The sequence below is a fragment of the Burkholderia sp. Bp9004 genome, from assembly GCF_003858025.1.
GTDB lineage: Bacteria > Pseudomonadota > Gammaproteobacteria > Burkholderiales > Burkholderiaceae > Burkholderia > Burkholderia diffusa.
Genome location: NZ_QTQD01000001.1, coordinates 115,344 through 346,029, shown reverse-complemented (window position 1 = coordinate 346,029; position 230,686 = coordinate 115,344). Strand labels below are relative to the sequence as shown.

The 230,686-nt window shown below is 67.8% G+C and carries 188 protein-coding genes and 7 pseudogenes (2 of these 195 only partly in view); 95 read left to right on the top strand and 100 right to left on the bottom strand.

Annotation, left to right across the window (positions count from 1 at the left end; all coding sequences use genetic code 11):
* On the bottom strand, positions 1-1,214 hold the 5' portion of the coding sequence (locus DIE08_RS01480) for an ATP-binding protein (RefSeq protein WP_124900789.1). The gene continues 748 nt to the left of window position 1, outside the view; only the first 1,214 of its 1,962 coding nucleotides appear in the window; the start codon lies at positions 1,212-1,214; its stop codon lies off the left edge, out of view.
* Between the two features lie 356 nt (positions 1,215-1,570).
* Here DIE08_RS01480 and DIE08_RS01475 point away from each other — a divergent pair.
* Positions 1,571-2,609, top strand: a pseudogene (locus tag DIE08_RS01475) (sigma-54 interaction domain-containing protein).
* 53 nt (positions 2,610-2,662) lie between these two features.
* Here the strand turns inward: DIE08_RS01475 and DIE08_RS01470 are convergent.
* Positions 2,663-4,462, bottom strand: coding sequence for a methyl-accepting chemotaxis protein (locus DIE08_RS01470; RefSeq protein ID WP_124623965.1), 1,800 nt, complete (start codon positions 4,460-4,462; stop codon positions 2,663-2,665).
* Between the two features lie 248 nt (positions 4,463-4,710).
* Complete coding sequence (locus tag DIE08_RS01465) at positions 4,711-4,965, bottom strand: DUF3562 domain-containing protein (RefSeq protein WP_059599439.1); 255 nt, start codon at positions 4,963-4,965, stop codon at positions 4,711-4,713.
* 586 nt (positions 4,966-5,551) lie between these two features.
* On the opposite strand from DIE08_RS01465, the gene DIE08_RS01460 reads away from it, so the two are divergent.
* On the top strand, positions 5,552-5,962 hold the full coding sequence (locus DIE08_RS01460) for a hypothetical protein (protein WP_124900788.1): 411 nt from the start codon (positions 5,552-5,554) through the stop codon (positions 5,960-5,962).
* A 502-nt stretch (positions 5,963-6,464) separates the two neighbouring features.
* Here the strand turns inward: DIE08_RS01460 and DIE08_RS01455 are convergent.
* From DIE08_RS01455 to DIE08_RS01435, 5 genes and pseudogenes are all read right to left on the bottom strand, one after another.
* Positions 6,465-7,400, bottom strand: a complete 936-nt coding sequence (locus tag DIE08_RS01455) for a universal stress protein (protein ID WP_124900787.1) — start codon at positions 7,398-7,400, stop codon at positions 6,465-6,467.
* Between the two features lie 249 nt (positions 7,401-7,649).
* Positions 7,650-8,102 (bottom strand): annotated as a pseudogene (locus tag DIE08_RS01450) (amino acid permease); the annotation flags it as partial.
* Positions 8,103-8,147: 45 nt separating this feature from the next.
* Positions 8,148-9,173 carry a DedA family protein/thiosulfate sulfurtransferase GlpE gene (locus DIE08_RS01445; protein WP_059599472.1) on the bottom strand — a complete coding sequence of 342 codons (1,026 nt, stop codon included), beginning with the start codon at positions 9,171-9,173 and terminating at the stop codon, positions 8,148-8,150.
* A 166-nt stretch (positions 9,174-9,339) separates the two neighbouring features.
* Entirely contained in the window at positions 9,340-9,846 is a 507-nt protein-coding gene (locus tag DIE08_RS01440; protein ID WP_124900786.1) for a cupin domain-containing protein, read from the bottom strand.
* Between the two features lie 357 nt (positions 9,847-10,203).
* Positions 10,204-10,674 carry a universal stress protein gene (locus DIE08_RS01435; protein ID WP_124623954.1) on the bottom strand — a complete coding sequence of 157 codons (471 nt, stop codon included), beginning with the start codon at positions 10,672-10,674 and terminating at the stop codon, positions 10,204-10,206.
* 319 nt (positions 10,675-10,993) lie between these two features.
* Between DIE08_RS01435 and DIE08_RS01430 the strand changes: the two genes are divergently transcribed.
* Both DIE08_RS01430 and DIE08_RS01425 read left to right on the top strand, forming a co-directional pair.
* The gene (locus DIE08_RS01430; protein ID WP_124900785.1) at positions 10,994-13,105 is read left to right on the top strand and encodes a PAS domain-containing sensor histidine kinase; all 2,112 of its coding nucleotides are present in this window, start codon (positions 10,994-10,996) and stop codon (positions 13,103-13,105) included.
* On the top strand, positions 13,102-13,749 hold the full coding sequence (locus DIE08_RS01425) for a response regulator transcription factor (RefSeq protein WP_059599433.1): 648 nt from the start codon (positions 13,102-13,104) through the stop codon (positions 13,747-13,749). The genes DIE08_RS01430 and DIE08_RS01425 overlap by 4 nt, the downstream gene beginning before the upstream one ends.
* 51 nt (positions 13,750-13,800) lie before the next feature.
* Here the strand turns inward: DIE08_RS01425 and DIE08_RS01420 are convergent, their stop codons facing one another.
* The 7 genes from DIE08_RS01420 to DIE08_RS01390 form a co-directional block, all read right to left on the bottom strand.
* The gene (locus DIE08_RS01420; RefSeq protein ID WP_124900784.1) at positions 13,801-14,211 is read right to left on the bottom strand and encodes a lysozyme inhibitor LprI family protein; all 411 of its coding nucleotides are present in this window, start codon (positions 14,209-14,211) and stop codon (positions 13,801-13,803) included.
* 271 nt (positions 14,212-14,482) lie between these two features.
* On the bottom strand, positions 14,483-14,812 hold the full coding sequence (locus tag DIE08_RS01415; RefSeq protein ID WP_124900783.1) for a DUF4148 domain-containing protein: 330 nt from the start codon (positions 14,810-14,812) through the stop codon (positions 14,483-14,485).
* Positions 14,813-15,087: 275 nt separating this feature from the next.
* Entirely contained in the window at positions 15,088-15,963 is an 876-nt protein-coding gene (locus DIE08_RS01410) for a PilZ domain-containing protein (protein WP_124900782.1), read from the bottom strand.
* Between the two features lie 78 nt (positions 15,964-16,041).
* The gene (locus tag DIE08_RS01405; RefSeq protein ID WP_185715821.1) at positions 16,042-18,606 is read right to left on the bottom strand and encodes a penicillin-binding protein 1A; all 2,565 of its coding nucleotides are present in this window, start codon (positions 18,604-18,606) and stop codon (positions 16,042-16,044) included.
* Positions 18,607-18,802: 196 nt separating this feature from the next.
* Positions 18,803-19,810 carry a trans-3-hydroxy-L-proline dehydratase gene (lhpH, locus tag DIE08_RS01400; RefSeq protein WP_124900780.1) on the bottom strand — a complete coding sequence of 336 codons (1,008 nt, stop codon included), beginning with the start codon at positions 19,808-19,810 and terminating at the stop codon, positions 18,803-18,805.
* Between the two features lie 56 nt (positions 19,811-19,866).
* Complete coding sequence (locus DIE08_RS01395) at positions 19,867-20,988, bottom strand: branched-chain amino acid ABC transporter substrate-binding protein (RefSeq protein WP_059450263.1); 1,122 nt, start codon at positions 20,986-20,988, stop codon at positions 19,867-19,869.
* A 121-nt stretch (positions 20,989-21,109) separates the two neighbouring features.
* The gene (locus DIE08_RS01390) at positions 21,110-21,847 is read right to left on the bottom strand and encodes a FadR/GntR family transcriptional regulator (RefSeq protein ID WP_059599427.1); all 738 of its coding nucleotides are present in this window, start codon (positions 21,845-21,847) and stop codon (positions 21,110-21,112) included.
* Between the two features lie 266 nt (positions 21,848-22,113).
* On the opposite strand from DIE08_RS01390, the gene lhpI reads away from it, so the two are divergent.
* From lhpI to DIE08_RS01375, 3 genes are all read left to right on the top strand, one after another.
* The gene (lhpI, locus tag DIE08_RS01385; protein WP_059599470.1) at positions 22,114-23,049 is read left to right on the top strand and encodes a bifunctional Delta(1)-pyrroline-2-carboxylate/Delta(1)-piperideine-2-carboxylate reductase; all 936 of its coding nucleotides are present in this window, start codon (positions 22,114-22,116) and stop codon (positions 23,047-23,049) included.
* Between the two features lie 184 nt (positions 23,050-23,233).
* The gene (locus DIE08_RS01380; protein ID WP_124900779.1) at positions 23,234-23,641 is read left to right on the top strand and encodes a response regulator transcription factor; all 408 of its coding nucleotides are present in this window, start codon (positions 23,234-23,236) and stop codon (positions 23,639-23,641) included.
* 17 nt (positions 23,642-23,658) lie between these two features.
* Positions 23,659-24,438: a helix-turn-helix domain-containing protein gene (locus DIE08_RS01375; RefSeq protein WP_124623937.1), complete on the top strand. Its 780-nt coding sequence runs from the start codon at positions 23,659-23,661 to the stop codon at positions 24,436-24,438.
* A gap of 18 nt (positions 24,439-24,456) precedes the next feature.
* On the opposite strand, the gene DIE08_RS01370 is transcribed toward DIE08_RS01375, so the two are convergent.
* The 6 genes from DIE08_RS01370 to DIE08_RS01345 form a co-directional block, all read right to left on the bottom strand.
* Complete coding sequence (locus DIE08_RS01370) at positions 24,457-24,810, bottom strand: metal ABC transporter ATPase (RefSeq protein WP_124623934.1); 354 nt, start codon at positions 24,808-24,810, stop codon at positions 24,457-24,459.
* Between the two features lie 170 nt (positions 24,811-24,980).
* Positions 24,981-25,220 (bottom strand): hypothetical protein, encoded by a 240-nt coding sequence (locus DIE08_RS01365; RefSeq protein ID WP_059599423.1) that lies wholly within the window; start codon positions 25,218-25,220, stop codon positions 24,981-24,983.
* A 16-nt stretch (positions 25,221-25,236) separates the two neighbouring features.
* Positions 25,237-25,527 carry a DUF1488 domain-containing protein gene (locus DIE08_RS01360; protein ID WP_124623930.1) on the bottom strand — a complete coding sequence of 97 codons (291 nt, stop codon included), beginning with the start codon at positions 25,525-25,527 and terminating at the stop codon, positions 25,237-25,239.
* A gap of 116 nt (positions 25,528-25,643) precedes the next feature.
* The gene (locus DIE08_RS01355) at positions 25,644-26,042 is read right to left on the bottom strand and encodes a DUF488 domain-containing protein (protein WP_059599421.1); all 399 of its coding nucleotides are present in this window, start codon (positions 26,040-26,042) and stop codon (positions 25,644-25,646) included.
* A gap of 130 nt (positions 26,043-26,172) precedes the next feature.
* Positions 26,173-27,375 carry an amino acid aminotransferase gene (locus DIE08_RS01350; protein WP_124900778.1) on the bottom strand — a complete coding sequence of 401 codons (1,203 nt, stop codon included), beginning with the start codon at positions 27,373-27,375 and terminating at the stop codon, positions 26,173-26,175.
* A gap of 43 nt (positions 27,376-27,418) precedes the next feature.
* Positions 27,419-28,804 carry an amino acid permease gene (locus tag DIE08_RS01345; protein WP_124900777.1) on the bottom strand — a complete coding sequence of 462 codons (1,386 nt, stop codon included), beginning with the start codon at positions 28,802-28,804 and terminating at the stop codon, positions 27,419-27,421.
* 319 nt (positions 28,805-29,123) lie between these two features.
* Between DIE08_RS01345 and DIE08_RS01340 the strand changes: the two genes are divergently transcribed.
* Entirely contained in the window at positions 29,124-29,597 is a 474-nt protein-coding gene (locus DIE08_RS01340; RefSeq protein ID WP_006479071.1) for an Lrp/AsnC family transcriptional regulator, read from the top strand.
* Between the two features lie 48 nt (positions 29,598-29,645).
* Here the strand turns inward: DIE08_RS01340 and DIE08_RS01335 are convergent, their stop codons facing one another.
* Positions 29,646-30,557, bottom strand: coding sequence for an EamA family transporter (locus DIE08_RS01335; RefSeq protein WP_124900776.1), 912 nt, complete (start codon positions 30,555-30,557; stop codon positions 29,646-29,648).
* A gap of 346 nt (positions 30,558-30,903) precedes the next feature.
* Here DIE08_RS01335 and DIE08_RS01325 point away from each other — a divergent pair, with 346 nt between their 5' ends.
* Both DIE08_RS01325 and DIE08_RS01320 read left to right on the top strand, forming a co-directional pair.
* Entirely contained in the window at positions 30,904-32,577 is a 1,674-nt protein-coding gene (locus DIE08_RS01325; protein WP_124900775.1) for a phospholipase C, read from the top strand.
* Between the two features lie 101 nt (positions 32,578-32,678).
* Positions 32,679-34,097, top strand: a complete 1,419-nt coding sequence (locus tag DIE08_RS01320) for a cytochrome-c peroxidase (protein WP_124900774.1) — start codon at positions 32,679-32,681, stop codon at positions 34,095-34,097.
* Between the two features lie 24 nt (positions 34,098-34,121).
* On the opposite strand, the gene DIE08_RS01315 is transcribed toward DIE08_RS01320, so the two are convergent.
* The 4 genes from DIE08_RS01315 to DIE08_RS01300 all read right to left on the bottom strand — a co-directional run bounded on the left by DIE08_RS01315 (position 34,122) and on the right by DIE08_RS01300 (position 38,369).
* Positions 34,122-34,853, bottom strand: a complete 732-nt coding sequence (locus DIE08_RS01315; protein ID WP_124900773.1) for a class I SAM-dependent methyltransferase — start codon at positions 34,851-34,853, stop codon at positions 34,122-34,124.
* A gap of 225 nt (positions 34,854-35,078) precedes the next feature.
* Complete coding sequence (locus DIE08_RS01310; RefSeq protein ID WP_124900772.1) at positions 35,079-36,413, bottom strand: chloride channel protein; 1,335 nt, start codon at positions 36,411-36,413, stop codon at positions 35,079-35,081.
* Positions 36,414-36,591: 178 nt separating this feature from the next.
* Positions 36,592-37,833, bottom strand: a complete 1,242-nt coding sequence (gene codA, locus DIE08_RS01305; protein ID WP_124623906.1) for a cytosine deaminase — start codon at positions 37,831-37,833, stop codon at positions 36,592-36,594.
* A gap of 71 nt (positions 37,834-37,904) precedes the next feature.
* On the bottom strand, positions 37,905-38,369 hold the full coding sequence (locus DIE08_RS01300) for a VOC family protein (RefSeq protein ID WP_124900771.1): 465 nt from the start codon (positions 38,367-38,369) through the stop codon (positions 37,905-37,907).
* 309 nt (positions 38,370-38,678) lie between these two features.
* On the opposite strand from DIE08_RS01300, the gene DIE08_RS01295 reads away from it, so the two are divergent.
* Both DIE08_RS01295 and DIE08_RS01290 read left to right on the top strand, forming a co-directional pair.
* Complete coding sequence (locus DIE08_RS01295) at positions 38,679-39,821, top strand: porin (protein ID WP_059599412.1); 1,143 nt, start codon at positions 38,679-38,681, stop codon at positions 39,819-39,821.
* A 222-nt stretch (positions 39,822-40,043) separates the two neighbouring features.
* Entirely contained in the window at positions 40,044-40,346 is a 303-nt protein-coding gene (locus DIE08_RS01290; RefSeq protein ID WP_124900770.1) for a DUF4148 domain-containing protein, read from the top strand.
* A gap of 140 nt (positions 40,347-40,486) precedes the next feature.
* On the opposite strand, the gene DIE08_RS01285 is transcribed toward DIE08_RS01290, so the two are convergent.
* The gene (locus tag DIE08_RS01285; RefSeq protein ID WP_059599411.1) at positions 40,487-41,434 is read right to left on the bottom strand and encodes a LysR family transcriptional regulator; all 948 of its coding nucleotides are present in this window, start codon (positions 41,432-41,434) and stop codon (positions 40,487-40,489) included.
* Positions 41,435-41,625: 191 nt separating this feature from the next.
* Here DIE08_RS01285 and DIE08_RS01280 point away from each other — a divergent pair, with 191 nt between their 5' ends.
* Both DIE08_RS01280 and DIE08_RS01275 read left to right on the top strand, forming a co-directional pair.
* Complete coding sequence (locus tag DIE08_RS01280) at positions 41,626-43,809, top strand: FUSC family protein (RefSeq protein ID WP_124900769.1); 2,184 nt, start codon at positions 41,626-41,628, stop codon at positions 43,807-43,809.
* 157 nt (positions 43,810-43,966) lie between these two features.
* Positions 43,967-44,179: a hypothetical protein gene (locus tag DIE08_RS01275; RefSeq protein ID WP_059599409.1), complete on the top strand. Its 213-nt coding sequence runs from the start codon at positions 43,967-43,969 to the stop codon at positions 44,177-44,179.
* A gap of 129 nt (positions 44,180-44,308) precedes the next feature.
* Here DIE08_RS01275 and DIE08_RS01270 read toward each other — a convergent pair whose 3' ends face one another.
* Complete coding sequence (locus DIE08_RS01270) at positions 44,309-45,418, bottom strand: P1 family peptidase (protein WP_124900768.1); 1,110 nt, start codon at positions 45,416-45,418, stop codon at positions 44,309-44,311.
* Between the two features lie 45 nt (positions 45,419-45,463).
* Positions 45,464-46,870, bottom strand: a complete 1,407-nt coding sequence (locus tag DIE08_RS01265) for an APC family permease (protein WP_124623894.1) — start codon at positions 46,868-46,870, stop codon at positions 45,464-45,466.
* A 132-nt stretch (positions 46,871-47,002) separates the two neighbouring features.
* Between DIE08_RS01265 and DIE08_RS01260 the strand changes: the two genes are divergently transcribed.
* On the top strand, positions 47,003-47,803 hold the full coding sequence (locus tag DIE08_RS01260; protein ID WP_124900767.1) for a LuxR C-terminal-related transcriptional regulator: 801 nt from the start codon (positions 47,003-47,005) through the stop codon (positions 47,801-47,803).
* A 16-nt stretch (positions 47,804-47,819) separates the two neighbouring features.
* Here DIE08_RS01260 and DIE08_RS01255 read toward each other — a convergent pair whose 3' ends face one another.
* Positions 47,820-49,259, bottom strand: coding sequence for a cytochrome P450 (locus DIE08_RS01255; protein ID WP_124900766.1), 1,440 nt, complete (start codon positions 49,257-49,259; stop codon positions 47,820-47,822).
* Positions 49,260-49,346: 87 nt separating this feature from the next.
* On the opposite strand from DIE08_RS01255, the gene DIE08_RS01250 reads away from it, so the two are divergent.
* On the top strand, positions 49,347-50,285 hold the full coding sequence (locus DIE08_RS01250; protein ID WP_124900765.1) for a helix-turn-helix domain-containing protein: 939 nt from the start codon (positions 49,347-49,349) through the stop codon (positions 50,283-50,285).
* A gap of 21 nt (positions 50,286-50,306) precedes the next feature.
* Here the strand turns inward: DIE08_RS01250 and DIE08_RS01245 are convergent, their stop codons facing one another.
* On the bottom strand, positions 50,307-50,684 hold the full coding sequence (locus DIE08_RS01245) for a nuclear transport factor 2 family protein (RefSeq protein ID WP_124623889.1): 378 nt from the start codon (positions 50,682-50,684) through the stop codon (positions 50,307-50,309).
* Between the two features lie 138 nt (positions 50,685-50,822).
* Positions 50,823-51,020, bottom strand: a complete 198-nt coding sequence (locus tag DIE08_RS01240; protein WP_124900764.1) for a hypothetical protein — start codon at positions 51,018-51,020, stop codon at positions 50,823-50,825.
* A 61-nt stretch (positions 51,021-51,081) separates the two neighbouring features.
* On the opposite strand from DIE08_RS01240, the gene DIE08_RS01235 reads away from it, so the two are divergent.
* The 3 genes and pseudogenes from DIE08_RS01235 (at position 51,082) to DIE08_RS01225 (ending at position 53,782) form a co-directional block, all read left to right on the top strand.
* Positions 51,082-51,966 carry a LysR family transcriptional regulator gene (locus DIE08_RS01235; protein ID WP_124900763.1) on the top strand — a complete coding sequence of 295 codons (885 nt, stop codon included), beginning with the start codon at positions 51,082-51,084 and terminating at the stop codon, positions 51,964-51,966.
* A gap of 164 nt (positions 51,967-52,130) precedes the next feature.
* A pseudogene (locus tag DIE08_RS01230) lies at positions 52,131-53,065 on the top strand (AEC family transporter).
* Between the two features lie 342 nt (positions 53,066-53,407).
* Positions 53,408-53,782: a hypothetical protein gene (locus DIE08_RS01225; protein ID WP_124623880.1), complete on the top strand. Its 375-nt coding sequence runs from the start codon at positions 53,408-53,410 to the stop codon at positions 53,780-53,782.
* 153 nt (positions 53,783-53,935) lie between these two features.
* Here DIE08_RS01225 and DIE08_RS01220 read toward each other — a convergent pair whose 3' ends face one another.
* Together DIE08_RS01220 and DIE08_RS01215 are read right to left on the bottom strand one after the other, a co-directional pair.
* Positions 53,936-55,453 (bottom strand): CoA-acylating methylmalonate-semialdehyde dehydrogenase, encoded by a 1,518-nt coding sequence (locus DIE08_RS01220; protein ID WP_059599401.1) that lies wholly within the window; start codon positions 55,451-55,453, stop codon positions 53,936-53,938.
* 49 nt (positions 55,454-55,502) lie between these two features.
* Positions 55,503-56,861 carry an aspartate aminotransferase family protein gene (locus DIE08_RS01215; RefSeq protein ID WP_059599400.1) on the bottom strand — a complete coding sequence of 453 codons (1,359 nt, stop codon included), beginning with the start codon at positions 56,859-56,861 and terminating at the stop codon, positions 55,503-55,505.
* A gap of 105 nt (positions 56,862-56,966) precedes the next feature.
* Between DIE08_RS01215 and DIE08_RS01210 the strand changes: the two genes are divergently transcribed.
* Both DIE08_RS01210 and DIE08_RS01205 read left to right on the top strand, forming a co-directional pair.
* Entirely contained in the window at positions 56,967-57,923 is a 957-nt protein-coding gene (locus tag DIE08_RS01210; RefSeq protein WP_059599399.1) for a LysR family transcriptional regulator, read from the top strand.
* A 114-nt stretch (positions 57,924-58,037) separates the two neighbouring features.
* Entirely contained in the window at positions 58,038-58,529 is a 492-nt protein-coding gene (locus DIE08_RS01205; protein ID WP_059599398.1) for a 2,4'-dihydroxyacetophenone dioxygenase family protein, read from the top strand.
* A 106-nt stretch (positions 58,530-58,635) separates the two neighbouring features.
* On the opposite strand, the gene DIE08_RS01200 is transcribed toward DIE08_RS01205, so the two are convergent.
* Together DIE08_RS01200 and DIE08_RS01195 are read right to left on the bottom strand one after the other, a co-directional pair.
* The gene (locus tag DIE08_RS01200; RefSeq protein WP_124900762.1) at positions 58,636-59,784 is read right to left on the bottom strand and encodes an epoxide hydrolase family protein; all 1,149 of its coding nucleotides are present in this window, start codon (positions 59,782-59,784) and stop codon (positions 58,636-58,638) included.
* Positions 59,785-59,860: 76 nt separating this feature from the next.
* Entirely contained in the window at positions 59,861-60,820 is a 960-nt protein-coding gene (locus DIE08_RS01195) for a GlxA family transcriptional regulator (protein ID WP_124900761.1), read from the bottom strand.
* Between the two features lie 140 nt (positions 60,821-60,960).
* Here DIE08_RS01195 and DIE08_RS01190 point away from each other — a divergent pair, with 140 nt between their 5' ends.
* Both DIE08_RS01190 and DIE08_RS01185 read left to right on the top strand, forming a co-directional pair.
* Positions 60,961-61,761: an SDR family oxidoreductase gene (locus DIE08_RS01190; protein WP_124900760.1), complete on the top strand. Its 801-nt coding sequence runs from the start codon at positions 60,961-60,963 to the stop codon at positions 61,759-61,761.
* Between the two features lie 270 nt (positions 61,762-62,031).
* A complete protein-coding gene (locus tag DIE08_RS01185) occupies positions 62,032-63,810 on the top strand; it encodes a sensor domain-containing diguanylate cyclase (protein ID WP_260436442.1) in 1,779 nt (592 codons plus the stop codon).
* 26 nt (positions 63,811-63,836) lie between these two features.
* Here the strand turns inward: DIE08_RS01185 and DIE08_RS01180 are convergent, their stop codons facing one another.
* From DIE08_RS01180 to DIE08_RS01170, 3 genes are all read right to left on the bottom strand, one after another.
* On the bottom strand, positions 63,837-65,186 hold the full coding sequence (locus tag DIE08_RS01180; RefSeq protein WP_124900758.1) for an MFS transporter: 1,350 nt from the start codon (positions 65,184-65,186) through the stop codon (positions 63,837-63,839).
* 89 nt (positions 65,187-65,275) lie between these two features.
* Positions 65,276-66,643: an MFS transporter gene (locus DIE08_RS01175; RefSeq protein WP_124900757.1), complete on the bottom strand. Its 1,368-nt coding sequence runs from the start codon at positions 66,641-66,643 to the stop codon at positions 65,276-65,278.
* A gap of 182 nt (positions 66,644-66,825) precedes the next feature.
* Positions 66,826-67,785 (bottom strand): MBL fold metallo-hydrolase, encoded by a 960-nt coding sequence (locus tag DIE08_RS01170; protein WP_059599391.1) that lies wholly within the window; start codon positions 67,783-67,785, stop codon positions 66,826-66,828.
* 177 nt (positions 67,786-67,962) lie between these two features.
* Between DIE08_RS01170 and DIE08_RS01165 the strand changes: the two genes are divergently transcribed.
* The gene (locus DIE08_RS01165) at positions 67,963-69,615 is read left to right on the top strand and encodes an IclR family transcriptional regulator (RefSeq protein ID WP_124900756.1); all 1,653 of its coding nucleotides are present in this window, start codon (positions 67,963-67,965) and stop codon (positions 69,613-69,615) included.
* A 661-nt stretch (positions 69,616-70,276) separates the two neighbouring features.
* Here DIE08_RS01165 and DIE08_RS01160 read toward each other — a convergent pair.
* Positions 70,277-70,759: an Lrp/AsnC family transcriptional regulator gene (locus DIE08_RS01160; RefSeq protein ID WP_006755380.1), complete on the bottom strand. Its 483-nt coding sequence runs from the start codon at positions 70,757-70,759 to the stop codon at positions 70,277-70,279.
* Positions 70,760-71,044: 285 nt separating this feature from the next.
* On the opposite strand from DIE08_RS01160, the gene DIE08_RS01155 reads away from it, so the two are divergent.
* The 4 genes from DIE08_RS01155 (at position 71,045) to DIE08_RS01140 (ending at position 75,583) form a co-directional block, all read left to right on the top strand.
* Positions 71,045-71,692 carry a LysE family translocator gene (locus tag DIE08_RS01155; protein WP_124623856.1) on the top strand — a complete coding sequence of 216 codons (648 nt, stop codon included), beginning with the start codon at positions 71,045-71,047 and terminating at the stop codon, positions 71,690-71,692.
* Between the two features lie 124 nt (positions 71,693-71,816).
* Positions 71,817-72,992, top strand: a complete 1,176-nt coding sequence (gene kch / locus DIE08_RS01150) for a voltage-gated potassium channel protein (RefSeq protein WP_124900755.1) — start codon at positions 71,817-71,819, stop codon at positions 72,990-72,992.
* A gap of 37 nt (positions 72,993-73,029) precedes the next feature.
* Positions 73,030-73,461 carry a YqaA family protein gene (locus DIE08_RS01145; protein ID WP_059679604.1) on the top strand — a complete coding sequence of 144 codons (432 nt, stop codon included), beginning with the start codon at positions 73,030-73,032 and terminating at the stop codon, positions 73,459-73,461.
* A gap of 139 nt (positions 73,462-73,600) precedes the next feature.
* Positions 73,601-75,583, top strand: a complete 1,983-nt coding sequence (locus DIE08_RS01140) for a methyl-accepting chemotaxis protein (protein ID WP_124900754.1) — start codon at positions 73,601-73,603, stop codon at positions 75,581-75,583.
* Between the two features lie 39 nt (positions 75,584-75,622).
* Here the strand turns inward: DIE08_RS01140 and DIE08_RS01135 are convergent, their stop codons facing one another.
* Positions 75,623-77,275: an acyl-CoA synthetase gene (locus tag DIE08_RS01135; protein ID WP_124623845.1), complete on the bottom strand. Its 1,653-nt coding sequence runs from the start codon at positions 77,273-77,275 to the stop codon at positions 75,623-75,625.
* Between the two features lie 168 nt (positions 77,276-77,443).
* Between DIE08_RS01135 and DIE08_RS01130 the strand changes: the two genes are divergently transcribed.
* The 6 genes from DIE08_RS01130 (at position 77,444) to DIE08_RS01105 (ending at position 86,615) form a co-directional block, all read left to right on the top strand.
* Positions 77,444-78,199, top strand: a complete 756-nt coding sequence (locus DIE08_RS01130) for a Crp/Fnr family transcriptional regulator (RefSeq protein ID WP_185715820.1) — start codon at positions 77,444-77,446, stop codon at positions 78,197-78,199.
* 228 nt (positions 78,200-78,427) lie between these two features.
* Positions 78,428-81,676, top strand: a complete 3,249-nt coding sequence (locus DIE08_RS01125; protein ID WP_124900752.1) for an efflux RND transporter permease subunit — start codon at positions 78,428-78,430, stop codon at positions 81,674-81,676.
* Between the two features lie 33 nt (positions 81,677-81,709).
* Positions 81,710-82,942, top strand: a complete 1,233-nt coding sequence (locus DIE08_RS01120; RefSeq protein ID WP_124900751.1) for an efflux RND transporter periplasmic adaptor subunit — start codon at positions 81,710-81,712, stop codon at positions 82,940-82,942.
* 5 nt (positions 82,943-82,947) lie between these two features.
* A complete protein-coding gene (locus tag DIE08_RS01115) occupies positions 82,948-84,453 on the top strand; it encodes an efflux transporter outer membrane subunit (protein WP_124900897.1) in 1,506 nt (501 codons plus the stop codon).
* A 21-nt stretch (positions 84,454-84,474) separates the two neighbouring features.
* A complete protein-coding gene (locus DIE08_RS01110; protein ID WP_059599382.1) occupies positions 84,475-85,170 on the top strand; it encodes a heavy metal response regulator transcription factor in 696 nt (231 codons plus the stop codon).
* A complete protein-coding gene (locus tag DIE08_RS01105; RefSeq protein WP_124900750.1) occupies positions 85,167-86,615 on the top strand; it encodes a heavy metal sensor histidine kinase in 1,449 nt (482 codons plus the stop codon). Before DIE08_RS01110 ends, DIE08_RS01105 begins: the two co-directional genes overlap by 4 nt.
* A 75-nt stretch (positions 86,616-86,690) precedes the next feature.
* On the opposite strand, the gene DIE08_RS01100 is transcribed toward DIE08_RS01105, so the two are convergent.
* From DIE08_RS01100 to DIE08_RS01085, 4 genes are all read right to left on the bottom strand, one after another.
* On the bottom strand, positions 86,691-87,731 hold the full coding sequence (locus tag DIE08_RS01100; RefSeq protein WP_124900749.1) for a helix-turn-helix domain-containing protein: 1,041 nt from the start codon (positions 87,729-87,731) through the stop codon (positions 86,691-86,693).
* Positions 87,732-87,869: 138 nt separating this feature from the next.
* Positions 87,870-89,396, bottom strand: coding sequence for an amidase (locus DIE08_RS01095; protein WP_124900748.1), 1,527 nt, complete (start codon positions 89,394-89,396; stop codon positions 87,870-87,872).
* A gap of 55 nt (positions 89,397-89,451) precedes the next feature.
* A complete protein-coding gene (locus DIE08_RS01090) occupies positions 89,452-90,504 on the bottom strand; it encodes a phenylacetaldoxime dehydratase family protein (RefSeq protein ID WP_124623823.1) in 1,053 nt (350 codons plus the stop codon).
* Positions 90,505-90,599: 95 nt separating this feature from the next.
* Complete coding sequence (locus DIE08_RS01085; protein ID WP_124900747.1) at positions 90,600-91,496, bottom strand: transporter; 897 nt, start codon at positions 91,494-91,496, stop codon at positions 90,600-90,602.
* 515 nt (positions 91,497-92,011) lie between these two features.
* On the opposite strand from DIE08_RS01085, the gene nthA reads away from it, so the two are divergent.
* From nthA to DIE08_RS01065, 4 genes are all read left to right on the top strand, one after another.
* Entirely contained in the window at positions 92,012-92,611 is a 600-nt protein-coding gene (nthA, locus tag DIE08_RS01080; protein ID WP_124900746.1) for a nitrile hydratase subunit alpha, read from the top strand.
* A 44-nt stretch (positions 92,612-92,655) separates the two neighbouring features.
* The gene (nthB, locus tag DIE08_RS01075) at positions 92,656-93,309 is read left to right on the top strand and encodes a nitrile hydratase subunit beta (RefSeq protein ID WP_124623814.1); all 654 of its coding nucleotides are present in this window, start codon (positions 92,656-92,658) and stop codon (positions 93,307-93,309) included.
* Positions 93,306-94,568, top strand: a complete 1,263-nt coding sequence (locus tag DIE08_RS01070) for a GTP-binding protein (protein ID WP_124900745.1) — start codon at positions 93,306-93,308, stop codon at positions 94,566-94,568. Before nthB ends, DIE08_RS01070 begins: the two co-directional genes overlap by 4 nt.
* A 184-nt stretch (positions 94,569-94,752) precedes the next feature.
* Positions 94,753-95,349: a LysE family translocator gene (locus DIE08_RS01065; protein ID WP_124900744.1), complete on the top strand. Its 597-nt coding sequence runs from the start codon at positions 94,753-94,755 to the stop codon at positions 95,347-95,349.
* 180 nt (positions 95,350-95,529) lie between these two features.
* On the opposite strand, the gene DIE08_RS01060 is transcribed toward DIE08_RS01065, so the two are convergent.
* Complete coding sequence (locus tag DIE08_RS01060; protein WP_124900743.1) at positions 95,530-96,378, bottom strand: AraC family transcriptional regulator; 849 nt, start codon at positions 96,376-96,378, stop codon at positions 95,530-95,532.
* Positions 96,379-96,538: 160 nt separating this feature from the next.
* Between DIE08_RS01060 and DIE08_RS01055 the strand changes: the two genes are divergently transcribed.
* Positions 96,539-97,333, top strand: a complete 795-nt coding sequence (locus tag DIE08_RS01055) for an SDR family NAD(P)-dependent oxidoreductase (RefSeq protein WP_124623803.1) — start codon at positions 96,539-96,541, stop codon at positions 97,331-97,333.
* 39 nt (positions 97,334-97,372) lie between these two features.
* Here DIE08_RS01055 and DIE08_RS01050 read toward each other — a convergent pair whose 3' ends face one another.
* From DIE08_RS01050 to DIE08_RS01030, 5 genes are all read right to left on the bottom strand, one after another.
* Positions 97,373-97,747, bottom strand: a complete 375-nt coding sequence (locus DIE08_RS01050) for a hypothetical protein (protein WP_124900742.1) — start codon at positions 97,745-97,747, stop codon at positions 97,373-97,375.
* 221 nt (positions 97,748-97,968) lie between these two features.
* On the bottom strand, positions 97,969-99,039 hold the full coding sequence (locus DIE08_RS01045) for an AI-2E family transporter (RefSeq protein WP_124900741.1): 1,071 nt from the start codon (positions 99,037-99,039) through the stop codon (positions 97,969-97,971).
* Between the two features lie 161 nt (positions 99,040-99,200).
* A complete protein-coding gene (locus tag DIE08_RS01040) occupies positions 99,201-100,310 on the bottom strand; it encodes an NADH:flavin oxidoreductase/NADH oxidase (protein WP_124900740.1) in 1,110 nt (369 codons plus the stop codon).
* Between the two features lie 143 nt (positions 100,311-100,453).
* Positions 100,454-101,140 (bottom strand): type 1 glutamine amidotransferase domain-containing protein, encoded by a 687-nt coding sequence (locus tag DIE08_RS01035; RefSeq protein WP_124900739.1) that lies wholly within the window; start codon positions 101,138-101,140, stop codon positions 100,454-100,456.
* A gap of 411 nt (positions 101,141-101,551) precedes the next feature.
* Positions 101,552-102,586, bottom strand: coding sequence for a substrate-binding domain-containing protein (locus DIE08_RS01030; RefSeq protein ID WP_124900738.1), 1,035 nt, complete (start codon positions 102,584-102,586; stop codon positions 101,552-101,554).
* Between the two features lie 168 nt (positions 102,587-102,754).
* Here DIE08_RS01030 and DIE08_RS01025 point away from each other — a divergent pair, with 168 nt between their 5' ends.
* The gene (locus DIE08_RS01025) at positions 102,755-104,341 is read left to right on the top strand and encodes a glycoside hydrolase family 68 protein (RefSeq protein WP_124900737.1); all 1,587 of its coding nucleotides are present in this window, start codon (positions 102,755-102,757) and stop codon (positions 104,339-104,341) included.
* A gap of 167 nt (positions 104,342-104,508) precedes the next feature.
* On the top strand, positions 104,509-106,164 hold the full coding sequence (locus DIE08_RS01020; protein WP_124900736.1) for a glycoside hydrolase family 32 protein: 1,656 nt from the start codon (positions 104,509-104,511) through the stop codon (positions 106,162-106,164).
* 71 nt (positions 106,165-106,235) lie between these two features.
* On the opposite strand, the gene DIE08_RS01015 is transcribed toward DIE08_RS01020, so the two are convergent.
* Together DIE08_RS01015 and DIE08_RS01010 are read right to left on the bottom strand one after the other, a co-directional pair.
* Positions 106,236-106,985 (bottom strand): SDR family oxidoreductase, encoded by a 750-nt coding sequence (locus DIE08_RS01015; RefSeq protein ID WP_124900735.1) that lies wholly within the window; start codon positions 106,983-106,985, stop codon positions 106,236-106,238.
* Positions 106,986-107,131: 146 nt separating this feature from the next.
* Positions 107,132-108,049, bottom strand: a complete 918-nt coding sequence (locus tag DIE08_RS01010) for a LysR family transcriptional regulator (protein WP_124900734.1) — start codon at positions 108,047-108,049, stop codon at positions 107,132-107,134.
* 161 nt (positions 108,050-108,210) lie between these two features.
* On the opposite strand from DIE08_RS01010, the gene DIE08_RS01005 reads away from it, so the two are divergent.
* The 8 genes from DIE08_RS01005 to DIE08_RS00970 all read left to right on the top strand — a co-directional run bounded on the left by DIE08_RS01005 (position 108,211) and on the right by DIE08_RS00970 (position 116,240).
* Positions 108,211-109,692 carry a PLP-dependent aminotransferase family protein gene (locus DIE08_RS01005; protein WP_124900733.1) on the top strand — a complete coding sequence of 494 codons (1,482 nt, stop codon included), beginning with the start codon at positions 108,211-108,213 and terminating at the stop codon, positions 109,690-109,692.
* A 94-nt stretch (positions 109,693-109,786) separates the two neighbouring features.
* Complete coding sequence (locus tag DIE08_RS01000) at positions 109,787-110,224, top strand: carboxymuconolactone decarboxylase family protein (RefSeq protein WP_059599312.1); 438 nt, start codon at positions 109,787-109,789, stop codon at positions 110,222-110,224.
* A 13-nt stretch (positions 110,225-110,237) separates the two neighbouring features.
* On the top strand, positions 110,238-110,660 hold the full coding sequence (locus DIE08_RS00995; RefSeq protein ID WP_059599311.1) for a cupin domain-containing protein: 423 nt from the start codon (positions 110,238-110,240) through the stop codon (positions 110,658-110,660).
* A 308-nt stretch (positions 110,661-110,968) separates the two neighbouring features.
* Entirely contained in the window at positions 110,969-111,667 is a 699-nt protein-coding gene (locus DIE08_RS00990; protein ID WP_124900732.1) for a TetR/AcrR family transcriptional regulator, read from the top strand.
* Positions 111,664-112,629: an HlyD family secretion protein gene (locus tag DIE08_RS00985; protein ID WP_124900731.1), complete on the top strand. Its 966-nt coding sequence runs from the start codon at positions 111,664-111,666 to the stop codon at positions 112,627-112,629. Before DIE08_RS00990 ends, DIE08_RS00985 begins: the two co-directional genes overlap by 4 nt.
* On the top strand, positions 112,626-113,585 hold the full coding sequence (locus tag DIE08_RS00980) for an ABC transporter ATP-binding protein (RefSeq protein ID WP_124900730.1): 960 nt from the start codon (positions 112,626-112,628) through the stop codon (positions 113,583-113,585). The genes DIE08_RS00985 and DIE08_RS00980 overlap by 4 nt, the downstream gene beginning before the upstream one ends.
* Entirely contained in the window at positions 113,582-114,736 is a 1,155-nt protein-coding gene (locus DIE08_RS00975) for an ABC transporter permease (RefSeq protein ID WP_059599308.1), read from the top strand. Before DIE08_RS00980 ends, DIE08_RS00975 begins: the two co-directional genes overlap by 4 nt.
* Positions 114,737-114,746: 10 nt before the next feature.
* Positions 114,747-116,240, top strand: a complete 1,494-nt coding sequence (locus DIE08_RS00970) for an efflux transporter outer membrane subunit (protein ID WP_124900729.1) — start codon at positions 114,747-114,749, stop codon at positions 116,238-116,240.
* Between the two features lie 119 nt (positions 116,241-116,359).
* Here DIE08_RS00970 and DIE08_RS00965 read toward each other — a convergent pair whose 3' ends face one another.
* Positions 116,360-117,580 (bottom strand): porin, encoded by a 1,221-nt coding sequence (locus DIE08_RS00965; RefSeq protein ID WP_124623767.1) that lies wholly within the window; start codon positions 117,578-117,580, stop codon positions 116,360-116,362.
* A gap of 488 nt (positions 117,581-118,068) precedes the next feature.
* Complete coding sequence (locus tag DIE08_RS00955; protein WP_124900728.1) at positions 118,069-119,133, bottom strand: phytoene/squalene synthase family protein; 1,065 nt, start codon at positions 119,131-119,133, stop codon at positions 118,069-118,071.
* Positions 119,134-119,506: 373 nt separating this feature from the next.
* On the opposite strand from DIE08_RS00955, the gene DIE08_RS00950 reads away from it, so the two are divergent.
* A complete protein-coding gene (locus DIE08_RS00950) occupies positions 119,507-120,652 on the top strand; it encodes a glycerophosphodiester phosphodiesterase (protein WP_124900727.1) in 1,146 nt (381 codons plus the stop codon).
* Between the two features lie 92 nt (positions 120,653-120,744).
* Here the strand turns inward: DIE08_RS00950 and DIE08_RS00945 are convergent, their stop codons facing one another.
* Together DIE08_RS00945 and DIE08_RS00940 are read right to left on the bottom strand one after the other, a co-directional pair.
* Complete coding sequence (locus DIE08_RS00945) at positions 120,745-122,370, bottom strand: rhodanese-related sulfurtransferase (RefSeq protein ID WP_124900726.1); 1,626 nt, start codon at positions 122,368-122,370, stop codon at positions 120,745-120,747.
* Between the two features lie 109 nt (positions 122,371-122,479).
* Positions 122,480-123,046 (bottom strand): cysteine dioxygenase, encoded by a 567-nt coding sequence (locus DIE08_RS00940; RefSeq protein WP_124900725.1) that lies wholly within the window; start codon positions 123,044-123,046, stop codon positions 122,480-122,482.
* A 17-nt stretch (positions 123,047-123,063) separates the two neighbouring features.
* Between DIE08_RS00940 and DIE08_RS00935 the strand changes: the two are divergent.
* Positions 123,064-124,044 (top strand): annotated as a pseudogene (locus DIE08_RS00935) (LysR family transcriptional regulator).
* Between the two features lie 67 nt (positions 124,045-124,111).
* Here the strand turns inward: DIE08_RS00935 and DIE08_RS00930 are convergent.
* On the bottom strand, positions 124,112-125,443 hold the full coding sequence (locus DIE08_RS00930; protein WP_124900723.1) for an acyl-CoA dehydrogenase family protein: 1,332 nt from the start codon (positions 125,441-125,443) through the stop codon (positions 124,112-124,114).
* A 429-nt stretch (positions 125,444-125,872) separates the two neighbouring features.
* Between DIE08_RS00930 and DIE08_RS00925 the strand changes: the two genes are divergently transcribed.
* From DIE08_RS00925 to DIE08_RS00890, 8 genes are all read left to right on the top strand, one after another.
* The gene (locus DIE08_RS00925) at positions 125,873-126,958 is read left to right on the top strand and encodes an LLM class flavin-dependent oxidoreductase (RefSeq protein WP_124900722.1); all 1,086 of its coding nucleotides are present in this window, start codon (positions 125,873-125,875) and stop codon (positions 126,956-126,958) included.
* A gap of 20 nt (positions 126,959-126,978) precedes the next feature.
* Complete coding sequence (locus DIE08_RS00920) at positions 126,979-127,824, top strand: class II aldolase/adducin family protein (protein WP_124900721.1); 846 nt, start codon at positions 126,979-126,981, stop codon at positions 127,822-127,824.
* A gap of 36 nt (positions 127,825-127,860) precedes the next feature.
* Positions 127,861-128,895, top strand: coding sequence for an ABC transporter substrate-binding protein (locus DIE08_RS00915; protein ID WP_124900720.1), 1,035 nt, complete (start codon positions 127,861-127,863; stop codon positions 128,893-128,895).
* 4 nt (positions 128,896-128,899) lie between these two features.
* Positions 128,900-129,994 carry an ABC transporter permease gene (locus tag DIE08_RS00910; protein WP_124900719.1) on the top strand — a complete coding sequence of 365 codons (1,095 nt, stop codon included), beginning with the start codon at positions 128,900-128,902 and terminating at the stop codon, positions 129,992-129,994.
* Complete coding sequence (locus DIE08_RS00905) at positions 129,988-130,812, top strand: ABC transporter ATP-binding protein (protein ID WP_124900718.1); 825 nt, start codon at positions 129,988-129,990, stop codon at positions 130,810-130,812. The genes DIE08_RS00910 and DIE08_RS00905 overlap by 7 nt, the downstream gene beginning before the upstream one ends.
* Before the next feature lie 50 nt (positions 130,813-130,862).
* Complete coding sequence (locus DIE08_RS00900; protein ID WP_124900717.1) at positions 130,863-132,044, top strand: cytochrome c; 1,182 nt, start codon at positions 130,863-130,865, stop codon at positions 132,042-132,044.
* Between the two features lie 38 nt (positions 132,045-132,082).
* Positions 132,083-133,042: an ABC transporter substrate-binding protein gene (locus tag DIE08_RS00895; RefSeq protein WP_124900716.1), complete on the top strand. Its 960-nt coding sequence runs from the start codon at positions 132,083-132,085 to the stop codon at positions 133,040-133,042.
* 97 nt (positions 133,043-133,139) lie between these two features.
* Positions 133,140-134,006 carry an MOSC domain-containing protein gene (locus tag DIE08_RS00890; RefSeq protein WP_124900715.1) on the top strand — a complete coding sequence of 289 codons (867 nt, stop codon included), beginning with the start codon at positions 133,140-133,142 and terminating at the stop codon, positions 134,004-134,006.
* 88 nt (positions 134,007-134,094) lie between these two features.
* Here DIE08_RS00890 and DIE08_RS00885 read toward each other — a convergent pair whose 3' ends face one another.
* The gene (locus tag DIE08_RS00885; protein WP_185715825.1) at positions 134,095-135,492 is read right to left on the bottom strand and encodes a sensor histidine kinase; all 1,398 of its coding nucleotides are present in this window, start codon (positions 135,490-135,492) and stop codon (positions 134,095-134,097) included.
* Between the two features lie 127 nt (positions 135,493-135,619).
* Positions 135,620-136,294: a response regulator gene (locus DIE08_RS00880; protein ID WP_124623730.1), complete on the bottom strand. Its 675-nt coding sequence runs from the start codon at positions 136,292-136,294 to the stop codon at positions 135,620-135,622.
* Positions 136,295-136,419: 125 nt separating this feature from the next.
* On the opposite strand from DIE08_RS00880, the gene DIE08_RS00875 reads away from it, so the two are divergent.
* The 4 genes from DIE08_RS00875 (at position 136,420) to DIE08_RS00860 (ending at position 141,673) form a co-directional block, all read left to right on the top strand.
* Positions 136,420-137,520 carry an ABC transporter substrate-binding protein gene (locus tag DIE08_RS00875; RefSeq protein ID WP_124900714.1) on the top strand — a complete coding sequence of 367 codons (1,101 nt, stop codon included), beginning with the start codon at positions 136,420-136,422 and terminating at the stop codon, positions 137,518-137,520.
* A gap of 108 nt (positions 137,521-137,628) precedes the next feature.
* Positions 137,629-139,401: an iron ABC transporter permease gene (locus DIE08_RS00870; RefSeq protein ID WP_059679647.1), complete on the top strand. Its 1,773-nt coding sequence runs from the start codon at positions 137,629-137,631 to the stop codon at positions 139,399-139,401.
* A complete protein-coding gene (locus tag DIE08_RS00865; protein ID WP_124900713.1) occupies positions 139,394-140,461 on the top strand; it encodes an ABC transporter ATP-binding protein in 1,068 nt (355 codons plus the stop codon). Before DIE08_RS00870 ends, DIE08_RS00865 begins: the two co-directional genes overlap by 8 nt.
* Positions 140,462-140,599: 138 nt before the next feature.
* On the top strand, positions 140,600-141,673 hold the full coding sequence (locus DIE08_RS00860) for a porin (protein ID WP_124900712.1): 1,074 nt from the start codon (positions 140,600-140,602) through the stop codon (positions 141,671-141,673).
* A 306-nt stretch (positions 141,674-141,979) separates the two neighbouring features.
* Here the strand turns inward: DIE08_RS00860 and DIE08_RS00850 are convergent, their stop codons facing one another.
* Positions 141,980-142,231: a hypothetical protein gene (locus tag DIE08_RS00850; RefSeq protein WP_124900711.1), complete on the bottom strand. Its 252-nt coding sequence runs from the start codon at positions 142,229-142,231 to the stop codon at positions 141,980-141,982.
* Between the two features lie 95 nt (positions 142,232-142,326).
* Here DIE08_RS00850 and DIE08_RS00845 point away from each other — a divergent pair, with 95 nt between their 5' ends.
* Positions 142,327-143,118, top strand: coding sequence for a helix-turn-helix domain-containing protein (locus DIE08_RS00845; RefSeq protein WP_059599290.1), 792 nt, complete (start codon positions 142,327-142,329; stop codon positions 143,116-143,118).
* 80 nt (positions 143,119-143,198) lie between these two features.
* On the opposite strand, the gene hpaI is transcribed toward DIE08_RS00845, so the two are convergent.
* The 7 genes from hpaI to DIE08_RS00810 form a co-directional block, all read right to left on the bottom strand.
* Entirely contained in the window at positions 143,199-144,005 is an 807-nt protein-coding gene (gene hpaI, locus DIE08_RS00840; RefSeq protein ID WP_124900710.1) for a 4-hydroxy-2-oxoheptanedioate aldolase, read from the bottom strand.
* A 10-nt stretch (positions 144,006-144,015) separates the two neighbouring features.
* Positions 144,016-144,819 carry a 2-oxo-hept-4-ene-1,7-dioate hydratase gene (hpaH, locus tag DIE08_RS00835; protein ID WP_059599288.1) on the bottom strand — a complete coding sequence of 268 codons (804 nt, stop codon included), beginning with the start codon at positions 144,817-144,819 and terminating at the stop codon, positions 144,016-144,018.
* A 20-nt stretch (positions 144,820-144,839) separates the two neighbouring features.
* Entirely contained in the window at positions 144,840-145,232 is a 393-nt protein-coding gene (locus DIE08_RS00830) for a 5-carboxymethyl-2-hydroxymuconate Delta-isomerase (RefSeq protein ID WP_059599287.1), read from the bottom strand.
* 29 nt (positions 145,233-145,261) lie between these two features.
* Entirely contained in the window at positions 145,262-146,110 is an 849-nt protein-coding gene (gene hpaD, locus DIE08_RS00825; protein ID WP_124900709.1) for a 3,4-dihydroxyphenylacetate 2,3-dioxygenase, read from the bottom strand.
* 64 nt (positions 146,111-146,174) lie between these two features.
* A complete protein-coding gene (gene hpaE, locus DIE08_RS00820) occupies positions 146,175-147,638 on the bottom strand; it encodes a 5-carboxymethyl-2-hydroxymuconate semialdehyde dehydrogenase (RefSeq protein WP_059599285.1) in 1,464 nt (487 codons plus the stop codon).
* A gap of 26 nt (positions 147,639-147,664) precedes the next feature.
* Positions 147,665-148,429, bottom strand: a complete 765-nt coding sequence (locus DIE08_RS00815; protein ID WP_124900708.1) for a fumarylacetoacetate hydrolase family protein — start codon at positions 148,427-148,429, stop codon at positions 147,665-147,667.
* The gene (locus DIE08_RS00810; RefSeq protein WP_124900707.1) at positions 148,426-149,115 is read right to left on the bottom strand and encodes a fumarylacetoacetate hydrolase family protein; all 690 of its coding nucleotides are present in this window, start codon (positions 149,113-149,115) and stop codon (positions 148,426-148,428) included. Before DIE08_RS00810 ends, DIE08_RS00815 begins: the two co-directional genes overlap by 4 nt.
* Positions 149,116-149,275: 160 nt before the next feature.
* On the opposite strand from DIE08_RS00810, the gene hpaR reads away from it, so the two are divergent.
* Positions 149,276-149,716 carry a homoprotocatechuate degradation operon regulator HpaR gene (hpaR, locus tag DIE08_RS00805; protein WP_059599282.1) on the top strand — a complete coding sequence of 147 codons (441 nt, stop codon included), beginning with the start codon at positions 149,276-149,278 and terminating at the stop codon, positions 149,714-149,716.
* Between the two features lie 78 nt (positions 149,717-149,794).
* Here the strand turns inward: hpaR and DIE08_RS00800 are convergent, their stop codons facing one another.
* Positions 149,795-150,994, bottom strand: a complete 1,200-nt coding sequence (locus tag DIE08_RS00800; RefSeq protein ID WP_124900706.1) for an SDR family oxidoreductase — start codon at positions 150,992-150,994, stop codon at positions 149,795-149,797.
* A gap of 648 nt (positions 150,995-151,642) precedes the next feature.
* Between DIE08_RS00800 and DIE08_RS00795 the strand changes: the two genes are divergently transcribed.
* Both DIE08_RS00795 and DIE08_RS00790 read left to right on the top strand, forming a co-directional pair.
* Positions 151,643-151,990 (top strand): DUF3564 family protein, encoded by a 348-nt coding sequence (locus tag DIE08_RS00795; RefSeq protein ID WP_124900705.1) that lies wholly within the window; start codon positions 151,643-151,645, stop codon positions 151,988-151,990.
* A 376-nt stretch (positions 151,991-152,366) separates the two neighbouring features.
* Positions 152,367-154,259 carry a penicillin-binding protein 2 gene (locus DIE08_RS00790; RefSeq protein WP_124900704.1) on the top strand — a complete coding sequence of 631 codons (1,893 nt, stop codon included), beginning with the start codon at positions 152,367-152,369 and terminating at the stop codon, positions 154,257-154,259.
* A 130-nt stretch (positions 154,260-154,389) separates the two neighbouring features.
* Here the strand turns inward: DIE08_RS00790 and DIE08_RS00785 are convergent, their stop codons facing one another.
* The 4 genes from DIE08_RS00785 to DIE08_RS00770 form a co-directional block, all read right to left on the bottom strand.
* Positions 154,390-156,111 carry a cation:proton antiporter gene (locus tag DIE08_RS00785; protein WP_124900703.1) on the bottom strand — a complete coding sequence of 574 codons (1,722 nt, stop codon included), beginning with the start codon at positions 156,109-156,111 and terminating at the stop codon, positions 154,390-154,392.
* Positions 156,112-156,321: 210 nt separating this feature from the next.
* Positions 156,322-157,746: a cytochrome c gene (locus tag DIE08_RS00780; protein WP_124900701.1), complete on the bottom strand. Its 1,425-nt coding sequence runs from the start codon at positions 157,744-157,746 to the stop codon at positions 156,322-156,324.
* Positions 157,743-159,521 carry a GMC family oxidoreductase gene (locus DIE08_RS00775; protein ID WP_124623688.1) on the bottom strand — a complete coding sequence of 593 codons (1,779 nt, stop codon included), beginning with the start codon at positions 159,519-159,521 and terminating at the stop codon, positions 157,743-157,745. Before DIE08_RS00775 ends, DIE08_RS00780 begins: the two co-directional genes overlap by 4 nt.
* On the bottom strand, positions 159,521-160,258 hold the full coding sequence (locus DIE08_RS00770; RefSeq protein ID WP_124900699.1) for a gluconate 2-dehydrogenase subunit 3 family protein: 738 nt from the start codon (positions 160,256-160,258) through the stop codon (positions 159,521-159,523). The genes DIE08_RS00775 and DIE08_RS00770 overlap by 1 nt, the downstream gene beginning before the upstream one ends.
* A gap of 6 nt (positions 160,259-160,264) precedes the next feature.
* Between DIE08_RS00770 and DIE08_RS00765 the strand changes: the two genes are divergently transcribed.
* Positions 160,265-160,624 (top strand): hypothetical protein, encoded by a 360-nt coding sequence (locus tag DIE08_RS00765; RefSeq protein WP_185715819.1) that lies wholly within the window; start codon positions 160,265-160,267, stop codon positions 160,622-160,624.
* Positions 160,625-160,862: 238 nt separating this feature from the next.
* Here DIE08_RS00765 and DIE08_RS00760 read toward each other — a convergent pair whose 3' ends face one another.
* Positions 160,863-161,276, bottom strand: coding sequence for a DUF3995 domain-containing protein (locus DIE08_RS00760; RefSeq protein ID WP_059599273.1), 414 nt, complete (start codon positions 161,274-161,276; stop codon positions 160,863-160,865).
* 323 nt (positions 161,277-161,599) lie between these two features.
* On the opposite strand from DIE08_RS00760, the gene ald reads away from it, so the two are divergent.
* Entirely contained in the window at positions 161,600-162,715 is a 1,116-nt protein-coding gene (gene ald / locus DIE08_RS00755) for an alanine dehydrogenase (protein WP_124900697.1), read from the top strand.
* Between the two features lie 15 nt (positions 162,716-162,730).
* Here ald and polX read toward each other — a convergent pair whose 3' ends face one another.
* Positions 162,731-164,497 (bottom strand): DNA polymerase/3'-5' exonuclease PolX, encoded by a 1,767-nt coding sequence (polX, locus tag DIE08_RS00750; RefSeq protein WP_124900695.1) that lies wholly within the window; start codon positions 164,495-164,497, stop codon positions 162,731-162,733.
* Positions 164,498-164,666: 169 nt separating this feature from the next.
* Positions 164,667-165,059 carry a TraR/DksA family transcriptional regulator gene (locus DIE08_RS00745; protein ID WP_059599271.1) on the bottom strand — a complete coding sequence of 131 codons (393 nt, stop codon included), beginning with the start codon at positions 165,057-165,059 and terminating at the stop codon, positions 164,667-164,669.
* Between the two features lie 343 nt (positions 165,060-165,402).
* Between DIE08_RS00745 and DIE08_RS35445 the strand changes: the two genes are divergently transcribed.
* Positions 165,403-165,576 (top strand): hypothetical protein, encoded by a 174-nt coding sequence (locus DIE08_RS35445; RefSeq protein WP_170296460.1) that lies wholly within the window; start codon positions 165,403-165,405, stop codon positions 165,574-165,576.
* Between the two features lie 82 nt (positions 165,577-165,658).
* Here the strand turns inward: DIE08_RS35445 and DIE08_RS00740 are convergent, their stop codons facing one another.
* Positions 165,659-167,050: an undecaprenyl-phosphate glucose phosphotransferase gene (locus DIE08_RS00740; protein WP_185715818.1), complete on the bottom strand. Its 1,392-nt coding sequence runs from the start codon at positions 167,048-167,050 to the stop codon at positions 165,659-165,661.
* Between the two features lie 32 nt (positions 167,051-167,082).
* Positions 167,083-167,865: a Crp/Fnr family transcriptional regulator gene (locus DIE08_RS00735; protein ID WP_124623668.1), complete on the bottom strand. Its 783-nt coding sequence runs from the start codon at positions 167,863-167,865 to the stop codon at positions 167,083-167,085.
* A 915-nt stretch (positions 167,866-168,780) separates the two neighbouring features.
* Between DIE08_RS00735 and DIE08_RS00730 the strand changes: the two genes are divergently transcribed.
* The 6 genes from DIE08_RS00730 (at position 168,781) to DIE08_RS00705 (ending at position 175,667) form a co-directional block, all read left to right on the top strand.
* A complete protein-coding gene (locus tag DIE08_RS00730; RefSeq protein ID WP_174906653.1) occupies positions 168,781-169,563 on the top strand; it encodes a Crp/Fnr family transcriptional regulator in 783 nt (260 codons plus the stop codon).
* A gap of 168 nt (positions 169,564-169,731) precedes the next feature.
* Positions 169,732-169,983, top strand: coding sequence for an acyl carrier protein (locus DIE08_RS00725; protein WP_047903457.1), 252 nt, complete (start codon positions 169,732-169,734; stop codon positions 169,981-169,983).
* Positions 169,980-171,176 carry an acyl-CoA dehydrogenase family protein gene (locus tag DIE08_RS00720; RefSeq protein WP_059599268.1) on the top strand — a complete coding sequence of 399 codons (1,197 nt, stop codon included), beginning with the start codon at positions 169,980-169,982 and terminating at the stop codon, positions 171,174-171,176. The genes DIE08_RS00725 and DIE08_RS00720 overlap by 4 nt, the downstream gene beginning before the upstream one ends.
* Entirely contained in the window at positions 171,173-172,144 is a 972-nt protein-coding gene (locus DIE08_RS00715) for an amino acid--[acyl-carrier-protein] ligase (RefSeq protein ID WP_059599267.1), read from the top strand. The genes DIE08_RS00720 and DIE08_RS00715 overlap by 4 nt, the downstream gene beginning before the upstream one ends.
* Positions 172,141-173,196, top strand: coding sequence for a DUF1839 family protein (locus DIE08_RS00710; protein WP_124900691.1), 1,056 nt, complete (start codon positions 172,141-172,143; stop codon positions 173,194-173,196). Before DIE08_RS00715 ends, DIE08_RS00710 begins: the two co-directional genes overlap by 4 nt.
* Positions 173,193-175,667, top strand: a complete 2,475-nt coding sequence (locus DIE08_RS00705; RefSeq protein ID WP_124900689.1) for a glycosyl hydrolase 2 galactose-binding domain-containing protein — start codon at positions 173,193-173,195, stop codon at positions 175,665-175,667. The genes DIE08_RS00710 and DIE08_RS00705 overlap by 4 nt, the downstream gene beginning before the upstream one ends.
* Before the next feature lie 51 nt (positions 175,668-175,718).
* On the opposite strand, the gene DIE08_RS00700 is transcribed toward DIE08_RS00705, so the two are convergent.
* On the bottom strand, positions 175,719-177,110 hold the full coding sequence (locus DIE08_RS00700) for a sigma-54 dependent transcriptional regulator (RefSeq protein ID WP_059599264.1): 1,392 nt from the start codon (positions 177,108-177,110) through the stop codon (positions 175,719-175,721).
* Between the two features lie 1,299 nt (positions 177,111-178,409).
* Between DIE08_RS00700 and DIE08_RS00695 the strand changes: the two genes are divergently transcribed.
* Together DIE08_RS00695 and DIE08_RS00690 are read left to right on the top strand one after the other, a co-directional pair.
* Positions 178,410-178,994: a drug:proton antiporter gene (locus tag DIE08_RS00695; protein ID WP_124900895.1), complete on the top strand. Its 585-nt coding sequence runs from the start codon at positions 178,410-178,412 to the stop codon at positions 178,992-178,994.
* The gene (locus tag DIE08_RS00690) at positions 178,991-180,565 is read left to right on the top strand and encodes a mannose-1-phosphate guanylyltransferase/mannose-6-phosphate isomerase (RefSeq protein ID WP_124900687.1); all 1,575 of its coding nucleotides are present in this window, start codon (positions 178,991-178,993) and stop codon (positions 180,563-180,565) included. The genes DIE08_RS00695 and DIE08_RS00690 overlap by 4 nt, the downstream gene beginning before the upstream one ends.
* Positions 180,566-180,679: 114 nt before the next feature.
* Here the strand turns inward: DIE08_RS00690 and DIE08_RS00685 are convergent, their stop codons facing one another.
* Positions 180,680-181,969, bottom strand: a complete 1,290-nt coding sequence (locus DIE08_RS00685) for a nitrous oxide reductase family maturation protein NosD (protein WP_124900685.1) — start codon at positions 181,967-181,969, stop codon at positions 180,680-180,682.
* A 413-nt stretch (positions 181,970-182,382) separates the two neighbouring features.
* Between DIE08_RS00685 and DIE08_RS00680 the strand changes: the two genes are divergently transcribed.
* From DIE08_RS00680 to DIE08_RS00670, 3 genes are all read left to right on the top strand, one after another.
* On the top strand, positions 182,383-183,432 hold the full coding sequence (locus DIE08_RS00680) for a glycosyltransferase family 2 protein (RefSeq protein ID WP_124900683.1): 1,050 nt from the start codon (positions 182,383-182,385) through the stop codon (positions 183,430-183,432).
* Between the two features lie 459 nt (positions 183,433-183,891).
* The gene (locus tag DIE08_RS00675) at positions 183,892-185,040 is read left to right on the top strand and encodes a glycosyltransferase (protein ID WP_059599327.1); all 1,149 of its coding nucleotides are present in this window, start codon (positions 183,892-183,894) and stop codon (positions 185,038-185,040) included.
* 27 nt (positions 185,041-185,067) lie between these two features.
* Complete coding sequence (locus tag DIE08_RS00670) at positions 185,068-186,147, top strand: glycosyltransferase family 1 protein (protein WP_124900681.1); 1,080 nt, start codon at positions 185,068-185,070, stop codon at positions 186,145-186,147.
* 140 nt (positions 186,148-186,287) lie between these two features.
* On the opposite strand, the gene DIE08_RS00665 is transcribed toward DIE08_RS00670, so the two are convergent.
* From DIE08_RS00665 to DIE08_RS00650, 4 genes are all read right to left on the bottom strand, one after another.
* Positions 186,288-187,457, bottom strand: coding sequence for an acyltransferase (locus DIE08_RS00665; protein WP_124900679.1), 1,170 nt, complete (start codon positions 187,455-187,457; stop codon positions 186,288-186,290).
* Between the two features lie 87 nt (positions 187,458-187,544).
* A complete protein-coding gene (locus tag DIE08_RS00660; RefSeq protein ID WP_124900677.1) occupies positions 187,545-188,885 on the bottom strand; it encodes an oligosaccharide repeat unit polymerase in 1,341 nt (446 codons plus the stop codon).
* Positions 188,882-191,155 (bottom strand): polysaccharide biosynthesis tyrosine autokinase, encoded by a 2,274-nt coding sequence (locus tag DIE08_RS00655; protein ID WP_124900675.1) that lies wholly within the window; start codon positions 191,153-191,155, stop codon positions 188,882-188,884. The genes DIE08_RS00660 and DIE08_RS00655 overlap by 4 nt, the downstream gene beginning before the upstream one ends.
* A 58-nt stretch (positions 191,156-191,213) precedes the next feature.
* On the bottom strand, positions 191,214-192,440 hold the full coding sequence (locus DIE08_RS00650) for a polysaccharide biosynthesis/export family protein (protein ID WP_124623635.1): 1,227 nt from the start codon (positions 192,438-192,440) through the stop codon (positions 191,214-191,216).
* A 127-nt stretch (positions 192,441-192,567) separates the two neighbouring features.
* On the opposite strand from DIE08_RS00650, the gene DIE08_RS00645 reads away from it, so the two are divergent.
* Positions 192,568-192,987 carry a hypothetical protein gene (locus tag DIE08_RS00645; protein WP_124900673.1) on the top strand — a complete coding sequence of 140 codons (420 nt, stop codon included), beginning with the start codon at positions 192,568-192,570 and terminating at the stop codon, positions 192,985-192,987.
* 161 nt (positions 192,988-193,148) lie between these two features.
* Here DIE08_RS00645 and DIE08_RS00640 read toward each other — a convergent pair whose 3' ends face one another.
* Positions 193,149-195,005: a serine aminopeptidase domain-containing protein gene (locus tag DIE08_RS00640; protein WP_124900671.1), complete on the bottom strand. Its 1,857-nt coding sequence runs from the start codon at positions 195,003-195,005 to the stop codon at positions 193,149-193,151.
* Positions 195,006-195,584: 579 nt separating this feature from the next.
* Between DIE08_RS00640 and DIE08_RS00635 the strand changes: the two genes are divergently transcribed.
* Together DIE08_RS00635 and DIE08_RS00630 are read left to right on the top strand one after the other, a co-directional pair.
* The gene (locus DIE08_RS00635) at positions 195,585-196,844 is read left to right on the top strand and encodes an oligosaccharide flippase family protein (protein WP_059599254.1); all 1,260 of its coding nucleotides are present in this window, start codon (positions 195,585-195,587) and stop codon (positions 196,842-196,844) included.
* A 501-nt stretch (positions 196,845-197,345) separates the two neighbouring features.
* Positions 197,346-199,547 (top strand): glycoside hydrolase family 3 C-terminal domain-containing protein, encoded by a 2,202-nt coding sequence (locus tag DIE08_RS00630; RefSeq protein ID WP_124623627.1) that lies wholly within the window; start codon positions 197,346-197,348, stop codon positions 199,545-199,547.
* Positions 199,548-199,772: 225 nt separating this feature from the next.
* On the opposite strand, the pseudogene DIE08_RS00625 reads toward DIE08_RS00630, so the two are convergent.
* Positions 199,773-200,099: pseudogene (locus tag DIE08_RS00625) on the bottom strand (DUF4865 family protein); the annotation flags it as partial.
* 201 nt (positions 200,100-200,300) lie between these two features.
* Here DIE08_RS00625 and DIE08_RS00620 point away from each other — a divergent pair.
* On the top strand, positions 200,301-200,888 hold the full coding sequence (locus tag DIE08_RS00620; protein ID WP_124623624.1) for a YigZ family protein: 588 nt from the start codon (positions 200,301-200,303) through the stop codon (positions 200,886-200,888).
* A 93-nt stretch (positions 200,889-200,981) separates the two neighbouring features.
* Here the strand turns inward: DIE08_RS00620 and ppk2 are convergent, their stop codons facing one another.
* Entirely contained in the window at positions 200,982-201,932 is a 951-nt protein-coding gene (ppk2, locus tag DIE08_RS00615; RefSeq protein ID WP_059599253.1) for a polyphosphate kinase 2, read from the bottom strand.
* A 240-nt stretch (positions 201,933-202,172) separates the two neighbouring features.
* On the opposite strand from ppk2, the pseudogene DIE08_RS00610 reads away from it, so the two are divergent.
* Positions 202,173-202,508, top strand: a pseudogene (locus DIE08_RS00610) (hypothetical protein); the annotation flags it as partial.
* A 74-nt stretch (positions 202,509-202,582) separates the two neighbouring features.
* Here the strand turns inward: DIE08_RS00610 and ggt are convergent.
* Positions 202,583-204,304, bottom strand: a complete 1,722-nt coding sequence (gene ggt, locus DIE08_RS00605) for a gamma-glutamyltransferase (RefSeq protein ID WP_124623621.1) — start codon at positions 204,302-204,304, stop codon at positions 202,583-202,585.
* A 398-nt stretch (positions 204,305-204,702) separates the two neighbouring features.
* Here ggt and DIE08_RS00600 point away from each other — a divergent pair, with 398 nt between their 5' ends.
* The 3 genes from DIE08_RS00600 to DIE08_RS00590 all read left to right on the top strand — a co-directional run bounded on the left by DIE08_RS00600 (position 204,703) and on the right by DIE08_RS00590 (position 211,412).
* On the top strand, positions 204,703-205,227 hold the full coding sequence (locus tag DIE08_RS00600) for a metal-dependent hydrolase (protein ID WP_059599250.1): 525 nt from the start codon (positions 204,703-204,705) through the stop codon (positions 205,225-205,227).
* A 279-nt stretch (positions 205,228-205,506) separates the two neighbouring features.
* Entirely contained in the window at positions 205,507-210,006 is a 4,500-nt protein-coding gene (locus DIE08_RS00595; RefSeq protein WP_124900669.1) for a DEAD/DEAH box helicase, read from the top strand.
* Positions 210,007-210,137: 131 nt separating this feature from the next.
* The gene (locus tag DIE08_RS00590; RefSeq protein WP_124900666.1) at positions 210,138-211,412 is read left to right on the top strand and encodes an APC family permease; all 1,275 of its coding nucleotides are present in this window, start codon (positions 210,138-210,140) and stop codon (positions 211,410-211,412) included.
* Positions 211,413-211,496: 84 nt separating this feature from the next.
* Here the strand turns inward: DIE08_RS00590 and DIE08_RS00585 are convergent, their stop codons facing one another.
* From DIE08_RS00585 to pcaQ, 3 genes are all read right to left on the bottom strand, one after another.
* Entirely contained in the window at positions 211,497-211,793 is a 297-nt protein-coding gene (locus DIE08_RS00585) for an XRE family transcriptional regulator (RefSeq protein WP_059598888.1), read from the bottom strand.
* Between the two features lie 70 nt (positions 211,794-211,863).
* Complete coding sequence (locus tag DIE08_RS00580) at positions 211,864-212,223, bottom strand: type II toxin-antitoxin system RelE/ParE family toxin (protein WP_059598893.1); 360 nt, start codon at positions 212,221-212,223, stop codon at positions 211,864-211,866.
* Positions 212,224-212,357: 134 nt separating this feature from the next.
* Positions 212,358-213,344, bottom strand: coding sequence for a pca operon transcription factor PcaQ (gene pcaQ / locus DIE08_RS00575; protein ID WP_124900664.1), 987 nt, complete (start codon positions 213,342-213,344; stop codon positions 212,358-212,360).
* Between the two features lie 168 nt (positions 213,345-213,512).
* Here pcaQ and DIE08_RS36500 point away from each other — a divergent pair.
* From DIE08_RS36500 to pcaG, 3 genes and pseudogenes are all read left to right on the top strand, one after another.
* Positions 213,513-213,759: pseudogene (locus DIE08_RS36500) on the top strand (hypothetical protein); the annotation flags it as partial.
* Positions 213,760-214,044: 285 nt separating this feature from the next.
* Entirely contained in the window at positions 214,045-214,752 is a 708-nt protein-coding gene (gene pcaH, locus DIE08_RS00560) for a protocatechuate 3,4-dioxygenase subunit beta (protein WP_059525082.1), read from the top strand.
* A 3-nt stretch (positions 214,753-214,755) separates the two neighbouring features.
* Positions 214,756-215,349, top strand: coding sequence for a protocatechuate 3,4-dioxygenase subunit alpha (pcaG, locus tag DIE08_RS00555; protein ID WP_124900662.1), 594 nt, complete (start codon positions 214,756-214,758; stop codon positions 215,347-215,349).
* A gap of 462 nt (positions 215,350-215,811) precedes the next feature.
* On the opposite strand, the gene DIE08_RS00550 is transcribed toward pcaG, so the two are convergent.
* The 9 genes from DIE08_RS00550 to DIE08_RS00510 all read right to left on the bottom strand — a co-directional run bounded on the left by DIE08_RS00550 (position 215,812) and on the right by DIE08_RS00510 (position 226,180).
* Positions 215,812-216,591 carry a helix-turn-helix domain-containing protein gene (locus tag DIE08_RS00550; protein WP_221622472.1) on the bottom strand — a complete coding sequence of 260 codons (780 nt, stop codon included), beginning with the start codon at positions 216,589-216,591 and terminating at the stop codon, positions 215,812-215,814.
* A 227-nt stretch (positions 216,592-216,818) separates the two neighbouring features.
* On the bottom strand, positions 216,819-217,646 hold the full coding sequence (locus tag DIE08_RS00545; protein ID WP_059598884.1) for a M55 family metallopeptidase: 828 nt from the start codon (positions 217,644-217,646) through the stop codon (positions 216,819-216,821).
* The gene (locus DIE08_RS00540; RefSeq protein ID WP_124900658.1) at positions 217,643-218,725 is read right to left on the bottom strand and encodes a P1 family peptidase; all 1,083 of its coding nucleotides are present in this window, start codon (positions 218,723-218,725) and stop codon (positions 217,643-217,645) included. The genes DIE08_RS00545 and DIE08_RS00540 overlap by 4 nt, the downstream gene beginning before the upstream one ends.
* A complete protein-coding gene (gsiD, locus tag DIE08_RS00535) occupies positions 218,725-219,618 on the bottom strand; it encodes a glutathione ABC transporter permease GsiD (protein ID WP_124900656.1) in 894 nt (297 codons plus the stop codon). The genes DIE08_RS00540 and gsiD overlap by 1 nt, the downstream gene beginning before the upstream one ends.
* 7 nt (positions 219,619-219,625) lie before the next feature.
* Entirely contained in the window at positions 219,626-220,546 is a 921-nt protein-coding gene (gene gsiC / locus DIE08_RS00530) for a glutathione ABC transporter permease GsiC (RefSeq protein ID WP_124628683.1), read from the bottom strand.
* A 67-nt stretch (positions 220,547-220,613) separates the two neighbouring features.
* On the bottom strand, positions 220,614-222,176 hold the full coding sequence (gene gsiB / locus DIE08_RS00525) for a glutathione ABC transporter substrate-binding protein GsiB (protein ID WP_124900654.1): 1,563 nt from the start codon (positions 222,174-222,176) through the stop codon (positions 220,614-220,616).
* Between the two features lie 129 nt (positions 222,177-222,305).
* Positions 222,306-224,219, bottom strand: coding sequence for a dipeptide ABC transporter ATP-binding protein (locus DIE08_RS00520; RefSeq protein WP_124900652.1), 1,914 nt, complete (start codon positions 224,217-224,219; stop codon positions 222,306-222,308).
* Between the two features lie 27 nt (positions 224,220-224,246).
* Positions 224,247-225,233: an isoaspartyl peptidase/L-asparaginase family protein gene (locus DIE08_RS00515; protein WP_059598879.1), complete on the bottom strand. Its 987-nt coding sequence runs from the start codon at positions 225,231-225,233 to the stop codon at positions 224,247-224,249.
* Positions 225,230-226,180, bottom strand: a complete 951-nt coding sequence (locus DIE08_RS00510) for a MurR/RpiR family transcriptional regulator (RefSeq protein WP_059598878.1) — start codon at positions 226,178-226,180, stop codon at positions 225,230-225,232. Before DIE08_RS00510 ends, DIE08_RS00515 begins: the two co-directional genes overlap by 4 nt.
* Positions 226,181-226,631: 451 nt before the next feature.
* Between DIE08_RS00510 and DIE08_RS00505 the strand changes: the two genes are divergently transcribed.
* From DIE08_RS00505 to DIE08_RS00495, 3 genes are all read left to right on the top strand, one after another.
* Positions 226,632-227,903 (top strand): MFS transporter, encoded by a 1,272-nt coding sequence (locus tag DIE08_RS00505; RefSeq protein WP_059598877.1) that lies wholly within the window; start codon positions 226,632-226,634, stop codon positions 227,901-227,903.
* Positions 227,904-227,930: 27 nt separating this feature from the next.
* Complete coding sequence (locus DIE08_RS00500) at positions 227,931-230,351, top strand: glycoside hydrolase family 31 protein (RefSeq protein WP_124900650.1); 2,421 nt, start codon at positions 227,931-227,933, stop codon at positions 230,349-230,351.
* Between the two features lie 121 nt (positions 230,352-230,472).
* Positions 230,473-230,686 carry the beginning of a porin gene (locus DIE08_RS00495; RefSeq protein ID WP_124900648.1) on the top strand. Its footprint extends 974 nt past the window's final position, so the window shows 214 of its 1,188 coding nt (coding positions 1-214); the start codon lies at positions 230,473-230,475; its stop codon lies beyond the right edge, outside the window.

The following is a 230,686-nucleotide window of genomic DNA, read 5'->3' as shown; positions in this document are numbered from 1 at the left end:
AGGTTCAACAGCACCTGGCGAATGCGCTCGCCGTCCGCATAGATCACGCAGTTGGACATCGCGCACGCGGTCGACAGTTCGAGTCCGTTCGCCTCCGCGCTCGCGTCCAGCTCGCGCACTGCCTCGTTCACGGCGCGCACCAGGTCGACGGGCGTGCGTTCGAGCCGCATCCGGCCCGTCGCGAACGATGACGCGTCGAGCAGGTCGCCGACCATCCGCGACAGCGACCGCGCACTACGATCGATCGCGTCGATCGCCTGATGCGCCAGGCCCTGGGCGTCGGCGCTGCGCAGCACCTCGACCCAGCCGTAGATCACGTTCAGCGGCGTGCGCAATTCATGCGACACGGTCGCCAGCAGTTCGTCCTTCAACCGGTTCGATTCGTCGGCCTGCACGCGCGCGTCGCGCACGCCGCGCAGCGAGCGCAGTTCGCGCCGCTCGTCGCGGCGTTCGTGCGCCTCGCGCAGCGTCATCGACAGGCCGGTGCAGTTGCCTTGCGCGTCGACGATCGGCGCTGCCGCGAAGGTCGCGCGAAAGCGGCCACCGTCGCGACGCACACACAGGATGTCGAGTGGGCCGGTGGGCGCGCGCGCGTTCGCGAACGACGCAGGAACGGGATGCAGCCGCAGCCAGCGCGGCGCGATCAACGTCGTGACGTCGTGTCCGATCACCGCCGCGACGTCGATGCCGAAGAGGCGCCGCGCCGCCGGGTTCCAGCTCGTGATCCGCCGTGCGGCATCGACGCCGACGATCGCGTCGGGCGATGCGTCGACCACGCGGCGCAGCAGGATGTCGTCGAGTGCGAGCGGCGCGCGCGCCGGTTCGCGGCTCGCCGGGCGCGCGTCATCGTCTTCGGCATCGTCGGCTCCGCGCAGCCGGTCGTTCGCGAGCAGCGGCTTGACGGCCAGCACGAGCATGCATTCGACGAAACCGATCGCAACGAAGACGCCGGCCCGCGTCAGCAGCGCGAGCAGCGGCACATCGCGCCACCACAACGCGCCGATCACGGCCGCGCTCGCGGCGGTCGCGGCCAGACCGCCGCCGAACGACGTCAGCCAGGCTGCGGCAGCGACACCGACGTAGAAAGGCAGCGGTGCAAACGGTTCACGCATGCCGACGGCGTGAATCGCCCACACTTGCAGCGCGGACGCCAGCCCGACGGCCAGCACGACCCATGCGCCCTGCCGAAACAGCTCGCGGGTAAAGGTTCTCATCGTTTCCCTGCATCGCCCTGCGACCGTCGCTCGACGGTATGCCCTCGAGCGGACCGGGCGAGCCTACGAGCCTTCGCAACGCGCGTACCCGCCGCATGGCGCGTGGCGACTTCGCGGCAAAGCCAGGTGTTGCACGTGCCGTCGCGCCGCGTCGCTCAGCCGCCTGTCGCGTTTGCCGAGAACGCGATGGCAGGCGTGTTTCGATTTTTCATACCTCGGCTGTAAAAAAGCATCATGGGGCGGCATCGGCAGCCGCCTGTCGGCATCGTGCCCTAGCGATCGCATATTTCTTCCGTCGTCGCACCCGACATTGGAAATTTCTAAATCGCGGCACCTTCCGTGCGGTTTCGCTGTCGATGATAGATATTGCAAAGAAGGGAGTGCGCGGTGCCGATTTTCAAAACGGCCCGCTGAACGCCTATGGTCGACTCTGCAAACCGTCCGAAGCCACGCGCCGACGCGCGCCGGCTGTCCGGCCGCTCCGCGGCGATGCGCACGCTGCTCGGCCGTATCGAGAAAATCGCTCCGACCCGCGCCAGCGTGATGATTGCCGGCGAAAGCGGGGTCGGCAAGGATATCGTCGCGCGGCGACTGCACGATCTGAGCGCGCGATGCGACGGGCCATTCGTCCCCGTCAACTGCGGCGCGATTCCGGCGGACATCGCCGAAGCGCAATTGTTCGGTCACGAGAAAGGCAGCTTCACCGGCGCGATCGCGCAACGCGAAGGGTTCTTCGAAGCCGCGTTCGGCGGCACGCTGCTGCTCGACGAGATCGCGGAGATGCCCGCGTCGCTGCAGGTGAAGCTGCTGCGCGCGCTCGAATCGAACACGATCGTGCGGGTCGGCGGCACCGAGTCGATTCCACTCGACGTGCGCATCGTGTCGGCGACCCGTCACAATCCCGCCGAAGCCGTGCGCGACGGCCGGCTGCGCGAGGACCTGTTCTACCGTCTCGCCGCGTTCGCGCTGTACGTGCCGCCGCTGCGCCAGCGCAACGGCGACGTCGAGGCGATCGCGCACGAGCTTGTCGATGCGCTCAACGTGCGGCACCACTCGCACAAGCGCCTGACCGACGCGGCGATCGCCGCGCTGCGTGCGTATTCGTGGCCAGGAAACGTGCGCGAGCTGCACAACACGATCGAGCGCGCGTACATCCTCGCGGACGACGGCATCGACGTCGCGCTGCCCAAGCCGACGATGTTGCCCGACCTTACGTCGGACGATGCGATGGCGCTGCCGCTCGGCGCGACGCTGCACCACGCGCAGCAGCGTTTCATCGCGGCGACGCTACAGCACTTCGACGGCAACAAGCCGCAAGCGGCGAAAGCGCTCGGCATCAGCCTGAAAACGCTCTACAACCGGCTGGCGCTGATGCGCGACGGCGGCCACGGCTGAGCGTCGCCGCGCGCGTGGCGCGCAGCGATCCGGCCCGCATCACGCGATGCAGGTCACGCGACCTTGAACTGTCCGACCGTCGTCGCGAGCGCGTTCGCCTGCGTCTGCAGCGCGGTCGCTGCAGCGGTCGACTGCTCGACGAGCGCCGCGTTCTGCTGCACCATTTCGTCGAGTTGCGTAACCGCGCGGTTCACTTCCTGGATGCCGCGCGTCTGCTCGTTCGCCGCGTGCGTGATCTCGGAGATGATCGTCGTCACATTGGCGACGTTCGACACGATTTCACGCATCGTGTCGCCGGCCTGGCGCACCTGTCCCGACCCGGCCGACACGCTCGCCACCGTCGACTCGACCAGCACCTTCACCTCGCGCGCAGCCTGCGCGCTGCGTTGCGCGAGACTGCGCACTTCCTGCGCGACGACCGCGAAACCGCGCCCTTGCTCGCCGGCACGCGCGGCTTCCACCGCCGCGTTCAGCGCGAGGATGTTGGTCTGGAACGCGATCCCGTCGATCACGCCGATGATGTCGCCGATCCGGCCCGACGCTTCCTCGATCTTCCCCATCGTCGACACCACGTCCGACACGACCACGCCGCCGTGCGACGCGATGCGCGACGCGGCGGCCGCCCGTTCGTCGGCCTGGCTGGCAGCGGCCGCCGACTGGCCGACCGTCGCGGTGATCTCTTCCATCGATGCAGCCGTTTCCTCGAGGCTCGCCGCCGCCGATTCGGTCCGCGACGACAGGTCCTGGTTGCCCGCGGCGATCTCGTTCGCGGCCGTGCGCACCGATTCGCTCGCGTCGCGGATCTGCCGCATCACGTCGTTCAGTTTGTCGACGAAGCTGTTGAACGAGCGCGCGATGTCGGCGACTTCGTCGCGGCCTTCGGCCGGCAGGCGCTGCGTCAGGTCGCCGGTGCCCGAGCCGATCGACGCCATCGCCTGGCGCACCTGCGACAGCCGGCGGAACGCGGTTGCAGTGATCGCGCCGACGATCAGCGACGCGACGCCCACGATCACCACCAGCGTGATCAGCGACGCGGTCAGCAGCGAGCGCATCCCTGCCGTCGCTTCCGACTTGTCGAGCAGGACCAGCGCGTACCAGTCGGTGCCCGGCACGGCCTGCGCGCGTACCAGCTTCGCGTCGCCCCCCACGTGCACTTCGACCGGCGCGACGGCCGCGGCGAGCGACGCGGCGCCCATGCCGCCGAGGTCGGGCGACACGTCGGCGACCGGCTTCAGCGTGAGCTTCGCGTCCGGATGCGCGACGACGTGGCCGCTGCTGTCGATCAACATCCCGAAGCTCGCGGGCGTCGGGTGGATCGACTTCACGTTCGCGATCACGCTGTCCATCGCGACGTCGGCCGCGACGACACCCTTCAGCGCGCCGTCGCGCAGGATCGGGACCGCGAACGTGACGACCAGGTTGCCGGTTCCCGCATCGACGTACGGCGGCGTGACGACCGGCTTGCCGGCCTGTGCGGCCTGCTTGTACCACGGGCGGCCGGTCGGATCGTAGTCGGGCGGGATGCCGGTGGGGTCGGAGAAACGGAACGTCTTGTCCGCATAGCCCGCGTACACATTCGTGAAGCCGCCGGCCGCGGCCATCTGCTTGAACACCGGCAGCGGATCGGGCGACAGCGCGGCGTCCTGCAGCGACGCGATCATCCGGCTTCGGGTCGCGACCCAGTCGCCGATGCCGACCACGTGGCCGCTGGCGACGGATCTCAAGTTTCGGTCGATCGCATCGTCGTTGTACGTGCGTGCGATGAAGTAATTGATCAGCGTGGTGGCGACGAGCGCGAATACGACGATGGCGACGCACGCTGCAAGAATGCGGGTGCGGAGGGACGAGAGCATGGCAACGACTCGGTAAGGGAGCGCGAACGCCCGGTGGACGAATTCACCGGGTAAACGGCATTCGCGCCGCTAACTTGAGGCCGTTGTGTCGATTCGATGAAACGTATGACGAAAAACGCCGGCGGCCGCGGGGGCGTTGTCGGCACGCTTGCGCGCAGCGGTTGCCGATACGGCATGCCTGCGCGTCGGCGTCGGTCGGCAGTCGGCCGCGGTCCCGGCGTCAATGGCGCTGGCCGCGGCGGGCCTCCTTACAGACGCCGACTGGTACTCGTATCCGGCTCCCGGTTCGGCGTACTGGCTGGCGTGTCGCGCTCGAGTTCGTCCTGTCTGCGCATCCGTTCGCGCAGGTGGCGGATCGCGAACACGTGGATGTAGTCGTGCACGCGGGCATCGGACGACAACGCCCGCACTTCGTCGTCGAGCATCGTGCGCAACTGGTCGGCGCCGATCGCGCGCTCTTCGGCGACGGCCTTCAAAGCATCAAGCAGATTGTCCTGTGACATCGACGAGCTCCTGACGGTCGAGGAACGAAAGGAAAATGACGCTACCGGAAGATTAGAGACTGGACAGCCGCCCGGCGTACGATGCGCCGAAGCGTGTTTGCGCGCGATCAACGGCACGTCGCGTGCCGCCGCGCCGATCCGTCGCTGGATCGGCTCGTGCGCAGGATTCGCGGCGCGCGTGGCCCGCGAATGACTGGAAGGATTGCCCACGCCCCCCGAGGCGCGGCACCGCCCATCGCGCGTACGACGAACCGTCGCGCGACGCCGATGCATCGGGAAACTTAGACCGGCCGAAATCCCGCGTCAAGCGATGATCACCGGCCGCGATTCGTCTGTTCGAATGCACCGGATCGGGGTGCCGCACATCGCGTGACGGCCCGCCTTGCGCCACCGCAACCGATCGTCGGCCCTGCGTGTCAGCGGATTCCGATACCGCGCGCGCAATGTCTGACAGCGACTTCAGCCCGCGCCGATTGGCAACGCGGCCTGGCCGGCGGATACTGACATCATGAACCAAGCGTTCATACCCGGTCATCGCTCAGCCGGCCATCGAGCCGGCACGCGGGGTCGGGCGCAGGAGACCATCATGGCCCATCGCAACTTCCCGGCGCGGGACGGACAGCGGCGCACACGCATGCTGTTCGCGACTGCCGCGCCGGTCGCAATCCGCCCGCCCGACGATCTCGACGCGTTGCTCGCGCTCGCGCGCGAATCGGGCTTGCTCGTCACGCTCGACGGGCAGATCGGCCGCGAGAAATACCAGAGTGTCGCGGGGTCGGTGCTCGCGCTGCAGCGCTTCGCCGCTGCCCTCTGCGCGCGGGCCGGCGCCGACGCACCGGTCGTCGTGAGGCCGCGCCGAAAGACGCGCCCCGGCTGGCCACGGTTGCGCAATCGCATGCCGGGCGGACGAGGACGGCTGCATGGCGTGCGTCGGCGCGCACGCGTATGCCGCGGCGCCCGCAGTCGGCACGACCTGCGAGCGCCTCACCGCGTGTAAAGACCGAAAGAAGCCGAACGCAGCCGATGCGGCACGGGGGCTGCGCGATGGAGACGAAGGCTGTCACGCCAATCGGCAACGACCGCTGCGCGCCAGCACATCGCGTGTCGCCACACGCCGTTCCGCACGGCGCCATCGGGCAAAACAATACCTGCGAGGAAAGTAGTCTGCACGGGGCCAGGAAGCGGACGGGGTGAAAATCACCCCGTCCGTCGTTCCAAGGCAGCCGTCGGCTGCCTACCCTCGCGCCAGAGAGTTCGTGATCGGCTGATGCGCCACGCGCTGCGTGGCACGACTCCGGAAATCGCTTGAAGCGCGAACAACAGCGTCGGATATGCGCCCGTTCGCGCGGTTCTGCACCCGACGTGTCGAATCGCCACGTCGCGCACGGACGACGGGCAACCCGCCGCCCCGGACGTTCTGTCACCCTCTCATGCGAGGCGCACGGCAATTCTGATCCAGATCAACGAAAGTCCGCTTCGCCACCATTGCGTCGCGATTTTCACTCCGCGCCGCGCACGAGCAGCACCGGCACCTGCGCGAGATGCGCGATCCGGCGCGCCACGCTTCCGATCAGCCAGGCGGCGATGCCGCGCCGGCCGTGCGTGCCGACCACCAGCAGTTCCGCATGCCAGTGCACCGCGTCGCGCATCAGCGCATGGGCGACGTCGTCGCTGGTCGGACGCGTTTCGACAATGCCGCGCTTGGTCGGGTTCCCCGTTGCATGGAACAGCGGGCCGATCCGTGCCAGCGCATCCTCGCCCTCCGCGCGATACGCATCCTCGAGCGCGCGCACCGGCACGAGATCCGTCAGACGAACCGCGCGATCCACGACATACGCCGCATACAACAGCGTCGTCGGCGCCGCGAAGCCGAGCCCGACGCGCACTGCATGCAGCGACGGCTCGCTGCCGTCCACGGCGAACATCAGGCGCTGCAGCGGTCCTTCCGACGGCCGCGTGTAGTTGGCGGGTACGATCAGCAGCGCGCAGCGTGCGCGCGAGGCCAGCGTGTCGGACACCGCGCCCTCGACGAGCCGCAACAGTCCATGGTGCGGATTGGCGCCGACCACGAGCACGTCGGCGTGTGATGCAGACGTGTCGTTCGCGAGTGCATCGGCCACCGTGCCGCCCGTGACCGACGTATCGATGATCACCTGTTCGATCTCCGCGCCGCTCCCGGCGAACAGTGCCGCGATGCGCTCGAGCGTGGCCTGCGCTTCGCGCGTCATCTCCTCGCGCGCCGAGGTCAGCAGCGCGTCGACGCGCGGAATGTCGGGCAGCACGAGACGCGGATTGTCGATCGCGCAGACGATGCGCACCTGCATGCCGGGACGCAGCAGCGTGCGCATGTAGCGCGCGGCGGCCAGCGACTCAGGCGTCAGGTCGACGGCCAGCGAAATTCGAGCGAGCGGCGGGATGGTCTGGCTGGATTGCATGGCGAAGGTCTCCTGGCGGACGCGTCGTCGCGGACGACGACCGGAGCTTCGCGCGGGCGGCTGCGCGCGGCGGACGAACGGCCGACGCGGTCGCAGGGAACGGCGGACGGCCACGCGAAGCGTGGGCAAGCGATTCAAACAGCATATGTCGTCCGGCCCCCACGTGCATGATCGCGATCAATACCCGTGCGGGCCGCGATGCGCCGCCGCGCGCGCGGCACGCGGCGCGGCGACTTTTGCCCGGTTTGCTTACGACTTCGTCGACGCGGGCGCGCCCGCGCGGTTCGCATAGAACACCGCGTATGCGATGCCGAGCAGCGCGATCCACGCCGGGCCGATCACGAGCGCGACACGCGTGTCCGGCGTGAATGCCATCAGCACGACGACCAGCGCGAGAAACCCGAGCGCAATGAACGAGCCGAGCGGATAGAACGGCACGCGGATCGGCAGGCGCGCGACCCTGTCGGCCGACAGCGTGCGGCGAAAGCGCATCTGCACGATCAGGATCACGCACCACGTCGAGATCGCACCGAACGTCGACACCGACGTCAGCCACGTGAACACCTGCTGCGGCGCCAGATAGTTGAGCAGCACGCCGATCAGCAGCAGCGGGACCGACACGGCGACGCCGTACACCGGCACACCGTTGCGGTTCACGCGACCGAGGCTGGCCGGCGCGTGGCCCTGCTGCGCGAAAGTGTGAAATCGGAGGCGAAATCGGGATGTGCGCGGAATCCCGCGCACGATTTACTTCGACAACGTCGCCCGCACCGTATATTCGCCTGCGAGCGCCGTATGCTCCGGCCGCACGAAATACCTCGATGAATCGAGATCGGCCGGCAGCGGCTCGACCGGATAGCCGTGCTTCTCCCACGCGTCGAGCCCGCCCTTCAGCGCCTTGATGTTGTGAAGCATCTTCTTGCGCTGCATCTTCGCGATCAGACGCTTCGCCGTTGCCTCGTTCGGGCACACGCAATACACGACGATCGGCCGCTTCAGCAGTTCCGGATCCAGCAGGTCCGGCGAATCGAGATCGACCGGCACCGCGCCGGCGATCCGATACGGCTCGCGTTCTCGAATCGCGCGCGGCCGCGCATCGAAGATCAGCGGCGGCTCGTTCGATGTCATCATTTCGACGAGCTGAGGCGGGGAGATGCGCACCTGCGCGAGGTAGCGCCGGAACTGCACGCGGCGCACCCAGCGGTAGAGCAGGAACGTGATGAAGATCGCGAGGAACGCGTCGAGGATCGTGCCGCCGCTCGCGCGCACCCACAGCACGAACTGCACGATCTGGTCATGCACGGCCGCGCCGCCGATGAGCCAGAACGCAGCCCACAGCGACGCGCCGGCCAGATCCCAGAACAGGAACACGCCGATGCCGATCGCGGTCGTGCCGAGCAGCGGCGCCGACACGAGGCCGAGGCCCGGCAGGAATTTGGAGAGGACGAGCAGCGGCGCGCCGTATCTTTCGAATACATTACGCGCGAAGCGCAGCGTCGTGTCGAGCGACAGCGAGAATCGCACGAGGCCGTTCAGCAAGCGACGGCCGCGCGTGCGGCCCATGAAGAACCACAGCGAATCGGCAAGCATCGTCGCGCCGATCGCCGCCGCGAACATGCTTGTCCAGGACGCCTGCCCCATCGCCGCCATCGTACCGCCGAGAATCAGCATCGGCACGGCCGGCACCGGCACGCCGAGCTGCGTGATCAGTACGCTCGCGAACACGGCCCACGGGCCGAGCGACGAGGGAATCGCAATGGGAAAGTGCCACACGGCGGCGCTCCTGAAAGACATGCTGACCGTGCCACGGGGGAGGCCGTCGATACGGCTGACAGCGATCGCCGCGGCACGTCCGCGGCAGATCCTGCACAGTCGTGCATTCTAAACGGGTTTGGCCGGGACCGCGCGGAACAGCTACGGTTGGAGGCGGCCGCCGCGCTCACGCGTCGGGGCGCTGCGCGAGCCCCGCCACGTATTCCGCGTATTCGGGGAACGTGGCGGCCAGTATCGTCGCGTCCGCGAGTTCGAATTCCGCGAACTCGAACCCTGGTGCGACCGTGCAGCCGACGAGCGCGACGTGCTCCGGTGACGCGCAGCGCGCGCCGAACCAGCGCCCGGCCGGCACGACCGCCTGGAATACGGTGCCGGGATGCGTGAGCGGGTTGCCGAGCCGGTGGATCGTCAGCCCCTCGTGCTCGTCGAGCACCCACACTTCGAGCGGATCGCCTGCGTAGAAGTGCCAGACCTCGTCGGAACGGATCCGGTGCCACGACGAATACGCGCCGTCGCACAACAGGTAATAGATTGCGGTCGACGCCGCGCGTGGCGCGCCGTCGGCCGGACGCACGACCGTGTCGGCCGCACGGTAGGTTTCCCGGAAATAGCCACCCTCGGGGTGCGGTTGCAGATCGAACTGGTGAATCAGGTCGGCGGCGGAGATCGGCATGGCGGATGACGTCGGTGAAGGATTGAACCGGGCACGCGACGCACGGCCTGGCCAATCGGGAACCCCACCGGCCGACGTCGCGTGCCGCTGCGTCGATCGCCGCGGCCATGCACGCGGCGACTGGATCGCGCGCTGAACGCGGCGCGCGACGATGAAGCGAACACCGGCCGATGCTGCCAGAAGTGCGGGACGCGACGCAACCGGCGCTACGCGATCACACCGTAGCGACGCAGCGGCGCAAGATATCGGCGGCACGTCGATCGATGCAGCGGACGCACCGCCGCACCCGCCGTCACACTGCCATCCGCGCGACAGCCGCCTGCCCGCCGCTCACGGCGCGACGCCGCACCGCGGTCGTCACGCAGTCGGCGCCGCGGCCTGCTCGTCGTGGCGCACCAGCAGCACGGGCCGATCGGCCGCGCGCAGCAGCGATTCCGCGACGCTGCCGAGCAGCAGCCGGCGCAGGCCGTGCCGCCCGCTCGTGCCCATCACGATCAGATCGGCGCCGGCCTCGGCCGCCGTGCGCATCAGCACCGCGGCGATGTCCTCCCCGTACGCGTCGAGCGCGCGCACGGTGCCCGGCACGTGCCGCTGCGCGAGGGCCGCCTTCGCATCGTCGAGCACGAGCGTCGCCGCTTCGGCTGCCGCCGCGTCGCCGTCGTGTTCGGCCGCGAAGCCCGCATCGACGTCGACGAGCTGCGGCCGGTGCTCGACGACAAACGCGCACGTGACCTCGCCGCCGGATGCCGCCGCGATCCGGATCGCCTCGTTCAGCGCGAGACGCGCACTCGGGCCCCCATCGAGCCCGACGAAAATCCGCTTGTACATGGTCCGCCCTCCGACCGGAAGCCCGTCGCCCATCCCGCGAACGACGCCCCCGTCACCGCAAGCCGGCCCGATGCCGGCTCGCCTGCCGAACAGTCTGCCCCACGTGCGGACGCACCGGTTGACGCGTATCAATCGCGGCCGGAACGCCCGCTGCACCGCCTGGCTATCTCATTTTTAACTGACCCTATTACAAAAAACGTGTAAAACGCGCACAATTTCATCCTGAAAATAGTTGCCGCACGCGGCCGGTGCGATTTTTCCCGGTTATACCGCGCCGCCCGAGTGCCACGGGCGGCCCCGACACCAGAATGGCCATCGAATGACCGCCAGTGGAACCCCGCCGCGTGACGCCCGAGGGCCCACGCGCTTCCAGACCATGTTACGCCAGCCGCTCGCGGCTGGCGTCGTTGCGCTGTTCGCGGGCGCGGCGCTGTCGCTCGGCGTTGCGCTGCTCGTTCGCGAGCAGTGGCAAGGCGCCGTCCATACGCGCTTCGAGCGACGCACGACGCACGTGACGGCGATGCTGCGCCACGAGCTGCAAGCCGCCGTCGCCGTGCTCGAAAGCACGCGCGGCGCGTTCGCGCTCGCGCCACAGATGACGCCCGAGCAATGGCGCCGGTATGCCGACACGCTCGAGCTCGACAGCGGGCGTTCGCCGATCCGGCAGTTCGGCTATGCGCCGCTGTCGCCCGCGGCGCGCAGCGCCCTCGGCGGCCACGCGCCGATGCCGGCCGGCCCGCTCGCGGTGGCGACGCTCGGCGCGCCCGCGTCGAGCTCGGCCGGCGTGCGCTTCGGTGCGCCGGATCAGGCCCCCCTCGCGCGCGCGCTGCAGACCGGCGATGTCGCACTCGGCATCCATTCGGCCGACGACGACACATCCCGCGATGCGCGCACCCTCACGCTGTTCGTGCCCGCCACGGCTTCATCGCGCACGGGCGCCGCACAGTCCGGCGCCCGTGAAACCGGCGCCGACGGCGTGCTGTTCGCGCAGGTGAGCCCGAATCGCCTGATCGAGCGCGCGCTCGACGCGGAGCGCGGGCTCGACCTGAGGATGAGCGCCGGCGACGATCCTCGGCCGATCGCGAGCGCCGAGACGACGACCGACGAGGCTTTGGCATCGCCCGACCTGATGCGGCGCAGCGACCAGCTGAATTTCGGCGGGACCGTGCTGACGCTCGCCTATTCCGCAGACGGCCGCCCGAGCGCGACCGGCGCGCAGCGCGCGGCGGGCACGGTGCTCGCCGCAGGGCTGATCGCGTCGTTCGCGTTCGCGGCACTCGTCCATGCGTTGCTGCGCGGCCGCGCCGGCACCGCGGATACGGGCGCCAGCAGCCGCGGCATCCTGAACGAGGCGCGGATGATGGGCATCATCCGTTCGTCGATGGAAGCGATCATCACGATCGACGAGAAGCAGACGGTCGTGATCTTCAACCCGATGGCCGAACAGGTATTCGGCGTATCGGCGATGGAGGCGATCGGCGCGCCGCTGTCGCGCTTCATCCCCGAGCGGTTTCGTGCCGCGCATGCGAAGCACGTCGACCAGTTCGGCGTGACGGGCGTGTCCGAGCGGCAAATGGGCCGTCAGCGCGTGCTGTTCGGGCTGCGCGGCAACGGCGAGGAATTCCCGATCGAGGCGTCGATCTCGCAGATCCGCGACGCGTCGGGCAAGCTCTACACGGTGATGCTGCGCGACATCACCGAGCGGCAGCGCGCCGAGAATGCGCTGAAGCAGTCGCGCGAGGAACTGCGCGAGCTGTCGGCGAATCTGCAGAACGTGCGCGAAGAGGAAAAGACCCGCATCGCGCGCGAACTGCACGACGACCTCGGGCAGCAGCTCACCGCGCTGAAGATGGACCTGTCGGTCATCGAGCAGCAACTGCGCGCGCCGAACCGTGCGCAACCCGACGACGACGTGCTGTCGCAACTGCAGGGCATGCGCCGGCTGATCGACGCGACCGTCGCGTCGGTGCGGCGCATCGCAGCCGATCTGCGCCCCGTGATGCTCGACGATCTCGGCCTCGTGCCCGCGATCGAGTGGTTGGCCAACGACTTCACGAACCGCTACGGCATCGACGTCGAACGCCACATCGAAACGGGCGGGCTCACGTTCACCAGCACCGGCGCGACCACGCTGTTCCGGATCGTCCAGGAAGCGCTGACGAACGTCGCGCGCCATGCGGATGCGACGCGCGTCGCGCTGCGGCTCGACATCGAGGAAGGCTTCTGCGTGCTGCGCGTCGCGGACAACGGCCGCGGCGCGGCACCGGGCGGCACCGCCCACGAGGACAAGTCGTTCGGCCTGATCGGCATTCGCGAACGCGCACACATGCTGGGTGGCAGCGTGACGATCGATACCGCGCTCGCACGCGGCTTCTCGATCACGGTCGCGTTCCCGCTCGGCACCGTTCAACAGGAAACCACCCTCACATGATCAAGGTGCTCATCGCCGACGACCATACGCTCGTGCGCGACGGTCTGCGGCACATTCTCCAGAACGCCACCGCATTCGAAGTCGCCGGCGAAGCGTGCGACGGGCCGTCGACGATCGCGCTGATTCGTTCGACGCCCGCGCAGGTGCTGGTGCTCGACCTTTCGATGCCGGGCCGCAACGGCGTCGAGCTGATCAAGCAGATCAAGGACGAGAAGCCCGCGCTGCGCGTGCTCGTGCTGACCATGCACGCGGAACAGCAATACGCGGTGCGCGCGTTCCGCGCCGGCGCGTCGGGCTACCTGACCAAGGAAAGCGCGAGCGCCGAACTGGTCGGCGCCGTGACCAAGGTTGCCGCGGGCGGCGTCTACGTGAGTCTCGCGATGGCCGAGCAGTTCGCGCAGAGCCTGAACGAACCGGCCGAGACGCTGCCGCACCAGCGGCTGTCCGATCGCGAGTTCGACGTGTTCCGCCGGATCGCCGCCGGACAGACACTGACCGAGATCGCGCAGGCGCTGTGCGTGAGCGCGAAGACGGTCAGCACCTACAAGACCCGGATTCTGGAAAAGATGCAGATGCCGCACGAAGCGGCGCTGGTCCGCTACGCGATCCGGCACAAGCTGCTCGACGAAGCGGACGACGTCTAGGCGCACCGTGCCGGCCGCGCGGCGTGCGGGCCAGCCGGACGTTGCACGGCCTTACTTCCCCGGCACCGGACAGGCCAGATCGCCTTCCTCGCAGGACAGATAACCCTTCAGCGTCTCGTTGCGCGTCTTGGTCAGATCGTCGAGGCAGGTCGACACGACCATCGGATACACGCTGCCGCCTTCGGCGTTCGCGCTGGAGAAGTTGCATTCGGCGTCGCGGTAGGCGATCCACGCACGCTGCGCGTTCACGAGTTTCTCCGCGAGCGGCTTCGCATCGCGCAGCCGTGTGGTGACGGCCTGGTAAGTGCGGTTCAGGTCCGCGTCGGATTTCTTGTACGCGCGATCGGCGCACGCCGTCATCGCCGCCTGATCCGTCGCGTCGGCACAATTCGCCTGCGCATGGGCAACGTTCGCCGTCAGCGCCAGCGCCAGCGCGCACAGCAGACCGGTCAAGACACGCATGGATGCTCCTGTTTGTTTTCGTTGAAGTCGTGGAACGTGATGCCTGGCTTGCCGCCGCGCCTCGGTGCGCGACCTCGCCGGCCGATGGGCGCGAACTCCGTCGCGGCCGCCGCAGCGTGGCAATGCCGCCCGCGATGCTAGCGCACACGCGATGGATTGTCAGCCCGCGCCACGCTTGCCGCGCACGCAAAAAAGCCCGCACTCGACACGAGTGCGGGCTTTTCGCTACGGCTTTGCAGGCGGCCCGGCGGCCGCGCGGCGAACGGCTTGCTTAGTGACCGAAGTACACCGACGAACGATCGGCTGCTGCCGGCACGACCACGCGCTGGCCCGACTGCGACGACGCGACCGGGCTCGGGCCGTAACCCGTTGCGTCAGCCTGCGCACCGGTGTTCTGTGCCGCGGCGATCTTTGCCTGGGCGGCCTGGATGTTTTCCGGATAGTTGATCCAGTCGTTCGGGTTGTAACCGGCCTTTTCGAGCTGGACCAGCTCGGCACGCACTTGCGCGCGCGTCAGCGGCTGCTGGTTCGATTGGGCGAACGAGACGACCGGTGCGGCCACCAGAGCGGCCAGTGCAACTGCCTTGATCAGCGATTTCATGATGCGTTACCTCCAGATTGTTTTGTCAGGCGCTTCGGACTCGGTAGTCGTTGCGCATGAATGGAAGTCTAGGAGGCTTGCCTATCAGGGTAAATACTTAAATCGCAAATTCACTGTTGACCGAATCCGTACAATTGCCACGCATTCGGTCGAAACATCAGAGGATTATGGCCGCATCCGAACCCAATATGCGGCAGCATGCTTTCGCCCGGGGATCGACTCGCCGGGCGGTGGACAACCGCGCCGCGGCTGCCAGGTTTGCCCCGTTCAAGGCATCAGCGAACCTGATCCGCGTCAGTGGCCCCCATGGACAGGTCGAACAGCAACGCCTTGAGGCGAATCCGGTCGTCGGCAGCCGTTTCGTCGAATGCCGCGTGGTGAAGCGCCCAGCCCGGCACCACCGGATCGGCATGCACCGCGCGCACCGTGCCGTCGAGCGTGAGCAACGCGACACGATCCTCATCCGTATACGGCAACTGCACGTGCAACGGTTCGCCGGCCGCCGCGAGCGCCCGGTCGAGCGCGATCGACAGCCCGTTCAGGCTGAGATCGCGAACGATCCCGATACCCTCCGCGTGCACCGGCCCGCCCGTGCAGCGGGCCGCGATCCGTACCTGGACGCGCGGCTCCGCGCGCGTGCGCAGCCGGTCGACGAAGCCCGGCGGCGAAAGCACCATGAACGGCGCGGCGCCCGTTGCCTGCACCGCTTCGACCGTCGCACCGAAACGCGACACCGCCGACCGGCCGATCGCAACTGCCTCGACGTCGTCGCCGCGGGCAAAGTCGAGCACGACCGCCGGCTGCGGCTCGACGAACAGCGCACCCGATGCGCCGATCCCGATCAACCGGCAGCGCTGCAGCACGCGGGTCGCGCCAACCCGCCGCCGGATGCCGATCGCGGCGCCGGCCGACAGCCCCATGCGCGCGGCCCCCGGCACGGTGTCGGGCGCCGGCACGGCGGGCTCGGCGTCATCGCGCCGGCGGACGGGCTGGAAGTGATCAAACAGGAAAGCATGCTGCGCGGGATCGTGCAGCGTCGTGCCGGCGGGCAGCAGCGCGGCGCCGCCCGCATCGTAGAGATCGAAGCCGAGCGGTACGCCGGCGGGGACGTCATCGCGCGCGAGCGAGACGTGATCGGTGATGTGCCGCATCGGAAGGGCGCGGAGCGACCGCGCGAGCTGTCGTGACAACGTTATTACGGCAGCATCGCGCGAAATCTGAACGTCTCGTTACTCCGAACCGCTGGTCGCACCGGGCGAAACCGGCGCCGGGGCTGGAGCCGCCGACGGAGCCGGTACGGCCGAAGGTGCTGCCGGGGCGGAGCCGAGGCCCCCGCCGCCCGTGTTGCCCGCAGGCGTCGCACTGCCTCCCGCCGCCGCCGGCTGCGCGGCCTGCGGTTGCGACGCGCCCGACGACAGCGCGGCGGCCGATGCAGCCACCTCGGACGCCGGAACCCACTCCTCGACGATGCCGCCGGATGCCGCCTCGGGCGCCGACGCAGCCGATGCGGCCGACGCCGGGACGGCGTCCGCCTCCGGCTGCCGCTCGATGCGCTGCGTTCTGACGGGCGCCGGCGCCTGCTTCGGCTCGGGCCCGAACCACCCGTCGAACAGATCCGTCACGCGTTCGCGCACCGACGCGAACCAGCCGGGCGACGGCTCGGTATCGAATTTCAGCTTCGCGTCGACGATCCGGGCGCGTTGCGCGCGCTGGAAGAAGTCGCCAACGATCGGCAGTGCGCTGTGCGCGCCTTGCCCCCAATAGTCGCTGCGCAGCGTCACGCGGCCGTCGTCGAAGCCGACCCACGCGCCGGCCACCAGCCCGGGCTGCATCAGAATGAACCAGCCGTCCGCATTGTCCTGCGTGGTCCCGGTCTTGCCGGCCACGTCGCCGCGAATGCCGAAGCGCGTGCGGATGCTGCTGCCGGTGCCGCGCGTCACCACGTCGCGCATCACGCCGAGCAGCGTCTTGTCGGTCTCGGCGTCGAGCGCGCGCTCGGGGGGCGCCGGCGCATATTCGGCGAGCACGTCGCCCTGGCGGTTCTCGATGCGCGTCACCATCTGCGGCTCGAGGTACAGCCCGCCGTTCGCGATCGTGGCGTACGACGCGACCATCTCCTTCAGCGTCACTGGGCTCGTGCCGAGCGCGAGCGACGGCACGCGCTCGAGCGGACTTTCGCGCACGCCCATGTCGCGCGCGAGCCGCGCCACCGCCGCCGGTCCGACCTTCTCCATCACCTGCGCGGTGATCCGGTTGCGCGACAGCGCGACCGCGTCGCGCAGCGTCATCGGTTTGCCCGACGGCGGCACGTCGTCATTCGGCCGCCAGATCTCGCCGCCCTTCAGCGGAATCTCGACCGCCTGGTCGATGAAGGTGTCGTCCGGCTTCATCCCGTTCGCGAACGCGACGCCGTAGACGAACGGCTTGAAGGTCGAGCCCGGCTGACGCCGCGCCTGTGCGACGTGATCGAACGGCTCGTTGGTGAAGTCGCGGCTGCCGACCCACGCGCGGATCTGCCCGTCACGCGGATCGATCGCGACGAAGCCGGCCTGCACGTCGGTCTTCGCCTTGCACAGCGCGCGCATGAAACCGCGGTCGGCGGCGAGTTGCTTCATCGCGACGGCATCGTTCTTGCCGGCATCCTGCGCGGCCTTGTACTCGGGCGACTCGCGCATGAAGGTGCGGAACACCTCGTTGTCGGTGCCGCAACCGTCGCGGCCGCCCCACGCGTTGTTCGCGATGCCCTGCAACTGGTTCGCCTGCAGCGTCAGCGCCTGGGTCGCCATCTGCTGCAGCCGCGAATCGATCGTGGTGCGCACGACCAGCCCGTCCGAGTAGATGTTGTAGTCGTTGCGGTCGGCCCAGCCGATCAGCCATTTGCGGAGTTGCTGCGCGAAGTGCGGCGCAGGCCCGGGCGGTTCCTTCTGGCGCTCGAAATCGATGCGCAGCGGCCGGCGCTGCAACTGCGCGAACTGCGCCGGCGACAGCTTGCCGTACTTCACCATCTGGCCGAGCACCGTGTTGCGCCGCTGCAGCGCGCGCTCGGGGTTCAGCACCGGGTTGTAGTAGCTGTTGCCCTTCAGCATCCCGACGAGCGTCGCGCTGTCCAGCACGTCGAGCTCGTCGGCCGACTTGTCGAAATAGGTGCGCGCGGCCATCTCGACGCCGTACGCGTTGTACAGGAACGGCACCGTGTTCAGGTAGGTCTCGAGGATCTGGTCCTTGCTGTACACGGCCTCGATCTTCAGCGCGGTGATCGCCTCCTTCACCTTGCGCGTGAGCGTCGGCGCGCGGCCGATCTCGTCCGGATACAGGTTGCGTGCGAGCTGCTGCGTGATCGTCGAGCCGCCCTGGCGGCTGCCCGAGAACGTATGGAGCGCGGCCGACGCCGTGCGCTTCCAGTCGAGGCCGTGGTGCTCGTAGAAGCGATGGTCCTCGGTCGCGATCAGCGCGTCGACCATGTGCGGCGAGATCTGCTTGAGCGACACCCATTCGCGGTTCGACGGCTTGAATTCCGCCAGCACCTTGCCGTCGGCGGACAGCACCTGCGCAGGCTGGTCGACGCGTGCCTTGCGGATGTCGCCGATGCCGGGCGTGAACGGAATCAGCACCAGCACGTACAGCAGCAACAGCGCCGGCACGGCGGCGGCCGCGCGCAGCACGCCGCGGCGCGTCGGATGACGGAGATGGCGCCAGGCGATGGCCAGGACACGCTTGACGGGCACGGCGGCAGCGGCCGCGACGGGTTGGGCGCGCGCGACCCATTTGGCACAGAGGTCACGCACTGACGACACGTTTCGGCGATTCACGCGGGTGGGGGATCTGCTGGAAAGGCTGCATCGTACCAAAACTCGCGCGGCCCACCGGCCCGCGGCAGTCCCGGGCCCGTGCGAACGGCGCCGGATCGCGCATCTTTACAACAAAAAAGGCGCGCGCCCCGTAAAGGAACCGCGCGCCAAGCCTGGTACAACCGGGTGCCGTACGCGACGCTCAGCGCACGAGAAAACCGTAGGTCAACGGATCGCGCTCGTCGACGATCCAGTTCGCGAACCCGCAGATGTGCGCGCTGCCCTCCACTTCCGGGATCACGGCCGAAATATCGCCGACCGTCGTTTCGCGCAGCACGCGCCCCTTGAACACCGTGCCGACGATCGACTCGTTGACGAGCGTGTCGCCGGCCGCCAGCAGGCCGCGCTGGTACAACTGCGCGACGCGCCCGCCGGTGCCGGAGCCGGTCGGCGAGCGGTCGACCTCGCGATCCGCGAACACGCAGCAGTTCGCCTGTGTCGAGTCCGGATGGCGCGGCGCGTTCGCGATGATCGTGCCGTAGATATGGTTGATGTCGGGGATCTCCGGATGCACGACCGGATATTTCGCGTTCGCGGCGGCCTTCACTTCGGCGCCGAAGCGGATCAGTTTTTCCACCGCCGCTTCGCGCACCGGCAGGTCGAACGGCGCGCCGTCGACGTAGAAATAGAATGCGCCGCCGTACGCGATGTCGCCGGTCACGGTGCCGAACGACGGCGTGTCGACCGACACGTCGCGCTGCCAGATGAACGACGGCACGTTGACGAAGCGCACCGGCCCCGCGTGTTCGCCGTCCCATTTCACAAACGCCTCGATGAAACCGCACGGCGCGTCGATGCCGACGCGCGTCTCCGGCACCATGCGCTGCACCCAGCCGAGCTCGACCGCGGCGGTCGACAGCGCGATGATGCCGTGTCCGCAATGGTCGCTGTAGCCTTCGTTGTGCACGAATATCACGCCGAAATCTGCGTTCGCCGACACCGGCTCGGTGAGGTAGCCGCCGTACATGTCGGCGTGGCCGCGCGGCTCGAACATCAGCGCCGTGCGGATCTCGTCGGCGTTCTCCTTGAGCCACGCGCGGCGCTTGACGATCGTGTCGCCGGGCAGGCGCGGCAGCCCGCTCGTGACGATGCGGAACGCTTCGCCGCCGGTATGGACCTCGACGGTGGAAATGGATCGGGAAATTTTCATGGAGGATCGAAGGCGTGAAAACGAAGGACGGCGCCGCGGCGCCGTCCGGTGACGGATTACTTGGCGTACGGCTCGGGCAGGCCGTTGCGGATCACGTAGACGGTGGTCGGCGCGCCCTTCAGGTCGCCGCGTTCGTCGAACGAATAGGTGCCCGCGACGCCCGCGTAGTTCGACTTCGCCAGCTGCGCGATCAACTTCGCCTTGTCCGTGGTCGTGCCGGCCTTGACCATCGCGTCGGCGAGCAGCTTCATGCCGTCGTAGTAGTTGACGCCGTAGACCTGCGTGTCCGTGTGATAGGTATCGTGGTACTTCTTCAGGAATTCGCGGCCGGCCGGCGTCTTCTCGAGCGCGACGCCGCCCTGCGCACAGTAGACGATCGACGCGGCCTCGCCCGCGACCTTGCCCATGTCGGCCGAGCAGATGCCGTCGCCGCCGAGCAGCTTCGCGCGCAACCCGCGCTGCTTCATTTGCTTCGCCATCGGCGCGCCTTGCGCCGCATAACCGCCGAGGAAGATCACGTCGGGATTGCTGGCCTTGATCTTGGTGAGAATGCCGAGGAAATCGGTCGCCGACGAGTTCGTGTACTCCTGGTCGACGATCTTGATCCCGTTCGCCTTCGCGACGTTCATGAACTGTTCCGCAACGCCCTGCCCGTACGCGGTGCGATCGTCGATGACGGCGGCGGTTTTCGCGTTCAGCGTCTTCGCGGCGAAAGTCGCCATCGTGCCGCCGAGCTGTTCGTCGCTCGCGCCGATCCGGAAGATGTTCTTGAAGCCCTGCCGCGTGAGCGCCGGGTTCGACGCGACCGGCAGGATCGGTACGCCCGCGTTGCTGTATACGCGCGACGCCGGAATGGCGACACCCGAGTTGTACGGCCCGAGCACCGCGACGACGCCCTTGTCGACCAGGTTCTGCGCGACCTGCACGCCCGCCTTTGGGTCGGCCTGGTCGTCCTCGGACACCAGCTTGAACGTGACCGTCTTGCCGGCCACTTTCACGCCGGCCTTGTTGAGCTCCTCGACGGCGAGGCGTGCGCCGTTTTCATTGTCCTTGCCGTTCGCGGCCTGCGGGCCGGTCAGCGGTGCCGAATGACCGATCATCACGACTTCCTGCGCGTGCGCGGAAGTCAGCGCGCCGGCGGCAACGGCCACCGAGAGCGCGGTAACGAAGTGTCGCATGGTGTCTCCTGATTGGTTTTGTGTGAAACCAATGTAGGATACGTGTGGTCATGACGCAAGCAGTTTCAAAATGATTTTTGTGCTTTTGGTTATTTTTAAGACCAGACCGACGGGATGCAGGTCATTTCGGCGTGATGTCTCGCCGCACACGAAGAATGTGCTGTTCGACGTAGAAGGCGGCCGCATCGGCGTCGCCCGACACGATCGCCTCGTAGATCAGCCGGTGCTCGGACACGTAGAGCCGGATCCGGCCCGCGTCGTAGATGCCATCGTCCTTCAGCCGCTTCCACAGGGGCTGGTCCATCGTCTTCGCGACTTCCTCCGCGATCTTCACGATCAGCGCGTCGCCGGTCATCAACGCGAGCTGCCGATGGAACAGCCGGTCGCTCTCGTTCCACAGCGCCCGCTGCTGCGGATCGTCGATGTCGGCGATGGTTTCCATCTGCGCGAGATAGCCTTCGGCGACGGGATCGGCGCGCCCGTGCGCGGCGGCGAGGCGCGCGATCGCCGGCTCGAGGATGAGCCGCACGTCGAGCGTCGACGTCGGACTGAAGTCGGCGTCGGGCACGCTGCGCGTGTCGCCGCGCTGCGCGAGCACGTCGAGCGGCGCCGGCACGACGTAGGTGCCCGAATTGCGCTTCGTGAACACCAGCCCTTCGTTCTGCAGCGCGCCGAGCGCCTCGCGCACGGCCGGTCGGCCGACCTGGAACAGCGCCGCGAGTTCGCGCTCCGACGGCAGCCTCGAATCGGCCGCATAGCGCCCCGCGCGGATCTCGTCGCGGATTTTCTCGGCGACCTGTTCGTAGATCTGCAACGGTCGGAAACCGGCTTCGAGCGATTCGGGACGTGCGGACATCATCTGGGGCTCCTGCCCGGGCGGGTGGTGGACGGGGAAACGGGTTCGCACTATACCGGAGCGATACCGGCGCCGGCGTGCGCGACGCCCATCTGGACGGATATTAGAACCAAAATTGACGGTCCGCTTGTTTTTCCGGCTTGCGTGCCGACGATCAACTGGTATAGATTTGATCCAGAATGACTGCCATCTCGATATTCGGCAGCCTCCGTGGCGAGCGCGGCATGCGCCCGTCGTCCACGCCCACCGACACGAAACCGATCGATACGATGACCGCTCTCCCCCGGATTCCCGCGTTCGACGCCGCCGAAACGGCCGCGCTGCTCGACTACCCCGCGCTGCTCGCCACGCTCGCACACACCGTCGCCGAATACGCGGCGGGCGAGATCGTCAGCCCCGAACGCCTGGTCGTGCCGCTGCAGGCGGGCGGCGTGATGCTGTCGATGCCGTCGAGCGCACGCGACCTCGCGAGCCACAAGCTCGTGAACGTGTGCCCTGGCAACGGCGCGCGCGGACTGCCGACGATCCTCGGCCAGGTGAGCGCGTACGACGCGACGACGGGCGCGCTGCGCTTCGTGCTCGATGGCCCGACTGTTACCGGGCGCCGCACGGCAGCCATTACCGCGCTCGGCATTCAGGCGCTGCACGGCGCCGCGCCCCGCGACATCCTGCTGATCGGCACCGGCAAGCAGGCGGCCAATCACGCGGAAGCGCTCGCGGCAATCTTTCCGGACGCGCGCCTGCACGTGCGTGGCTCGCGCGCCGACAGCGCAGCCGCGTTCTGCGCCACGCACCGCGCGCAGGCGCCGCAACTGGTGCCGCTCGACGGCGACGCGATTCCCGATGCGATCGACGTCGTCGTCACGCTGACGACGAGCCGCACGCCCGTCTATCGCGAAGCGGCGCGCGAAGGCCGCCTCGTGGTCGGCGTCGGCGCGTTCACCGCGGATGCCGCCGAGATCGACGCCGACACCGTGCGCCACAGCCGCCTCGTCGTCGACGACCCGGCCGGCGCGCGCCACGAGGCCGGCGACCTGATCGTCGCGCAGGTCGACTGGCGGCAGGTCGCATCGCTCGCCGACGTGCTGCGCGGCGCCTTCGAGCGCAGCGGGCCGCTGCTGTTCAAAACGGTCGGCTGCGCCGCGTGGGATCTGGCCGCGTGCCGCACGGCTCGCGACGCGCTGGACGCGCGCGCGGCTGGCTGATTCCACGGCGGCGGACCTCGGTCCGCCATCATCTTCGCGGGCCCCACCCGGCGTCGCCGGGCACGCGGCCTCGCCTCTTTCTCCTGCGCGTTGTAGGAAACACCCTACAACGCGTCGCAGCGGCCTACACAAACTTCCAGTTCGGCCGATTTCATTTTCGGCGGCGCAACAGGATACTGCCGGCATGAATGCCAGCCTGTCACCCGCCGACGCACTCCGGGTGTTTCTCGTCGATCACGCCATTGCCGTCCGGCAAAGGATCGCGCTGCTCGTCGGCGCGATCTGCGGCGTCGTGGTCGTCGGCGAAGCGGAAGACGGCGAGGACGCACTGATGCACATCCGCGGCAGCCACGCGGACGTCGTGATCGTCGACCTGCGACTCGCGGACGGCAGCGGTCTCGAGCTGATCGGGATGCTGTCGAAGGCCGCGCCGCGGATCGTCACGATCGTGCTGACGAACCATTCGGCGCCGGCATTCAGGGAGGCATGTGCGACGGCGGGAGCGGACTACTTCTTCGACAAGACCGCCGAATTCGACGCCGCATGCCACGTCATCGAATCCCTGGTGCGCGCTCGTGCGCACCGCCCCTGACCGAGCCGGAGTGACTCATGTCAACAGCCACCGCCTGCGCCGCCGCCCCATCCGTCGCGCCTCGGCCAACGATTCCGCTTCCCGCGGTCTCACGTAACGACGGCGCGAAACACCCCGCCGCGCGCTGCTCGGCTTGCCTGATGCGCTCGCTGTGCCTGCCGCCGCACCTGACCGCCGCCGAATACGGCCGACTGGACGCGATCATCTGTTCGACGCGCCAGGTTCGCCAAGGCGACGCGCTGTTCCGAACCGACGATCCATTTCACAGCATCTACGCCGTGCGCGCGGGCTCGTTCAAGACGGTGATGATGCATCGCGACGGCCGCGAGCACGTGACCGGCTTCCAGATCGCGGGCGAAACGCTCGGCATGGACGGCATCGGCGGCGGCCAGCACTGCTGCGACGCGATCGCGCTCGAGGACAGCGTCGTATGCGTCATCCCGTTCGGCGCGCTCGAGGCGGCGTGCCGCGAAATGAAGCCGATGCAGCATTTCCTCTACCAGATGCTGAGCAGCGAGATCGTCCGCGAGTCGAGCCAGATGCTGCTGCTCGGCACGATGTCGGCCGAGCAGCGCGTCGCGCATTTCCTGCTGAACCTGTCGTCGCGCTTCGAGGCGCGCGGCTATTCGGCATCGGAATTCAACCTGCGGATGACGCGCGAGGAGATCGGCTGCTATCTCGGCATGAAGCTCGAGACCGTCAGCCGGATGTTCTCGCGGTTTCATCGGGATTCACTCGTCGAGACGCGCGGCAAGCGCGTGCGGATCATCGACGCGCACGCGCTCGCGCAGGTGTGACGCACGGCGCGTCGCGCGTCATTGCGCGGTGGCGCCCGGCGTGAGCGCATGCAGCACGACCGCCCCGGATTCGCCCGCCTGCGATACGGACAGGGTCTGCTCGGCCAGCGCGAACACGCGGCCAAGCACCTCGATCACGTCGTCGCCAGTGCCGCTCGGCAGCGATACCGGCGAGCGGCCGCGCATGGCCAGCTCGAGCCGCACGTCGTAGGTCCGGCCGCCGTCCACGCGCGGGCGCAATTCGATCACCAGACGGCAATCCTCCAGCCGTGCGCGGAATCGTTCCAGCCGCACCAGTTGCACCGCTGCTTCTGCTTCCAGCGCAGCGGAACCTGCGAATCCGACGCAGACGATCTGCATGCCCACGCCCATGGCGCTTCTCCTGACGCGGTCGCCGCTCGTCGACGGCGTTGCCTGTTCCTGTGTCTCCGTGCCTCGGTGTCCCACGCGCGGCACGATCCTGCTTCACGCAGCGCGATGACGGCCGCGGCGATTACTGCCCTGGCAGCCTTGCATTCGCGCGTCCATCGGCACGATACGGTTCAAACGTTGAATGTCTGCGACGCCTTCATTTCGATCCATGTCATCCCGGCCCGCAACCCTTCGATCGCCGCCTCGTACTCGGTCGGGTACGCATGACTGTGCTCGAACGTGTGGTGAAAGCGCGCTGGCCCGGTGCCATGCTCGACCGACACACGACATCGGAACTCGCCGGATTCACACCGCCGCGTCTCGATCTCGACCGACCAGTCGCGCTCATGAATCGTGCCTTGCAGTGTCATGCATCCTCCTGCGGTATCAATCACCCATCCGAAAGTGACCGCTGTGCAGCAACACCGGCCGGCCGCCGATTTCGTCGAGCATCCGTCGCGCCATCGCCTCGATCGCCGAACGGTGCGCTTCGAACGCATGCAGCAAATCCCGCTCGAGCAGCGACGGCGCACCGAAATGGTCTTCCAGCGCCTCGGCCGTGATCGCGCACTGCACGCAGCGGCCGTCGACGAGCGCCGAGAACGCGACGACCAGATCGCGTGCGCAATATTCGGGCGGTTCTGGTGGAAAGGCTATCTGCATCTGTGCGCCTGTCATCGTCGGGACGATTCATGACGTGAGCATAACGGCCCACGCCGCCGCACGCTTGACCCACGTCAACCGGTTCGCTGCACCTCACGCGGCGGCGCAACGTCGCGCCGCCCGACGGCGGTTCAGCCCGCATCCGCATCGATCGCCGCACCGCGCTCCGCCAGCAACTCGCGCAGCACGCTGCGATGGCAGCGGCGCTCGTCCTCGCAGTAGCAGCCGATCGAAAACGCGCTCGTCGCCGACAACGCGGCGAGCAGGTCCAGCACCTTCGGCGCGTCGCCATGCGCCATTTCCGCTCGGAAGTGGCGCGTGAACGCGCGCCATTCGGCGTCGGTTTCGGCAGCCTGCGCCTGCGCGACCAGCTCGGGGCTCGGCGACAGCGTCGGCAGCCATACATCATAGTAGTCGCGCGATGCGAATTCCGCCTTGGGAACGCCGCGCGGCGGTCGCCGCACCGTGCCGATCCGCAGGCCCTCGCCGGCCGTGCGCGGCGTGCCGAGCCGTACGATTCGAATAGCCATGCCACTCCTTCATCATGCGTTCGATGCGCCATCGTACCGCCGCGCCGCCGCCGCGCAAGAAAAAACCGGCTGCCTCCACGTGGGAGACAGCCGGTTTCGGCGATGCGATCGTGCGCCCGCGGGCGCGCCGTCAGACGCCGCTCTTCAGCACCTTGCCGATCGCGTCCGCGACGATGCCGACGTTCGAATCGTTCAGCCCCGCGACGCACATGCGCCCGGAACGCAGGATGTACACGCCGTGCACTTCGCGCAGCGCGTCGACCTGCGATTCGGTCAGGCCCGTGTACGTGAACATCCCGCGCTGTTTCACGTAGCGCGTCAGCGCTTCGCCGCTGACGTGGTCGCGCAGGCCGTCGTGGATCGACTGGCGCATCCGCGCGATGCGGCGGCACATCGCGGCGAGCTCTTCTTCCCACTGCTTGCGCAACGCGGGCGTGTTCAGCACAGTCGCCACGACCTTCGCGCCGTAGGTTTGCGGGTTGCTGTAGTTCGAGCGCACCGCGCCGGCCAGTTGGCCCAGCACGCGCTCGGCCGCGGCCGCATCCTCGCAGACGACACTCAGGCCGCCGACGCGCTCGCCGTACAACGAGAAATTCTTCGAGAACGAGTTCGCGACGAGCGCCGGCACGCCGCGGCGGGCCAGTTCGCGCACCGCGAACGCGTCCGCGTCGAGGCCCGCGCCGAAGCCCTGGTACGCCATGTCGACGAACGGCAGCAGCCCGCGCGCCTCGATCACGTCGATCAGCTTCTCCCACTGGCCTTCGTCGAGATCGACACCGGTCGGGTTATGGCAGCACGCGTGCAGCAGCACGATGCTGCGCGCCGGCAGCGCGTCGATCGCCGCGAGCATCGCGTCGAACTTCAGGCCGCCCGTCGCTTCGTCGTAGTACGGGTACGTGTTCACCGTGAAGCCCGCACGCTCGAAGATGAAGCGGTGATTTTCCCAGCTCGGGTCGCTGAGCCACACCTGCGCGTCCGGGAAGTAGCGCTTCAGGAAATCGGCGCCCACCTTCAGCGCGCCCGAACCGCCGAGCGTCTGCACGGTCGCGATGCGGCCGGCCGCGCGCGCCGGATGATCGGCGCCGAACACGAGCGCCTGCACGGCGTCGCGATAGGCGGCCAGGCCGACCATCGGCAGATAGGGCTTCGGGCCGAGGTCGCGCTGCAGCACGGTTTCGGCTTCGCGCACGGCACCCATCACGGGAATCCGGCCTTCGGCATCGAAATAGATGCCGATGCTCAGGTTGACCTTCTGATCGCGCGGATCTTTCTGGAAGTTCTCGTTGAGCGTCAGGATCGGATCGCCCGGGTACGCGTCGATGTGTTCGAACATGGCTATGTCGGTCTCGTTTGGAAGAGTGGTCGTGGTGCCCGTGTCAGCCTGCGGACGCGCCGTCGCTGATCGCGTAGCCCGCATTCTTCTGACGGAAGCGATACCCGATCGCGAGCACCGCGAGCCATACGGGGATCAGGTACACCGACAGGCGGAGATCCGGCGTCAGGTACATCACGACGAGAATGCCGGCCATGAACGCCAGGCACAGGTAATTCGTGAAAGGATAGCCCAGACTGCGGAAGGAAGTCTGCTCTCCGGCGATGCGCTTGGCCTGGCGGAACTTCAGGTGGATCAGCGTGATCATCGCCCAGTTGATGATCAGCGCCGACACGACGAGGCCCATCAGCACCTCGAACGCCTTGCCCGGCATGAAGTAGTTGACCACCACGCACGCGCCGGTCGCGAGCGCCGACGCGCCCAGCGCAGCGAGCGGAATGCCGCGCTTGTTCACCGAGCACAGCACCTTGGGCGCGTTGCCTTGCTTCGCGAGGCCGAACAGCATCCGGCTATTGCTGTACACGCCGCTGTTGTAGACCGACAGCGCGGCCGTCAGCACGACCACGTTCAGCACGTTGGCGACCACGTTGCTGCTCAGCGCGTGGAAGATCAGCACGAACGGGCTGCCGCCGGTGACGACCTTTTCCCACGGATACAGCGACAGCAGCACCGCCAGTGCGCCGATGTAGAAAATCAGGATCCGGTAGATCACCTGGTTGGTCGCGCGCGGAATGCTGTGCTTCGGATCGTCGGCCTCGGCCGCGGTGATGCCGATCAGCTCCAGCCCGCCGAACGAGAACATGATCGCGGCCATCGACATCACGAGCCCCGACACGCCGTTCGGGAAGAAGCCGCCGTGCTGCCACAGGTTCGCGATGCTCGCTTCCGGCCCCGCATGACCGCTCGCGAGCAGCCAGCCGCCGAAGCCGATCATCCCGACGATCGCGGCGACCTTGATGATCGAGAACCAGAATTCGGTCTCGCCGTACGATTTCACGCTCGCCAGGTTGAGAAGGTTGATCGCGACGAAGAACACCAGCGCCGACACCCAGGTCGGCACGCCGGGCCACCAATACTGCACGTAGATCCCGACGGCCGACAGCTCGGCCATGCTGACGAGGATGTACAGCACCCAGTAGTTCCAGCCGGACAGGAAGCCGGTGAAGTGGCCGACGTACTTGTCGGCGAAGTAGCTGAACGAGCCGGCGACCGGCTCGTCGACGACCATCTCGCCGAGCTGGCGCATGATGAAGAACGCGACGATGCCGGCCACCGCATAGCCGAGCAGCACGGACGGGCCGGCCATCTTGATCGTCTGCGCGATGCCGAGGAACAGCCCCGTGCCGAGCGCGCCGCCGAGCGCGATCAGCTGGATGTGCCGGTTCTTCAGCCCCCGCTTCAGGCCGTCCTTCTCGTTTCCAGAAACCATGTCTTCTCCATTCTGCCCGCCGCCGCCGGAAGCGGTGCGGCGCGCCTCGGTGTGCCGGGCGCTGTTTTGCTGTGCCGGCGGCCGTTCGTGGAGCCGCCGGGTTGGGGACTGCAATCTTCGCGCGGCAACACCCGTTTCCTGTCGGCAGGCCCGCCAGACCGGCCGCCGACCGTCGCCCTCGCCTGCATTGCTGCGGGCGCACACGAAAATCCGGCGTCAGTTTAGCGTCGCGGCAGCGAAATCGGGTTGCGTAACCCGCTCATGCAAACCCTACATTATGAGATAAGATTGCATCCGGGAGACAGATGAGGAAACAAAAATGCCTGAACCGGTTCTCGATCGCATCGATCGCCACTTGCTGTCGGTGCTGCAGGAGAACGGCCGCGCGTCGAACCTCGACCTCGCGAAGGCCGTCGGCCTGTCGCCCGCGCAGACGCTGCGACGCCACCGGCGGCTGGAGGAAATCGGCGCGATCCGCCGTTACGAGACCCGCCTGTGCCCCGACACGCTCGGGTTCGGCGTCACCGCGTTCGTGCACGTGACGATGGAACGCGGGCATATCCGCGACCTGTCGAAGTTCCAGAAGCTCGTGTCGGATCTCGCGCAGATCCAGGAATGTTTCTCGGTGACGGGCGATATCGACTACGTGCTGAAGGTCGTCGCGCACGACCTGAAGGGGCTGTCCACGTTCCTGCTCGAAACCCTGATGCGAATCCCCGGCGTGAGCGGCGTGCATTCCAGCGTGTGCCTCGACGAGATCAAGTGCACGAGTGCGATGCCGGTGGAAAGCTGACACGGCATTGCGCGACCGCCCGGGCGACGCAATGCTCGGCTGCCGCGCTCAGCGCACCGCCTCGAACGCGCTGATCAGCAGCGCGCCGCCCGCGATCACCATGCATCCGGCCGCGCGACGCGGCGTCAGCCGCTCGCCGAGATACACGCGGGCAATCAACGCCGCGAACACCACGCTCGTTTCGCGCAGCGCCGACACCGGGCCCATCGGTGCGCGATCCATCGCCCAGATCACGATGCCGTACGCAAGCGCCGCGAACACGCCACCGCATGCGGCCTTCGCCGTTTCGCCGACATCCTGCGCGAGCCGCAGCGGCCCCGCGCGCAGCCGGTAGTACACGGCCATCAGCAACGCGGTCAGCACGAACATCCACGCCGTATAACCGACCGTGCTGCCGCTTTCCCGCACGCCGATCCCGTCGACCACGCTGTACGCGGCGATCGATACGCCGGTGGCGAACGCGGTCGGCAACACCTGCGTCATCCGGTGCCGCGCGCCGCGGCCTCGCTCCAGCCCGATCGCCAAGATGCCCGCGCAGATCAGCACGAGCCCGCATTGCGCGCCCGCGTTCAGGTGCTCGCCCGCGAACACCGCCGCGCCCAGCGTGACGAGCAGCGGCGCGGTCCCGCGCGCGACCGGGTACGCGACGGTGAGGTCGCCGTGCTCGTAAGCCCGCACCAGCAGCAGCGTATAGACGACGTGGATCACCGCCGACGCGACGACGCAGGCCCAGCTCGCGGGCGTGATCGGGGCGGCGGCCGGCAGGAGCAGCAGCGCGAACAGCCCGATCGCGATCTGCAGCACCGTGGCCGAGCGCAGCCGGTCGCCGCTGCTGCGCACGAGCGCATTCCAGGACGCATGCAGGAAGGCGGCACACAGGACGGCAAACAGAACGGGGATCGGCACGCTGAATACTCGCTGACGGCCGGCAACGCGAAATCGTCGCCGCGGGCCAACCATCGTATGAATCCGTCACGCGATTGTCAAAAAAGCGCGCGGCCCGGCATCCCGGACGAACCGGCCCGCCGTGCGCCGTCGCCCGCCCGGCGCGACATCCGCGGCAGTGACGGCGCCGATCGCCGACTATGTCGCCCAGGTTGCATCCGCTCCGTCCCTTTCTGCTTTCTTTCGCGCCGCCTCGCGCCGTAATGAAATCGATACCAAGGCGCAACCGTCGCGAAACCGTTCCGCCCCCATATCTTCATACCAGGCTGTTTCAATGCCGGTGCTCTATCGCGAGCGCCGCGCCGAACCGACATGGCGACGGGCCGCTATCCACCATCGAAAACCTACCTGGAGTTTCCCGATGTTCCGTCAAGCCTTGCTCGTCACCGCGTGCGCCGGCGCGGCGCTTGCGCTGTTCGCCTGCGGCGGCAGCGACGATCCCTCGTCGACGCCCGCCGTGTCGTCGCAGGATGCGCTGCAGACCGCCACGCCGATCAAGCACGTCGTCGTCATCTACGGCGAAAACGTGTCGTTCGACCACTACTTCGGCACCTACCCGAATGCGTCGAACCCGTCCGGCGAACCGGCGTTCACCGCGAAGTCCGGCACGCCGACGATCAACGGGCTGACGGGCACGCTGCTCACCGCGAACCCGAACTTCACGAACACGGCCAACGGCACCGACGCCGCGAACCCGTTCCGCCTCGACCGCACGCAAGCCGCAACCGCCGACCAGAACCACGCGTACACGGCCGAGCAGCAGGCCGAGGACAACGGCCTCGCCGACCTGTTCCCGAAATACACGGGCAAGGGCTCGTCCGGCGGCGCCGGCGCGTTCGGCACGAAGGGCCAGGTGATGGGCTACTTCGACGGCAACACCGTGACCGCGCTGTGGAACTACGCGCAGCGCTTCGCGATGAGCGACAACGCGTATACGACGGTCTACGGCCCGTCGACGCCGGGCGCGCTGAACGTCGTGTCGGGCCAGACCAACGGGATGCAGATCGTCAAGACGTCGAAGCAGCCGTCGACGCTCGCCGCCACGTCGTACTACATCAACGACGGCCAGGGCGGCTTCACGATGATCAACGATGTCGACCCGGGCTACGACGTGTGCTCGAGCACGACCGACCAGGCGATGATGAGCGGCAAGAACATCGGCGACCTGCTGAACGGCGCAAAGATCACGTGGGGCGGCTTCATGGGCGGCTTCAACCTGTCGACGACCAACAGCAACGGCACGACCGGCTGTAGCCGCAGCACCGTCGCCACCGCCGTGAACGCCGCGACGGCCGACTACATCCCGCACCACAACTGGTTCCAGTACTACGCGTCGACCGCGAACCCGCAGCACACGCGGCCGAGCGCGGTCGCGGCGATCGGTTCCAGCTTCGAAACCGACGGCAAGACGGCCGAGCCGGCGAACCACCAGTACGACAGCGACGACTTCTTCGCGGCCGTGAAGGCCGGCAACTTCCCGTCGGTCAGCTTCCTGAAGGCACCGGCCGCGCAGGACGCGCACGCGGGCTATTCGGATCCGCTCGACGAGCAGGCGTTCGTGACGAAGGTCGTCAACTTCCTGCAGCAGCAGCCGGACTGGCAGAACACGGCCGTGATCGTCACCTACGACGACTCGGACGGCTGGTACGACCACGCATACACGGCGCCGACCCATTCGTCGTCCGACGCCGTCGACCAGGTCAACGGCAACGGCGTGTGCGGCTCGGGTGGCACCACCGGCGTGAACGGCGGCACCGTGAACGGCCGCTGCGGCCCGGGTGTGCGCATCCCGCTGATCGTGATCTCGCCGTATGCGAAGCAGAACTACGTCGATCACACGATGATCGACCAGGCATCGGTCGTGCGCTTCATCGAGGACAACTGGCTCGGCGGCCAGCGCATCGGCGGCGGTTCGTTCGATGCCACGGCAGGCGACCTGCGCGGGCTGTTCGACTTCGCGTCGAAGCCGAATACGGCGCCGCTGTATCTCGATCCGACGCAAGGCACCGTGCTGAGCGCGGCGCCGTCGATCTGACCGGCATCGCGTAACCGGTAGCAGCAGGCCGGCGCATCGTGCGCCGGCCGTTTCCATTTGATGCGCCGCTTTCACGCGGTGCCCGACTTTCGACCGACAGCATGACAGCCCGTCCCGCGTTCCCGTCTCCCGACGCATCCGGCGCCGCCGCGCCGCGTTCCCCTGCCCGCGCGGTGCGCCGCGCGGCGTTCGTGCTCGGCGCGGCCGTGCTCGGCTACGGCGCGTTCGCGATCGCGTTTCCGGCCCGCACGCCGGCGGCGATCGGCGAGGTCGTCGCCGACTGGACGGGCGCGAATCCGCATCCGGTCGCGCTGCAGCGCCCGGCCGCGCAGCCGCTGTCCGCGGTCGCGCAGCTCGGGCGTGCACTGTTCGCCGATCCGTCGCTGTCGGCATCCGGCAAGCAGTCGTGCGCGTCGTGCCATAGCCCCGATCATGCGTACGGGCCGCCGAACGGGCTCGACGTGCAGCCGGGCGGCCTCGCGATGACGCAGCAGGGTTACCGCCCGCCGCCGTCGCTGATGTACCTGTATCGTCAGCCGAACTTCAGCATCGGCCCCGATGCGGGCGAAAACGACGCCGCGCCGAGCGTCGCTCAGCAGGCTGCTTCGGCGGCCGGCGTCGTCAAGGCGCAGAAGGTGGCCGGCACGTCGGCCGCGCCGCAGCTCGTGCCGCAGGGCGGGATGTTCTGGGACGGCCGCGCCGATACGCTGCAGCAGCAGGCGTTCGGGCCGCTGCTGAATCCGGTCGAGATGGCGAATGCGAGCATCGACGACGTCGCGCGCAAGCTCGCGCAGTCGTCGCATCGCGCGCAGTTCGAGCAACTGTTCGGCCCGCGTGTGTTCTCCAGCCCGCAGCTTGTGGTGTCGGAGGCGATGTTCGCGATCGCGCGCTATCAGGTCGAGGATGCGTCGTTCCATCCGTACGACAGCAAGTACGACCGCTGGCTCGAAGGCCGTGCACGCTTGACGCAGGCCGAATTGCGCGGGCTGCGGCTCTTCAACGATCCGGACAAGGCGAATTGCGCGGGCTGCCACCTGTCGAAGCCTGGCAAGGACGGCTTGCCGCCGATGTTTACCGACTACCAGTACGAGGCGCTCGGCGCGCCGCGCAACACGGCGCTCGCGCAGAACCGCAACCCGGCGTTCCACGATCTCGGCGTGTGCGGGCCGTTCCGCGAGGATCTGAAGGACCAGACGCAGTACTGCGCGATGTTCCTCACGCCGACGCTGCGCAACGCGGCGACGCGCCACGTGTTCTTCCACAACGGCGTGTTCCACACGCTCGATCAGGTGATGGCGTTCTACAACGAGCGCAGCATCTCGCCGCAGAAGTTCTATTCTCGCGGCGCGGACGGCAAGGTCGACGAATATGACGACATTCCGCCGAAGTACCGCGCGAACGTCGATGTGACCGATGCGCCGTTCAACCGCAAACCCGGCGACAAGCCCGCGATGACCGCGCAGGACATCAAGGATATCGAAGCGTTTCTCGGCACGCTGACCGACGAGCCGGCACGCTGAGCCTCGGCGATCCGCCGCGCTTCGTCAGCGGCGCGCGCGGATGCAGAGGAAGGCCGGGGCCAGCGACAGCTCCGCATGGAGCCGCTCCGACACGGCCTTCATCGTAGGCAGCGGCGTCGGTTCGACGAATCGCTCGAGCCGCCAGCCGGCGTCCGCGAGCGCGTTCAGGATGTCGGCAAGCGGCCGGCGCCATGCTTCGACATAGGGCTTCGGTTCGCCGAAACCCGACCAGTGAAAGCCGAAACGGCTCGTATCGAAGTACGTGCCGTCCCCGCGCGTACGCTCGTCCATCCAGTCCCGCATCGGATGCGCCATCGAGAACACCAGCGTCGCGCCTGGCCGCGCGACACGCCTGAATTCGCGCAACGTCGGCGCGAGATCGCGCACGTAGTCGAGCGCGAGCGAACACAGGATCGTGTCGAACGCTTGGTCGGGCAGCCAGTCGAGCGGCGCGGCGAGATCGCCCTCGGCGACGTCGACCGCGAGCCCCGCGCAGCGCGCTCTCGCGAGCGCGACCATCTCGGGCGTGATGTCGAACGCATGAACCGTCGCACCGTGGCGCGCGAGGTGCTCGCTGCAGATGCCGGGTCCGCAGCCGGCGTCGAGGACCGTCAGGCCGTCGACGTCGCCGAGCAGCGCCATCGTCGCCGGGCGCTCGTAGAGCGCGTTGTGCGCCTTGGTCGGCGCGATGTCCGCGTACCGTTGCGCGAAGCTCGCATACGCGCGGCGGGCGGATGGTTCGTTCGGATCGGTCATGCGGCATCCGTTGGCGGGAGTCGGAGGCTCGATTCTGCACGATCGTGGTGCTGCTGGCGACGTTCGAGGTGCCGATCATTCCTGAAAGGCTGCGAGCTGACCGCGCCTCGCCACACCGGCGGCGATATGGAAGCGCTGCAGTCCGTGAAGCGGCATCGGCCGGGAACGGCGCCGAGCGCCTGCGCGGAAGCAGGGAAACGGGAGGATCGCGACCGCGCGGGCTGGTTACCGGGCCGCCGTCTCCGGCGTGGCGACGGTTGCGGCGGCAACCATCCGTCGCTCCGCCAGCTGCTGCGCGAACCGGTACGCGACCAGCGAGCCGGCCACGGCCAGCAGCATCGGCACCAGGCTGTCGTGATTCACGCGCGTGAACTCGAGCAGCAGCACGACGGCCGTGATCGGCATCTGCATCGACGCGGCAAGGAACGCGGTCGCGCCGATCAGCGCGCATCCGCCGATCGACGCCCCCGGCCACACGAGACTCCACACCCCACCGAGCACGACGCCCAGCAGCGCGCCGTTCGCAAGGCCCGGCGTGAGAAGCCCGCCCTCGGCACCCGCACGCAGGCTGGCCGCCTCGATCAGCACCTTCAACACGAGCAGCGTCGCTGCGAGGCCGAGCGTCAGCGTGCCGTCGAAACCCAGTGAAGCCGGCCCCTTGCCATTGCCGAGCAGTTGCGGAAACCACATCGCCAGCACGCCGATGACCGCGAAGTTGACCAGCGAGAGCACGGGGAGCAGGCGACCCTTCGGCGCATCCGCCCGCGCGCGGGTCGTGAGCCGCACGAAGCCGTACGCGGCAAAACCAAACAGCGGCCCGCAGACGATCGACCACGCAACCAGCGGCGTGCTCAGCGCGAACGTGGGCACCGTGTACTGATGTTCGTTGCCGAGCCCGATCCATGCGACAGCCGCCGCGATCGCCGACGTGACGACGGCCACCACCAGCGCGCGCAGTTCGAACGTGCCGAGCAACACTTCGAGCACGAACACGGCGCCGCCGAGCGGCACGTTGTAGACGGCCGCGAGGCCGGCGCCCGCGCCGCACGCGACCATCAGCCGGCAATCGGCGGGCGAGAGCCCCGCGCAACGCGCGAGCCGCCCGGCCAGCAGCGAGCCGATCTCGCGCGGCGCGACTTCGCGGCCGAGCGGCGAACCGAGCGCGACGGTGACGATCTGGAGCAGCGCGTGCACCGTCGTGCTGACGAACGGCATCCGCGGATCGGCTGCGCGAACGGCCCGGCGGATGCTGACGAGCGGTTGGCCGAACCGGTAAAGCGCCCACCAGCCGCCGCCCGCGACGAGCCCGCAGACGATGAGCACCGCGAGCCGGCGCAGCGGCTCGGCGTCGGTCACACCCGCGAGAAAGCTCTCGGCCCCGACCAGGTGCGCCAGGCTGTAACCGTAGGCCACATGCTGGATCGCGTGCAGCAGCAGCGCGAGCAGCATCCCGCCGACGCCCGCGCCAACGCCGGTCAGGATCGTGACGGCAGCCATCCGCGCGAACGGGCTGGCCGGCGGCGAAGAAGAAGCGGGAGCGGACGGGAGATCGAGGCGCATGAGGTCGGCGAACGAGGATCGACACGACGGCGCGCACCATGCACGCCGCCGTCAGGACCGCATCGTAGGCTTCGCCCTCTCATGAGACAAACGTATTTTTCTGATCAACTCATGCAATTTGTGAATACATGAGTGACGGCAATCGACGGCTGCACGTGCCGCCAACAACGCGATCGCACTACTCCGGATACGTGACGCGCTCCGGCTCCCGTCGCATGATCACCTTCCCGTGGCGCACCGACAGCGTGGCCTTCGCCTGCCGGCGCACGGCTTCGTAGTCGCTGTCCGCGTCGAGCACGACAAGATTCGCCGGCCGTCCGACCGCGATCCCGTAGCCGTCGCCGAGATGCATTGTCGTCGCGCCGTGATCGGTCACGAAGTCGAGGCAGCGCTGCAGGTCCTGGTAGCCCATCATGTGGCAGATGTGCAGGCCGGCATCGAGGACGCGCAGGATGTTGCCGTTGCCGAGCGGATACCACGGATCCTTGATCGAATCCTGCCCGAAGCACACGTTCAGCCCCGCGCGATCGAGTTCCGCGACGCGCGTGACGCCACGCCGCTTCGGAAACGTATCGAAGCGCCCCTGCAAATGGATGCTCTCGGTCGGGCACGACACGAAGTTCAGGCCCGCGCGCTTGAGCAGCCGGAACAGCTTCGAGCAATACGCGTTGTCGTACGAGCCCATCGCAGTCGTGTGGCTCGCCGTCACGCGCGCGCCCATCCCGCGCACGCGCGCTTCTTCCGCGAGCACTTCCAGAAAGCGCGAATGCGGATCGTCGGTCTCGTCGCAGTGCACGTCGACGAGGCAGCCGGTGCGCTCGGCCAGTTCCATCAGGAACCGGATCGAGCTGACGCCCTGCTCGCGCGTGTTCTCGAAATGCGGAATTCCGCCGACGACGTCCGCGCCAAGCTCGATCGCCTGCTCCATCAGCGCGCGGCCGCCGTCGAACGACTCGATGCCTTCCTGCGGAAACGCGACGATCTGCAGGTCGATCAGCCCGCGCGCTTCGTCCTTCACTTCGAGCATCGCCTTCAACGCGGCCAGCGTCGGATCGGTGACGTCGACATGGGTGCGCACGTGCTGGATGCCGTGATCACGCAGCATGCCGATCGCCGCATGCGCACGCGTCTTCGTATCCGCGTGCGTGATCGTCGCCTTGCGCTCGGACCAGCGCTCGATTCCCTCGAACAGCGTGCCGCTCATGTTCCAGGCGGGCTCGCCGGCCGTGAGCACCGCGTCGAGATGGATGTGCGGTTCGACGAGCGGAGCAATCGCGAGACGGCCGCCCGCATCGACATCGCCGGCACCGACAGCGGCGACCGGCGCGGCTTGCGCGTCGATCCGCGCGATCCTGTCGCCGTCGATGCCGATCGTAAACAGCCCGTCGCGACCGCGCAGGCGTGCATTGAAGAGGTTCATGTGGGTCCAGGCGTCATGCGGCGCGAGCGCCGCGTGGTGGGGAAAACCGGCTCCAGCGATGCGTGCCGCGCTTATTTGAAATCCTCGATCGTCAGGCCGGTGGCCGCGCGCATCTCGTCGTTCGTCACGTCGCGCACGTGCTTGCCGAACGTCCACACATGCCGGCCGGGATCGCGCGCGCGATACATGCGATCGCCGTAGAACTGGTCGGCCGGCGCCTGCAGGATCTCCGCGCCGGCCGCACGCGCGCGCTCGCAGTGCGCGTCGATGTCCGCGTCGTCGGCAAGGTGCACGTGGACGTGCTGCGTGTTGCGGTCGCCGGTGTCTTCCGGTGAGGCGATGAAGTCGGCCCACGCGCCGCCGATCATGACGAGGCCGTCGCCGAACTTCATTTCGGCATGCGCGATGTCGCCTTCCGGCGTGGTGACGACGATCGAGCACTCGAAGCCGAATGCGCGTTCGAGCCATGCCAGCGCGGCTTTCGGGTTGCGGTAGCACAGCGCGGAACTGAACGACGGACGGCGAGGCGTGGTCATCGGGTGTCTCCGGATCTCGGCATTGGTCTGCTCATTCTCCACGCGCGCGGCGCGGCAATCAACTCCCGCGCCAGCGACACGCGTGTTGTCAATGCGCGACACGGCGAACGCGGCCACCCGGCATCTCGCGTCGCGCCGTCGACGAAAACGCACGCCATCCGGCCTCCGCATCGATTTGTGAACGCCGTGTGACGCACTCTTGCGCAACTCGCAACGGTGCGCTCGCGCGCCGGCGGCCGTCATCGCGCGACCCCGCCCCTACACTGGCGCCGAACTTTAGTCACTTGTCCCACACGCAGGAGCAGTTACATGAAGAAAACCCTGATTGCCGCCGCATCCGCCACCGCGCTGTTCGCCCCGCTCGCGCATGCACAGAGCTCGGTCACGCTGTATGGCCTGATCGATGCCGGCATCGCATACACGAACAACGCGGGCGGCGCCTCGCTGTGGCGCATGACCAGCGGCACCGTCAATGGCAGCCGCTTCGGCCTGCGCGGCACGGAAGATCTCGGCGGCGGTCTGAAGGCGCTGTTCGTCCTCGAGAACGGCTACAACGTGAACAACGGCGCGCTCGGCCAGGACGGCAAGCTGTTCGGCCGCCACGCGTATGTCGGCCTGACCAGCAGCGGCTACGGCACGCTGACGCTCGGCCGCCAGTACGACACGATGGTCGACTTCGTCGCGCCGCTGTCCGCGACGTCGGGCGACTTCGGTGATACCGGCTTCGCGCACCCGTTCGACAACGACAACCTGAACCACTCGGTGCGCATCAACAATGCGGTGAAGTACACGAGCGACACGATCGCGGGTTTCAAGGTCGGCGCGCTGTACGGCTTCTCGAATTCGACGAACTTCGCCGGCAACCGCGCATACAGCGTCGCGGCGAGCTACACGAACGGCCCGCTGAAGCTGGCCGGTGCTTACCTGCAGATGAACGGCACGAAGGGCTCGACGAGCGCGAGCCCGGGTGCGACCGACGTGGCCGAAGCGAAGAGCGTGAGCCAGGGCGGCTGGTCGGTGGGCGCGGACCGCATGCGCAGCTACGGCGGCGGCGTCAGCTACGTGTTCGGCCCGGCGACGGTCGGCTTCGTCTACACGCGTTCGCAATACGACAACTCGGGTTCGTTCGGTTCCACCGGCCAGGTCGCGTTCAACAACTACGACGTGAACGTGCGCTATGCGGTGACGCCGGCCGTCAGCCTCGGCGCCGCATACGTGTACACGGACGCCAGCGTGTCGAATCCGGACAGCAAGCACGGCACCGATCCGAAGTGGCACCAGGTCGACCTGCAGGCGGTGTACAAACTGTCGCGCCGCACCGACCTGTATGCGGAAGCGATGTATCAGCATGCGTCGGGCCGCGGCTACCAGGCGTTCATCAACACGTCTGGCGGCGCATCGAGCACCGCGAACCAGATCGTCGGCACGATCGGCATGCGCACGCGCTTCTGAGTTCAGCGCTGCAGGATCGCACGTCGCCCGCCAGCCGCGAACCTGTCTTGACGGACGGGTTCGTGCAGCGCGGGCGACGTGCGTCAGTGTTGTTCCATCTGGAAATCTGCTTGCCTGGAATCGGGGTTTTTGTGCCGGCGCGCGCTGCATAGACTGGCATCAATGGTTCGGATCACACATCGATCGCCGGACCGGCCTCACCCCCGCCTACAGGAGAACATCGTGAAATCGCTCGCCGTCACCGCCGCCGCTGCCGTCCTGCTTGCCGCACCGGCCCTGTCGTTCGCTCAGTCCGCCAAGTCGCCCGTCACGCGCGCACAGGTGCTGCAGGAGCTCTACGACCTCGAATCGGTCGGCTACAACCCGTCGCTCGGCGACGCCGGCAACTATCCGGACGACATCATGGCCGCGCAGGAGCGCCTGGCGGCAAAACGGCTCGCCGAGCACAAGGCCGCGCATACCGCATATGGCCCGGCCGGTGCGGGCGCAACCGAATCGGGCGTCGCCGTCAAGCCCGCGCTGTAAATGCATGACGCCTCGCCGCGCCCGCACGACGCATGTCCTGCGGGCTCGGCGCATATCGCGCAAACCGGTCCGTGACGATGGATGCGGCCGGACAGCGTGCCGTCCGGCGCGCGGCCATCCTTGTCTTTCCGTATTCGCCCTCAGGCGGCCTGCGGTTCCCGCTCGATCGCGTTCAGCATCTCGACGTCGTGCGCGATCATCCCCGGCACCTGTGCACGCAGCATCTCGACCCAGGTGCGTACCTTCGCGTCGACGAAGCGGCGCGACGGATACAGTGCATAGACGTTCATCTTCTGCAGGATGTGACCGGGCAGCACACGCACGAGCGTGCCGTCCTGCAACGCGTCGATCGCCGAGTACAGCGGCAGCATGCCGATCCCGATGCCGTCACGAATCGCGAGCGCAAGCGACTCGGCCGTGTTGGTCTGCACCGGCCCGGCGACATGGATCTGCTCGACGCCCTCGGCACCTTCGAGCACCCATTCGTGGGTCGGAAACGCCGGCGTACAGAGCGTCAGGCACGCATGCGCGCCGAGATCCTGCGGGCGCGCCGGCGCGCCGTGACGCTTCACATACTCGGGTGACGCGCACAGGATGCTGAAGGTCGAGCCAAGCAGGTGCGACACGAGCTCCGAATCGGGCAGCGACGACGCGGTCACGACCGCCATGTCGCTCGTGCCGTCGAACAGGTCGGGCATGCGCTGCGACAGCGACAGCTCGATCGATACGTCCGGAAATTGCGTGTGGTAGCGCGTGAGCGCGGGCATCACGTAGTGATGGCCGACGCTCGCGAAGCTGTGCATGCGCAGCACGCCGGCCGGGCGCTCGTGCGCGCAGCTCGCCTCTTCCTCGGCGCGATCGACGTCGGCGAGGATCTGGCGGCAGCGCCGCAGATAACTTTCGCCGGCCGACGTCAGCGCGAGGCGGCGTGTCGAGCGATTCATCAGACGAGTGCGCAGGCGCGCCTCGAGTTCCGACACCGCGCGCGACATCGCGCCCGTCGTCGAATTCAGCGATTGCGCGGCCGCGGTGAAACTGCCGGTCTCGACGACGCGCGTAAACACCCGCATGTTTTGTAGGGTATCCATACCTGTGAGCCACCTGTAGCGGAGCCGCTATTTTCCTCCAGCAGATGCGACAGATTGTTACGCGCCCTGCAACTATCGTTTCCCTGCAGCTGCGTTAATGCCCGCGCGCCGCACTCCTACAATCGGCGCCTCATCAGTCGAATGGACCCGTCCGGACGCGCCGCGACACCGCACGCGCCCCCTCTTTCTTCATGAAGCCACAACCTGCGAGCGAGCGACCTTCCATCGAACCGGCACGATGGAGAACCTGGCTCGATCCGCTCGGCGGCGCCGCGCGCGACTGGGCCGCAAGCGACGGGCTGATCTGGCTGCACCTCGCCAAGACCGTGCTCGCCGCGCTGCTCGCGATGGGGATCGCGATGCGGCTCGAGATGTCGCAGCCGCGCACGGCGATGACGACCGTGTTCGTGCTGATGCAGCCGCTGTCGGGGATGGTGTTCGCGAAGAGCTTCTACCGCGTGCTCGGCACCGCGGCCGGCCTCGTCGCCGCGCTCGCGCTCGGCGGGCTGTTCGCGCAGCAGCCGGAGCTGTACATGGCCGGCATCACGCTGTGGATCGGCGGCTGCATCGCGCTCGCGGTCCGCAACCGCCATTTCCGCTGGTACGGGTTCGTACTCGCCGGCTACACGGCCGCGCTGATCGGCCTGCCCGCGGTGATGACGCCGCAGACGCTGTTCCAGTCCGCGCTCACGCGCGCCGCGGAAGTCGCGCTCGGCATCGCATGCTCCGGTGCGGTCAGCGCGCTGATTCTTCCGCTCAGTTCCGCGAAGGCGCTGATGCGCTCGCTGACCGCCCGTCATGTGAAGTTCGCGGCATTCGCGGCCGGTGCGCTGTCGGGCGACCTCGCACGCGGCGATTTCGAGCGGCGCTTCGCCGATTTCGTCGACGAGATCGTCGGCTTCGAGGCCAACCGCGCGTTCGCGTCGTTCGAGGATCCGCACATTCGTGCGCGCAGCCGCCGGCTCGCGCGCCTGAACAGCGAGTTCATGAATGCATGCACGCGCCTGCATGCGCTGCACCAGCTCGTCAAACGCTTGCGCGCGAACCGGTCCGACGCAGTGCTCGACGCGCTCGCGCCGCACATCGATGCGCTCGCGCAGCGGGTGACCGCGTTGCGCGACGAGCGGCAGCGCGGGATCGCGTCGACCACCGGCGCGCTGCTCGAACTGCGCCGCTTTCACGGCGCGCTGCCGAAGGCCGCGCGCGCGTCGCGCCGCGAGATCGAGGATCACGCGGCCGGCGGCCTGCTCGACTTCGACACCGCGATCGAGCTGATGTATCGCTTCATCGGCGAGTATCTCGGCTATGCCGACACCAACGCGTCGCTCGACCGCGACGATCACGCGTTCGAACGATCGGTCACGCACTACGCGGTGAAGACCAATTCGTTCTTCGTCGGCTTCACGTTCCTGCGCACGCTCGTCGCCGTCGGCGCGATGAGCGCGTTCTGGATCGCGTCCGAATGGCCGAGCGGCCCGCTCGCCGTCATCGCCACCGCGATTGCGTGCGCGCTGAGCTCGACGTCGCCGCGGGCGCCGAAATTCGTCGCGCAGATGGGCGTCGGCGCGGCGTTCGCGACAGCCGTCGGCTATGTGTTCCTGTGCTACGTCTATCCGAACATCGACGGCTTTCCGCTGCTGTGCGCGACGCTCGCGCCGGTGCTCGGCCTCGGCGCGTTTCTCGCGATGCGTCCGGGCCTGTCCGGCTACGGGATCGGCTTCGCCGTATTCTTCTGCCTGCTCGCGGGCCCGGACAACGCGATCGCGTATACGCCCGAGGTGCTGATCAACAACGGTTTCGCCGTCGTCGTCGCGATGCTCGCGTGCTCGATCGTGTTCGCCGTGGTGTTTCCGACCCACATGCCGTGGCTCACATCGCGTATCGCGCACGACCTGCGCCGCCAGGTCACGCTCGCGTGCGAAGGCACGCGCGACGGCCTCGCGGCACGCTTCCAGTCGAGCACGCACGACCTGATGGCGCAGTTGCGCACGCTGCTCGTCAAGCGCACGCGGCATCATCGCGACGCGCTGCGCTGGATGCTGTCGACGCTCGAAGTCGGCCATGCGGTGATCGACCTGCGCGACGAGCTGCACGGGTTCTGCGAATCGAAACCGCCGCAGACGCAGCGCTGGACCGCATCGATCGATGCGGTGCTACGCGAGCTGCCGCGATTCTTCGACGATCCGACGCCGGCCCACCATGCGCGCACGCTGAAATCGGTGAATCTGGCGATCCGAGCCGCCCAGCACACGCTGCACGCGTGGTACGCGGTGCCCGACGAACGCCATCGCATGCAGCGCATCATCGGCTGCCTGCACTTCATCCGCAGCGCGCTGCTGGACAAGGACGCACCGTTCAATCGCCATCGTCATTGACCGTCGGTGGCGATCGGCGGCGATCAATGCGCGCGCAACGTCATACTTGTTCCGATTGGAAATAAGCTCTGCACCCGCGGTGATTAATCTTTAAGCAGTGCGAGCCTATAGTTTCCTCACTGCCAGCGAAACTGGCACTGACCCAGGAGAAACCCAAATGAAGCCGCTGCACCTCGCCCTCGTTGCCCTGTCGCTCACCGCCGCTGTCGCCCACGCCCAGCCCGCGCCGGCCGACGTCGCGCAGCAACCGGCGAACCGCGCCGAAGCCGTTCAGGCCGCGGGCCGCGCCGATCGTGCGCAATCGAAGCAGGAAGACCCGAACGCATGCGTCGGCCCCGTCAGCTTCTGCAACGTCTACTTCGGCAGCTGAGCATGACGCCGCGTCGCCACGGCCAGGCCCGCCGCGCACGCATCGCATGCGCGCGCGCACGGCACGCCGGCCGATCGCCGCAACGACACTGTCCGCCACGCCGCTTCGATTGAAGCGGCGCATGCCGTTTCAGGCGCCGCGCCCCGGCCGCCACCCCACTTCGCGCAACGCATCCAGCAAACGCGCCTGCCCCAGCCCTTCGACCCGCGCGCCGCGCGATTCGACGTCGCTCCCCGCGACCAGCGCATTCACGATTGCCTCCTCCACCGCCTCCGCCGCCGCGACGAACAGCGCGGAGATGTGGTCGTTGTTCACCATCTTCACGGCCGTCGTCGGCGCGCCCTTGCTGCCGTAGTTCGCGGCCGGCAGCCCGTCGTTGCCCGTCGCGAACGCCAGGAAGATGTCACCGCTCGAATCCTCGGTGCCGCCGCCGACGCGGGCCAGCCCGACGCTCGCCCGCTGCGCGAGGCGCGTGCACTGGTGCGGCAGCAGCGGCGCGTCGGTCGCGATCGTGACGACGATCGAACCCATCCCCGCCTCACCTGGTGCATCGGGTGTGCGAAACGGCGAATGTACGTGCCGCAACACCTCGCCGACCGGATAACCTGCCACGCGCAACATCTCGCGCACGCCGTAGTTCGCCTGCACGAGCGCGCCGACGGTCCAGCCGCCCGCGTCGGCCGCGACCACGCGCGACGCGGTGCCGATGCCGCCCTTGAACTCGTGGCAGATCATCCCGGTGCCGCCCCCCACGCCGCCTTCGGCGACCGGCCCCGACTGCGCGGCGGCCAGCGCGCGCAGCACGTGCGCGGCGCTCACGTGCTGCCCCCAGATGTCGTTGAGCAGGCCGTCGTAGGTTTCCATGACGACCGGCATGCACCAGTACACGCGGCCGGCCGCGGCTTCGCGCTCGTTCGCGACCAGCGCATCGCGCACCGCGCCGACGCTGTGCGTGTTCGTATAGGCGATCGGGGTCGTCAGCAGGCCGGCTTCGCGGATCCATTCGAGCCCGGTCGCGTCGCCGTTGCCGTTCAGCACATGGACGCCCGCGAAGCACGGCGAATCGTGCGCCGCGCCCGCGCGCGGCTCGATGACGGTGACGCCGGTGCGGATCGACGCGTTGCCGTTCTCGACGTTCAGCGTGCAATGTCCGACCCGCACACCCGGTACGTCCGTGATCGCGTTGAAGCGGCCCGGCGTGCCGAGTCCGACGCGGATGCCGAGATCCCTCGTGCGCATGATGCAATTCCTCCCGTCTTTCAATGGTTCGGTGTGTCGAAATGGTCAGAGCGAGCGGAACGCATCGCTGTGGCGCGCCCAGACCGCATACATCGCGAGCGCGGCTACCAGCAGCCCGCCGATGATGATCAGGTCGGTCGGCTTGGTTGCCGTCGCCAGCGTCGTGTAGAGCGTGTACGCGGCGCCCGCGACCGCGACGAGCGGCGTCACGGGCCACAGCGGCATCCGGTAGTGATGCTCGACGTCGCGGCGCACAAGGCGACTCGCCAGCGCAGCCAGCCCGACGACGAGGTAGATCAGCAGCAGCAGGTCGACCGTGAACGCGGTCAGCTCGTCGAGACTCGACACGAATACCAGCCCCGACGACGGCACCGCCAGCGCGAGCGTCGCGAGCCACGGCGACTCGAAGCGCGGATGGATCGTCGAGAACGCGCGGTTGCAGGTGCGCGACCAGAGTGCATGCCGGCCGCTGCTGTACAGCAGGCGCCCCATCGTGATCACGATCGCGATGATCGCGTTGAACACCGACAGGAAGATCCCGCCGCTGACCACGCGCGACACCGCCGGGTTGCTCAGCGAACGCACGACATAGCCGATCGGGTCCGCGCTCTTCGTCAGCTCCGTCAGCGACGGCGCGCCGAGCACGATCGCGGTGAGCGGAATCAGTTCGACGACGAGGATCACCAGCAGCGAATAGATCACCGCCTTCGCGACGTTGCGGTTGCCGCCGCGCAGGTCTTCAGCGAGATAGGCGGCGGAGCCGAAGCCGTTGTAGCAGAAGATCGCCGTGCCGATCGCGGGCACGATCGCCGCGAGCGTGGCCGGCACCAGCGCATTGCCGCTCGCGACGACCGGCGCCATCAGTGCGTCGGCGCCACGATGCGGGGAGCCGAATCCGAGCCCCGCGATCAGCATCAGCACGCCGATCTCGACGACGAGAAACGCGCCGGTGATCCACGCATTCGTCTTGATGTTCAGCATGCCGAGCACGTAGCTGAGCAGCACGATCGTGAGCGCGACCGGCTGATTGCCGAAGTGCGTGCCGAGCGCATTGTTCAGATACGGTGCGGCGCCGCTCGCGAGCACGGCCGGGATGAATACGCTGACGGACAGCACCGTGATGAACGTCAGGTAGCCGGGTAGCGTGCCGAACACACGTTTGGCCATCACATATTCGCCGCCCGCGCTGCGATGCGCGGCGCTGAGCTCCGCGTAGCAGAGCGCGAACGCGAGCGCGAGCACGCCGCCGAGCAGGAACGACAGCACCGCGCCGCTGCCGGCCTGCTGGATCGCGAATGGCGCGATCACGAAGATCGAACTTGCGGGCGTCACGCCCGACACGGTGATCATCACCGCGTCGCGCACGCTGAGCGTCTGCGACAACGCGCGCGGCGCGTCTTCCGTGGCAGGCGTCGCTTGCAGCGTGCCCGTCGATTCCGACATCATCGCCATTTCGTTCTCCTGTTGCTCCTACCCTGCTCTTTTTTGAACACCCATACTCGGGCCCGATTGATTGCGTGGCAGTCTAGGAAGCCAAATTCAGGACCGCTATTCCCCCTTCGTGTTACACCCTTCGGTGGTGGTATGGATCGACTTTTCTCCGAATTCGCGATGCACCAGGCGCTTGGCCGCGCGATCGATCATCTGAGCGAGCCGCGCTTCTGGCGCTTCCTGGTGCTGCTGCTCAACGAAATGGTGCCGTTCGACAACGCGCTCGCGACCGCGATCGGCCGCGACGGCGTGCCGCTCGTGCTCGACGAATACGACACGGGCGGCTCCGACAGCGCGTCGCCGGTGCCGCTTTACCTCAATGGGTTATATCTGCTCGATCCATTCCTGCAAGCCGCGCACGACGGGCTCGCCGACGGCTGCTACCGGCTCGAGGAAGTCGCGCCCGACCTGTTCCGGCAGAGCGAGTATTTCCTGAGCTACTTCCGCGACGCGGTGGGCGACGACGAGATCCAGATCCTCGTGCGGCCCAACGCCGACACGCTGCTGTCGCTGTCGCTCGGCGCGTCCGCGCGCTTCGACGTCGAGCCGCTCGGCAAGCTGACGGCCGCGATGCCGTGGGTGCTCGCGACGATCCGGCAGCACTGGCGGCTGGTGGGCGATGCCGCGCGCACGACGCCCGACGACGATCTCGGAGCGCGCGTCGAGCAGGCGCTCGCACGCTTCGGCGCGGGCGTGCTGACCGATCGCGAGATGTCGATCGCAAGAATGGTGCTGCGCGGCAATTCGTCGAAGGCGATCGCGGAGCGGCTGGCGATTTCACCCGAGACGGTGAAGGTGCATCGGCGCCATCTTTACGCGAAGCTCGGGATCTCGTCGCAGCCAGAGCTGTTTTCGCGGTTCATTCAGGCACTCGGGGAGGATGCGGCGGGCTGAGCGTGACTCCGCCGCGTCACGACGATGCGACGTTCGCCGCCGACCGCGTCGGCGCGATCGCCAGGTGCAGCGCGCGCGTCGGCCGCAGCGTCACGTTCAGCGTCGCGCGCGGTGCCGCCATGCCGGGCGGCACTGATAATTCATGGCGCTGCAGGATCATGGCCGCCACCACCGTCATTTCCGTCATCGCCAGATGCTGCCCGAGGCACACGCGCGGCCCCGTGCCGAACGGCATGTACGCGCCGCGCGGAATCGCCGGTGCGTCGTCGGCGAAGCGCTCGGGCCGGAATGCCCGCGGTTCCGGAAACCATCGCGCGTCGTGATGCATCAGCTGAATCGGCAGCATGAACAACGTTCGCGCCGGAAACTGCCATGCGCCCAGTTCGACCGGCCGCAATGCGCGACGGCTGATCAGGATCGGCGCCGCCGGATACAGGCGCATCGTTTCCTCGAGCGTCTGCGTCAGGTAGCGCAATGCGGCGCGCGTGTCGGCGCTCGGCGCACGGCCGCCCAGCATGCGCACGACTTCGTCGCGTGCGGCGGCCTGCGCGGCCGGATTCGCAGCCATGTTCCACGCCCACCAGGTCAGCGTGGCCGCGGCCGTCTCGTGACCGGCCAGGAAAGCCGTCATGCACTCGTCATGCACGGCTTGCAGCGGCCAGGTGCGCGCGTCGGCGCGGTGCAGCCGCAACAGGCGCGACAGCAGATCGTCCGGCCAGCCGTGCTCCGGCATGTCCAGACGCGCATGCAATTGCCGGTCGATCAATCCGTTCAGTACCGCCAGCGCTCGCGCCTTGCCGCGCTTCCACGGCATCCAGTCCGGTGCGCTGGCCGGCTGGTAGAACTCGGCGTTCGCGGCCGCGCTGACCGTGCGCACGGCTTCCTCGGCCACGCGCGCGTCCGCACCAATCGCATCGGAGAACATCGTGCGCATGATCACGTCCATCGCGAGCGACGTCAGCGCACTTTCGATCGGCCAGTGCGCGTCGTGCGCGGGCCACTGCGCGAGCGCATGACCGGCCGTCGCGGCGATCGACGGCACGAATGCCTGCACCGGTTTCGGCATGAAGTTCGGCTGCAGCGCGTGCCGCTTGTCGCGCCATGCGTCGCCCTCGGCAACCAGCACGCTGTGCCCGTGGACCTGCGAGAACACGCGGATGCCGCGCTCCCAGCGCACCAATGCATCGTGATGCGTGACCAGCAACTCGCGCACGAGCGCCGGATCGGTCACGACCACCGCATGTTCGGGCCACATGCGCAGGTGCACGACGTCGCCATGCGTGCGCTGCCAGCCCGCGAGCGCGCCGGTCAGATCGCGCGACATTGCGCGCAGCAGCCGCCACCCCGTCAGGCCGGCGCGCGGCCCCGGCGGCCATACGCCGGGCGGGTGAAGCGCGGGCGCCGCACCGGCGGCGTCCGCATGAAACGGGCAACGGGAAGAGGATCGCGTGTTCATGCGCCGGATTGTCCGGATCGACACGCTGCCGGTCTTGAACGCAAACGACATCGACACGCGCCGCGCCGGTCCCTATACTCCGGCGTCATGCCCTCCGGTCCGTCTCCGACTTTGCCGCCGTGTCCCGATCCGCTCGCGCGTGCGCCGCGCGTGCTGTGCGACGGCCGGTCGCCGCCCACGCGGCTGTATCAGCCGCCGGCTGGGCTGCAAGGCGCGGTCGTGGCGATCATCACCCGCGACACGCGCGGCTTCACGTTGAGCGACGCGCAGCGGCTCACGCATTTCCCCGCGTCGCCGATCGTCTGCCTGTCGTGGTATCGCGGCCTCGACGTGGGGCTCGTCCGGCGCACGGGCGACGGGCCCGCATGGCGGCCGTTCGGTGCATCGGCGACGCTGTCGGGCAGCCAGTCGATGCCGGTCGCGAGCTGGGCGCCGACGAGCGGACAAGGCGGCATCGTCTGCCTGCATGCCGATGCGGCACGTGCGCTGTTCGGCGTCGCGCTGCCGGCGATCCACGACACCTTCGTCGACGCGCATGCATGCCTCGACGACAGCTGGCAGCCGCTGCTCGATGCACTCGCCGATGCCGAACACGACGACGACGCGCTGGCCGCGCTCGACCGTTACCTCGCGCCGCGCTGGCACGCGCTGCGTGGCAGCGTATCGCCGCTGTCGTCGCTGCGTGATGCCGGGCGCAGCTGGGTCGGGCGTCTCGCGTCGAAAGCGCGCGAATGGCGGTACACCCACAGCCCGCGTCAGGTCGAACGGCGCATCAAGTCGTACAGCGGTCGCTCGTTGCGCGACTGGCAAACGCTGGTGCGCACCGAAGGCGTGTTCTTCGCCGCGCGTGACCGGCAGGACGCCGGCCAGCCGGTCGACTGGGCCGCGCTCGCGCTGGACGAGGGGTTCGCCGACCAGGCACACTTGAGCCGCGCGACGCGGCGCATCACGGGCTTCTCGCCGACCGAGTTCGTGCGACGCTTCGCCGAGGACGAATCGTTCTGGATGTACCGGCTCTGGGTATGACGGGCCGCTGCCCGTCACGCATCAGCCGCCCGATTCGATGAACCCGCCCTCTGGCGCCTGGTGCGGCACATACCAGCCGAAATACACCTCGGCCTCGACGATCCGGCCATCGCGGACACGCAACCGCTCCGCATTCCGGAACCGCCTGCCCGCAATCGTGTCGGCTTCGTACACGACGAACACGTATTCGCCGTGCACGGCGACGTCGACAAACGCGAAGCTGGCGAGCATCGCGCTGTTCGGCCAGCAGCGCGCCAGATACGTGTCGCGGTCGAGCCGGTTGTCGAGCGGGCTCGTGAAATGGAAGTCTGGTGCGATCAGCGCTTCGATCGCGTCGCGGTCCTTGTCGACATACGCGCGATAGCTGGCACGCGCAACGTCACCGGGGTCGTCTGTCATCGTCGTTACTCCGCGAAGGGCGGGGCCGACGCGACAGCCCGCGTCGCCCCGAGGCATCGATCAAACGCATGCGGGCGGCACGAACGACCACGACCGCCCGCGCATGCAGCTATGCGCGCACGCCCGACTCGATGCCATTCACGAAAACCCGCACCGGGCGATCGCCGCGGCCGCCTGCACGCGCCGTGCCACGCCACGCCACGCTTTCCGCCGCGAGCACCGATGCCGCGGCTGCCCGTTGCCCGTTTCCGCACGCACGGGCATGATGTCCGCCAGCGTGCCGGCCGGGCCGCCGGCTTCGGCGGTCATCAGCGCCGCGACCGGCATGTCTTCCATGCGCCGTCGGCATCATCGAGCAATCCGCGTGCCGGCCCCGGCCGCCCACCTCATCGAGTCCATGTCACTACGCGCATTCAGAACGCTGGTCGCGATCGCCCGATACCGAACCTTCGCACGCGCCGGCGAAGCGATCGGGCTCACACAATCGGCCGTGAGCCTGCAGATCAAGACGCTCGAAAGCGAATACAACGTCCGGCTGTTCGACCGTTCGCGCCGCCAGCCGGTGCTCACCGAAGCCGGCAACATCCTCGTCGCGCAGGCCGAGCAGGTGCTCGCGATGGTCGACCGGATTCCCGACGCGCTCAGCGACGAGAAGAAGCTCGTCGGCCGCCTGCGGATCGGCGCGATCCAGACCGCGCTGTCCGGCCCGCTGACCGATGCGCTGCTCGCGCTGCGCGCGGCGCACCCGTCGTTGCGCGTGCACGTATCGGCCGGCATGTCGGCCGAACTGGCGAACCGCGTCGCCGCCGGCGAACTCGACGCCGCGATCACGACGCGCCCGGTGCGCCCGCATCCGGCGGAACTGACATGGACCACGCTGTACGAAGACCGCTTCTGGCTGCTCGCGCCGCCGCAGTATGCGGAGCGCGACGCGGGCACGCTGCTCGAGGAATTGCCGTTCATCCGCTTCGACGCGCAGGCGTGGGCAGGCCGGATGATCGCCGCCGAGTTGCGCCGTATCGGCGTGCGCGTGCGCGAGGAGATGGTGCTCGACAGCGCGGAGACGATCGCGCGGATGGTCGCACGCGGGCTCGGCGCGGCGATCGTCGCGCTCCCCGACTCGACGCTCGCGCGACTGCCGCCCGTCACGCGCTTGCCGTTCGGCCAGCCGCAGATGGGCCGCGCGGTCGTGCTGCTCGAACACCAGTCGCGGCCGGCGGAGCGTTTCGCGCGTGCGCTGGCCGCCGAAGTCACCGCGTCATCGATGAGAATTTCTCATTGAACACCCGATAATTAACCATTATTCCTGCTGCATCCGCGTGTTAACTTGGCGGCATCGTCACTCTTTCGATTGCGTGCCGCCATGTTGCCCGCCGAATGGATTCCCGCTTCGTTCCGCTGCTCCGCGTGCCTGCCGTCCCGCCCGTGTCGCCTGAAGGCGCGTCGATGATCGGCCCGATCCTGCTCGCGCTCGCGCCGGTCGCGCTGCTGGTCGCGCTCGGCCACGGCCTCCGGCGCACGGGCTTCATCGGCGACGCGTTCTGGCCGCACGCCGAACGGCTGTGCTACTACGTGCTGCTGCCGGCGCTGTTCGCGAACGGTCTCGCGACTGCCCGGCTGCAAGCGCTGCCCGTCCTGCCGCTCACGGCGGCGCTGGTCGGCTCGACCGTGTTCGTCTCGATCCTTCTTCTGCTGGTCCGCCGTTTCGTGTCGGTCGACGGCGCCGGGTTCACGTCGGTGTTCCAGGGCGCGGTGCGCTTCAACAACTATGTCGGCACCGCACTCGCCGCCGGACTCTTCGGCGCGCACGGAATCGCGCTCGCGGCCGTGTGCGTCGCGGCGATCGTGCCCCGACCGTGAACCTGATGTGCGTGCTGGTATTCGCGCGCTACGGCGACACGCGGCTCGGCGCGTGGGCGCTCGTGCGTCAGATCCTGTCGAATCCGCTCGTCGTCGGGTGCGCGCTGGGGATCGCGATGCAGGTTGCCGGCATCGCGTTTCCGGCCGCCGTCGAACCGGCCGTGCGCGCGCTCGGCGCCGCCTCGATGCCGCTCGGCCTGTTGTGCGTGGGCGCCGCGCTGAAGTTCGACGCGGCGCGCGAATGGATGCAGCCGACGTGCATCGCGTCGGCGTTCAAGTTCATGGCGATGCCGCTCGCCACACTCGCGGCCGGCCGCCTGTTCGGGCTCGGCGATGCCGCACTGACCATCGCGCTGCTGTTCCAGGCGCTGCCGACGTCGTCCTCGTCATACATCATGGCCCGCCAGCTCGGCGGTGACGCGCCGCTGATGGCCGGCATCACCGCGTTCCAGACGATCGCCGCCGCGCTCGCGATGCCGGCCGTGCTGACGGCGCTTGGGTCGGCGCCGGTGTTTCGCTGACGGCCCGGCACCGCGGCGTGTCGCTTTCCGTCGTGGACGCGCGGCCGCAGGGGCCAGTTCAACTCGCGAAGGTTCGGGGACGGATGGCGAATCCCGCGGCACGCGCGCAACCGCCGCGTCGTTGCGCGAGACACACGCATCGCCGATGTGCCCCCGGTTCTTCTCGCAGCCCCGCCAAAAACCGCCTATGGTGAATGAAGCGCGTCCGTGCCTCCGCCATTCGACTTCACGTCGCTCGCACCGGCGGCCACGGCGCCGCGTTCCGGCACCATTCCCCGCAGTCGCGTGCACGCCCGGCCATGCGTGCGGCTGCGCCGCCCACCGGACTACAAGGAGGTAATCATGAAAGCCGTGCTGCTCGTCAGCTCCGCCGTGCTCGCCATGGCGTCCGTTTCCGCCTCGGCTCAAGGCTCGATCACCAAGGTCGAAAACGGCGCGCTCGTCGCCGCGAACGGCATGACCGTCTATGTATTCGACAAGGACAAACCCAACGCCGGCACCAGCGCATGCACGGGCCAATGCGAATCGTTCTGGCCGCCGTACAAGGCCAGCGCGACCGACGTCCCGGTCGGCCCCTACACGATCGTCAAGCGCGACGACGGTAGCCCGCAATGGGCCTACAAGGGCAAGCCGCTGTATTTCTTCTCGAAGGACATGAAACAGGGCGATCGCAACGGCGACAACTTCAAGAACATCTGGCACGTGGTCGCGCCGTAAGCGCGCCTTCGCCGTCTTCCGAGGCGGCACGGCCGCCGCACGTGTAAAAAGGCCCGCCCCGGTCATCGACCGGGCGGGCCTGTGCGTCTTTACGCCGGCCGCGTGGCATCACGCCGCCGGCCGGCGCGTGTCGCGTTGCGGCCGGATCGCGCGTCAGCGGTTCGACGGAAAGCTGAACACCGTCCCTTCGCGTACGCCGGCCGAGGGCCAGCGCTGCGTGATCGTCTTGCGTTTCGTGTAGAACCGCACCGCATCCGGGCCGTACGCGTGCAGGTCGCCGAACAGCGAGCGCTTCCAGCCGCCGAACGAGTGGTACGCGACGGGCACCGGCAGCGGCACGTTGATGCCGACCATGCCGATCTGGATGTTGTCGCTGAAGTAGCGCGCCGCTTCGCCGTCGCGCGTGAACAGGCACGTGCCGTTGCCGTATTCGTGCGCGTCGATCAGCGCCATCGCCTCGTCGAGCGACTTCAGGCGGATCACGCCGAGCACCGGCCCGAAGATCTCGTGCTGGTAGATCGGCATGCCGGGCTTCACGTTGTCGAACAGGCACGGGCCGAGGTAGTAGCCGCCGTCGTGGCCGTCGACCTTCACGCCGCGGCCGTCGACGACGAGCGTCGCGCCCGCTTCCACGCCCGCGTCGACGAAACCCGTCACCTTCTCGAAATGCTGCTGCGTGACGAGCGGGCCCATGTCGACGCCCGCGCCGTTGCCCGGGCCGACCTTCATCTTCTCGATCTCGGCCTTCAGGCCCGCGACGACCTTGTCGCCCGTTTCATCGCCGATCGCGACGACCAACGGGATCGCCATGCAGCGCTCGCCGCACGAGCCGTACGCGGCGCCCATCAGCGCATTCACCGCGTTGCCGATGTCGGCGTCGGGCATCACGACCGCGAAATTCTTCGCGCCGCCGAGCGCCTGTACGCGCTTGCCGTGCGCGCAGCCGGTCGAGTAGATGTATTCGGCGATCGGCGTCGAGCCGACGAAGCTCACGGCCTTCACGCGCGGGTCGGTCAGGATCGTGTCGACCGCTTCCTTGTCGCCGTTCACGACGTTCAGCACGCCCGGCGGCAGGCCAGCCTCGAGCGCGAGCTCGGCCATGCGCAGCGTCGACGACGGCGTGCGCTCCGACGGCTTCAGCACGAACGTGTTGCCGCACGCGACGGCCATCGGCCACATCCACAGCGGCACCATCACCGGGAAGTTGAACGGCGTAATGCCGGCCGCGACGCCGAGCGCCTGGAACTCGCTCCACGAATCGATCGCGGGGCCGACGTTCTTGCTGTGCTCGCCCTTCAGCAGCTCGGGCACGTAGGTCGCGTATTCGACGTTCTCGATCCCGCGCTGCAGTTCGCCCATCGCGTCGGCGAGCACCTTGCCGTGCTCGGCGGTGATCAGCGCGCACAGCTCGTCCGCGTGTTCCTCGAGCAGCGTCTTGAAGCGGCTCATCACGCGCGCGCGCTTCAGCGGCGGCGTGTTGCGCCACGCCGGGAACGCGGCCTGCGCGGACGCGATCGCGGCTTCGACGGTCAGCTTGTCGGCAAGCGCGACGCTCTTGTGCGATTCGCCGGTGGCCGGGTCGAACACCGGCTGGACGCGGCTGCCGCCGTCGACGCGCTTGCCGTCGATCAGGTGGCCGACGGTGGAGGTCACATTGCTGTCGTGTTTCATGTTTCTGGCTCTGTCGTGAATTCGGTTGTCGCAGGGAACGGGCCGCGGCTCAGTCCACTTCGTTCAGCGCGTCGGACAGCGCGTTGACCAGGTTGTCGATCTCGCGCTTCTCCGAGATGAACGGCGGCGCGAGCTGGATCGTGTCGCCGCCGTAGCGCACGTAGAAGCCCTTCGCCCAGCAGCGCATCGCGATCTCGTACGGGCGCCGTGCCGGCTCGCCCGGCAGTGCCGCGATCGTCAGGCCGGCCGCGAGGCCGTAGTTGCGGATGTCCGTGATATGGCGCTGGCCCTTCAGCCCGTGCACGGCCGCCTCGAAATGCGGCGCGAGATCGCGCACGCGGGCCACCGCGTCTTCCTTCACGAGCAGGTCGAGCGCCGCGACGCCGGCCGCGCACGCGACCGGGTGCGCCGAGTACGTGTAGCCGTGCGGGAACTCGAGCATGTACTCGGGGCCGCCCGCGGCCATGAACGTGTCGTAGATTTCCTTCGTCGCGATCACGCCGCCGAGCGGCTGCACGCCGTTGGTCACCTGTTTCGCGAAGTTCATGATGTCCGGCACCACGCCGAACGCGTCGGCGCCCGTCATCGCGCCGGCCCGGCCGAAGCCCGTGATGACTTCGTCGAAGATCAGCAGGATGTCGTGCGCGGTGCAGATATCGCGCAGGCGCTTCAGATAGCCCTTCGGCGGCACGACCACGCCCGCCGAACCCGAGAACGGCTCGACGATCACGGCGGCGATGTTCGATGCGTCGTGCAGCGCGATCAGGTCGAGCAGGCGGTCGGCCAGCTCCGCGCCGTGCTCGGGCATCCCGCGCGAGAATTTGTTTTCGGCGAGCTGCGTGTGCGGCAGGAAGTCGGCGTCGATCCCCTGGCCGAACAGCTTGCGGTTCGGCCCGATCCCGCCGACCGAAATGCCGCCGAAGTTCACGCCGTGATAGCCCTTCTCGCGGCCGATCAGCCGCGTCTTCGTGCCCTTGCCCTTGGCGCGCCAGTACGCGCGGGCCATCTTCAGCGACGTGTCGGCCGCTTCCGAGCCCGATCCCGTGAAGAATACGTAATCGAGGCCGGCCGGCGTCAGGTCCTTGATCTTGTTCGCGAGCTCGAACGACTTGGGGTGGCCGAACTGGAACGCCGGCGCGTAGTCGAGCTGCGCGACCTGGCGGCTCACGGCTTCCGTGATTTCCGTGCGGCCGTGACCGAGGCCCGTGCACCACAGGCCCGACAGGCCGTCGAAGATCTTGCGGCCTTCGCCATCCGTGAAATACGCGCCCTTGGCCGACACGATCATGCGCGGGTCGGACTTGAACTGGCGGTTCGCCGTGAACGGCATCCAGTGGGCGTCGAGCCAGGCGGCGTCGGTGCGGATGTTCGTCTCGTCCTGCTGGCTGGCGGTGATCGTATCGGTCATGTCGGTCGGCGCGGCGCGCCCCTCCTTCTTGTGATGATGTTGCGCATTGTCGGGAGGCCAATTAGTCTCTTCAATATCGCAATATCAATGTTCACTTGCGCAACTATGCAAGCAAAGAAACCGAAGAGCCGCGCGCTGCTCGGGCAACTCAGCGACATGGATCTGCGGCTGCTGCGGGTCTTCAAGGGCGTCGTGCAGTGCGGCGGGATGGCGGCGGCCGAACTCGAGCTGAATATCGGCATCTCGACGATCAGCCGGCACGTGAAGGACCTGGAAACGCGCCTCGGCCTCGTGCTGTGCCGGCGCGGCCGCGCGGGCTTCACGCTGACCGCCGAGGGGCAGACCGTCTACGAGGAAACGCTGCGACTGCTCGCGTCGATGGAAGCATTTAGAAGCAGAATAGACGGCATTCACGACAAGATGGGCGGAGAATTGCACGTCGCCGTATTCGACAAGACGGCCACCAACCCGAACGCGCGGCTCGGCGACGCGATCCGCCAGTTCACGGACGAAGCGCCCGACGTCGCGCTGAACCTGCATGTCGCGTCGATCAACGAGGTCGAGCGCGGGATCATCGACGGCAGCTATCAGGTCGGGATCATCCCCGCGCATCGCAGCTCGGGCAGCCTCGTGTATTCGGAACTGTTCGACGAGCGGATGCTGCTGTACTGCGGCCGCCAGCACCCGCTCTTTGACGCACCGCACGGCAAGCTCACGTGGACGACGATCCGCAACCACGCGTTCGCCGGGCTCGGCTTCCATTCGCCGAACATGGAGCTGAGCCATCGCGCGAAGCTCACGCGCAGCGCGACGGCATCGGACCAGGAATCGATCGCGACACTGATCCTGTCCGGCCGCTATCTCGGCTTCCTGCCCGACCATTACGCGGAGAGCTTCGAAAACAAGGGGCTGATGCAGCCGATCGCGCCGCACCGCTTCAACTACCGGTGCCGGTTCGTGAGCCTGCTGCGCCGCTCGCCGCGGCCGTCGCGGGCCGCGCTGCTGTTCCAGTCGTGCCTCGAAGCCGCGCATGCGGCGGCGCGGCCGGGCGCAGACGTGTAGCCGCGGACGTGCAGCCGCGTTCAGGCTTCGCTGGCGCCGCCGTCCGACGAGGGGCTGCGGCCCGATCCGGCTCTGCGATAATGCGCACTTCCCGTTTCCGCTCCGCCTCCCGCCATGACGCAGCCGTCCGCCCCGCTCCCCAACGACCTGCCGCCGATTTCGTGCCTGCCCGGCGATGCGCTGCCGTGGCTGCCGATGAGCGCCGACCTGCCGGGGCTCGCGATCAAGTATTTGCATATCAATGCGGCGGAAGACACGCTGACCGCGCTGCTGAAAATGCCGGCCGGCGGCACGCTGCCGCGCCATCGCCACGACGGCGAGGTCTTCGTCCATACGCTACAGGGTGCGTGGCGCTACCGCGAGTACGAATGGATCGCGCAGGCCGGCTCGACGGTGCTCGAACCGGCCGGGTCGGTGCATACGCCGGAAACGCTCGGCGCGCCCGGCGACGACGTGATCACGCTCAACGTGATGCGCGGCGATCTGGTTCTGCTCGACGACGACGGCCGCGAGACCGCGCGCGAGAATTGCCGCGTCGCGCTGCTGCGCCAGCGCAAGCATGCGCGCACCGCGCCGCACGATGCGGCGCCGTTCGTCACGCGGTAAGACCGGCGACATCGTCGCGTCAGGATCCGCACGGTGCCGGCACTCGCCAACGCGCGCATGGCCGCCGGCGCACTGCGCCAGCCAGCCTGGCCGCCCCCGGGCGGCGTTACCGGAAACGCCGGAAGAATCGCCGAATATCGTCGGCCAGCAGTTCCGGCTCTTCCATCGCGGCAAAATGGCCGCCGCTCGGCATGTCGGTCCACTGCACGACGTCGAACACCCGTTCGAGCCAGCTGCGCGGCGGACGACTGATTTCCTTCGGAAAGCGTGCAAACGCGACGGGCGCCGCCATTCGTTGCCCGGCCGCGAAGCGCATCGGCTGCAGCCGGTTTTCCCAATACATCTGCATTGACGAGCCGATGCAGCCGGCAAACCAGTAGAGCGAGATTCCGGTCAGCAGCGTGTCGTGCGAAAACCGTTTTGCGACGTCGCCATCGCAATCGCTCCACGTGCGGAATTTCTCGGCGATCCACGCGGCCAGCCCGGCCGGCGAATCGTTGAGCGCGACGGCCAGTGTCTGCGGCTTCGTCATGTGCACATGCGCGTATCCGCCCTCCAGCGCACCCCACTCTCCACGCTGCGTCACAAAGGCCCGTTCGTCCTCGGTCAGCGGCGAAGCCGCGTCGGCCGGAGGCTCGTAGCTGCCGGGCAGGTAGTTCAGATGGATACCGTCCACCGCATCGGGATGCCGCGCGCCGAGCGCAATCGACACGCCTGCGCCCAGATCGCCGCCTTGCGCGCCGAAGCGGCGATATCCGAGCCCGGACATCAACGTCGCCCAGCAGTCGGCGACCTGAAATGCCGACATGCCGGGTGCCGCGGGCGCTGGTGAGAACGCGAAGCCGGGAAGCGACGGCGCGACGACGTCGAACGCGTCGTGCGGATCGCCGCCGAAAGCGGCCGGATCGCACAGGCGATCGATCAGCGCGTCGAATTCGAATACGGAGCCCGGCCAGCCGTGCGTGATGACGAGCGGATACGGCTTCGGCCCCGCCCCACGCCGATGGATGAAATGCACGCGTTGCCCGCCTGCGTCCGCGACGAACTGCGGCTGCCGGTTCAGCGCCCGCTCCGCCGCACGCCAGTCGAAGCGCTCGCCCCAGTACGCAACCAGTTCGCGCAGCCACGCGCCATCCACACCCTGCTGCCACGGCGCGGCGGGTGTCAGCACCGGCGCGCGCATGTCGCGCAGGCGCCGACGCAGGTCATCAAGCGCGTGATCGGGAATCGCAACGTTGAACGGGGCGGCGTGCATGGTGTCTCCTGGCGAGGAATGCCGGAGATTCTGCGCGATTTTTCAGACCCGCGCTGGCGGCGCCCGCCCGCGAGCGTCAGCCCGTTTCGCGCTCGTCCGCCCGCGCGTCGCGCCGCACGGCCTGGGGCGGCACGCCGAAGCCGCGCACGAACGCATCGCGCAGGTGGCGCCGGTCGCGGAAACCGTTCTCCTTCGCGATCACATCGAGCGAATGCCGGCTCTGCTCGATCATCAGCCGCGCGGCCTCGAGCCGCAGCCGCTCGATCGCCTTCGCCGGCGACTGCCCGGTTTCGAGCGTGAACACCCGGCTGAACTGGCGCGGACTCAGGTGGACGGCCTCGGCCAGTTCCTCGACGGTCAGCGCGCGCCCGAGGTTCTGCCGCGCATAGTTCAGCGCATTCTGGATCCGGTCCGATTTCGGCGCGAGGTCCAGCATTTCCGAATGCTGCGACTGCCCGCCCGCGCGACGCTGGTGCATCACGAGCTTGCGCGCGACCGAGCGCGCGACGTCCGGGCCGAGATCCTTCTCCACCATCGCGAGCGCCAGGTCGAGGCCGGCCGTCATCCCGGCGGACGTCCAGATCGGGCCGTCGACGATGTAGATCCGGTCCTCCTCGACACGAATGTCCGGAAACTGCTTCTGCATGTCGCGTCCGTACGCCCAATGCGTCGTCGCGCGCCGCTGCGCGAGCAGCCCGGCCTCGGCGAGCACGAACGCACCCGTGCAGGTGCCGGCGATCCGTCGCGCGCGCGCGTTCGGGCGCCGCAGGAACGCGACGACGCCCGCCGGCGCGGGCGACGCGAGCGGATCGTTGACGCCCGCGACGATCCACGTATCGACGTCGATCCGCCCGCGCAGCGCGCGCGTCGCGACCGGCAATCCGAGCGACGAACGCACGTCGCCGCCGTCGACGGAATAGTTGTCCATCACATAGAAAGGCTCGCCCACGCCCATGTTCGCGTACTCGAACACCGACTGCGCGGCGAGCGCCATGATCTGGAAGCCGTCGCTGATCAGAAAGCCGATGCGGTGCATGCGTATCTCCAGTGCCGGGACATGATCCTCACGACCCACCCGATGTCCTAAATCATACCCATCTACGTCATTTGTGTCGCCGCGATTCGAGGCCAGAATGCCTTCACGCACTCACCCTTTCCTCGACATGGAGCGACATCATGACTGAAGCACATCGCGGTACCGCCGTCATTACCGGCGCATCGTCCGGCATCGGCGCGATCTATGCGGACCGCCTCGCGCGCCGCGGCTACGACCTGATCCTGGTCGCGCGCAACCGCGACCGGCTGGCCACGCTTGCCGAGCGCATCACGAACGACACGCAGCGCAGCGTCGAGATCGTCGGCGCGAACCTCGACGACCGCGCGGCGCTCGCCACCGTCGAGGCGAAGCTGAAGCAGGACGCGAGCATCACGCTGCTCGTCAACAACGCGGGCGTCGGCACGCACGCGTCGCTGCTCGACAGCGACGTCGACGCGATGACGCGGATGATCGACCTGAACGTGACCGCGCTCATGCGCCTGACCTATGCCGCCGTACCCGGCTTCGTGGCGCGCGGGCGCGGCGCCGTGATCAACATCTCGTCGATCGTCGCGCTGTCACCGGAAACGCTCAACGGCGTCTACGGCGGCAGCAAGGCATTCGTGCTCGCGTTCAGCCAGTCGCTGCACCACGAACTCGCGGACCACGGCGTGCAGGTGCAGGCCGTGCTGCCCGGCGCGACGGCCACCGACTTCTGGCAGACCGGCGGCCTGCCGCTCGAACACCTGCCGAAGGAGATCGTGATGTCGGCCTCGGACCTGGTCGACGCAGCGCTGGTCGGCTTCGATCGCGGCGAACTCGTGACGATTCCGTCGCTGCACGCGGCCGACGAATGGGATGCGTACGAGGCCGCGCGCCGCACGATGGCGCCGCACCTGTCGACGGATTCGCCGGCGCCGCGCTACGCGGTTGCGCGCTAGTCGGGCAGTGCCCGCGTCGCGCCCGTGCTGTCCGGGCGCGACGCTCCCGAATCGACGCGCGTCGACGGCGCTTGCGCCACCGCAGCCGTCGACGCCGGGACGCATTCAGGACCCTGCGTTGCGTTCCCGCCAAAGCCGGTTGCGCCCCGCTTGCCACGCATTTCCCGCGACGATAAGCTGCGCGATTGCAACTCCCGAAGCAGCGCCAGGCGGCATTCGTCCGATCATCGGCGCAATCGACCGTCGCGGAATTCAACCATGCGGTTCCGAATGTTCACCTCCGGGGCCGGCGACACACCCGCCTCCTCTCGCGTTCCCGCCGACGATCGCCCGGCGCTCGCGCCGTTGCCCGAACTCGAGACCGTGTGCCGTCTCGCCCGCGCGCACGTCGGCACGGCCGGCGCGTTCGTCACTTACGCCGAAGCCGGCACACAGCATGTGGTCGCGTCCGACGGGACGTTGCCCGCCACGCTTTCTTCCGTGCACTTCCCGCAGCGTGTCGAGCGCACCTCGGCGCCCGATCGGCGATTCATCACGCCCGATGCGGGTGGCCTGCCGCTCGACGCACCGCATATCGTCGCGGCCTGCGAACTGATTGCGGCAGACGGCACCACGCGTGGCGCACTGTGTATCGTCGGCGACGCGGGCCTGATGCTCGACGCCGCGCAACGCGCTTTCCTGCATGACCTTGCCACGCTCGCGGAACACGCGATCGCCCGCGCGAACGCGCAGGCCGCGCTGCACGAACAGCTCGGCATCGTCGAGGAACGCAGCGCGCTGACCACGCTCGCACTGACCGAAAGCGGCACCGGCGTGTGGGATCGCAACGTGGAAACCGGCGAGATCGATTATTCGGCGGCCTGGAAGGCGCTGCTCGGCTACGCGCCCCACGAACTGACGAGCCGGATCGAGGATGCGTACGAACGGCTGCACCCGGACGATGTCGCCGACGTGAAGGCCGCGATGATCGCGCATTTCGAAACCCGCACCGACAGCTATGCGGTCGAGCACCGCATTCGCTGCAAGAACGGCACGTACAAATGGATCTGCAGCCGCGGCAAGGTCATCTCCCGCGACGGCAACGGGCGGGCGTTGCGCATGGTCGGCACGACCACGGACATCACCGCGCTGCGCGAACTCGCCGGCCGGCTGAGCGACTCCGTCACGCTCGTGACGAACCTGACCGATCAGGTTCCCGGTCTCGTGTTCCAGCTGCGGCAGACCGCCGACGGCCGCCGGTTCTTTTCGTACGCGAGCGCGGGTGTGCGCGACATCTACGAACTCACGCCCGAGCAGATCGCCCACGACGCGGATGCGGTCGAGACCCGGATTCATCCGGCCGATCTGGTCGCCTACCGCCAGTCGCTGCTGACGTCGGCCGAGCGACTGGCACCGTGGCGGCTCGAATACCGCGTGCTGCTGCCGGACCAGGGGATGCGCTGGCGCGAAGGCGACGCACGGCCGCAACGCATGCCGGACGGGGGCACGGTCTGGCACGGCTTCATCACGGATGCGACCGAGCGCAAGCACATCGAGACCGAGCTGCACCGGATGGCCACGACCGATCACCTGACCGAACTGTCGAACCGCCACGCGTTCATGCGGCTAGGCGAAGCCGCGTTGCGCCGCGTGCGCGCGACCGGCCAGGACGCCGCGGTGCTGATGCTCGACCTCGACCACTTCAAGGCGCTGAACGACCGCTGGGGACATCCATTCGGCGATCGCGCGCTCCGGCATTTCGCGCGGCTGCTGCTCGCGGAAATCGGGCCGGACGGCATCGTCGGACGCATCGGCGGCGAAGAATTCGCGATCGTGCTGCCGCACGCCGGAATCGATGCGGCGTGCGCGCTCGCGCAGCGCGTGCAGCAGCGCGCGGCCGATTCCCGGCTCGTGCACGAGGATCAGGTGCTTGCGCTGACCGTCAGCATCGGCATCGACGCGATGCGGACGTCCGACTTGGGCGCGTACCAGGCGCTATCGCGCGCGGACAAGGCGCTGTATGTCGCGAAGGAACGCGGCCGCAACCGGATCGAGGTGTATCGACCTTAGACGCGCACCGCGCCGGTGCACACCCGTCAACGCGACGCGAGCGCCGCGTCACGCGAGGTCGCGCGCACGCCCAGCAGCATCGCGACCGCGCATGCGGCCAGCAACGCCGCAATCATCAGCATCGCCGAGTCCATGCTGCCGGTGCGGGTGCGAATCACCCCGACGATCCACGGCGTGATCATCCCGCTCGATACGCCGATGCTGCTGATCAGCGCGATCCCGCCCGCCGCGCCGGCGCCGGAGAAATACGCGGACGGCACGGCCCAGAACACCGGATGCGCGGCGAAGATCAGCATCGCCGCGATCGACAGCAGCGCCATCATCGCGACGATGCTCGGCAGGTGCAGCGTCAGCAACGCGAGCGTCAGCGCGCCGCCGAATGCGCACGCGGCGAAGTGCCAACGACGCTCGCGCTTGCGGTCCGAGCGCCGCGCGATCACGAGCAGGCCGGCCGCGCCGATCGCGTTCGGCACGATCGACAGCAGGCTGATCTGCACGACGTCGTGAATGCCGAATTCGCGAATCATCAGCGGCATCCAGAACAGCAGCATCAGCAGCGCGGTCGTCAGCGAAAAATAGATGAACGCGAACAGGTAGGTGCGCGGCTCGGCCAGCACCTGCCGCAGTGATGCGGCCGCGTGCGCGGGTGCGGCCGCGCGATCGGCGGCCAGGTCGGCTTCGAGCCGTTGCCGGTCGTCGTCGGACAGCCAGCGCGCCTGTTCAGGGCGGTCGCACAGCCAGAACCACGCGATCACGCCGAGCAGGATCGCGGGCGCGCCCTCGATCGCGAACATCCACTGCCAGCCGTGCAGCCCGAGCACGCCGGACATCCCGCGCATCAGCCAGCCCGACAGCAGCCCACCGACCATCCCGGCCACCGCGACGCCCGCATAGAAGATCGACAGCACCGACGCGCGCCGGCGCGCGGGATACCAGTACGTCAGGTAGAACACGACACCGGGGAAGAAGCCGGCCTCGAAAAGCCCGAGCAGGAAGCGCAGCACGTAGAAGTGCTTCGCGCTGTCGACGGTGATCATCGCGACCGACACCGCGCCCCACAGGAACATGATCCGCGCGAACGTGCGGCGCGCGCCGAAGCGGCGCAGCAGCGCGTTGCTCGGCACCTCGAACAGCACGTAGCCGACGAAGAACAGCACCGCGCCGAGGCTGTACATCGCGTCGGTCAGGCCGAGATCCTGCCGCATCTGCAACTGCGCGAAGCCGATGTTGCTGCGGTCGAGGATCGACACGATGTAGCAGATGAACAGGAACGGCACGATCCGCACGCCGATGCGGCGGTACAGCGCGTCGTTATCCGACGGACGCGACGCGGATGCGACGGGATGCGCGGCGTCCGCTTGAAGATGGGCTGACATCGATCGTCTCCTCGATGGATGCGAATACGGGGCCTGCAGGACACGCAACGCCGGACGCCACCGGCCCGCATGCAGCGCCCGGCCGTGGTTCAGGCCCGCCGCGCGGGTTCGCCCTTCACGCCGAGCATCAGCGCCGCGCCGCTCAGCGCGAGCAGCGCGGCCAGCAGGTACACGGCGAGATCCATGCTGCCGGTGCGCGTGCGGATCAGCCCGATCACCCACGGGCTGACGATGCCGCTCGTGATCCCGATGCTGCTGATCAGCGCTATCCCTGCCGCGGCCGCATTTCCCGACAGATAGCGGGTCGGCACGGCCCAGAAGATCGGCAGCGCGGCGAAGATCAGCGTCGCCGCGATCGACAGGCACGCAAGCATCGCCGCGAAGCTGTGCAGGTGCAGCGTCAGCGCCGCGAGTGCGAGCCCGCCGCCGATCGTGCAGCATGCGAAGTGCTTGCGGCGCTCGCCGGTGCGGTCCGAGCGGCGCGCGATAAGGATCAGCCCCACCGCGCCGACCGCGTTCGGCACGACCGTGTAGAGGCTCACGGCCACGACGTCGGTCACGCCGAAGTCGCGGATCATCAGCGGCATCCAGAAATTGAGCGTCAGCGACGCACAGGTCAGCGAGAAGTAGACGAACGCGAACAGGTAGACGCGCGGGTTCGCGAGCGCGGCCATCAGGCTGCGTGTGTCGTGCGCGCCGTGCGCACGGCCGTCGCCGCACAGCGCGGCGACGCGCGCCTTTTCGTCGGACGTGAGCCACGCGGCGTCCTGCGGCCGGTCGACGAGATAGGCAAACGCGAAGCACGCGAGCACGATCGCCGGCGCCCCTTCGATCGCGAACATCCACTGCCAGCCGTACAGCCCGAGCACGCCGCTCATGTCGCGCATGATCCAGCCCGACATCAGGCCGCCGAGCACGCCGGCCACCGCGACGCCCGCGAAGAACACCGAGATCGCCGCCGCGCGGCGGTTCGCGGGGAACCAGTAGGTCAGGTACAGAACGATGCCGGGAAAGAAACCGGCCTCGAACACGCCGAGCAGGAAGCGCAGCACGTAGAAATGCGACGGCTGCGACACGAACATCATCCCGGTCGACGCGATGCCCCACAGCAGCATGATCCGCGTGAACGTGCGGCGCGCGCCGAAGCGCGCGAGCAGCAAGTTGCTCGGCACCTCGCAGAACACGTAGCCGACGTAGAACACCGCGGCGCCGAGGCCGTACATCGCATCGCTGAAGCCGAGGTCGTGCTTCATCTGCAACTGCGCGAAGCCGATGTTGATACGGTCGAGGAACGACACGACGTAGCAGAGGAACAGGAACGGCACGATCCGCCATGCAATCTTGCGGAACAGCAGCGCGTCGCCGGCGTCCGACACCGGTGTGGATTCATATGCGGAAGCCGACGCCGCAACACTCGCGTGCGCGATCGTCGCTTCGGCGGGAAGCGATTGGGGCATGTCTCTCTCCAAACGGGCCGCGCGATTCGAGCGCGCAGCAGTCTCCGAGGGCGTACGTGCGCCCTGCATTCTTGTGAGACCGGAAGCCGGCGCCCTGAACCGCGGCCCTATGCCGCCGTCATTCAGGCGCCGTCAGTAAAACGGCACGACGCCCGCCTGGACGCCGCGCCGCGGTGAGCCGCTCAGTCCTGCAGCGCGTCCCACATTTCCTTGTCGCGCTGCGCGGTCCAGATGCGCGGATGCGTGATGCCGCTCGCCTCGTCGAACGCGCGCGACACGTCGAACGGCAAACAGTGCTCGTAGATGAACACGTGGCCGAACTTCGGATCCATCGCTTCGCGCGTGAGCGCCATCGACGCCTTCAGGTCGAGCTTGCGCTCGACGGCTTTGCGGCCCTGCGCGAGCAGCGTCGTCACGAAGTCCTTCGTGTAGTCGAGGCCCTTGTCGACCTCGGCCGGATTCAGCAACGCGGGGCCGCGGCCGGGCACGAGCTTTTCCGCGCCGAGCGCGCGCAGCGCCTCGAGCGTGGCCGGCCATTGTTCGAGCTGCGCGTCGCCGCAATAGCAGGCCGCGTCGTATTCGACCAGGTCGCCGGAGAACAGCACCTTCTGCGACGGCAGCCAGACGATCGTGTCGCCCTTCGTGTGGCCCGAGCCGACGTGCATGATCTTCACTTCGAGCTTGCCGAGGAACAGCGTGATCTCGCGCTCGAACACGAGCGTCGGCCAGGTCAGGCCCGGCACCGTCTCGACGCCCGCGAACAGGCGCGGAAAACGCTCGATCTCCGACTTCATGTCGGCCTCGCCGCGCTCGACGATCATCTCGTACGTGCCGCGGCTCGCGATCACGTGCTGCGCGCCTTCGTCGAAATACGCGGACGCGCCGAGCACGCGCACCGCATGGTAATGCGACAGCACGACGTGCTTGATCGGCTTGTCGGTCACGCTGCGGATCTTCGCGATCAGGTCTTGCGCCATCGCCGGCGTCGCGGTCGTGTCGACGATCAGCACGCTGTCGTCGCCGATGATCACGCCCGAGTTCGGATCGCCTTCGGCGGTGTATGCGTACGCGTTCTCGGACAGCTGCGTCCAGGTGACTTTCTTCTCTTCCAGATCGGCTTGGGAGGCGAATGCTTTGGCCATGTTGCGTTCCGTGGCTGCGAGCCATGTGTTGAGGGGAGTGAGCGGATCATCTGCCCGCGACGATTATTTGTCAATGACAAAGTCGCTTGCTATTGTTTAATACGGGTAAACCTGTGGGCTGGCGCGTCAAATGGCGTCGGATACCATGCGGGGTTTCGTCAACGGAAGAATCATCGCGTGCAGAACCATGAAGTCAGCGCGGACGACGCGCCGCCCAAGGCGCAGCGCGGGATCCAGAGCGTCGAGGTCGGCGGCCGGCTGCTCGACGCGCTCGCGCGCCGGCGCAAGCCGCTCGGGCTGTCGGAGCTGGCGGCCGCGGCCGACCTGTCGACCGCGCAGGCGCACACCTATCTCGTCAGCCTGACGCGGCTCGCGCTCGTGAAACGCGACGCGCTCACGGGCAACTACGAGCCAGGGCCGCTGTCGCTGCGGCTCGGGCTGATGTCGATCGAGCGCCAGCCGGCCTATCGCGCGGCGCTGCCGCATGCGGCGCGGCTCGCGGAAGCGGTCGGCCTGAGCGTCGCGCTGTCGGTGCCGGGCGTGCTCGGGCCCACGATCGTGCGCATCGAGCACGGCGGTTATCCGCTGCACGTGAACCTGCACGTCGGATCGGTGATGTCGCTTGACACGACGGCGACCGGCCGAGTGTTCCGCGCGTTCGGCGACCCCGCGCAGCTCGACGCGATGGCGGCCAGCCAGGCCGGCGCCGGCGACACGCTCGCGGGCGCGGAAGGCGTCCAGCCCACGTCCGACGCCGGCGCGTGGCAGGCCGAACTCGACGCGATCCGCGCGCGCGGGATCGAGCGCGGCGTGGACCGGCCGAGCCCCGGCGTCAGCGCGATGTGCGTGCCGGTGCTGGACGCAGACGGACGCCTGCAACTCGCGTTGACGGTGATCGGCTCGACCGGATCGATCGATGTCGGATGGGACGGCCCGATCGCGACGGCGCTGCGCGACGCGGCACGGCAAGCCACTGCGTCGCTCGGCGCGGGACGCGATGCGCCGCCGATCGCGCCGGGCATGCTCCCGGCCACGCAGCGCATGCCGCCCGCGCTCGCCGACGATACGAAAGCGCAACGCGGCATCAACGCGCTCGACAGCACGGGCGAGCTGCTGCTGGCGCTCGTCTCGGCGGGTCGTGCACTGCCGCTGCGCGACCTCGCGGCGGCGGCCGGCATGCCGGCCGCGAAGGCATTTCCGCATCTGGTGAGCCTGCAGAAGATCGGCCTGCTGAGCCGCGACGACGCCGGCTGCTTCGGCGGCGGGCCGCTCGCCCAGGCGCTCGGCCTGATCGCGATGCAGCGCGTGTCACCGACGCGCGATGCGGAAGCCGAGATCGTCGCGCTGGCGGCCGCGACCGACATGAGCGTGGCTGCCGCGACGCTCGGGCCGCTCGGGCCGACCGTGATCCGCCTCGAGGAATCCGCCCGGCCGCAGCACGTAAGCCTGCAGGTCGGCACGGTGATGTCGCTCGTGAATACCGCGATAGGGCGGATCTTCGCGGCCGGCATGTCCGACGACGTACTGGCCGGCCTGCTGACCGACGAGCCGGTGCGTCTCGCCGGCCGCGCGACGCAGATCGACGACGCATTCCGCGCGCGGCTCGCGACGATCCGCGCGGACGAGCTCGATTTCGCGTTCGATGCACCGGTGCCGGGCATCGGGACGATCGCCGCGCCCGTGTTCGATCACACCGGCAGCATCCGGCTCGTGATCGCGATCATCGGTTCGTCGCGCGGCTTCCCGCGCGGGCCAGAAAGCGAACTCGCGCATGCGCTGCTCGCCGCGACGCGCCGCCTGTCGTGGCGCTTCGGATGGATCGGCGCGTAAGCACCGCTCTGCTGCCGCCCCCTTTCTCCCCGCCTGACATCCCTTTCCGTCCGTCAATGCGCGGCCGTGCTCGCCACGGCCTCGTTACGCCTGTCCGCCATGCAGGCTCAGGCGCAATTCATGTTGCGCAGCAGCAACAGAAATTGTCAGTAATTCTCATATAACGAAATCGCATTTCACAACGCGGCGACGCTCCTCTATCATTAGGGTTATCCCTAACTCGCCACCTACATGGGGCTTCGTCATGCAAACGTCTAATGTCTCCGATCGTTCCACCCAATCCTCTGGCTGGCTCGCACGTGTTGGCGAGCTGCTTGCAGAAGCATGGGCACTGCACCTCGAGACCTGCGAAGTCATCGCTGAAGCTCACGCACGCCTGCCGCGCTGAGCGCAGCACCACGCCGCCGGCCGGCGGCACGCCATCCATCCGACCCGTCTGCCGGGACGCGCACCGAAAGGCCGCCGCGCCCGGCATCGGCGTGACGGATGAAGGCCGCAAAAGCCCGCGGAAGATTCATCCGTTTTACCGCCCCGCAGGCATTGCCCGCCTGTTTCCGGCTCCGCGCCGCGCCCACTGGACGCGACAGCCCGATTACCGCTCTGCTTCGGCACAACCGCGCATCTCGTCGTCACGACGATCCACGGCCCATCTCCCCTGTCGTCACACCTGAATCGACGGCACGTCTTTCATGCACCGCAGCGCGAACATCGAGCGGCTATGGCGGATGCTCGAAATCCGGTACAGCTTCTCGCGCAGGAAGCGCTCATAGCCGGCCGTGCCGTCCACCGCGACCTTGATCCAGTAGTCGTATTCGCCCGACACGAGGTAGGCCTCGAGCACTTCGGGCAGCGCCGCGAGTTCGGCGCCGAAACGCGCGAGTGCGTCGTCCTCGTGGCGATCGAGCGTGACTTCGAGGATCACGATGTCCGCGTAGCCGAGCATGCGCTGGTTGACCAGCGCGACGTAGCCGTCGATGTAACCGTCGAGCTCGAGCTGCCGCGTGCGGTTCCAGCATGCGGTGGTCGACATGCCGATCTGTTCGGCCAGTTCGGCGTTCGACAGACGCGCATTCTTTTGCAGTGCACCGAGGATCTTGCGGTCCTGGTTGTCGAGGGTTTTCGGCGTGCGTTCGCGGGTAGCCATGACGTAAAGAATTTTCTACTGGAAATCGGCATTCTATCTGAACAGGATTCCGGTTTCGGGCGTGCTTTGCTGGAAAACAGGAAGCCTTTTAACCGGCCCGCTTGATACATTTTCTCCATGCCTGTTGTCCGGCACGCTCCCCGCGACAACCCCTTCGCACCGGGACGCACGACCGCAATCACGAGTTGCGGCGCCGGACACGCAGGCATGTAATGTCCCGCCTCCCGCGCGCCTATCCGGCTGCACGGGCCGGCGCCTGATCCTTCGTTTTCCGCACCTCCCGTCATGTCGTTCAGGCTCTATCTGTCGTTCCTCGCTGCGTCCGCCGTCCTCATCTACGCCCCCGGCCCCGTCAACCTCCTCACGATGAACCAGGCATTGCGCACCGGCTGGCGCCGCGCGCTGCCGTGCGTATGGGGCGGCACGCTCGCCGTGCTGCTGCAGCTCGCGCTGACCGCGCTGTGCCTGAATTCGCTGGTCCATCTCGACGAGCACGCGCTGAACGTGCTGCGCTGGGCCGGCGCCGCCTACCTCGTGTGGCTCGGCGGCAAGCAATGGCTAGGCCGCGCGCAGCTCACCGCGCCCGCCGCGTCGACCCAGCCCGGCAGCGCCGCACCCGACGACACCGACAGCGGACGCGCACTGTTCTGGCGCGGCCTCGCCACCTCCGGCCTGAATCCGAAGACGCTGCTGTTCTTTCCGTCGTTCTTTCCGCAGTTCATCGTACCGAGCGCAGACTGGAGCCTGAACGCGCAGTTCCTGCTGCTCGCGACGTCCTTCGCGCTGCTGTTCGCCGGCGGCATTGCGTCGATGGCGCTCTTCTCGCACCGGCTGAGCCATGCGCTGCAGCGTCCGGCGCGGATGCGCGCGATGAACCGGGTGACGGGCGGGCTGCTGGTCGGCATGGGCGCGATCATGGTCGGCTGGAACTGAGACCGCGCGGCCGCACGCGCAGGTGCTGGGTCACCCGCGCACCCCGCGAAAAAGCAGCCGATCGCCGAATGCTTTAGGGTAGCGCCTGGTTCGTTGGACATGCCCGGCTCGACCGGGTGATTGCATGAAGCACGTCACTACCCGCCTGCGGCGGCTGTTCGCGCCGATCGGCCTGCACTGGTATCTCGCTCTCCTCCTCGCGCTCGATGCACTGATGGTGCTGCGCCCCGTCGTCGCCCATGCGAAGCTCGGCGTGCATCGTGCGTGGCTCACCGACGCGCTGAATCTCGTCGATAACGCCGGCCTCGTCGTGCTGCCGCAGGTCGTCGTCGCGACCGGCCTCGCGACGATGGCCATCGGCATCGTGCTGCGTGCGCGCGTCGCGTGGGTGCTGTCGATCCTGCTGCTGGTCGCGGCCGCCGCGATCAGCATCCTCGGCGGCTACCGCAGCAACGCGGTGTTCGTGTACACGGCCGTGCTGGCCGTCACGCTGATCTACTACTGGCGCCATTTCGACCGCGCGAGCGTCGCCGCGAGCAGCCTGTTCGCGCTGCTCAGCATCGTGTCGCTGTTGATCTACGCGACCTTCGGCGTGCTGTATCTCGGCGACGAATTCACGCCGCCGGTCCACGACCTCGCCACGGCCGTCTACTTCTCGATCGTGTCGATGTCGACGGTCGGCTACGGCGACATCGTGCCGCACGCGCCCACCGCGCGCCTCTTCACCGCATCGGTGATCGTGCTCGGCATCACGGTGTTCGCGACGTCGATCAGCGCGGTTGTCGGGCCGGTGATCGGCGGCAACCTGAAACGGATCGTCAAGGGAGGCATTTCGAACGTGATCCGCAAGCATCATTTCCTGATCGTCGGCGCGACGCCCGTCGCGCATGCAGTGCACGAGGGGCTGCGCAAGCGCGGCTACGCCGTGACCGTCATCGTGCCGGCCGGCGTCGAGCACAACTATGCGGGCGGGACCGACCTGATCGTCGGCGACGCCACCGACCACGCGGTGCTGGAAAGCGCCGGCGCGGCAACGGCCCGCGCGGTGCTCGCGCTGCGTTCCGACGATGCCGAGAATGCGTTCATCATCCTCGCGATCCGCGAGATCGCGTCGACGGTGCGTACCGTCGCGCTCGTGAACCAGCAACGTAACCTCGAGCGGCTGCGCCTGCTGAAGCCGGACATGGTGTTCTCGCCGCAGCAGCTCGCGGGCGAACTGCTCGCCAGCACGCTCAACGACGAACCGGTCGACAAGTCGGTGATCTCGCACCTGCTGTTCGGCACCGACGCCGCCGCGTGACCGGTGCCGGCCGACGCGCGGCCGGTACAATCGCGCGATGTCCGAATTGCTCACTTACGGCGGCCTGTTCGCCGTGTCGATGGTCGCCGCGACCCTGCTGCCGCTCCAGTCCGAAGCCGTGCTCGCCGGCCTGCTGCTCGCCGGACGCGAGCCCGTGTGGGCGCTGCTGCTGGTCGCGAGCGTCGGCAACGTCGCGGGTTCGGTGGTCAACTGGGCGCTCGGCCGCGGCATCGAGCACTTCCGCGAGCGCCGCTGGTTCCCGGTCAAGCCGGCCGCGCTCGCGCGCGCCGAGCGCTGGTATGCGCGTTACGGCCGCTGGTCGCTGCTGCTGAGCTGGGCGCCGGTGGTCGGCGATCCGCTGACGATGGTCGCCGGCGTACTCCGCGAGCCGCTGCCGACCTTCCTCGCGATCGTCACGATCGCGAAGGTCGGGCGGTATCTGGCCGTCGCGTGGCTCGTGATGCACTGACGCTGCCCGCCTGCGTCGGGCGAGCCTGCCCGCCCCCTCCGGCTTCGCACCGCTAAAGAATTCACCGAAGCTGCCGTATTCCTTACGGTATGCGGTGGCGCGTGCGTTCCGCCTCTCTCCCTCTCGACTCAGGATTCATATGAGATTGACCCAATTGGGCGGGGCGAGCGTCGGCGCGCGCCTGGCCGCGCTGGCATGCGTGCTCGTCGCGCTGCTGTTTACCGCCTTCGCATGGGCGCTCGCCCATTTCGCTGGCCAGCAACTCGCCGACGAGGCCCATGCGCGCATCGCGGACAAGGAGCAGTCGATCCGTGCGATGGTCGAAATGTTCGACAAGGCGCTGTCCGCCGAAGCCACCCGCGCGATGGCGCTGTTCGCCAGTTACCTGCCGGCCGATTTCGCGCTCGACCCGGCCCGCACCGTCGACATCGGCGGCGTCGCCGCGCCGACACTGTCCGCGGGCGGCCAGCCGCTCGACCTCGATTACGCGATTCCCGACCAGTTCCTGAAGAAAAGCGGCGCGATCGCGACGATCTTCGCGCGCGACGGCGACGATTTCGTCCGCATCACGACGTCGCTGAAGAAGCAGGACGGCTCGCGCGCGGTCGGCACGCGCCTCGATCGCGCGGGCCCCGCCTACGCGCCGCTCGTCGCCGGACGCAGCTATACGGGCCTCGCGAAACTGTTCGGCCGGCCGTACATCACGCAGTACAAGCCCGTCACCGACGCGACGGGTCGCGTGATCGGCGCGCTGTTCGTCGGCCTCGACGTCGGTGCCGAGCTGCAAGTCGTGCAGGACGGCATCCGGGCGTTGAAGATCGGTGAAAACGGCTATTACTTCGTGCTCGATGCGTCGCCGGGTACATCGCGCGGCACCTTCGTCGTCCATCCCGACGCGGCCGGCCAGCGCGCCGACGACGCGCGCGCGCCGTACACGCAGATGCTCGCCGCCGGCCAGGGCCGGCTCGCTTACACGTCGGCCGATCCGGCCGCGCACGACGCCGCGCCCAGCGCCAAATTCGTGTCGTTCACGACGATTCCGCAATGGCAGTGGCTGGTCGGCGGCATCGCGCTCGACGACGAACTGCTGGCGGGCATGCGCACCGTCCGCAACCGTTTCCTGATGATCGCGGCCGTGCTCGTCGCGGCGTTCGCGGCGTTGTTCCTCGTCGTCGTGCGACGCGTGGTGAGCCGACCGCTCGATGCGGCGGCGCGTGCATCGGAACGCTTCGCGTCCGGCGACCTCAGCATCCGCATCCGCGACGGCGCCGCCGCGCGCGGCGCGGCGGGCAACGACGAGATCGGCCGGCTCGTGCAGGCGGTCGACGGAATCGGCGACGGCCTCGCGCGGATCGTCGCGCAGGTGCGCAGCAGCTCGTCCGACATCGCGCGCGGCACGGTCGGCATCGCGGCCGGCAGCGGCGACATCGCGGCGCGGATCGCGACGCAGGCGAGCAGCGTCGAACAGACGGCAGCCAGCATGGAGCAGATCACGGCCGCCGTGCAGCAGAACGCGGAACACGCGGCGCAGGCGAACGCGCTGGTCGCCGACGCATCGGCCGCCGCGACCGACGGCGACACGGCGGTGCAACGCGTGGTCGCGACGATGGACGACATCGGCCGTGCGACGCGCCGGATCGCCGACATCACCGGCACGATCGAAGGCATCGCGTTCCAGACCAATATCCTGGCGCTGAACGCTGCCGTCGAGGCCGCGCGCGCGGGCGAGCACGGCAAGGGCTTCGCGGTGGTCGCGGCCGAAGTGCGCACACTCGCGCAGCGCAGCGCGGCCGCGGTCAAGGAAATCGACGCGCTGAGCGCCGAATCGTCGACGACCGTCGAACAGGGCTATCGGATCGCGGACGCCGCGCGCGGCACGATGCGCGACATCGTCCAGCGCGTCGATCAGGTCAGCACGCTGATCGGCGAGATCAGCGCCGCGTCGCGCGAGCAATCGACCGGCATCGAGCAGGTGAATCAGGCCATCACGCAGATCGGCGAGGCGACGCAGCAGAACGCGACGCTGATCTCGGATGCGGAACGCGCGGCCGTCGCATTGCGCGACCAGGCCGCGCAACTGGCGGAAGCCGTCAGCGTGTTCCGGCTGGCCCGCGACGCGTGACGCACGACGAACGGCCGGGCAACTGCCCGGTCGCGTCGATTACTTCTTGTCCCCGGCCAGGTCGATCGCCTTGTCCGACCCGACCGCATTGCGCAGCTGGAATTTCTGGATCTTGCCGGTCGACGTCTTCGGCAACTCACCGAAGCGCACGACCTTCGGCACCTTGAAACCCGCGAGCAGCTGCCGGCAGTGCGCGACGATTTCCTCCTCGGTCGCGCTCATGCCGTGGCGCAGCTCGACGAACGCGCACGGCACCTCGCCCCATTTCGGGTCAGGCATCGCGACCACCGCCGCGACCTCGACGGCCGGATGCCGGTACAGCGCGTCCTCGACCTCGATGCTCGAGATGTTCTCGCCGCCGGAAATGATGATGTCCTTGCGGCGATCCTTGATGCGGATATAGCCGTCCGGCGTCAGCACGCCGAGATCGCCCGTATGGAACCAGCCACCGTGGAATGCCTCGTCCGTCGCGTGCGGGTTCTTCAGGTAACCCTTCATGCAGATGTTGCCGCGGAACATGATCTCGCCGAGCGTCTCGCCGTCGGCCGGCACCGGCGCCATCGTGTCCGGGTCGAGCACCGTCGCGCCCGCTTCCAGGTGATAGCGCACGCCCTGCCGCGCATTGAGCCGCGCGCGCTCGTCGTCGGGCAGTTCGTCCCAGTGCGCCTGCTTCGCGCACACGGTCGCCGGGCCGTAGACCTCGGTCAGTCCGTACACGTGCAGCAGGTCGAAGCCGATCTCCTTCATCTTCGCGATCACGGCCGGCGCGGGCGCGGCACCGGCGACCATCGCGTGCACCGTGTGATCGATGCCCGCGCGGAACTCGGCCGGTGCATTCGCCATCGCGCTCTGCACGATCGGCGCGCCGCAGTAATGCGTGATGCGTTCGCGGCGGATCAGGTCGAACACCGTCTTCGCGTCGAACTTGCGCAGGCAGACGTTCACGCCCGCGCGCGCCGCGACCGCCCACGGGAAGCACCAGCCGTTGCAATGGAACATCGGCAGCGTCCAGAGATACACCGCGTGCTTCGGCATGTCCCATTCGAGGATGTTGCTGATCGCCGCGAGATACGCGCCGCGATGGTGATAGACGACGCCCTTCGGGTCGCCGGTCGTGCCGGACGTGTAGTTCAGCGCGATCGCCTCCCACTCGTCGGCGGGGGGCGTCCATGCGTAGTCCGGGTCGCCGCCCGCGACGAACGCTTCGTAGTCGGTCGCGCCCGCGAAGCGCGCGGGGTCGGCCGGCATCGCGTCGGCGACGCTGACGATCTTCAGGCCCGGCACTTCGAGCGCCGCGCGATGCGCGAGCTCCGCGTATTCGGTGTCGACGATCAGCACCTTCGCTTCGCCGTGACGCAGCATGAACAGCACCGACGAAATGTCGAGCCGCGTGTTGATCGTGTTGAGCACGGCGCCGGCCATCGGTACGCCGAAGTGCGCCTCGACCATCGCCGGGATGTTCGGCAGCAGCGCCGCGACCGTCTCTCCGCGCGCGACGCCGGCCCGCGCGAGCGCGCTCGCGAGCTGCTTCGCGCGCTTGTAGGTCTCGCCCCACGTGCGCCGCACGTCGCCGTGCACGATCGCGAGGCGCTCGCCGTAGACTTCGGCCGCGCGGACCAGAAAGTCGATCGGCGTGAGCGGCACGTAGTTGGCCTCGCGGCGGCCGAGTCCGGCCTCGAACATCTGCGTCATGATCCTGTCTCCCGTTTTCTGCCGGCCGGCGTGCATGCACCCCGATCGGTTTTGATGTGGTTCAATTGCCGATAGCCTAACGGGCGCTATTGTGAGCCGTCTGTCATCGAAACGACAGAGTGCCCGATGAACGCTGCGCGTTATCCCTATCCTCGCAAACCCGCACCCATGCACGATCACTCCGTTGCGCCGCCCGACGCGGCCGCTCCGCCGGACCACTCGCCGGCCGACCCGGGTCCGTTGCCCGCCCTGTCCGCGCTGTTCGGCCAGTGCGCGTGGTTCCGCGCGCTGGCGCCGGAACACCAGGCGCTGGTGCTCGCGCAGTCCCATGCGGAACGGCACGAAGCCGGCGACGTGATCGCGCAGCGGCTCGCGCCGTCCGAATACTGGATCGGCGTGCATCGCGGACTGCTCAAGCTGGCGATCTTCAACGCGTCGGGGCGCGGCTGCACGTTTTCCGGCGTGCCGTCGGGCGGCTGGTTCGGCGAAGGCAGCGTGATCAAGCGCGAGCTGCGCAAGTACGAAGTCGTCGCCGTCCAGCGCTCGATCGTGCTGTTCGTCCCGGTCGACACGTTCCATGCGCTGCTCGACACCAGCCTGCCGTTCACGCGCTTCGTGATCCATCAATTGAACAACCGGATGGGCGAGTTCATCGCGTCGATCCAGAACAGCCGGCTGCTCGACGTCGACGCGCGCGTCGCGCAGGCGCTCGCGCAGTTGTTCAACCCTGCGCTGTACCCGGACACCGGTCCGTCGCTCGCGATCTCGCAGGAGGAACTGGGGATGCTCGTCGGCGTGTCGCGGCAGCGGATCAACCAGGCGTTGCAGCAGCTCGAGAAACTCGGCGTGCTGCGGCTCGCGTACAACCAGATCGAAGTCGTCGATCTGGCCGCGCTGGCGCGGGTCGGGATGGAACAGATCTGAGCGACGCCGGATGAGTGGAACCGTCGTCGATGCGGCATCCGCATACGGCACGGCGGCGGTTTCCGGGTGCCTGCGCCCGCGCGCCTTTCATCCGATGAATCGGCCTTTCGTCACCCCGCCCCAACCTGACAATTCCGCCAGTTTCGCGCCAGTGACCCGTTCCGCCCCGACGCCTATCATTCGGGTTCCCTTCACCGACGCCTGATCACCGCCTGTCCCGCTGCCTCCATGTGGATCGTCAATCTCGCGCTCAGGCGCCCCTACACGTTCATCGTGATGGCCATCATGATCGTGCTGGCCACCCCGCTTGCGCTGATGCGCACGCCTGTCGACGTCCTGCCGGCGGTCAACATTCCCGTCATCAGCGTGATCTGGAATTACAACGGCTTCTCCGCGAAGGAGATGACCAACCGGATCACGGCCGTCCATGAACGGATCCTGACGACGACCGTCAACAACATCCAGCACATCGAGTCGACCTCGCTGCCCGGCATCGCGGTCGTGAAGGTGTTCCTGCAGCCCGGCGCGAACGTGCAGACGGCGATCGCGCAGACGGTCTCGTCCGCGCAGGCGATCGTGCGGCAGATGCCGCAGGGCGCGACGCCGCCGCTCGTGATCACCTATTCCGCGTCGAGCATCCCGGTGATCCAGCTCGGGTTATCCAGCAAGACGCTCAGCGAACAGTCGCTCGCCGACATCGCGCTCAACTTCCTGCGCCCGCAACTGATCACGATCCCGGGCGCGCAGATCCCGTTTCCGTACGGCGGCCGCACGCGCGTGGTCGCGATCGACCTCGACCCGCAGGCGCTGCTCGCGAAGGGCCTCACGCCCGCGGACATCGTCAACGCGGTCAACGCGCAGAACCTCGTGCTGCCGACCGGCACCGCGAAGATGGGCCAGACCGAATACCGGATCGACACGAACGCGTCGGCCGACACGGTCGCCGACATCAACGGCCTGCCGGTGCAAACCGTCAACGGCGCGACGACCTACCTGCGCGAAGTCGCGTCGGTGCGCGACGGCTTCGCGCCGCAGACCAACGTCGTGCGCCAGAACGGCCAGCGCGGCGTGCTGATGTCGATCCTGAAGACCGGCGACGCGTCGACGCTGAAGGTCGTGTCGGACCTGAAGGCGTTGCTGCCGAAGGTGATTCCGACGCTGCCCGAAGGGCTCACGATCACGCCGCTGTTCGACCAGTCGGTGTTCGTCAACGCCGCCGTGCAGGGTGTGATCCGCGAGGCGCTGATCGCGGCCGTGCTGACCGCGATGATGATCCTGCTGTTCCTCGGCAACTGGCGCAGCACGCTGATCATCGCGATCTCGATTCCGCTGTCGATCTTCACGTCGCTGATCGCGCTCTCCGCGCTCGGCGAGACCATCAACATCATGACGCTCGGCGGGCTCGCGCTCGCGGTGGGGATCCTGGTCGACGACGCGACCGTCACGATCGAGAACATCGAGCGGCACCTGCATCTCGGCACGCGCCGGGCCGACCCTGGCGAGCCCGGCAGCCCCCTCGGGGGGCCGCGACCGGAGGGCGCGCTGGGGTCCTCGTCGAGCACCAACCTGCACGATGCGATTCTCGAAGGCGCGGGCGAGATCGCAGTGCCCGCGTTCGTATCGACGCTGTGCATCTGCATCGTGTTCGTGCCGATGTTCTTCCTGACGGGCGTCGCGCGCTTCCTGTTCGTGCCGCTCGCCGAAGCCGTGGTGTTCGCGATGCTCGCGTCCTACGTGCTGTCGCGCACGCTCGTGCCGACTCTCGCGATGCTGCTGTTCCGCCCGCAGCAGGCCACCACCGGCCCCGACCACTCGACGTCGCGTTTCGCGCGCCTCCATCACGCGTTCAATGCCGCGTTCGAGCGGCTGCGCGCGTGGTACATCGTGCTGCTCAGCATCCTGCTGGTGCGCCGCCGCTTCTACGCGACGTGCTTCCTCGGCTTCTGCGTGCTGTCGACCGGCCTCGTGTTCGTGCTCGGCCGCGACTTCTTCCCGAACGCCGATTCCGGCAACATCCGGCTGCACATGCGCGCACCGACCGGCTACCGGATCGAGGAAACCGCGCGCCTCGCCGACCAGGTCGAGCGCGTGATCCGCGAAGCCGTGCCGCCAGACGAACTCGGCGCGATCGTCGACAACCTCGGGCTGCCGGTGAGCGGCATCAACCTGTCGTACAGCAACAGCGGCACGATCGGCACGCTCGACGGCGAACTGATGATCGCGCTGAAGCCCGGCCATCGCTCGACCCAGCACTACGTGCAGACGCTGCACACGCTGCTGCCGCAGCGCTTCCCCGGCGTCGAGTTCTTCTTCCAGCCGTCGGACATCATCACGCAGATCCTCAACTTCGGTCAGCCGGCCGCGATCGACGTGCAGGTGCTCGGCAACGATCTCGCGAGTAACATGGCTATCGCGAGCAGCCTGATGAAAAAGATCAGGCAAATCCCCGGCACCGTCGACGTGCACGTGCTGCAGCGCAACGACGAACCGACCCTGGTGGCCGACATGGACCGTACGCGCATGCAGCAGCTCAGCCTCTCCGCGCAAAACGTCGCGCAGAACATGCTGATCTCGCTGTCCGGCAGTTCCCAGACGACCCCGTCGTTCTGGATCAACCCGCGCACCGGCGTCCAGTACCCGCTGCAGATCCAGACCCCGCAATACGACATCGCGTCGATCGACGACCTGCTCGGCACGCCGATTTCCGCGAGCGGGCGCACGGGCATGCCGCTGCAGCTGCTCGGCAACCTCGTGCAGATCCACCCCGTTTCGAACCCGGCCGTGATCACGCATTACAACATCCGCCCGGCGATCGACCTGTACGTGAGCGTCGAGGGCCGTGACCTCGGCTCGGTCGCGGGCGCGATCGACCGGATCGTGTCCGACGCGCGCGCGACGCTGCCGCGCGGCACCGACCTCACGGTGCGCGGCCAGGTCGAGACGATGCGCACGTCGTACATCGGTCTCGGCGCGGGCGTCGCGATGGCGATCGTGCTCGTCTACCTGCTGATCGTCGTGAATTTCCAGTCGTGGCTCGATCCGCTGATCATCATCAGCGCGATGCCTGCCGCGCTCGCCGGCATCGCGTGGATGCTGTTCATCACCGGCACGCACCTGAGCGTGCCCGCGCTGACGGGCGCGATCATGACGGTGGGCGTCGCGACCGCGAACAGCATCCTGGTCGTGTCGTTCGCGCGCCAACGCCTCGCCGCCGGCGCACCGCCGCTCACGGCCGCGCTCGAGGCCGGCGCGACGCGGATCCGCCCGGTGCTGATGACGGCGCTCGCGATGATCATCGGGATGGTGCCGATGGCGCTCGGTCTCGGCGAAGGCGCCGAGCAGAACGCGCCGCTCGGCCGCGCGGTGATCGGCGGCCTGCTGTTCGCCACCGTTTCGACGCTGCTGTTCGTGCCGCTCGTGTTCGGCGGCGTGCATTCGCGACTGGCCCACCGGCGCGTGCGCCAGGCCGGACGCTGACTTTCGCCCCTAGCCTCTAGACCCGGTCAATTCATGGAAGAGAAACATCACAGCTCCGTCGGCATCCAGGTGGACGAACACGGCATGCACCTGCCGACGCGCACGTCGGTGTCGCGGCGCGGGCGGATCGTGCTGGTCGTGGTCGGCGTGCTGCTGGCCGCGGGCGCCGCGCGCACGATCGTCGTCAACGTGCTGAACCGCAACCGGCTCGACGCAGTGGCCGAGCAGAACACGCGCCAGTACGTGAACGTCGTGCATCCGGTCGATGCGGCCACCGGCGGCAAGCTCACGCTGCCCGGCACGCTGCGCGGCTTCGTCGAGGCGCCGATCTATGCGCGCGCGAGCGGCTACGTGCTGCGCTGGCAGGCCGACATCGGCGCGCACGTGAAGCAGGGGCAACTGCTCGCCGAGCTCGACACGCCCGAGCTCAACCAGGAACTCGCGCAGGCCACCGCGCAGCGTCAGCAGGCGCAGGCCGCGCTCGCGCTCGCGAAGACGTCGTTCGACCGCGCGCAGCAACTGCGCCAGCGCGATGCGGTGTCGCAGCAGGAACTCGACGACCGGCAAGGCGCGTTCAACCAGGGCAGCGCGAACCTCGCGGCGGCCGATGCGAACATGCGCCGGCTCACCGAACTGAAGGGCTTCCAGCGCATCGTCGCGCCGATCGACGGGATCGTCACGCAGCGCAACGTCGACGTCGGCGACCTCGTCAATTCCGGCAACGCGGGCCGCTCGCTGTTCACGGTCGTGCAGGCCGACCGGCTGCGCCTGTATGTGCAGGTGCCGCAGGCGTATGCGCAGCAAATCAAGGTCGGCCAGCACGTGAGCGTCGCGCAGGCCGAGCTGCCTGGCCAGACCTTCGACGGCACGATCACGCGCACATCCCAGGCAATCGACGTCGCGACGCGCTCGCTGCAGATCGAGATCACGCTGCCGAACCCGGACGGACGGCTGCTGCCCGGCGCATACGTGCAGGCGACGCTGCCGATGACGCCGGTCGGCCGCCTGCAGATTCCGGCCAACACGCTGCTGTTCCGCGCCGAAGGGCCGACCGTCGCGACCGTCGACGCGAACGGCCAGGTGCGCCTGAAGGCGGTGACGATCGCGCGCACGATCGGGCAGACGCTCGAAGTGGACGGCCCGCTCACGCCGAATGACCGCCTCGTCGCGAACCCGAGCGATGCGCTCGCGAACGGCGACGCCGTCATCGTGCAGGCGCCGCCGGCCGTGAAGCCGGCGTCCGCCGCCGCGGGAGCGAAGTCGTGAGCGCGATGCGCGCCCGCCTGCGCCCCGCCGCGCTCCTGGCCGCCGTCGCGGTCGCGGCCCTTGCCGGCTGCACGGTCGGCCCCGACTACCGGCGCCCCGCCGTCGAGACGCCGGCCGCCTGGCGGCTCGACCCGGCAGACGCGTACTGGCACCCGGCCGCGCCGGCCCGTGCGCCGCTCGATCCGGCCTGGTGGACCGCCTTCGGCGACGCGCAGCTGGACGCGCTCGAAGCCGATGCATTGCGCAGCAACCAGAACCTGAAGGCCGTCGCCGCACGCTACGACCAGGCAAAGGCGACGCTCGCGTCGGTCGCGTCCGCGCAGTATCCGGCCGTCGGCCTGAACGCGAGCGGCCAGCGCTTCAAGATCTCCGCCGACCGGCCGCAGACCAACTACGCGACGCGGAGCACGTCGACCGTCCAGAACGACATCCAGGTCGGTGCGAGCGCCAGCTATGAACTCGACCTGTTCGGCCGCGTGCGGCGCAGCGTCGAATCCGCGCAGGCCAGCTCCGAGCAGGCGCGCGACGATTTCGCGAACGCGCGCCTCGTGCTGACCGCCGATCTCGCGTCGAGCTACTTCGCGCTGCGCGAGCTCGACACCGAGATCGACGTCGTCAAGCGCTCGATCGACCTGCAGCAGAAGGCGCTCGACTACGTGAGCGCGCGCCACGACCTCGGTGCGGTGTCCGGCCTCGATCTGCTGCAGCAACGCGCGCAGCTCGACGCGACGCGCACCCAGGCACAGCTGCTGATCCAGCAGCGCGCGCAGGTCGAAACCGCGATCGCGACGCTGGTCGGCACGCCGGCCCCCGAATTCTCGCTGCCGCCGCGCGTGGTGGCGATCAACGCGCCCGCGCTGCCGACCGGGATGCCCAGCGACCTGCTGCAGCGGCGCCCCGACGTCGCGTCGGCCGAACGCGCGATGGCGGCCGCGAACGCGCAGATCGGCGTCGCGCGCGCCGCGTATTTCCCGCGCATCACGCTGTCGCCGGACATCGGCTGGGATGCGACGCGCTTCGCCGGCCTGTTCACGGTGCCGGCGCTGCTGTGGTCGGTCGGCGCGTCGGTCAGCCAGCCGCTGTTCGAAGGCGGCAAGCTGAAGGCCGGCGTCGATTTCGCGCAGGCCGGCTATGCCGCCGCGCAGGCCAGCTACCGGCAGACCGTGCTCACCGCGTTCCAGGAGGTGCAAAATGCGGTGACGGGCCTGTCGGTGCTGGCCGAAGCCGCGCAGCAGGCATCGGCGGCCGTCGACGACGCGCGCAAGCTCGTGTCGCTCGCACAGGACCGCTACGCGGGCGGCCTCACGCCGTTCATCGACGTGCTGACCGCCCAGCAGCAATTGCTGACGAGCGAGCGCCAGGCCGTGCAGATCCAGGGCCAGCGCGCGGCGCTCGTCGTGTTTCTCGCGAAGGCGCTCGGCGGCGGCTGGGACGGCGGCGCGACCGGCGGCGCCACGCCGACCGACGTCGCGACGGCAAACCTCTCGCGCGCCGCGAGCGTCGGCCCCTAACCCGGTTACAAGGACAAACCCATGAAAGTCCTGATCGTCGAAGACGAACCGAAAGTCGTCGAATACCTGAAGAGCGGCCTCACCGAGGAGGGCTGGGTCGTCGACACCGCGCTCGACGGCGAGGACGGCGCGTGGAAGGCCGTCGAATTCGAATACGACGTGGTCGTGCTCGACGTGATGCTGCCGAAGCTCGACGGCTTCGGCGTGCTGCGCGCGTTGCGCGCGCAGAAGCAGACGCCCGTGATCATGCTGACCGCGCGCGACCGCGTCGATGATCGCGTGCGCGGGCTGCGCGGCGGCGCCGACGACTACCTGACCAAGCCCTTCTCGTTCCTCGAGCTGATCGAGCGGCTGCGCGCGCTGACGCGCCGCGCGCGCGTGCAGGAATCGACGCTGATCTCGATCGGCGACCTGCGCGTCGACCTGATCGGCCGGCGCGCGTCGCGCGACGGCACGCGCCTCGACCTGACCGCGCAGGAATTCCAGCTGCTCGGCGTGCTCGCGCGGCGTAGCGGCGAGGTGCTGTCGAAGACGACGATCGCCGAACTCGTATGGGACGTGAACTTCGACAGCAACGCGAACGTCGTCGAGACTGCGATCAAGCGCCTGCGCGCGAAGCTCGACGGCCCGTTCGCGGAGAAGCTGCTGCACACGATCCGCGGCATGGGCTACGTGCTCGAGGCGCGCGAGGACGCCGACAACGAGAGGCACGCATGAAACGCTCGATCACCCTGCGTCTGTCGGCGATGTTCGGCATCGTGTCGCTGCTCGTGTTCACGCTGGTCGGCTGCGGGCTGTTCGTGATGATGGAGCGCCAGCTGTTTGCCGAACTGCGCGCGACGATCGACACGCGCGCGAAGGTCGCGCAGATGATCGTGTCGCACGCGACCACGGCCGCACGCGGCCGCCTGATGCAGGAAAAGCTCGCCGACCTCGAACCGCCCGACGGGTCGACGCGTTACCAGATCGACAGCCCCGACGCCAACTTCCGCTTCGGTCATCCGGTCGACGGCATGCCGGTCGGCAAGCCGTTCGGTGCGTTCCAGCAGTACGCGCTCAACCACAGCAGCTACGACGTGATGACGAAGACCGTCCCGATCGCGGGCAGCGGGGAGCGCCCCGATCTGAAGCTGATCGTCGCGTCGTCGTGCGAGCGTACGCAGCGGATGCTGCGCCGTTTCGTGTGGACGCTCGCGGCGCTGATCGCGATCGCTACCGTCGTGACGCTGCTGCTGGGCCGCGCGGTCGCGCGCTTCGGGCTCGCGCCGCTCGAACGGCTGTCGCAGGACGCGGCGGCGATCAACGCCACCAACCGCCGCCAGCGGTTGCACACCGACGCGCTGCCGACCGAGCTGCGCGATCTGGCCGCGTCGTTCAACGGTGCGCTCGAGCGCATCCAGCAGACCTACGCGCGGCTCGAGGCGTTCAACGCGGACGTCGCGCACGAGTTGCGCACGCCGATCAGCATCCTGATCGGCCAGACCCAGGTCGCGCTGACGAGCCGCGACCGCTCGGTCGACCGGATGCGCCAGACGCTGCAGTCGAACCTCGAGGAATTCGAACGGCTGCGCGTCATCATCAACGACATGCTGTTCCTGTCGCGCAGCGATCGCGGCGAGCGCGCGACCGACCTGAAGCACGTGTCGCTCGCCGACGAAGTGCGGCGCATGCTCGACTTCCTCGAGATTCCGCTGGACGAAGCGCAGTTGCGCGCCGAACTGCACGGCGATGCGCACGCAGCCGTCGACCCGTCGCTGTTCCGCCGCGCGATGACCAACCTGCTGATCAACGCGATCCAGCATTCGGCGCCCGGCGCGACGCTGAACGTGACGATCACGCCGCGCGACACGCTCGTCGACGTGTCGGTTGCCAACCCCGGCGAACCGATCGACCCCGTGCAGCGCTCGCACGTGTTCGAGCGCTTCTACCGGCTCGAGGAAGCGCGCGCGAACAGCAAGGAGAACCACGGGCTCGGGCTGTCGATCGTCAAGGCCGTCGCGGAGATGCACGGCGGCAGCGTGTTCGTCGCGTGCTCCGGCGGCGTCAATACGTTCGGCTTCTCGGTGTCGACGCAGCTGTGCAGCGTCGGCCCGCTGCGCGCGGCCGACGCGGGCGACGCGCCCGCGCTGCGGCCGGCGCACGCGCCGCGCGCAGTGCACTGACGGCGCCCGCGCCTGTCGGATGCCCCAACTGCGTCCGAGCGGCGCCTGCCCGCCTCGAACGCGGCCCGGGACGCGTCACGCGCGTGGCTTGCTGCCCTGCTCGCGCCACGCCCGCGGCGACATCGCAAACCGCTCGCGGAACACGCGGCTGAAATGCGACATGTCGTTGAATCCCCAGCGCAACGCGATGTCGGACACGCGCAGCATCGCGCATTGCGGATTCACGAGATCCTGCGCGCACCGCTCGAGCCGCAGGTTCCATACGTAACGCATCAGCGACGTGTTCTCCGCCTCGAACAGCTTGTTGATGTAGCGCGACGAAATGCCGATCGACCGCTCGATCATCATCGGGTTCAGCTCCGGGTCGCGCAGGTGCTCGAGCAGATGCCGCTTCACCCGCGTCAGCGTCAACGCCTTCATCCTTGATTGCGCGAGGTCGTTGCGCTGCAAGCCCCCGACCGTCATCGCGATCAGCGAGATCGCGGTATCCGACAACTGCCGCATCTCGTCCTCGGACACGTTACGGATCTGCGACGACATCTGCTCGAGAAACGCGCGCATGACGCTGCCGACACCCTCCCCGGTTTGCGTCGGGCATGCCGTACGGTGCTCCATTCCGACGACGAGCTGGTTCAGGGTCGTGCGGGGAATGCTGACGACGATCTCGCGCCACGACTGGCCGAACGTCAGGTGGTGAGGCCGTGTCGCGTCGTAGATCGCGAAATCCCCGGGGTGCAGCGTGACGATCTTGCCGTCCTGCTCGACCGATTGGCTGCCCTCGAGCATCAATACTCCGAAATACTTGTCCTCGTACTCGCTCCGCGCCTGGCGATAACGCCGGATCACGGCCTGCTCGCTTGCGTAGATCTCAGAGATGCGCATCTTTTCGCATCTACGCTGCCGAACCTGGCCGAAGAAATCGGCTTTCTGCACGGCCGCGATCTGCACGTCCGCGAACAAGCGCAGAATCGTCTCGCGCCAGAATTCGATACGCTGGCTGATCGAGCCGTTGGTCGCCACCTCGATTGCCGAATTCGTTCGTTCGCCCGGCGGGCTGTCGGAGTCCAAGCCGGGCGCGTCACCGCTTGCGGCGCGCGGGAAAGGACGCATCGTCATGGTCGTGCCCCACATGCGTTGGCAAATACGCAGCCGGTAGCGTGCCCGTTCAAAAGCACATTGTCCAATCGATTCCACCGTGCCCGCCGCGTTGCCGGCCGGACCGACACGCAGCGCGGCGGCGAGGCTCCGGGCACGTTATGCGAATGTCGCCTGACGCCAGTCGGAAGATTGTTCATACGCATACGCACAGCGATAGATCGTCGCCTCGTCGAAGCGGCGCCCGACCAGTTGCAGCCCGATCGGCAGATCATCGGCGACGCCGCACGGGAGCGACATGGCCGGATGCCCGGACACGTCGAACGGCGCGGTATTCGCAATCATCTCGAACGCCCGCGTCAGCGACTCGGACATCGCACAACCCGGTTCCGGCAGTTTCGACGCACGCATCGGCACGGTCGGCATCAACAACACGTCGCAAGACTGCAGCGCCGCGTCGTAATCCGCCCGCAAGCGCCGCGCGATGTTCTGGCACTTCGCGTAGTAGCGGCCGCGATACCGGCTCGTGAAATACTCGCCGAGCAACATCGTCACCTTCACGGTATCCGGCAGCTCATCGGCGCGCTCGCGCCAGCCCGCATGGTGATCGATCATGCCGGTCACGTACAGGCCACTCCAGTTGAAACCGTGGCTGTTGCCCTTCATCATCTGCTGCGTCGCGCCCTCGGCCGCGATCGGCAACCAGATCGCGGTGCCGGCCGCATGCAACGGTACCGACACTTCGGCGACGCTCGCACCCAGCTTGCGCAACCGGTGCGCGGCAACCAGCACGGCCTCGTCGACGACTTTCTCCGAATTCGCGAGCCCGAACGCTTCGCGCAGAATGCCGATCCGCAGGCCGGCGATGCCGTCGCGGATCGCGCCGAGATAATCGACGCGCGGCGGCAGCGCCCGCTGGCGCGGATCGAGTCCGTCGTCGCCCGCGATGACATCGAGCAGCAGCGCATTGTCGAGCACGCTGCCCGTCATCGGCCCGAGATGATCGACCGTCGCCTCGATCGGCATCGCGCCGGTGTACGGCACGAGCCCGTGCGTCGGCTTCATCCCGTAGATGCCGCAGTAGGCGGACGGGATCCGCACCGAGCCGCCCTGATCGCCGCCGAGCGCCATGTCGACCTCGCCGCTCGCGACCAGCGCGCCGCTGCCGGACGACGAGCCGCCGGACGAGTGCCCGGCCTTGCGCGGATTGTGCACCGGCCCCGACGCGCTCGTGTGCGAGCCGCCGGAAAAGCAGTAGTACTCGCAGGTCGACTTGCCGGCGATCGTTCCGCCAGCGTCGAGCACCCGCGTGACGACGGTCGCATCGACGTCGGGCACGTAGCCCTCGAACGTGCTCGAGCCATTGCGCATCGGCACGCCGGCGACGCAGATGTTGTCTTTCACGACCACCGTCCTGCCGCGCAGCTTGCCGTCGGCGGCACCGTGGATCGTGCTCTTGCGCGCCCATGCGCCGTAACGGTTCTCGTCGCCTTCCGGGCGGTAGCCCGGCGTGCGCGGATACGCGACGACGGGCAGATAGTCGGGCAGCGCGTCGATCGCATCGTAGGCGTCGAAATTCGCCTGCAGTACGTCGTCGTATTCGGCGAGTTGGCGGGAATCGAGATGAAAGCCGAAGCCGGCTGCAATATCGGACAGTTGTTCGCGGGTCGGGCGTTTGATGGCCATCGACGTTCTCCAGTTCGGTAAGCGGCACCGCCGGCCCCGGCGGTGCCGGCGGGATTCAGCGGGCGACGGCGTCGCGCATCATCCCGGTGCGCGGATGGCAGTTCACGTATTCGTAGACCTGATGCTTTGCGTCGAAGACGGAAACCTCGTGATACAGCCGCAGTTTCGACAGCCCGGTGACGACGCGGAAGAAGGTGACGAAGATCCGCAGGTGCGTCGGATGGGATTCGGCCCACCGTTCGAGGCGGTCGAGCGAGCGCCAGTGGCCGATGTTGTAGCTCTCGTCGAGCACGTTGCCGTCGAGATCGATCGAGCGCACGTAGCGATTGCTGTAGCAGCCGACGTCCGTGCCGTTGTCGCGCAGGAAGTCCATCCCGCTGCGCAGCGTCGGCTCGATCTCCTCGAGATACAGTCGGCGCTCGTCGCGCTCGGCCGCGCGCCAGTCCTGACCGGAGCGAATCAGCGCGATGTTGTCGTGCGCCAGCACGACCACGCGGCCGCCGCGGGCCGGATCGCCCTCGACGACGCGCAACTCGCCGTCCGCGCTCATCCAGTCCGTCTGCGAAATCGGGAACCGGTCGCGCATCGATCCCCAGTAGCCGTGCTCCTCGATCTCGCCGCTGACGCCGTCCATGATCGCGCCGACGCCGGGGAAATCGCTCGTAAATGCGTAAAGCGTCTCGAACTGCTCGGCGCGCGGCGCGACGATTTCCCGGAAGTAGCCGATGCCGTCCGCGAGGCGTGCGTCGGAGGTCCACCATTCGACGAGCGCCGGCGACGTAATCCAGCGCGCATACGCGGCCGGATCGCGCCAATAGCCGACGGCAATCAGGTTCTCGTAACCCTGGTCGTCGGTGTGTTGCGTCAGATCGTAGTTTTTCGGCCCGTCCTGCGCACCGAAATCGGCGACGATTCGGCGCAACGCGGCCAGTGCCGCCGCGCGCTTGTCGGCGCCGCTGTATTGCACGCCGAAATAGCCCATCACGACCTGGCTCAGGTCTTCGGCGGCCCGGGCGACGTACATCGGGAACGGCGGCTGGTAGTCATCGGCGACGCGGCGCGACAGCGTCCGCGGGCAGACCAGGTGTTTGTCGATGGCGGATTCCATGCATGACCTCTCTGGAAAGGGAATCGGATGTCGAGGTATCGACGTTGGGAACACGGAGCCACATGCACCGGACGTATCCCGGCGCATGCGGGTGGTCAGAAGATGTGCGCGTAACGCAGGCCCGCGAGCACGCTGTTCCTCGGCCCGTTGCGCACGCTCAGGTCGGTGCCGAGCTGGATTTGCACCTGATCGGCCTTCGTCACGAATTTCGCCGCGGTGATCCGCATGCGCGTCGTGCGAAGCGCGTCGTTGTTGTCCGCGCCGTCGACGCTCGTTTCACCGCCCCAGAGCTGGGTGATGCCGATCGCGAGCGACGTGCCCGGATCGGGCATGTAACGCACCATCGCCTGTGCGCTGTAGCTCATCCGCTGATGCAGCGTCGTGCCGCTCGCGCCGTACGACCTGTTGTTGCCGTACCAGATCGCGTCGCCGACGAGATCGAGTGCCCACTGTGGCGAAAAGTGCTTGATGTAGGCCGCCTGGAAATCGAGCGACCAGCGATTGGCACCGAGATTGAGACCGCGGTTCTGGTCGTAACTCCCAGTCGGCGCGTAAACGTAGATGGTCGCGGCGGCGACGTCCTTCGCGTCGTTCAGGCGAAATTTCAATGGAGCTGTCAGGATCACGTCGCCGACACCATTCGTACTGCCAAGCGAACTTGCGTTGCCGAAGCTGCTGACGTGACCGAACGGCAGCAACACCTGCGGATCGATCGTGAGCCTGTCGGTGAGCTGGAACACATGCAGCAGGCGGGCGATGCCGACATTGGACTGCAGATCGAAATCCGACGTCCGGTGGCCGTTCGCGTAGTACGCGTTCGTCGCTGAATAGTTGTAGTACAGCACGCCGATCGTCGCGCCGATCGGATACTGCTCATAGTCGCCGGGATCGACCTCGACCGCGCCCGCGTAATGCGATGCGACGGCGATCAGCGACAAGCCGATCCAGCGCGCGATTCGCTTCAGTTTCATTCTGTTGACGTTGTCCATCATGCTCCTCACCTGGTTGCGCAGACACCGCCACGCCCGCCGCATGACGAACGGGAACCGTCGCCGGACGGTGGAATCGCGGGGTGCTGGCTGACTGTTGTTCCGCCGGTACATCGGGGATGCCGGCGATTCGCGACATCGAACGGCCATCGCTTGAGGATGAGAATAGAAAGGCAAAATCCGCAGTTCTGTTTTCCGGCGGAACAAGAAATTGGCTGTGACGGATCTGCGCTTCCGATGCCATGAAGCGGTCGAAAAACGTGCGCCGGCCGCCACGGTTTTCGTGCCGGGCGCCCCGTCGATTGCCGCCAATCGCCGTGCATCCGTTGCGTGTCGGCCCCATGCCGCGCAACGGGGCCGTCTCAGCATAGTTTCCGATCCGTGCCGGCAAAGAACCGCGCTTTTTCTCTTCTTACCCTGCTCGTCGAGCGTGGCCGACACCACGCGGCCGCACCCCGCCAGGGCAGTCCCGACCCCGTGGCGGCGGTCAATCCGAACCACCACAAGGAGCCCCAACGATGAGTACGCCCCCTTCCGCGGAAACGGTCTCGACGCCCGGCGAACGTGCCTGGGCGCTGTTTCGCGTGATGAAAGAGAAGAACCTGATCCCCGACGGCTATATCGAAGGCCTGACCGAGCTGATGTCCACGACCTGGGATCCGGCCAATGGCGCGCGCATCGTCGCGCGTGCGTGGGTCGACCCGGCGTTTCGCGAACTTCTGCTCAAGGACGGCACGACCGCGTGCGCGCAGTTCGGCTACACCGGCCCGCAGGGCGAATACATCGTCGCGCTCGAAGACACGCCCACGCTGAAGAACGTGATCGTCTGCAGCCTGTGCTCATGCACGAACTGGCCTGTGCTCGGTCTGCCGCCCGAGTGGTACAAGGGCTTCGAATATCGTGCGCGGCTCGTCCGCGAGGGGCGCACGGTGCTGCGGGAGCTCGGCACCGACCTGCCCGACGACGTCGTCGTGAAGGTCTGGGATACGACCGCCGAAAGCCGCTATTTCGTGCTGCCCGTGCGGCCGGCCGGCAGCGAGCACATGACCGAAGAACAACTGCGCACGCTCGTCACGAAGGACGTGCTGATCGGCGTTGCGCTGCCGCGCGCGCGCTGACGCCCACCACGTTTCGCTCTCGACCTTCATCTCGGAGATCACATATGGACGGCTTTCACGACCTCGGCGGATTCCAGGGTTTCGGCCCGGTGCCGCATACGATCAACAGTCTCGGCTACAAGCCGGTCTTCAAGGAAGACTGGGAACATCTCGCGTACAGTCTGATGTTCGTCGGCGTGGACCAACTGAAAAAATTCAGCGTCGACGAGGTACGTCACGCGGTCGAACGCATCGACGTGCGCCAGCACGTCGGCACGCGCTACTACGAGCGCTACGTGATCGCGACGGCGACATTGCTCGTCGAAACCGGCGTGCTCACGCAGGATGAACTCGACCGCGCGCTCGGTTCGCATTTCCGGCTCGCGAACCCGCCGAAATCCGGGGGCCGGGCGGCACCGCCCGAATCAACGCGGTTCGAGGTCGGCGATCGCGTCGTCGTTCGCGACGAATACGTCAGCGGACACATCCGCGCGCCGGGCTACGTTCGCGGCAAGGAAGGTGTCGTGCTGCACCGGACGACCGAATCGTGGCCATTCCCGGACGCGATCGGCCACGGCGACACCGGCGCCGCGCATCAGCCGACCTACCATGTCGAGTTCCGCGTGAAGGATCTGTGGGGCGACGCCGCCGACGACGGCTACGTCGTGGTCGACCTGTTCGAAGGCTACCTGGATCGCGCGTCCGGGCAGAGCGCATGACGGCGCCGGGGAATCAGGGAACGCCGGCCGCCCCGGCGCCGAGGATTCCGGTCACCGTGTTGTCCGGCTTCCTCGGCGCCGGGAAGACGACGTTGCTGAACCACATCCTGCGCAATCGCGCAGGATTGAAGGTCGCCGTGATCGTCAACGACATGAGCGAAGTGAACGTCGACGCCGACGATGTGCGGCGCAACGTCGAGCTGCATCGAGGCGAGGACGAACTGGTCGAGATGAGCAACGGCTGCATCTGCTGCACGCTGCGCGCCGATCTGCTCGAGCAGATCAGCACGCTGGCGCGGCAGCACCGCTTCGATTATCTGCTGATCGAATCGACCGGCATCTCGGAGCCGATGCCGGTCGCGGAGACGTTTGCGTTTCTCGATCGAGACGGTTTCAGCCTGAGCGAACTGGCGCGGCTGGACACGCTCGTCACGGTGGTCGACGGCGAGACGTTCGAGGACATGATCGCGTCGGCTGAACCGGTCTCGCACGACGCGACGCTCGCGAACGACGGCAATTCCGGTCCGCCGCGCAAGCCGTCGGACCTGCTGCTCGAGCAAGTCGAATACGCGAACGTGATCCTCGTGAGCCGTCTCGACCGGATCGGCCACGCGGGTTTCGACCGGCTGCGCGCAATTCTCGCATCGCTGAATCCATCTGCGCGAATCCTGCCGATGCAGCACGGCAAGGTCGATCCGTCAGACGTGCTGGATACCCGGCGCTTCGATCTGCCGGCGCTCGTCGAATCGCCGGGATGGATGCAGCGCATGCAGATCGACGAACGCCCCTCGGAGTCGGATGCGTACGGGATCGCGTCGTGGACCTATCGCGAACGTGCGCCGTTTCATCCGGCGCGCCTGCTCGCATGGCTGCGTCGTCCGTGGGACAACGGCCGACTGCTTCGCTGCAAGGGCTATGTCTGGGCTGCGCACCGCTATGCCGAGATCGCCATGCTCGTGCAGACGGGCGGAGCGTTCCAGTGGGGTTACGTTGGGCGATGGTGGCGATTTATCCCGCAGTCGGACTGGCCGCACGACGACTATCGTCGCGATGGCGTGCTGAAAAAATGGGAGGAGCCGGCCGGGGATTGTCGGCAGGAAATCGTGTTCATCGGGCAGTCGATCGATCACGCCACGTTGCGTCGCGAACTCGATGCGTGCCTGCTGACGGTCGAGGAAATCGACGCAGGCCCGGAGTCGTGGCTGCAGCTTCCGGAAGCCGACGCGTTCGACGCGCTCGCGACGGCCGCTCATCCGTGATGTGAGACTCGATGCCTTCGGCTGCAACGCCTGCGTCCAACGACTTTCGAGCGCCGGTGAGCGCTGTGCCCGGTTCGGCGTTACGTGAATCCCGGCAGCGCCGCCGAGGGCAGTTTTCTTCAATACGGACATGCGCGGCTTCTTTAGTCTCGATGCGACTTTCACATTCGCATGGAGACACATGATGAGCATGCTGGTTTCGATGGCCGCGTTCGCGCTGGCGTCGTCGATCACGCCTGGTCCCGTCAACCTCGTCGCGCTCGGCGCGGGCGCGCGCCACGGTCTCGGCGCGAGCCTGCGCTATGCGGCCGGCGCGACGCTCGGCTTCGTCGCGCTGTTCCTGCTGATCGGCCTCGGGCTGCACGCGGCGCTCGCGCGCTGGCCGATGCTGACCACGGCCACCCAATGGTCCGGGATCGCGTTCCTGCTTTACCTCGCGCTGCGGCTGGCGCTCGACGACGGCCGGCTGTCGGCCGATCCGGACGCGCCAAACGTCGCCGGCCCGTCGGCGGCGGCCGGCGCGGCGATGCAATGGCTGAATCCGAAGGCGTGGCTTGCGTGCGTGGCCGCGATGGGCGCGTATGCGGCCGATGGCGATCGCGCGCAGGTGTGGCAATTCGCGGCGCTGTATCTGGTGATCTGCTTCGCGTCGATCGCCTGCTGGGGGTATGCGGGTGCGTCGCTGCGGCACTGGCTCGCGAATGCGCGGCGGATGCGGCTGTTCAACCGCGCGATGGCGCTGCTGCTCGCGGGCAGCGCGCTTTATCTGCTCGATGTTTAGTGCCGGTGCCGCCGGCGACCGATGACACGGGCCGTCGCCGGTGTGCGGTGTGCGGTGTGCGGTGTGCGGTGTGCGGTGTGCGGTCTGCGGTCTGCGGTCTGCGGTCTGCGGTCTGCGGTCTGCGGTCTGCGGTCTGCGGTCTGCGGTCTGCGACGCCGGCACCGCCCCACGGTTCGCCGGTCAACTCGCGGCGCTTCGATACTGCCCCGGCGTGGCGGCCGCGATGCGCCGGAATGCTCGCTGGAAATGCGCCTGGTCCGCAAAGCCCGCATCGAGCGCGACCTCTGCGATCGGCCGGCCGCGGCGCAGTTCCGCGCGGCCGTACTGCACGCGACGGTCGACCAGGAACGCATGCGGCGTCATCCCGTAGCGGGCATTGAACGCGCGGATCAGGTAGGACGGCGACAGGTCGGCGGCAGCGCAGATCGCATCGAGCGTGACGGTCTGACGGCAATGCGCAGCGATGTAGTCGGCCGCACGCGCGAGCTTCGCGTTGTCGGCCCCGCGCCGCGTATCGACGGGCAACTCGCGATCGAGCGCGCCGTGCAGCCGCGTGAAGAATTCGACCGCCGCGCTTTCCTTGCCAAGCGGATCGATGCCGGGTGCCACGAGCGTGCGGTAAAAGCCGCCGAACTGCGCGAACAGGTCGCGCCGTGCCGTCAACTTTGGCGAAAAACCGTGAAAATCGCTGTTCGGGTCACGCCCGAGCGCATGCTGCAGCCGTGCGAGCCACGGCACGTCGACATAGACCATCCGGTACGCCCATGCGTCGGGGCCATACGGATTGCACGCATGCACCTGCTCCGGATCGATGATCACGAGCACGCCGCGCCCGACGCGTTCCTTCGTCGCACCGTTCAGGTAGGTGCTCGTGCCGCCGACGATCGCGCCGAGCGAAAACGTGTCGTGCGTGTGCTTCGCGTAGCAGAACGTCCGGCCGTCGTCGACGGTGCGCGCCTCGATGAACGGCAGCGCGGCGTCGCGCCAGAACGGCGACGGCACAGCGAGGGGGTTGGCGGAACGGCTCACGCGACGGGCTCCCGGATCGGACGGCGAACGCACACCGTACAAGACTGCGCTGCGCGATGCAACCGCGACACGACACTTCGCGGCCGGATCGCCTAAGCTATGAATTCGGCCGCCGCGGCCCCTGCGGCGGTTCCCGTTCCCTCTTCCAACCGGTACATTCATGCACATCGATCTGACAGGCAAGACCGCGGTCGTCACCGCTTCCACCGCCGGCATCGGGCTGGCGATCGCCAAAGGGCTCGCGCAGGCCGGCGCACGTGTCGTCGTCAACGGACGCAGCGAAAAGTCGGTCGATGCCGCGCTCGCACTGCTGCGCAGCGCGGTACCCGGCGCGGACATCGACGGCGTCGCCGCCGACCTGGCCGACGCATCCGGCGTCGCGCGCGTCACGCAGCACACCCCGGAGGCCGACATCCTCGTCAACAACGCGGGCATCTACGGGCTGAAGGCGTTCTTCGACATCGACGACGACGAATGGGCACATTACTTCCAGATGAACGTGATGTCCGGCGTGCGTCTCGCGCGGCACTATCTGAAGGGGATGCTCGCGCGCAACACGGGCCGCGTCGTGTTCATTTCGTCGGAATCCGGCCTGAACATCCCGGTCGACATGATTCACTACGGGTTCACGAAAACCGCGCAGCTCGCGATCGCGCGCGGCCTCGCGAAACTCGCGGCCGGAACCAACGTGACCGTCAATTCCGTACTGCCAGGGCCGACGATGTCGGAAGGCGTGCGCGCGCTGCTGAAGGAAACGGCCGACGCAACGGGCCGCAGCATCGACGACGTCGCGGTGGATTTCGTGCGCAGCGAGCGCGCAAGCTCGATCATCCAGCGCCCGGCTACGACGGAGGAAGTCGCGAATATGGTCGTGTATGTCTGCTCGCCGCAGGCCTCGGCCACGACGGGCGCGGCGTTGCGCGTCGACGGCGGCGTGGTCGACACGATAGCGTGACGACTGCGTGACACGCTCGCACGGCGCATGACGGCCGCGCTACCGCGAAGCCGCCTTGTCCGACTGAAGCGTGCCCTTGCGGTCGGCGTCCATGCAGGTATCGAAGCCGTGTTGCGTGACGGCGCCGGCCTTGTCGAACACGACGAAGTACGCCCGGTGATCGTTGCCGTGCTCGATGAAGTAGTTGTAGCAGACACCGCTGCCGTTACGGACCATCCACACGCTGCGCGGGTTGCCGCCCGCGCGGACGACGTCGGCGCGCGTCGCGCCGTGCCGTGCCGCGGCCCGCGCCAGCGGCGTGCGCGAATACGAGAACGGCAGCCACGAGTCGAACCACGCGCAACCGTGCAGCATCAGGCAACTGGCGGCCAGCGACAATGTCGCTGCGCGACGGGACATCGGAATCAATCGCATGCTTGGAAAATCTACTGCGCCGTGCCGGCGTGATCGAAAGCCCCATGCTACTAGACCTTTGGGTCCGGATCGAAAAGAAATGTAGAGACTTGTGTCCGACGCCGCGCTCGGCACGGCCCGGCGCACACCCGATCGTCGCGAAATATGAAGCGCCGCGCGGACCCGCACGGGCGTCAATGCCGTTGCGCCGATGGCCCGGAACTGCGCAACGAGCCTTGTCGTCAGGCGACCCACTCGGCCCACAGCATCGTCAGCACCGTCATCAGCGCCGGGCCGACGAACAGTCCGATCAGGCCGAACGACTCGGCGCCGCCGAGGATGCCGAACAGCACGAGCAGGAACGGCAGGCGGGTCGAGCTGCCGATCAGCACCGGCCGCACGAAATGCTCGGCGACGAACACGACCACGAAACCGAGCACCAGCACCACGACGGCCCACGCGGTCGCACCCTGCACGAACAGCCAGAGCGCCGCGCCGCAGAACACGATCGGCGCGCAGAACGGCAGCATCGCGGCGACGGCCGTGACGAGGCCGAGCAGCGCCGCGTGCGGAACGCCCGCGAGCGCATACGCGACGCCGAGAATGGCGCCCTCGCCCAGCCCGACGACGACCAGCCCCGTCACCGTGCCGTACACGGCCGCGACCATCCGTTCGATCAGGTCCGCCCCGCCGCGGCCGAACGCACGCCGCGCGCCCTGCAGCAACGCGCCCGACAACTTGTGGCCGGCCCTGATGATCACGAACAGCGTGACCAGCATGAAGCCGAACTCGAACAGCGCATGCGCGAGCTTCGTGCCGAACTGCCGGCCGAACGCGATGAACCGCTCGCCGCTCGCGCCATGCATCGCGGTGCCCGCGTGCAGCGGATGACCGAGATTGGCCTGCCACCACTCGGTGATCTGTGCGGCGCCGTACGGCAACCGGCCGACGACGTCCGGCAGTGGAATGCCGTTGTCCTGGATCGAATGCAGCCAGATGCGCAGGTCGTGCGCCTGCGAGATCGCCTGACCGAGCGCAATGGCGATCGGCAGCACGACCAGCAGCGACACGCCCGCGGTGATCGCGGTCGCGATCAGGGTCGGCCGGTCGCGAAACCAGCTGCCCGATTCGAAGCGTTCCAGCAACGGCCACAGCGCGATCGCGATCACGCATGCCCACGCGATAGCGGGAAGAAAATCGCGGATCACCCACAGCGCGAGCACCAACAGCGCCGCATACAGCACGGCGCGGGCGATCTGCTGGGCACGCGGCCGCGCGGCGGAATCGGGGGAAGGCGAGACATGTGCGCGCATGGCACCTCTGTCGAAATGAAAAAATGGCGGTTCGCGCGGGCCAAGGGCCGGTGCGAACCGCCATTCTATCCATCGATACCGCCACGGCACGCGGACGCGATGCCAAGCATTGTCAAATGCGTGCCGCGCACGTCGCGCGCGCCGCGCGGTGCGATGCGCGCTCAGGCCACCTTGTCGGCGACGCGATAGCGTTCGAGCCAGTGCGCGTACGGCGCAGGCAGCGTCCACGACGGACGCTCGACGCCGAGCTGTTTGGCCGCGTAGTACGGCCAGTGCGGATCGGCCAGATGCGCGCGGCCGACCATCACGAGGTCGAGCTGCCGTTCGGCGACGACGCGCTCGGCCAGTTGAGGCGTGTCGATCCCCCATGCGGACGACACCGGCATGCCGGCCTCGCGGCGCACGCGTTCCGCGATCGGCGCGAGGAACGCCGGGCCCCATGGAATGCGCGCGTCGGGCACCGAAAAGCCGACCGACACGCTCAGCATGTCGAGGCCTTCCTGCTTCATCCGCTGCGTGAGCGCGATGGATTCGGCGAGCGTCTCTTCATCGCGGCCGTCGTATTCGATCACGCCGAGACGCGCGGTCAGCGGCAGGTGCTCCGGCCAGACCTTGCGGACGGCCTTCAGCGTGTCGACGAGGAAACGGCCGCGGTTTTCGGCCGAGCCGCCGTACTCGTCGTCGCGCTGGTTCGAATGCACGGAGAAGAAGCTCTGGCCGAGATAGCCGTGCGCGAAGTGCAGTTCGAGCCATTCGAAGCCGAGGTCGCGGGCACGCTTGGCCGACGCGACGAAGTCGGCCTGCACGCGTGCGATGTCGTCGTGCGTCATCGCGCGCGGCATCTTCGGCAAGTGCGCGCCGAACGGTACGGCCGACGGTGCGATGGTCTGCCAGCCGCGCGGATCGCCGTCGGCGATGTGGTCGTCGCCTTCCCATGGACGGTTCGCGCTCGCCTTGCGGCCCGCATGCGCGATCTGGATGCCCGGCACCGCGCCGGCCGCCTTGATCGCCGCGACCGACGGCGCGAACGCCTCGGCCTGCGCATCGGTCCACAGCCCGGCGCAGCCCGGCGTGATACGGCCTTCTGGCGACACGGCCGTCGCCTCCGCAATCACGAGGCCCGCGCCGCCGCGCGCGATGCCGGCCAGATGCACGTGATGCCAGTCGTTGACGACGCCGTCTTCGGCGACATACTGGCACATCGGCGGCACCGCAATGCGGTTGCGCAGCGTGACATCCTTGAGTTTGAACGGTTCGAACAAGGCAGACATCCACCACTCCTTTGCTTGGTTCTGCGAAACGACTGGATGAGCCGTCGTGCGGTGCGCACGACGGAACGGTTCGGGTCGTCGCCGGGCCGGATGCGCCCGACGACGGCACGGCCAGGTGCCGGTCATGCCGGCACCGCGCCGGCTTACTGACGGCCGAGCTTCGCGAGCAGCGCCTCGGCAGCGGGCTCCGACGACGCGGGGTTCTGCCCCGTGATCAGCAGCCCGTCGGTGACGACATGCGGCGCCCAGTCGGCGCTGCGCTCGAACTGCGCGCCGTTGGTCTTCAGCATGTCCTCGACGAGGAACGGCACCACTTCCGTCAGCTCGACGGCCGCTTCCTCGCTGTTGGTGAAGCCCGTCGCACGCTTGCCGCGCACGACGGACTCGCCGGTCTTCGGATCCTTCACGTGGCGCAACACACCCGGCGCGTGGCACACGGCCGCGACCGGCTTGCCCGCCGCCAGCGCGCGCTCGATCAGGCCGATCGAGTGCAGGTCCTCGGCGAGATCCCACAGCGGGCCGTGCCCGCCCGGATAGAACACCGCGTCGTAATCGTCGATCGACACGTCGGCCAGCTTGCGCGTGGCCGCGAGCGCGGCCTTGGCCGCCGGATCGGCGTCGAAGCGGCGCGTGGCGTCGGTCTGCGCGGCCGGATCGCTGCTTTTCGGGTCGAGCGGCGGCTGGCCGCCCTTCGGCGACACGAGCGTCAGCTCGACGCCCGCATCCTTGAACGCGTAGTACGGCGCGGCCAGCTCCTCGAGCCAGAAGCCGGTCTTCTTGCCGGTGTCGCCGAGCGTGTCGTGCGAGGTCAGGACAACCAGAATCTTCATGATCGACACTCCTTCGAAATGGGGGAACGGGGCCGCGTCACGGCGACGGCCAACGCGGCGCACGCCACGTGCCGGCAACGACGGCACGCCTGCCGGTTAGGCCGCAGGCACACGTCAACGTGCCAGCTCGGCACAAAAAATATTGCCCGATTCTATTAGACCAGTCGTCTATAACTGGCTCGAAAAAAATCGACGACCACGCCTGCACGACCAGCATCGCAGCGCGATATGGCATTTTCGCGTCCGTTGGCAGGCACGACGTCGCATTCATGAGGCCGGATGATAGCCCTCCATTAGACCGGTCGTCTAGAGATCTGGCATTCAGCCCTGCCGCCGTCATGGCTTTTGCGACGGAGCGCGTCCCGCAACGCTCGTTGCCGATCGCCCCGCCGCTGCGTGCCGCCGTCGTGGCTAGCCGTGCAACGGCCCGTCCGTATCGCCTGCCTCGATCATCGGCATTTCGAGCCGATGCTCGCGAACGCCGTCGGCGAGCAAGCCCAGCATCAGGTCCGCCAGCGCACGCCCCGTCGCATGTCCGGTCGGCTGCACCACCGCCGTCACCCGATGCGGATACGCGACCTCCGGGGGCACCCCGTCATAGACGATGAGCGACATGTCCCGCCCCAGCCGCAAGCCGCTGTCGACCAGCGCCCGGAACGCGCCGCCGCCCGAGATGTTGTTGTCGACGAGCAGCGCAGTCGGTCGTTCGGCCTGCTCGAGTAGCGCCTGTGCGCCCTGCTGCCCGCCGTCGCGCGTAAACGGACCCTCGACGAGCAGCGCCGGATCGGGCTCGATCCCGGCTTCGCGCAGCGCCGCGAGGTAGCCGGCGCGGCGCTGCATCGCGAAATTCAGCGACAGCGGCGCACTGATCATTGCAATGCGGCGATGGCCGAAGCCGATCAGGCGCCGCACCGCATCGCGCGCGCCCGCTTCGTTGTCGAAATCGAACCATGCGTAAGGCTCCGCGGTTTGCGTACGGCCGTACGCAACATACGGAAACGCATTCGAGCGCAGGTACGCGAGGCGCGGATCGTCAACCAGCGTGCGCGCGACGATCAGCCCGTCCACGAGCCTGCCGTCGACGAGCCGGCGATACGTGTCGAGTTCGGCGTTCGGCCGCGCGGCCGCGATGATGAAGTCGAGATTGCGCTCGCCGAGCCGCTCGGTAATGCCCGAGACGACTTCACCGAAGCGCGGGTCCCCCAGATCGCCGGCTCCGAACGGATACACGATGCCGATCGTATCGGCACGCCCCGTCGCCAGCCGCCGTGCGGTCGGATCCGCGACATAACCGAGTTCGCGCGCAGCCTTCATCACGCGCTCGCGGGTCGCCTCGCTCACATCGTCGTAGCCGTTCAGCGCCCGACTGACCGTCGTGCGCGACAGTCCGAGCGCATCCGACAGCGCCTTCAGATTCACCTTCACGTCGCTCCTCGCGTTGTGCATGCCATTCGTTCAGCCCGCTCGCGGCGGCAATTATTTCCGAATGGTAGTTATTACCGTCAAATATTTATCTTTTGACGTCCAAACCGGTTTGAAATAGCATCCAAACCGGTTTGGATATCGATACCACCTCAGCAGTTCCTTTTCACCGCAAACGGAAACAACGCCGACATGACTTACTTTCCTTTTTGCCGCGCGACCGCGGCCAAACGTTTGCTGTTCGCTGGCGCAGCACTGGCCGCCTTCGCGTCCGCATCGTCCGTCGCGCACGCGCAGAGCACCCGCGCCCCCGCCCCCACGCCGCATACGCAGCAGGCCTACGATCCCGAAGGCAACTTCACGATGCGCTGGACCCGCGCGGACATCCGCCAGATCGTCGCGCAGTCGCACACGGCCGGCGCCGACAAGAACTCGCTGCCGCAGTCGCTGACGATGCCGGACATCCCGCAGGATTTCCCGCTGATCAACTCGAACGTGTGGGTCTGGGATACCTGGCCGCTGGCCGACCTGCGCGCGAACCAGCTCAGCTACAAGGGCTGGGAGGTGATCTTCTCGCTCACGGCCGATCCGCACGCCGGCTACACGTTCGACGATCGTCACGTCCATGCGCGCATCGGCTTCTTCTATCGCCGTGCCGGCATTCCCGCGTCGCAGCGTCCCGCGAACGGCGGCTGGACCTGGGGCGGCCATCTGTTCCCGGACGGCGCGAGCGCCAAGGTGTTCGGCACGTCGCCGATGACCAACAACGCCGAATGGTCGGGTTCCGCGCGCCTCACGCATGGCGACAACGTCAGCCTCTACTACACCGCGACCTCGTTCAACCGCTCGGCCCCCGGCGGCGCCGACATCACGCCGCCGCAGGCGATCATCACGCGCGCCGACGGCCACATCCATGCCGATGACAAGCACGTGTGGTTCAGCGGCTTCGACGATCACAAGGCGCTGCTGCAACCGGACGGCAACTACTACCAGACCGGCCAGCAGAACACCTATTTCTCGTTCCGCGATCCGTTCGTGTTCACCGACCCCGCGCATCCGGGCAAGACCTACATGGTGTTCGAAGGCAACACCGGCGGCCAGCGCGGCGCCCGGACCTGCACCGAGGCCGACCTCGGCTACGCGCCGAACGATCCGCAGCGGGAAGACCTCAACGCCGTCATGAACTCGGGCGCAGTGTATCAAAAGGCCAACGTCGGCCTGGCGGTCGCGACGAATCCGCAACTGACCGAATGGAAGTTCCTGCCGCCGATCCTGTCGGCGAACTGCGTCGACGACCAGACCGAGCGCCCGCAGATCTATCTGAAGGATGGCAAGTACTACCTGTTCACGATCAGCCACCGCACGACGATGGCCGCGGGCGTCGACGGGCCGGATGGTGTCTACGGCTTCGTCGGCAACGGCATCCGCAGCGACTTCCTGCCGTTGAACGGCGGCAGCGGCCTCGTGCTCGGCAACCCGACCGACTTCTCCGCACCGGCCGGCGCGCCGTATTCGCAGGACCCGAACCAGAATCCGCGCGAATTCCAGTCGTACTCGCACTACGTGATGCCGGGCGGGCTCGTCGAGTCGTTCATCGATGCGATCGGCCCGCGTCGCGGCGGCACGCTCGCGCCGACGGTGAAGGTGAATATCAACGGCACGTCGACGGCGGTCGACCGCGCGTACGGACGTAGCGGCCTCGGCGGCTACGGCGACATCCCGGCAAACCTGCCGGCGACGGGCGCCGACCACAACGGCGGCCCCGGCACCCGTCCGTAACGGGTCCGCTACGGACGCGGCGGGCACCGCCCGCCAGCGTCGAGGCGGCGCACATCGCGCGTGTCGCGTGTGTGCCGCCTCCCTCCTTCGCAGAATCGCGCATGCTGCCGTCGCAAGCGGCATGCACCCTCCTTTCCCGCTTCGCGCGCCGAAGCACGGAACCCCGCATGAGATCGACGTTTTTTCGCTTTTCCCTCCGGATTGCCCGGCTGCTGCTCGCGTGTACGGCAAGCGCGGCCTGCACGCACGCCAGCGCCGCGCCCTGCGACGCACCGCCCGAACCCGGCACGCCGCAATGGCGGCCGGCCGTGCACTACACGCCGCAACGCAACTGGATGAACGATCCGAACGGCCTCGTCTACGAGAACGGCCGCTATCACCTGTTCTATCAGTACAACCCGCTCGGCCATGACTGGGGCAACATGTCGTGGGGCCATGCGACCAGCACCGACCTCGTCCACTGGCGCGAGCAGCCGGTCGCGATGCGCGCGAACGCGACGGAGGAAATTTTCTCGGGCTCGATCGTCGCCGACACGCGCAACACGTCCGGCCTCGGCGCGCCGGGCGACACGCCGCTGGTTGCGCTTTACACGAGCGTCTATAAAGAAGGCTCCGGTCACGCACCGGGCACGCAGGCACAATCGCTCGCGTACAGCCTCGATCACGGCGCGACGTGGCGGCCCTACGCGCACAACCCCGTGCTCACGCTCGATCCCGAGTCGAAGCAGTTCCGCGACCCGAAAGTGTCGTGGTACGCGCCGGGACGCTACTGGCTGATGACGACCGTCGTCGCGGACGCGCAGGTCGTGAAGCTCTATCGGTCCGATGACCTGATCCACTGGTCGTTCCTGAGCGACTTCACGCTGCCGGACGTGCCGCATGCGGGCGTGCTGTGGGAAATGCCAGATCTCGTGCCGCTGCCCGTCGACGACGATCCGCGACACATCAAGTGGGTGATGATCGTCAACGTCAACCCGTGGTCGATCGCCGGCGGCTCCGGCGCGATGTATTTCGTCGGCGACTTCGACGGTCGCACGTTCACGCCTGACCACGTCGCGCCGGCCGGTTCCGATCCCGCGCGATTCCGCTGGGTCGATCACGGCGCCGACTTTTACGCCGCCGGCACGTTCTCCGGCACGCCGGGCGCGCGGCCTGTCGCGATCGCATGGATGAGCAACTGGGATTACGCGGCGAAAGCGCCGACGGCGCCCTGGCGCGGCGCGGCGACGTTGCCGCGCGAGTTCGCGCTGAAGACGATCGGCGGCGAACCGACGCTCGTCGTGACGCCGGCCGCCGCGTTCGATGCGTGGGCCGACGGGCGGCCCGCCGTGCATGAAGGCAACCTGAACGTCGAGTCCGCCACCCGCCCGCTGTCGGACGCCACGCGCGGCATCGTCCAGCGCATCACGGTGACGATCGCGCCGCAGCGCGCGGCCCGCGCGGGTCTGATCGTCCGGGGATCGGCGGATGGCTCGATCGGCACCCGGATCGTGTACGACACGGCGAAGCGCACGCTGACGCTCGACCGCTCGCGCTCCGGCACGACGGATTTCGCCGGCACCTTCAGCCGCGAGCACATCGTCGATCTGCCGCTCGAGCACGGGCAACTGCGGCTCGAAATCGTCGTCGATCGCGGGTCGGTCGAGGTATTCGCGAACGGCGGCCGCGTCGCGCTGACGGACCTGATCTTTCCGCCGCTCGATGCGGACCGCGTGGCCGTGTTCGCCGAGCACGGCAGCGCGGCGTTCTCGGGGCTGACGGTGACGCAACTCCACGGACGCGATCGGACCGACGAAGTCCGTGACGCCTGTGCATCGCACTAGCGATGCGATCGAACGGCGGGGCTGCACCGCCCGACATCGCGTCGGGTCGTGCAACCCCGCCGGTGACGCGCTCAGAGCAAACCCATCCCGCCCGACGCGATGATTTCCGCGCCGACGATGAACGCGGACTCCGGCGCGCTCAGGTGCAGCACCGTCGACGCGATTTCGTCCGGCGTGCCGAACCGGCCGATCGGGACGAGCCCCTTGATCTTCTCGGCCGTCTCGTCGAGCGTCGCCGCGTCGAGCCCGAGCTTGCCGTACAGCGGCGTCTGGACCGGGCCGGGGCTCACCACGTTCACCCGCACGCCGTGCGGCAGCAGCTCCGTCGACAACGTCTTCGCGAACGAATTGACGGCCGCCTTGCTCGCCGCGTACACCGACGAGCCGGGCATCCCGATGTGCGCGTTGATCGAGCCGTTGATCACGATCGACGCGCCGCGGTTCAGCAGCGGCACCAGCGTCTGGATCTGGAAATACGCGCCCTTCACGTTGGTGTTGAACACGAGGTCCCACATGGCCTCGTCGCTGTCGGCGAACGGCGCGAGTTTCGCGACGCCCGCGTTGATGAACACGGCGTCGAGCCGCGCGCCTGCGGCCGAGATCGCGTCCGCCAGGGCGCGGGCCGACGCGACGCTGCCGGCTTCGTTGCGGATCGCGAGCGCGCCGTCGCCGAGCGACTCGCGCGCGGCGGCGAGCGTCTGCTCGTCGCGACCGGTGATGATGACCCGCGCGCCTTCGGCCGCGAATGCCCGTGCGGCCGCCAGGCCGATGCCGCTGTTGCCGCCCGTGACGAGTACCGTTTTTCCTTCGAAGCGTTGCATGATGTTCTCCTTTGAACCGGTGAGTTGACCGTGAACACAGGATGCGCGCGCCGCGCGGCCTTGCCGTACGACCGGCGCGGCAGACATGTTCGAAATCTTCGAACGTGTTTCTCGGGACCTTTCCGTGCGTTGCGCGGCTGACGCACTCAGCCGACCACGTCGATCCCGTCGAGCAGGCGCTGCGCGAGCCGCGGCTCGCGCAGTTGCTCCAGCCACCATTGCAGTGCCCGGCCCTCGCGGTCGCCGCGCCACGCGACGTACAGCACGTTCGGTTCGCGCGGATCGGCCGTTTCCTTCTCGACGAGCTCGCCGCGCGCGAGCAGCGACGCAACCCGCCGGCGCGGCACCCAGCCGACGCCGAGCCCGTCGCGCTGCGCGAGGATCTTCGCGCGCATCGACGGCACCGCGAGCACCGCCTGCCCGCCGAGCAGCCCGTATGCGCGGCCGACGGCACGCCGCGACGAATCGGCGACGACGACCGCGCGATACGCGCAGATCGCGTCGCGGGTCAGTCGCTCGCTTGCCGCGGCCAGCGGATGGCGCGGCGATACGGCGAACACCCATTCCATCCCACCGAGCTCGAACCATTTGAAACCCGGAATCGCCGGCGGCTCGTTGGTCGCGCCGATGACCAGATCCGCGCGACCGTCGCGCAGCGCTTCCCAGGTGCCGCCGAGCACTTCGTACGTGAAGCGCAGCGACACGCCCGAATCGAGCGCATCGAACGCGCGGACGACCGGCAGCAGCGTATCGAACTCCAGCACCTCGTCGCTGACGATCCACAGCCGGTCCTCCCAGCCGCTCGCGACCTGCCGCACGCGCTGCGTGAGCCGCGCGACGTCCAGCGCGAGGCGCGACGCCTCGTCGGTCAGCAGCTGGCCGGCCGGCGTGAGCTGCAGCCGGTAGCCGCGCCGGTCGAACAGCAGCGCGTCGAAACGCGTTTCGAGCTGTCGCGCGGCGTGCGACACCGTCGACGGCGCCTTGCCGAGCCGCGCGGCCGCCCGCGACAGGCTGCCGGTGGCGCGGATCGCATCGAGCAGCGCGAGTTCGTCTTCGGACAGCATGGGGGCACTCCGGTCGTGGATTGTGATGGATCGTAAGGCACCGGCGGGCGGCGGTCCAATCGAATGGCGCCGCGCCCCTGTGTTCGGCGGATGCCGGGCCGGCCACGAACTTCCGGTATGCTCATCAGCATCAAATTGCCTTATTCGGAGTAACCACTGCGATGGACATCGCGATCCGCATCGAAGGCCGTCACGACCTGACCGGGCAAATCTTTCGGCAACTGCGCACCGCGATCGTCGACGGGCGGCTCGAAGGCGGCGCCCGGCTGCCGTCGACGCGCGATCTCGCGAAGCAGCTCGGCGTGTCGCGCAAGACGACGCTCGACGCGTTCGAGCGTCTCGTCGCCGAGGGCTTCCTGAACACGCGCGCGGGCGACGGCACGTTCGTCGCCGACGGCCTCGCGCGGGTTCCGCATGCGGCGGCCTCGACGCCGTCGCTCGTCGAGGCCACACCGCCCGTCCATGCCGTCGACGCACGCGCGCTGTGGAACGACCTGCCCGATGCGCTCGCGATGCCCGCGCCGCAGGACACGCCCGCGTTCGACTTCCGCGGCGGCGTGACCGACAAGACGCTGTTCCCGTTCGACGCGTGGCGCCGCTGCCTGCATCACGCGTTGCGCCAGCAGGCGCGCGGCCCCGGCCAGTACCACGACCCGGCCGGCGATCCGCAGTTGCGCGGCGCGATCGCGCGTTACGTCGCGTTCAGCCGCGCGGTCGCGTGCGGCTGGGACGACGTGCTCGTCACGCAAGGCGCGCAACAGGCGCTCGACCTGATCGCACGCGTGGTCGTGCGACCCGGCGACGTCGTCGCGGTCGAGAATCCCGGCTATCCGCCGGCGCGCGCGGCGTTCGCGTCGCTCGGCGCGACGGTGATCGGCGTGCCGGTCGATGCGCACGGCCTGATCGTCGAGCGGCTGCCCGACGACGCACGCCTCGTCTACGTGACGCCGTCGCACCAGTTCCCGCTCGGGATGCCGATGACGCTGGACCGGCGCGTCGCGCTGCTCGAATGGGCGCAGCGCCGCCGCGCGGTGATCATCGAGGACGACTACGACGGCGAATTCCGCTTCGAAGGCCGGCCGGTGGAGTCGCTCAAGAGCCTCGACCGCACGGGCCTCGTCGCGTACGTCGGCACGTTCTCGAAGACGATCTTTCCCGAACTGCGCATCGGCTACGCGATTCCGCCGCGCGCGCTGCGCGGCGCGCTCGCCAAGGCGAAGCAGATCGTCGACTGGCATACCTGCACACTCACGCAGGCGGCGCTCGCGCGCTTCATGCACGAAGGCGATTTCGCGCGGCATCTGCGGCGCGTGCAGAAGCACTACGACGCGCGCCGCAAGATGCTGCTCGCGCATTTGCGCGGCAGCCTCGCGCCGTGGTTCGACCCGATCGTGCCGACCGCCGGCATCCACCTCGCCGCGCACTTGAAACCGGGGCTCGATGAAGCCGCGCTGGTCCGTGCCGCCCGCGAGCACGACATCGGCCTGTACGGAATCGCGGCGTTCCACGTCGGCTCGGCGGCGCGCGCCGGGCTGCTGTTCGGCTATGGCGGGATCGACGCGCTGCGCATCGACACCGCGCTCGCGAAACTGGCCGCGCTGCTGGACTCGGGCAGCGTCGGCGGCGCCGCACTGGTTACCTGAATTTCCCCGGAATTGGCCATTCAAGCAGGCCAGTGGCACGCTTAAAGTGGGTCCTGTCGCGCCACCGTGCGCATCAACCGAAAAAGGACCTGCCATGCAACCGCGCCTGAACTTCTATACCGCCAGCCCGAACGCAATCAAGGTGATGCGCAACGCCGAGGAATTCATCGCGAAAAGCTCGATCGAGAAGCCGCTCGCCGAACTGGTCCGGCTGCGCGCGTCGCAGATCAACGGCTGTGCGTTCTGCGTCGACATGCACACCACCGATGCACGCAAAGGAGGCGAGACCGATCGCCGCCTCGCGACGGTCGTCGTGTGGCGCGAAACGCCGTTCTTCACCGAGCGCGAACGCGCGGCGCTGGAGTGGACCGAAGCGCTGACGCTGGTCGCCGACAACCATGTGCCGGATGCCGTCTGGGAAGCCGTGAAGCCGCACTTCAGCGACACCGAGCTGTTCGAGCTGTCGATGCTGATTGCGACGATCAACACGTGGAACCGCTTCGCGATCGCGTTTCGCAAGATGCCCGAGTAAGGAGACGACGATCATGCGCTCCAGCTCCACGCTCCGCCGCGCGATGCTGTGCACGTCGCTCGCGCTCGTCGCCGCGCTGCCGGCGGCCGCCCGTGCGCACGATGCCGGCGACAACGTGCACGCGATCATGCAGCAGGCCGTGCCCGAAGCGCCCGGCAAGCTCGCCGTCGTCGCGACCGTCGACTATGCGCCTGGTCAGGCGTCCGAAGCACACAGGCACCTCGGCTCGGTGTTCGCGGTCGTGTCGAAAGGCGAAGTGCTGTCGCAGGTGAACGGCGGCCCGGTGCGCCGCTATCGCGCCGGCGAAGGCTGGTATGAGCCGCCCGGTTCGCGCCATCAGGTGTCGCGCAATGCGAGCGCGACCGAGCCCGCGCAACTCGTCGTGTTCGGGCTGACGGGCGAGCACCAGCCGTTGAAATCGCCGATTGATCAGTAACGACGTTTCCGGGGTGCGTGCCGTGTCGGGCGCGCACCCGTGCCGTGTTGCCGGCTTCCCTGCCCGCGACGCGCGGCTTCCTCGCCAGCCTTTGGCGCGGCCGCTCCACCCATTCCTCCACCCATTCCTCCACCGGTTCCCCGCGCTTCCCCATTAGCCGCTCCCTACACTCCGCCGCCGGCACCCGGCGTGCCGCCGCGCCGCGTCCCCACTCGTCCGCACCGCCATTCGGCGCACGCCTGATCTCGATCAACGCGGGCAAAAACCCTTCCTTGAAATTAACTAACTCATCAATTAGCGTCGTCTGCATGAACGCGAAATCCACCGTCGCCAGGCCGCGCGGGCGCCGCCCGCAGGCGGACGACTTCGACCTGCGCGACCACATGCTCGACGTCGCGATGCAGTTGTTCGCCGAGCGTGGCATCGCGGCGACGACGGTCGCGCAGATCGCCGCGGCCGCAGGCGTCACGTCGGCGATGGTCCATTACTACTTCACGAATCGCGAGCAGTTGCTCGATGCGATCGTCGAGGAGCGGCTCGCGCAGGTCATCGCGTTCGTGTGGCGGCCGACCGAGCCGCAGATCGAAAACGATCCGCTCGCGCTCGTCGCCGAACTCGTCGACCGCTTCTTCGACGTCACGCATCGCATGCCGTGGCTGCCGTCGATCTGGCTGCGCGAGATCGTCCATGAAGGCGGGCTGCTGCGCGAGCGGATGCTGCGGCGCATTCCGCTCGAGCATGTCGGGCGCTTTGCCGAGCGCATCCGCGCCGCGCAGCAGGCCGGCACGCTGAACCCCGCGCTCGAACCCGCGTTCCTGTTCCATTCGATCATCGCGCTCGTGATGCTGCCGCTCGCCACCGCGAAGCTGTGGCAAAGCGCGCGCGGCCTGCCGCCGGTCGATCGCGACGTGCTGCATCGCCACGTCCGCGCGCTGCTCGGTTCCGGCTTGCAGCCGCCCGCCGCCACACTGGATGCCGGCGCGCATTCGCCGCGGAGGCCGTCGTGAACGTGTCCCGCCCGCTGCCGCTCGCACTGGCCGCCGCCGTCGCGCTGCTCGCCGGTTGCGGACGGCCGGCGAACGACGTCGCGACCTACCAGGGCTATGTCGAAGGCGAATTCGTGTACCTGTCGTCGTCGCAAGCGGGCACGCTGACGCAGTTGTCGGTCGAACGCGGCCAGGCCATCGCGGCCGGCATGCCGGTGTTCTCGCTCGAAGCCGTCAACGAAACGGCCGCATTGATGCAGGCGCAGCATCAGCTCGCTGCCGCACGCGCGCAACTTGCCGACCTTCAGACCGGCAAGCGGCCGCCGGAAGTCGCGGTCACGCGTGCCCAGCTCGCGCAGGCCATCGCACAGGCCGCGCGGGCCGCCGCGCAACGCGCGCGCGACGAACGCCAGTACGCGGCCGGCGGCCTGTCGAAGCAGCAGCTCGACGATTCGCGCACGTCCGCGCAGACCACCGCCGCGCAGGTCCGCGAGTTGCAGAACCAGGTCGACGTCGCGCGCCTGCCGGGACGCGCGCAGCAGGTGGCCGCCCAGGCCGCGCAAGTCGATGCCGCGCAGGCGGCGGTTGCCGAAGCGCAATGGAAGCTCGACCAGAAGCGCGTCGCCGCGCCCGCCGCCGGGCGCGTGTACGACACGCTGTACCGCGTCGGCGAATGGGTGCAGGCCGGCAATCCGGTCGTGCAGATGCTGCCGCCGCAGAACCTGAAGGTGCGCTTCTTCGTGCCGGAAGCCGTCATCGCATCGATCGCGCCGGGGCGCACCGTCGCGATCCGCTGCGACGGCTGCGCGGCCGACGTGCCCGCGCGCGTCACCTACGTGTCGCGCGAGGCCGAATACACGCCGCCCGTGATCTACAGCAACGAGAGCCGGACCAAGCTCGTGTTCATGATCGAAGCGCGTCCCGCCGTCGCCGACGCGCCGAAGCTGCACCCGGGCCAGCCCGTCGCCGTGAGGATGCGTTGAACGCGCCGGCCGCTCCGTACGCGATCGACGTCGATCGCCTGAACAAGCGCTTCGGCGACAAGCACGTCGTGAAGGACGTCTCGCTGCGCGTCGCGCGCGGCGAGATTTTCGGCTTTCTCGGGCCGAACGGCAGCGGCAAGACGACGTCGATCCGCATGATGTGCGGCCTGCTCACGCCCGACTCGGGCAGCGGCACTTGCCTCGGCTACGACATCGTGCGCGACAGCGCGCAGATCAAGCGGCGTGTCGGCTACATGACGCAGCGCTTCTCGTACTGGGAAGACCTGTCGATCCGCGAGAATCTCGATTTCGTCGCACGCGTGTACGGGATGCCCAACCGCCGGGCGGCGGTCGCCCGCGCGCTCGACGGGCTCGGCCTCGCGAGCCGTGCGGACCAGCTCACGGGCGCGCTGTCCGGCGGCTGGAAGCAGCGCCTCGCGCTCGCCGCGTGCATGCTGCACGAGCCGGAATTGCTGCTGCTCGACGAGCCGACCGCCGGCGTCGATCCGGCCGCGCGCCGCGACTTCTGGGAAGAACTGCACCGGCTGGCCGCACAAGGCATCTCGGTACTCGTCAGCACGCACTACATGGACGAAGCCGAGCGCTGCCACAAGCTCGCGTACATCGCGTCCGGCGAACTGCTCGCGCAGGGCACGTCGGCGGAGATCGTCGCATCGCAGCACCTGTCGACGCGTACGATCACCGGCGAGCACCTGACCGAACTGTCCGCGCGGTTGCGCGCGATGCCGGGCGTCGATCAAACCGTCGTGTTCGGTTCCGCGCTGCACGTGAGCGGCCGCGATCGCGCGCTGCTCGACGCGACGCTCGCGCAGGTCGCGGCGCAGGCCGACGGGCGCGCACCGCTGCAGGTCGCGCCGATCGACACCGGGCTCGAAGACGTCTTCATCTACATGATGGGCCGCGCATCCGCGCCGCCCGGCGGAGCATCGCCATGAACGCGTGGGCGGGCCTACGCGAATCGTTCTCGGTCGCGCGCTGGTGGAGCATCGTGCTGAAGGAATTCCTGCAGCTGCGCCGCGACCGCGTGACGTTCGCGATGATCGTCGGCGTGCCGATCATTCAGCTCGCGCTGTTCGGCTTCGCGATCAACACCGACCCGAAGCACTTGCCGACCGCGGTGATCGTCGCCGACTCGAGCCCGTTCGCGCGCAGCTTCATCGCCGCGATGCGCAATTCCGCGTACTTCGACATCGTCGCGACGCTGCCCGACGAGACGGCCGGCCGGCATGCGCTCGCCCGCGGCGACGTGCAGTTCGTGCTGAGCGTGCCGGCCGATTTCTCGAAGCGGCTGCTGCGCGGCGAGCGCCCGACGCTGCTCGTCGAGGCGGACGCGACCGACCCCGTCGCGACCGCGTCGGCGATCGGCGCGCTGCCGGGCCTCGTGCGGCCCGTCGCGGACAAGGACCTGACGGGGCCGCTCGCGCACCTGAACGGCCGCCCGGCCGCGTTCGACGTCGTGCTGCACCGGCTGTACAACCCCGAAGGCATCACGCAGTACAACGTCGTGCCGGGCCTGATGGGCGTGATCCTGACGATGACGATGGTGATGATGACGGGCCTCGCGATCACGCGCGAACGCGAGCGCGGCACGATGGAGAATCTGCTGGCGACACCGGTGCGGCCGCTGGAGGTGATGACCGGCAAGATCGTCCCGTACGTGTTCATCGGGCTGATCCAGGTGTCGATCATCCTCGCGGCCGCGCGCTACGTTTTCGACGTGCCGTTCGTCGGCGGCCTGTTCGCGATCTACCTGTCCGCGCTGCTGTTCATCGCGGCGAACCTCACGGTCGGCATCACGCTGTCGTCGCTCGCGCAGAACCAGCTGCAGGCGATGCAGCTCGCGGTGTTCTACTTCCTGCCGAACATCCTGCTGTCGGGCTTCATGTTCCCGTTCGCCGGGATGCCGAAGTGGGCACAGTTCATCGGCAACCTGCTGCCGCTCACCTACTTCAATCGCCTCGTGCGCGGCATCCTGCTCAAAGGCAACGGCTGGGCCGACCTGTGGCCGTCCGTGTGGCCCGTCGCGCTGTTCACGCTCGTGGTAATGGGCATCGCGCTGCGCTTCTACCGGCGCACGCTCGACTAGGGGCCGCGCGATGAAACCGGCTTCGCGTCGCGCCGCCCACACCGCCCGCTGCTTGACGTTGGCCGCTGCTGCGCTGCTCATCGCCGGTTGCGCGGTCGGGCCGGATTTCCGCATACCCGACGCGCCGGCCACGCAGCGGTACACGCGCGATGAACCGCCCGTCGCGACGGTAGCCGCCGGTGGCCCGACCGGCGCCGCGCAGACGTTCGCATCAGCCGCGCACACGCCGCGACACTGGTGGACCGAGTTCCGCTCGGAACCGCTGAACCGGCTCGTCGATACCGCTTGGCAAAACAGCCCGACGCTCGCCGAGGCCCGCGCGCGGCTCGACGAAGCACGACAGAACCATGCGGCGGAAGCCGGCGCGACGATGCTGCCGCGCGTCGACGCGAACGTGTCCGCCACGCGCCAGAAAGTCGACATCGCTGCGTTCGGGCTGCCCGCCAACGTGCCGAATCCGGGGCCATTCACGCTGTACGACGCGTCGGTGAGCGTGTCGTACGTCCTCGACGTGTTCGGCGGCAACCGGCGCGCGCTCGAAGCGCTGCGCGCCCAGGTCGACTATCAGTCATACACGCTCGACGCCGCGCGCCTGACGCTCGCGGGCAACGTCGTCGCGACCGCGATCCTGCGCGCGTCGCTCGCGCAGCAGATCGCGCTCACGCGTGAGCTCGTCGACGCGCAGGCGCGGCAGTTGCGCATCGTCGAAGCGCGCTTCGCGGCGGGCGGCGTATCGCAGGCCGACGTGCATGCGCAGCGCACGCTGCTCGCGCAGACGCAGGCCTCGCTACCGCCGCTCGCGGCCCGCTTCGCGCAGGCCGGCCACCGGCTCGCGATCCTGCTGGGCGCGCCGCCATCCGACGCCGCACTGCCCGACCTCACGCTCGATGCGCTCGCGCTGCCGCACACGCTGCCGGTCGCGCTGCCGTCGACGCTCGCGCGCGAGCGGCCCGACATCCGCGCGGCTGAGGCCGTGCTGCATCAGGCGAGCGCGAACGTCGGCGTGGCGACCGCGAACCTGTATCCGCGTTTTTCGATTTCGGCGGGAATCGGTTCGGAACGCACGCGCATCGCGGATATCGTGAGCGGGCTCAATGTCTGGAATGTCGGTCTCGGCCTGACGCAGCCGCTCTTTCATGGCGGCGAACTGCGCGCGAAAAAACGCGCGGCGGAAGCCGCATACGATGCCGCGTTCGCAAGCTATCGGGAAACCGTGCTGCTGGCGCTCCAGCAGGTCGCCGACGCAATGCGCGCGGTCGAACACGATGCGGCGGAGCTGGAGGCACGAGACACGGCCGCACGGGAAGCGGCGGCCGGCAACGCGATTGCCGGCGACCGTTACGCGGCAGGCGGGATCAGCACGTTCGCGCTGCTCGATGCGCAGCGGCAGGCACTGCAGACCGCGCTCGATCGCACGCGCGCGCAGGCCGACCGGCTTGCCGATACGGCGGCGCTGTTTCAGTCGCTGGCGGGGAACTGGTCGGAGGACGATTCGACCCGGTGACGATCGGGACGACGTGTGCCCGCGCGATGCGCGCGGCGCGCACCCGCGAAAAAAAACCGGCCCGAAGGCCGGTTTTTTCATACCGCATGCTGTGAGCGGCGCTTGCGCGCCGCGCGACATCAGAAGCGGTGGATCAGGCCGACGCCGGCAGCGATCTGGTTCTGCTTCGAACCCGCGCCCACGCCGTCGCCGATCGACGTCGTTGCATTGACGATGCCGCCGGTCAGGCCGCTGATCGTGTTGCCGCTGGCGTGCTGGTACGCTTCAACCGCGTACAGGCCCGTGCGCTTCGACAGGCTGTAGTACTGCGACAGCGTGACCTGATGGTACTTGGCCGAGCTCGAGACGCCGTTCGATTCGGTCGCACGCGTGTACGAGTAGCCTGCCGCGAAGTCCCACTGCGGCGCTGCCTTCCAGTGCAGCACGGCGCCTGCCGTGTTGAAGATCGCCGTATTGCGGAATGCCGACTGCGTGCCCGGGATGTACTGGACGTTCGAGTACGACACCGAGATGTCCCACGCCGGCGTGAACTGGTAACCGGCCGTCACGGCGACGCGTTGCTGCGACTGTGCCGTCTTGTAGCCGCCGTTGATCGACGACACGGCCTGTTCCGCACCGTTGCCGCTCGAATCCAGACCGTTTTGCGCGGTCGAGTTCGCGCCCCACACGCCGCCGCCGAGCGTCGCGTTGTTGATGCGCTGATAGCCGACCGCGATGCCTGCCGGGCCGTTCAGGTACTGGATCGCCGCGCTCCAGGTCGAGCCGCGGTTGAAGCTGCCCGCCACGCCGCCGAGCGAGTACGAACCGCCGACCGTGAAGCCGTAGAACTTCGGCGACATGTAGACGAGCGAGTTGTTCGCGCGGTAGCTGGTGTCCAGCGAGTCGATATCGCCCGGGTGCGCGCCGTAGTAACCGGTCAGCCAGGTCGTCGGGCTATACGGCGACAGCAGCGTGTAGTACGCGGTGTACTGGCGGCCAGCCGTCAGCGTACCGTACGTCGCGTTGGTCAGACCCACCCATGCCTGACGCGTGAAGATGCCGTTCGTCCATTGCGACGAGCCGTTGTTCGCGTTGAAGCCGGCTTCCAACTGGAAAATCGCCTTCGTGCCGCCGCCGAGATCTTCGCTGCCCTTCAGGCCGAAGCGGCTGCCTGCCCAAATGCCGGTGGCCATCTGCACCTTCGAGTGACCACCCGAAACCGCGCTGGTAGCCGACGAGTTGTTCTGCCAGGCGATAGCGTTATCGACGATACCGTACAGGGTAACGCTGCTCTGGGCGTGGGCGGCGGTAGCGGCTGCGAGACCCACTGCCGTCATGGCGAAAGCGACGCGCTTTTTCATTGATTCTCCGTCCTCAAAGAATGATTTCTTTTCTGGTGTGGTTTTATGACTGACACATGTGCGAGTACATGCCGGTGCGATTCTGACGGATTACCAATCGTTTCCCAACATGTGCAGTCGGTCATCGTATGATCGACGCAACGCAGGGGTTCACCAAACGGTTACATAACACCTGAAAACGCTTACGCGGTGGGCCTCTCCGGCATTTCCCGGTGAAAACCCTAGCTTTACATTTTTACTGGTGCATCGCGACCGTCCAATGTCGTCAGACGCCTTCGGCAACAACCTTCTTACAAAAGCGCGACCTCGGCTGGTGCCGCGATTCACGCCGCCGCGCAGGATCGCTGACATTCATGACACCCACGTTTCGGGAAGCGAAATCGTGTAAACGTTTCAGTCCGTGTGGGGAGAATCAGACGGGAGTGGCCCGGCGAACGCGGGCCGAGGGCGATGCCCGCGCCTGTCGCGCCGGCATCGTGCAGCACAACTCAGCGCGCGGACGCCTGCCCGATCCGCGTGTTCACCGCGTCGACGAGCGCGTTCATGCGCGCACGGATCGCCGCGTTCGAGCCGACGAGCGCGAGCGACGACGCCATGATCCGGTAGATCCGCTTGCGCGGCACCTTCGCCGGCCTCGCAGGATCGAGCCACGCGTCATGGCCGGCCAGCAGTTCGAGCGTTTCGAGGCCGATCATGATGGGCCACAGGCACGCGAGCCGCAGACGCACGAAGCGGCGCGGAATCGCCAGCGTGTACCGGCACGCGTCGCGATACTGATCGAGCGTCACGCGCAGCAGGTCGACCAGCACGCCGCGCGCGCGCGCCGACGCGTCGGGCGACATCAGGTCGGCGACGCCCAGGCGGTGCGCGGCCAGCACGTCGTCCGGCAGGTAGCAGCGGCCAATCCGCAGGTCCTTCGCGCAGTCGCGCAGGATGTTGGTCATCTGCAGCGCCTTGCCGAAACGAATGCCCTTCTCGCGCATGTCCGCCAGGTCCCAACCGCGCGCGGCGCGCGTGTGCGCACCGGTCATGTCGGTCCAGAATTCGCCGACGCAGCCGGCGACCAGATAGGTGTAGCGATCGAGCATGTCGCGGTCCGGCAACGACGCGACCTCCCCCGACTGTTCGTCGGGGAACGTGCGCAGGTCGAACTCCATCCCCGACGTCAGCGTCGCGACGACCTTGCGAATCGATGCGCGATCCGCCTCCGGCTGCGCGCGCAGCAGCGCGAGCATCGGCTGCATCGAGCCGAGCAGCACGTGCTCGTGCGAATCCGTCTGCATCCGCGTCACCTCCTCCAGCGCACGCGACAGCGCCGCGCCGTCGCCGAGCCGCTCGACCTCGTCGCGCAGGTCGGTCAGCAGCGCCGCACGGCGATCGGGCGCGACGAGCGCCGTGTCGGCGATCGTGTCGGCCGCGCGCGCGAGCAGATAGGCCAGGCCGACCGGGTCGCGCATGCCGTCGGGCAGCACGCGCAGCGTCAGGTAGAAGGAGCGGGAAACGTTCTTCAGCAGGTCGCCGAGCAGATAGGCGGAATCGGTATGAGTCGTCATGGGTCGGTAAAAATCGGCCGGCGCGGGCCCCGGACGCACACTGACGCCGGGCGCCCGCGCCGGCCCGCGAGTCGCCGCATCGTCGCGCGCGAGCGGGCGTCGGCCCGGCGCGGCGATGCAAAAGTCCCGCAAGTTTAGTGCATCCGGCTCGCCGGCTCCCGGCGACGGCCGGATCGCGCCGCGAGCGCGGTTGCGCTATCCGGCCATCCCGTGCGTTTTTCGCGGCAACGAAAAAGAAAGGCGTGAGTAATACATATGTAATTATCCGATGCGACGATCGCGTCCCGTTCGATCCCGCGCGGCCCGCCGAGACAGGCCGCACCCGCCGGAACGACCGCCCTTTCACCGACTTCCGTTTCGAAGGTTCTCCACCATGCTCTTCACGCGCCCGACCGCCCTGCGCTGCATCCCGCTCGCCTGTGCCGCCGCCCTCCTGCTCGCCGCCTGCGGTGGCGACGACGTGTCGGCATCCGATCCGACGCAGCCGATCTCCGCGAAGGTCCAGGTGGTCGGCCATCGCGGCGCGAGCGCGCTGCGCCCCGAACACACGCTCGCGTCGTACCGCAAGGCGATCGAGGACGGCGCGGACGTGATCGAACCCGATCTCGTCTCGACTCGCGACGGCGTACTCGTCGCGCGCCACGAGAATGAAATCTCCGGCACGACGAACGTGTCGACCCTGCCGCAGTTCGCGAGCCGCAAGGCGACCAAGACGATCGACGGCGCGCAGCTGACCGGCTGGTTCACCGAGGACTTCACGCTCGCCGAGTTGAAGACGCTGCGTGCCCGCGAGCGCATTCCGCAGGTCCGCCCGGCGAACACCGCGTACAACGACCAGTTCGAGATTCCGACCTTCGACGAGATCGTCGCGCTCGCGAAACAGATGGCCGCGCAGACCGGCCGCACGATCCACCTGTATCCGGAAACCAAGCACCCGACTTACTTCCAGTCGGTCGGCCTGCCGCTCGAGGACCGTCTCGTCGATGCGCTGCTGAAGGATCCGTACACGGCACGCACGGCGACCGTCTACATCCAGTCGTTCGAAGTGGCGAACCTGAAGACGATCCGCAACCGGATCAAGACGAGCCAGCCGAACTGGAAGCTCGTGCAGTTGATGGACGAAGCCGATCAGCGTCCGTACGACTTCGTGAAGGCGAACGACAAGCGCACCTACGGTGACCTGTCGACGCGCGACGGAATGCGCGAGATCGCGGCCTATGCGAACGGCGTCGGCCCGTACAAGACATCGATCATCGCGGTCGCCGCCGACGGCACGCTGCAGCAGCCGACGCCGTACGTGCGTTACGCGCACGAAGCCGGCCTCGTCGTGCATCCGTACACGTTCCGTCCGGAGAACAACTTCCTGCCCGCGTCGCTGAAGGACGGCGGCACGCCGGCCACGCGCAACACCGCGGGCTCGGTGCGCGAGATCCAGGCGTACCTGCGCGCAGGCATCGACGGCTTCTTCACCGACGATCCGGCCGTCGGCCGCACGGCCGTCGATACGTTCAAGCGCTGAGCGGACTGAACGCGTCGAATGCGATGCGCCGCTGAATGCGCGGCAACCGGGCGCGGCGCATGTCGTGCCGCACACCGGTTGCCGCGTCGCGGTCAGATCACGCGGAAGTGGTGCGTGCCGTCCCGCTTCAGCTGGTCGACCAGCCCAAATTCCCAGTCGAGATACGCCTGCATCGCGGCGGCCGCGTTGTCCGTGCCTTCATACGGGCGCCGGTAGCGGTCGACGCGCGGCGACGCCAGATGCGTCTCGCCGTGCTCGAGCGGCAGCCCCGCGTCGATCCACGCGGCCGTGCCGCCGGTCAGCACCGCGATCGCCGCGGAAGCCGGCAGCAACGCGCGCGCGTCGTCCGCCGCGAACCGCGCGAGCAGGCTCGATCCACACGTGAACACATAGCGCTTCGCCGGCGGGATCGCGGCGAGCGCGTCGCGCAACTGCGCACGCACGACGAACCACGCGCCGGGGATATGGCGCTTCACGTAGTTCGCGCTGGTCGTCACGTCGACGATCGCGACCTCGCCCGCGGCCGCCTCCTTCAGCCAGCCCGCGAGCGTTGCGGGCGACACCTCGATCACCTGCGGCGTCGCCGGCACGTCGCGCGGCGGCTGGCCGCGCTCGGTGAAGGCCGCCGTGCCGGCCGGCTCGATCACGCGCACGTCCCAGCCCATCTGCGCGAGCCACGACGCGGTCATGTCCGCGCGCACGCCGTCGTCGTCGGCAAGCACGATTCGCGCGCCGCGCACGGGCGCGTGATGGTCGGTCTCCTGTACGAGCTGGCCACCCGGCGTGCCCAGGAAGCCTGGCAGATGGCCGGCCTCGTATTCCTCCGGCGTGCGCACGTCGAAGCGGTACAGCGTGCGGCCCGGCTCGTCGAGCGCCGCGACGTCCGCGAGCGCGATGCGCGGCACGCCGGCGCGCTCGGCCACCGCGCGCGCGGCGCGGCGGGCTTCCTCACGCTGCGCGGGTTCGACGTCGTCGGGAAAGCGTCGCGTGGCGCCGTGCTCGAGCGTCTGGCCCGCGAGCGTCCAGCCGATCGTGCCGTTGCGCAGTGCCGCGACCGGGTTCGGCAGCCCTGCGTTCACGAGCGATTGCGTGCCGATGATGCTGCGCGTGCGGCCCGCGCAGTTCACCACGACCCGGGTTGCGGGGTTCGGCGCGAGCGCGCGCACGCGCAGCACGAGTTCCGCCCCCGGCACGCTCGTCGACGTCGGGATGTTCATCGTCTGGTATTCGTCGAAGCGGCGCGCGTCGACGATCACGACGTCGGCCTTCTCGTCGATCAGCGCCTGCACTTCCTGCGCGGACAGCGACGGCGTATGGCGCTCGGCCTCGACCCACTCGCCGAACGACTTGCTCGGCACGTTCACGTCGATGAACAGCTCGCCGCCCGCGGCGAGCCAGCCCGCGAGACCGCCGTCGAGCAGCCGCACGTCGGAATAGCCGAGCTGCGCGAGCTTCGCGGCCGCGCGCGGCGCGAGATCCTCGCCGCCGGCTTCGCCGAACACGACGATCGGCGTGTCGCGGCGCGGAATGCGCGTCCACGCGTCGAGTTCGAGCTTCGACAGCGGAAAGTTGGCAGCCCAAAGCGGATGGCCCTGCGCGTATGGATCTTCCTCGCGCACGTCGATCAGCGCGAGCTCGTCGCGGGCCAGGAGGCGCGTGCGTACGTCCTGGTACGACGCGACGGGGAAACGGGAAGTGGAATCAACGGATTGCGTCACGATGTCTCTGTCGGATTCTGTTGAAGTCGGTGAAAAAAGCAAACGGAAAACGGATGAAGCCCGAGGCCGCGGGCGTGCGCTCGCAACGGAACGCCCGCGACTTTCGGCGTCATACGTTCGAATAGCCGGACACGAACGGCTTCACGGTGCCGTCGTCCAGGAACACCGCGCGCTCGACCTTGCCGATGTTCGCGCCGTACACGTGGATGCTGATCGATACCTGGTCGGCGAACGCGTTGGTCACGCGATGGACGTCGCCGATGCTCGGCGACACGGCCTCGACGTCGCCCGGCCGCAGTTGCACCGCATCGCCCGACGGCACCGGCCTGCCGGTCGCGTCGAACCGGTAGGGCTGCGAAAACTCGCCGCCGCGCAGCATGCCGATCAGCCCCCACACCGTGTGATTGTGGATCGGCGTCGTCTGGCCAGGCCCCCACACGAAGCTGACGACGGAGAACCGATCGTCGGGATCGAGATGCAGCAGGTACTGGCGGTAGCGCTCGGGATCGGGCTGCGCGAACGCGTCGGGCAGCCAGTCGTCGTGCGCGACTAGCGCGGAAAGCAGCGCGCCGCCCTCGTCGAGAATGCGCGCCTCGTTCGCGCCGGACGCGAGCAGCGCGCCCAGGCCGTCGACGAACGGACGCAGCGGCGTCTGATGCAACGAAAGCGTACTCATCGGCTGCCTCCTCGAATATGATGCCGAATAATGATTAATCGTCATGATCCCCCGAAAGATCATGCAGAACAAACATGAAAATTAGCGATATCGACGCTTTTGCAGCGGTCGTCCGCTGTCAGACGCTGAGCCAGGCCGCGGCCGAGCTCGGGATGACGCAGCCGGCGATCACACGGCGCGTGCAGAATCTCGAGGAAGCGCTCGGCGCGACGCTGCTCGACCGCAACACGAAACCGCCGCGCCCAACCGACATCGGGCTGCAGGTGTTCGCGCAGTGCCGCGCGATCCTGCGCGAGGTCGATGCGCTGCGCGAACTGACGGCCGGCCAGCGGCCGCCCGCCGGCGAATTCCGCGTCGGCCTCACGCAAGGGCTTGGCGAACTGATGCTGCCCGGCCTGATCGCGCGGATCGCCGGGCAATGGCCGGCGCTCGCCACGCAGGTCACGACCGCCTGGGGCGGCATGCTCGTCGAGCGCGTCGCGCGCCGCGAACTCGATGCGGCGCTGGTGTTTCTGGCCCGCGAGATGGTGCTGCCGCCGCACGTCGAGGGCGAACGGCTGCTGGCCACCCGGCTCGTCGCGGTCGGCCGCAAGGGCGACTGGCCGCGCCGCAGCTACCGGCTCGCCGACTGCCATGCGCGCGGCTGGGTGCTCAATCCCGACGGCTGCGGCTTTCGCGCGGGCCTGCGCCGCGCACTCGACGCGCAGGGGCTGCCGATGCCCGTCACGCTCGACACCCATGGTCGCGACCTGCAATTGCAGAGCGTCGCGAACGGCATCGGCATCGGGCTGATGCCGATGCCGCTCGTCGAAGGCAGCCCGCTGCGCGATGCGGTCGACATCGTGCCGCTCGCCGATTTCAAGCCGCAGATCGATCTGTGGCTGCTGCACCGGCAGGACGCCGCACGCTTCGCGGCGCCGCTCGCGGCCGTGGGCGCGCATGCGCGCGCGGCATTCGCACTGCCTGCGGATGCCGCCGCGCACGACGAAGCCGCCTGAGCTTGACCGAGGCCTGCAACGCCGGCACCGCGGTGTCCCGTTTGCGCCGACCGTCATGCGGCCCCGCTCACGCATCGCTTCGACCGGAAGCCGGTGCGCCGCGTGACGTCCCGCCAGCCTCCGCGCTGGCGTTCTCGGTTGCGCTTCGCGCCGCGGCGTCGAGCGCAGCACGCCCGGCGGCGACCGCGATCGCATCGTCCTGCGGCGTATGCACGCGGCTGCACAGCACGTCGCGATAATGACGTTCGAGCGGATTGTGGCGGCTCAGCCCGTGATTGCCCGACAGCTTCAACGCGTGCTCGACCGTGCGGATCGCCTGCTCCGTCACGGTTCGCTTGACGAGGCCGCTCGTCGTCACCGTCGGTGCGTCGCCCGCATCGGTGCGCGCGATGTGCTCGTCGAGCAGCACGCGGTTCGTGTGCAACCACCCTTCGATCTCGCCGACGGCCTCCTGCATGCGCGACAACGTCGCGAGCGGAGCCCCGAGCCCGCTCGGCGCGCGTGTCGTCGCGAACTCGAGCAGCCAGTCGCGTGACGCGCGCGCCACCGCATCGTAGAGGCTGCCGAGCAACGCGACCATCCACGCCTGCTGGTCAGCCTGCGCGTCGACATCCGCATGGCTCGCGGTCGATACGGCCCACGCATCGGGTGCGCGCACGTCCACCGCATGATCGGCGGGCAGCCGCACGTCGTCGAACACGACCTCGTGGCTGCCCGATGCGCGCAGGCCCAGGTGGTTCCAGCTTTCGATCACGCGGATGCCTGCGTCGTCCTCCACATCGCGCTCGCGCGGCACGAGGAATACGCCGACACGCGGCTCGGGTTCGTCGGTGCGTGCCCATACGGCGAGCCAGCGCAGCGCCGGAATGCCGGTGCTGTACAGCTTGTGGCCGGACAGGCGCCAGCCGTCGCCGTCGCGACGCGCAATCGTTTCGGGCAGGCCGCCGCGCGACGGCGAACCGAGCGCCGGTTCGACGCGCAACGCGTTGATCAGCGCGCCCTCAGCCACCGCACTGTCGAACACCGCACGCCGCACGTGCGCGGGCCAGCGGTTGTCCGCGCGGCCGAGCGCGCGATGCTGCAGATACGTCATCGTCAGCACCAGCGCAGTCGCGGGATCGGCGCGCGCGACGGCGGCCACGATCCGGCTCGCCTGCGCCAGCGTCGCGCCCGCGCCGCCATGCTCGCGCGGCACGACCTGCGCGATCAGCCCGGCGCGATGCAGCCGCGCGAAGTTCTCGTGCGGGAAGCGGCCGTCGACGTCGTTGCGGGCGGCGTCCGCGGCGAGTTCGGGCGCAAGACGCTCGAGCAGCGCCGCGACGCGCGCATCGTCGGCAGGCAGATGGCGCAGCGACGATTGCAGCGGTAGCGGCGAGGAAGCAGCAAGTCTGGCGGACATCGGTACGGGTTCCCTCGGTGACTGGATAGCGGGGTAACGCAACGGCGGCAATGGCGGAGATCGATTGGCGGACGGCGCGGCGGCGCGTGAAGCCGGCGGCGATCGGTTGCGCACTCGCGTGCCGGTTCGCGGACGTTTGCCGCGCATGCGTGCGCACGCATCGGCATTCGAACCGGACCGCACATCCCGGACCGCATGCGGATCCGGTTCCTGCCCGGCGCAACCGCCCCGCCCGGCACGCCCCTTTCAACACCATCGCGAGCCCACAGCGTATGCGCAATGCACACGCGGCCAAACCATGCAAATCTGATATTCAATTCGGGATTGATTATTTCCATTCCGCATGATCCCGGCGGTAATCTGCGCTCCATTCCCGCCCCCGCCGGCCGTTGCTGGATGCGTGGGGCCGTCCTTGCATCGGAGACCCAGATGAGCGTCGAATTCATCGGCATGATCCAGAGCCAGAAGCAGTCGGAAATCCATCCGCCCGCCGGCCCCGTCGTCGACCCCGATTACGTGCGCGACTTCGCCCGCGCACATGAAACGGCCGGCTTCGACCGGATCCTCGTCCCGCACCACTCGACCGGCCCGTCCGCGACGCTGACGATCGCGTTCGCCGCCGCCGCGACCGAGCGCATCCACTTCATGCTTGCGCATCGGCCGGGCTTCACCGCGCCGACGCTCGCCGCGCGGCAGATCGCGACGCTCGATCAGTTCAGCCGCGGCCGGCTCGCCGTGCACTTCATCTCCGGCGGCTCGGACAGCGAGCAGCAGCGCGACGGCGACTTCCTCGACCACGACGCACGCTACGCACGCACCGACGAATATCTCAGCATCCTGCGCCGCATCTGGACCGAAACGCAGCCGTTCGATCACGACGGCGCGCACTACCGCTTCAAGCAGGGCTTTTCGGAGGTGAAGCCGTTCCAGCAGCCGCACGTGCCGATCTACTTCGGCGGCGCCTCGGAAGCGGCGCTGGAAGTTGCCGGCAAGCACGCGGACGTCTATGCGCTGTGGGGCGAATCACTCGACCAGGTGCGCGACCTGACGACCCGCGTGCGCGCCGAAGCCGCGAAGCACGGCCGGCAGGTGCGCTTCTCCGTGTCGTTCCGGCCGATCCTCGCGGCGACCGAAGACGAAGCATGGGCGCGCGCGCACCGGATCCTCGACGAAACGCGCCGGGTGCGCGAAGCGGCCGGCCTCGGCACCGGCGGCCCGCAGCAAAGCGAAGGCGCGCGGCGCCTGCTTGCCGCGGCCGAACGCGGCTCGCGCGTCGACAAGCGGCTGTGGACCGAGATCGCGAAGCTCACCGGCGCACGCTCGAATTCGACCGCGCTGGTAGGCACGCCCGAACAGGTCGCCGACGCGCTGCTCGACTACTACGACCTCGGCGTGACGACGTTCCTGATCCGCGGCTTCGATCCGCTCGAAGACGCGATCGACTACGGTCGCGAACTGATTCCGCGCGTGCGCAGCGCCGTCGCGGCGCGCGACGCGGCACGCCGCGCGGCCTGACCCAAAGGGAGACGCCGACCATGTCCGCCGTCCTGACTTCGTCATCGCCCGCACGCACCGCGTCGGGCCTCGTCCTCGCCGACACGCCGCGCCAGCATTTCTGGTTCGACGCGCCCGCGCCGCGCGTCGACGTCGCCGCCGAGCGCCGCCACCGGCAGGAGCGGCTCGCGGCCGCGTTCCGCCTGTTCGCGCGCTTCGGCTTCGCGTCGGGCCTCGCCGGCCACATCACCGCGCGCGACCCCGAACTGCCCGACCACTTCTGGGTGAATCCGCTCGGCGTGCATTTCTCGCGGATCAAGGTATCGGACCTGCTGCTCGTCAACGCACGCGGCGAAACCGCGATCGGCAACCGGCCGCTGAACAAGGCCGCGTTCGCGATCCACGCGGCGATTCACGACGCGCATCCGCACATCGTCGCCGCCGCGCACACGCATTCGACCTACGGCAAGGCATGGTCGACGCTCGGCCGCCCGCTCGATCCACTGACGCAGGACGCGTGCGTGTTCTACGAGGATCACGCGCTGTTCGACGACTTCACGGGCATGGTCGTCGACACGAGCGAAGGCGCACGGATCGCGGGCGCGCTCGCGAAGCCCGACGGCACCACGCACAAGGGCGCGATCCTGAAGAACCACGGCATCCTGACGGCCGGCCCGACGGTCGAGGCCGCCGCGTGGTGGTACATCGCGCTCGACAACGCCGCGCACACGCAGTTGCTGGCCGAAGCGGCCGGCGCGCCGCAACCGATCGATCACGCGACCGCGCGACACACGCACGGCCAGATCGGTGGCCCCGAGGGCGCATTGCACGCGTTCGACAGCCTGTTCGCAGGCGTCGTCGCCGACGAACCCGACCTGCTCGACTGAACGCCCTTGCGCACGACCGGAACCGGAGACCACACGATGACCGATACCACCGCCCCCGCGCCGACCGGCGCCCATGACGACAAGCGCCGCCGGCTGCTGCGCGCGGCCGGCGCCGCCGCGCTCGCCGCGCCGGCGATCACGCTGGGCCGCAACGCATGGTCCGCGCCACCGCTGAAGAAGCTCAAGTTCGCGTGGAACCAGAACGCGTTCTGCCTGACGCCGATCGTCGTCGCGCAGGAGAACGGCTTCTTCGAGAAGAACGGACTGAAGGTCGAGCTGATCAACTACAGCGGATCGACCGATCAGTTGCTCGAATCGATCGCGACCGGCAAGGCCGACGCGGCGGTCGGGATGATCCACCGCTGGCTGAAGCCGCTCGAAGCCGGCTTCGACGTGAAGATCATCGGCAGCTCGCACGGCGGCTGCGTGCGGCTGCTCGGCGCGAAGGCGGCCGGCGTGACGACGCTGCAGGCGCTGAAGGGCAAGACGGTCGGCGTCAGCGATCTCGCGGCGCCCGGCAAGCACTTCTTCTCGATCCTGCTCGCGAAGAACGGCATCGATCCCGAACGCGACATCACGTGGCGGCAGTATCCGGCCGATCTGCTCGGCGTCGCGGTCGACAAGGGCGAGATCCAGGCGATCGCCGACGGCGACCCGAATCTCTATCTCCTCGAGAAGCGCAGCAACGGCGCGTATACGGAACTCGCGACGAACCTGTCCGGCGAATACGCGCGCAAGGTGTGCTGCGTGATCGGCGCGCGCGGCGACCTCGTGCGCAACGACCGGCCGGCGGCCGCCGCACTCGCGCGCTCGATCGTGCAGGCAACCGAATACACGCACGACAACCCGAATGAAGCCGCGAAGGCGTTCGCGAAGTATTCGCCGAAGATCAATCCCGAAGACCTGCGCAAGCTGTACGCGACGCTGACCTACACGCACCACCCGACCAACGTCGACCTGCAGCAGGAAATCGCGTTCTACGCGGACGATTTCCGCCGGATCAGCGTGCTGAAGAAGAGCACCGACCCGCAGCGCTTCGCGCAGCAGGTCTATGCGAACGTGCTGGGGTGACGCGATGTCGACGATCGAACACGCGTCCGCCGCGCGAACGGCATCCGCAACGAACAGCACCGCCACCGCGATGGCCACATCCCGCGCAGCATGCACGGCCTGCGACGCGACGCTAGCAGCCGAAGCCCGCCGCGCGCGTACCTGGCCGACCGGCGTCGTCGCGGCGCTCGCGTGGGCCGCGCTCGGCGCGGTGACTGACGTGTGGCCGAACCGCGTCGTCGGTTTCACCGACTGGGCATACACCGACACGTTCGGCATCGCCGCGTGGGCGATCGCCGCGCTGCTGCTGGTCGCCGCGACGCTTGGCCATCGCGTGCCGGCCACGCGCCTGCGGCTTGCACGCGTGCGCCCGGCCGGCCCGTGGCTCGTCGCACTGCCGCTCGTGCTTTCCGCGTGGGAAATCGTCACGGCCAAGACCGGCTGGCTGCCGACGCCGTTCTTCGCGCCGCCGCAGGCCTTGATCGAGGTCTACGTCGACGACTGGCCGCGCCTCGCCGGCAGCGCCGCCAATACGCTGAAGCTGCTTTCGCTCGGGTTCGCGTACGGCGTCGCGGTCGGGTTCGCGGTCGGCGTATCGATCGGCTGGTCGCGCCGCATCGGCTACTGGGTGCATCCGGTGCTGCGCGTGCTCGGCCCGGTGCCGGCCACCGCGCTGCTGCCGCTCACGTTCTACTTCTTCCCGACGAGCTATTCGGCCGCTGCGTTCCTGATCGCGCTGTCGACCGGCTTCCCGGTCGCGGTGCTGACGTGGTCGGGGGTCGCGAGCGTGAACCGGCAGTACTACGACGTCGCGCGCACGCTCGGCGCGAACGCGCGCTTCCTGGTGCTGCGCGTCGCGATTCCCGCCGCGCTGCCGCATGTGTTCGTCGGCATCTTCATGGGGCTGAGCGCATCGTTCACGGTGCTCGTCGTCGCCGAGATGATGGGCGTCAAGTCGGGGCTCGGCTGGTACCTGAGCTGGGCGCAGGGCTGGGCATCGTACGTGAACATGTATGCGGCGCTGATCGTGATGGCGCTGCTGTTTTCCGGGCTGATCGCGCTGCTGTTCGCGGTGCGCGACCGTGTGCTCGCATGGCAGAAAGGAACCGTCAAATGGTGAGCGCCGCCGCTCTCGAATCGTCCGTCTCCACGGCACCCGTCACGCCCGATGCCACGATGGCGCGCGGCGCGCGCATCGACATCCGCCGCGTGAGCCATGCGTTTGACGGCCCCGGCGGCCCGCTGCCGGTGCTCGACGACGTCACGCTGTCGGTCGCGGCCGGCGAATTCGTCGCGCTGCTCGGCCCGAGCGGCTGCGGAAAATCGACGCTGCTGCGGCTCGTCGCGGGCCTCGACGCCGCGCGACAAGGCGCAATCGTGCAGGACGGCGTGCCGATCGAAAGGCCCGATCCGTCGCGCATCGTCGTGTTCCAGGATCCGACGCTCTACCCGTGGCGCCGCGTGCGCGCGAACGTCGCGCTCGGCCTCGAGGCGCGTGGCGTGGCGCGCACCGCGCAGCATCGCGTCGACGATGCGCTCGCGCGCGTCGGACTTCAGGAATTCTCGAACGTGTTTCCGCATCAGCTGTCGGGCGGGATGGCGCAGCGTGTCGCGCTCGCCCGCGCGCTCGTCAACGATCCGCGCCTGCTGATCCTCGACGAGCCGCTCGGCAAGCTCGATTCGCTGACGCGGTTGACGATGCAGGCCGAGTTGACCGCGCTGTGGCAACGCGACGGGTTCTCCGCGCTGCTCGTCACGCACGATGTCGAGGAAGCGCTGTTTCTCGCGCAACGCGTGATCGTGTTCGGGCCGCGTCCCGCGCGGATCGTCGCGGAACTGCGTGTCGACCTGCCCTATCCGCGCCATCGCGGCGACCCGCGTCTCGCCGAACTGCGCCACGAAGCGCTGCGGCATCTCGGACTCGATTCGAGCTGGTAGATGCCGGGTGCCGACAGCGGGATGGCCCGCGCACGGCAAAGGCCGCGCCGATGAATGCACCGCCGTTCGCCGACTGGGCGCTCGTGTTCCTGCAACTGCTGTATCACGCGCAGATCGCGTTCGCCCGGGCACTGCATGCGGCCGGCCTGACCGGGGACGCCGACGGACAGGCCGCGTGGCCCTGGGCGCATCGGATCGCGCTTGAAACGCTGCGCATCGATGCCGGGCTCACGCGACAGCTTGCGTTCGCCTGCGCGGCAACCGCGCTCGCCGTGGCGCTGGTCTGCATCGCGCTCGTGTCGCGCAAGTGGCGAGCGGCGTCGGCAATCGCCGCACTGGCGGTCGCGTGGTTCGCGCCGTGGCCACCGGCGTCGCTGTGGCTCGCGCCCGCGGTGCCGACCAGTTTCCAGCGCAACCCCGCGCCGCTTTCCGTCGCGAACGTGATGCGCGGTGCGCACCTGTATGCGCGGCATTGCGCGGCGTGTCACGGCGCGGACGGCCGCGGCGAAGGACCGCTCGCGGCAACGCTCGCGCATTGGCCGCCGACCTTCGCGGGCGCGCTGCTCGCCCGCCGGCTCGAAGGCGAACTGTACTGGCGCGTGCGGCACGGTACGCACGACGCGCGCGGCGCGTCGTCGATGCCGGGCTTTGCCGCGACGCTCGGCCCCGGCGACACGTGGGCCGTGCTCGCTTACCTGAAGGCGCTGTCGGCCGGCAGCGGCGCGCAGGCGGAAGGTGCGTGGCCCGTGCCCGTTCCGCTGCCAGCGCTCGACGTGCGTTGCGGCAGCACCGCGCCGCAACCGCTCGAGCGCTGGCGCGAAGGCCAGCGCGTGCGCATCGTTGCGCTCGCGCCGGGCAGCGCGCCGCCGACGGAGGATCCGCGCTGGCAGACGCTGCTCGTCACCGCCGGCGACACGCCCGCGCCACCGGCAACCGGCTCGCGCGCGAACTGCGTCGCGTCGACGCCCGGTGCGTGGCAAGCGTTCGCGACGATCGCCGGCGTGTCGCCCGAGACGTTCGGCGGCACGCAACTGCTTGCCGACCGGCGCGGCTGGCTGCGGGCGCGCGCGTTGCCTGGCAGCGCGGGCTGGTCGGCCGATGATTTGTTGTGCCGCTCGGATGCAACCGCACGGCCTTCCGCCACCCCCGCGAACGTCGATCCGCTGACCGCGCTGCTGCTGCGTGTGGACGCTGAACCGGTGCGCGACGTGCAGGCCGGGCTTGCGCATTGAATCTCTGAACCGTTTCCTCCAATCGACCGAACTTCACGATGAATCCGACCCGACGCCACTTCCTCGCGCAAGCGAGCGCCCTCGCCGCCGCCACCGTCGGCGTGGCTCCGACCGCATTGCACGCGCAATCGGGCACGCGACCGCTGCTGCGTGCCGGCGACCAAAAGGGCGGGCTGCGCGCGCTGCTCGAAGCAGCCGGCGAACTGAACGGCCTCGCTTACGACATCGCATGGACCGAATTCCCGGCCGCCGCGCCACTGGCCGAAGCGCTGAACGCGGCGGCCGTCGACTGCGGACCGATCGGCGACGCGCCGGTGATCTTCGCGCTCGCATCGGGTGCGCGCATCAAGGTGATCGGCGCGAACCGGTCCGACCCGTACGGCACCGCCTTGCTCGTGCGGCCCGATGCGACGCTGAAGGACGCCGCCGACCTGAAAGGCAAGCGCATTGGCACCACGCGCGGCTCGATCGGCCATTTCGTCACGCTGAAGGCACTCGAAGCCGCAGCCCTGCCGCCCGATGCCGTATCGTTCCGCTTCCTGCCGCCGGCCGACACGATGCTTGCGCTCGCAACCGGTTCGATCGACGCGTGGGCGACGTGGGAACCCTATACCGCGCTCGCCGAAACGAGCGGCCGCGCACGCGTGCTCGTCAACGGCCGCGGCCTGTGGTCGGGCCTCAGCTACGTCGCGGCAACCGACGCGGCGATCGCGTCGAAGCGCGACGTGCTGCGCGACTTCCTGCAACGCGTCGTGCGCGCGCAGGCCTGGTCGTACCGGCACGTCGACGCGTATTCCGCGACGCTCGCGCGCATCGTCGGCATCCCGCCGGCTGCCGCGAAGCTGCAGTTCGAGCGCCGCAACACGCGGTGGCTGCCGATCGACGCGACGGTGATCGCCGGGCAACAACGCACGGCCGACTTCTACCTGAAGGCCGGGCTGCTGCGCCAGCCGCTCGACGTGCGCACGACCTTCGATCTCGGCTTTCCGCTGGCGTGACCGGCCGCGCGGCGCGGCGGCCTGCAACCGCCCAAACGGCTTTCGCATGATCTGGCACAATCGCGATTCGACCATCCCGCCTTCGTCAGCCAGCGTCATGCCAGCCATCTCCGAACTCTTCGTCTATCCGATCAAATCCTGCGCCGGCATCGCGCTGTCGCGCGCACAGCTGCTCGAAACGGGCCTCGCGTACGACCGCCACTGGCTGATCACCACCCCGGACGGGATGATGATCACGCAGCGCACGCACCCGCGCCTCGCGCTGATCCGCACCGCGCTCGAGCACGATGCGCTGGTGCTGAATGCGCCGGGCATGCCCGAGATCCGTACGCCGCTCGACGGCGATGCAACACCCGCCACGCCGAAGATGGCCGCGACCGTCTGGCGCGACACCGTCGACGCGATCGACACGGGCGCCGAGACGGCCGCGTGGCTCACCGAATTCCTCGGCATGCCGTTGAAGCTCGCGCGCTTCGGTGCCGAGTCGCGCCGTGGCTGCAACCGCAAATGGACCGGCGACATCGACACGCACACGCAGTTCGCGGACGGCTACCCGCTGCTCGTGATCGGCCAGTCGTCGCTCGACGACCTGAACGCGAAGCTCGTCGCGAAAGGCGCGCCGGCGATTCCGATGAACCGCTTCCGCCCGAACATCGTCGTGTCGGATCTCGACGCGTACGAAGAGGATTTCGTCGAGCATCTCGACGCTGAAGGCGCGACGCGCGTGCGGTTGCGCCTCGTGAAGCTGTGCACGCGCTGCCCGATGCCGACGATCGACCAGGTGACCGGCGCGCCGGATCCGGCATGGCCGCACGAGCCGACCGACACGATGCAGACCTATCGCGCGCATCCGAACTACGACGACGCGCTGACATTCGGCATCAACGCGATCGTCGTCGAAGGCGCGGGCGCGTGGCTCGAAGTCGGGCAGTCGCTCGAAGCGGAGATCGGGTTCGGCGACTGAGCGGATCGGTCGAAGCGGCGGACGGCATATCGTTTCCGTCGCCGCCCTCCGCCGCCATTCACCTCGGTTGCGTCGATCGCCGTGCCGGCTACTGCGCCGCCCGAACCGTCGGCAGCATCACCGTCACGATCAGCCCGCCGCCCGCCGCATCGGAGAGCGTCACGCTGCCCTGATGCACGCGCGCGATTTCCCGCACGATCGACAACCCGAGCCCGGTGCCTTCGACCGTCTGCGTCTTGCTGCCACGATGGAAGCGCTCGAACACCGCGTCGCGCTCACCCGCCGGAATGCCCGGCCCGTTGTCGATCACGTCGAGCCGCGCGTGCTCGCCGTCGCGCGACACGCGCACCGTGATTACCGCGCGGTCACCCGAATAACGGATCGCGTTGTCGATCAGGTTGCCGATCATTTCGCCGAGCAGATCCGGTTGACCGTGCACGTCGACGTCGGCCTCGTGCTCGAAGCCGAGATCGATGTCGCGCGCCCGCGCCACCGGCGACCAGTCGAGCGTCACGCTGCGCGCCAGCCGATGCAACGCGACCGGCTGGTGCGCGACCGCAAGGCCGCTGTCCGAATCGAGCCGCGACAGCGACAGCAGCTGCTGGATGATCTTCGCGGCCTGCCGCACCGCGCCGTTCACGCGCCACAAGTGCACGTTCACGCGTGGCTGCTCGTCCGGCCGCAATGCCAGTTCGACGCCGGCCTGCACCGCCGCGAGCGGCGTCTTCAGCTGATGGGCCGCGTCCGCGAAGAAACGCCGCCGCGCGACCTGCATCTGCTGCGTGCGGCCGATGTACTGGTTGATCGACTCGACGAGCGGCGCGAGCTCGCTCGGCATGCCACCGGTGTCGAGCGGCGTCGGATCGCCGTCGGTACGCGCGGCGACCTTCGCGGACAACCGGTTCAATGGCCGCAGCCCGCGCCCGACGCCGAGCCACACGATCCCGAGCGCGAGCACGACAAGCAGTCCTTCCTGCAGCAGCGAGCCCATCAGGATTTCGCGCGCGAGCGCCTGGCGTCCCTCGATCGTTTCGCCGACCATCACCCACACGATGCGCGTCTGCGCGGTCGGCACGTCGTGCACCGGCACGCGCAACGCGGCCATGCGCAGCTGCTCGCCGCGATAGACGACGTTGTAGTAGCGCGTGACGAACAGCGCGCCGTCACCCGGCGGCAGCGGCAGGTCCGGATAGCCGGTGATCGTGTGCCCGTTGTCCTCGCGGATCAGGTAGTAGATCTTGCCGCCGTCGCCCGACTCGAACATCTCGAGCGCGAGATACGGCAGGTCGACCTCGATCTCACCGTCGTTGAGCCGCACGCCTTCGCGGATCGACTTCAGCGACGACGACAGCGTGCGGTCGAACGCGACGTGCGCGGCGCTCATCGCGCGCTGGTACGTGAGCCACGAGTCGAGCGCGAGCAGCCCGAGCAGCGGCAGCAGCAGCCACAGCGCGACTTGCGTGCGCAGGTTCGGTCGGCGGATCATCATGTCTCCCGCCGGGCCGCCCCAGGCACGGCATGCACCCCCTCGGAAGGCAGCGGACGTGTCGATCCGGCATGGCGCTTCAGCGCGTACTCCGGTCCCGTGCAAAGCCAGCGAGCGTGGGATGAGTTCATCCGGCGGCCTTCGCTTCGAGCAGATACCCGAGCCCCCGCAGCGTGACGATCGCGACGCCGGTATTTTCCAGCTTCTTGCGCAGCCGGTACACGTAGATCTCGATCGCGTCCGCGTTGACCGACTCGTCGAGCCCGAAGATTTTCTCCGACAGCGTCTCCTTGTTGATCGCGCGACCGTTGCGCAGGATCAGCACCTCCAGCACCGAGCGCTCGCGCGGCGTGAGCGGCAGCGCTTCGCCGGCGAGATGGAAGCTGCGGTCGATACTGTCATACGAAAGCGGCCCGCATGCGACCCGCGAATGCTCGTGGCCGTGGCTGCGCCGGATCAGCGCGCGGGCACGCGCCTCCAGCTCGGTCAGTTCGAACGGCTTCGCGAGATAGTCGTCGGCCCCGAGATCGAGCCCCTTCACGCGGTCCTCGACCGAGCCGTGCGCGGTCAGGATCAGCACCGGCACGGGATTGCGGCGCGCGCGCAACCGCCGCAGCACCTCGAGCCCGTCGAGCTTCGGCAGCCCGAGATCGAGGATCACCAGCGCGTAGTCCTGCGTGCGCAGCACGTGATCCGCCGCCTCCCCGTCCGCCATGTGATCGACCGCGAAGCGCGCGGCGCTCAGCGCGTCGTTCAGCGACTGCGCCAGGTTCGGGTTGTCTTCTACGAGCAGCACACGCATGGGGACCTCGGGAAATCCATGACACAAAGGACGCTATTGTGAACCGAAATGAAAGCAGGCTGAAAGTGCCTCGCAATTAACATCCGCGTCACTCGAACAACACACACGCATCACTGGAGGAAGACATGCCGTTTGCACCGAAGCAGCTCACCGCCGCGCTGGCGATCGTCCTGGGCACCGCCGCCGGCGCCGCCGTCGCGCAGGTCCCGGCCGGGTATCCGGGTAACTACCAAGGCGTCGTCGACGCCGCGAAGAAGGAAGGCAAGCTGATCGTCTACTCGACGACTGACACGGGCCTCGTGCGCCCGCTGATCAAGGACTTCGAAAGCCTGTACGGCGTGAAGGTCGAGTACAACGACATGAACAGCACCGAGCTGTACAACCGCTACATCAGCGAGAACGCGGCGAGCAGCACGAGTGCCGACGTGCTGTGGAGCTCCGCGATGGACCTGCAGGTCAAGCTCGTCAACGACGGCCTGATGGCGTCGTACGATTCGCCCGAAAGCGCGAACGTGCCGCAATGGGCGCAATACCAGAAGCAGGCGTACGGCACGACGTTCGAGCCGCTCGCGATCGTCTACAACAAGCGCCTGATCCCCGAGAACGAGGTACCGAAGACGCGCGCCGACCTGATCAAGCTGCTCACCACGCAGGCCGACAAGTTCAAGGGCAAGGTCACGACCTACGACATCGAAAAGTCGGGCGTCGGCTTCAACTACCTGACGCAGGACGCGCACGTGAACGAGAAGGTCACGTGGGAGCTCGTGAAGGCGATCGGCGCGACCGGCCCGAAGCTGCAGTCGAGCACCGGCGCGATGATGGAGCGCATTTCGTCCGGAGAGAACCTGATCGGCTACAACATCATCGGCTCGTATGCGTACGCGAAGGCGAAGAAGGACAAGTCGATCGGCTACGTGTTTCCGAAGGACTACACACAAGTCGTGAGCCGCCTGGCCACGATCTCGAAGAAGGCGAAGAACCTGAACGCCGCGAAGCTGTGGGTCGACTACCTGCTGTCGCAGCGCGGCCAGACGCTGATCGCGAATCAGGCGAACCTGTACGCGATCCGTGCGGACGTGACCGGCGAAACGTCGGCCGCGAGCCTCACGAAGGAACTCGGCGATTCGCTGAAGCCGATCCAGATCGGCACCGGCCTGCTCGTCTATCTCGACCAGTCGAAGCGGCTTGCGTTCCTGAAGCAATGGCAGCAGGCGATCAAGCGCTGATCGGCTGAGCAGCTGACCACGGGCCGCCCGCGGCGCATCGCGCGGGCGCCCCCTTCCCCTTACCGACTTCCTAGAGGCGGCCATCCGGATGGCCGCAGGGGCGAACTCATGCTTTCAACCAGCACACGGGCAACGGCGCCGGCCGTTCCGCCCACCACCGGCCCGGGCGGCGCGATCCCCGCGCTGCCGGCCAACAGCCTGCAGCCGCTCGCCGGCATGCTGCGCTGGATCGTCGTCGCGGTGCTCACCGTCGCGGTCGCGCTGCCGCTCGGCTTCATCCTGTTCCAGAGCCTGTTGTCCGCGCCGTTCTTCGATGCGAACAAGACGCTCGGCATCGAGGGTTTCCGCTTCATCTTCACCGACCCGGACTTCTGGTCGGCCGTAAAGAACTCGTTCATCATCGCCGGCGGGATGCTGTTCATCTCGATCCCGCTCGGCGGCATTCTCGCGTTCCTGATGGTACGCACCGACCTGCCCGGCCGCCGCTGGCTCGAACCGCTGCTGCTCACGCCCGTGTTCGTGTCGCCGATGGTGCTCGCGTTCGGCTACGTGGTCGCCGCCGGCCCGGTCGGCTTCTACTCGGTGTGGTTCAAGGAACTGTTCGGGGTGCAGAACGTACCCTGGAACGTCTACTCGATCTTCGCGATCACGGTGATCGTCGGCCTCACGCACGTTCCGCACGTGTACCTGTACTCGTCGGCCGCGCTGCGCAACCTCGGCTCGGACGTCGAGGAAGCCGCGCGCGTGACGGGTGCCCGCCCGTTCCGCGTCGCGCTCGACGTGAGCCTGCCGATGACGATGCCCGCACTGCTGTTCGCCGGCGTGCTCGTGTTCTTCCTCGGCTTCGAGGTGTTCGGGCTGCCGCTCGTGCTCGGCGATCCAGAAGGCCACCTCGTGCTCGCGACCTACCTGTACAAGCTGACCAACAAGCTCGGCGTGCCGTCATATCACCTGATGGCCGCGGTTGCGGTGTGCATCGTCGCGATCACGTTCCCGCTCGTGCTGCTGCAGCGCCGCCTGCTGAAGACCGCGAACCGTTTCGTCACCGTGAAGGGCAAGGCCGGCCGCGCGACGGTGCTGCCGCTCGGCGTATGGCGCTGGGTCGCGCTCGCGATCGTCGCGCTGTGGCTGATGCTGACGGTGATCGTACCGATCTCCGGCATCGTGTTGCGCGCATTCGTGACCAACTGGGGCGAAGGCGTCGCGCTCGCCGAAGTGCTGACGCTGTCGAACTTCATCGAGCTGTTCGAGCAGGACAACCTCGTGCGCGCGATCATCAACACGCTCGGCATCGGCGTGATCGGCGGCGCGCTCGCGATCGGCTTCTACTCGCTCGTCGCGTTCGCCGGCCATCGCCGCCCCGACTGGGCGACCAAGCTGCTCGACTACCTCGTGCTGCTGCCGCGCGCGGTGCCCGGCCTGCTCGCCGGTCTCGCGTTCCTTTGGATCTTCCTGTTCGTCCCGGGCCTGCGCGAGCTGAAGAACTCGATGTGGAGCATCTGGATCGCGTACACGGTCGTGTGGCTCGCATACGGGATGCGGCTCATTCAAAGCGCGCTGCTGCAGGTCGGCCCCGAGCTCGAGGAAGCCGGCCGCAGCGTCGGCGCGACGCGCAGCCGCGTGTCGCTCGACGTGACGCTGCCGCTCGTGCGTTTCGGCCTGCTCGCCGCGTGGCTCCTGATCTTCATGATCTTCGAGCGCGAATACTCGACCGCCGTCTACCTGCTGTCGCCCGGCACCGAAGTGATCGGCGCGCTGCTCGTGTCGCTATGGGCGACCGGCGCCGTCGACCAGGTTGCCGCGCTCTCTGTCATCAACATCGCGATGGTCGGCGCCGGTCTCGGCGTGGCCCTGCGCTTCGGAGTGAAACTTCATGGATAAGCTCATCGTCGACGACCTGCATCTCAGCTACGGCGCCAACCCGATCCTCAAGGGCGTGTCGTTCGAACTGAAGGCTGGCGAAGTCGTGTGCCTGCTCGGCGCATCGGGCAGCGGCAAGACCACGCTGCTGCGCGCGGTGGCCGGCCTCGAACAGCCGTCCGACGGCCGCATCCAGCTCGACGACCGCGTGTTCTTCGACGGCGCGCAGCGCGTCGACCTGCCGGTCGAGCAGCGTTCGCTCGGCCTCGTGTTCCAGTCGTACGCGCTGTGGCCGCACCGCACCGTGGCCGAGAACGTCGGCTACGGGCTCAAGCTGCGCCGCGTCGCGCTCGCCGAACAGAAGCGCCGCGTGCAGACCGCGCTCGACCAGCTCGGCCTCGGCCATCTCGCTGAACGCTTTCCGCATCAGCTGTCGGGCGGCCAGCAGCAGCGCGTCGCGATCGCACGCGCGCTCGTCTACAACCCGCCGGTGATTCTGCTCGACGAGCCGCTGTCGAACCTCGACGCGAAGCTGCGCGAGGAAGCGCGTGCATGGCTGCGCGAGCTGATCGTGTCGCTCGGGCTGTCGGCGCTTTGCGTGACCCACGACCAGACCGAAGCGATGGCGATGTCCGACCGCATCCTGCTGCTGCGCAATGGCCGCATCGAACAGGAAGGCACGCCGGCCGAGCTGTACGGCGCGCCGCGCTCGCTGTACACGGCCGAGTTCATGGGCAGCAACAACCGCATCGACGCACGCGTCGCCGCCGTCGATGGCGAACGCGTGACGCTCGCCGGCGACGGCTGGGAACTGCAGGCGCTGGCCCGCGACGCGTTCGCACCGGGCCAGGACGTGCAGGCCGTGATCCGCCTCGAACGCGTGCAGGTCGCCGACGGCCCGGGCGCGAACCGGCTGCAGGCCGATCTCGTCACGTCGATGTATCTCGGCGATCGCTGGGAATACCTGTTCCATTGCGGCGAAATGCGCCTGCGCGCGTTCGGCCACGTGCCGCGCGCGGCCGGCAAGCACTGGATCGAATTCCCGACCAACGACTGCTGGGCGTTCGCGAAAGCGGGCTGACCCGCGCGGCGGCCTGCGCGCCGTCGAGCACGTCGAGCAAGGCAATGACCGGCTGGTCAGGCGAACGCTTTCCGGCGTTGGCCGCGACCGCGTCACACCCGTTTCACCCAACCCACAATAAACCAGGAGACACCGTCAATGAAATTTCGTGCAGCACTCCTCACCAGCTCGGCCGCTGCGGCCTGCATCGCCGCGCCGGCCGTGCACGCGCAGTCGTCGGTCACGATGTACGGGATCATGGATGCCGGCATCGAATACACGAACCATGCGGCACCGGAAGGCGGCAGTTCCGTCAAGCTGAAGTCGGGCAACAAGAATACGTCGCGCTGGGGCCTGCGCGGCGTCGAGGATCTCGGCGGCGGGCTGAAAGCCGTGTTCCGCCTCGAAAGCGGCATCGATCTCGCGAACGGAGCGTTCGACGACGGGCCAGACTCGATCTTCGCGCGCCGCGCGACGGTCGGCCTGAAAGGAAAATGGGGCGAGCTGACGCTCGGCCGCAACTACACCGTCACCTACGACTACATGCTGCCGTTCGACCCGATGGGTTACGCGCAGAACTACTCGTGGGCGACGTCGTCGATGACGACGGGTGGCCGCAAGGACGGCATGTTCACGCGCTCGTCGAACGCAGTGCGCTACGACGGAGAATTCAGCGGCGTGAAGTTCGGCGCGATGTACGGCTTCGGCAACGTGCCGGGCAGCGTGAAGACCAGCTCGAAATACGACTTCGCGCTCGGCTACGAGACCGGTCCGTTCGCGGCGGTGCTCACGTTCGACCGGCAGAACGGCGCGGCCGACAGCGTCACGCCGGCCGATACCGTCAACTACATCCAGGGCATCCACGCGGGCCTGAGCTACGACTTCGGCAACCTGAAAACGATGGCCGGCTATCGCAACTACAAGCGCACGTTTCGCACCACTGCGGCGAACCAGTTGAGCGACACGTACTGGGTCGGCGGGTCGTACCAGTTCACACCGACGTTCTCGCTGATCGCCGCTGTCTATCACCAGAACGTCAAGGGCGGCAGCGATGCAGATCCGACGTTGGTGTCGGTGCGCGCGAATTACGCGCTGTCGAAGCGCACGGTGCTGTATGCGGCAGGCGCGTTTGCGATCGCGAAGCATAACCAGAAGGTCGGCGTTTCGCGCGATTTCGCGGGCTACGGCACGACGCAGGTCGGCGTGACGGCAGGGATTCAGCAGCGGTTCTGAGTCTGACGGCGGGCGGCGGCGCAGACGTTGCGCGCCGCGTCGCCGGGCCTCGACTGGCCGCCCCGCCCCTGGTTGTTGCACGAAACGCAGCCGGCGGTCATCGGGCGTCACTTTCGCCGCGGCAACCACCAGCGCCTGCGCGCTGCTCCCCCACAGACAGTCGAGCACGACATCCGCGCCCGTGAGGAAATGTGGCTCGAGCGCCCGCGCCGAGCAATGACGGGGCGCTCGCCGGCGCCCGTTACGACTGCTGCTTTCACGGTGGCTCCTTCAATCGGGGATCTCGATCGACGGTTCCGGTGCGCGTCAGCGTGCGTTCAGCCACGCGCGCAGCGCCGGATCGCGAACTTCCAGCACGTCGAACAGGCCAAGCGCGCGTAAGGCGGGCAATGCATCGATCGTGTCGACTTCCGCGCGCGCCCGGTCGGCGGGCGCGGCGTTCGGGTCGGTCAGCACCCGCGCATTGACCAGGAACGCACCAACCGTGCCCTTGCGGATCGTCGTTCCGTCGGCCTCGATCCGGTCGGCATGGTCGGGAAGCATCTGTTCGGCTCGCATCGTGTCGTACTCCGGTTGTCATCGATGGTCGCAGTGTAGGCGTGCGAATCCGGCCGATCTCCGGTATAACGGCCATTCGATACCGATATCCGGCCATGTCCGATCCACTCCTGCCCGCCCGATTCGTCACGTCCGACGACGGCCCGTTCGTCGTCGCTGCCGTCATGTCGCAACGCGACCCGCGCGTGACGCCATCCCACTCGCATGCGCGCGGACAGCTCGTCGGTGCGCTGAGCGGGCTGCTGACGATCGGCCTCGACGATCAGGACTGGGTCGTGCCGGCGATCCATGCGATCTGGATTCCGCCGCACTGCCGGCATTCGTTGCGTTCGTTCGGGCCGATTGCCGGCTGGTCGGCGTTCGTCGCCGAAGCGCGCTGCGCGGTACTGCCGGACACCCCGCGCGCGATCCGCACGACGCCGCTGCTGCGCGAAGCCGTGCAGCGCGCGGCGAGTTGGGGGAATGCGGACCTGGATGCCGCGCAGACGCGGATCGCCGATGTGATCCTCGATGAAATCGCGTCGTCGGAGGTCGAGGCGCTGGGGCTGGTGCGGCCGCGGGATCCGCAGCTGATGAGGATCACCGATGCGCTTGCCGCGGATCTCGCGGACAACCGGCGGCTCGAGGAATGGGCCGAATGGGCCGGGATCAGCGCGCGGACGATGAGCCGTCGCTTCGTCGCGGAGACGGGGCTCACGTTCGCCCGGTGGCGTCAGCAGGCCAGGCTGCTGCGGGCGCTGGAGAGCATTGCCGACGGCGTGCCGGTGACGACGATCGCGCTCGATCTCGGGTACGACAACGTGAGCGCGTTCATCGACATGTTCAAGCGTGCGTTGGGGACGACGCCGGGGAGGTATATGGAAACAGGGCGACGCGGAGACGAATGAGCGCGGCCCTTGGCAAATGGGAAACCATGGGACGGAAGGCAAGCGTCCGGTAGACGGAAAACGCCTGCCGCCGCCATTCGTCAATACGTCTCATCCCCCTTCTTCACCGCCTCGCCGCCGTTCCCCTTGAATCGCGCCGCCAGTCGCTCCGCACTCCGCGCCAGCAGCGTTGTATCCACGCCGACCGCAACAAACAACGCCCCAGCTTCGAGATACCGACGCGCCGCCGCCTCGTCCGCGCTGAGAATGCCCGGCGCCTTCCCTGCCGCCTTGATCGCCCGGATCGCACCGTCGATCGCAGCCTGCACATCGGGATGCCCCGGATTGCCGAGATGCCCGAGATCGGCAGCGAGGTCCGCCGGCCCGATGAACACGCCATCGACGCCATCGACCCGCGCAATCGCGTCGATCGCATCGAGCCCGGCGCGCGTCTCGACCTGCACGAGCACGGCCATCTCGTCGTTCGCGCGATGCAGGTAGTCCCCAACGCGATTCCACCGCGACGCGCGCGCAAGCGCACTACCGACCCCGCGAATCCCGTGCGGCGGATAACGCGTCGCGGCCACCGCCGCGCACGCTTCATCGGCACTCTGCACCATCGGCACGAGCAAGGTCTGCGCGCCGAGGTCGAGCACCTGCTTGACGATCACCGGATCGTTCCACGGCACCCGCACGACCGCATGCGACGGATACGGCGCGATCGCCTGCAACTGCGCGAGAATCGTCGGCACCGTGTTCGGCGCATGCTCGCCGTCGATCAGCAGCCAGTCGAACCCGGCGCCAGCGACGACTTCGGCGCTGTACGGATTCGCGAGCCCGAGCCACAGCCCGATCTGCGCATCGCCGCGCGCGAGCGCGCGCTTGAAGACATTCGGCGGAATCTGCATCGCGCGCCCCTCACTCGAAATGGCACTGGATCGTCCCGAGCGGACCGTAGTCGACGCTGAACGTGTCGCCCGGCCGCGCCGCGCACGGTCGCGTGAACGAGCCGCCCAGCACGATCTGCCCCGGCTCGAGCGCGACGCCGAAACGCGCCAGCCGATTGGCGAGCCACGCGACGCCATTGGCCGGATGGTTCAACACGCCGGCTGCGACCCCCGTTTCCTCGACCACGCCGTTGCGCGACATGATCGCCGCGACCCAGCGCAGGTCGACGTCCTGCGGCCGCACCGGGCGCCCGCCGATCACGACGCCCGCATTGGCCGCGTTGTCGGCGATCGTGTCGAACACCTTGCGCGGCCGCTTCGTGTCGGGGTCGATCGATTGGCTGCGTGCGTCGATGATCTCGAGCGCGGGCACCACGTAGTCGACCGCGTCGTACACGTCGAAGATCGTGCAGTTCGGGCCGGCAAGCCGCTTGCCGAGCACGAATGCGAGTTCGACCTCGACGCGCGGCACGATGAAGCGCCCGGTCGGAATCGTGCCGCCGTCATCGAAGAACATGTCGTCGAGCAGCGCACCATAATCGGGTTCGTCGATCTGCGACGTGTTCTGCATCGCCTTCGACGTAAGGCCGATCTTGTGCCCTTTCAGCGTGCGGCCTTCCGCAAGCTTGAGGTTCACCCACGCGCGCTGGATCGCATAGGCGTCGTCGATCGTGATGTCGGGATGGTCGAGCGAGATCTGGCGGATCTGCGTGCGCGCGCGCTCGGCGTCGTGCAGGCGTCGGGCGAGCTGATCGATGAGGGCAGGTTCGAGCATGGTCGGATCGGGAATGGGGTTCAGCCGGCCCGCTTGTAGCGGGCATGGATGTTGTTGTGCTTGTACGAGCCGCTTTCGCTGAACTCGGTGAGCTCCATCGACAACGCGAGGTAACGTTTCGCGTACAGTTCGGCGAAATGCGCCTTGATCGCGTCGAACAACGCGTCGCACGCGGCCTTCTTGGTTTCGTCGCTGCGACCCGAGCCGATCTTCAGCGTTACGTGGACGAACGCGTCGTCCTCGGTGCCGTCGGCGACGCAGTAGTCCTGCAGCTCGATCGCGCGCGAGCGGATGCCGCCCGTGGGGAACACGCCGCCCTGCGCGATCAGCGTCGCGTTGATCGTGCGCAGCAGCGCGGGAATGCGCGCGTCGTCGCGGATGTTCGCGGTGTACTCGACGACGATGTGTGGCATGGCAACGCTCCTGATAGGTGATGAGGCGCTCAGGCGAGCGGGAAGATCGCGTTGATCTGCCCGGTGCCGGAGCTCGCGAAATAGTCGGTGACGATCTCGACGGGCTTGTCGTAGCGATCCCAGCCGAGCAGGCCGAGCAGCATCGCCGTGTCGTGCATGCCGCCTTCGCCGTGGCAATGCGTGTTGTATTCGGGCAGCATCGCGCAGAAGGTCCTGAAATCGCCCTGCTTCCACAGCTCGACCACGCGCAGGTCGACCTGCCGGAAGAATTCGCGGCTGATCTGGTGGATCGATTCCTCGGGGCTGCCGTTGTCGTTGAAGCGGTGCGACAGCGAACCGCTCGCGAGGAATGCGACATTCGAATCGCTCTTGCCGATCGCCTCGAGCAGCGCCTCGCCGAAGCGCCGGCTTTCGTCGAGCGTGTGCCACATGCACCAGCCCGCGATCGACACGACCTTGAAGTGCTGGTCGCCGTTCATGTAGCGCATCGGCACGAGCGTGCCGTATTCGAGTTCGAGGCTGTCGATCTCGTGCGCGCGCGTCGCGATGCCGCGCGCGCTGGCCGTCTCGGCGATCAGGCGGCCGAGCGCCGGGTTGCCCGGATACGCGTACTCCATGTCGCGGATGAAATGCGGCAGTTCGTTGCTGGTATACGTGCCCGCGAACCGCGCATTGCAGTTCACGTGATACCCGGCGTTGACGAGCCAGTGCACGTCCGACACGACGATCGTGTCGACGCCGAGCGCGCGGCAGCGCTCACCGATCAACTGATGGCCGCGGATCGCCGCTTCGCGGCAGCCATGATGCCTGCCGGGCAACTCCGACAGGTACATCGACGGCACGTGCGTGATCTTCGCGGCGAGGGACAGTTTGCCCATCGTTAAGTCTCCGTATCGTTCTGGCGTTCTGGCGGCGTTCCTGCGGCGGAACGACCCGCGCCAGTTACACGCCCCAGCGGGGGATGTGATGCGAACCCATCGAGATGCACACGTTCTTGATCTCCGCGAACACCTCGAAGCTGTACTCGCCGCCCTCACGCCCGGTGCCCGACTCCTTCACCCCGCCGAACGGCTGGCGCAGGTCGCGCACGTTCTGGCTGTTCACGAACACCATCCCGGCCTCGATACCACGCGCGAGGCGATGCACCTTGCCGACGTCCTGCGTCCAGATGTACGACGCGAGCCCGTAGGACGTGTCGTTGGCGAGCCGCAGACCTTCTTCCTCGTCCTCGAACGGGATCAGGCACGCGACCGGTCCGAAGATTTCCTCTTGCGCGATGCGCATCCGGTTGTCGACGTCCGCGAACACGGTCGGGCGCACGAAGTTGCCGTTGCGCAGATGCTCGGCGAGACCGGCCGGCTTGTCCGCGCCGCCTGCCACCACGCGCGCGCCTTCCTGCTCGCCGATCCGGATATACCCGGTCACCTTCTCCCAATGCTGGCGCGTGATCATCGCGCCGAGCTGCGTCGCCGGATCGGACGGGTCGCCGACCACCAGGTTGTTCGCGCGGCGCGCGAATTCCTGCACGAAGCGATCGTAGATCGTGCGCTGCACGAAGATCCGCGAGCCTGCGGTACAACGCTCGCCGTTGATCGAGAAGATCGTGAACAGCGACGCGTCGAGCGCGCGGTCGAAATCGGCATCGTCGAAAATCAGCACCGGCGACTTGCCGCCAAGCTCCATCGAATACTTCTTCAGGCCCGCGCGCTCCATGATCCGCTTGCCCGTGACCGTGCCGCCCGTGAACGACACCGCGCGCACGTCCGGATGGCGCACCAGCGCGTCGCCGGCGGTCGCGCCGTAGCCCTGCACGACGTTCAGCACACCCGGCGGAATGCCAGCCTCGAGCGCGAGCCGGCCGAGCTGGTCGGCCGTCAGCGGCGACAGCTCCGACATCTTCAGCACGGCCGTGTTGCCGAGCGCGAGACACGGCGCCGTCTTCCACGTCGCGGTCATGAACGGCACGTTCCACGGCGACACCAGCGCGCACACGCCGACCGGCTGGTACAGCGTGTAGTTCAGCATCTGGTCGTCGACCGGATACGTGCGGCCGTTCATCTGCACGCACACTTCCGCGAAGAAGTTGAAGTTCTCGGACGCGCGCGGAATCAGCTGCTTGCTCGTCTGTGCGATCGGCAGGCCCGTGTCCTGCGTCTCGAGCGCGGCGAGCATCGGCACGTTCTTCTCGATCAGCTCGCCGAGCTTGCGCATCAGCTTCGCACGCTCCTTGGCGGGTGTGTTCGCCCATTTCGGGAACGCTTCCTTCGCCGCGCGCACGGCCGCGTCGACTTCGGCCTCGCCGGCCGATGCGACGTCGGTGATCACGTCGCCCGTCGCGGGATTCAGCGTCGTGAAGGTCTCGCGGCTCTCGACTTCGCGGCCGTCGATCCAGTGCTTGATGGTCATGTGCTCTCCTTCCTTGTGCGACGGGCTCAGCCGGCGCGATAGTAGTCTGCTTCGCCGATGATCGTGTTTACGAGCCGGCCGATCCCTTCGATTTCGGTCACCACCTCGTCGCCCGGCTTCGTGTCGGCCAACCCTTCCGGCGTGCCGGTCAGGATCAGGTCGCCCGGCGAGAGCGTCATGAAACCGCTGATGTGCTCGATCAGCGCGGGTACGTCGAAGATCATGTCGCGCGTGCTGCCGCGCTGCGTCTCCCGGCCGTTCACCGTCGTGCGCAGCATGAGGCCGCCCGCATCGCCGATCTCGTCGCGGCTGACGAGCCAGGGCCCGAGCGGCGTGCAGGTGTCGCGGTTCTTCACGCGCAGGTTCGGGCGGTAGTAGTTTTCGAGGTAATCGCGGATCGCGTAGTCGTTCGCGACCGTGTAGCCGGCAACGTAGTCGATTGCCCGCGCCCGGCTCACGTTGCGCGCCGGGCGGCCGATCACGACGGCCAGCTCGCACTCGTAGTGCATGTGCGTCGCGTCCGCCGGGCGCACGGTGCGCGACCGATGACCGATGAACGTGTTCGGCCCCTTCAGGAAAATCAGCGGCTCGCTCGGTGCCTTGAACGCGAGTTCCTTCGCGTGGTCCGCGTAGTTGAGGCCGAGCGCGAACGTCGTGCGCGGCGCGACGGGCGGCAGCCACGTCACCGCGTCCTCGGCGATCACGCGCCCCGTGTCGAGGCGGATCGCGCCGTCGCTGGCCGGTTCGGCCGCATGCAGTGCGCCGTTGTAGATCACGCGCGCCGTCTTCATCGTGCTTCCTCCGCAATCAACGTATGCCGCAACGTGCCGATGCCGGCAGCGGTAATCTCCACCACGCTTCCCGCGCGGGCAAGCGGTGCGCCACCCGCGACGCCGAGCAGCAGCACGTCGCCCGCGTCGAACGACATGAACGCCGTCACGTCGGCAATCAGCTCGCGCACCGGGCGGATCAGTGTGGCGGTCGATGCGGACACCGCGGTGCTGCCGTCGATCCGTACCGTCAGGCCGATCGCGTCGATGTCGCCGAGCGCAGTAGCCGGCACGATCGCCGGGCCCAACGGGCAGAAACCGTCGCGACATTTGAAGCGCACGGCCGGACGGTAGTAATCGCGGTGCGGAACCGACACGTCGCTCGCGAGCGTGAAGCCGTGCACGTGGTCGAGCGCCTGCGCGGCCGGCACGCGCGTCGCGCGCCGCGAGAACACGACGGCCACCGACGCGCCGATCTCCAACGCATCGATGTCCGCCGGCACCACGACGGCCGCGCCGTCGGCTGCGTGCGTGTTGGCCGGTTTGATGTAAAGGATCGGTGCCTGCGGCGGACGGCCGTAAGGCGGCGCGTGAACGGCGTCGCCGAGCGCGTCGAGTGCGGCGCGCTCGTTGAGCAGCGCACCGTAGACGGTACCGATGGCGACCGGCAGCGGCAGTGCCGCGGCGGTCATGCAGGACAGCTCCATGCGTCATTCCCCTGCCGCGCGTCGCGGCGCATCGTCAATACTTAACATCTTAAGTAAACAATCGAACGCTCGCAACCTCGATTACCCTGACACACGAAATTCATTCCCACCGGCTGTTAAGATTGATGCGTCCCCGTCCTCTGCCCCTCTACCCACCCCGATGAACCGTACGCTCGACCATCGCAACCTGGCCATGCTGCTGCTCGAGGCCCGCGAAACCCTGATGTGCCTGTTCCGGCCCATTCTCAAGGAATTCGCGCTGACCGAACAGCAATGGCGGATCATTCGCGTGCTCGACGGCGAGCCGGCGCACGCGCTCGAAGCGGGACAGATCGCGCGCCGCTGCTGCATCCTGAGCCCAAGCCTCACGGGCGTGCTGGAACGCATGGAGCGCGACGGCCTGATTACGCGCACCCGCGCGCAGGAAGATCAGCGCAGGCTGCTGGTGAGCCTGACGCCGCAAAGCAGGAAACTGGTCACGGAAATCGGTCCGCGCATCGACGAGCAATATCGTCAGCTTGAAGCGCGTTTCGGCCAGGACGGCCTGGACGACATCTACCGGGCGCTCGACCGGCTGATCGAACTCGGCAGCGCGTCGTAGGGCCTGCCGCCGCCGGACCGCCGCGAGCGGCGACGAACCGGCCCCCGGGAATCGGCAGGCCCCGCATCGCGCGGGCCGTCAGTGCAGCGCGCCGCGCATCAGTTCCGTCACCGCGACGCCGCGCGACGTGCGCATGCATTCCTCGACGTAATCGATGAACGGCAGCGGCTCGAAATCGATTTCGTCGCGCACGCGGTGGTTGTCGAACACGCGATCGACCATCGCGAACTCCGCGCACCGCTGCAACGCGCGGCCGATCACGCGTTCGAGCGCCGGATCGGACCGCCCCAGCACATCGCGCACCACGAGCGGCAGTTCGGCCGGCGCACAGGCCGCGTAGCGCGGCGCGCCCGTCATGCCGGCCGCCTCGTCCATCGCGCGCACGATCTGCGCGACCTGCGGCGCCTCGTCGCCGGCCGACACGTGGTACACGTCGTGCATCAGCGTCGGCTTCACGGCCAGCAGCATCGTCGCGCGCGCGACATCGTCGACCGACACGATGTCGATGCGCGTCATCGGCCGCGCGGTAAAGCGCCGCGCCGCGTGCGCGACGCGGAACATCCAGAACGAATTCGGTGCGGGCCGCGTGCCGAGCACCGTATGACCGACGACGTGCGACGGACGCACGACGACGAGCGGCAGCCCGAGCGCGCGCAGGCGCTGCTCCGTTTCGGCCTTCGCTTGCAGGTAGTCCGCCGCGAGCACCGCGCCGTGCAACCCGTCGCCGCCCTGCGCCGCGTCGCCCGCCGACGCCTCGTACACGATCCCGCCGCGGCCCGCGTGCGCATAGGCGGTGCCGACGTACACGAAACGCTGCAGCTGCGGCGCGTGCGCGAAGCGCTCGGCAAAGCACAGCGAATCGGCGATGTCGGCCTGCAGGTGCGAACCGTCGGCCGGCGACGCATGGCCCGCGCAATGGATCACGTGCGTCGCGCCGGCCAGACGCGACGCGTCGGTGCCCTGCCACACGTCGCCGAGCGCACCGACGACCACGTTCGCGTCGCCGAGACGCGATGCCCAGTACGGCGCGAGCCCAGCGCGCAATGCCGCTTCGCGCAAACGCGCGACCGCGTGGGCGCGATGCTCCGCACGAACGACACACACGATGCGCTCGAGCAACCCGGCGTTGACGAGCGCCGTCAGCACGGTGCTGCCGATGAAGCCGGTGGCGCCGGTGAGCACCAGCCGTCCGACGTTGGCCGCCGCGACCGGTGCGCTGGCCGGCGACACGAGGCTCGTGCGCCAGTTGAGCGACAACGCGGTTTTCCAGATCAGCACGATAGTCTCCTTCGAAGAATCGGCCGGACGCCGCGGCCGCCCCGGATCGCGGAGCGGCGCACGGCTGTCGGCCGGGCCGGGGCCGACGCTCGCCCCGGTTATCCCGATCGGGCTGCGGCCCGCGATCGCGTCGATCGCGTCTCTGGCACGAGGCGGCGGCGGCCCGCCACGGACAGGCGTCCGCGGCGCAGGATCGGAAGATCCAAGTGTGGGGCCTGATCGCCCGCAAGTCTGTCCTGAAAGTTTCGTGAAAGTGTGCGGATTTGTATGCGAATGTCGGAGTGTGTCGTACCGGCCGGGCGGTCAAATCATCGAAACGTCCGGTCGGGCAGCATGCGAGGGCTTCCGTGGCAGGATGGTCGATGCGCGTCGGGCCCTCGCTTCGACGCGACACTTCGACGCGGCCTCTCCCGGGTCATCGCATGTCCGGGACACGCCAGGTTCCGGTCGCGGCGCGCGGATCATGCTGCGCTTGCGTTTGCGCGCTCCGCCACGATCGTGGCGGATCGTCAGACGTCGTTTCATCGGGAAACGCCTATTGGTGCAATTCGGATTTATTGCGGATTATCACTTGCGTTTCACGGCAGTCTATCTAGACTGGTCAAACCAAAACGGTCGAATGTGTCATTTTTTTCAGGAGACGATCCAATGCGCCTCACTATTCGGATTAATGGCAGCGAGTCGGCAACCCGTCACTCCTTCGCGGTGCTCTGGGTCGATACCGATGAGGGGCTGTGGTCACGCGAGGCACACCAGGGGATCGATCTTCCGAGCTGGGGCAAGGTCCGGGACGTGGAAGGCGCAATGGCCCTCTGCGCGGCCGACAGCGGGAATGCCGTATGCCAGTTGAAGGGGCTGTCGTTCAGCGCGACGCAGCGCGAGCAAGGTCCGGCTGTGCTCGCCGGCGAGCACCCCGACGGCGCATGGCGTCTGCAGGCGGTCGATCGTTCCACGGCGGAGTCGGAATATCATGAATTTATTTCCGTCGCGCGATAGGTATTTTTGACGGCAATCCTCTGCGGTTTTCGGGTTTATTCCAGTTTCCGCGATATTCATTTAGATATTCACGAATAACGGCGCCTCTCTTCGAGGCGCCTTTTTATTTTCCGGACCCTTAATTAATCGGGGCCGGGTTAATCGAACCGCGGCGGCGGTAACAACGCTCCGCCCATCCCTCCCGGCGCCGTCGGCACAAGTACGTCAGGCCGCATTGCCATTTCGCCGCGCTCCCCTTCTTCGGACCGTGCCCGAGCGGAAACGCAACCTTTTATGGGGCCGAAACATACTTTCCCCACATGATGTTTACTCATTTATTACAATCACATTATTCCAACTGACTTGCCGCCGTCCGGCGGCCCGACCCGGCCCTTGCATGAGCGTGAAAAAGAAGACCCATCCCGCCGATCCATACGCCGCCGCGACCAAGCATCCGATGCTCGCGTCGCGCCTGCCGATGTGGCGCTCGAAGCTGGTCGTGATCATGGTGTCCCTCGGTTTCGCCGCGCTGATCGGACGCGCCTTCTGGGTGCAGGTCGCGAACCAGGATTTCTACGTCGGGCAAGGCCAGAAGCGCTACCAGCGCACGATCGAGCTCGACGCGATGCGCGGGCGCATCGTCGACCGCAACGGCGCGATGCTCGCGGTCAGCCTGTCGACCTATGAAATCTGGGCGAATCCGAAACAAGTCGCCGAAATCGACTATCCGCAGATCGCGAAGCTGCTCGACATGCCGCTCGCGGAAGTGAAGCGCCGCCTGCGCAACGACCGCACGTTCGTGCTGCTCAAGCGGCAGATCGACGCCGACACCGCGAGCCGGCTCGACAAGCTCGAGATCGACGGCATCACGCAGATCGCCGACTCGAAGCGCTTCTATCCGGAGGGCGAATCGGCCGCGCACGTAGTCGGCTTCACCAACGTCGAGGACAAGGGCCAGGAAGGCGTCGAGCTCGCGGCGAACGGGCGGCTGTCGGGTACCTCCGGGCAGCGCGAGGTGATCCGCGACCGGCTCGGCCGCATCGTGTCCGACACGCGTCCGCTCGTGCCCGCGCAGCACGGCGCGACGATCGAACTGACGATCGACCGGCGGATCCAGCAGCTCGCGTTCAGCCAGCTCAAGGCCGCAGTGCTCGAGAACAACGCAATAGCCGGCAGCGTGGTCGTGCTCGACGCGCAGAACGGCGAAATCCTCGCGCTCGCGAACTACCCGACCTTCGACCCGAACGACCGCGCCCGGCTGACGGGCCAGCAGCTGCGCAACCGCGCGGTGATCGACACGTTCGAGCCGGGTTCGACGATCAAGCCGCTCGTCGTCGCGCTGTCGATCGACGAGCGCAAGGTCACGCCGAACACGATCATCAACACATCGCCCGGCACCTACAAGATCGGCCCGGCCGTGATCCACGACACGTCGAACCACGGCTCGCTGACCGTCTCGCAGGCGCTGCAGAAGTCGAGCAACGTCGCGCTCGCGAAGCTGGCGCTGAACCTGCCCGCCGAAACGATCTGGAACAAGTACCAGGAATACGGGATCGGCCGCGCGCCGGAGCTGACATTCCCGGGCGTCGCGTCGGGCCGCCTGCGCGGCTACAAGCGCTGGCGGCCGATCGAGCAGGCGACGATGGCGTACGGCTACGGGCTGTCGATGTCGCTGCTGCAGATCGCGCAGACCTACACCGCCTACGCGGGCGACGGCACGCTGCACCCGGTGTCGCTGCTGAAGAACGGCTCCGACCCGCAGACGATCAATGCCCATCGCGGCCACCGCGTGACGTCGCCGCAAACCGCGGCGGCGATCCGCGCGATGCTCGAGTCGGCCGTCGGCGAAGGCGGCACGGGGCGCCGCGCGCGCGTCGACGGCTACCGGATCGGCGGCAAGACGGGCACGGCGCGCAAGCAGGTCGGCGCGACCTATGCGAAGGGCAAGTACCGCGCATTGTTCGCGGGGATGGCGCCGATGAGCAACCCGCGCCTGATCGTCGCGGTGATGATCGACGAGCCACGCGGCAAGGGCTATTACGGCGGCACGGTGGCCGGCCCGGTGTTCTCGTCGGTCACGAGCGGCTCGCTGCAGTTGCTCGGCGTGCCGCCCGACGCACCGGTCGAGGCGACGCCGAATGCGCCGGTCAAGGCCGCACCGCAGAAGACCGTCGCGGCGCCGAAGGCCACGGCGCAACCGAAGACGGCGGGCGAGCAGAAGGCATCGGCCCCCGTGAAAACGGCCGCGCAATCCGGCGCGGCCGTACCGGCGAAGGCGGCGGCAGGCTGAAGCCGCCAGGGCGCACTCGGCGCCGCGCGAGGCGAACAGGTCGACTGTTCGCCGTGCCTAATTCCCGGCACGCCCCCTTTCCGCTGGCCGACACTATCCCGCCACCCGCGCGACCCCGGCCGCGCGACCGTCAGTGCGCGTGCGCATCCGCCACCGGCTTCACCATCCTGCCGAGCACGTGCTCGGTCATTCCGCGCGCGAGTTCGCTCTCGCCCATGAATACGGTGCCGACACCCTCGCTCGACAGCAACGCGGCCTCGTCGCTGCTGTTCGTGCACAGCACGACCTCCAGCATCGGGTTCAGTGTGCGCGAGATCTCGACGATCTGCCGCACGTCGAATACGTCCGGCAGCGTGACGACCAGCATCCCGGCGCGCGCGATATGCGCCTGCACGAGCACGACCGGCTCGATCGCGTCGCCCGACACGGCGGCGACGCCGTCCGCGCGCAGCTTTTCGACGAGCTCGCGATTCTGCTCGACGACGACATACGCGATGCCGCGCTCGTCCAGCGCATGCGCGATCCGCGTGCCGACCTTGCCGTAGCCGACGATCACGACCTGCCCGGTCAGGTGCGTCTGCGGCGTCGACATCGGCAGCGCGGCGAGCGGATCGTCGCGCGCCTCGAGCTTGCGCGCGAACGCCGAATGCTTGCGGATCCACGCGAGCGCCGGATCGATCATCGCGAACAGCAGCGTGTTCATCGCGATCGAGATCAGCGCGACCGCGAGGATCAGACTCTGCCCTTCGGCCGACAGCAGCCCCAGCGCACGACCGAGCCCCGCGAGAATGAACGAGAATTCGCCGATCTGCGCGAGGCCCGCGCCGACCGTCAGCGCGGTGTTCAGCGGATAGCGGAACGCGATCACGAGCGCGACTGCCGCGAGCGTCTTGCCGATCAGGACGATCGCCGCGACTTCGATCACGTGCAGCGGCTCGGTGAGCAGCACCGTCGGATCGAACAGCATCCCGACCGAAATGAAGAACAGCACCGAGAACGCGTCGCGCAGCGGCAGCGTCTCGTCGGCCGCGCGCCGGCTGAACTCCGACTCGCGCATCATCATCCCGGCGAAGAACGCGCCGAGCGCGAACGACACGTCGAACAGCTTCGCCGCGCCGTACGCGATGCCGACCGCCGCGGCGATCATGCACAGCGTGAACAGCTCGCGCGAACCGGTGCGCGCGACGAGCCACAGGATGCGCGGGAACACGCGCTTGCCGACCACGAGCATCAGTGCGATGAACGCGGCGACCTTCAGCATCGTGACGCCGAGCGTGCCCCACACGCTACCGCCGGCCGCGTGCGCATCGCCGGGCGGCGTACCGCCGAGCAGCCCCGCGACGGGCGGCAGCAGCACGAGCACCAGCACCATCACGAGATCCTCGACGACGAGCCAGCCGACCGCGATGCGCCCATTCACCGTCTCGACGAGCCCGCGCCCCTCGAGCGCCCGCAGCAGCACGACCGTGCTAGCGACCGACAGCGCGAGCCCGAACACGAGCGCCGCACCGAGGCTCCAGCCCCACGTGAGCGCGAGCCCGCCGCCGAGCAACGTTGCGACGGTAATCTGGACGACGGCCCCCGGCAGTGCGATCTTGCGCACCGCGAGCAGATCGCCGAGCGAGAAATGCAGGCCGACACCGAACATCAGCAGCATCACGCCGACTTCCGCGAGCTGCTGCGCGAGCGACAGGTCGCCGACGAAACCGGGCGTGCCGGGGCCGATCACGATCCCGGCGAGCAGATAGCCGACGAGCGGCGGCATTTTCAGCAGTGACGCGAGGTAACCGAAGATCATCGCGAGACCGAAACCGGCCGCGAGCAACGCAATCAGGCTGACGTCATGAGGCATCCCCCCTCCCGAGTTCTTGTAACTATTTAGTAAGGTTCAAGAATGGAAGGATACGGGATGAGATGGAAAAATGGCGGGCCACCGCGAAAAATTCACGCGGTGGCCCGCCATTGCGGGGGTACTACCCCCGGCAGTCGGAACGCACTCCACGCGCCGGCCGGCGGCGCGAGGCGGATCGATCGGGCGGCGACCGGCGTCCCGCCGCGTGCGTCAGCGCGACGCCTGCGGGAACCGCGCGCCCGGCGGCGGCTCCGGCCGCGTCGACGGCGTGCTCTTGCGCACCTTCGCGACCTGCGCGGCCGTGATCGCCGTGCCCGTATTGCCCCAGCTCGTGCGCACGAAGTTCGACACGTCCGCGACTTCCTGGTCCGACAGGCGCCAGCCGAACGGGGGCATCGTGAAGGTCGACGGTGCAGTGTGCGTCCCCTGCAGCGCGCTGCCCTCCAGCACGACGTGGATCAGCGACGTCGGATCCTCGCCCTGCACGACCGGGTTGCCGGCGAGCGCCGGGAACACGCGCGTGTAGCCGTGGCCGTCGCTGCGGTGGCACGCCATGCAGTTGTCACGATAGACGGCGGCGCCCGGCTTGCTCGCGTCGCCGGTCTGCAGCGCCTTCGCCGCGGCCGCGTCGTACATGTGCGGCTGCTCGCCCTGCACGCGCGGCGGCAGCGTCTTCAGGTAGCGCGCGATCGCGGTCAGGTCGTTGTCGCTCAAGTGCTGCATGCTGTGGCCGACCACGTCCGTCATCCCGCCGAACGCGGCCGTGCGCAGCGTGCGGCCGGTCTTCAGGAACTGCACGATCTCGGATTCGCTCCACGTGCCGAGCCCGGTGCGCGGCTCGCCACGCAGGCTCGTCGGCACCCAGCCGTCGATCGCCGCGCCGCCGGCCAGGAAGTCGAGGCCGCCCGCATCGGTCAGCGCGCGCTCCTGCATCGTCGCCGCACGCGGCGTGTGGCACGCGCCGCAATGACCGAGACCCTGCACGAGATACGCGCCGCGCGCGACCACCGGATCGGTGTACGACGCCGCGTCGAACGGCTTCGGCGCCGGCGCGAACATCTTGCGCCAGAACATCAGCGGCCAGCGCATCGACAGGGGCCACACGATGTCGACCGCGCGGTTTTCGCGTTCGACCGGCGTGACGCCGTGCATGAAGTACGCATACAGCGCCTTCACGTCGTCGTCGCTCAGGCGCGCGTAGGACGGGTACGGCATCGCCGGGTACATCGTGTCGCCGTTCTTGCGGACGCCCTCGCGCACCGCGCGAGTGAAGTCGTCGAGCGTCCAGCCGCCGAGGCCCGTCTTCGGGTCCGGCGTGATGTTGGTCGAATAGATCGCGCCGATCGGCGTGTCGAACTTCAGCCCGCCCGCGAACGGCTTGCCGCCGCTTGCAGTGTGGCACGCGATGCAGTCGCCCGCGCGGGCAAGATATTCGCCGCGCTTGACGAGGTTCGCGTCGGCCGATTGTGCCGCCGGTGCCGCCGTCGGGCCCGAAGCCGCAGCCGGCCCCGCCGGCTGCGCGAAGGCCGCCCCGCCCGCGAGACCGAACGCCGCCCATGCCGTGCCGATCGCCAGTGCGCGCCGCAGCGGGGAAATTCGGCGCGCGGCGTTGTGGTGGTTCACTGTCCTCTTCATGCGGTCACCAGCGGAGCAGGATTTTTCAGGTATTGCTCGCGGATCGCGCGTGCCGACCAGTAGGCCAGCGCCGCAACGATACCGGTCGGGTTGTAGCCGATGCCTTGCGGCAGCGCCGACGCGCCCATCACGAACACGTTGTGCACGTCCCAGCATTGCAGGTAGCGGTTCAGCACGCTCGTCTTCGGATCGGTGCCCATGATCGCGCCGCCGACCAGGTGCGTCGTCTGGTATGCGCGCGAATCGAAGTGCTTGCCGAACTCGCGCGTCGACACGCCGATCGCCTTCGGCCCCATCGCCTCCGCGATCTTCTTCATCTGCCCGGTCACGTACTGCGCCATCTTGATGTCGTTGTCCTTCCAGTCGAAGGTCATCCGCAAGAGCGGCTGGCCGTACGAATCGCGATAGGTCGGATCGAGGTCGAGGTAGACATCGCGGTACGACATGTTCGTGCCGTGCGCATCCATCGAGATCGTGTGCGCATAGTTGTCCTTCACGGCCTTCTTCCACGCGGCGCCCCATTGCGGCGTGCCCGGCGGCGTCGCAATGCCGCTGATCGGCTTCACGCCGGCCTGGTTCACCCACAGCGGCGAACCGCCGACGAAGCCGAGCGGGCCATGGTCGAAGTTGTCCGCGTTGAAGTCGTCCACCGCGACGCCGTTGCCGCCCGCGCCGATGAACGGGTTCGTGAAGGTGTCCTTGTCGAAGAACGCCTTGATCGTCGACAGGTTCTGGTACGCGAAATTGCGGCCCACCACGCCTTCGCCCGAGATCGGGTCGTACGGCTTGCCGATACCCGACAGCAGCAGCAGGTGCACGTTGTGATACTGGAACGCCGCGACGATCACGAGATCGGCCGGCTGGTGCACTTCACGGCCGGCCGGGTCGACGTAGGTGACACCCGTCGCACGCTTCTTCGTGTCGTCGAGGTCCACGCGCAACACGTGGCACTTCGAGCGCAGCTCGAAGTTCGGCGCCTGCTTCAGCGCCGGCAGGATGTTCAGGTTCGGCGACGCCTTCGAGTACATGTAGCACGCGTAGCCGCTGCAGTAGCCGCAGAAGTTGCACGGGCCCATCTGCACGCCGTACGGGTTCGTGTATGGGCCCGACGTATTCGCCGACGGCAGCCGGTACGGATGCAGGCCGAGCGACCTGGCCGCGTCGAAGAAGCGCTGCGCCGAATAGGTGTTGAGCTGCGCGGGCAGCGGGAAGTTGTCGCTGCGGTTCGCTTCGAACACGTTGCCGTCGCCGACCACCTTGCCGCCGACCTTGTACGCCTGCCCCGACGTGCCGAACACCTTCTCGGCGAAATCGAAATGCGGCTCGAGCTCGTCGTAGGTCACGCCCGTGTCCTGGATCGTCATCCCTTCCGGGATGAACTTCTTGCCGTAGCGCTCTTCGTAGTGGCTGCGCAGGCGCAGCTCTTCCGGCGTGATCCGGAAATGCACGCCCGACCAGTGCAGCCCCGCGCCGCCGACGCCCTCTCCCGGCAGGAACGCGGCGAGCTGCCGGTACGGCAGCGCGGTGTCCTGCACGCCGTGGCGGATCGACACGGTCGTCTTCGACAGGTCGAGGAACAGCTTCTTGCGGACGTTGTAGGTCAGCTCGTCGATCGTGTTCGGATACGCGCCGTCCGGGTAGGTGTCGCGATACTCGCCGCGCTCGAGCGCGACGACGTTCAGGCCCGCTTCGGTCAGTTCCTTCGCGAGAATCGCGCCGGTCCAGCCGAAGCCGACGATCACCGCATCGACATGCGGCTTTTTCTCTGCGGCCATCAGCTGCGCTCCCCGTTGATCGAGACGGGGCCGTACGGGTACGGCTTGCCGTTCTGGTTGACGAAATCCATGAAGTCGGCGCGCGCGCCCGGAAAACCGATCATCTTCCACGCGGCCATGTCGTGATTGCCGCCGTGCACCGGATCGCAGAAGTAGCCTTCGCGCGTGTTCTGCAGCAACTGGCCGAAGAACACGGCGGACGGCACGTCGTCGATCTGCGCGCCGCCTTTTTCGAGTGCGCCGAGCACGGTGTCGCGAGTCGGCGCGTCGAGATCGGCGAACACCTTGCCATGGGCCTTTTCGCAATAGCGGTTGACCGCCGCGATGCCGAGCCGGTAGATGTCGCGTGGCACGAGCTTGAGCTGGTAGCCGAGCTCGGGCACGCCCTGCTGGAACGGCCCCTGCATGTACCACGTCGCGCCGTGTGCGTACGGGGTTTCCATCTGGCGGTCGATGAATTCGGGCACGCCGGATTCGAGCGCGCCGGGGCCTTCGGCGTCGGCCGGGATCAACCGGTCGACGGCGGCCTGGACGAACGCCCACTCCTTCGCATCGAAGAAGGTCGGCTTGTACGGCGCACGTTCGGCGCCGGCCGGCGCGGTGGAGGCATTGCCGGCCGTGGTCGAGGACGACGACGAGCGCAGGTCGCAACCGGCGACCGACGCGATCGGCACGAGCGCGACCGACGTGCGCAGGAAGCGGCGACGCGAATTGGGTTTGTCGGGTGGCGTGGACATGGTCGGATGGTGATCGTTGTGGAACGTGGTTCGGGGCGTGCATTCCGCATGCGGCATGCCCGGCACGGCGGCCTTGCCGCGCGCGGCCGGCCGTCCTGTTCTTGCGGCGTTGCGAACAACCTCGATGCGGGCGCACGCCACGCGCTGCGCGGTGGCGCCGTCATGCAGCCGCGCAGCGCGCCGGTTCCGGCGCGCTGCGGGTTCGACCTCTTCGCGGGTCTGATCATCGGGCAGATACCGGCTTGCCGCCCGCATCTGCCCTTCATCGCCATGGCCCTGTTCAACTTAGACGCCGCGCTGGCCGACGGCAAGCGCATCGTGCACGACCCTCATTCCGGGCCCGACGACAAACGCCGCGAATTATAAATGGAACCGGTTCCATTTCCAAAGGGTTCAATGCAATTCATTACATCGAAAACCGCAACAATGAGGAAATCGTTTTCCGGAATGCGCAAGACACGTGGCGCGGGTCGTGTCGACGCTCATCACGGTGGCGCGATGCGCGCCCGGGCTTCGCCCACTCCGCGCGTTCGATCGCGACGCGGCGACGGGCGTCAGGGCTCCGCGCGCTGCAAACTGGCTGCCGCGCGAGGCGCGACGCTCATCACGACCACAGCATCGACGCGATCGACAACGAGAGCGCCACGCACAGCGGCGAGTAACACAGGCTGTCCATCTGCGCGAAACGCGACCCGCGCACCCGCTTGAAGAAGCCGACGTAGCGGAAATCGCCGACCGCGCGCACCGCGAAGATCAATGCGAGCGCAACGATCGCGAGCGCGATCGCGCCGGGATACAGGTTCGGCCACAGCCAGCCGGCGCGCGACGCCACCGCGCATGCGCCGGCCAGCAACGCCGTCGCGACGGCGAGCGTGCCGAGCATGGTCGGCCGCAGGAGCGGTACCCCGTCCTGTTCCGGAATGGCCGCACGCTTGCCGAACCGTCCGCCGAACGCCCAGTAGACGTGAACGATTGCAATCGCACAAAGCGTCGGCACGCTGAAATACGCGCCGCTCATCTCGGTAAGGTTCCTTGTCTCATCGTGTCGTGATCCAGCCGGAACGGCTCCGGCAGCACGCGGCTCCGTTCCGCGCAACACGAGACGATACCCAAACCACGTGCCGCATGCATTGCGACGTCCGGTCGCAATACGCCACGCCGCGTACTGCGATGCAATGCGCGCGCACCGTCGCACCGGCCGCCGCTTGACTTCCCTCCGGGCACCACTACCCTTTTATTCCAGTACGGCACTCGAACCGTGCATGCGCATGCCGTCGCATACGTGCCGTTCGCCGGCGCGCTCCGCACGACAACAATGACGAATACCCATGGAGGCGACTCATGCTGATCGGTGTGCCGAAGGAGATCAAGAATCACGAGTACCGCGTCGGCCTCACGCCGGCCGGCACACGCGAACTCACGCGTCATGGCCACGGCGTGCTCGTGCAGCGCGGCGCGGGCACCGCGATCGGTCTGCACGACGACGACTACACGGCCGCAGGCGCGACATTGTGCGACGACGCGCGCGACGTCTTCGCGCGCGCCGACATGATCATCAAGGTCAAGGAGCCGCAGGCGGCCGAGTGCGCGATGCTGCGGCGCGGACAGATTCTTTATACGTATCTGCATCTCGCGCCCGATCCCCAGCAGGCGGCCGCGCTGGTGCAGTCCGGCGCGGTGTGCATCGCGTACGAGACCGTGACGGGCCCCGGCGGCGGGCTGCCGCTGCTCGCGCCGATGAGCGAGGTCGCGGGACGCATGTCGATCCAGGTCGCGGCGACGCACCTCGAAAGCCCGCGGGGCGGCCGCGGCGTGCTGATGGCCGGCGTGCCCGGCGTGCCGGCCGCGCACGTCGTGGTGCTCGGCGCAGGCGTGGTGGGCACCGGTGCGCTGCAGATGGCGGTCGGCCTCGGCGCCCGCGTCACCGTGCTCGACACGAACGTGGGCCGGCTGCGCCAGCTCGACCTGGTCTTCGCGAACCGGATCGCGACCGTCTGCTCGAACGCGCACACGATCGACGAAGCCGTGCGCGACGCCGACGTCGTGATCGGCGCAGTGCTCGTGCCGGGCGCGTCGGCGCCGCGGCTGGTCACGCGCGACATGATCGCGACGATGCGCACGGGTGCCGTCGTCGTCGACGTCGCGATCGACCAGGGCGGCTGCTTCGAGACATCGCATGCAACGACACATGCGCAGCCGACCTTCGTCGTCGACGGCGTCGTGCACTACTGCGTCGCGAACATGCCCGGCGCGGTCGCGCGCACGTCGACGTTCGCGTTGAACAATGCGACGCTCGGCCATGCGCTCGCGCTCGCCGACAAGGGCTGGAAACGCGCGATGGCCGACGATCCGCATCTGCGCGCGGGCCTGAACGTGTGCGACGGCCGCATCACCTACGAGGCCGTCGCGCTGGCGCTCGGCCTGCCGTACGTGCCAGCGGAAGACGTGCTGGCCTGACTTCGGCGTGCGCCGTCACGCGCCCTTCGGGTGCCCGCGCTTCGACGCGCCGCTTGCGCGCATCGTGCGCGCCAGCAGCGGCCGCAGTTGCGCGAGCGTGCGCGTGTTGAGCACGTCGTGCCGCGTGAGCCAACCACGCCGCGCCTGGCCGATGCCGTATCCGAGGTTGTCCAGATCGTCGGCGCACCGTGCGTCCGAGCCGATCGCCACGGCGACACCGGCTTTCGCGGCCTCGCGGCACCAGACGTCCGGCAGATCGAGCCGTCGCGGGTCGCAATCGAGTTCGACGAAGCAGCGGCGCGCGGCGGCTGCGGCGAGCACACGCGGCACGTCGAGTTCACATGCGTCGCGTTCGCCGAGCAGCCGGCCGGTCGGATGCGCGAGGATCGTGAAATACGGATGATCCATCGCACGCAGGATTCGCCCGGTCTGCGCGTCGCCCGACAGGTCGAAGCCGTCGCGCACCGCGCCGACGACGAGGTCGAGGCGCCCAAGCACGTCGTCGGGCACGTCGAGACTACCGTCTTCGCGAATGCCGGCCTCGACGCCCTTCAACAGCACGAAGTCGTCGAATGACGCGTTGAGGCGGTCGATCTCGTCGATCTGCCGCACGAGCCAGTCGCCATCCGCTCGGCCACCTTGCGTATCCGGTGCGCGATCGGTGACGGCCAGATACGCGAGCCCGCGGGCCCGGGCCGCATCCGCCATTGCGCGCAGGCTGTCGCGCCCGGCCGACGCCTTGGTATGCGCATGCAGATCGCCATGAACGTGCCTGCGCTCGACCAGCGCCGGCAGCGTGCCCGCGCGCGACGCGTCGATCTCGCCGCGGTCCTCGCGCAACTCGGGCGGCACCCAGTGAAGACCGATCGCCTCGTAGACGGATGCCTCCGTCGCGCCCGCGATCCGCTCGTCGCCGCGGAATACGCCGTATTCGTTGATCTTCAGGCCGCCGGCCTGCGCGATCCTGCGCAGGGCGATGTTGTGCGCCTTCGATCCCGTGAAATAGACGAGCGCGGCACCGAACGCGTCGGCATCGACGACGCGCAGGTCCACCTGCAGCCCGTTGCCGAGCATGACGCTCGAACGCGTCTTGCCGTTCGCGAGCACGCGCGCAACTTCACCGTAGCCGACGAACGCATCGGCCACCGCGGCCGGATCGCGCGCCGTCACGAGGATGTCGAGGTCGCCGACCGTCTCGCGGTTGCGGCGAAAACTGCCCGCCGGCACAGCTTCCCCGACGCCGGCCACCTTGCGCAGACGCTCGAGCAACGGCATCAGCGATTGCGCGGCATCCGGCAGCAGGAAGCGTTGCGGCTCGCGCTTCAGGCGGTCGTCGATCGCGTCGAGGAGATGGGCTTCGGTCTTCGCGCCGAAACCCGGCAGCGCGCGCACGTGCCCGCTCTTCGCTTCGACGCGTAGCTGTTCGAGCGACTCGACGTGCAGTGCGTCATGCAGCGCCTTGACTCGTTTCGCGCCGAGCCCCGGCACGTCGAGCAGTTCGACGATCGCGCGCGGCAGCGCATGACGCAGCGTTTGCTGCAGTTCGCAGGTGCCGGTCGAGGCGATCTCGCGCAGCTTAGCCGCGAGATCGGCACCGATCGATGGAATCCGGCCGAGATCGCCGCCGCTCGCGAGCATCGCCGGAATGTCGCGCCCGTAATCGGCAATCGTCCGTGCCGCGTTGCGATAGGCGCGCACCCTGAACGGGTTGGCGCCCTGGATCTCGAGCATATCGGCGATTTCGGCGAAGACGGCCGCACACTCGGCATTGTGGATCGGCATGGTCGGCGTGGCTCCCTCCCACGTGGATGGCGCCGTGCGCTGGTGCGGCGGCCTCTGCCCGCCCGGCGCCGCATGTCGACGACGACGGGCGCCCGTTGATCATCCTGCACCGATTGCCCGTGTCATGTCGCGCGAGGCATGCGGCCTGCGCGGCTCCTGCGCCGATACATCAGAGCGATGCGCGCGGCGTCGTTGCGTAGCGACGCTCGTACAGGGACTGGCAATGCGTGCAACGCTCGGCAGTCGGGCGCGCGAGCAGCCGCGCGTAGCCGACCGGCGCATCGCAATCGATGCATTCGCCGTAGCTGCCGTCGCGGATGCGCTGCTGCGCGCGCCCGATCGCACGCAACTCGGCCAGCTTCATCCCGATCAGCGCGTGATCCATGTCGACGAACAGATCGGCGTTCGCCTCGTCGCCCTCGTCCGGCGCCGCGCCGGCGAGCTCCGCATAGGACTCCGACGCGCGCTGGTCCTCGCTCGTGCGGATGTTCGCCCGCAACGCCAGCTCGCTCTCGGTCAGGCGCCGCTGCAGCGTCTGCCGTTGTTCTCGATCGAGCGCCATCGCCGTCTCTCCTTTTCCGGGTTCCGCGCAAAGCGCATGCGGCGCGCGGTTGTCGCGCCGGTGCGCGGCGGGCCGGAACGCCCGGCTCGCCGCGCCCGGATGCGCGCCCGGCCGCACGAAGCGCCGGACGCATTCGACGCAGCATAAACCCAATGCACACGCATGTGTTGACCGTCGTCAGCGCCCGCACCATGCGCGCGAAAAACCGGGGACCGACGCGATAATCCCGCGCGCCCGCATTCGTCTGACGCAGCCGCCGTTGAGGTCGATCAATCCCCTGTAAAAAGTTGCGACATAGATTGAAAGCATGCGCGGTGAATCCGCGGCTTTCCGGGAGAACGTCATGTTGTTCGGCGTCGTCATCTGGGTGGCCCTTGCGGCCCTGTTCCCGACGATGGTCGTGCCGACGATCCAGCACGCCATCCAGCCGTCGAGCGCGCAAGCCGCGCCCGATGCCAGCCCCGCCGTCACGCCCACCGCGTCGCCGGCGGCCGCTCAGCCGCCGTCGGACGGTTGACGCGCGGTTTCAGGTGCGCCGTTGCGTGGAGCATCGCATCGACGACGAAAGAACCGCGCATAATACTTCGCAATCCTGTTCATTAAAATGCATTACGCCCGACGAAGCCACGAACGACCGTCATCAGGATGATCTTCATGTCGAACCAGAAGCTCCAGTTCTGCATGTAGAACAGATCGAACTTCACACGCGCGGCCATCGCCTCGACCTTGCGCGTCTCGCCGCGATAGCCGTTCACCTGCGCCCATCCGGTGATCCCCGGTCGTACGCGATAGCGATACATGTAGCAGTCGACCAGTTGCCGGTAGAAGTCGTCGTGTTCGATCGCATGCGGACGCGGGCCAACCACCGACATCTGGCCGAACAACACGTTGAAGAACTGGGGCAGCTCGTCGAGTGACGTGCGCCGCAGGAATGCGCCGACAGGCGTGATGCGCGCGTCGTTGCGCGATGCCTGCCGCACGACACCGGGCTGTGCGCGATGCACGCGCATCGTCCTGAACTTGAGGATGTGAAACTCGCGACCGTCGGCACCCTTGCGGCGCTGCCTGAACAAGACAGGCCCCGGCGACGACAGCTTCACGGCGACCGCCAGCACCGCAAGCAGCGGCAGCAGCGGGATCAGTACGGCGACCGCGAACATCCGGTCGAACGCGAACTTCGCCCACAGTTCCGGCGCGGAACGCGGCGTGGTCGCGAGGTTGATTGCCGGCATGCCGAGCACATCGGTCGCGGATCGCTCGACGACCGCCATCTGCCGCACGTCAGGCAACAGTCGCAACTCGACGAACTCGTCGCGCAATTCGCGCACGATGCGCTGAATGCGCGACTCGTGCGACATCGGCAGCGTAAGCCACACTTCGTCGATCTCGCCGCCGCGGATCATGCGCCGCAGCGCGCCCCAGTCGCCGATCACCGGGACGCCGCCGATTCCGTCGGCGGCTGCCGAGGCCGGCGCGTCGTCGTCGAACACGCAGGCCGCCGCGAACGGGCCGGCAGGCTCGCGCTGCATGCGCTCGATCGCCACCCGTCCGTAAGCGGTCGCGCCGACGATCGCGACCCGCCGCTGCCGCGCGCGCGGATCGCCCCGCTTGATCGCCAGCGCGCACAGTGCCAGCCTGCCAAGCAGCAGTGCCGCGTCGCCGGACAGCACCGTCCGCGCAATCCAGCGCGTCGTGACCGTGCCGCCGCGGTTCATGATCCACATCGTGCCGGCCACCGTCAGCATGCCCGCGCACACAACGGCGATCATCGTGCGCGTCAGCACGGTGCCGCTGTCATGCGACGATGCCGCGCCGCGCAACAAGCGCACACTGCGCGGCAACAGCGCGACCGTCAACGCGCACAGCAATGCAATCGCGCCGCGCTGCGCGTCCGACAGATCGCGCCATGCGAGTCCCATCACCGCCTGCGCGGAGAGCGCGCCTGCCAGCACGAGCGCGGCATCGGCCGCGGCGATCGCGGCGCGCCGCATCGTATTCGCTCCACCCGCCATCGCATGCATCGTCACGCACCGTGCGCGGGGAATCCGCCGTGCACGTCGTACATGCGCGGTCGCACCGGCATCGATCGCACGCCCGCACGCGTGCCGAGCAGCCGGCGATAGTCCGCACGAATCAGCTCGTAGCACTCGCACGCCTGGCGCTCGAGGCTGTCGCGGTCGAGCACCGTGATGCGGCCGCGACGCTGACGAATCAGCCCGGCTTCCTGCAGGTTGCCGGCTGCTTCCGTCACCCCCTCGCGACGCACGCCGAGCATGTTCGCGATCGTCTGCTGCGTGACGGCCAGTTCGTCGCCGTCGATCCGGTCATGCGCGAGCAGCAGCCAGCGGCTCAACTGCTCGCTGACCGAGTGATGGCGGTTGCACAACGCGCTGCGCGAAATCTGCGCCATCATCGCCTGGCAGTAGTTCAACAACAGCCGATACGTCGCCGGCGAACGTTCGAATTCCGCGCGCATCACGCAGGTCGGCACACGGTAGGCCATCCCGCCGATACGGACTTCGATGCGGTTCGATACCGAGGTGCCGCCGACGAGCGTCGCCAGGCCGACCACACCTTCGCGGCCGACCACGGCAACCTCGACCATCGCGCCGTCTTCCATCAGGTGCTGCACCGACATCATGGCGGTCGTCGGGAAATGCAGATGGCGCATCGGTTCCCCGACACGGTCGAGCATGCCGGCCTTGATCCTGACCAGTTCGAGGTGCGGTGCGATGGCACGGATGCTGTCCTCCGGGAGGGCATCGAGGATGGCATTCGCCGAGTAGCTCGAGTGAAGATGAAGCATGTCTGTATCCCATTTGTCTTCCGCGCCGCATGCAACTGCGTCAGCGGAACTCGTTATCGTGATGCGCGTCCGGATGGCGACGCGGGTTGCGGCCCACAACCCTCCATCCAATCGACCTGCGGCTTCACGCCGCCGGATCGAATCGGGAGTCCCGTTTCGATGCGCCCATCTCAATAAGCGATTTACGTGCCAATACCAGCTTCATCCTTAATATATAAATGACCAGCGATTTAGCCCCGCCGAATTACCAACTGAAAACTGTCAAAAGCGTCTCATTTTCGGACACCCTCTGCCACAGTGGACACAGGAAGCGATTCGACTGATCAATGATCACCGAGTGCGCGGCGGCGCCAACAGCGGCGCGCGAAGCTTATCGTTCAAATACTTACGGGCCGTTTTCAATTGTTTCCGTGATGTCTCGCATGGCGCCCGGGCGGTTCACGGCACCTCGAATGATCGTTTGAAACTGTCTCAAATATGAATCTACACATTAATTTACGGCTTTGTAATCGAACGCACATAACAGACGTAACCACATGATTTCATTGATAACTTTACAACCTCAATCTCAATTGTCAAATAATGCTAGATGCATTCTTAATGTTTTACATGTACGATACCCGTCACTTCTCGATTGATTCCGGATCGACATCGAATTCTCGACTTATCCGTCGATCCATATCAACGCGATTAACTCTTCAGAGCATGATCTTCAAATCCATATAACATTTTCATTTACGTTGAATCGTCAAACTTTGTGAAGTGACGTAGTGCGCAATTTATCGAATTCAATTGCGTGCTAGCCTTTTCCCGCCATCGTCATTCGAATTTCGACGAACACAAATCCGCACGCGCGTGCTAAATCCCCGGGGATGCCGCCGCGCGACGTGCGACCGCCCCCTACGAGGATGCGCCGTGACCCACCAGGCCAATGACGCCGTCGCCCACGCGAACGGCATGATCGAGCTCTCCCACAGCTTCGACGCCAACCGGTTCCTCGCGGCCCTCGACCGCGAGGAACGCGCCACGCTGATTGCCAATCTTCAGCTCGTTCACCTGAAATCGGGCCAGGTGCTGTGCGAGCCCGGCGAAACGCTCGCCGCGGTTTACCTGCCCGTCACGACGGCGATTTCGCTGCAGTACGTTTCGTCCGGCGGCATGACGCTGGAAGTTGCCGAGATCGGCAGCGAGAGTGTCGTATGCGACGACGTGATCGGCGGCAGCGGCCGGATGCCGTGCCGTGCCGTCGCATGCCGCGACGGCTTCGTCTACCGGCTGGACCGACGCATCTTCGCCGCCGCTTTCGATGCGTCGCCGGTGATTCGCCATCTCGTGTTTGTCTGCGTGCGCCTGCTGATGGCCCAGGTATCGCAGATCACGTTCTGCAGCCGCCATCACGTGCTCAAACATCAGTTATGCAGATGGTTCCTGCTTGCCTACGACCGGTCGCGCAGCATCGAGATCCAGGTCACCCACAGCATGCTCGCGCAGATGCTCGGCGTGCGTCGCGAGACGGTCACGGACGCAGCCGGCGAGATTCAGAAGCTCGGCCTGATTCGGCAGTACCGGAGCTCGATCGAGCTTGCCGATCTTGCGGGCCTCGAGAAAATGTCGTGCGGCTGCCGCGCGATCGTGCGCGACGAGATGAAGCGCATCCTGTCGGCCGACTCGAGCGTGACCGCCGCGGCACGCGCGTGATGCGCACGCCGTTTCGGCGCACGCGTGCGATCCGAGTCAGCCGATTGTAGGGTGGCGTACAGAACGCCGTGCTTGCGAATGGTCTACTGATGCCGGACTGCCGGGGGGATGTCAGCGCGCTGCGCGCGTCCGACCGTGCGGACGACATCACACACGCCGGAGCAGCACGTGAAAAACGAAATCAGAACCATCCTCAAGCACGTTGCCCACCTCGAAGCCGCGATCGATTCGATCGGTGACGGGGACGACCTCTACGAAGCGGGCCTCTCCTCGCTCGACACGATCCAGTTGATGCTCGCGATCGAGAAGCAGTTCAACATCGAGATTCCCGACGAGATGCTGAACCGCAATCTGTTCCGCAGCATCGACGCGCTCGCGGACACGATCGCTACGCTGCAACGCTCCGAGCATTCCGCATGAGCGCGCTGCTTCCCGAACTCGCGGCCGACGACGATGCACGCCGGCTCGACGAGGCCGCGCGCGCGGTCGCGCAAATCGCCGCCCAGCACGCGGATGCGGTCGATCGCGACGCGCGCTGCCCTGTCGAAGCGATCGAGGCCATGCGCGCGCGCCGCCTGCTGAGCGCAATGGTCCCGGCCCAGCTCGGCGGCGCCGGCGCATCGCTGGCCGACATCGCATCGGCATGCTCGATCCTCGGCCAGGCCTGCGCATCGTCGGCGATGGTGTTCGCGATGCACCAGATCCAGGTCGCCTGCATCGTCAATCACGCTGCCGACCAGGGCTGGCACAAGCTGTTCCTGCAGCAGCTCGTGCGCCATCAGTGGCTGCTCGCGTCGGCGACGTCGGAAGACGGCGTCGGCGGCAACCTGCGCGCGAGCCAGTGCGCGCTCGCGACCAACGGCGGCGAATTCCGGCTGCACAAGTCCGCGCCGACGATCTCGTACGGCGACTATGCGGACGGTATCCTCGCGACCGCGCGGCGCGACGCCGACGCGCCGGCGTCCGACCAGGTGCTCGTTACCCTGCTGCGCGACGGCTATACGCTCACGCGCCGCGGCGAATGGGACACGCTCGGCATGCGCGGAACGTGCAGCAACGGCTTCGTGCTCGACGCACACGGCGCGACCGAGCAATGCCTGCCCGTGCCGTTCGCGCAGATCGCCGAACAGACGATGGTGCCGGTTTCGCACATCCTGTGGGCGGCGGTGTGGATCGGCGTGGCCGGCGATGCGTTCCATCGCGCGCATCAGTTCTTCCGCGCGCAGGCGCGCCAGACTGACGGCGCGCCGTCGCCCGCGTCGCGGCGCATCGCCGAATCGCTTGCGCTGATGCAGGCGATGCAGGCCCGCGTCGACAACGTACTGCGCCTCTATGCCAGCGCGTCGCCCCGCTCGTGGTCGGCCGGCATGGCCTGGGCTGCCGAGATCAACACGCTGAAGACCTATGTGTCGTCGACCGCGCTCGAAGTCGCACAGCAGGCAATGATGATCTGCGGGATGGCCGGCTACAAGCACGGCACGCCGTTCAGCATCGGCCGCCATCTGCGCGACCTGCACGCGGCGCCGCTGATGATCAGCAACGACCGCATTGCCGCCAATACCGCGAGCTTGCTGCTCGCATTGCGTCCCGCGACGCTGGAGATCCATTCGTGAACGACCGCCTGTCCGTGCCCTCTGCCGCCACCCCGTCCGACGCGCCGCTCGACCGCGCGGGCGTCAATCCGCTGCGCGACGAGCTGATCGATGCGGGCCTGCTCGTGTCGACCGGCATCCAGGGCCTGTTCGGCCGCAGCGAACGGTTCGAGCGCGTCGTCGAGGCGCTCGACGCCTTCGTCACGCGCCTCGGCGCCGACCAGCAGGCCGAAGTGCTGCGCTTCCCGCCGGCGATGAGCCGCACCGAATTCGAGCGCAGCGAATACATGAAGAGCTTCCCGCAACTCGCGGGCAGCGTGCACGCGTTCTGCGGCGACGAACAGCGTCACCAGCGCGTGCTGCAGTGCCTCGACCGCGGCGAGGACTGGACCGAAAGCCAGAAGCCGACTTACGTCGTGATGACGCCGGCCGCCTGCTACCCGGTCTATCCGGTCGTCGCGCGCGCGGGTGCACTGCCTGACCACGGCCGCATCGTCGACGTGTTTTCGTATTGCTTCCGCCACGAGCCGTCGCTCGACCCGACCCGCATGCAGTTGTTCCGGATGCGTGAATACGTGCAGATCGGCACGCCCGAGCAGATCGTCGCGTTCCGCGCGACGTGGATGGAGCGCGGCACGCGGATGATCGAGGCGCTGCGCCTGCCGAACGCGATCGATCTCGCGAACGATCCGTTCTTCGGGCGCGGCGGCAAGATCGTCGCGAACAGCCAGCGCGAGCAGAACCTGAAGTTCGAGCTTCTGATCCCGATCGAGCACGACGATCGCCAGACCGCGTGCCTGAGCTTCAACTACCACATGGATCACTTCGGGTTGCTGTGGGACATCCGCACTGCAACGGGTGACGTCGCGCACACGGGCTGTGTCGGCTTCGGCCTCGAGCGGCTGACGCTCGCGCTGTTCCGTCATCATGGTTTCGACATCGACGCATGGCCTGCCGACGTTCGCGACGTGCTGTGGGGTACGCGATGAAATTCGTGTCCCGCGACGGCGAGGATGCGTCGTTCGAGGACGTGCGCCACCGCGCACGCCACTACCGGCCGCACCCGCTGCACAGTCAGGAGATGGTCTGGAAGCAGACCAACTGCTACGTCGACATGTGGCTCGAGGTGCTCCGGTGGTGGGGCCTCAATCCGTACGCGGCACTGCCGTTTACGATCGCACTCGATTTCGAGGGCGACCAGTTCACGTTCTTCAAGTTTCCGCACGACGAACTGGAGCGACTTTACGGAATCGTCGTGCAGGAACACTCCATCTACGAGCCGCTCGACCAGCACATCGAGACGCAGGTCGCGCGCGGTCACCTGATGATCGTCGAAGTCGACGCGTGGTTCCTGCCGGACACGCGCGGCAGCAGCTACCGCACGCAGCATACGAAGACGACGATCGGTATCGACGCGATCGATCGCACGCGCCGCCAGATCGGCTACTTCCACAACAGCGGCTATTACGTGGCCGAGGATATCGACTACGACGGCCTCGTCGGCGGCGGTTCGCCGATGCCGCTGCCGCCTTACGTCGAGTGCGCGAAGCGGCGTTTCGCGCCGCTTGACGAGCGCGCACTGTGCGAAGCCTCGCTCGCGTCGCTGCAGCGCCATCTGCGCCGCCTGCCGGTCGTCAATCCGGTCACGATGTTCCGGCGCCAGTTGCAGATCGATGCGAAATCACTCGCCGTCTCCCCGCTCGAACGGTTCCACGCGTACTCGTTCAATTCGGTGCGGCAACTCGGCGCGAACTTCGAACTGTTCGGCCACTACGCGCGCTGGCTGCAGGCAAGTGGCTGCGTCGGACCGTTCGCCGAGATTCGCATCGCCTGCGACCGCATCGCGTCCGAGGCGATGGTGCTTGAGTTCCGGCTGGCGCGGGCCTGCGCGCGCGGCAAGGAAGAGCGCGGCGACGCGACGCTCGAAGCGATCGAAGCGGCTTACGCCGACCTGATCGACTGCGCGCGGCAGATCACCCCGCCGCTTCAGCACGCGACACCCGTTCGCGGCGACGCGGCCCCCGTGCCGTTGATGCGGTGACGCGCGCCCCAGCCGCGCTCGCGTGGTCGATGCTCGCCACGGCCGCGGGCGCCGCGCGCGGGCCGCTCGATCTTCCCGCCGACGGCTGGGTCGCCGCCCCCGTCCCCGGCACGGTCGCGCAAGCGCTCTCGCTGGCTGGACGGCCCGACGACACGGCGTCGCTCGCCGAGCGCGACCACTGGTATCGCGTCGAACTGCATGGATACGGGCCGCGCGTGTTGCGCTTTCACGGCCTAGCGACACTCGCCGAAGCATGGCTCGACGACACGCCGATCCTGCGCTCGGACAGCATGTTCGTCGCGCACGACGTGCCCGTGTCGCTCGACGGCACGCATCGGCTGACCGTCTGCTTCCGCGCCCTCGCGCCGCACCTGCGCGACGTGCGCGCACCGCGGCGTGCACGCTGGCGCACGCGCCTGGCCGAACCGGCGACGCTGCGCACCGTTCGCACGTCGCTGCTCGGACACATGCCCGGCTGGTTTCCGCGCTGCGTGCCGACCGGACCGTGGCGGCCCGTCGACGTGCTCGATCCGGCCGACGGCCCCGTTCTCGTTCATTGCGACCTGCATGCGCGGATCGACGGCGACACCGGTTGGCTCGACGCGGAACTCGCGTTCGCCGGACCGCTGCCCGAGGCGTTCACGGCCCGGCTGTCGTGCGGCGAGCACCACGCGACGCTCGAGCGCAGCGGCGTCAGCCGCCTGCACGCGAGCGTCGCGGTGCCGAACGTGCGCCGCTGGTGGCCGCACACGCACGGCGAACCGGTGCTCTATGACGTCGCATTACACATCGGCGCCGACCGACGGCCGCTCGGCGCGACAGGTTTTCGCACGATCGAGCAGGACGCGGGCGACGACGGCAAAGGGTTCGGCGTGCGCGTGAACGGCGTGCGCGTGTTCGCGCGCGGTGCTTGCTGGAGCAGCGCTGCGCCGCTCGCACTGCACGCGGACGACGCAACCTATGGCCGCCTGCTCGGACACGCGCGCGACGCAGGCTTCAACATGATTCGCGTCGGCGGCACGATGGCGTACGAGGCCGACGCATTCCACGCGTGGTGCGACCGGCTCGGACTGCTGGTCTGGCATGACTTCATGTTCGCGAACTTCGACTACGCGCTCGACGATCACGCGTTCGCGGACGCCGTCGATCGCGAAGTCGAACAGTTCCTCACGCGCCACCGTGCGTCGCCATCGCTCGCGGTGCTGTGCGGCGGCAGCGAGATCGCGCAGCAGGCCGCGATGTCGGGGCTCGGGCCCAAACAGCGCTTCCTCGAACTGACCGCCGAGCGCCTCGCCGGCCATGTGGCGAAGCGACGACCCGACGCGCTTTACGTCCCCGACTCGCCCGACGGCGGCGTGCTGCCGTTCATGCCGCGCGAACGCGTATCGCACTACTATGGCGTCGGCGCGTACCTTCGCCCGCTCGACGACGCGCGCCGCGCCGACGTGCGCTTCGCAAGCGAATGCCTCGCGTTCGCGAACGTGCCGTGCGATGCGATGCTCGCAAGCCTCGGCTGGCCCGGCGTACACGAGCCGCGCTGGAAAGCGGCCGTGCCGCGCGATCCCGGCACGTCGTGGGATTTCGACGATATTCGCGATCACTATCTGCAGACGTTGTACGACGTGGCACCCGACCGCCTGCGGCGCGAGGACCCGTCGCGTTACTTCGAGCTGTCGCGCGCGGTGATCGCGGACCTGATGCGGGACACGTTCTCGGAATGGCGGCGCACCGGCTCACGCTGCGCGGGTGCGCTCGTCTGGCAGTTCCAGGACGTGATGGCGGGCGCCGGATGGGGCTTGCTCGATGCGACGCATCGGCCGAAATCGGCATGGTATGCGCTGCGCCAGGTACTTCAACCGGTGCAGGTCCTGCTCGTCGACGAAGGGCTGAACGGGCTCGACGTGCACGTGATCAACGAGCGGCCGGCGCCGCTGTCGGCAGCCGTCGAGCTGGTCGCGCTGCGCGACGGCCGCACGCCGGTCGCGCGGGCCGGCGGGCCGCTCCGGATCGCCGCGCACGGCACGGTGCGGCTCGATTCGGCCGAATTGCTCGGCCGCTTCTTCGACTGGACCTACGCGTATCGCTTCGGCCCGTGCGAGCACGATACCGTCGTCGCGACGCTGCGCGCCGAGGACGGCACGCTTCTGTCGCAGGCCTTCTACTTCCCGTCCCGCACCCATCCGGCCGTATTCGCGCGCCGCGAACCCGGCATCGAGGCATGCGTGTCGCGCACCGGCGACACGTGGCACGTCGACATCGATACGCGCCACGTCGCGCGTCACGTGCAGATCGACGCACCGGGCTTCGTGCCGCGCGACGACTGGTTCGATCTCGCGCCCGGCACGCCGGCACGCGTCGCGCTCGTGCCGCAGGATAACGCCGGCGACCATCCGGCCGCCGGCGCGCCACCGACCGTCGAGATCCGCGCGGTCAACGCCGCACGAACCGTGCGCGCCGCGTTGGCCGGCTGACGCGACCGGGACCGGGACCACACACACAGTCGCACGGCCGCGCCGCACACGTCAGTCCGACGATCCCGTGCCGCGCGGCCGCTCGATTCCGTACGCTTCCATCCAGCGATAGAGTGTTGCACGCGACACACCGAGCTCGCGCGCGGAAGCGGCGACGCGTCCGCGCGTGCGCAGCAGCGCGGATTCGATCGCTTCACGTTCGATCGACTTGCGGATATCGGCAACGGACGGCGACGCGGCGTCGAGACAGTATTCGAGCTCGAGGTCCTGCGCGGTGATCAGGCGCCCTTCCGTCATCACGACCGCGCGCCGCACTCGGTTGATCAGTTCGCGGACATTGCCCGGCCAGTCGTGCTTGTAGAGCGCCGTGATCGCATCCGTCGAGAAGCCGCGCACACGATGGCGCGCGTCGCCACGAAAGCGTTCCAGCATGTGATGGGCGAGCAGCTCGATGTCCTTGCCGCGCGCACGCAGCGGCGGCTGATCGATGCGCATCACGCACAGACGGTGGAACAAGTCCGCGCGGAAACGCCCTTCTTCCATCGCTTCACGCAGATCAACGTGGGTCGCGGAGACGATCCGCACGTCGACCGGCACCGGATCGCTGCCGCCGAGGCGATGAATCGCGCCCTCCTGCAGGAAGCGCAGCAGGCTCGCCTGGCTCTCGTGCGGCAGGTCGCCGATTTCGTCGAGCAGCAGCGTGCCGCCGTTCGCGGCCTCGACGTAGCCGATCCTGCGTGCGTTCGCGCCGGTAAACGCGCCGCGCTCGTAGCCGAACAGTTCCGATTGCAGCAGGTGGGGCGGGATCGCACCGCAGTTGACCGCGACGAACGGGCCGTTGCGCCGTTCCGAATGACGATGGATCGCGACGGCCGTCAGCTCCTTGCCGGTTCCCGTTTCGCCGAACACGAACACCGGTGCGTCGGTGCGCGCGAAGCGCCGCACCGTATCGAACAGCCGCAGCATCGCGCTACAGGTGCCGACGATGCCGTGCTCCCGCGATTCGAGGGCTTCGCGATCGCGCGCGAACAGGCATTCCATTCCGTACGCATGGCCGACCGTATCGGCGATTCTCTGGTGCGACGCGGGTAACGTGATGTAGTCGAAGCAATAGTCGCGCAACAGTGCGCGCACGTTCGGCGAGGCCGTCTGGCCGGTTTCGACGAGCGCGACCCATACGACATCGCGCATCGACGCGCAAGTCGACGCGATGCTGCCGATCGCGTCAGCATGGCCGCCGCTCAGGTCGAGGATGCCGCAGGTGATTTCGCCGGAGGTGTCGCGCAATTCGTTTGCGTGTGCAACGACCGTCACTTTCCAGTCGCGCCGAGCAAGCTCCTTGCGCAGCATGACGGACGGCGACTGGGTCCAGTAAATCAGAGGACGCTGCACGGTAGTCCTCCCCCCGCCTGCGCTGTTATCGCGCGCTATTGGCATATTCATAACGAACCATCACTTTCTCCACTCCGCGAATCGTTCGCGTGCGCTGCGGTCGGCGGCGCATGGCCGCCTGTCCCTACTGCGTTTCCGCAGCTTTGGCGAAGATCGAAACTGCACAAGGCGAGAGCCCCCGGAGGTCGAGCCGGATGTTATCCGGCCTCGTTGTCATCGAACTCGAAGGGAACGCGCGGCCACGGGAGCCGAGGCGTTCCGGCTTTCATGCGACGCGCCGTCAGGCGGAGCACGTCGGCAAACGGAAATTTCGTCCGCATTTGCGTCGCGTCGTACACGACAGTCGCGCCCGATGCTGAACCGGATGGCCGCCAACCCGCTTCCGGAATGGTGACCTCATTTCATCTGCTCCTGAATTTACACCCCGTATCGAGATGGCCTTGTTACCAAAAGATAAATAACAATTCAGGCCATTACGCTGCCGCTCCGCCGTCGCGGCGCGCATTTAGCGACTCAGATTTGATTATCTACGACCATTCCTGTCAATCAGTGGCAAATCCCACTTTTCTGCAAGATCGGTGCCTCTCATTGCCCGCGATTCTCGCCTGAATCGCACAAAAAGTCCGGACAACATGTTTCGTGCGTCGGTAATCGCGCGTCCAGCGCGACGCCGGCGTGACACATCGAACGCGGGCGAACCGGGCGCGCCCGTTACAACATCGTAACGAAGCGGCCGGCCGGATCGTCCGTCTCCTGTCGCGATGCAGCATGAGGTCCGTGCCTGTCGCGCCACCTCCGGTCGCTGGCGGCATGCCGATGCGACAGGCTCGGCGCTGGCGCAAGCCCGCGCGCAGCGCCAAAAGAGTTGGGCAGCGCGGAATGGCAAGTATGCGCGTGTTGGCCGGCAGGGCGAAATGATCGCGGCCAGATGAAGGATGCGCGCACCGCGAGGAAATCGGCGATGCGGTAGACGGTGGTGTGCGAGCGACAGCCGATCGCGATGCGCGACCTGACCGCCATGAACGATCTCAATCTTCAAGCAAGGCCCCCGGTCCTTCAATCTCGTTCGATGCGGACGACCTCGCTGCGCGTTTCGCAGCGGGCCGTCGCGATGCGTCAATTATGGGAAAGCCGCCATACGGCCACCGTGTGCTACCGCACATTGCCCCAATCGCGGCACGCGTCCCGTTTCGCGGCATCGGCCCCGCGAATCAGGAGTAACGGGAGCGTGAGTACGCTTTCGAACAGACCGCCGCGCACCGCATCCGCATCATGGATATCGTTGGGCCGCATGCAACGAACGCGTTGATGCGGCCCGGCGTGCTGAAGGCTTCACACGAGGACAGCATCATGGAATGGCATTGTTGTGAATTCGAACATCTGAGCGCCATCGATCTCTACGCAATCCTGCGCTCGCGAAACGCGGTGCTGGTGGTCGAGGACGCGTACACGCATCTCGACATCGACGGCAAGGATGCGCATGCGCTGCACGTGTTCGCGTGCATGCACAGGGGCGACACGACGGAAGTCGTCGCCTACGCGCGCGTGCTCCCCGGCGACGACGCGGATCCGGACGTCGTGATCGACAAGGTACTGACGAGCGAGGCATGTCGCGACGACAGCACCCTCGAGCAACTGATGCAGCGCGCGCTCACGGCCGCGCAAGCCGCATGGCCCGACGTGTCCGTGCGCACGCACGTGCCCGCACAGCGCCAGGCTTTCTACAAGCGTTTCGGATTCCGCAAGGCTTACGGCCCCTATCTGGAACAGGGTGTGCCGTTCGTCGGTCTCGTCCGGCCGGCAGGCCGCGCCGCCGGCGCGCTGCGCCAGCTCCTGTCGCGGAGCCTCTCCGCGCCGCGATCGCGAGACGAGGACGCGCGCGTCGACGGCTGCGCACACAACCGGCTGTCCGCCGATACCGGAGTCAATCGATGAGCGCCACCCTTCGCCCGGTTCCCGAACCGGAGCTGCCCTGCATCCTGCCCGTCATTCTCGCCGGCGGTTCGGGCACGCGCCTCTGGCCGTTGTCGCGAGAGCAGTATCCGAAGCAGTTGATCGAGCTGACCTCGAACGAATCGCCGCTGTCGTCGACCGCGCGCCGCCTGAACGGCATCGCGAACGCGGCACTCGGCGACACGCTGCTGCTGGTATGCGGTGAACAGCATCGCATCATGAGCGCCGCTCAGGTGCTCGGGCGCGCGGCGCCTCCCCGTATCCTGCTCGAACCGGCCGCGCGCAATACGGCACCTGCGCTGACGCTCGCGGCGCTCGACGCCAGTGCGCTTGCGGACGACCCCATCCTCGTGGTCATGCCGGCCGATCATGTGATCGGCGACGTCGCCGCATTCCAGGAAACGATCGGACGCGCGGCGCGCTACGCACAGGAAGGCGCGATCGTCACCCTCGGCGTGCTGCCGCGCCGCGCGGAAACCGGCTACGGGTACATCCAGGTCGGCGAACCGCGCACCGGTCGCCGCGGCGGACAAGGCGGCTATGCAATCGGGCGGTTCGTCGAGAAACCGAACGCCGCCCTCGCCGAACGCTACCTGCATTCGGGCGATTATTGGTGGAACAGCGGAATTTTCATCACGCGCGCATCGATCTGGCTGAAGGCGATCGGGACGCTCGCACCCGACATCCATGCGGCCTGCGACGCGGCATGGCGCGCGGGCACCGCCGAGGACCCGTTCTTCCGAATCGACGCGGCGGCTTTCGACGCCTGTCCGTCCGACTCGATCGACTATGCGGTCATGGAACGCCTCGCGCAGAGCCCCGAACTCGGCATCGAAGGCATCGTGGTCCCGCTTTCCGCGGGCTGGTCGGACGTCGGCACCTGGGATGCGATCTGGGAAATCATGCCGAAGGACGATCAGGGCAACGTCGCGCGCGGCCCGATCGTGTTCGAGGATACGCAGGACAGTTTCGTGCGCTCGGAAGGCCGGCTGATCGCGTGCGTCGGGATGAAGGACGTCGTCGTGATCGAGACGCCCGATGCGGTGCTGGTCGCGAACAAGCACGACGTGCAGCGCGTGAAGAACATCGTCGCGCGCCTGAAGACCGAGCAGCGCCCGCAGGCAAGCGAACACCGCAAGGTGCAGCGGCCGTGGGGACACTACGATTCGATCGATCTCGGCGAGCGGTTCCAGGTGAAGCGGATCGTCGTCGAGCCCGGCAAGCGGCTGTCGCTGCAGATGCACTATCACCGTGCCGAGCACTGGATCGTCGTGCGCGGTACCGCGAAGGTCACGCGCGGCGACGAAACCTTTCTGCTCAGCGAGAACGAATCGACCTATATCGCCGTCGGCGAGGTCCACCGTCTCGAGAATCCCGGCCGGATTCCGCTCGAGATCATCGAGGTGCAGTCGGGCGACTATCTCGGCGAAGACGATATCGTGCGGTTCGACGATCTGTACGGGCGGCCGGTTGTCGAGACCGCGCCGCAGCGCGCGTCGCTCGCCTCGCGCGAACCGGACGAGGAAGTTGCGGAACGCGGCGTCATCCGGTAGGCGCGTGCCGATCGCGGCGGCGCGCGCGACGATGACGGGCGCCGCCGCGCGATCAAGCGGCGGCGGCACGTTCTCCGCGTGTCGCCGCAAACCAGCGTCCCACGCGACGCACCATCAGTCGATTCCGCCTTGCGACCAACGCGCCTGCCGGACGGACTCGCGCACGCGCGGCAACAACGACGTATCCGCGCCGACCGCGTCATCGGCGGCCGACAGGGACTCAAGCACGGCCGCACACGGCGTGCCCTTCGCTCGCCCTCCCGATGCCTTCGCCGACCGGCCGGCCGCGCAATCGTGCGCAGGGTCGATCCGGACCGGCATTCCGCCGATCTCTGACAGTTGGTTGTCCGCAATACGTACGCCGGACACGTTTCCCCACAGACGAATGCCGTCGAATCGCGCGTGCGATACGCGGTTGCCGATCACGGTCACGCGCGACACCGAACCCGACCACGTGCTGACCTCGATCGCAGCCTGCTGTGTGATCGGGCGCGGATCGGGCCGCCCCGTCGCGGTCTGGATATCCGCGATCGAGTTGCGCTCGATGCGGATGTCGGACGAGCCGGCGGTGCGGTTGCTGTCTTCCTGCGCGACGAGAATCCCCGAACTCACCTGCACGTTGCGCACGATGTTGTTCGAGATGGTGACGTTCGCACCGCCGACCACCGTGATGCCCCGGCCCCACGGATTGCCCTCCAGCGAGTTGCCGGTAATCAGCACGTTGCGCGTCAGCACGCCTTCCGCCAGGTAACTCACCACGGCGATCATGTCGTCGCCGGTGCCGCGCACGACGTTGCCTTGCACGAGCACGTTGTGCGAGCCGTGCGTCATGTGAATGCCGTCCGCCAGCGTCGACAGCACCTCGTTGCCGACGATCGCGACGTCCGCGCCGCCGAACACGAAGATGCCGGCGCCGGCGCCGCCGTCGACCACGTTGTCGAGCACCTGCACGCCGCGCCCCGTTACCTCGACCTTCGTCGACGCGGGCGTCGTGAGCCGCGTCGTGCCGGTTCCCGCGAGCCGGAAGCCGACGAGTGTCGTACCGTCGCCGCGCATCTCGATCGTCTGGTCGTCGGGAGTTGTCGCGATCAGCGTCGCGCCGTAGCCCGACAACACCACATTCGGCTGCCGCACGACCAGCGAGCGGCCGATCACGTACCGCCCCGGCGCGAATATCAGTCGCTGGCCCGGCTGCAACGCGTCCAGCGCACGTTGCAGCGTGTCGGTCTGATCCCCCGCGTCCGCGGCGGGACGAACGTACGCGTCCGGTACGTTCGCATGAAGCGCGCCCGGTGCGGGCGTACCGACTGCTGCCACGGCACTACCCGGCCACGCCGGGCCGCCTGCCATGCACATGCCGGCGATCGCCGCGCATGCGAGAAACGGGCTTTGCGATCTACGCATATCGAATCTGCTCCCTCGAATGACTTCGTGCGCGTCGGCTGGCATGCCGGCCTGGTTGCCTGCCCGTGATACCGCCAAAAGCGGGCGATAAGATACGTTCGATTAGACCATTCGAAACAGCCGGGTTTCGGTGCGTCAACAGACCAATGCACCCCGCTCTCGCGGCGCGATCTCGCGTGCCGTTGACCATCGCGCTTCCCTTGAAGCGAATCGCAGAACGGTAGGCTCGCGAACCGACTGCCGATCGACGACGCGTATCATGGCCATCACGCGACGCGACCGTGCTACGGCATCGCCCAAAGGCACCGGCCGCACCCGATCCGGCGGCGTGGTCCCGACGTGCAGTGCGCCCGGGAGAGCACCACGCGCGCCGCACCCGGATCGCCCGCCCTTCGCTCGTTCAGCACCCGTTCATGACCGACCTGACCATCGCAATCTGCAACTACAATCATGGCGCGTACCTGCGCGACGCGATCGATTCGGCGCTCGCACAGACCGCGCACGATGTACGCGTGCTGGTTGTCGACGACGGTTCCACCGACGATTCGTGCGACATCATTCGCTCGTACGGCGAGCGCGTGACGGCGGTGTTTCAGGAGAATCGCGGTCAGGTCGCCGCATACAACCGCGCGCTCGAGCACGTCACGACGCGCTACGTCATTCTGCTCGACGCGGACGACCTGCTCTATGACGACGCCGCGACCCGCGTGCTGGCAGCGTTCGCGTCCGGCGATTTCGTGAAGGTGCATTTCCGGCTCGACGTGATCGCACGCGACGGTGCGATGACCGGGGCGAGCGTGCCGCAGTCAGCCGTCGACACCGATTGCGGCCGCCTGCTGCGCGCGGGCTGGCTGTACCCGTCGCCGCCAGCATCGGGCAACGCATATCGGGTCGATGCGCTCAAGCGCATCTTTCCGGTGCCCGTCACCCCGGACAACCTGCATGGCGCCGACTTCTACGCGATCTACGGTATCGCGTTGCTCGGCAACGTGCACATGATCGATGCAACGCTCGGCGGCTATCGCGTGCATCAGCAGCCGGATACGCGCCCGGCCGACGGCACGCCAGCCCTTGCCCTCACCAATTCGGAAGACGCCGCGACAGGCGCGCAGAAGGCTGAACGCCGGTGGTCGACGCTGCGCATGATCGCCGGCACGCGGCTGCACGAGGCGTTACCGATCGCGCCGCTCGACTTCGCGATCGAAAAGGCCCGCTTCGCCAGCACCCTATATCACGCGCCGCTCGTGCGGCGCTGGCGCTGGTTCCTGTGCGAATCCGGGCGCTACTGGCAAACCGTGCTCCGCAATCCGTTCTGGGGTCCTGCCAAGAAGGTGGCCGTCGCCGGGCTGTCACTCGCGTGCCTGCTGCCGTCAGCAACGCTCAGCAACCGCGCGATTCGCTACATCTCCAACCCTCTCGCACGCGTGCGCAAGTCATCCGGTCGTCGCGCCGACGCTCGATAGCAGCGCGGGACCAGCGCTTCCGGCGCCGAATCGCGCCTTCGGTAAGCCATCGCACCCAGCGGGTCGCGCATGCGCTGCACAATGATCCGGACCAGTGGATTCACGCGCACTGACCGGATTTCGCCACGTTCTCGTCTCCAGTCGTCGTAGTCGAACGCCGGCATCCGATGTTCCGAGGAATCTAGCCGCCACGTAGAACGCGACATGGATGCTTCGTGCTGCGTCGTGTTCGGTGCGCGTCGGCAACGTCTACCCGATATTGCATCGGCCGGAATCACCGGGCCGCCTCGCCAGCTCACACATGCGACCGCGACAGCAGGATCCAATGGCCAAGACTGCCATGCATTTAACAATCAGGAATGCATAGTTTAACGAACCGGACACCGAGACCGCACGATTTTCAGGCTGCTCATCGTCACGATGGGCGATGAATGTGCGATCGGATCGCTGGACCCGAAGATGACCAAAGAAAAGATCGTTCATATTGCCGAGGCATTTGGCGGCGGCGTGCTGTCGATGCTGACCCATCTCGCGAACCATGCCGCGGCAACCGGTGTCGACGTGACGGTGCTGCATTCGATCCGACCGGAAACCCCGACCGATTTTTCAACGCTGTTCCTGCCCGACGTGAAGCTCACGTACGTCGACATGGCGCGCGAGGTGAGCATCAAACAGGACCTGCGGAGCTTGCGTTCGCTGGTCCGTAACCTGCGCGACTGCAAGCCGACCGCGATTCATCTGCACTCGTCGAAGGCCGGCGTACTGGGGCGAGTCGCTGCCCGGATCGCCGCCCCGGATGCGAGGGTCCTCTACTCGCCGCACGGACTCTCGTTCCTGCGCCGCGACGTATCGCGCATGAAGCAGTACGCCTACCTGAACTTCGAACGCATCGCGGCGCATATCGGCGGAACCATCGTCGCGTGCTCGGGCAGCGAACTCGCCGAGATCAGGGAAAAGGTCCGGGCGAAGTCGGCGGTCCTGGTGGAAAACGGCGTGAATGCGGCGGAGATTCCACCGCGTCGAACGCGCGACGATCACAAGGTCGTCATCGGGATGAGCGGTCGCGCGTCGTTCCAGAAGAATCATGAAGCATTCGTACGCCTCGCCGACGAGCTGCATGGCGCGGACGTCGAGTTTCTCTGGATCGGCGGCGACGCCGCCGAGATTCCGGATCCCGTCCAGCGCCGCGCCGTCGTCTGCAGCGGCTGGGTAACTCGCGCTCGTGCGCTCGCGCTGACATCGGAACTGGACATCTACGTCCAGACTTCCCGCTGGGAAGGCATGCCGGTCGCGCTGATCGAAGCGCAGGTCGCCGGCATACCGGCCGTGGTGACGGACGTCGTGGGCAATCGCGACGTGGTGATTCACGGCGTGACCGGCTACGTCGCGTCGAACGCCGACGAGATGACCGCATATCTGAGCCTGCTCCGCGACGACCGGCAGCTTCGCGAGGAAATGGGTGCGGCTGCCCGGCAGCGGGCGATTCAGCGATTTTCGATGAACGCGATCTTCCGTCAGTGGCGCGGTCTTTACGGACTCGACACCGACGAGCCGCGTGTCGACACGCGCGACTTCAAGCCGGTTGTACCGGATCACGTCAAAGCCTGATTCCGATTTCGACATTCCCTTATCGACATGACCGCTTTCAAGAAATCGAAGCAACTCGTATACAACGGACGATTCACGACGCAGAAAACAACCGGCGTGCAACGCGTCGCGCGTGAACTGATCGCCGCACTGATCAAGTTTCAGCCGCAGGAGCCGGTGACGGTGCTGGTGCCGCCGCAGCCCGGCGTCGAGATAAGCGGCGCGAAGACGGTCAAGGTGGGGTTTTACAAGGGCGTGGTCTGGGAGCAACTGGTTCTCCCGTTGTTCGCGCGCCGCGGCTGCATCGTCAATCTCAGCAATTCGGCATCCATTTTCATCGGCAACCAGATCATCTACATGCACGACGCGGCGGTGTTCGACACGCCCGCGCATTTCTCCCGGCCGTTTCGCATGTGGTACCGGATCATGTTCTGGATTCTCGCGCGAACCTCCGTTTGCGTGCTGACCAACTCCAGTTTCTCGCGGGATCGCCTCGCGCATCACTGCGGCGTTTCCGCCGACAAGATCAGCGTCGTGCCACTTGGTGCGGACCATCTCGATGCCCTGGAACCGGACACGAGCGTGCTCGACAAGCACGCGCTGACGCCGGACCGGTTCGTGCTCGCGGTCAGCAGCATGAACCCTACCAAGAACTTCGGCCGGCTGATCGCGGCGTTCCGGCAGATCAACGATCCGTCCGTCGATCTCGTGATCGTCGGTATGCAAAACACCACCGTGTTCGGCAAGCAGGATCATCTCTCGGCGGCCGAACCGAACATCAAGTACGTGGGCTACATCAGCGACGAGCAACTGAAGGCGCTATACCAGAACGCGGCTTGCTTCCTTTACCCGTCGATCTATGAAGGCTTCGGGATACCGCCGCTCGAGGCGATGCGATATGGCTGTCCGGCGGTCGTCGGCAAATCGGCCGCACTGCCGGAAGTCTGTGCCGATGCGGCGCTGTACTGCGATCCGTATTCGCAGGACGATATCGCGCAGAAGTTGCGGAGCCTGCTCGATTCCGCTGAGCTCAGGGCCGAACTCAAACGTAAAGGAAGCCTGCACGCGGAGAAATATCGCTGGAGCCGGAGCGCAGAGATGATGAAGGAGATCTTCGAGTCACTGTAGGGCGATCGCGGCGTGTGGTCATCCGGAAAGGAACGGATCGACACGCCCTGCCCTCATGCGCTGCCCGGCGCCCCGGCCGAGACGCGCAGTTTCACGCGGTCGCGCCACCGGTGGCCGGCATGCTCGGCAAATCGGCGCAGTTACGCAACGTTGACCGTGCTGCCGGCCGCAGCCCGTCGATTTCCGAACAGGCGCTTGCCGAGATACGACCTGATCGGCTCCTCGACGAATTTCGCGAGAACGGCAGCGGCGACGATCGAAACGCCCGCGGCAAGAATCGCCGTTCTGACGACGTGGATGTCGCCATGCGGGGCATACGCGAACACCAGCCTTCCGATCGGATAATGCACGCAATAGAGCGGGTACGATATCCAGCCGAGGAATGCACTGATACGTGCGATCACCTTGCCGCTCGGAGCCAGCATGGCCCCCCGATAAACCAGCGCAGGCGCGATAAACATCAGCACCGCAAGCGCGTAGATTCCCTTGATCGACGTCGGAAACACGACCATCAGCAGGAAAGCGACAAACAGCATGTAGTCGTTCCTGACGAGCCCGGCGACAAACCAGTGCGGCCTGACCGGGAGCCCGGCGTCGTGCATCTTCCCGATCGCAACGCCCAGCAGGAACCCGTAGCCGACCCTGAAGAATCCGCCGATGAAGTTATCGGCCGACCAACCCTGATTCAGGATGACGGTCAGCTTGTCGTTGTCGAGGCCCACGAGCCACCCATACACGACGGAAGCGCCGAGACATGCATACGCCAGTCGCAGCAGATTCCGCGCATTCATCCTGAACGCCGCGATCAGGACGACACTCGCGAACAGCTCGAAGAACAGCGACCATGCAGGCGGATTCAGAGGAAACACCCCTGGGTCATCGACTGCCGGCAAGCCGTGATTCGCCGCGCCGACGAAGCCCGACACGGAGAAACGACCAAGATACGGAACGAGAAAATAGTTCTGCCCGGAAGCTGCCGCCAGATTACCCAACGAATACGCCGCCGACGAGTGGATACGCATGACGACGAGGCTCACGAGTCCGATCGTGAGCCCGATGCATATCATTGGATACAAGCGTATCACTCGTCGCTTCAAATACTCGCCCCACCACGATTCCTGACGCAGTCTTTCGCCGTAAGCCTGCGTCAGGATGAATCCACTCAGCATGAAAAAAACGTCCACCGAAAGATACGCGCTCTGCAGTATCGGAATCGGCAGATCCTGAAGAAAATGCATGAACATCACGCTGATTGCCGCAATGCCGCGCAACCCGTCCAGAATTTCAAACTTCTGCTTGTGAATAGCCATGAAAAGTGGTGGCTCCGGGAAATATTGGTTTTGGGACCCGGCAATCTACAAAGTGGTCGCATGCCCCGTACCGCACGACCCTCGCTGTTATCGCGACAACACTGGATCGATGTCCGCGGCGCGATTCTCGCGTGCCCGAGCCTTGGCGAACCAGTGGAATACGGCGATCAGCAGTACGACCGGCACGAAATTCCGTCCGCTGAACAGGTTCGGGGTCCGCATGATTTCCATGACCGACACGAACAGCACCGCGTGTGCGCAGCACCAGAACCCGTTCCCGCTCCGCCAGCCCGCATAACTGCGACCGACCACCCAGCCGAGCACGAGTGCGTCGAGCAAGCCGAACCAGCCCCACTCGTAGAAGTGAACGAAAATCCCCGACGGATTATTGAACTCCGGATCGGCGTAGCCGTTCAGGAACAGGTTGATGCTGTCTCCCGAATCGAGCCACGGCTGCAACGTCGCGCCGATGACGGGGAAGCGCAGCAACCAGTCGAACGTGAACATCGGGTGGCCCTGGTCCCAGCCCAGCACACTCAGTATTCCCGCGCCGTTGTTCAACGACGTCGAGTAATACAGGCCGAGACGTTCGAGCGCGAAATCGAACAGGTTGTCGTAGATGTTGACGTAATAGGCTTCCCACGACCGGTTGTACTCGTTCGCGATGAACAGCCCGAACAGCAGCGGGATCGCCGCATACGGGCCGAACGTCAACAACCGCGAATACCGGCCGCCGAGCCGGAATCGCACGACCATGAGCGCAAGCGGCATCACCATTTCGATCAGCGCGAGCCGCTCGGCGAAGATGAAGCTGCGCAGCAGCGTCAGCACCGAGAGCACGGCAAAGTAGATCTTGTAGCGATTCAGCCCCTTTACCGGTTTCCTGAACACATAGAAATACAGGACAACATACGGTGCGGTCGCCTGCGTGAACGTGCTGAGGCCCGTGATGCGCCCTTTCAGATCAAGCATGTCATATGCATTCGCTTCACCCCGGACGAACGCGACCAGCAGTGCAGGATGCGTGACGATGCCGCTCAGCAACAAGGCATAGCCGAACAACGCAAGAGCGAACACGAAATCGAGCACGCGAGGCGACAGTTCGACGGCGGCAGGCGGCGGCCCTCGTCGCGTGCGCGCTTCGGTCGTCGCGAGCCACGCCGCTGCCATCACCACCATCAGGAACAGCGCGCCGACAAACGTGTAGTAGCCGTCGAAGTAGATCCGCGCGATCGACTTCTGATCTCCCAGCAGGCTGAGCGACAGCAATCCGTACAACGGCAGGATGAACATCAGCACGAGGCGCGCCGGATCTTCCCACCAATAGCCCGTATAGCCGCCCGCGGCATCGCGCACGCGCGCCATCCTGCGCATCGTCGCGGGGCGCTGTCGCGGCCCGCCCCCTGCGCCGCCCGCTCGCCGGTTCATGACACCCGTTCCACCCGTTGCCGCGGCGCGATCACCCCCGCATACCCGGACGCGGCCTGATGCGTGTTCGTATCCGTATAACCGTAGTCGTACCGTCCCGGCGCGCCCTTGTAATCGTTCAGGACCACACCGCGCACGTCGATATGCGCGTGTTCGAGCCGTCGCGCGCTTTCGTCGAGCTCGGCGAGCGTAGTCACGCCGCTGCGCGCGACGAGGAACACGGTTCCCGCGAGGCGGCCCAGCACCAGCGCATCGGCCACCGGCAGCAACGGCGGTCCGTCGATCACGACCATGTCGTAGCGCGATGCGAGCTGCTCGATCAGTTCGGCGAGCGCGGGCTGCAGCAGCAGTTCGCCCGGATCGGGCACGACGCTGCCCATCGCGATGAAATCGAGACCCGGCACGACGCCGCGCTTGATCGCCTCGTCGAGACTGTGGGTGCCTGCCACCACGTCGGACAGGCCCGGCGCGCGGCTGTAGCGGAACCGCTCGTGCAGCGATCCCTTGCGCAGGTCGGCATCGATCAGCAGGACGCGTCGCTTCGCCGCGCCGACGAGCGACGCGATATTCGCGGCGACGAACGACTTGCCGACACCCGTCGTCGGCCCGGAGATCAGCACGACGGGATTCGACGCGTCCGGCATCGACAGTTGCAGCGCCGCGCGGAAATTGCGCAGGCTTTCGAGCGCCGCGTCCTGCACGGCAACCCGCGGAACCGGCGCGCGCGCGCCGCGCCGTCCGGCCTTCGGGCGCAACTCCGCTTGCGCCGCGACCGGGCTGTGCGGCACGGTCGCGAACACGGGCAGCCCCGTCGTCCATTCGATTTCCTCGGCATCGCCGATCGTGCCGACGATCCGCTGCCGGACGACCACGATCGCCGCGCCTGCCAGCAGGCCCACCAGCAGCAGGGCGATCACGGCGACCCCGCGATGCGGGCCGATCGGCTGCTCGGCGACCTTCGCCGTATCGACGATCCGCACGGTGCCGGTCTTGCTGGCCCGCGCGAGGATCATCTGCTGGCGCGTATTGAGCAGGTTCGTGTACAGCGCTGTGTCGACGGCCACATCGCGCTGCAGCTGCAGCACGCCCTGTTCGACGGCAGGCAGTTGCTGAATCTGCTTGCGCGTCGTGTCGAGCGAACGCTGCGCGTCGGAGAGCTGGGCATCGACGGCCACAACGGCCGGATGCTTCGGCATGAAGCGCGTCAGCAATTCCTCGCGCCGCTGCTGCAGCGTCTGCACGCGCGTCTCGATGTCGACCGACTGCTGGCGCAACGCCAGCGCCTCGTCGCTCGTATTGACCGTCCCGTGCGAGGCCCGGAATGCGTTGAAGCGGCTTTCCGCCTTTTCGAGCTGCGCCTTGAGCTGCGGCAACTGGGCGTCCATGAAGCGGATCAGCTTGTCGGCCGCCTCGGACTTGCGCTGCGTGTTCTGCGCGAGGTACGCGTCGCCGATCGCGTTCAGCACACGGCTGTCGTGCACGGGATCGGTGCCGTCGAGCGTCACGCCGACCATGTTCGACTGCTTGCCGCGCTCCGAGATCAACGCGTTCTTCTGCAGCCAGGCCGTCGCCTCCTCGTCGCTGTAGCGCGTCAGGTCGAAGCGCGCGCCGGGCTTGCCGGCCACGCCGCGAACGAAGATGTCGAGTGGCCCCTGCGCCGTCTCGACATGCAGCGGCTGCCCGATGCGCCCCTGCCATGCCGGGCCGGTTCGGCCGAACCAGCCGGTCCGTTGCAGCGTGTAGGCGCCGTCGTCGCCGACGGTCAGTGCGAATCGCTTGCCGAGCAGGCGCTTGGGCACGTCGAAGGTCGGCACGTCGATGCGCTCGGCGCCGTACACGTAGCCGCCCGGCAACGGCGACGACACCCCGTCGGCCGCGTTCACGAACCGCCAGCCGATCAGCGGCAGATAGTGCGGCCGTGCGTCGACGGCCAGGTTGGTGCTGTCGATCGCGCGATCGAGCACCGCGCGGGATTTCAGCACTTCGATCTCGGTCGACGCGTCCGTCTTCAGGTCGAACACCGACGACGGATCGCCGGTCGGCGACGTCGATTTCGAGTCGGTCGGGCTTTGCTCGACCTGGAACAGGATGTCGGTCCGGTAGACGGGGGCCGCACACAGCGCATACACGGCGCCGATGAACGCGCCCGCGAGCGCGGTACAGAGGATCAGGCGCCGGCCGCCGTAGAGCATGCCCCAGTAGCGGCGCACCGGATAGGACGGCCGCAGGGCGGGCCCGCTGTGCGGGTCGGGCAGGGTCGAAGAAGTCATACGGCATCAGTCCCGTAGGCGCGACGCGCGGTCGCGATGACGAAATGGGTCACGAGTGTCACGGCGAAATCGCCTTGGCCGTCAGCGCTCCCTGCGCGGACGACGGAATCAGCAGGTTGACGACGCGGCTCCAGCGCACCAGCGGCGACGCATCGACGAACACGACGTCGCGACGCTCGAGCGGAAACTGGTCGGCCAGCGCGAACGACGCGGGCGAACTGCCGTCGAGGTGGTACACCCGCGGACGGTTGTCCGGGCCGCGACGCACGACGAACACCTGGCGCGCGTCCGACGTGTACTGGCTCGCGCCGCCCGTGTCGCCGAGTGCTTCGCCGAGGCTCATCCGGCCGTCGGTCAGCGTCAGCGTCGCGGGCCGCGACACCTCGCCGAGCACGAACACCTTCGCGTCGCTCGCCGCGCGCACGCGCACGAGATCGCCGTCGCGCAGCAGGATGTTCGACGGGTTGACGCCCGCGGCGATCAGCGCCGGCAAGCTCACGTTCACGGTCCTGTCGCCGCGCGTGACCGAGACCTGCGAACGGTCGGCCGTCGGGGTGAAGCCGCCCGCGCGGTCGATCGCCTCGGGCAGCGTCATCGGCATGTCGTTGACGATCTGCAGGCCCGGCGTGCGCACCTCGCCATCGAGATAGACACGCTTGCTGCGATAGGTCTGCACGCGCAGCGCGATCTGCGGCTTGCGCACGTATTCGCCGAGCCGCTTCGTCAGCAGCGCGCGCGCCTGCGCCTCGGTCAACCCGGCCACGTGCACGAGGCCCGCATACGCGAACTGCACGTTGCCGTTGGCGTCGACCGTGTAGCCGGTCGCAACCGAACTGGCACCGACACCGTCGCCGCCGCCCGTCGTCTGCGTCGTCGGCAGGTTCAATTCGGGGTGGTCCCACACGACGATGCCGAGCACGTCGCCGGGGCCGATCGCGTACGGCTTCGGCTTGCCGAACAGCTGACGGATTTCCGCGTCGACATTGGCATGCTGCCCGGCATGCTGTTGCGCGACGAATGCCGGCGTGATTTCGATCAGCTCCTCGCTCGACACGTTCTGCACGCCGTCGAGGCCGCCCGAGCCCGACGCATCGGCGCTCACGCGCGCATTCGCGTCACGGTCGGCAGGCGCCCGATACGTCATGCCCGGCGACAGCACACATGCGCTCAACGCGCACGCGGCCGCCACGATCGCCATGCGCGACAGCCACGGTGCGCGACGGGTGCCGGCCACGCGTGGCCGCGGCGTCCCTGGCGTCGATTCGGGTTGCGTAGTGATTGACATCGTGCCCTTCCAAAACTGTGTGGTAACCCGCCGAACGCGGCGAGTTCCGGTATTACGCTTGCCGGCGCGGCTCGCATCGCAGTGCCGCGCCTCCCTCTACACCGCACGTCATTCCGTACGATTCGTCATGAACTGCTCTTCGTTGCTTTCGTCACTCGTCTGCATCGTCTCGGCCGGCATTGCCTGCGCCGTCAATGCGCAGACGTTGCCCGCCGTCCCGGCCGACGCGCCGGTGTTCGCATCGTCGGCGGGGCTTCCGCCGCCACCGCTGCAACGTTCCGCGCAAGCCGCCGCGACAAGCGACGCCGCCGATCCCGCTGCAACCGCCTCCGGGGCCGCGACGCCAGCCTTCGGGCGTCCCGCCGCCAGCGCCACCGTCCAGCCCGACACGCGCGCCCGTGGCATGCTGCGTCGGCCGCTCGTGCCGGGGCGGCCGCATCGCCCGCAAGTGGTCAGTGCACCCGCCGACGACGTATGGCGCAGCGACAGGTTGTACGAGTCGCCCTACGCGAAGTCGCCCTATGACCAACCGGGCGATCCGGACTGACGCATCCCGGCCGGTCATGCCGCAGCGTGACCGGCGATGACCGATACGGGATTGGACACCACGGCGAACGGCGCGTCTGTGAGGGACCCCACCGAACGCCGATCTTCATAGGTAACGGGGATCGCACCCCGAAGCGCCCGATGCGTGCGACGCAGCACGCATCACGACCGCCCGACCGACACGCTCGCGTACGATCGCGCGGCCGCGTCGGGTGCGGCCGGATCGGCGACGCGCGCGACCGGCCGGGCCGAGTCGCGGCCCAGCGCCTGCATGCACAGGTCGATCACGATGTCCGTGCCCACCGCGCCGTACACCGCATGGTCGACCTGCGGCTCGAGGTGCAGACGCACGTGACGCGAGCGCCGGAACGCGCACTCGATTGCGCCGAAGTGCCGCCGGACATCGTCGATGCCGGGATCGAGCGCGCCGTACACCAGCGTCGTCCATACGTTGCGCTGCGCAAGCGCGTGCATCACGCCGCGTGGCGTGCCGATGCCCGGCTTCCAGCCGACGCGCGCGGCGAGTTCCTTCGCCGGCACGCTGACCCGCGCGATCGCATTCGCGGCCACTGCCCGCACGATCGGCCGAAGGTCGCGCCGTTCTCGCAGAAGACGCTTCCACTTCTGCCAGTCGCGCACCGACAGCCAGTAGCCGCGCACCGAGTTGTTCCGCTGCTTCTGCACCGACTCGAGCGAGAGCCCGGCCGGCCAGACGAAGCGGGCAAGATTGATCGCGATCACGCCGCCGAGCGACGGCGTCTTCACGGCCGCATGCAATGCGGCATAGGCGCCGGAACAAATGCCGGCCGCGGCGACCTCCGGGTGACCGAGGGCGCGCAGCCAGTCCGCGGCAGCGGCAACGTCGTCGCTCGACTGCGCCGAATACACGACGCCCGACTGATCGTCCAGCGCAGCGGGCCCGCTATCGCCGACGCCATGCACGTCGATCCGCAGCGTCGTCACGCCGGCGCGTGCCAGCGTGCGCGCGAGGCGCACGCTGAACCGCCCTTCGCCGCTGCGCGGATTCGTCGACGTGTTCGCGATCACGACAGCCGGCCCCACCGGATTCGCCGGCCGCGTGTCGGCGGGACGGCACAGGACGCCGACCAGCCGGTCCGGACCGACCGCGACGACCTGCTCGGTCATGTCGTGCAAGTCGAGCGCGACGGCCGATTCGCCATTCCACGTCGGATCCGGTCGCGACGGAGTCTCGACGCCAGTCGGCCTACCCGGCGCGCGTTCGGCGATCCAGTTCGCGAGCGTGTCGATCGCCGCGAGCGGCAAGCGCGAGCGCGTGCCGTCCTGCATCGTCGTCGGCCATTCGCGGAACGGATCGCTCGCCACGTCCACGCCGCGCTCGAGCAATGCTTCACGCAATGCCGGCCCGTCGCCCTGCTCGGGCTGGATCAGCAACATCGCGCCGGGCAACGTCGGCGCGTCGCGCACGACGTCGCACAGATCGACCGCCTTCAGCGCCTCGACGAAATCGGCAGGAAAGCGATGCCCGAGCACGTTCATGCACGGTTCGTCGCGATGCGCGACGCGAATTGCGGGCGACGTGGTATCGAGCCACTGGCGATGCACGAACGACAGCTCGCGGAGATAGGTGCGGCCGCGCACCACCGGCGCCAGCGCCACCACCGCGTCGACGTGCGGCGCCGGGCGCGGGCCGACACCCGCGGCGGCCAGCATCGCGAACAGCGCGCCTGCGCGGATCCCGACCAGCGTCAGCGCGGTGACGCCAGCCTGATCGCGCAGCAGGTCGATCGCATCGTGAATGCTGGCGATGCTCGCGGCATGCCGACCGGCGTCGCGATCGTCGCCCGCCGAGTCGCCGGTGCACGGATAGCTGAATCGCAATACCGTGAGGCCCTCGTGGGCCAGCCGCTCAGCGATCGCCCGCATGAGCTTGTGCGTCCACGAAGCCTCGTGACCCAGCGATTCGCACAGGATCACGCCTTGTTTCGTCTGTCCTTCGTGCAGCCACCCCACGCAGCTGCCGAACGTTATCGGCTTCAATTGGTACTCCTCGGATCGGTATTTGTTATCGGACGCGGACGCGCGTTCCGGCGGCTCCACCGGAATCGGCCACTCCACGATCATGTGACTGCGCTACCAGGCACGGCCTTCTGGCAACGGACCTTCGCCGCGCCCCTGCGTGACGTGTTCGAGCTTCGCGATGCGTTGTCCTGGTCCCGCTGCCGGGGACGGCAGGTTGCCGGCCTGAGTCGTCGTCAAGCCTTTCCGCCACGAACCAAAACAGTCGTTCGATTAGAGCACTCGGCCCGAGCGTTCTTCGGTGCGCCAGCTTACAAATGCATTCATCACTGCAGCGATACAACGAGGCCCGCGCTGTCGCGATTCGCGCCGCCCATGCGTACCGAATCCTCGAAAGGTAGGCTCGCGAACACAGTCGCCCCGCTCGGCCCGTATCATGACCGCCATACGATGTGGCCGTGTCCGGCATCGCCGGACGAAGCCGGCGCCAGCCGGAACGGGCCGCGAACCCACGCAGCCGGGTCAGCGCCGACCGGCCGCGCGAGCGCACGGCGGCCCGCACGCCGCCGCCCAGCGACACCCACGGCGCCGACCAAGCGAATGTCAAACCTCAAGAAGAATTTCCTGCTGCTGCTGACGCTGCAGATTTCGATGTATGCGGTGCCGCTGCTGATCGCACCGTTGCTCACGCATGCGCTCGGCCCGGAAGGCTACGGGCAGCTCGCGTTTTCGCTGGCGGTCATCGCGTACCTCACCAACTGCACGAGCTACAGCTTCGACCTGACCGCCACGCCGCGCATCGCGCTCGCCCGCGACGACCGTGCAGAACGCTCCCGCATCTTCTGGGCGACGCTGTATGCGCAGATCGGCATCGCGGTGATCTGTTTCATCGCGCTGGTCGGGCTGATCGTCCTCGTCGGCCGCTTCGGCGAGGACCGCGACCTGCTGCTGATCGGCTTCGGGATGGTGGCCGGCGTGGCGTTCACGCCGGGCTGGTATTTCCAGGGCATGGAGAAGTTGCGCGCGCTGAGCGTGATCCTGTTCATCGGCCGCATCCTGAGCCTGCCCGCGATGTTCGCGCTCGTGCACAGCCCGGCCGACATCGACCGCGCGATGATCGTCAACGCCGCCGTCCCGACGCTGTCCGCGCTCGTGCTGGCCGTCTATCTGTATGCCCAGCGCGAAATCGACTTCGTTCGCGTCGGCTTCGCCGACATCGCCGAATCGCTGAAAGGCGGCTGGCAGGTGTTCCTCGCATCGACGTCGATCGCGTTCTATGCGTCGACCAACACCGTGCTGCTCGGCTTCGTGTCGGGCAACGTCGCGGCCGGCTATTTCGCCGCCGGCGACAAGCTGATCCGCGCTGCGCTCAGCATGCTCCAGCCGCTGAAGGCTGCCACCTATCCGCGCATCAGCTATCTGATGCGGCATGCGCGAAACGACGCGTTTTCCTTCCTGCGCAAGCTGTTCGTCGTGCAGGTCGCGATGGTGCTCGGTATCTCGCTCGCGATCTTCTTCGGCGCGCCGCTCGCCGTGCGCATCCTGTACGGGCCTTCGTACGAACCGACGGTCCTGGTTCTGCGGTGGATGGCCTTCATTCCATTCATGGCCGGGATGACCGACCTCTTCGGTGTGCAGACGATGCTGCCGCTCGGGATGAAGTCCGAATTCACGCGAGTGCTCATGTCATCGGGCATTCTGAACATCGTACTCGTGCCTGTGCTCGCGAAGTACTTCGCCGAAGTGGGCGCCGCCGCCGCCGTGCTGACGGCCGAGGCTGCCGTCGCCGCGGCGCTTGCAACCGTCGTCTATCGCGCCGGCATACCGATGCCCGGCAGTCCCGTCGCGCGGCGCGGCTAGCGCACCGTTCGTGCCACCCCGATTCCCCCCGAGGCGGCCGGAATCCGACGGCATTCCGTTCGATGCGCGCGCAACGAACCGCATCGCGCGGGCACGCACCTCCGCACCCACCTCCCCGCCAGACCCTCGCGCGCAGGTACTTCTTACTCCGCCGCACACGCCGGATCGGGAACGATGACCGTCTTTTCCCCACGCCAAGCAATCGCATCGAAAAAAGATCATACGTATCGGTAGAAACACCGATGCTGTAGTCAAACTACATTCGTACGATTGGTCGCTGCAGAGAATCGCTACATCCGATTCGGCAGTGTCGGACGGTCCGCGTCGCCGTCCGCGTTGTTCGATCGGGCCCAACCGGCCGTAACGATTCCCCGCCTGGCCTGGCATGCCGACGCGCAACCACCCTGCATCGCCAGCCGAATGCGTCCGGTGCGAATCCACCGGGCGTGCGCAGCTCCAGACATCATCCGAACAACGAGCAATACGATCATGGAGAGCAACATGCGGGACACACTCTGGCCGGCCGCCGTGCTGGCAGCGACCCTCTGCACCAGCGCCTATGCAGGCAACGCCGATTTCAATTCACAGGGCGACGCGGCCGACGCGTTCGCGTCTTCCGCCGTGCAGCGGCGCGCCGACCTCCTCGTGCGCAAGATGACGCTCGACGAGAAACTGCAGTTCATCCATTCGCAATACGAAATGTCGAAGGTGCCGAGCGGCGGCGCCGGCTACATCCAGGGTGTGCCCCGACTCGGCATTCCCGATCTCAACATGGTCGACTCGGCGACCGGCTCCGGCAGCACGTCGCTCGCGAGCACGACCTTCCCCGCGACGATCGCCGTCGCCGCGAGCTGGGATCGCCGCCTGTCGTACGACTACGGCAAGCAGGTCGCGATTCAGTTGCGCGCGCAAGGGTTCGGCATGGGTCTCGGCGGCGGCACCAACCTCGCGCGCGAGCCGCGCGGCGGCCGGCTGTTCGAGTATCTCGGCGAGGATCCGCTGCTCGCCGGCGACCTGCTCGCGGAGCGCACGCTCGCGACGCAGCGGCAGAAGGTCATCGCGACCATCAAGCACTATGCCGGCAACGAACAGGAGCACGGCCGGATGGGCGGCAACACGCAGATCGACGAGCGCACGCTGCGCGAACTCTACCTGCTGCCGTTCGAGATCGCCGCGAAACGCGGGCAGCCCGGCAGCGTGATGTGCAGCTACAACCGCCTGAACGGCACGTACGCCTGCGAAAACAATCACCTGCTGAACGACGTGCTGAAGAACGAATGGGGCTTCCAGGGCCAGGTGCAATCCGACTGGGGCGCGACGCACAGCACGGCGGCCGCGATCAACGCCGGGCTCGACGAGGAAGAAGACGTCGGCCCGTCGGTCTACCTGACGCCAGCCGCCGTCAAGCAGGCAATCTCGAACGGCTCCGTGTCGACCGCGCGCCTCGACGACATGGTGCGCCGCAAGCTGGCCGTGATGATTCGCGTCGGTGTGATGGACGATCCGGCCAAGGGCGGCGGCGCGATCGATTTCGCGGCCGCGAACCGGTTCTCACAGGGGGTCGCCGAGCAGTCTATCGTACTGCTGAAGAACGACGGCAACCAGTTGCCGCTGGCGGCCGCGGCGTTGTCGCGCATCGCCGTGATCGGCGGCCATGCCGACGCGGCCGTGCTGTCGGGCGGCGGCTCGGGCAACACGCGCGATCCGGTGACGGGTTCGTTCGCGGGCTGCGGCGGGCTGACGTTCGGGTCGTCGACGGGTTGCAGCTGGTGGCGCAATCCGTGGCTCAAGGTCGACGTGCCGATCGTCGCGGCGATCCGCGCGCTCGCGCCGGCGGCACAGGTCACGTTCGCGGGCAACAGCGACCAGCAGTCGCCGTTCCGCGCGTACACGCAGCAGGAAATCGACCAGGCCGCGGCGCTCGCGGGCCGCTCGGATGTCGCGATCGTCGTGGTCGCGCAGCCGGCCGGCGAGGACTTCGGCGATCTGCAAAGCCTGAGCCTCGCGAACCCGTCGAACCAGGATGCGCTCGTCGAAGCCGTCGCGCGTGCGAATCCGCACACGATCGTCGTCGTCCAGAGCGGCAATCCGGTGCTGATGCCGTGGAAGGACAACGTGTCGGCGATCGTCGAGGCGTGGTATCCCGGCGAGGGCGGCGGCAAGGCCATCGCGAACGTGCTGTTCGGCGCGGTCAATCCGTCCGGCAAGCTGCCCGTCACGTTCCCGGCGCGCGACCAGGATTCGCCGACGTGGGGGCAAAACGGCGCGTTCGAGAACGATCCCGTCTACGCGGAGAAGCTGAACATGGGCTACCGCTGGTACGACGCGCGCAACATCAAGCCGATGTTCGAATTCGGCTATGGGCTGTCGTACACGCACTTCGCGTATTCGGGCCTGTCGGTGTCGCGGCAACGCGACGGTTCGTTGAGCGTCGCGTTTACCGTGCGCAATGACGGCCGCGTCGCCGGCGCGGAAACGCCGCAGGTCTATCTCGGCGTGCCGTACAAGGACGAACCGCCGAAGCGGCTGGTCGGCTGGGAAAAGATCCGGCTGAATCCGGGTGAGGCGCGGCACGTACGCGTGACCGTGTCGCCGCGGATGCAGAGCGTGTGGGACACGTCGCGCAACGGATGGAAGGTCGTGCCGGGCGGGACGGTGTATGTGGGCGCATCGTCGCGCGATATCCGGCTGCAGGGGAGCTGAGCCGCGGAAGTGATCGGAAGCGCCGCGCTCGTCAGTTGCGGCGCTTCCGCTTTCCGTACGCCGGGCACTCGCGCGCCCGACTGCTGCTTCCGCTATCGAAGCACCAGCGCCAGCAGCGTCGCGAGCGCGACGATCGACGCCACCACGTCCGCCAGATGCGCGGCAACCGCATCGGCACTCGCTCCGTTCGGGCGTCTCCAGCAACGGCCGCGGGAGATGCAGCACCTGATACACGGTGCCTGCGCCGCCGTCCTCCGGCTCGTGCTCCGACACGTGCGCCCGCGTCACCTTCCAGTGCGCCGGCTCGATGCTGACGGCGGCCGCCAAGACCCCCGGCTGAGCCGCCGCTTCGCGATTGCACGCAATCTCCCGTGCAAATGTCGCTTCGAGATCGGCATCCGCAGCGATGTCGACGGTCTCGAGTCGAACGAAGCCCGCCGTCGATGCACGCCCCTTGCGCGCGTCGAGCGCAACCTGGACCTCGATCGACGGCCGCTCGAAGCTGTCCGTCACGACCTGGAAGCCATCGTCCGTGCCGAATCCCGCTCCCATTTCGGTGCGCGTCGCGAGAGGTTTCACCGCCGTCGCGCCCGCTCGCGGTATCCTTCGTCTGACGCCGCCGTGTAGCCGTCCCGTTCATCGGCCAGCCACGCGCATGCCGAACCATGCACCGCGTTCACCTCGGCCGCGACAGAAAGCGCCCGCAATGCGGGCAAGCCATTGCATGCCCCGTGCATGCCGACGACGATCAACGTGACTTACACCTTATCCGCTTCCCGCACAACCGAACTCGAAATCCGCAAGAGCCGCTTCATCGCATTCGCGATCCCCGTCGAGGACCGCGAAGCCGCAATGCAGGCGTTGCAGCGCCTGCGCGACGAGCACCCGACGGCCACCCACGTGTGCTGGGCGCTGCTTGCCGGCGGCCAGTCCGGCATGTCCGACGACGGCGAGCCGTCGGGCACCGCCGGCAGGCCGATCCTCGAAGTGCTGCGTCATCACGATCTCGACGGCGTGCTCGGCGCAGTCGTCCGCTACTACGGCGGCGTGAAGCTCGGTGCGGGCGGCCTGGTGCGCGCCTATACGGATGCGATCGCCTCGGCGCTGCTCGATGCCGAGCGCGTCGAACGCATTCGCCACGCGCGGTTCGCGATCGAAATCGGCTACCCGGACGAGGCACGCGTGCGCCGCTGGATCGAGCAGGCGGGTTACGAGCTGGTGGACAGCGCGTACGGGATGACGGTGAGGCTCGTGATCAAGCTGCCGGAAACGGCCGAGGCGGCGGCCAAGGCCGAGCTGTTCGATTTGACGCAGGGACGCTCAGGCTTCCCCGACCTGTGAAATTCCGGCAACCGAGCCGCATTCCCGATCCGGTATGACACGCGCCGCATTGCACGGCGCGCCTCCGTGGTCGATCCAGCCGGCCCGAACCGCTCAATAGACGTCAGGGACGATCATGCTGTCCGGCGTCGGACGGCGAATGTAGTCCTCATGGTGCTCGCGCTGCGGCAGATCGATCGTCGGCCGCGGCACCTCGTGATACGGCACCTGGGTCAGCAGGTGGTGGATGCAGTTCAACCGCGCGCGCTTCTTGTCGACCGCCTGCACGACCCACCACGGCGCCTCGGGAATATGCGTGCGCAGCATCATCTCTTCCTTCGCGGCCGTATACGCTTCCCAGCGACGGCGGCTCTCGAGGTCCATCGGGCTTAGCTTCCACTGCTTCAGCGGATCCTCGATCCGGCTCTGGAAGCGCAGCTCCTGCTCGTGGTCGGTGATCGAGAACCAGTACTTGACGATCTGGATCCCGCTACGCACGAGCATTTTCTCGAACTCGGGCACCGAGCGGAAAAACTCCTCGTATTCATCGTCGGTGCAGAAATTCATCACGCGCTCGACACCCGCGCGGTTGTACCAGCTGCGGTCGAACAGCACGATTTCGCCGCCGGCCGGCAGATGCGCGACATAGCGCTGGAAATACCATTGCGTGCGTTCGCGGTTGCTCGGTGCCGGGAGCGCCGCCACGCGGCACACGCGCGGGTTCAGGCGCTGCGTGATGCGCTTGATCGCGCCGCCCTTACCTGCCGCGTCGCGCCCCTCGAAAATCACGACGAGCCGGTGCCCCGTGCTCACGACCCAGTCCTGCAGCTTCACGAGTTCGCCCTGCAGCCGGAACAGCTCGCGGAAATACTGCTTGCGCGCTTCCCGGCGCTCCGCCGAGAACAGCAGATCCTCGTCGTTGTCGAAGCGGCGGTCGTCGAGCTCCATTTCGAGTTCTTCGTCGTACGCGTCGACGAGGTCTTCCTCGAAACGGCGCCGGCGCGAATCGAGCGATGCCGTATCGGTGAAGTTGTCGGTCTCGGTGCGGGAATCGTTATCGTCCATGCGGCCTCCTTCCTTCAATTGACGCAGCCAAACTCCACCATTATCCCAGTGTCTCGCGTCAAATTGATGAAAAAGGGGCCGATCCGCCCCTCAGAAGCGGAATCCGGGCAGCACGCTGGTCAGCACCGGGTTCGCGGTAATGTTGAAGGTATTGGACGCCAGCGTCCGATTCGGCGGCCCGAATGTCAAGCGTGGTCTTCGTGTGCAACGGGATAAGCCGAGCACGTGACCGAGCGGCATCGCAACCGGCTGCGCGAAGTCGAGGAGCAATTCAGCACCGATCACCGCGAGGCGCTGTCCGCGCTCGAATCAGTCGGCATGCGCATGCGTGCGCTGCAGCAATCGCTGCAGGCGGCGCGGCTCGCAGACGACGCGTCGATGAAAGCGCACCGGGTCGGTGACCGCCCGACGTATGAAACGCTGAACCTGCGGCGCGACATCTCGGGCATCCGGCAGAAGCTGTTCGACCGCCATCTCGATGGGCCCAAGCTGCAGTTGACGCTGAAAAGCGTGCCCGGCACGCTCGACGAGCCGTCGCCGATCGCGGTGGACAGCTTCCTCGAAAGCAACGCGGCGAACGACCGGGGCCGAGCGTCAGGCGACACGCAGCGGCACGACCGCCGCGGCGGTCGCGCATCCGGCCGCCTTCGTCAGTGAATGATCCGCGTGACCCCGCGTCCGCGCGGATCGGCCATCGCCTCCGGCGTCTTGCCGTCGATCTTGATCACCTGGATGTCGCCGCTGAAGTCCTGCCCCTTCAGCGTGTAGCCGCGAGCCTCGATCTGCTTCGCGAGTTCGCCTTCGATCGGGTGGTACGGCTCCCAGAAGATCGTGTTCGGCGGCAGCAGCTGGTGATGGAAACGCATCGCGCCGACGGCTTCCTTCAACGGCATCTTGAAGTCGTAGATGTTGTTGATCACCTGGAAGATCGACGTGAAGATCCGCGAGCCGCCCGGCGTGCCGATCACGAGCGACACCTTGCCATTCTTCGTCATGATCGTCGGCGACATCGACGACAGCGGGCGCTTCTTCGGCTCGATTGCATTCGCATCGCTGCCGACCACGCCGAACATGTTCGCGACGCCCGGCTTCGCGGAGAAGTCGTCCATCTCGTCGTTCAGCACGATGCCGGTGCCGTCGGCGATCACGCCCGAGCCGAAATAGCCGTTGATCGTGTACGTGTTCGACACCGCGTTGCCCCATTTGTCGACGACCGAGAAGTGCGTCGTTTCAGCCTTCTCCGGCATCGTCGTGCCGAGGCCCGGCTGCACGCTCTTCGTATCCGACGGCTCCTTCGGGTTGACTTCGCCCGCCCGCTTCGCAATGTATGCGTCGTCGGTCAGCTGTGAGATCGGCACCTTGTAGAAGTCGGGATCACCGAGATACTGCGCGCGATCGGCGAACACGCGCTTCTCGATTTCCGCGACGAGGTGGATGTATTGCGGCGAGTTGAGCTTCACGCCCTCGAAGTCCTGCTTGAGGTCCGCCTTCATCTTCAGCAGCTGCACGAGGCCGATGCCGCCCGAGCTCGGAGGCGGCGCGGTAATCACGTCATAGCCGTTCCACTTCGCCTGCACCGGCTGGCGCCACACCGCACGGTATTGCGCGAGATCCTCGGTGGTGATCAGCCCGTTGCCGTCGCCGGTCTTCATCGATGCGGCGATCAGCTCGGCCGTCTTCCCCTTGTAGAAACCTTCCGCGCCGTCGTTCGCGATGCGCGTGAGCACGTCGGCGAGATCCGGCTGCTTGAAGTTCACGCCGGCCTTCAGCCCGGAGAAATATTTGTCGAAGTTGGTCTTGCCGCCGAACTCCTTCGATGCGTCGACACCGCGCTGCGCGAGCTGTTCGTCGACGACGAAGCCGTCGCGCGCATAGTGGATCGCCGGCGCGAGCACCTGCTTCCACTTCAGCTTGCCGAAGCGCTTCTGCGCTTCCCACATGCCCGCAACCGTGCCCGGCACGCCGACCGCGCGCGGGCCATACAGGCTCATGCCCTTGACGACGTTACCGTCCTTGTCGAGATACATGTCCTTCGTCGCGGCGAGCGGGGCACGCTCGCGGTAGTCGATGAAGTATGGCTTGCCGTCCTTGTAGATCGTCATGAAGCCGCCGCCGCCGATGTTGCCGGCTTCCGGATACGTGACGGCGAGCGTGAACGCGATCGCGACGGCTGCGTCGATCGCGTTGCCGCCTTCCTTGAAGATCCGCTCCGCGGCGTCCGCGCTGTACTTGTCGGCCACGGCGACCGCCGCGCTCGTGAGGACCGCCGGCTGCGGGCCCTTCGCATAGGCCGGCGCGTTCGGCAGGAAACCGATGCCGGCCACCGTCGCAAGCACGACAGCGGATGATTTGAAGCGATTCAGCATAGTCATTGCATGTCTCCCATGTGGATCTCCTTCAGGCAGGAAAGGCACCTGTTCCGCTCACGACCGCCGGCGTGCCGACGGCCATCTCCGGTTTCGTAGTATAGGGGGACAAAAAGGGTCGAACACATGACGTGCAACGAAAGCGCACGCGTTGTGCGCGCGTGGTCACGTCGAGGTGTCAAAACAGGCCGGTGGATCGGTCGAAATTGCACGCGATACGCATCATCACGCAGTGCACAAAACCGAAAGTTGCGAACTGCGCGGCACGCCGCGCAGCCCGTGCAAAAAAATCTTCAAACGTCGCTCCCACTGCAACGGACGATCTGCGAAGATAGCGCCCCGCTTTCGCGCCGCATCATTTTTTTCTTGCACGCGCAGCTTCACGTTTCTTCGTCTCGCTTCCTATGGCATCACACAATGCGCATCATGCGTCCGGCTTCGCGGCCGGCGTCGCCGCCGCCGTCCTCGTCGCACAAACCGGCGCCACGGGCCCGTGGCACTTGGGCATGTTCGCCGCGTTCGCGGCGGGCGTCGCGGGCGGCACCGCGCCCGACTGGCTCGAAGTCGCCTGGTGGACCCGCAAGCGCCGCTTGTGGATCACGCACCGCACCGTCACGCATTGGGGCATCGGCTGGATCGCGCTGCTCGCACTCGGGTGGCACGGGCTCATCCATCATCCGCATCCGCTGTGGGCCGCGCCGCTGTTCGGCTTCGCGTGCGGCGGCGTGATGCATCTGCTCGCCGACTGGCCGAATCCGCTCGGCGTGCCGTGGATCTGGCGGCGCCATTCACTGAACCTGTGGAACAGCGGGCATTGCGACCTGATCGTCGTGGCCGCCGCATGGGGCGGCACGCTGTGGCTCGCGCAGTCGCTGTGGACGCGTGCACCGCTGCTCGAACACTGGCTTGGCTGGTTGCATCGCGTTTAGTTGCGTGTAGTCGCGTGCAGTTGCGTGTGGCCGCGGATCGAGCCGCGCAACCGCCCGACGCACGTCGAACGCGACGCCCTCCTCTCGCCGATCCGGCACCCGCGGCCGAACGGGTGCCGTTCCGCGCGCCCGTCTGTTGAAATACCGACACCGCACCTCATCTGAATCTCCGGCGCGCGCGTTCCCCCGCCCGCCGTGCCCGGCACGCACACGCGACGTCTGGCACACTGACGATTCGTGCGCGCCGCCCACGCGCTCGCACCCCAATTCAACGCTCCGATGGACGTCACCGCTACCCGCCCTGCCGCCAGTGCGCTCGACGTGTTCCACCCGGCCGTCGCCGCGTGGTTCCGGCGCACGTTCGCCGCGCCCACCGGCGCGCAGGCGCTCGCGTGGCCGCACATCAAGGCCGGCCGGTCGACGCTTGTCGCCGCGCCGACCGGCTCCGGCAAGACGCTCACCGGATTTCTGTGCGCGCTCGACGACCTCGTGCGCGATGCGCTCGCGCACGACGGCGCGCTGCCCGACGCGACGCTCGTCGTCTATGTGTCGCCGCTGAAGGCGCTGTCGAACGACATCCACGTGAACCTCGATGCGCCGCTCGCCGGCATCGCCGAGTCGCTCGCGCAGCTCGGCCTGCCGGTGCCGGCGATCCGCACCGCCGTGCGCACCGGCGACACCACGCAGGCCGAACGCGCGGCGCTGCGCAAGCGCGCGCCGCACATCCTCGTGACGACGCCGGAGTCGCTGTACGTGCTGCTGTCGTCCACGTCGGGGCGGCAGATGCTGTCGAACGTGCGTTCGGTGATCGTCGACGAGATTCACGCACTGGCATCGTCCAAGCGCGGCAGCCACCTCGCGCTGTCGCTCGAACGCCTCGACGCATTGACCGGCCGCGCGCTGCCGCGCATCGGGTTGTCGGCCACGCAGAAACCGATCGACGCGGTCGCGCGTTTCCTGGTCGGCGGCCCGGCCGACGCGCCGCGCGACTGCACGATCGTCGACACGGGCCACACGCGCGAGCGCGACCTCGCGCTCGAACTGCCGAACGTGCCGCTCGAACCGGTGATGGCGACTGACGTGTGGGAACAGGTGTACGACCGCATCGCCGCGCTCGCGGCCGCGCATCGCACGACGCTCGTGTTCGTGAACACGCGACGCACCGCGGAGCGCATGGCGCGCCATCTCGCCGACCGTCTCGGCAAGGACGCGATCGCGGCGCATCACGGCAGTCTCGCGAAGGAGCATCGCTTCGAAGCCGAACAGCGGCTCAAGCGCGGCGAATTGAAACTGCTCGTCGCGACCGCGTCGCTCGAACTCGGCATCGACATCGGCGACGTCGATCTCGTGTGCCAGGTCGGTTCACCGCGCGGGATCGCGCCGTTCCTGCAGCGCGTCGGCCGCTCGGGTCACCATGTCGGCGGCGTGCCGAAGGGCCGCCTGTTCCCGCTGTCGCGCGACGAGCTGGTCGAATGCGCAGCGCTGCTCGACTGCGTGCAACGCGGCGAGCTCGACGCGTTGCGGATTCCCGAAGCGCCGCTCGACGTGCTCGCGCAGCAGATCGTCGCCGAAGTCGCCTGCGCGGAATGGCAGGAGGACGCGCTGTACGCGAGCTTCACGCGCGCCGCGCCCTATGCACGCTTGTCGCGGGAACGCTTCGACGACGTGATGAAGATGCTCGCGGAAGGCTTCACGAGCCGGCGCGGCGTGCGCGGCGCGTATCTGCATCGCGACGTGGTCGGTGGCACGGTGCGCGGGCGCCGCAACGCGATGATGACCGCGACGACGTCGGGCGGCACGATTCCCGACATGGCCGACTACGCGGTGCTGCTGGAACCCCAGGGCATCCAGGTCGGCACGGTCAACGAGGATTTCGCGATCGAGAGCCTCGCGGGCGACGTGTTCCAGCTCGGCAACCAGTCGTACCGGATCATTCGCGTGGAAACGGGCCGCGTGCGTGTCGAGGATGCGCAAGGCCAGTCGCCGAGCATTCCGTTCTGGCTCGGCGAGGCGCCCGGGCGCAGCGACGAATTGTCGGCGGCGGTCGGCCGGCTGCGCGCGCGGCTCGACGGGCTGTTCGCCGAAGGCGATCGGCCCGCGAAGGCCGGTGAACGCAAGCACACGAGCGGCGACGCGGCCGGCAAGACGAGCACGCGCGGCAACGCCAGGCAAGCGGCACAAGCCCGTGCCGCCGCCGATTCGCCCAACGATGCCGTCGGCACCGCGATCGAACCGGCCGAAAGCCGTCTCGCGCCGGCGCTGCGCTGGCTCGTCGACGATCTCCATCTGTCGCCCGATGCGGCCCGCCAGATCGTCGACTACCTCGCGCGCACGCGCGCGGCGCTCGGCGCACTGCCGACGCAGGACACGCTCGTGATGGAGCGCTTCTTCGACGAATCGGGCGGCACGCAGCTGGTGATCCATTCACCGTTCGGCAGCCGCATCAACCGCGCGTGGGGGCTCGCGCTGCGCAAGCGCTTCTGCCGCAGTTTCAACTTCGAGCTGCAGGCCGCCGCGACCGACGACGCGATCATTCTGTCGCTGTCGCTCGCGCACAGCTTCGCGCTCGACGAAGTGTGGCGCTACCTCCGCTCGGCCAGCGCCGAGCATGTGCTGGTCCAGGCGCTGCTCGACGCACCGATGTTCGGCGTGCGCTGGCGCTGGAACGCGACGACCGCGCTCGCGCTGCCGCGCTTCACCGGCGGCCGGCGCACCGCGCCGCAGCTGCAGCGGATGAAGAGCGAGGACCTGCTCGCGACCGTGTTCCCCGACCAGGTCGCGTGCCTCGAGAACATCGTCGGCGAACGCGAGATCCCGCATCATCCGCTCGTCGACCAGACGCTCGACGATTGCCTGCACGACGCGATGGATACCGACGGCTGGCTCGCGCTGCTGCGCCGGATCGAAAGCGGCGCGATCGAGCTGATCGCGCGCGACCTGCCCGCGCCGTCGCCGCTGGCGGCCGAGATCCTGAACGCGAAGCCCTATGCGTTCCTCGACGACGCGCCGCTCGAGGAGCGCCGCACGCAGGCCGTGCAGTCGCGCCGCTGGAGCGATCCCGAATCGGCCGACGATCTCGGCGCGCTCGACGCCGACGCGATCAACTCGGTGCGCGACGAAGCATGGCCGCTCGTGCGCGATGCCGACGAAATGCACGACGCACTGCTCACGCTCGCCTGCGTCGCCGACAGCGAAGCGCGCGCGCACGAAGGCTGGCCCGAGCGGCTCGCGGAACTGGCCGAACGCCGGCGCGCAACGAAACTCGTCACGCCGGACGGCGCAGCGGTGTGGGTGCCGGTCGAACGGCTGGTCTGCATGCGCGCGCTGCACCCCGACGCACGCGTCGCGCCCGCGCTGAAGGTGCCCGCCGCCTGCGCGCAACCATGGGAAGCCGATGCCGCGCTCGTCGATGTGATCCGCGCGCGGCTCACCGGCTTCGGGCCGCTGATGCTCGACGCGATCGCACGGCCACTCGGCCTGCCGTCCGCGCAGGTCGCGACCGCGCTTGCGGCACTGGAGCGCGAAGGCTACGTGATGCGCGGCCGCTTCACACCAGGCGCGACGAGCGACGAATGGTGCGAACGCCACCTGCTCGCCCGCATTCATCGCTACACGGTCAAGCGGCTGCGCCGCGAGATCGAACCGGTCGAGCGCGCCGATTTCATGCGCTTCCTGTTCCACTGGCAGCACCTGACGCCCGACACGCGCGGCACGGGTCGCGACGCGCTCGCGGCCGTCGTCGCGCAGCTCGAAGGCTACGAAGCCGCGGCGAGCGCATGGGAAGACGCGCTGCTGCCCGCGCGCCTGACCGACTACACGGCAGGCGGCCTCGACGAGCTGTGCCGCTCGGGCAAGCTCGTGTGGACCCGAATCGGCGCTCCGGCCCGCGCGGCCGGCGCCCCCGTGAAAACGACGCCAGTCGTGCTGCTGCCGCGCCGCCACCTCGGTGCATGGCAGGCGCTGCGCGACGCGGACCCGCAACCGGCGCTGTCCGCGCGCGCGACGCAGGTGCGTGACGCACTCGCCAAGCATGGTGCGATGTTCTTCGACGCGCTGCTCGACGAACTGCACATGCTGCCCGTCGAACTCGAACAGGCGCTCGGCGAACTCGTGTCGGCCGGCCTCGTGAATGCGGACAGCTTCGCCGGGCTGCGCGCGCTGTTGAAGCCCGCGGTCAAGCGCAGCGCGACGTATGCGCCGCGCACGCGGCGCGGCGGCGCGCTGATCGGCGGGATGGACGACGCCGGCCGCTGGGCGCTCGTGCAACGCGCCTCGGCATCGGACGATGCGCCCGCACCGAAGCGCGGCCCGGCCGCGACCGATCCCGACGCACTCGAACATATCGCCTGGACGCTGCTGCGCCGCTACGGCGTGGTGTTCTGGCGGCTGCTCGAACGCGAGGCCGACTGGCTGCCGAGCTGGCGCGAACTCGTGCGCGTGCTGCAACGTCTTGAAGCGCGCGGCGAGATTCGCGGCGGACGCTTCGTCGCGGGGCTCGCGGGCGAGCAGTTCGCGCTGCCGGAAGCGATCCCGATCCTGCGCGAACTGCGTCGCCAACCGGGCGACGGCCAGTACGTGTGCGTGACGGGCGCCGATCCGCTGAACCTGGCCGGCACGTTGTTGCCCGGCGACAAGGTGCCCGCGCTGGCCGGCAATCGCGTGCTGTTCCGCGATGGCGTGCCGGTCGCGTCGCTCGTATCGGGCACGTTCCACTACGTGCCCGAGCTGCCGCCCGCTGCACGCGAGGATGCGCGGCTGCGGCTCGCTCGCCGCTACTGACATCGGCTGACACGCGGCACGTCGCGGACTACTGAACGCCGTGCCGCATCGCCGCGCCCGTTCGGGTAGCATCGAGCGATTCACCGCGCGGCCGACCGCGCCCAGAACAAGCCTTCCGGAGACTGCCCTTCATGTCCTCGCATGCCGATTCGCCCGCCGCTCATCACGCGGGCTCGCTGACGATTTTCCAGGGTGCCGCGTTGTATATCGGCGCGGTGCTCGGCACCGGTGTGATTGCGTTGCCCGCGCTCGCCGCCGAGGTCGCAGGCCCTGCGTCTCTACTTGCGTGGGCCGCGCTCGTCGTGCTTTCGGGGCCGCTTGCGGCCACCTTCGCCGCACTCGGCGCGCGCTATCCGGACGCGGGCGGCGTATCGACCTACGCGCGACGCGCGTTCGGGCCGAAGGCCGCGGCGATCGTCGGCTGGTGTTTCTATTTCGCGGTGCCGGCCGGTGCGCCGGCCGCCGCGATGTTCGGTGGCGCGTACGTCGCGGCCGTCACGGGCGGCGGGCATACGACGGTCATCGTCACGGCTGCCGCGCTGATCGGGACGGTGTCGGCCGCGAATGCGTTCGGCGTCACGGTGTCGGGCCGCATGCAGCTGGTGCTGTCGGCGCTGCTCGTCGCGCTGCTGCTGGCCGCCGTGCTCGCATCCGCGCCACATGCGCGCACGGCGAACCTGCATCCGTTCGCGCCGCACGGGTGGCTCGCGGTCGGCCAGGCTGCCGCACTGCTCGTGTGGAGCTTCGCGGGCTGGGAAGCGATCACGCACCTCGCGGCCGAATTTCGCCGCCCCGCGCACGACATGCCGCGTTCGGCCGGCATCGCCGTCGTGGTCGTCGGCTTCCTGTATCTGTCGGTCGCGGCCGCGAGCGTGACGGTGCTCGGGCCGTCGGCCGGCGCGTCCGGTGCGCCGCTTGCGGAACTGATCGCGGGCGGCATCGGCGGTCATGCGCAGGTGCTGGCGGCCGCGGCTGCGCTGCTGCTCACGCTCGGCACGATGAATGCGTATTTCGCGGGCGCGGCCAAGCTCGGCGCGGCGCTCGGGCGCGACGGCGCACTGCCGGCGTGGCTCGCACAAGGCAGCCAGGTCGGCGGCGTGCCGCGCCGCAGCCTCGGCGTGATCGCGATGCTGGCGGCCGTCGCGCTGGCCGCGACGACGCTCTCGAACGTCGGGCCGAAACCGCTCGTGCTCGTCACGTCCGGATGCTTCGTGATGGTGTACGGGCTCGGCGCGGCCGCCGCGCTGAAACTGCTGCCGCGCGGCGGCATCGCGTATCGCTGCGCGTGGATTTCGCTGGTCGCCGTCGCCGGGCTGTTCCTGACGACCGGATGGTATTTCCTGTGCCCGCTGCTGCTCGCGGGCGGTGCGCTGCTGTATCTGCGGATGGCCGGACAGCGCACGTGATCGCGCGCCGGTGCCCGTGTGCGGACGAGCGTGCGCCCGTCGCCGCGATGCACCGGCCCGCCGCGCGCCGCTTCGCCCGGCGCGTCAGGCGGGCACGAGTTCGAAGCTGAGCCGTTTGCCGAGCGCGGTGGCGGCGCTCGCGAGCGTCGCGAGCGTGAGGCTCGTATCGGTTTCGTCGAGCAGCCGGTTGAGCGCGGCGCGACTGGTCTTCATCCGCGCGGCCATCGCGGTTTTCGTGATGTGCTGCGCCTTCATTTCCTGCCCGATCTGCCACGCGATCACGCGCTTGATCGCGGTGGCGGTGGCCGCTTCGAGGTGGCCGTCATCCTCGAGGAATGTATCGAAGTCGCTGCCGATATGCGGGTTGTTCGTGGTCGTCATGAGTACTCCAGTGCATGGCGTTGCCGGCCGACCCATCGCCGATCGCATGCGGCGGCGCGGCCGGGGGAATTCAGATGGCGCGCGTCAGCGCTTTCAGCCGCGCGACGGTCACGTCGAGATCGTCGGACGGCGTGGCCTGCGACTGCTTGAAGAACGCATGCAGCAGCACCATCGTGTCGCCGACGATCGTGAACAGCACGCGCGCGCTTCGCCGCGGCAGCATCACGCGGATTTCCCAAAGATCCGCCGACATCTTCCGGACCAGCGGCATGCCCAGCGGCCAGCCGAGTTGAACGGTCTTGATCTCTTCGCCGATCATCCTGCGCTCGATCTGCCCGAGCGCCTCCAGCCATTCGCGCACCGGCTCGTTACCACGCGCGGTGCGGAAGAACCGCACGCCGAGCGTGATCTGAATCTGCTGTCTCGCCATCGTCGTGTCATCGAGCGTATCAAAAACGGTACGATATGCCAAGCATGACGAGGCCCGCTACTGACCGAACGGCTAACGAATGGAGGTGAAACAACGACGGCCGGACACCACCCGCCCACGCCCTGGTCGGTGTCTCAACGCGCGCGACGAGCCGGCTTGCGCGCGCCGCGGGGCGTGCGACGGGTGAGCGCATCGCCGAACCGCGCCTGCGCGATCTCGCGCACGGCGTCGATCAACGTCCGGGCGACGGGCGACGGTTGCGCATCGGTGCGCAGGATGAGCCCGACCGGCTCGTCGGTGCCCGCGGACGGCAGCGCCAGCCGCGCGAGTGCACCAGCCGACAGGTCGTATTCGGCCGCATAGAGCGGCACGAACCACACGGCGTCGTTCTCGAGCGCAAGCGCCCGCGCGACCGACACCGACAGCACCTCGATGAACGAATCCAGCGGCGGCGCGCCGCATGCGCCGAGCAGTTGCTCGGCCGACTGGCGGATCAGCGTGCCGTACGGCGGCAGCACGACCGGGTAGGACGCGAGTTCGGCAGCCGGCGCGGCGCTCGCCAGCAGCGGATGGCCGGCGCGCACGACCGCGACGAGCGGTTCGTTGTACAGCTGCTCGAACGCAAGCCCGATCATCCGCTCCGGCTCCGACAGGCGCCCGATCGCGCATTCGATCGTCCCGGCCTTCAGGCGCTCGAGCAGCTCGGCATTCGCGGCCGTCGCGATCCGCACCACGATGCGCGGCCAGCGTGCGGTCAGCGCCTTCATCAGCGCGGGTGCGAGCGATGCCGCAACCGTCGGCAGCATGCCGATTTCGAGGGTCGCCGCGGCCGCGCCGCCCTCGCGCGCGAGCAGCCCGACGCCCTGCCGCAGCGCCAGCACGCACGCATTCGCATGCGGGATGAACAGTTGCGCTTCGCGCGTAGGCTGCGCGCCGTGCCGCCCGCGTTCGAACAACTTCACGCCGAGGATCGACTCCAGTTCGGCGATCGTCTTCGACACGGCCGGCTGCGTGATTGACAGGCTTTCGGCCGCCTTCTGCACGCCGCCCAGTTGCGCGACCGCGAGAAAACACTGCAGGTGCCGGAACTTGACGCGGCCGTCGGCGATACGGTTATTCATAACGAGCAGTTATGGGAGTGGCGATGAAATGCCATTTTGCATAACTTTCCGGAAAGACCCAAGCATTCGGCGTGGTATCACGCATGACGCCGCAGCGCGTGGAATCCGGTCGGCTCCCTGATCCGTTTCGCGATCAGCAGAGCCGTGCCGCGCTTCTGCCCGAGCGGTGCCGACGGCGAACGCATCGCGCTGGCCCGCCGCGTCGCGGTACCGAGCGCCGACGCGGAGCGCAACGTGCACGCGCCGGCCGAACGGCGGACCGACGCGCGGCTCGGCAGCCGCGTCGACCTGCTGGCGCAGCGCGGGTTCTGCGCGAACTACGTGAGCGACGTGCTCGGCGCCGACCGCACCGCTGCGCACCGGCACGCTATCGCTCGAATTCGACGGAATCGTCTTCGATCCCGCCCGACGGTAACGCCTCACGAACGACGGGCACGCCCGGGAAGGCCGGGTAACAACAACGAAACACAAGAAAGCAGCGACGGGCTGGCTGGAGGGCCGTGCCTGGCATCGTCATCGACGACGCGAAGCCCGATCGCTCTCTCCGCCGGACAGGCGGCCCGTCCGCCGGATTTTCACTGGCGCCGCAGAACATAACGAATGGTTATGCAATTCGCTAAAAAAGTTCATTTTTCATAACTTTCCGGATTGACTAAAGTCTTGCCATCCACTTCGCGAAATACCTAACAGGAGACGCCCGATGGATTCCCCCACGATCCTCACGCCGCGCGACTGGCCGTCGCATCCCGCGTATGTCCACCCCGAGTACCGTTCGTCGGTGAAGCGCGGCCCGACGCGCCCGATGATCCCGTTGAAGGAAAAGCTGCGCGACCAGTTCGCGCCCGTCTACGGCGCCGAGGATCTCGGCGCGCTCGACCACGACCTGACGAAGAACGCCGTGAAGAACGGCGAGCCGCTCGGTGAACGCATCGTCGTCACCGGCCGCGTGCTCGACGAAGGCGGCAAGCCCGTGCGCAACACGCTCGTCGAGGTATGGCAGGCGAACGCGGCCGGCCGCTACGTGCACAAGGTCGACCAGCACGACGCGCCGCTCGACCCGAACTTCCTCGGTGCCGGCCGCTGCATGACCGACGCCGAAGGCCGCTACCGCTTCCTGACGATCAAGCCCGGCGCCTATCCGTGGGGCAACCATCCGAATGCGTGGCGTCCGAATCACATCCATTTCTCGCTGTTCGGCGACTACTTCGGCTCGCGCCTCGTCACGCAGATGTACTTCCCCGGGGACCCGCTGCTCGCGTACGACCCGATCTTCCAGGGCACGCCGGAAGCGGCGCGCGACCGCCTGATCTCGCGCTTCTCGATGGACATCACCGAAGAAGGCTATGCGCTCGGCTACGAATTCGACATCGTGCTGCGCGGCCGCGACGCTACCCCGATGGAGCGCTGAACCATGACGACGCTGAAGCAAACCCCTTCGCAAACGGTCGGCCCGTACTTCGCGTACGGCCTGTGCCCGCAGCAATACGATTACGACCTGAAGAGCCTGTTCACGCCGACGATCGCCACGCCGGAGGCCGAAGGCGAGCACGTGCTCCTGGTCGGACAGGTGTTCGACGGCGACGGCAACGTCGTCAGCGACGCGGTGCTCGAATTCACGCAGGTGGACGCGGCGGGTCGCTATCCCGCGTCGCGTGACGACATCGCGAAGTCCGGTTTCACGGGCTTCGCACGCGTCGGCACGGGCACCGATGTGCAGAACCGCTTCGTCGTACCGACGGTGAAGCCTGGCCGCATCACCGCCGACGAAGCACCGCACGCCAACGTGACCGTGATGATGCGCGGGATCCTGACCCACGCGTTCACCCGCGTGTATTTCGACGACGAAGCTGCCGCGAACGCGGCCGATCCGGTGCTGAACCTGGTGCCGGCCGAACGCCGCGCGACGCTCGTCGCGAAGCGCGACGCGCAACCGGGCCGGCCCGTCGTGTACCGCTTCGACATCCACATGCAGGGGCCGGACGAGACCGTGTTCTTCGACGTGTGACGCGCGAGCCGGCGCGGGCCGGCTGATCACACCGAACCGCCGCGTGGCGCGATACCAATAGGTATCGCGCCACGCGGCGGTTTTCGTTTTCGGGCGCCAACATTCGATGCCGCGCCGCAGCACGTCCGGTCAGGATCGTCGAACGCTCGCGGTTGCCTGCTTCAGACCCCGAAATCGAACGCGCGATTAAAACGCATGCTGCGACTGCACATGAATCGTTGGGGCCGCGCGATATCGTTTGTGCGTTATGCGGCGTATGCTTCGCTATCCGCAGTCCACTGACGGAATTGAATCGGATCAAGCAATAATTTCACGACTCGATGCGCGAACATGGCCCCACTGGCTGTCGCGCATTTTTTCTAACCGAGTGCCTTTAAGCGCGTCTGACCGAAACCTGGCAGGCGCGTTTTTTTCGCCCATGACCGAAACAAGGCACCGCGCCCGCCGCCGTATCCGCTCCGGCTAGCGGCGCGCTTCCAGATACCGGCTCGGCGTTTCGCCGAGAATGCGGCGAAACGCCGACGTAAAGGCGCTCGCGCTCGCATATCCGAGATCGAGCGCGACACGCGTCACCGGCTGCCCGTCGCTCAGCCGTGTAATCGCCGCCAACATGCAGACCTGCTGACGCCACGCGGCAAAACTCATACCGGTCTGCGCGCGGAACAGCCGCGTAAACGTGCGCCGGCTCACGCCCACATCGGTCGCCATCCGGTCGAGATCGGCCGCGATCGACGGCGACGCGAACAGATGCCGACAGATCTTCCCTAGACGCGCATCGGTCGGCAGCGGCGCGTGCAGCGACAGCCGCGGCATCTGCGCGATTTCCGCGATCAGCAGCGCCATCAGCTTGCCCGCCCGACCGTCGACGTCGTACATCGCCGGCAGGTCGATCGCATCGTCGATCAACTGCCGCAAGAGCGGCGACACCCCATATACGCCGCACTGGTCCGACAGCCCTGCGGCCCGGGCCGCGTCTTCGGACACGAACGCGTTGAGCATCGTGACCGGCCCGGTCATCGTCATTTCGTGCCGCACGCCGGCCGGCACCCAGCATGCGCGCTGCGGCGGCACCAGCCAGCGGCCGTGCGGCGTCGACACGCTGATCGTGCCGCGCGACGCAAACGCGAACTGCCCGCGCCCGTGCGCGCGCTCCGGAAACGTCGTACCCGCCGCGTAGTCGTTGGCGGTCGCCACGACGCTACGCGGAATATGCTCGTAGGGATCCAGCAGCGTATTTCTCAAGGCCTGAATTCCATCATGAGTGACCCGACAGCGAAGGCGGGGCACCTTCGATCGGTCTACGATCCGCTCCACGCTTGCGCGACCGGACGGCCGCGAGACCCGACGGCCGAATCGGCCGGATAGCGACTTCATCGGAGCGGAGATGCCCAATACGTTTCATCTCGTGGGGCGTGGACCGACACGGATTTCGGCGACGAGATCGCGGTCCGGCATCCGATCGGCACGCATCACCGCAGCATGAACGACATGGCCGACAGGCTGTTCAGCGTGCGCACCACGTGCTCCACCGACGGCCCGTCGAAGCGCAGCGTCACCGCATCGACCCGCTCGAGCGACGGCAGCACGCAGAACAGATCGGCGAGCGCGGCCGTCTGCACGCGCAACGTGCAAGCAGCCGGCGCGGGCCGATGCGCACCCGCGCGCCAGCCGGACGACAGCGCGTGCGCGACCGTTTCGCGTGCGGCGGTCGCGATGCGCGCGCAGGACGCTGCCGGCGTGAGCGTGTCGCCGCTCGATGCGCCGCCGGCCGTCTTGACCGTCTCGAAACGCGCGTCCGGAAACAGCGGCCGGGTTTCCTCGGCGAACACGTCGTCGCCCGACGCCAGCGCGACGTGCGCGCCATATTCACGCGCCAGCGCGCCGTACAGCCCGGCTTCGCCGAGCTCGACACCATTCAGCCACACCTGCGTGAACGCGAAGTTGTTGATGGTGTGCGCAAGCACGCCGCGCGTCTGCGATTTCGCGTGAAAGCCGATCATGAACACGAGGTCGGGCTGCTGTTCGAGGCCCGCCATCATCCCCAGCGTGCGCGGCTTGCCGAGCACGACGCGGGCACGGGCATCGAGCCCGTCGGGCAGCAGATTGCGGAAGCCGCCATGCGAATCGTTGACCCAGACGGCCTGCGCGCCGCCGGCGAACGCGCCTTCGATCGCCGCGTTCGCCTCGGCGGTCATCCAGCGGCGCGCACGTTCGTATTCCGGATTGCCGGCACGCGTCTGCTCGATGGCGAACACGCCGGCGACACCCTCGATGTCGGTCGAAATCAGAATCTTCATGAATGGATCGGACGTCCTTCGTTACCTTCGTTGAATAACCGATCGAGATCGGGCACCGCGTCGCGCAGCGACTGCCGCACGTGGCCGTCGCGCCCGGTCACGGTCACGGCCTGCAGCAGCGCGTCGGCGATCGCGTGCTCGACGCTCTCGGCCGCCGCCATGAACAGCGGATCGAGCGCCGCATCGGCCACGAGGGCCGGTAGCGCGATGGTCGACGCATCGTGCGCGATCGTGTACGCGGTCGAAAAGGCGAGCGCGATGTCGCCGCTGCCGTGCCCGTAGACCGAACCGGTGCGGGCAAGCCCCGCGCCCGCGCGGCGGGCGAGCCGCGACAGTTGCCGCGCGTCGAGCGGCGCATCGGTCGCCAGCAGCAGGATGATCGAGCCTTGCTCCGGCGCCGCCGCCTGCGCGTCCGCGGCGGCACGGCGCTGCTCGACGATACGCCCGAGCGGCACGCCGCCGAGCGTCAGCATCGGCAGCCGGCCGAAATTCGCGAGCACCAGCGCGCCGACCGTGTACGGCCTGCCGGCCGCGACGGCCACGCGCGACGCGGAGCCGATCCCGCCCTTCAGGTCGAAACACGACATCCCGCGCCCGGCGCCCACCGCGCCACGTGCGAAGTCGCGCGCCGCGGTATTGCAGGCTTCTTCATAATGCGCGGCCGTCACCGCGAACGCCTGGATGTCGTTCAGATAGCCGTCGTTGCACTCGAACACGAGCGGGTTGACGGTCGGCCAGTCGCGGCCGATGTGCGGATTCTTCGCGATCGCCGCGCGGATCTGCGCCTGTGCGACCGCGCCGACGCCGAACGTGTTGGTCAGCGCGATCGGCGTGTCGAGCGTGCCGAGTTCGTCGACCTGCACGAGCCCGACGCTCTTGCCGAAGCCGTTGATCACGGCCGCGCCGGCCGGCACCTTGCTGCGGTAAGGGTCGCCCGGATGCGGCTTCACGACGGTGACGCCGGTCTGCACGTCGCCGGCATCGAGCGTCGCATGGCCGACCGTCACGCCCGGCACGTCGGCAATCGTGCCGCGCGGCCCGGCCGGCAGCGTCGTGCTCCACATCGGAACCGCACGCATCAGCGGCGCTCCAGCTTCGGGTCGAGCGCGTCGCGCAGTCCGTCGCCGAGCAGGTTGAACGCGAGCACGGTCAGGAAGATCGCGAGGCTCGGGAAGACTGCGATGTGCGGCGCCGTCACCATGTCGGCGCGCGCCTCGTTGAGCATCGCGCCCCACTCCGGCGTCGGCGGCTGCGCGCCGAGCCCGAGGAACGACAGGCTCGCGGCCGTGATGATCGACGTGCCGATCCGCATCGTGAAGTACACGACGACCGACGACACGGTGCCCGGCAGGATGTGCCGCATGATGATCGTCCAGTCGGACGCGCCGATGCTGCGCGCGGCTTCCACGTAGGTCATGTGCTTGAGCATCAGCGTGTTGCCGCGCACGAGCCGCGCGAACGCCGGAATGCTGAAGATCGCAACCGCGCAGATCACGTTGACCATCCCGTTGCCGAGGATCGCGACCACGCCGATCGCGAGCAGGATCCCCGGGAACGCGAACAGCACGTCGGCCACGCGCATCGTGATGCGGTCCCACCAACCTTCGTAGTAGCCCGCGAGCAACCCGAAGAACGTGCCGATGAGCGCGCCGAGCGCGACCGAGAAGAAGCCGGCGGCGAGCGAGATGCGCGTGCCGGTGACGATCCGGCTGAAGATGTCGCGGCCGAGCGAGTCGACGCCGAACCAGTGCATGGCCGACGGCCCGGCGTTCAGCGCGTCGTAGTCGAAATAGTTCTCCGGATCGAACGGCACGATGTGCGGGCCGACGAATGCGAGCACGACGAGCCCCAGCACGAAACCGCCCGCGACCAGCGCGACGGTCTGCTTGCGGAACTTGCGCCAGAATTCGCGCCACGGCGTGCGGATCGCGCTCGATGCGGCCGACGCCGCGGGCTGGACAGTCGCGTTCATGCGCGCCTCACTTGAACCGGATGGTCGGGTTGATGACCGCGTACAGCACGTCGACGGTCAGGTTGATCAGGATGAATTCGAGCGAGAACAGCAGCACGATCGCCTGGATCACCGGGTAGTCGCGCATCGTCACCGCGTCGACCAGCAGGCGCCCGAGCCCCGGCCAATTGAACACGGCCTCGACGACGATCGAGCCGCCGAGCAGGAAGCCGAACTGCAGCCCCATCATCGTGACGACCGGGATCATCGCGTTGCGCAGGCAATGCTTGAGCACGACCATCGGCTCGTGCACACCCTTCGCGCGCGCGGTGCGCACGTAGTCCTCGTTGAGCACCTCGACGAACGACGCGCGCGTGAAGCGCGCCATCACGGCCGCGACCGCGGCGCCGAGCGTCAGCGACGGCAGCACGTAGCTCTTCCACGTGCCGTCCGGCACGACGGGCAGCCAGCCGAGCTTCACTGAAAATATCTCCATCAGCAGCATGCCGAGCGCGAACGCCGGAAACGAGATGCCCGACACCGCGATCGTCATCCCGAGGCGATCGGGCCAGCGGTTGCGCCATACCGCCGACGCGATCCCGATCGCCATCCCGAACGCCGTCGCCCAGACCATGCTGATGAGCGTCAGCAGCAGCGTCGGCATGAAGCGCTCGCCGATCTCGGTCGACACCGGACGCTTGCTGCGCGTCGACGTCCCGAAATCGCCGTGCGCGATCTTCACGAAGAAGTTCGCGAACTGCGCCGGCAGCGGCCGGTCGAGCCCGAGATCGGCGCGCACGAGCGCGACCGTCGCGTCGTCGGCTTCCGGGCCGGCCGCGAGCCGCGCCGGATCGCCCGGCAGCAGGTGCACGAACAGGAACACCAGCACCGCGACGATCGCGAGCGTGGGCAGCAGGCCGAACAGGCGTTTGACGAGAAAATTCAGCATGGGGCACCGATCGAATCAGCGCGCCGGCAGCTCGCGCCGCCGGCGCCGCACAACGGGCGAATCGCCGTCATTTCACCGAGATTTCGTCGAAGTTGAACGAGCCGTCCGGCATCACGTACATGCCGTGCAGGCGCTTGCTGCGCGCATAGACGATCTTCTCCTGCACCAGGAAGATCCACGGCGCGTCGGCCCACACCTGCTTCTGCGCGTCGGCGTACAGGGAGGCCTTCTTCGCCTGGTCGGTCGTCTCGAGCGCCTTCGCGAGATCGTCGTCGACCGCACCGTTCTTGTAGTACGCGGTGTTGTAGAGCTTCGGCGGCGCCGACGTGGACGCGAGCAGCGGCGACAGCGCCCAGTTCGCCTCGCCCGTCGAGGCCGACCAGCCGCTGTAGTACATCCGCACCGGTGCCGTCGCCGGATCCTGCGCGCTCTCGACCTTCGCGACCCGCTCGCCGGCCTCGAGTGCCTGCACCTGCACCTTCACGCCGACCTGCGCGAGCTGCTGCTGGACGAACTGGATCAGCTTCTGCGCCGTCGAATGGTTGTACGCGGACCAGAGCGTCGACTCGAAGCCGTTCGGATAACCGGCCTCCTTCAACAGCGCGCGTGCCTTCGCCGGATCGTACGGCCAGGGCCCGAGCTTGGTCGCGTATTCGACGCCCACCGGAGCGACGCCCGTCTGCGGGGTTGCGTAGCCGGCGAACACGACCTTCGCGAGCGCTTCCTTGTTGACCGCGTAGTTCAGCGCTTCACGCACCTTCGGATTGTCGAACGGCTTCTTCTGCGTGTTCAGCGAGATGTAGCGCTGGATGATCGACGGCCGCTCGATCAGCTCGACCTTCGGATTGCTCTTCAGGTCGGCAGCCTGCTCGAACGGGATCGTGAACGCGAAATCGGCCTCGCCGGTCTTGAGCAACGCGGCGCGCGTGTTGTTGTCGACCACCGGTTTCCAGTCGATCGAATCGACCTTCGGATAGCCCTTCTTCCAGTAGCCGGCAAACTTCTTCACCTTCATGTCGTCGGTCTGCTTCCATTCGACGAACTCGAACGGGCCCGTGCCGACCGGATGCAGCGACACGTCGCGCCCCCACTTCTTCAGCGCGGCCGGCGAAATCATCACCGCCGAGGGATGCGCGAGCGTGTTGATGAACGCGGAGAACGGCTCGCGCAGCGTGAAGCGCACCGTCATCGGATCGACCACCTCGGTCTTCTCGATCACGCGGAACAGCCCGTAACGCTTCAGCTTGTTCGCCGGATCGGTCACGCGGTCGAAGTTCGCCTTCACCGCCTCGGCGTTGAAATCCGTGCCGTCGTGGAACTTCACGCCCGGGCGCAGCTTGACCGTGTAGACCTTCGCATCGGGCGACGCCTGGTAGCTCGTCGCGAGCACGTTGACGAGCTTCATGTCCTTGTCGAAGCCGAACAGCCCTTCGTAGAACGACTTGACGACAGCTTGCGACACCGTGTCGTTCGCGTCATACGGGTCCATCGTCGTGAACGTCGAGTACACGGCGACCACGACGTTCTGTTGCGCGAACGCGGGCACGGCGACCGACAGCGCGAGCGCGCCTGCCCCCGCGGCGAACAACGCGCGCGGACGGAACATCGGGAACGAATTCGACTTGTTCATTTTGTCTGGCTCCTGTGGATGATTCGGTAACGCGTGGTGGAAATCGCGGCGTGACTGCATCCGCTCGGGAAAATGACGCCGTTGCCTGGCGCGTGCGCAGCTGCGGTCCATATCCGACTCGCCGTGCAATCAATACGCGCCGCCGACGCGATGCGTCGCGACGTAATGATCGGGGCCGACCGCAACGAGCGGCGCGACGATCGGCTCGTCGCCGACCGCGCGGATCGGGCTCGGAATCTCGTCCGCCGCGAGCTGGCGCGGCGCATGCCGGCGCGCGGGGTCTGCCACCGGCACCGCGCTCATCAGCTTCCTCGTATAAGGATGGTGCGGCGCCTCGAACACCGCGCGGCGCGGGCCGATCTCGACGATCTGGCCGAGATACATCACCGCGACGCGATGGCTGATGCGCTCGACGACGGCCATGTCGTGCGAGATGAACAGATACGCGACGCCCAGCTCGCGCTGCAGGTCGAGCATCAGGTTCACGATCTGCGCCTGCACGGACACGTCGAGCGCCGACACCGATTCATCGGCGATCACGACCTTCGGATTCAGCGCGAGCGCGCGTGCGATGGCGATCCGCTGACGCTGGCCGCCCGAGAATTCGTGCGGATAGCGGCGTGCGGCCTCCGGTGGCAGGCCGACCTTCTCGAGCAGCCAATCGACGCGCGCCTGCGCTTCGCGGCCGCTCGCGACGCCATGTACGAGCAGCGGCTCCATGATCGAGAAACCGACCGTCAGGCGCGGGTTCAGCGACGCGAACGGATCCTGGAAGATGAACTGGATGTTTCGGCGCAGCGCCTGCAGGTCATGACCCTTCATCGCGCTGATGTCGCGGCCGTCGAATTCGATCGAGCCGCTCTGCGATTCGACGAGGCGCAGCAGCGAGCGGCCGGTGGTCGACTTGCCGCAGCCGGATTCGCCGACGAGCGCGAGCGTCTCGCCCGCGCACAGCTCGAAGCTCACGCGCTCGACCGCGTGCACGTATTGCGACACGCGGCCGAACACGCCGCTCTTCACCGGAAACCGCGTGACGAGATCGCGCACCCGCAGGATCGGCGGCGCGGCCGGATCGACGTGCGGCTGCCCGGCGACGGGGGCCGCGACCGCGTCGTTCGCGGCAGATGCCGGCGTGGCCGCGCTCGCGCCGTCCACCTTCAGCAGCGGGAATTTCTCGGGGTTATCGGTGCCCTGCATCGAGCCGAGCCGCGGCACGGCCGCGAGCAGCGCACGCGTATAGCGATGCGCGGGCGTCGCGAAAATGCGTTCGGACTCGCCCTCCTCGACCTTCTCGCCGCGATACATCACGAGCACGCGATCGGCCACCTCGGCGACCACGCCCATGTCGTGCGTGATGAAGATCACGCCCATGTTCATTTCGTCCTGCAGGCCGCGGATCAGTTGCAGGATCTGCGCCTGGATCGTCACGTCGAGCGCGGTCGTCGGTTCGTCGGCGATCAGGAGCGCGGGCCGGCACGACAGCGCCATCGCGATCATCACGCGCTGCCGCATCCCGCCGGACAACTGGTGCGGATAGCGCGCGAACACGCGGCGCGCCTCCGGAATGCGCACGAGATCGAGCAGCCGCAACGCTTCCGCGCGGGCTTCGGTCGCGCTCTTCGACTGGTGCAGCGCGATCGCCTCGCTGATCTGGTCGCCGACCGTAAACACCGGGTTCAGCGACGTCATCGGCTCCTGGAAGATCATCGCGATGTCCGCGCCGCGGATCCCGCGCATCGTCGCCGCGCTCGCCTGCACGAGGTCGACGAGCGCGCCGCCGCGACGCCGCAACGCGATCCGGCCGCTCGTGATCTCGCCGCCGCCATGCTCGACGAGCCGCATCAGCGCGAGCGACGTGACCGACTTGCCGGAGCCCGACTCGCCGACGATCGCGAGCGTCTCGCCGCGATCGACGTGAAACGACACGTTGCGCACCGCATCGAACGTCGCGTTTTCGCGGCGAAACATGACCGACAGGTCGTCGACGGCGACGACGCGCTGCTCCGGCAGCACCAGCGCGGACGGGGTTCGGCTCGAAGTCATGCGAAGGTCTCCTCGTACGATCCGGAATCAGGCCGCATCGTCGCGATAGATGCCGACCACGGGCGTCTCGCCGACGCGTGCGTAGCCGCGATACATCCCTTCCGTGTTGAACGGCATCGCGACGTTGCCGTGCGCGTCGACCGCGACGATGCCGCCGCGCCCGGCCAGGCGCGACAGCTTGTTCATCACGGCGTCGTGCGCGGCATCGGCGAGCGATGCGCCGCGATAGGCCATCTGCGCGGCCACGTCATGCGCGGTCGCGAGCCGGATGAACATCTCGCCCGTGCCCGTCGCGGATACCGCGCAGGTCGCGTCGTCCGCATAGCAGCCGGCGCCGATGATCGGCGAATCGCCGACGCGGCCGGGCTGCTTGTTCGTGATGCCGCCGGTCGACGTCGCCGCCGCGATATGGCCGTGCACGTCGCACGCGACCGCGCCGACCGTGCCGTGCTTGCGATCGGGATCGAGCGGCTCGGCCGGCTGCCCGGCGCCGAACGCGAAGGTCGCGGCATCGTGATCGAGCATCGTGCCGGCCGCCGCGCGCGCCTTGACCCACTGTGCATGACGCGCCTCGGTGTCGAAGTAGCCGGGCTCGGCGAGTTCGAGGCCCTGTGCGGCCGCGAACGCGTCGGCGCCCGCGCCTGCCAGCAGCACGTGCTCGCTCGCCTCCATCACGCGCCGTGCGGCGAGCACCGGATTGCGCACGCGGGTCGCGCAGCAGATCGCGCCGGCCGCGAGCGTCGTGCCGTCCATCACTGCCGCGTCGAGTTCGTGTTTGCCTTCGGCCGTATAGACGGCGCCGCGCCCGGCGTTGAACAGCGGACAGTCCTCGAGCAGCCGCACCGCGACGGTGACGGCGTCGAGCGCGCTGCCGCCATCGGCGAGCACCTGTTGCGCGGCCAGCAGGATCGCGGTGAGTTCGGCGCGGTACTGGCGTTCGGTGTCGGTGTCCATCGCATCGCGCAGGATCGTGCCTGCACCGCCATGAATCGCGACGATCGCGGGTGAAGTCATGATTTTTTCGTACCGGAGGAAGAAGGGGTGGCGGCCGGCGGCACCGCTTGCGGGTGGATCAGCCACGGCAACAGGAATTCGGTCATTTCGGCGGCGGACTTCGCGGAGCGGTGCGTGCGCAGCGCGACCGCGTCGATCAGCGCCTCGATCATCGTCAGCACGGCCGCCTCCGACGTGGCCGCGAAACGCCGTTCGGCCTTGACGTACAGATTCAGCGACGCGATCGGTGCAAGCGGCGAACCGGGCCCGTCGGAGATGCCGAGCACGCGCGCGCCGCGCGCGGCCGCGCGGCGGGCCAGCTCGATCGTGTCCTTGACGTAGCGCGGAAACGCGAGCGCGATCACGAGATCGCGCGAGTCGGCCGTGTACAGGCGCCGCGCCGCATGCGACGGCCCCCCGAGCAGCGCGAGCGACTGCACGTTGTCGTGACACACCGACAATCCGTGTTCCATCAGCCCGGTCAGAAACGCGCTCGAACCGGCGCCGAGAATCAGCACGCGCCGCGCGCCGACGATCGCCTCGACGGCCGCCTCGACGTCGGCCGCATCCAGCTGCGCACGCGTGTTCTCGATGTTCGCGACGGCCTGGTCGAACACCGCGTCGATCCACGCTGCGCCGCGCACGCCCTGCTCTTGTTCCTGCTCCTGCGCGGAACGCAGCCGCTCGACCGGGCCGAGCGTCGCCTCGAAGCCGCGCACGAGCGCCGCGCGCATCGCCGGATAGCCGTCGAAACCCAGCGCCTTCGCGAAGCGGTTCGCGGTCGCGATCGACGCATTCACGGCCTGCGCCAGCTCGTCGATCCGCATCGTCGCCGCGCGAAACGGATTCGCGAGCACGAACTCGCCCATCCGGCGGTGGATTGGCGTCATCCGCGGCATGGCCGAGGCGATGCGCTCCGCGATCGCGGATTCCTCGTGACTGGCATCGTGCGGAACGAGAGGCGTCATTGCGAATGGTTTTGCAAGGTTGATGAAAATCAATTTACACAATCTGCCGACTGGAAAAAAATAAATTTTCATCAGGGTTCCCACGCCCTCCTGCCGGACCCGCCTGATGCAGTTGGTCGTGCGACGACCGCTCGATCGCCGTCCAGCCGGCATTCGCCGCCCTCGTCGCGCAACGCATCGAGGATCCCGTCCGCGAACCTATCGGGAATACCCCGAGGATGTTCGTTCGAATGCAGATTCACGTTGACCTGATTCGAATTCGAACATAGGATGCTCGAAAATGATCAGTCGTCAGATAACGTTGGCTTTCAATAGCAGCGAAATGTTCGATCGAATGCGCCAATTCCGGTAAAAGCCAGGTGAATCGGCCGCCCATCAAGATCGGACATCGTACAAATATGACCGCATAAGACGCCCCAGCCGGGCGACTTGCATGGCTCAGGAGACAGCAGTGAAAACAGTCAAGGCGTTGCGCTGGTGGATCATCGTGCTGGTATGTCTCGGCACGATCCTCAACTACCTCGCGCGAAATTCCCTCGCGGTGCTCGCACCGGAACTGAAGCAGGTGTTCGCGATCTCGACGCAGCAATACTCGTATATCGTCGGGGCGTTCCAGATCGGCTACACGATCATGCAGCCGGTATGCGGGTTCATCGTCGACCTGATCGGCCTGCGGGTCGGGTTCGCGCTGTTCGCGATGCTGTGGTCGGTGGTCGGCGTCGCGCACGGCTTCGCGTCGGGCTGGCTGTCGCTCGGCATCCTGCGCGGCTTGCTCGGGCTGTTCGAGGCCGCCGCGATTCCGTCAGGGATGAAGGCCGTCGCCGAATGGTTTCCCGATCGCGAGAAATCCGTCGCGGTCGGCTACTTCAACGCGGGCACGTCGCTCGGCGCCGCGATCGCGCCGCCGCTCGTCGTGTTCCTGTCGATGCGATTCGGCTGGCAATCCGCGTTCATGGTCACCGGCGCGCTCGGCTTCGTGTGGGCCGCGCTCTGGTACACGCAGTACCGGTCGCCGGCCGATCATCCGCGCATCACTTCACAGGAGCGCACGCTGATCCGTGACGGCCAGGCCACGATGCCGGCCGCGTCGAAGCGCCGGATTCGCGACGTCGTCACCGCGCGCCGTTTCTGGGCGATCGCGCTGCCGCGCTTCTTCGCGGAACCCGCGTGGCAGACTTTCAGTTTCTGGATTCCGCTGTACCTCGCCACCGAACGCCACATGGCGCTCGCGCAGATCGCCGTCTTCGCGTGGATGCCGTTTCTCGCGGCCGATCTCGGCGGCATCGCCGGCGGCTATCTGTCGCCGTACCTCGCGAACCGGTTCAGGCTGCCGCTCGTGTGGTCGCGCGTCGCCGGCGTCGCGCTCGGCGCGGTGCTGATGCTGGGGCCGGCGATGATCGGGCTCGTGTCGTCGCCGTACACGGCCATCGGCCTGTTCTGCGTCGGCGGCTTCGCGCACCAGATGATCTCCGCGCTCGTCAACACGCTGTCGGCCGACGTGTTCGATCCCGAGGAAGTCGGCACCGCCAGCGGCTTCGCGGGCATGGCCGCGTGGATCGGCGGGCTCGGCTTCTCGCTGCTGGTCGGCGCGCTCGCCGACAAGATCGGCTACGCACCGCTGTTCGCGTGCCTCGGCCTGTTCGACATCATCGGCGTCACGCTGCTCGCGGTGCTGATCCGCGGGCAGTCGAAGCAGGAACGCCTGCTCGCGCAGCACGCCTGACCTCCGTCTTCACCAGGAATCGCTTTCATGACTTCGCTTCTTCATCCGCCCGTGTTCCACGTCGCCGACCGGCAGGCGAACCGTGTGCTGCTCGCGTCCGACGCGGACGCGACGCTCGAGATCTTCGTGCTCGAGGACGACATCGTGCGCGTGCGCGTGCTGCCCGACGCGACGGCGCGCAACCCGCGCACCTGGACCATCGCGCCGGGCCTCGACGACGTGCCGCTCGAAGGGCGCGACCGTCTCGACCTGAGCGGCTTCGCGCAACCGGCCTACGACTTCGTCGAAGACGACGGCGGCGTGCGCATCGAAACCGCGCAGATCCGCCTCACGGTAAGCCGGCAAGGCGGCCATTGCACGTGGTCGATGCGCGGCGCCGACGGCACGTGGCGCGTCGTGCTCGCCGATCGCGCGACGCAGGCGTACAACTTCGGCTGGTGGGACGATCGCGCCTATCACTACGTCGCTCGCGAGCGCGGCGACAAGGTGTTCGGTCTCGGCGAGCGCGCGGGCGACCTCGACCGCAGCGGCGCGCGCTTCGAGATGCGCAACATCGACGCGATGGGTTACAGCGCAAAGCACACGGACCCGCTCTACAAGCACGTTCCGTTCTACGTCACGTGGTCGCCCGGCGCGTGCCAGGGCTTCGGGCTGTTCTACGACACGCTGTCGGATTGCGCGTTCGACATGGGCCGCGAGCTCGACAACTACCACGGGCTCTACCGCTACTTCGTCGCCGAGCACGGCGATCTCGACTACTACTTCATCGCGTCGCCCGACACGCCGCTCACGGCTGCGCGGCGCTTCACGTGGCTCACCGGGCGCCCCGCGCGCACGCCGAAATGGGGGCTCGGCTATTCGGGCTCGACGATGAGCTACACCGACGCGCCGGACGCGCAGCGGCAGATGAACCAGTTCGTCGAGCGGTGCGAATCGCACGACATTCTGTGCGATTCGTTCCACCTGTCGTCGGGCTATACGTTGATCGGCGAGAAACGCTACGTGTTCAACTGGAACCGCGAGAAGTTTCCCGACGCGAAGGGATTCGTGAAGCACTACCGCGACCACGGTATCCGCCTGTGCGCGAACATCAAGCCGTGCCTGCTGCGCGACCACCCGGCGTTCGACGACGCCGCGCGGCGCGGGCTGCTGATCCGCTCGCCATCCGGCGAACCGGCATGGGTGCAATTCTGGGACGAGGTTGGCGCGTATCTCGACTTCACGCAACCGGACGCCTACGACTGGTGGCGCGAGCAGGTCACGTCGGCGCTGCTCGACTACGGGATCGAGTCGACGTGGAACGACAACAACGAATACGAGATCTGGTCGCCCGACGCAATCGCGCACGGCTTCGGGCAGCCGTTTCCCGCACGCGAGGCGAAGGTGCTGCAGACGATGCTGATGATGCGCGCGTCGCGCGACGCACAGCGCGCGCATGCGCCGGCGCGGCGGCCGTTCCTCGTGTCGCGCTCCGGCGGCGCGGGCATGCAGCGTTATGTACAGACCTGGTCCGGCGACAACTACACGTCGTGGGAAACGCTGCGCTACAACCTGAAGATGGGCCTCGGGCTCGCGTTGTCGGGCGTGTCGAACATCGGTCACGACATCGGCGGCTTCTCCGGCCCCGCCCCGTCGCCCGAGCTGCTGCTGCGCTGGGTGCAGTTCGGCATCTTCATGCCGCGCTTCAGCATCCATTCGTGGAATGACGACGGAACCGTCAACGAACCGTGGATGTATCCGGAGATCACCGCGCGGATCGCGTCGCTGCTCAAGCAGCGCTACCGGCTGCTGCCTTACCTCTATCACCTGCTGTGGCTGTCGACCACGCGCTACGAGCCGGTGCTGCGGCCGACCTTCGGCGACTTCCCCGGCGACCCGCGCTGCTACGACGAATGCGACGACATGATGCTCGGCGACGCGCTGCTGGTCGCGCCGGTCGTCGAGCCGGGCCGCACGGAGCGCGAGGTCTACCTGCCGTCCGGTGCACGCTGGCTGTGCTGCGCGAGCGCGCAGTCGTTCGACGGCGGCGCGAACGTGACGCTGCCCGCGCCGCTCGACACGCCGGTGATGCTGTTGCGCGAAGGCCGCGTGCTGCCGCTGAACGTCGCCGAGCAACGGTTCGGCGCACGCGCGGACACGCGCGGCTTCCTCGTCGCGCCGCGCATCGAGGACGGCGTTGCGTACGGCGAATGCGTCGAGGACGACGGCGAAACGGAAGCATGGCGCGACGGCGAATACGGGCTGTGGCGCGTCGAGACCGGACGCACGGCGTCCGGCGAACTCGGCGTGTCGGTCCGCTGGGATGGCCGCATGAACCGCCCTGCCGGGCGCGTGGAGATCCTGCTGCCGGCATCGCTGCAGTGCGCGCTTGCCGTGCGCGGTGCGTGCGTCGAACACGATGCACGGGACGGCGCGTGGCGTCGCGTCTTCGTGGCACTCGACGACTGACCGCGCAAGCGCGGGACGACGCCGAACCCTCAGATCGGGCGGGCCGCGCACACGGCCCGCCCCTCCACCAAAGAGGAGGCCGATCAGCCTCCCGCCCCTTGAAGAGACTTGGAGATCGTTAATGAAAGCATCGCACAACTATTCTGCAATCCTGATTTTATCGGCCGCGTCGCTCGGCGCTTCCGCCGCCCGTGCGCAGAGCAGCGTGACGCTGTACGGCGTGGTCGACGATTCGCTCGCGTACGTCAACAACCAGCAGGGCCACTCGAACATTTACATGCGCGACGGCAACCTGTATGCGTCGAAGTTCGGGCTGCGCGGCGACGAGGATCTCG

Coding starts and splice junctions, on each gene's coding strand:
- DIE08_RS01470 (WP_124623965.1), bottom strand. CDS start 4,462: ATGCTCTCGTCCCTCCGCACCCGCATTCTTGCAGCGTGCGTCGCCATC.
- DIE08_RS01465 (WP_059599439.1), bottom strand. CDS start 4,965: ATGTCACAGGACAATCTGCTTGATGCTTTGAAGGCCGTCGCCGAAGAG.
- DIE08_RS01460 (WP_124900788.1), top strand. CDS start 5,552: ATGGCCCATCGCAACTTCCCGGCGCGGGACGGACAGCGGCGCACACGC.
- DIE08_RS01455 (WP_124900787.1), bottom strand. CDS start 7,400: ATGCAATCCAGCCAGACCATCCCGCCGCTCGCTCGAATTTCGCTGGCC.
- DIE08_RS01440 (WP_124900786.1), bottom strand. CDS start 9,846: ATGCCGATCTCCGCCGCCGACCTGATTCACCAGTTCGATCTGCAACCG.
- DIE08_RS01435 (WP_124623954.1), bottom strand. CDS start 10,674: ATGTACAAGCGGATTTTCGTCGGGCTCGATGGGGGCCCGAGTGCGCGT.
- DIE08_RS01430 (WP_124900785.1), top strand. CDS start 10,994: ATGACCGCCAGTGGAACCCCGCCGCGTGACGCCCGAGGGCCCACGCGC.
- DIE08_RS01425 (WP_059599433.1), top strand. CDS start 13,102: ATGATCAAGGTGCTCATCGCCGACGACCATACGCTCGTGCGCGACGGT.
- DIE08_RS01420 (WP_124900784.1), bottom strand. CDS start 14,211: ATGCGTGTCTTGACCGGTCTGCTGTGCGCGCTGGCGCTGGCGCTGACG.
- DIE08_RS01415 (WP_124900783.1), bottom strand. CDS start 14,812: ATGAAATCGCTGATCAAGGCAGTTGCACTGGCCGCTCTGGTGGCCGCA.
- DIE08_RS01410 (WP_124900782.1), bottom strand. CDS start 15,963: ATGCGGCACATCACCGATCACGTCTCGCTCGCGCGCGATGACGTCCCC.
- lhpH (WP_124900780.1), bottom strand. CDS start 19,810: ATGAAAATTTCCCGATCCATTTCCACCGTCGAGGTCCATACCGGCGGC.
- DIE08_RS01395 (WP_059450263.1), bottom strand. CDS start 20,988: ATGCGACACTTCGTTACCGCGCTCTCGGTGGCCGTTGCCGCCGGCGCG.
- DIE08_RS01390 (WP_059599427.1), bottom strand. CDS start 21,847: ATGATGTCCGCACGTCCCGAATCGCTCGAAGCCGGTTTCCGACCGTTG.
- lhpI (WP_059599470.1), top strand. CDS start 22,114: ATGACCGCTCTCCCCCGGATTCCCGCGTTCGACGCCGCCGAAACGGCC.
- DIE08_RS01380 (WP_124900779.1), top strand. CDS start 23,234: ATGAATGCCAGCCTGTCACCCGCCGACGCACTCCGGGTGTTTCTCGTC.
- DIE08_RS01375 (WP_124623937.1), top strand. CDS start 23,659: ATGTCAACAGCCACCGCCTGCGCCGCCGCCCCATCCGTCGCGCCTCGG.
- DIE08_RS01370 (WP_124623934.1), bottom strand. CDS start 24,810: ATGGGCGTGGGCATGCAGATCGTCTGCGTCGGATTCGCAGGTTCCGCT.
- DIE08_RS01365 (WP_059599423.1), bottom strand. CDS start 25,220: ATGACACTGCAAGGCACGATTCATGAGCGCGACTGGTCGGTCGAGATC.
- DIE08_RS01360 (WP_124623930.1), bottom strand. CDS start 25,527: ATGACAGGCGCACAGATGCAGATAGCCTTTCCACCAGAACCGCCCGAA.
- DIE08_RS01355 (WP_059599421.1), bottom strand. CDS start 26,042: ATGGCTATTCGAATCGTACGGCTCGGCACGCCGCGCACGGCCGGCGAG.
- DIE08_RS01350 (WP_124900778.1), bottom strand. CDS start 27,375: ATGTTCGAACACATCGACGCGTACCCGGGCGATCCGATCCTGACGCTC.
- DIE08_RS01345 (WP_124900777.1), bottom strand. CDS start 28,804: ATGGTTTCTGGAAACGAGAAGGACGGCCTGAAGCGGGGGCTGAAGAAC.
- DIE08_RS01340 (WP_006479071.1), top strand. CDS start 29,124: ATGCCTGAACCGGTTCTCGATCGCATCGATCGCCACTTGCTGTCGGTG.
- DIE08_RS01335 (WP_124900776.1), bottom strand. CDS start 30,557: ATGGTTGGCCCGCGGCGACGATTTCGCGTTGCCGGCCGTCAGCGAGTA.
- DIE08_RS01325 (WP_124900775.1), top strand. CDS start 30,904: ATGTTCCGTCAAGCCTTGCTCGTCACCGCGTGCGCCGGCGCGGCGCTT.
- DIE08_RS01320 (WP_124900774.1), top strand. CDS start 32,679: ATGACAGCCCGTCCCGCGTTCCCGTCTCCCGACGCATCCGGCGCCGCC.
- DIE08_RS01315 (WP_124900773.1), bottom strand. CDS start 34,853: ATGACCGATCCGAACGAACCATCCGCCCGCCGCGCGTATGCGAGCTTC.
- DIE08_RS01310 (WP_124900772.1), bottom strand. CDS start 36,413: ATGCGCCTCGATCTCCCGTCCGCTCCCGCTTCTTCTTCGCCGCCGGCC.
- codA (WP_124623906.1), bottom strand. CDS start 37,833: ATGAACCTCTTCAATGCACGCCTGCGCGGTCGCGACGGGCTGTTTACG.
- DIE08_RS01300 (WP_124900771.1), bottom strand. CDS start 38,369: ATGACCACGCCTCGCCGTCCGTCGTTCAGTTCCGCGCTGTGCTACCGC.
- DIE08_RS01295 (WP_059599412.1), top strand. CDS start 38,679: ATGAAGAAAACCCTGATTGCCGCCGCATCCGCCACCGCGCTGTTCGCC.
- DIE08_RS01285 (WP_059599411.1), bottom strand. CDS start 41,434: ATGGATACCCTACAAAACATGCGGGTGTTTACGCGCGTCGTCGAGACC.
- DIE08_RS01280 (WP_124900769.1), top strand. CDS start 41,626: ATGAAGCCACAACCTGCGAGCGAGCGACCTTCCATCGAACCGGCACGA.
- DIE08_RS01275 (WP_059599409.1), top strand. CDS start 43,967: ATGAAGCCGCTGCACCTCGCCCTCGTTGCCCTGTCGCTCACCGCCGCT.
- DIE08_RS01270 (WP_124900768.1), bottom strand. CDS start 45,418: ATGCGCACGAGGGATCTCGGCATCCGCGTCGGACTCGGCACGCCGGGC.
- DIE08_RS01265 (WP_124623894.1), bottom strand. CDS start 46,870: ATGGCGATGATGTCGGAATCGACGGGCACGCTGCAAGCGACGCCTGCC.
- DIE08_RS01260 (WP_124900767.1), top strand. CDS start 47,003: ATGGATCGACTTTTCTCCGAATTCGCGATGCACCAGGCGCTTGGCCGC.
- DIE08_RS01255 (WP_124900766.1), bottom strand. CDS start 49,259: ATGAACACGCGATCCTCTTCCCGTTGCCCGTTTCATGCGGACGCCGCC.
- DIE08_RS01250 (WP_124900765.1), top strand. CDS start 49,347: ATGCCCTCCGGTCCGTCTCCGACTTTGCCGCCGTGTCCCGATCCGCTC.
- DIE08_RS01245 (WP_124623889.1), bottom strand. CDS start 50,684: ATGACAGACGACCCCGGTGACGTTGCGCGTGCCAGCTATCGCGCGTAT.
- DIE08_RS01240 (WP_124900764.1), bottom strand. CDS start 51,020: ATGGAAGACATGCCGGTCGCGGCGCTGATGACCGCCGAAGCCGGCGGC.
- DIE08_RS01235 (WP_124900763.1), top strand. CDS start 51,082: ATGTCACTACGCGCATTCAGAACGCTGGTCGCGATCGCCCGATACCGA.
- DIE08_RS01225 (WP_124623880.1), top strand. CDS start 53,408: ATGAAAGCCGTGCTGCTCGTCAGCTCCGCCGTGCTCGCCATGGCGTCC.
- DIE08_RS01220 (WP_059599401.1), bottom strand. CDS start 55,453: ATGAAACACGACAGCAATGTGACCTCCACCGTCGGCCACCTGATCGAC.
- DIE08_RS01215 (WP_059599400.1), bottom strand. CDS start 56,861: ATGACCGATACGATCACCGCCAGCCAGCAGGACGAGACGAACATCCGC.
- DIE08_RS01210 (WP_059599399.1), top strand. CDS start 56,967: ATGCAAGCAAAGAAACCGAAGAGCCGCGCGCTGCTCGGGCAACTCAGC.
- DIE08_RS01205 (WP_059599398.1), top strand. CDS start 58,038: ATGACGCAGCCGTCCGCCCCGCTCCCCAACGACCTGCCGCCGATTTCG.
- DIE08_RS01200 (WP_124900762.1), bottom strand. CDS start 59,784: ATGCACGCCGCCCCGTTCAACGTTGCGATTCCCGATCACGCGCTTGAT.
- DIE08_RS01195 (WP_124900761.1), bottom strand. CDS start 60,820: ATGCACCGCATCGGCTTTCTGATCAGCGACGGCTTCCAGATCATGGCG.
- DIE08_RS01190 (WP_124900760.1), top strand. CDS start 60,961: ATGACTGAAGCACATCGCGGTACCGCCGTCATTACCGGCGCATCGTCC.
- DIE08_RS01185 (WP_260436442.1), top strand. CDS start 62,032: ATGTTCACCTCCGGGGCCGGCGACACACCCGCCTCCTCTCGCGTTCCC.
- DIE08_RS01180 (WP_124900758.1), bottom strand. CDS start 65,186: ATGTCAGCCCATCTTCAAGCGGACGCCGCGCATCCCGTCGCATCCGCG.
- DIE08_RS01175 (WP_124900757.1), bottom strand. CDS start 66,643: ATGCCCCAATCGCTTCCCGCCGAAGCGACGATCGCGCACGCGAGTGTT.
- DIE08_RS01170 (WP_059599391.1), bottom strand. CDS start 67,785: ATGGCCAAAGCATTCGCCTCCCAAGCCGATCTGGAAGAGAAGAAAGTC.
- DIE08_RS01160 (WP_006755380.1), bottom strand. CDS start 70,759: ATGGCTACCCGCGAACGCACGCCGAAAACCCTCGACAACCAGGACCGC.
- DIE08_RS01155 (WP_124623856.1), top strand. CDS start 71,045: ATGTCGTTCAGGCTCTATCTGTCGTTCCTCGCTGCGTCCGCCGTCCTC.
- kch (WP_124900755.1), top strand. CDS start 71,817: ATGAAGCACGTCACTACCCGCCTGCGGCGGCTGTTCGCGCCGATCGGC.
- DIE08_RS01145 (WP_059679604.1), top strand. CDS start 73,030: ATGTCCGAATTGCTCACTTACGGCGGCCTGTTCGCCGTGTCGATGGTC.
- DIE08_RS01140 (WP_124900754.1), top strand. CDS start 73,601: ATGAGATTGACCCAATTGGGCGGGGCGAGCGTCGGCGCGCGCCTGGCC.
- DIE08_RS01135 (WP_124623845.1), bottom strand. CDS start 77,275: ATGACGCAGATGTTCGAGGCCGGACTCGGCCGCCGCGAGGCCAACTAC.
- DIE08_RS01130 (WP_185715820.1), top strand. CDS start 77,444: ATGCACGATCACTCCGTTGCGCCGCCCGACGCGGCCGCTCCGCCGGAC.
- DIE08_RS01125 (WP_124900752.1), top strand. CDS start 78,428: ATGTGGATCGTCAATCTCGCGCTCAGGCGCCCCTACACGTTCATCGTG.
- DIE08_RS01120 (WP_124900751.1), top strand. CDS start 81,710: ATGGAAGAGAAACATCACAGCTCCGTCGGCATCCAGGTGGACGAACAC.
- DIE08_RS01115 (WP_124900897.1), top strand. CDS start 82,948: ATGCGCGCCCGCCTGCGCCCCGCCGCGCTCCTGGCCGCCGTCGCGGTC.
- DIE08_RS01110 (WP_059599382.1), top strand. CDS start 84,475: ATGAAAGTCCTGATCGTCGAAGACGAACCGAAAGTCGTCGAATACCTG.
- DIE08_RS01105 (WP_124900750.1), top strand. CDS start 85,167: ATGAAACGCTCGATCACCCTGCGTCTGTCGGCGATGTTCGGCATCGTG.
- DIE08_RS01100 (WP_124900749.1), bottom strand. CDS start 87,731: ATGACGATGCGTCCTTTCCCGCGCGCCGCAAGCGGTGACGCGCCCGGC.
- DIE08_RS01095 (WP_124900748.1), bottom strand. CDS start 89,396: ATGGCCATCAAACGCCCGACCCGCGAACAACTGTCCGATATTGCAGCC.
- DIE08_RS01090 (WP_124623823.1), bottom strand. CDS start 90,504: ATGGAATCCGCCATCGACAAACACCTGGTCTGCCCGCGGACGCTGTCG.
- DIE08_RS01085 (WP_124900747.1), bottom strand. CDS start 91,496: ATGATGGACAACGTCAACAGAATGAAACTGAAGCGAATCGCGCGCTGG.
- nthA (WP_124900746.1), top strand. CDS start 92,012: ATGAGTACGCCCCCTTCCGCGGAAACGGTCTCGACGCCCGGCGAACGT.
- nthB (WP_124623814.1), top strand. CDS start 92,656: ATGGACGGCTTTCACGACCTCGGCGGATTCCAGGGTTTCGGCCCGGTG.
- DIE08_RS01070 (WP_124900745.1), top strand. CDS start 93,306: ATGACGGCGCCGGGGAATCAGGGAACGCCGGCCGCCCCGGCGCCGAGG.
- DIE08_RS01065 (WP_124900744.1), top strand. CDS start 94,753: ATGAGCATGCTGGTTTCGATGGCCGCGTTCGCGCTGGCGTCGTCGATC.
- DIE08_RS01055 (WP_124623803.1), top strand. CDS start 96,539: ATGCACATCGATCTGACAGGCAAGACCGCGGTCGTCACCGCTTCCACC.
- DIE08_RS01050 (WP_124900742.1), bottom strand. CDS start 97,747: ATGCGATTGATTCCGATGTCCCGTCGCGCAGCGACATTGTCGCTGGCC.
- DIE08_RS01045 (WP_124900741.1), bottom strand. CDS start 99,039: ATGCGCGCACATGTCTCGCCTTCCCCCGATTCCGCCGCGCGGCCGCGT.
- DIE08_RS01040 (WP_124900740.1), bottom strand. CDS start 100,310: ATGTCTGCCTTGTTCGAACCGTTCAAACTCAAGGATGTCACGCTGCGC.
- DIE08_RS01035 (WP_124900739.1), bottom strand. CDS start 101,140: ATGAAGATTCTGGTTGTCCTGACCTCGCACGACACGCTCGGCGACACC.
- DIE08_RS01030 (WP_124900738.1), bottom strand. CDS start 102,586: ATGCACAACGCGAGGAGCGACGTGAAGGTGAATCTGAAGGCGCTGTCG.
- DIE08_RS01025 (WP_124900737.1), top strand. CDS start 102,755: ATGACTTACTTTCCTTTTTGCCGCGCGACCGCGGCCAAACGTTTGCTG.
- DIE08_RS01020 (WP_124900736.1), top strand. CDS start 104,509: ATGAGATCGACGTTTTTTCGCTTTTCCCTCCGGATTGCCCGGCTGCTG.
- DIE08_RS01015 (WP_124900735.1), bottom strand. CDS start 106,985: ATGCAACGCTTCGAAGGAAAAACGGTACTCGTCACGGGCGGCAACAGC.
- DIE08_RS01010 (WP_124900734.1), bottom strand. CDS start 108,049: ATGCTGTCCGAAGACGAACTCGCGCTGCTCGATGCGATCCGCGCCACC.
- DIE08_RS01005 (WP_124900733.1), top strand. CDS start 108,211: ATGGACATCGCGATCCGCATCGAAGGCCGTCACGACCTGACCGGGCAA.
- DIE08_RS01000 (WP_059599312.1), top strand. CDS start 109,787: ATGCAACCGCGCCTGAACTTCTATACCGCCAGCCCGAACGCAATCAAG.
- DIE08_RS00995 (WP_059599311.1), top strand. CDS start 110,238: ATGCGCTCCAGCTCCACGCTCCGCCGCGCGATGCTGTGCACGTCGCTC.
- DIE08_RS00990 (WP_124900732.1), top strand. CDS start 110,969: ATGAACGCGAAATCCACCGTCGCCAGGCCGCGCGGGCGCCGCCCGCAG.
- DIE08_RS00975 (WP_059599308.1), top strand. CDS start 113,582: ATGAACGCGTGGGCGGGCCTACGCGAATCGTTCTCGGTCGCGCGCTGG.
- DIE08_RS00970 (WP_124900729.1), top strand. CDS start 114,747: ATGAAACCGGCTTCGCGTCGCGCCGCCCACACCGCCCGCTGCTTGACG.
- DIE08_RS00965 (WP_124623767.1), bottom strand. CDS start 117,580: ATGAAAAAGCGCGTCGCTTTCGCCATGACGGCAGTGGGTCTCGCAGCC.
- DIE08_RS00955 (WP_124900728.1), bottom strand. CDS start 119,133: ATGACGACTCATACCGATTCCGCCTATCTGCTCGGCGACCTGCTGAAG.
- DIE08_RS00950 (WP_124900727.1), top strand. CDS start 119,507: ATGCTCTTCACGCGCCCGACCGCCCTGCGCTGCATCCCGCTCGCCTGT.
- DIE08_RS00940 (WP_124900725.1), bottom strand. CDS start 123,046: ATGAGTACGCTTTCGTTGCATCAGACGCCGCTGCGTCCGTTCGTCGAC.
- DIE08_RS00930 (WP_124900723.1), bottom strand. CDS start 125,443: ATGTCCGCCAGACTTGCTGCTTCCTCGCCGCTACCGCTGCAATCGTCG.
- DIE08_RS00925 (WP_124900722.1), top strand. CDS start 125,873: ATGAGCGTCGAATTCATCGGCATGATCCAGAGCCAGAAGCAGTCGGAA.
- DIE08_RS00920 (WP_124900721.1), top strand. CDS start 126,979: ATGTCCGCCGTCCTGACTTCGTCATCGCCCGCACGCACCGCGTCGGGC.
- DIE08_RS00915 (WP_124900720.1), top strand. CDS start 127,861: ATGACCGATACCACCGCCCCCGCGCCGACCGGCGCCCATGACGACAAG.
- DIE08_RS00910 (WP_124900719.1), top strand. CDS start 128,900: ATGTCGACGATCGAACACGCGTCCGCCGCGCGAACGGCATCCGCAACG.
- DIE08_RS00905 (WP_124900718.1), top strand. CDS start 129,988: ATGGTGAGCGCCGCCGCTCTCGAATCGTCCGTCTCCACGGCACCCGTC.
- DIE08_RS00900 (WP_124900717.1), top strand. CDS start 130,863: ATGAATGCACCGCCGTTCGCCGACTGGGCGCTCGTGTTCCTGCAACTG.
- DIE08_RS00895 (WP_124900716.1), top strand. CDS start 132,083: ATGAATCCGACCCGACGCCACTTCCTCGCGCAAGCGAGCGCCCTCGCC.
- DIE08_RS00890 (WP_124900715.1), top strand. CDS start 133,140: ATGCCAGCCATCTCCGAACTCTTCGTCTATCCGATCAAATCCTGCGCC.
- DIE08_RS00885 (WP_185715825.1), bottom strand. CDS start 135,492: ATGATCCGCCGACCGAACCTGCGCACGCAAGTCGCGCTGTGGCTGCTG.
- DIE08_RS00880 (WP_124623730.1), bottom strand. CDS start 136,294: ATGCGTGTGCTGCTCGTAGAAGACAACCCGAACCTGGCGCAGTCGCTG.
- DIE08_RS00875 (WP_124900714.1), top strand. CDS start 136,420: ATGCCGTTTGCACCGAAGCAGCTCACCGCCGCGCTGGCGATCGTCCTG.
- DIE08_RS00870 (WP_059679647.1), top strand. CDS start 137,629: ATGCTTTCAACCAGCACACGGGCAACGGCGCCGGCCGTTCCGCCCACC.
- DIE08_RS00865 (WP_124900713.1), top strand. CDS start 139,394: ATGGATAAGCTCATCGTCGACGACCTGCATCTCAGCTACGGCGCCAAC.
- DIE08_RS00860 (WP_124900712.1), top strand. CDS start 140,600: ATGAAATTTCGTGCAGCACTCCTCACCAGCTCGGCCGCTGCGGCCTGC.
- DIE08_RS00850 (WP_124900711.1), bottom strand. CDS start 142,231: ATGCGAGCCGAACAGATGCTTCCCGACCATGCCGACCGGATCGAGGCC.
- DIE08_RS00845 (WP_059599290.1), top strand. CDS start 142,327: ATGTCCGATCCACTCCTGCCCGCCCGATTCGTCACGTCCGACGACGGC.
- hpaI (WP_124900710.1), bottom strand. CDS start 144,005: ATGCAGATTCCGCCGAATGTCTTCAAGCGCGCGCTCGCGCGCGGCGAT.
- hpaH (WP_059599288.1), bottom strand. CDS start 144,819: ATGCTCGAACCTGCCCTCATCGATCAGCTCGCCCGACGCCTGCACGAC.
- DIE08_RS00830 (WP_059599287.1), bottom strand. CDS start 145,232: ATGCCACACATCGTCGTCGAGTACACCGCGAACATCCGCGACGACGCG.
- hpaD (WP_124900709.1), bottom strand. CDS start 146,110: ATGGGCAAACTGTCCCTCGCCGCGAAGATCACGCACGTGCCGTCGATG.
- hpaE (WP_059599285.1), bottom strand. CDS start 147,638: ATGACCATCAAGCACTGGATCGACGGCCGCGAAGTCGAGAGCCGCGAG.
- DIE08_RS00815 (WP_124900708.1), bottom strand. CDS start 148,429: ATGAAGACGGCGCGCGTGATCTACAACGGCGCACTGCATGCGGCCGAA.
- DIE08_RS00810 (WP_124900707.1), bottom strand. CDS start 149,115: ATGGAGCTGTCCTGCATGACCGCCGCGGCACTGCCGCTGCCGGTCGCC.
- hpaR (WP_059599282.1), top strand. CDS start 149,276: ATGAACCGTACGCTCGACCATCGCAACCTGGCCATGCTGCTGCTCGAG.
- DIE08_RS00795 (WP_124900705.1), top strand. CDS start 151,643: ATGCGCCTCACTATTCGGATTAATGGCAGCGAGTCGGCAACCCGTCAC.
- DIE08_RS00790 (WP_124900704.1), top strand. CDS start 152,367: ATGAGCGTGAAAAAGAAGACCCATCCCGCCGATCCATACGCCGCCGCG.
- DIE08_RS00785 (WP_124900703.1), bottom strand. CDS start 156,111: ATGCCTCATGACGTCAGCCTGATTGCGTTGCTCGCGGCCGGTTTCGGT.
- DIE08_RS00780 (WP_124900701.1), bottom strand. CDS start 157,746: ATGAAGAGGACAGTGAACCACCACAACGCCGCGCGCCGAATTTCCCCG.
- DIE08_RS00775 (WP_124623688.1), bottom strand. CDS start 159,521: ATGGCCGCAGAGAAAAAGCCGCATGTCGATGCGGTGATCGTCGGCTTC.
- DIE08_RS00770 (WP_124900699.1), bottom strand. CDS start 160,258: ATGTCCACGCCACCCGACAAACCCAATTCGCGTCGCCGCTTCCTGCGC.
- DIE08_RS00765 (WP_185715819.1), top strand. CDS start 160,265: ATGGTGATCGTTGTGGAACGTGGTTCGGGGCGTGCATTCCGCATGCGG.
- DIE08_RS00760 (WP_059599273.1), bottom strand. CDS start 161,276: ATGAGCGGCGCGTATTTCAGCGTGCCGACGCTTTGTGCGATTGCAATC.
- ald (WP_124900697.1), top strand. CDS start 161,600: ATGCTGATCGGTGTGCCGAAGGAGATCAAGAATCACGAGTACCGCGTC.
- polX (WP_124900695.1), bottom strand. CDS start 164,497: ATGCCGATCCACAATGCCGAGTGTGCGGCCGTCTTCGCCGAAATCGCC.
- DIE08_RS00745 (WP_059599271.1), bottom strand. CDS start 165,059: ATGGCGCTCGATCGAGAACAACGGCAGACGCTGCAGCGGCGCCTGACC.
- DIE08_RS35445 (WP_170296460.1), top strand. CDS start 165,403: ATGTTGTTCGGCGTCGTCATCTGGGTGGCCCTTGCGGCCCTGTTCCCG.
- DIE08_RS00740 (WP_185715818.1), bottom strand. CDS start 167,050: ATGCGGCGCGCCGCGATCGCCGCGGCCGATGCCGCGCTCGTGCTGGCA.
- DIE08_RS00735 (WP_124623668.1), bottom strand. CDS start 167,865: ATGCTTCATCTTCACTCGAGCTACTCGGCGAATGCCATCCTCGATGCC.
- DIE08_RS00720 (WP_059599268.1), top strand. CDS start 169,980: ATGAGCGCGCTGCTTCCCGAACTCGCGGCCGACGACGATGCACGCCGG.
- DIE08_RS00710 (WP_124900691.1), top strand. CDS start 172,141: ATGAAATTCGTGTCCCGCGACGGCGAGGATGCGTCGTTCGAGGACGTG.
- DIE08_RS00700 (WP_059599264.1), bottom strand. CDS start 177,110: ATGAATATGCCAATAGCGCGCGATAACAGCGCAGGCGGGGGGAGGACT.
- DIE08_RS00695 (WP_124900895.1), top strand. CDS start 178,410: ATGGAATGGCATTGTTGTGAATTCGAACATCTGAGCGCCATCGATCTC.
- DIE08_RS00690 (WP_124900687.1), top strand. CDS start 178,991: ATGAGCGCCACCCTTCGCCCGGTTCCCGAACCGGAGCTGCCCTGCATC.
- DIE08_RS00685 (WP_124900685.1), bottom strand. CDS start 181,969: ATGCGTAGATCGCAAAGCCCGTTTCTCGCATGCGCGGCGATCGCCGGC.
- DIE08_RS00680 (WP_124900683.1), top strand. CDS start 182,383: ATGACCGACCTGACCATCGCAATCTGCAACTACAATCATGGCGCGTAC.
- DIE08_RS00675 (WP_059599327.1), top strand. CDS start 183,892: ATGACCAAAGAAAAGATCGTTCATATTGCCGAGGCATTTGGCGGCGGC.
- DIE08_RS00670 (WP_124900681.1), top strand. CDS start 185,068: ATGACCGCTTTCAAGAAATCGAAGCAACTCGTATACAACGGACGATTC.
- DIE08_RS00665 (WP_124900679.1), bottom strand. CDS start 187,457: ATGGCTATTCACAAGCAGAAGTTTGAAATTCTGGACGGGTTGCGCGGC.
- DIE08_RS00660 (WP_124900677.1), bottom strand. CDS start 188,885: ATGAACCGGCGAGCGGGCGGCGCAGGGGGCGGGCCGCGACAGCGCCCC.
- DIE08_RS00655 (WP_124900675.1), bottom strand. CDS start 191,155: ATGACTTCTTCGACCCTGCCCGACCCGCACAGCGGGCCCGCCCTGCGG.
- DIE08_RS00650 (WP_124623635.1), bottom strand. CDS start 192,440: ATGTCAATCACTACGCAACCCGAATCGACGCCAGGGACGCCGCGGCCA.
- DIE08_RS00645 (WP_124900673.1), top strand. CDS start 192,568: ATGAACTGCTCTTCGTTGCTTTCGTCACTCGTCTGCATCGTCTCGGCC.
- DIE08_RS00635 (WP_059599254.1), top strand. CDS start 195,585: ATGTCAAACCTCAAGAAGAATTTCCTGCTGCTGCTGACGCTGCAGATT.
- DIE08_RS00630 (WP_124623627.1), top strand. CDS start 197,346: ATGCGGGACACACTCTGGCCGGCCGCCGTGCTGGCAGCGACCCTCTGC.
- ppk2 (WP_059599253.1), bottom strand. CDS start 201,932: ATGGACGATAACGATTCCCGCACCGAGACCGACAACTTCACCGATACG.
- ggt (WP_124623621.1), bottom strand. CDS start 204,304: ATGACTATGCTGAATCGCTTCAAATCATCCGCTGTCGTGCTTGCGACG.
- DIE08_RS00600 (WP_059599250.1), top strand. CDS start 204,703: ATGGCATCACACAATGCGCATCATGCGTCCGGCTTCGCGGCCGGCGTC.
- DIE08_RS00595 (WP_124900669.1), top strand. CDS start 205,507: ATGGACGTCACCGCTACCCGCCCTGCCGCCAGTGCGCTCGACGTGTTC.
- DIE08_RS00590 (WP_124900666.1), top strand. CDS start 210,138: ATGTCCTCGCATGCCGATTCGCCCGCCGCTCATCACGCGGGCTCGCTG.
- DIE08_RS00585 (WP_059598888.1), bottom strand. CDS start 211,793: ATGACGACCACGAACAACCCGCATATCGGCAGCGACTTCGATACATTC.
- DIE08_RS00580 (WP_059598893.1), bottom strand. CDS start 212,223: ATGGCGAGACAGCAGATTCAGATCACGCTCGGCGTGCGGTTCTTCCGC.
- pcaQ (WP_124900664.1), bottom strand. CDS start 213,344: ATGAATAACCGTATCGCCGACGGCCGCGTCAAGTTCCGGCACCTGCAG.
- pcaH (WP_059525082.1), top strand. CDS start 214,045: ATGGATTCCCCCACGATCCTCACGCCGCGCGACTGGCCGTCGCATCCC.
- pcaG (WP_124900662.1), top strand. CDS start 214,756: ATGACGACGCTGAAGCAAACCCCTTCGCAAACGGTCGGCCCGTACTTC.
- DIE08_RS00545 (WP_059598884.1), bottom strand. CDS start 217,646: ATGAAGATTCTGATTTCGACCGACATCGAGGGTGTCGCCGGCGTGTTC.
- DIE08_RS00540 (WP_124900658.1), bottom strand. CDS start 218,725: ATGCGTGCGGTTCCGATGTGGAGCACGACGCTGCCGGCCGGGCCGCGC.
- gsiD (WP_124900656.1), bottom strand. CDS start 219,618: ATGAACGCGACTGTCCAGCCCGCGGCGTCGGCCGCATCGAGCGCGATC.
- gsiC (WP_124628683.1), bottom strand. CDS start 220,546: ATGCTGAATTTTCTCGTCAAACGCCTGTTCGGCCTGCTGCCCACGCTC.
- gsiB (WP_124900654.1), bottom strand. CDS start 222,176: ATGAACAAGTCGAATTCGTTCCCGATGTTCCGTCCGCGCGCGTTGTTC.
- DIE08_RS00520 (WP_124900652.1), bottom strand. CDS start 224,219: ATGACTTCGAGCCGAACCCCGTCCGCGCTGGTGCTGCCGGAGCAGCGC.
- DIE08_RS00515 (WP_059598879.1), bottom strand. CDS start 225,233: ATGACTTCACCCGCGATCGTCGCGATTCATGGCGGTGCAGGCACGATC.
- DIE08_RS00510 (WP_059598878.1), bottom strand. CDS start 226,180: ATGACGCCTCTCGTTCCGCACGATGCCAGTCACGAGGAATCCGCGATC.
- DIE08_RS00500 (WP_124900650.1), top strand. CDS start 227,931: ATGACTTCGCTTCTTCATCCGCCCGTGTTCCACGTCGCCGACCGGCAG.